Genomic DNA, 230,686 nt, shown 5'->3' on the forward strand with positions numbered 1-230,686 from the left:
CTTCATGATGTCCGGCAGCTTGGCGTAGCGCGGCTCGTTCAGGCGCAGGTCGGTGGTGACGATGGCCGGCAGATCCAGAGACAGGGTTTTCAGACCGCCGTCCACCTCGCGGGTAACGATCGCCTTATCGCCTTCGACCTTGACCGCGGAGGCGAAGGTGCCCTGGGGACGGCCGGTCAGTGCGGCGAGCATCTGCCCGGTCTGGTTGTTGTCGGAATCGATCGACTGCTTGCCGAGGATCACCAGCCCCGGCTGTTCCGCTTCCACGACCTTGGCCAAGAGCTTGGCCACGTTGAGCGGTTCCGGCATCGCATCGGTATCGATCTGGATGGCGCGATCGGCACCCAGGGCCAGCGCGGTGCGCAGCTGCTCCTGCACCGCTTTCGGGCCGATGGAAACGACGATCACTTCGGAGGCAACACCGGCCTCCTTCAGCCGGATCGCCTCTTCGACGGCGATCTCGCAGAAGGGGTTCAGGGCCATCTTGACGTTGGCCAGGTCCACATCGGTGTTATCGGCTTTGACGCGTACCTTGACGTTGTAGTCGATGACGCGTTTGACGCTGACTAGTACTTTCATTGTTGTTCTCTACCCGCTTTGCTATTCAGTGATTCCAGTCAGGCACGGTTAAAACTGTGACTCCGGCAGTGCCATGACACTTTCGCTACCCTCGACAACCGTCTCGAGCAGCCCCTGTACCCGCGGCAGCAGGTGTTCGCAGAAGAAACGTGCGGTGGTGACTTTCGCCTGCAGGAACTCGGTATCGCCCTCACCGGCGGCAATCAGTGCTGTGGCGCGCTGGGCCATACGGCAGCTCACCCAGGCCCCGCACAGGTAGCCCATCAGCATCATAAACGGCACACTGACGGCACCCGGTGCATCCGCCGACTGGGCACCCTTGTCGAGCAGCCAGCCCACCGCCTGGCGCGCTTCGTCCAGCGCTTTGACCAGATGACGGTTCAGGACGCTCAGCTCAGGCGTGGCGGCCAGTTCACGGCTGCACTCCTCGATCTCGTCGAGCAGGGCGTTGACCGCAGCCCCCTGGTTACGCAGGATCTTGCGCCCCACCAGATCCAGCGCCTGGATACCGGTAGTGCCCTCATAAATCGTCAGAATGCGCGCATCGCGGTAGTGCTGCGCCGAGCCGGTCTCCTCGATGAAGCCCATGCCACCATGTACCTGGGTACCGAGATAGGTGACCTCCTGGGACATCTCGGTCAGCCAGCCCTTGACGATCGGCGTAAACAGCTCGACCCGGTCAAAGCTCCGGCGCGCCTGCTCTGCATCGGCCGCGCTCTTGGCCTTGTCGGCTTCGGCAGAGGCCAGCAGTGCCAGACCACGCATCGCTTCGATGGAAGCACGCATCTGCATCAGCATGCGCCGTACGTCCGGGAACTCGATGATGGCGATCTTGCTGCCATCCCGGCGTGTGCCCTGAATGCGTTCGCGGGCATAGGTCACCGCTTGCTGGTAGGAGCGCTCGGATATACCCAGTCCCTGCAGACCCACCGCCTGACGGGCGTGGTTCATCATCGTGAACATGTAGGCCAGCCCTTGGTGCGGCTCACCGACCAGATAGCCCACGGCGCCGCCATTTTCACCAAAACTCATCACGCAGGTCGGGCTGGCGTGGATACCGAGCTTGTGCTCCAGCGAGACACAGTGCGCATCGTTGCGGACGCTCGGCTCGCCCTGCTCGTCGAGCAGGAACTTGGGTACGATAAACAGCGAGATACCTTTCACGCCCGCCGGCGCATCCGGCAGGCGCGCCAGCACCAGGTGCACCACATTCGGCGTCATTTGATGATCACCCCAGGTGATGAAGATCTTCTGACCGGTGATCAGGTAGTGGTCTCCCTCGGGCACTGCCTTGGTGGTGATCGCCGCCAGATCTGAGCCGGCACCCGGTTCGGTCAGGTTCATGGTGCCGGTCCACTCACCGGAAACCATTTTCGGCAGCCAGATCGCCTTCAGCTCATCGCTGGCATGATGCAGGATCGCTTCGGTGGCGCCCTGGGTCAGCAGCGGACATAGGCTGTAGGCCAGGTTGGCGGACTGCCAGACTTCGTTGACCGCGGTGCCGAGTACGTTGGGCAGCGCCTGTCCACCGAACGCCTCGGGGAAGGTCAGCGTCGGCCAGCCACCTTCGACAAACGCCTGATAGGCGTCGGCAAAACCGGCGGTCTCCTGAACACCCTGCTCGCCCAGAGTCGCCCCCTCACGGTCGCCTACCTGGTTCAGCGGTGCCAATACCTCGCCACCGAATTTGCCGGCCTCTTCAAGGATAGCTTCCGCCAGCTCACCATTGACTTCATCCAGCCCCGCCTGCTCGCACAGCTGATCGAACCCGACCAGCTCACGCAGGACGAAAGTGACATCTTTGTAAGGGTGCTGATATTCGGACATCGTTTACTCCTGGATCTTCTGCCCCACGTGGCTTCCCGCGCGGGGCAATATTCAGTTTAGAAGAAGGACTCACCTGACTGGACACGAAGGCGGAAGCTTTCCGGCAACTGATACAAGGGGCCAAGATCGCCCAACGCATCCACTTTCGCCGCAAACTCGGTGAGTCCCTGATGGTCTATGTAGCGCAGTGCACCACCGCGGAATTTAGGGAAGCCAATCCCCATGATCAGCCCCATGTCGACTTCGGCAGCGCTGCCGACGATCCCCTCATCCAGGCAGAGGAAGGACTCGAGACAGAGCGGGATCATCATGCGGTCGATGATCTGCTGATCGCTGATTTCGATCTGTTCCTGAACCCGGACCTCGATCAGATCCAGAGCGGCCTGGCAGGCCTGTTTGTTTCGCGGACCGTTACTGTAGTCGTAGAAACCACGGCCGTTTTTCTGCCCCAGTGCCCCCTGCTCAAGCAGCTCTTCGATAATGGGCTTGTGGTCGTGCCCCATGCGCTCGGGATAGCCGGCCTGCAGCACCTCGTCGGCGTGAACCATGGTGTCGAGACCAACCACATCGGCCAGATACGCCGGCCCCATGGGCCAGCCGAAGGCTTCCATCACCCGGTCGATGCGCTGGAAATCCACGCCGTCGTGCAGCAAGCGGTTGAATGCGTTGAAATAGGGGAAGAGCACGCGATTGACCAGGAACCCCGGGCAGTCGTTGACCACGATCGGCGTCTTGCCCATCTTCAGCGCGCATGCGACCGCCGTGGCAACCGCCGTCTCACTGCTCTTTTCACCCCGGATCACCTCGACCAGCGGCATCATCGGCACCGGGTTGAAGAAATGCATGCCACAGAAGTTTTCCGGGCGTTGTAGCCCCTGGGCCAGGGAGGTGATCGAGATGGTCGAGGTATTGGAGGTCAGAATGGCCTCGGACGGTAGCTTGGATTCGGTTTCGGTCAACACCGCGTGCTTGATCTTTTCGTTTTCAACCACCGCTTCAACCACCAGACCGACCCGATCAAAGCCGTCGAACTCGAGGGTCGGCTCGATCAGATTCAGGCAATCCTTCTTGGTGCTTTCGTCCATCTTGCCCTTGGCTACCTGCCTATCGAGCGCCTTGGTCGCGGTATCGATGCCCAGCTCCAACGCTTCCTGACGAATATCCTTCAGGATCACCGGCGTACCGGTTACCGCCGCCTGGTAGGCGATACCGCCCCCCATGATCCCGGCACCGAGCACAGCCAGCTTATCGACCGGGCGAGCGGCCTTGGCCGCCTGTTTGCCCACCTGCTTGACACGCTGATCATTGATAAACAACCCCACCAGGCTCTTGGCACAGTCACTCTGGCCAAGTCTGACGAAACACTCCCGCTCGGCTGCCAGCGCCTGCTCGAAACTCAAATCTGCATGCTTTTCGACGAGTTTCAGTATTGCCTCTGCCGCCGGGTAATCCGCCTTCAGATAGGCGGAAAACGCCTGCTCATCAATCTGCACATCGAGCACTGGGTTTTGCTTGCTCGCGCGTAGCTGACGGTAATCGACCTCCGCGCTTGCCATCTGTTTGAGCAGATTCAGCGCGGCATCAGCCAGCTCAGCATCAGCCACACACTGATTCGCCAGGCCAAGCTCTGCAGCCTTGGCAGCGCTCACCGGCTTGCCCGACAACATCATCTCCAATGCCGGCATCACCCCGGCAAGGCGGCTGGCCCGAACGGTACCGCCCCAACCCGGGCATAGTCCCAAGGTAACCTCCGGCAATCCGACCTTGGCGCTCTGCGCAATCACACGGGCATCGGCCAGCAACGCGAGTTCCAGACCACCGCCGAGCGCCAGTCCATTGATGGCGGCCACGCTGGGAAACGGCAGATTCTCGATACGATTGAATAGTGCGTGCGACTGCGCGGCCCAGGCTGCAAACGCCGCGGCGGAGTTATTGAACAGTGGAGGAAACTCGAAGATGTCGGCACCGACCACGAAGGTCGCTTTTGTACTGGCGATCAGCAGCCCGCTCACCGATGCATCTGACTCGAGCAATTCACACACCGATTCCAGCTCTTGTAGAAACGCTGAGCCGATAGAGTTAACGCTACTCCCCTGCTTACAGATATCGAGTCTTACCAAACCCGAATTGTCTTCAATTCGCTGCAGCCTCAGTAAGTCACCGCTGTACATGAAAATCTCCATAAATCGGTGGGACGAGCGGGTTTGCTTAGCCCCTGTATTTTTCATGTAAGTGTTCCAGCCCAGCCGTGCTAATCCAATGACTAAGGTTACCCAATTAATTAGCATTTTCGGTCACGAGGTTTACAATCGAACTGTTGTCAGGCTACAGAAGTCCGAGTTTAAGATGAGCTTTGAAAACCAAACCGTATCTGTCCACTACGCCCGTGCGGTGGCGGATGCAGCAATATCACGGGGCTATTCGGTAGAGACGCTGATGCGCTCTGCAGCGATAAATGAAAACTTGCTCGAATCGGACGACATACGCATCACGCCGGAGCAGCTTGCCTATCTAATGAGAGCGGCCTGGCAACTGGAGGATGATGAGTTTTTGGGCATGGCTGGGGTTACATCCCGACACGGGGTATTTACGCTGATGGCAAAGCAGGCGGTTCACTGTAAAAACCTGCGCGGGGTCTATCGCCACCTTTGTCGCTTCTACAACCTGTGCACAACCGCTTTCGAGCTCAGCTTCAGCTTCGACGAGCGACTGGCCCGCATGAGCATGAAGCTATCGCAGCCGGAGTATGACAAACACCATATGCTGATCGACTTTCTGCTGCTGCTCTGGCACCGGTTCCCTGCCTGGCTGGTCGGCAACCGGATACCTCTGAACGGGGTCTATTTTGACTTCCCCAAACCAGCGCACTCCGCCGAATACCGTCTGCTGTTCCCCTGCCCCGCGCATTACGACCGGGAGTCGTCCTACTTCACCTTCTCGTCAGAGCTGTTGACCCTGCCCGTGGTGCAGACCCCCGAAACCCTCAAAACCCATCTCAGGCGAGCCCCGCTGGACTGGTTCAAGCGACAGAACTTCTACCCCACTTACACCCGCAAGATACTCGACACCCTGACCTCCGATGATGGCTTCGAGAACTGGCAGTTCGAGGAGATTGCCGAATCAATGGCGATGACAACACGCACCCTCAGGCGCAAACTCACGGAGGAGAGAACCTCCTTTCAGGAGATCAAGAATATTGCCCGCCGCGACACCGCCATTCACCTGCTGTCACAAAAAAACCTTCCGATCGCGAGCATTGCCCATCAACTGGGCTATTCCGACGCCCCCTCATTCTCGCGTGCCTTCAAGGAGTGGACCGGCGTGACACCCAAAAGCTACAAGCGGTAAAGCAGCTCAAGAGCGTATCCAATAGCAGTCACATCCAACCAGCTCGGTGACCGGTTGGCAAAAAAAAGTGTCCAGTTATTTTATAAGGCTTGCCGCAGGCATCCACTAAGCTATTATGGGCGGCACTCTAGAGTTACATAGACTGTACGATGCCGGCTGCCGACTGGAATGATGGCGACCGGCGGGTAAAGGAGCACCCAATGCACCCTGCGCGGAAACTCTGCCTTTCACTGGCAATGATACTGGCGCCTGCATTTGCAATGGCGGAGCCTATTGCAACGATCAAGAAGCTTAGCGGAGATGTTTCGATCATCCGCGGTGCAGACACACTTCCGGCGTCCCTTGGCGCGCGAGTTCATCAGCACGACAGAATCTCCACCAGCGCCCAAGGCCGAATTGGCTTGCTGTTCGATGACGACTCCCGTCTCGCGGCAGGACCGGGTTCCAGCCTTTCGCTTTCGAACTATTCCTACGACCGCCACACACGCACAGGGGCGATTGATGTACAGGTCGACGAAGGAACGGTTTCGGTGATTGCGGGTAGGGTCGCTGAGCACAACCCCGATGCACTCAACGTTTCATATCCTGCCGCATCGGCGGTAGCCATTCGCGGGAACACATTCTCGGTCAAGGTAGACAACTCAAAAAAAGAGGGTAACGACTAATGATAAGAGCTGCAGCTACCCTTAGCTCAGTCCTGCTTCTTCTCGGCATCTCTGGCTGTAGCGTTTACAGCGGTGCAGTGAACACCTTTGGCCCGGACAAACCGGTGTCGGATCTAGCCGTCAACACAGACGGTGAGCTTATGCTATCCAAGGAGCCGCCACCGTTTTGCCCGGCGCCGGTCGCAGACTCCTTCGAAGAGGTCGACCAGGCGATGCCAGCGGCCCCAATCTATAAGCAGCTATACTTCATTTTCGATTCTGATGAGCTGACTGAACAGTCGCGCAGAGATGCGGAAGCGATATATCAGGCGGTTCTTGAGCGCGATGCGCCAGAGGTTTTGGTCACCGGCCATACCGACACATCCGGCTCGGTGAAACTTAACGATGCATTGTCCAAGCGTCGTGCCGAAGCGGTGCGGGAAGATCTTATCGAGATCGGAGTGAAGCCGGACACGATACGCACCTTCCACAAGGGCGAGTCGGAACCGCTGATCGATACCGGCGACGGTGTTAAAGAGCTGCGTAACCGTCGTGTCGAAATCAATGTTCGCTAGTTGAACGAGGCAAGCTTATGAACAGGGAATGGATGCGTAAAACCCTTTGTTTCGCTCTGGCGAGCGGCACGCTAAGTCTGATGCCATTCACGGCCAGTGCGCAGACGATCAATGAAGCGATCGAAGAGACCATGGAAACCAACCCTCAGGTTCTCTTCTCGGCGACCCGTAGCAAAACCGATGCACAGCAGATCGGCATCGCGAAAAGCGGTTACTACCCCAAGGTCGACCTGACTGTCGGCTACGGTTATGAGTGGACCGACAACGCCAGCACTGAAGATACCGACATGACCCGTCGTGAAAACAGCATCCGGGCCACCCAGATGCTTTACGATGGCTATGCGACCAAGAGCAGCGTGGACTCAGCCGAGTCCGGCGCTCAGGCATCGGTGTTGGACCTGGCGGCCACCTCCGAAGATATGGCCCTCAAGGTCACCGAGGTCTACCTCGATGTGCTGCGCTATCAGCAGTTGCTGACGCTGACCCAAGAAAGCCTGGACGCACATCAGGCGACCCATGACCGCATCAAGCAGCGTTACGATTCAGGTCTTGGCACTCAGTCGGATCTTCAGCAGGCTCAGTCACGCCTGGCGCTGGCAAAGTCCAACATGGTGGTAGCTGAGGGCAACCTCTGGGAAGCGGCGATCAACTTCGAACGCGTGGTCGGCCACCCGCCCAAAGACCTGGTGATGCCGGAAGACGACTGCTGCACCTACCTGCCCTCGACACCGGAAGATGCCGTCACCATCGCCCTGACGACACACCCCGCGCTACTGGCTGCCATTGCACGACATGAGTCGTCTCTGGCGCAGGAGAACATTGCACGTGCCGCCTTTCATCCGCAGCTGGACCTGGAGTTGAGTGCCGCTACCAACCATGGCGTTGACGGCAAGAACTACACCGAGGACGAGATGCTGGCGATGCTGAAGATGCGCTACAACGCCTACAACGGTGGCGCAGACAGCGCCCGCGTCGAGCAGCTCCAGCACCTGAGCAAGGCACAGCGCGCGTCGGTGCTCAAGGTTCAGCGCGAACTCAAGGCCGATGCGTTCTCGTCATGGAACAAGCTGAAAAACATCTATGACACCCAGCCGCAACTTGAGCGGCACGCCAAGTCAGCAGCTGAAACACGTTCGGCCTATACTCGCCAGTTCGATATCGGCCAGCGCTCGCTGCTCGACCTGCTCGATACCGAAAATGAGTATTTCACTGCTCGCTCGGCCGAGATCCACGGCACCTTTGACGAATGGTACGCCCGCTACCGCCTGCTCGCCGATGTCGGCAAGCTGCTATTGGCGATGCAGGTCTCCCCGGACTTTGACTCAGTCGAACTCGCCGGTCAGTAAGCACATTGCAAATATAAAAACGGCGATATCGGGACTCCGATATCGCCGTTTTTATATCCTCAAACCAGGCTGCAATCAGTCGGCCGGCACACCCTTCTCTTCTGCGTCCAGCACCTGAAGCTCCATCTGAGCAGCACCGATCCACTCGCGAATGGCAACATCATTGAGTACGGTCTGCATATACTCGTTTGCCAACTCACTCAGTTCGCTGCCATAGGTATGGAAGCGCAACGCGACCGGCGCAAACATCGCATCGGCGATCGAGCGCTCACCGAACAACCACGGCCCCCGTTCGGCAAAGCGCTGACGCAGCGCAGACCAGATACGGTCGATACGCCGAATCTCGCCGGCGCAGGCGTCCGATACCGTCAGCTCGCGGCGGGCACGGCAATTCATCGGCATCTCCTGACGCAGATTGAAAAAACCCGAGTGCATCTCACAGCTTATCGCCCGAGCCAGAGCGCGATCAGCTGGATCTCGCGGCCAGCCTGCACCCTGGAGATAGGCGTCATTGACATATTCAGCTATCGCCAGAGAGTCCCAAACCCGCAATCCGTTATCGATCAGTACCGGTACCTTGCCGGCCTCCGAGTACTGGGCAATCTGCTGCTTGAAGCTATCCGTATCCAGCAATAGACCCACCTCAGTAAATGGCAGATCAAACCACTTCAGCACCAACCAGCCCCGTAGTGACCAGGAGGAATAGTTTTTATTGCCGATAACCAGTTCCATTGCCAATCTCCACTCAACGTTTACTACCAGTCTAGCGATACTTTACGTCATTTCTGTTAGCCAGAAACGATTGAGCCGGCAACTCGGCCGGCTCAACGATAACGCTTTTCACACCTTGGCTCAGGCGTTTTCCACGTTATGGTAGACCTGCTGTACGTCATCCAGATCATTCAGCATGGACAGAAACTTCTCGAACAGTGCCACATCATCACCGCTGACAGTGGTATAGCTCTGCGGGACGAACTGGATCTCATCCACGTCGAAGTCGATATCGCCGCAGAGATCCAGCAGCGCCTGCTTGGCCTTGAAGTAATCGGTGTTCGGCGCAAACACGGTAAGTTTGCCATCTTCGTTTTCGATATCGCTGACGTCGACATCCGCTTCCATCAACGCTTCCAGGACCGCTTCTTCATCATCGTAACTGAACACGAAGATCGCGCAGTGATCGAACATGTGGGCCACGCTGCCCTGGGTGCCGATCTTGCACTTGGTCTTGGTGAACGCCTGACGCACATCACCAAAGGTCCGGTTCGGGTTATCGGTCAGGCACTCGATAATCGCCATGCTGCCGCCCGGACCATAACCTTCATAGCGCGCCGGAGAGTAGTCTTCACCGGCACCGCCCTTGGCCTTGTCGAGCGCCTTGTCGATGACGTGGGCTGGTACCTGCTCCTTTTTCGCCCGATCGATCAGGCTGCGTAGCGCCAGGTTACCAGTCGGGTCGGTGCCGCCCGATTTAGCGGTAACGTAGATCTCACGACCATATCGGCTGTAGACCTTGGCCTTCATATCGGAGGTTTTGGCCATCGACTCTTTGCGGTTCTGATACGCTCTGCCCATGCGGCGAATGCTCCCCTATAAATAGGAAAAATCGGGAAAAAGGCGATTTTACTGGCAACCGCCGCTGGCGAACAGCGCAGAAAGCGTCAGAATCGCTTCCTGCATCAGATAAAGGCGAAGCTACGCAGGATATAGAGCCCTGCCATGATCGTAATGACTGAGATCGCCGTCGAAATCGCGATGATATTGGCCGCCAGCTTACCGTCACTGCCCGATGCTCTTGCCATCACATAGCTGACCGCCGCAGTGGGACTGGCCAGGAACAGATACAGCATACCCAGATCTCGACCTTCGAAGCCCAGCAGTACCGCGCCCAACGTAAACAGCGCCGGCGTCCACAACACCTTGAACAGGCTGGAGCTCAACGCTATCCGTCCCGAGTCGATAAACGCCGACAGAGAGAGAGTTCCACCCACACAGACCAGTGCCAGCGGCAACGTCATCGACGAAAAGTAGTCGGCCGAGACCATGATCCACTCAGGCAATGTCACCCCTGCGGAAGACGCCAGCAGTCCAGCCAGCACACTGAGAATCAACGGGTTGCGCGCCAGGTCCTTGATCACCGAGCGCACATCGGCTTTGAAACTGGTGCTGTAGACCCCCAGCACGATCACCGACAGCACATTGAACAGCACAATGATCAGCCCGGCCATCACGCCGCCGACAGAAATTCCGTAATCCCCATACTGACTGGCCGCAAGCGCCAGCCCTACGATGCCACAGTTGCCGCGAAACGCGCCTTGAACGTAGAGTCCTCGATTTTCGGCCGGAACAGTCCGTCGTGCCCAGAGCCAGGCCCAGCCAAAACTGAGTACCGTGGCCAGGTAAAAGTACCCGATCAGTTTGGGTTGCAGTGCGGTATTGAGGTCGGCACGCAGAATGCCGAAGAACAGCAGCGTCGGCATCAGCGCCTTGTAACTGAGTACAGAGGCGACGGAGATAAAGTGATCATCGATCAGACGCGATCGCTTGAGCACCATGCCGATAACCAGCATCGCAAAAACCGGCCCGGTAACGGTGAATATCTGGGTAAAGATAGCGATCTGGCTGCTCATACTCCTCCACTCTTTCGCATTGCCCCGCATCCGCCAGGATGCGGGGCACATCATACATCATATGTTTAGCCAAAGGATGGAAATGCAGAAACACTATTAATGGTCGCTATCTCATCCATAAGAAGCGGTTATCGAAGGATGGAGTGCATGCTCAGCCCACTGGGGTGAGCAACGGTCTACCGGCGAAATGCGCCGCCAGATTATCCACCACAAGTTGCGCCATCGCGCCACGCGTCTCCACCGTACCGCTGGCGCAGTGCGGCTGCAGCACAGCGTTGTCCATATCCAGCAATGCGGCCGGCACATGGGGCTCGTCGACAAACACATCCAACCCGGCGCCGGCCAGTGCACCCGCCTGCAGAAGCTCGACCAGCGCGCCCTCATCCACCACCGAGCCGCGGGAGATATTGAGGAAATAGCCCTTGGGTCCAATCGCGCTGAGCACCTCGCGACTGATCATCCCCTCTGTTTCAGACCCGCCCGGAACCACCGGCGCCAGCACATCCACATCCTGCGCCAGTGAGAGCAGATCGTCGTAATAGGGATAGGCCACATCCGGCTGCGGACGCCGGCCATAATAGCTGACCACCATACCGGAGGCCTCGGCACGCCGGGCGATCGCCTTGCCGATCCGTCCCAGACCGGCAATACCCAGTTTCTTGCCCTTGAGCGAGGTGTTCAGCGGCATCATCCCCTTCTCCACCCAGTTGCCGCTCTTGATCCAATCCACGCCCGGCAGCAGCCGACGCAGTGTGGCCAACAGCAGCATCATCGCCATATCGGCTACGTCATCGGTCAGCACGTCCGGCGTATTGGTCACCGGTATCCCACGCGCCCGACAGGCATCAACACAGATGGTATCGAGGCCCACGCTGGACGAAGTCACGATCTCCAGATTGGGCAGACGGTCCAGCAGGGATGACTCGAAACCGCCGCCATGAGTAGTGACAACAGCACTGATCTTCGACGCCACCTCTCTGAGCATCACCTCCTTCTCCTCGGGGCTCGCCAGGTCATACCGGTGTAGGCGATAGGTTTCATCCAGCATCTGCATCTGCTCCGGCCGATTCGGACAGACAACCAATACGTCGATATCTCGCATATTTACCCCTCAATCCATGCAGCTCAAATCAAAATGTAATACATCATACTTTTTAGCATAAAAAAGCCCCGCCTGGGCGGGGCAATCCTCTTTGAGGGTGCATGGACAACGACAGAATCAGACTCAATCCTCGAAATGCCCGGCGGCGGCAAAGCCGCCGCCCTGGTAGCGCACCGCCGGGTCGTTCGGGTCTACCACCTCCTCCAGGATATGGGGTTCGTTCTCGAATACCGCGGAGCTGTCTTTGGGGTTCCAGCCGAGATAGCTGACCTTGGTGTTATCCCACCACTTGGTCGGGTTGTCGGAAACTCCATAGACCACCGGGCAGCCCAGACGGTCGGCGGCGAACACCCGCTTGATCAGGTCGGTAAAGTCATCGACGCTCATCCAGGTCGACAACATGCGACGGTTAGCCGGTTTGTCGAAGCAGGAGCCGATACGCACCAGCGCGGACTCGACCCCGAACTTGTCCCAGTAGTAGCGCGCCAGCAGTTCGCCGAACCCTTTGGACACCCCGTACATACTGTCCGGTCGCATCGGCGAATCGGCATCGAGGCAGGTTTCCCGCTCATGGAAACCGATCACATGGTTGGAGCTGGCAAACAGTACGCGTCCTGCAAGGTGACGGCGACAGGCTTCATAGACGTTGTAGGCACCCTTGATATTGCCGTTGAGGATGCTGTCGAAGGTATTCTCCACCGAGATACCGCCGAGATGGATAATCCCGTCGCACCCCTCCACCAACGACATCACCGCCTCGTAATCACCCAGATCACACTGCACGAAGGTTTCACCCTCGTTTAGATCATCGATCGGTGCAATATCGGACAGCCGGATCTCGTCGGCCCAACCCGCCAGAGTCTTGCGCAGCGCCCGCCCCAGATTGCCGCCGGCGCCGGTCAGTAGTACACGTTTCATAACACTCCCCACTTAGACCAAATCAATAGTTGGGCTAAATCAATAGTCAGTTCAATTCAGGCTCAGATACCGATTAACTTCGGCAGAATCATCGAGATCCACGGCACGTAGGTGATCAGCATCAGCACGATGAACAGGGCGATGTAGTACGGCCAGATGGTCTTGACCGCCCGCGCGATCGGCACCCCGCCGACAGCACAGCCGACGAACAGGCAGGCCCCCACCGGCGGCGTACACAGACCGAGTCCCAGGTTCATCATCAGCATCACGCCGAAGTGGATCGGATCCATGCCCAGAGCCACCGCCACCGGCAGGAAGATCGGCGTGCAGATCAGGATCAGCGCCGCCATATCCATAATCATGCCCAGCATCAGCAGCATCAGGTTCATCATCAGCAGGATCACGATCGGATTATCCGAGATCGACGTCAGCGTCGATGACAGCAGCTCCGGCACCTGATACATCGCCAGCATATAGCCGAAGGCGGAGGCACAGCCGACCAGAATCATCACCAGGCCAGTGGTCTTAACCGAGCGGGTTACCGCGGTCCAGAACGCGTCCCAGCTCAGGGTGCGATAGGCGATGGCGGTGATGCCGATGGCGTAGAGCGCGCCGATGGCGCCGGACTCGGTCACGGTAAACACACCGGAGAGCGCACCGCCGACGATGATGATCGCGGTCATCAGCCCCGGCAGCGACGCGATGAACGAGATCAGGACCACCTTCCAACCGGCAAACTCTTCGGTCGGGAAGTTCTCACGAATGGCGATCCAGCGCGCCACGAACGCCAGCGCGAGGCACATCAGCACACCCGGAACAATGCCGGCGATAAACAGGTTCGCCACCGACATGCCGCCACCGGCCGCCACCACGTACAGAATCATGTTGTGGCTCGGCGGGATCATGATACCGGCGATCGACGAGGTCACCGTCACGTTGACCGCGTAATCATCCTTGTAGCCCTTCTCTTTCATTACCGGGATCAGCAGCGAGCCCAGCGCCGACACGTCCGCCACGGCGGAACCGGAGATACCGCCGAACAGCATACTGGAGAACACATTGACCTGGCCCAACCCGCCGCGCATCCAGCCGACGGCGCTGGATGCCAGGCGCACCAGCCGCGCCGCGATGCCGCCATGCAGCATCAGTTCACCGGCGAAAATAAAGAACGGGATCGCCAGCAGCGAAAACACCGACATGCCCGATACAAAGCGCTGGAAGCCGATCATCAGCGGCAGCCCTTCATAGATAAAGGAGGCCAGCGCAGCGATACCCAGGCCGAAGGCGACCGGTACACCCGCGACCGTGAACAGGGCGAACAGCCCCAACAGAATCAGCAGTCCCATATCAGCACTCCTCCGCCATACGGCCTTTGCCTGCACGTGAACCGAATGAGGGGCAGAACAGCGACAACACGCCCTGTTTCAATCGACCGAGTTCAAACAGCACGATCAACCCGCCCGACACCACCATCGGGATATAACGCACGCCATCCGGGATATCGAGCAGCGGTATCTGCTTGCGCCAGGCGAACTGAACCAGATCCCAGCCGTACCAGACCAGCGCCGCGCCGAACACGCCCAACAGCAGGTCCACCAGCAGCGCCAGAATCAAGCGCCCGCGCTCGGATAGAAAGTGAGACAGCAGGTCCACGCTCAGATGCGTACGCTCGTGAACGCCTACTGCCGCGGCCAGGAAGGTGATTGTGGTGACCAGCAGCAGCGACATCTGCTCCACCCAGGTTGGTGTCTGGTTGAGCACATAGCGCCCGAATACCAGCCATCCGAAAGAGAACACCAGCACTACAAGGCAGACACCGGCAAGTATGATCGCCAGTCGAGCCAACAGATCGAGCATACGACCGAAACTACTCGGGTTGTCGGACTTAATTTTCATTCGAAATCTCGCGCTTTTTTCAGCTGGGCCGGTCGATAACGACCGGCATGCAGGTTTCGGCGAGCCAAAGGCGCGAGGGTGCGCTCCAGCTCGCCGGTGTGGATCATTCGATACCGCGAATCTGCTCGATCAGCTCCTTGAGCGCAGGGTTCTTCTTGACCGCCTGCTCGTAAACGGGGTCCATCGCATTCTGGAACGCCGCCTTGTCAGCGATGGCGTTGTACTTGATGCCCGCCTTCTCTACGACATCGCGACTTTTCAGTTCGCGCTTGGCCCAGAGTTCGCGCTGCATTTTCGCACTCTCCTGAGCGACCTCGCGCACAACCTTCTTGTCTGCATCCGACAGTTTGTCCCAGGCCTGCTGGCTGACACACAACACTTCCGGCAGAATCAGGTGCTGAGTATCGGAGTAGTACTGGGCTACCTCGTAGTGGTTGCTGGACTCGTAAGATGGCCAGTTGTTCTCGGCACCGTCCACGACCCCGGTCTTCAGCGACTGATACACCTCAGAGTAGGCAAGAGGCGTCGCGTTACCACCCAGCGCCTCCACCATGCCGACGTACAGTTCGTTGTTCATGACACGGAACTTCATCCCCTTCACATCGGCGGGCGTACTGATCGGCTTCTTGGTGGTATAGAAGGAGCGCGAACCCGAGTCATACCAAGCCAGCGCCACAATGCCCGCCTTCGCGATCGCATCACCGAGCTGCTGACCAACCGGGCCATCCATCACGCGGTGCATGTGCTCGACATCCTTAAAGATGAACGGCAGCGACACCACATTGACTTCGGGCACAGACGGCCCCAGCGGTCCCAGGTTGAACTCGGCGAAGTCGATGCCGCCCAGCTGCATCTGGGAGATCGCATCTTCCTGACTACCAAGTACGGCACTGTGGTAGACCTTACCCGACACGCGACCGTCGGTACGCTTGTCCACCTCGGAGATGAAGTACTCCATCGCTTCCGATACCGGGTAGTCAGGGGTATGGATGTTCCACCCCTTCCACGCAGCCTGAGCACCACTAGTCAAGGCCAGCCCGGCCACCAGGGCAGCAGCCCCCAACGTCTTGCCAGCAAAGCGTTTAATCATTGTTATCGCTCCCGAAATCGCTTTTTTATTGTTACGACAACCTCAGAGGATCTTACACGAGAAGTTCCTGCACCGGCGTCGACGACGGCTTAAGTTTTAGCATGTCGGCATACATCATACAATAGTCATACTATGTCATATTAATAAATTTTCGGCATAACCATATGGATACGACCAACTACAAAAAGCACGAAAAACACACTTAACAACCATTTTTCAAGCACTTATATCACAACAAGCAACCTTGGACAGATCTATCTTCAAATCACCACGACCCTCAACAACAGCGTACACCCCACCTTTAGTCGTCGTACAACCATTGACCATTCTACCCAATGTCGTATGATGTCTCATGCTGATTAGCGGCAAACCCGGCGATATAACAAAAGAGAAGTACCCATGACGCAGATGACGCCCCCCCTTGCAAACGATGCCCAACAACTGCCTACGCCCCAGGGGAAGAGCCAGATGTGCATCAAGGCGATCACCACCCATCTGTTGGAGCAACCGCTTGATCGCCCCTTCGAGTCCTCCGCCACCCGCTTCAGCGTACGCCGCCACCTGCTGGTCGAGATCGAATGTGATGGCGGCCTGACCGGCTGGGGAGAGTGTTTGGGTCACGTAGAGATCAACGCCGCGATTGTGAAAGCGATGACACCCCTGCTGATCGGCCGCTCGGCACTGGATATCGAACCGATCTGGCTGGAGCTCTATAACCAGTTCCGCGATCAGGGCCAGCGCGGTGCGACGGTCAACGCAATCAGCGGTATCGACATCGCGCTCTGGGACCTGTGCGGGAAGTATTACAACGCCCCTATCCACCAGCTGATGGGAGGCGCATTTCGCGACCGGGTACCCGCCTATGCCACCGGCGGCTTCCGCCAGGTGGGGCTCGACCGCATCAGCAGCTTGCGCCATGAGGTTCAGGGCTTCGTCGATGCTGGCTTCCGTGCGGTCAAGATCAAGATAGGCTTCGGCATTGCGCTCGATATCGAGTCGATTGCCGCCGTGCGAGAGGTGATCGGCCCGGATATCCGACTGATGATCGACGCCAACCACGGCTACGATGCGGTCGCCGCCGCCCAGATCATCCGCCTGGCGGCGCCCTACGACATCGACTGGTTCGAGGAGCCGGTAGTACCGGAAGCGCTGAGCAGCTATCGACGGCTGCGCGAGCTGAACAGCATCCCGATCGCCGGGGGCGAGACCTGGCATACCCGCTGGGGCATCGCCGAAGCCCTGCGCCAGGAGGCGGTCGATATCCTGCAGCCCGACGTCGGCGGTGTCGGCGGCCTCAGCGAAGCGCGACGGCTGCTGACGCTCTGCGACATCCACGGCGTGCGCTGCGTACCACATATATGGGGCACCGACATCGCCCTCGCCGCCGGTCTGCACTTCCACGCCATCATCCCGCCCTCGCCCCCAGCCTTTGAAGCGGAAAGCGCCTGGCTGGAGTTCGATCAAAGCGACAACCCGATGCGTGCCGCGTTACTCAAGCACCCGATACAGATGGTGGACGGAATGGTACGCATACCCAGCGGACCGGGCCTGGGTATCGAAATCAACAAGGACGCCCTGGCGCCCTTCTACCCCAAGTCCTGACAACCTATTAGCACCCGACAACAGGAGCCCCTGATGCCACGTACACTCGATGGAACAGCCCCGCAGACCCGACTCCCTGCCGGCAGTGTCGACACCCATATGCATCTCTATTCACCGGCCTACCCCCAGCTCTCCCCCGGTTCGCTGATCCCCCAGGACTGCCCGGGACTGGCCGAGTACCGGCAGCTGCAACGCTGGATCGGCCTGGAGCGGGTGGTGATCGTCCAGCCCAACGCCTATCGCGACGATAACCGCTGCATGCTTGAGGCGATGGCCGAGGTTGGCGACAGCGCCAGGGGCGTCGTGGTGGTCACGCCGGAAACCAGCACAGCGGAGCTGGAAGCGATGCACGCCCAGGGTGCCCGCGGGGCGCGCATCATGCAGTTGCCGGGCGGCGCCGTCAGCGTTGACCAGGTACTGGAGGTGAACGCTAAGATTCGTGAATTCGGCTGGCACTGTATCGTGCAGTTCGACGGTCGCGAGATGCTCGACCGCGCGCCGCTACTCAAACAGATCGACAACCCCTACGTGATCGACCATATCGGCAAATACCTGGGTCCGGTGACGACCGAAAGCGCCGAGTTCAAGGCCCTGCTTGAGCTTGTGGATAGAGGCAACTGCTACGTCAAGATCGCCGCCTGTTACGAGTCGTCCCATACCGGTGCTCCCGAGTATGCCGACACCGCGGCGCTATCCCGCGCACTTATCGCCCACGCGCCCGAACGCATCTTATGGGGCAGCAACTGGCCGCATGTTAGCCAAAGCGTGGAAGGAGCACCCAACGATGCCGAACTGCTCGATCGCGTCTGCAGCTGGATGCCGAGCCGGAGGGTGCTGGAACAGATCTTTGTTCATAACCCGCTGGCGCTGTATGACTTTCAGTAGGAGAGCAACTCCTGGTCCTAGATCTCATTTAGCGTGAAACGCCGTCTTTTATTGGTGAAATAGCGCTTCACTTAGGGTGAATTGGGAACGAATAAAGCAGCCGATTTGGCTGCTTTTTCATTGTGGTTTACCGAGATACCAGATCACGCGATTGCTGGCCCTGTCGGCTAACGACACCTTGCAGGCACAAATCGATCGGCTGTAAACGTCTGTCGCCCAAGCCATAACGCTTTCAAGGAAAATCAACTACTCAATCTGCTGCAAGCTTGTTTGTAACACTATGAATTTTATCCTGAATACTCTGCTCCCGATCAGTCCGCGTACCTAACCGCATGGAAGAGCTTATACGCGGGGCCCCCATATCATGTACGACTTCATGACAGCGCTTCACCGCCGCCATGACCTCATCCCAGTCACCTTCTATGTTTGTACCGTAGGCATGTAACTGATGTTCAAGACCGGCCTCATCAAGCACCCGCTGGCAGGCGGTAACATAGTCCGATACAGAAACACCAACGCCGATAGGTATGACACAAAGATCAATCATAACTTTCATACAAACCCCTATTTAAAAATTATGGGAGTGTTATAGGGGCTCGTGCCCCCTGACAGATAATAAACTGCACCCACCTCTTGAAGTCAGGAATCGGCACAGAGCAGTCATTCCCACCACTATGGTGCAAGGTCCGCTTTGCGCACAAAGCGGAAGTTAGCGAGGCTAGCAGTTGACTCCCGCTATCGACCCGAAGCCGACATTAGGCTAACCGCGCTCTACACGAACTACCGGCACGAAGCGGTCGCTCGATACTCATACGAATGACCGCACCTAAGCCTACAATACGTCTATAAAACTAGGGACAATTCAGGAAGATTGTAATTTTGCGAGGGTAAATAGCATCTGAATAAATGATCGAAAATTGCTCGAGCGTGAAACCCTGCTTTGGGAAAGGTGCCGGAAGGGAGCCTGTGAGCCCCCCGTTTAGGATGTACATTCGAGATTTTTACGGGTAGACGGCGCATCAATAACAATAACCAGATTGAGCGGTATAGAGCTTGACAGTAAGCTTCCCATCTTGCGAGCCATTGCACCCTGACGTACAGTCAAATGTACCTGTCATTTTGAGCGAAATACCCGCCCATTTTGGCGCACTGCTGTCGGACCACCAGAGCCCAGCACCCACTCCGGTATCAAAAAATAATCGGTTCCTCCCGTCCGCACCAGTATAACCCGAGAAAATACCAATGTTGATGTCTCTCCCAGCAAACTCCCTTTGATCCAGGACATCTCCGCTATCGTCGACTATTTCAATAGAAGCCTGTCCATTACCATGGAAACGTATGTTACTACTTGTCCCTATGCATATGTTGCCATCTGAGTCAGCGAAACCATTATTTTCGGTTTGTCCTGCCGGTCTTTCGTCACCCAGCTGAATTTGACCATACCAATCCGCCCTCGCAGAGGTCGTGAACAAGGCGGTGGCCAAAAATGTGGCGCTAAATATGGCAGGTAAGTAAATTGTTCTTTGACAGATAAACATAATTGATACTCCAATGTTATTATATGATCAGTTACCACTATGGGTAACGACTATTAAATTGTTTTCATGAATATATCATGGAAACTTTCGGTATCCTGATAAAGTCGTCAGTATCGCGGTAGTGATAAAGCAAAAAACAATCCTTTAATCCTAACAATTTGATAAATATAGATTTTTTTGTTTTATTTTGAATGCTTATTATTTTATGTAACGGAAAGGAAACAAGGTGAGGTTGATTTTTCTTAAAGTGCGTGGTATCTAGGATATAGGTATTTGTATTAATTGAAAAAATAATTTTAATTAGAACTGTATTCAATAATGCAAATTAGACGACACAGGGTTTACAGTTTCAGTACTACGCTTGGTAGATTCCCTGTTAAATCTACTTGTGACCAAGCGCGGATCCCTTTGGCTTTGGCCATAATGTTGCGGAAACTGTGACTCTGCCTATCATTGAGCTCTGTCTAACAGACTATGTGAATCGTGAATCGCCCTGAGTTTTCTATCCACCTTAAGCCTCCAAAGGGCACCGGATGCAGTCATTAATGACTGCTTTTTGCGCATGGCCAAAATAACGCTCGCTCAATCGTTTAGTCCGCTTCGGGTCGTTACTTGCCGTTAGACACGAGGCAGAAATCGCTCACAAGAATGAGATCCGACACCTGAGCAAGACGCTTTGCGCTCTTACTCAGGCCTGTTGCCTCTCCTTCACCATCTTCAGCAAGCGCTCTTTGGAGTTTACCAGATGCAGGCGCATGGCGGCGCGCGCCGAATAGGAATCCTGGCGCTCGATGGCGGCGCAGATCTCTTCGTGCTCGTGATTGAGTCGTTCGGGGTCGGTACGGTGGACCGAGACCAGCGGTCCGATGGAGTTGCGCACGTGGTTCATCACGTCGACGTAGTAACGATTACCTGTGGCCTCTGCGATCAGGATATGAAAACGGGAATCCTCCTTGCCCGCCTGTTCCGCCAGCCCCTCGCTTTCGTAGTGTTTCAGTGCATCGACCGTTTCGCGAAGCCGCGCCATCTGTTCCGGCGAACGCCGTTCTGCGGCCAGCCCGACCGCCTCCACTTCGAGACCGAGGCGGAACTCCAGAATGGCGATGGTATCGCGCACCGAGTCGATAGAGACCTTAAGGAATTGGCCGACATCGGTGGACGATTCAAGAATGAAGGTCCCGACGCCGTGGCGCGTTTCCACCAGACCTGAGACCTGAAGTCGCTGCAGCGCTTCACGCACCACGGTACGGCTGACTCCGTGCTGCTCCATGATCGCGGTTTCGGTGGGTAGCTTTTCGCCGGGCTTCAGCTCACCCTCAGCAATCTGACGGGAGATCTCCGCAACCAGGGTCTGCGCCAGTTTACGCGGCCGCTTCCGTTTCGGCTCAGTATCGGCTGTGGGCAAGGTGCTGCTCTGATTCACTCGACAATCTCTCAATTAAGACTCTTTGAGATCATACCACAGTTATCAAAAGCCGATCAGCCCCATCGACACAACCATCGGATCTACCGGCAAATCATTGTTTTTATTAAAACAGGAAACACTATCGCCGCTTTTAAACCAAAAACGTCGTACGACAACATATCCATTCAAAGGGGAAAGACACGGAAAAAGACATAAAAAAGCCCCTGCACCATTACTGGTAGCAGGGGCCAAACACTAAGCCGACGCTATGACCGGCTTGAGAAGCACACTGGAGGGCACCTCTAAAAACCTACTGCGCGACCAGTGAGCTGCGTTGCGCGGTGCTCGGAATCCTCATGTATACCGCATACACTGCGGTTCCTGCGCTCCGTGCGCCTTGCTCACAGGCCGCTCGTCACGGTTTTTCGAGGTGCCCTGGAGATGAAGTGTGATGAAACTTAACGCTTTGACGCTCAGCGCTGGTCCTGACCATCCACCAGGCGACGGATCGCCAGCGGGTTGCCATCCTTCAGTGCATCAGGCAGCAGCGCCTGGGGCAGGTCCTGGTAACACACCGGACGCAGGAAGCGGTTGATCGCCGCCGAGCCGACCGAGGTGGTGCGGCTGTCGGAGGTGGCCGGGAACGGACCGCCGTGGACCATGGCGTGGCATACCTCAACGCCGGTCGGGAAGCCGTTGCATAGGATGCGGCCCGCCTTGCGCTCCAGTACCGGCAGCAGCGCGGCTGTCGCGGCATAATCCGCTTCGTCGAGTTGCAGGGTCGCGGTCAGCTGGCCCTCCAGATGTTCCGCCACTCGGGCGAACTCTTCGACGCTCTTACACTCGATCACCAGCGAGGTGGAGCCGAAGATCTCGTCGCACAGCGACTCGTCGGCTATAAACGCCTCGGCGCTGGTCACGTACAGACCGGCCTGACACTGGTTGGGCGCATCGCTGCCCTGCCCTGCCGCGACTTCGCGGACACTGGCGTTGCCCTTGAGTTGATCAACGCCGCTGCAGTAGGCGGAGAAGATCCCCGGCGTCAGCATGGTCTGGGTTGCGACCTTGGACAGCTCGGTCGCAGCGGTTGCCAGGAAGGCATCCAGCTCGGCGCCGGACTGGGCGATCACCAGACCTGGGTTGGTACAGAACTGCCCCGCGCCCATGGTCAGCGAGCCGACAAAGCCTTTGGCGATCGCGTCACCACGCGCTTTCAGCGCCTCCGGCATCAGGAACACCGGGTTGATCGAGCTCATCTCGGCGTAGACCGGGATCGGCTCGGGACGGTTGGCGGCCAGCTCCATCAGCGCGGTACCGCCAGCGCGGGAACCGGTAAAGCCTACCGCCTTGATCAGCGGGTGCTTGACCAGCTCGGAGCCCACTTCACGGCCGGAACCAAACAGCAGGGAGAACACGCCCTCCGGCAGCTGGCACTTGGCCACCGCGCTCTGGATCGCACGCCCGACCAGCTCGGAAGTTCCCGGATGGGCAGAGTGTGCCTTGACCACCACCGGACAGCCGGCGGCCAGCGCGGACGCGGTATCGCCACCGGCCACGGAGAACGCCAGCGGGAAGTTGCTGGCACCGAACACCGCAACTGGGCCCAGCGGAATCATGCGCAGGCGCAGATCGTTACGCGGCAGCGGCTGACGCTCCGGCATAGCCGGATCGATACGCACATCCAGGTAGTTGCCGCTGCGTACCACCGCTGCGAACAGACGCAGCTGGTTCATGGTGCGGCCGCGCTCGCCCTCGATACGCGCCTGGGGCAGGCCGGTCTCGGCCATCGCCCGCTGCACCAGTTCGTCACCCAGCGCCAGGATCTCGTCGGCACAGGTTTCCAGGAAGCTGGCGCGGACCTCGGGGCTGGTTTCGCGGAAGCGGTCGAACGCTTGCCAGGCCAGCTTCACCGCGGCATCGACATCGGCCTGAGTACCGCCGCCGAACACCGGCTCCAGTTTTTCGTTGGTGGCGGGGTTGATCGCCTGAATAGGCGCGCTGGTACCTTTGACGGCGCGAGCGCCGATCAGCATTTCGCCGAGAATTGTCATCTGCTTATCCCTCCAATAAAGAGTGTCTGGCCCGGGCTCGCCGCTCCCGCGCATCCATGCGCCCGCGGCATACCGTACATCCTGTACATATAGCCGGGCGTTGCCCGACCGAAGCGGGGCATCGTTTAAACCAGCGATGTCGGTTGAACCAGCAGTTGAGCGGCGTTGCTATGCCTTACTCGAATTGCTGACTGGCCCTGTACTTTTCGTACAGGTGATAGGCACGGTAGAGGTGCGTATGCATCGCCTTGCTGGCCTTTTCGGGCTCACCTTCCCGGATCGCGTCAAAGATGGCGCGGTGCTCCTGACGTACCCGCTCGAGATACTCCTCGGTGGCGGGGTGATCGAGGTTGGTGTTGACGATCTTCGCTCTGGGGATAATGTTTTTGTTGAACTGCTCGTAGAACTGACGGAAAAACGGGTTGCCGGTGGCAGTGGCGATCGCCAGATGGAACGCGAGATCCTCCTCGCGCGCCAACTCCCCTTTTGCCAACGCCGCGTCAAACGCGGACAGGCTCTGTTCGAGGCGCTCGATATCCTGTTCGGAGCGGCGCATGGCGGCCATCTCCGCGGCTTTCTCCTCCACGCTCATGCGCAGCTCGAGAATATTGAGGATATCTTCAACGGCCGTAGGATTGATGGTGTAGGCAAACAGCGTCTCCGCCGGTTGGCTGCGCAACACCGTGGTACCCACACCGCGCCGCGTTTCGACCAGCCCCAGCGACTTGAGCTGGGTGATCGCCTCGCGAATAACGGTACGACTGACGGCAAACATGTCGCACAACTGAGCCTCGGTGGGCAGTTTCTCGCCCACCGGGATATGCCCCTGGGTCACCATCTGTTCCAGCTGTTTGGCCACGTGAGAGGCCAGGCTCACCGAGCGCTGAACCGGCTCGACTTTAAAGCTCTCGCTGGCGGCAGAGGGGTTACCCATGGATTTATCCTGTCATCAATTTTTATAGGCCTGCTACATTATCCCATAAAGCGCAGGTGTATCTACTTATCGCACCTGCTTATCTCACCATCGCCGGGCGTTTCGGATCGAACTTCCAGCCCGGAATCAGGAACTGCATCGCCATGGCATCATCGCGCTGGCCCAGGGTCAGCGTCTTGAACAGGGCGTGCGCCGCGTCCAGCTTTTCACGGTCCAGCTCGATACCCAGGCCCGGTTTGTTCGGCACCGTCAGTTTGCCGCCACGGATCTTGAACGGATCCTTGGTGATGCGCTGACCGTCCTGCCAGATCCAGTGGGTATCGATGGCGGTGATCTCGCCCGGACAAGCCGCAGCCACATGAGTCATCATCGCCAGCGAGATATCGAAGTGGTTGTTGGAGTGCGAACCCCAGGTCATGCCCCACTCGTTGCACAGCTCACCCACGGCAACCGCACCCTGCATGGTCCAGAAGTGGCAGTCCGCCAGCGGGATATCGACCGAATCCAGGCGCACCGCGTTACGCAGCTGCTGCCAATCGGTGGCGATCATGTTGGTCGCGGTTTTCAGGCCGGTGATGCGCTTGAACTCGGACAGGGTTTCACGTCCGGACCAAGCACCTTCCTGGCCGCAGGGATCCTCGGCATAGCTGAGCATATGCTTGATCGGAGTCAGGTACTCCACCGCCTGCTTCAGCGTCCAGGCACCGTTCGGATCCAGGGTCAGACGTGCCTCCGGGAAGGCGTCATACAGTGCGGCAATACACTCCGCTTCCTGATGACCATCGAGCACGCCACCCTTGAGCTTGAAATCCTTGAAGCCGTAACGCTGGTACGCGGCTTTCGCCAGGCGCGCGATCGCTTCCGGGTTCAGCGCTTCCTGAGTACGCACCAGATCCCAGTCGTCGGTCGGATCTTCGCACGTGGGGTACGGCAGATCGGTCTTGTTCGGGTCGCCAAGCTGGAACAGGTAGCCCAAGGCCTCGACTTCGTCGCGCTGCTTGCCGAACTGGCCGAGCAGCTCCACCACCGGCAGCCCCATGTTCTGGCCGGCCAGGTCGAGCAGTGCCGACTCGATACCGGTGATCACGTGTACTGCGGTGCGCAGATCGAAGGTCTGGTTGCCACGCACGTCGTCGCTCTGTCCAGAGGTTGCCTCACGGACACGGCTGATGATCGCCTTGTAGCGACCGACGCTCTGCCCCTCGACCAGCTCACGACACTTCTCCAGCGTATTGATGATGCTGGTGGTCGCCGGAATCTCGCCCAGGCCGATATTGCCGTCGTTATCTTCGAGTACCACAACGGTACGGATAAACCAGGGTGCATGGCCGCCGCTGAGGTTCAACAGGAAGCCGTCATAACCGGCTACCGGCACCACGGTCATCTTTTTTATGGTCGTAAACATTCTCTGCCCTCTAGAGAAAAAGGGGGCCGGAGGTAAACCCCTTCGCTAACCACCGGCCCCTGAGGTGCTCTTTAACTCAACGGTTGGCGTTGATGATCGCGGCCAGCTCTTCCTTCTCGGCTGAGCTCGGCATGGTCAGCGGCGCACGCACCTCACCGGCCGAACGGCCGATGATGTCGGCGCCGGCCTTGATCAGGCTGACCGCGTAGCCCTTCTTGCGATCGCGCAGACGGCAGAAGGGGATGAAGAAGTTCTGGATGATGCGGGTCACGGTGGTCTGATCGCCGCCACGCAGCGCGCTGTAGAACTTCATCGCCATCTCCGGCATGAAGTTGAATACGGCGGATGAGTAGGTGTTCACGCCGATCGACAGGTAGGCTTCGGCGAAGATCTCGGCCGTCGGTACGCCACCGATGTAGACCAGGCGATCACCGACGGTTTTGATAATGTCATTCAGTGCCGCTATGGCACCAACACCATCTTTCAGACCAATCAGGTTCGGGCAGGCCGCTGCCAAGCGCTTCACGTTTTCGGCGTCGAGGATACCGTTGGCGCGGTTGTAGTACACCACCTGCAGCGAAGTGCTGTTGATCACCGCCTTGGCGTATTCGACAACACCGTCCGCCGGGCATTCGGTCAGGTACGGAGGCATCAGCAGAATGCCGTCGATGCCCGCTTCTTCGGCCGCTTTGCAGTAGGCCTGAGCCTCCGGAATGCTCTTGCCGGCGCTGGCTATGACCGGTACGCGACCGGCCACAGTCTCGACCGCGATCTTGCAGATCGCCTTGTACTCATCCATGGACAGGGAGAAGAACTCCCCTGTACCGCCAGCCACGAACACGCTGGAAACGCCCTGCTGAACGAACCATTCGATACGCTCGCGGTAGGTGTCGGCGTTGAATTGGCCATTGGCGTCCAGATCGGTGATCGGGAAAGAGAGCAGACCGTCGCTCAGCGACTGACGAATACGTTCTACAGAGAGTGCCATCTTCAGAGTTCCTCAGATTTAAGCGGTGTTGTTATTGGCTCTTACGCTGACGATAACTTATCGCCGCTTTATTTGTAATACATCATACAACATACAAGGCGGGTCGCAACTGTTTTTTTGCGCCCGGATCCTCAGATCCGGACCCTGCCTTCAAATGGCTCTCCCCAGCACGTTTAACGCGGGAGAGACCGGTACAATCAGGTCACCGGGGCCGGGTTGAACAGCACCAGATCGTTATGGATGCCCAGCTTCTCGGCGCACACCTGCTTGCGGCCCGACGCCACATCCAGGATCAGCTGGAACAGCTCCCAGCCGATCTCCTCGATCGTCTTTTCACCGGTGGCGATGCGCCCCGCATCCAGGTCGATCAGATCGTGCCAGCGGTTACCCAGTGTGCTGTTGGTCGACACCTTGATCACCGGCGCCACGGCCAGGCCATAGGGGGTCCCCCGCCCGGTGGTGAACACCTGCAGGTTCATGCCGGAGGCGAACTGCAGGGTGCCGCAGATGAAGTCACTGGCCGGTGTCGCGGCGAAGTTCAGACCGCGCTTGCGGATCCGCTCACCGGGGCTGAGCACATCGACGATGGGGCTGGTGCCCGACTTGGCGATGGAGCCCATCGCCTTCTCGACGATATTGTTCAGGCCGCCCTTCTTGTTACCAGGGGTGGTGTTGGCACTGCGATCCGCCCTGCCCTGATTGAGGTAATCGTCATACCACTGCATCTCGCGCAGCAACGCCTCGCCCACCTCTCTGGTTGCCGCGCGCGGCGTCAGCAGATGGATGGCATCACGCACCTCGGTGACCTCGGAGAACATCACGCTGCCACCGGCACGCACGATCAGGTCGGAAGCAAAGCCACAGGCCGGGTTGGCAGTGACGCCGGAAAATGCATCGGAGCCGCCACACTGCATCCCCACCACCAGGTCAGAGACCGGACAGGGCTCCCGCTTACGCGCATTGAGCTTGCTCAGATGCAGCTCGGCCATTTCCAGGATACCGTCGACCATGTCGCCGAAGCCCTGGAACTGCTCATCCTGCAGACTGAGGATCCGCTCAGTCTCGCTGGCGGGGTCGATCACCTTCAGGGTCTGCTCCTCACCCTCCACCTGCAACAGGCGGGTCGGTGAGAGCTTTTCGCAGCCCAGGCCGATCACCATCACCTCGCCCCCCAGGTTGGGGTTGCGGGCGATGTTCTGCAGGGTGCGGATCGGGACTATGGCAGCAGGTGCATTGATCGCCACGCCGCAGCCGTAGCTGTGGTTCAGCGCCACCACGTCATCAACGTTGGGGAAGCGCGGCAGCAGCTCCGCCTTGATCCGCTTCACCACGTAGTCGGTGACGCCGGCCACACACTGCACACTGGTGCTGATGCCGAGCACATTACGGGTGCCCACGCTGCCATCCGCGTTGCGGTAGCCGTCGAAGGTATAGCCTTCCAGCGGCTCCAGCGCCGGTGCCGGCCGTGTCGCCAGCGGCAACTCATCCAGCGCCGGCGGCGTCGGCATTTCGGTGACCGTTTCGTTGATCCAGCGGCCGCGGGCGATCGGTTCCAGGGCATAGCCCACCACCTCGCCGTAGCGACGGATCTCGCCGCCCTGCTCGATCGCGCTCAACGCCACCTTATGACCGGCGGGTACATGTTCCACCAGCAGGGTGCCATCATCGAGTTCGGTGCCCGCCGGCAGGCCGCCGGCGTTAACCACGATCGCCACGTTGTCTTCCGGCTTGATCCGGATAGTGATCGGTTTCTGTTGTGCCATTGTCGTTGTTACCTCGGGGCCAGCGCTCATGCGTTGGCCTCCTCTACCTGGTTGGCCAGGCGCTTGTTTTTACGGTGCATCAGGATCGAGAACACGACGGAGGCCAAAATCAGCAGCCAGAGCACCACGGCGATCGGGCTCTTGGTGAAGAAGATGCTCAGGGTGCCGTAGGACTCGATACTCTTGACGAAGTACACCTCGGCGGATCCGCCCAGGATGAAGCCGATCACCAGCGGCGCGACTTCGATGCCGATCTTGCCGGCAAGCCAACCGAACAGACCGAAGATCAGCAGCGTCCAGACATCGAACATAATGCCGTAGTTGATCGCATAGGCGCCGATCACGCACATCATGATGATGATCGGATAGAGGATGTATTTCGGCACCATCACCACTTTCGCGATGTAACGGATGGCGAAGAACATGGCGCCGAACATGACGAAGTTGGCAAACAGCAGCGCGGCCATCATCGAATACCAGGTATCCATATGTTCGCCGATGAACAGCGGGCCTACCTGCAGTCCCTGCAGCGTGAAGGCACCGATCAGAACCGCGGTGGTGCTGTCGCCCGGAATACCCAGCGACAGCAGCGGAATCAGCGCACCACCGGTCAGCGCGTTGTTGGCCGATTCGGAAGCGACCATCCCCTCGGCGGCGCCCTTACCCATCTTCTCTGGATTTTTCGACAGGTTTTTCTGCTGGCTATAGGCCAGAACAGAGGCGGCACTGCCGCCGATACCCGGCAGCATACCGACGAAGGTACCGATGCTGGAGGAGCGGATCAGGTTGCTGATCTGCCCTTTAAACACGCCGAAGTGGAACGGCTTATGCCCCTTCAGCTTGATCTGACTGTGTGTGTCCTCCTCCTTGATCCCCTTCTCCGCCTCTTCAAAGATCGTCGCCAGACCGAACAGACCGATCAGTACCGGCAGCAGCGAGAAGCCGGTCTCCAGGTAGGGCACCATGAAGTCGAACATCAGGCGATACTCGCCGTTACCGCCGTTGGAGGTGTCATAGGTGCCGATCAGCGCCAGCAGCACACCGAGCAGACCACTGAAGATACCGGCCAGGATATTCTTCGACAGCGAGGCGATCACGGTCAGCGCAAAGAAGATGATCAGGAACTTCTCGATATAGGAGAACTTGATCGCAAAGTCGGCCAGCATCGGCGCGAAGAAGAACAGCACCACGGCGCTGAACAGACCGCCCACCAGCGACGCGACGATACAGATCTTCAACGCCTTCTCCGGCTCACCGGCCTTGGCCATCGGATGACCGTCGAAGGTGGTGGTGATGGATGAGGGTGTGCCGGGAATATTGAGCAGGATCGCCGGCACCAGACCGCCGGAGATACCGCCGACATAGAGCCCCAGCAACAGCGCCAGGCCCTCGTGCAGACCCAGGGAGTAGGTCAGCGGCAGGCAGACGGCCACCGCCATGGTCGCGGTCATGCCCGGAATGGCGCCAAAGATAATGCCGATCAGGCAGCCCGCCGCCGACAGCAGAAAGAATTCGGGTGAAAGCAGTGCAAGGAATTCCATAATCTGAACCTATCCCCTTAAGGCAGCGAAATCGCGAATAGCTGGCCCAGCAGATACCAGGCCGCCACCGGGGCGATGATCGAATTCAGGCCGATACCCAACAGGACGCGGCTGGTAATGCCGTGCACATAGAGCAGTGACAGGAGGAGCATGAACGGAATGGAGGTCAGCAAAAAACCCATCCCGGTATTGGGAAAGAGCTGTCCGACTGCATCCATCGACCAGAAATAAACGATGACCAGAACCAGCGTGCCAAAAAAGCGGAACTTGTCCGCATGCTCATTGAACGGGGATAGCCTCAGCTCGCCACTTCTGACACGTGCTACCCACTGTTTGGCGTTCGCTGCAACGATCCAGAGCGCCATCAGCGCGATCAGAGTGATCACGATCGTCGGAAAAAACAGGTGTGACTGATCAAAGTCGATCGATACTTCGAACAGCGATGAGAGGGACTGACTCATAGCGCATACCGATAGTAAAACTTCAGGGGCGCTTCAGCGCTGTGCACCACAGCCTGCCGAAGCCGATACCATGCCTGCCCCGCCCCAAGGACGGGACAGGCATGTTTTCTTACTTCTTGAGTGACTCGATGATTTTCGCGTACTGGTCGCGCTTGTTCATCAGGTACTGTTGAGACTCGTTGGAGGGCAGGAAGTCCGGAATGAAAAATGACTTTTTCATAGTCTCCTGCACCTTGCCCTCCTTGAAGATCTCCTCCAGCGCCACGTCCATCGCAGCGATGATCTTCGGATCGGTCTCTTTGTTGTAGATGAAGAAGAATTCCTTATCGAAGGTGAAGTTTTTGCTCTCGTCCATCGGCACGCTCACCATCGGCGCTACGAACTTCATCAGATCGTCACGACTGGTGCCGCCCATCCCTTCCGGGTTAGCCTGCTTTACGGTGCCCTCCCGCGCGGTCAGCCACAGGAAGCTCATCGCTTTCTGATCGTCCGCCGGCAGACGGGTGTACTGCTCGTTGGCCTGCACACTGCCGTTGATCACATCGGCCAGACCGTCAAACATCGCTTGGTTCTTGTCGGACTGGGACCCGGTGTTCAGCGGGGCCAGGTTATCCTCCATGCCCGGGTACTGCAGGCGAACGGCGTTCTTCATCGCGGTATAGCCGATCTCGGACACCCCACCCGGCTGAATGGCGACACGCACAGTCTTGCCTGAGCCTGCAGCATCGATCACATCCTGAACCGACTTATAGGGTGAGTTCTTGGCCACCAGGTAGGCATTCCCCGGGTTGATCGCAAAGGTCTGGCCAACGGTGTATTTCTCGAACGGATCGTCGTACCCCTTCTGCCCATACAAATTGCCCAGATAGGCCTGATCATGGAACACCATGATGGTACTGCCGTTGCTGACGCGCTCCAGGGCACGGAATGCGGCGGTCACGCCCACGGCATCGACCTTGAAATTGGCGCCCAGTTTTTCGGAGAGTGCATCCGCAATAATGCTGCTCGCCTGATAGGTGTCGCCACCGGTAGACGACGAGCCAATCACAACACGGATATTGCCTTTGATCGGACTATCGGCCGCCTGCGCCTGCATAGAGGTCGCCATGGTTAGGGTACAGAGGGCAACACCGACTCCGGAGAGGATCTTTTTCATCTGTCGTTCCTGTTTGTTGTTATCAAAGGTTGGCTTTATGCGCCCGGCTTTGACTCAAAACCCTGTCTGAGCCATGCACCGAGGCGATCGACAGATTAATAATACATCATACAAATGATTGCGCAATCATAAACATGATTGCGCAATCATTTTCATTCGGACAAAAATTCAACTTCGCGCGAAGTCACGTGAATAACCTTAGGTGCTCGAATGAAGCAGAGCAAACTCAGGTGCTTTCACGATCGATGATCGTAAAGCCGGTATCGATTCTGAGCGGCGCGACCTCCGCGTCGGGGTTTTTAAAGCGCTCCAGCAGTGCCTGCGCGATCAGCCCCCCCACTTTGTCGCCATTCAAGCGTACGCTCGACAGCGAGGGATAGACCCGGCTGGCATTGCTGAGTTCACCGAACCCCATCACCGCCAGATCCTTCGGCACCGTCCAGCCCCGGGATGCCGCTTCTGCCAACACCCCATGCGCGACCGTGTCGGAACTGCAGACTACTACCTCTGGACGGTGCCCCGCGTCCAAAAGCTCGCACACCTTCTCCCGACCGGCATTGAGCGAGGATGGCGGCGGCACAAACGCGGTGGGTACATCGTCGATGCCTAGATGACGCAGCTCATCCAGCAACGCATGGTAGCGCCGCATGCCGCGCGCATCCTCCGCCGTCACCACGGCAAAACGTCGATACCCCTTGGCGTAAAGATGCCGGGCCACCTCCAGCCCCACCTGTTCATGGGAAAAACCCACCAGCATATCGATGGGATCGTCGCAGAGATCCCAAGCCTCGACCACCGGGATACCCGAGGCGATCAAACGCTTGCGCATCAGCTTGCTGTGCTGCGTACCGGTCAGTACTATCCCGTCGGGCCGACGCCCAAGGATGGCATTGAACAACGTCTCCTCGGTCTCCTTCTGGTAGCCAGTGAGACCCAGTATCGCCTGGTAACCGGCGCGACTAAGCTCATCCATCACCGCCTGCACCATCTCGGCAAAGATTGGGTGTGCGATGGTCGGCACGAAGATCGCCACCAACTTGCTCTGCCGACTGGCCAAGCCGCCGGCCAGCATGTTCGGGATATACCCCACCTGCTCGACCGCACGGCGTACTTTCTCCCGGGTCTTTTCCGATACCTGGTCCGGCCTGTTCAAGGCACGGGAAACCGTGATGGGCGATACGCCGGCTACTTTTGCCACATCGATCAGCGTGGTACCCGAGGGCTGCCGACGCCGCATGCTGGAGCTGTCGTTGTTATGTTCGGTTAATGTTTTGGACATCCTACAGCCGCCGAAGAGAGAAGTGCTCAACCAATTTCTGCACCTGCGAATTGCACCTGGCACAGGTTTCAGGATAAGTTGTATGACTTTTCACGCCTTGTTGACAAGCCCTATAGCGCTTCGCGTCTCTCCGCTTTAGCAGGAACTTCGATGGATACCGCCGCCAGGCCAGCCTCACAAAGTGTAAACCACCCTACCCGCCGTAACCCGCTCAGCGGCTGGATACTGCTGTCGATGCTGCCTCTGAGCCTGCTGGCGACGCTGACCCATAGCCTGCCGGGTTATGTGGCAGGTATTCCGGTGTGGTTCACCGCCCTGGTACTGCTTAAGCGCCAGAAACGCAACCAGATTATTCAGAGCGGCGTGTTACTGATAGCAGGCGCGCTGGGCTTGCTTATCGCGTTCCTGATCGATGGCAACACGCGCTACCTGCTCAAGGCAGTGGAAGCCAATCACATGATCATCGCCATGCTGATCGGGGTGAGCTTTCTGCGCCTGGTCACCCTGAGTGAGCTAAGCGACGAGGAGAAGCTGCCATCAGGCCGCAACGTGTTGCTGGGCACGCTGTTCGGCGGCCATCTGATCGGCGCCGTTATCAATATATCCGCGGTGATGATCCTCGGTGACAGGCTCAGCGCCCACCGGCCGCTCACGCCTCTGCAAGGGCTGACGGTATTGCGCTCGTTCAGCACCTGCGCGGCCTGGTCGCCGTTCTTTGCCGCCATGGGTGTGGTGCTGCTCAGCGCCCCCGGCTCAAATCTGGTTACATTGATGCTGTACGGTTTACCCTTCGCTTTCCTCGCCATGCTGATCAGCGCCGTGCAGATTGCACGACATCCGGAAGCCGCAACAACACGGGGCTATCCCATGCACCTCAAGGCGCTCTGGGCGCCGGTGGTACTCGCGATGCTGGTGATGATCGCGCACAAACTCTGGCCGGAGATATCGGTATTGACGCTGGTCACTCTGATCGCGCTGCTGTTTTCCCTGGTCTGGCTGCCCCTGCGCTACAAAGGGGACTCCGGGAAAAAACTGAAAGGGCATATTCACGAAGGACTGCCGCGCATGAGCAGCGAGGTCCTTCTGTTTCTTTCCGCCGCGGTGCTCGCGTCCGGTGTCGGTGCGCTACTACTGACGCTCGATATTCAGCTGGCACCGGCGCACTTCGGTTCGCTGGAAGCCTGTATCACAGTCGCCGCTCTGGTCGGACTTGCTTTCATAGGCATGCACCCGGTTACCAGCGCCGTATTGGCCGGCAGCATTTTGATACCCAGTGTCGAGGATCCCAATCTGCTGGGCATCGCCCTGCTTTTGGGCTGGTCGTTGGGGGTCGGACTATCACCCTTTTCCGGCGTCCAGATCAGCCTGCAGTCACGTTACGGCATCAGCGCACGCACCCTGCTGAGGTTCAACCGTTACTACAGCCTGGTGGCGTTCGCGATCGCCTTTGCGACCATCTGGATCTACGGCCTGTTGAATCCGGCCGGGGTCGGTTGATAGGGGACGCCTGCTTTTTCACCTCCCTATCTTTAACAGATCCTCGGCAGCTGCTCACCGTTCAGCCAGTCCACCATGCGGTTGCCGCCAAATACCGTCTCCATCTGTACGAAGTGGTGCGAATCCTCCACCACCCGACCAATGATCGCGGCCTCCCGCCCCTGTGGCTGCGCGCGCATCGCCTTGAGCAACTGCTCCGCTTTCTCCTGCGGGCAGATCGCGATCAGCTTGCCTTCGTTGGCCACATAGAGCGGATCCAGGCCGAGGAATTCGCACGCTGCACGTACCGGCTCGCGCACCGGGATCTGTTTCTCGAACAACTGCATACCGACGCCGGATTGTTTGGCCAGCTCGTTCAGAGTATTGGCCAGCCCGCCACGGGTGGGATCGCGCATACAGCGGATTTCCGGCACCACCTCCACCATCGCCGCCACCAGCCGGTTCAGAGACTGGGAGTCGGACTGGATATCGGCCTCGAAGCCCAGGCTTTCGCGTAGCGACAGGATGGTGACGCCGTGATCGCCTATGGTGCCGGAGAGCAGGATGGCATCGCCCGGCTGCGCTCTGTCACCAGACAGGTTCAATCCCTCCGGCACCACACCGATACCGGTGGTGTTGATGAATACGCCATCGCCCTTGCCGCGCTCGACCACCTTAGTATCGCCGGTGACAATCGGCACGCCCGCCTCCTTTGACGCGCTCGCCATCGAATCGACGATCCGTTTCAGATCGGCCAGCGGGAACCCCTCTTCGAGTATGAAACCCGCCGACAGGTAACAGGGACGGGCGCCGGACATGGCGACATCGTTGATCGTGCCGTGTACCGATAGCGAGCCGATATCGCCGCCGGGGAAGAACAGCGGCGATACCACATGGCTGTCGGTGGCCATCACCACCCGGCCCGGCGGCAGGGTGAACTGGGCCTGATCGTTGCCCTGCGCCAGCCACTCGTTGTCGAACGCCTGGGCAAACAGCTGGTCGATCAGTTCGGCCATGGCACGGCCGCCGCTGCCGTGGACCATCTCCACACGGCCGTTGGCGATGTTAAGACGGTTCATGCGTTCACCTCCTCGGCCGCGATACGGTTGTCACTCAATCGGCCGTAGCTGTAGTAGGCGGCGCAGGCGCCCTCGGAGGAGACCATGCAGGAACCGAGCGGATTGTCCGGCGTGCAGGGGTCGCCAAACAGCTTGCAGTCACGCGGGTTCTTCACCCCGCGCAGGATGGCCGGGCACTCGCAGGCCTTGTTCTCCCGCCCCTCCAGTTGAGTCAACGCAAAGCGCTTTTCGGCGTCGAACTCGGCGTATTCGGCGCGGATCTGCAGCGCGCTCTCGGGGATGGCACCGAGGCCGCGCCACTCGAAGCTGGGGCGCAGCTCGAATACCTGCTCCACCAACGCCTTCGCCTTGGCGTTACCCTCGCGGGTCACGGCGCGGGTGAACTCGTTCTCCACCTCACAGCGCCCTTCATTCAGTTGGCGGATCAGCATCAGGATCGCCTGCAGCACATCGAGCGGCTCGAATCCGGCAATCACCACCGGTTTGCCATACTGCGCCGGAAAGGGTTCGTAGGGAGCCGAGCCGATCACGGTGCTGACATGGGCAGGTCCAATAAAGCCATCCAACATCAACGCGCCGGAGTCGGCCTCCTGCGTATTCAGGATCGCATGCATCGCTGCCGGGGTCAGCACATGGTTACAGAACACGGAGAAGTTGGAGAGATTCAGCTTTTTCGCCTGTTCCAGCACCAGCGCGGTCGGCGGTGTTGTGGTCTCAAAACCGATGGCGAAGAACACCACCTGCTTGTCCGGGTTCTGCTGGGCGATCTTGATTGCATCCGCCGGCGAGTAGAGCATGCGCACGTCGGTGCCTTCGGCACGCACCTTCATCAGGCTGACGCGGCCGGAGCCCGGCACGCGCAGCATATCACCGTAGGTACAGAGGATCACATCGGGACGACGCGCCAGCTCAACGGCCATATCCAGCCGCCCGATCGGCAATACGCAGACCGGACAGCCGGGGCCATGGATCAGTTTGACGTTGTCCGGCAGCAGGCCGGGGATGCCGTAACGAAAGATGGCGTGGGTATGGCCGCCGCAGAACTCCATCAGATGGTAAGTGCGTGCCGGATCGGCTTCGGCGCGGATCTGACCGGCAATGGCGCGCGCCTTGTCGCCGTCGCGGAACTCGTCAACATACTTCATTCCGTCCCCTCCTCTGCCAATGCCGCATCACGGGCTGCCTGCAGCTGACCCAGCTCCTCGAACAGAGCCAGAGTCCTGGCCGCTTCCTCGGGATCAAGCTTGTTCAACGCATATCCCACATGCAGGATCACGTAATCGCCAACGGCGAGATCGTCCACCAGCGCGGTGTTGATCTCCTTACGCACGCCGCCGATATCGGCCAACGCCCGTTCCTCGTCGATCAGCACCTCTATCCTTACCGGGATCGCCAGACACATAGCCTTACCTCTATCTACTTCTCTAATTTTTATTCAACAGCTTCATCCGTACCGCCCAGGCCTGGCCCAGGCTGATCGCCGCGTCGTTGGCCGGCATTTGTACCGGCAGCAGCACGTTCAACCCCACGGCGTTCAGTTGGCGATGCAGCCCATCACGCAGCGCCAGGTTCAACAGGCAACCACCTGCCAACGCGATCTGGGTCAGTCCGCTATGCTCGGCAGCCTGGATAATCCAGTCGCTCAACGCCAAGGTCAGCTCCTGCTGGAAGCGCGCGGCGCCGCGTGCAGGATCGGGTTCATCCAGCAGAGATGCCAGCAACGGCAGCAGATCCAGCTGAAGTCCGCCCGACTCTTCATTGATCCGATACAGGCCTTGCGGATTCAGCTTGCCGACACCTTCCGCCAGCGCCTCCAGGCGCATCGGCGCTTCCGCCTCATAGGTTTGCCGTTCGCAGATCCCCAGCAGTCCAGCGGCGGCATCGAATACCCGCCCAAGGCTGGAGGTCGGCGGGCAGATGAAACCCCGCTCCAGCATACCTGCCAGCGCGGCCGCCGGTTTATCGGCAAACCGCGTCGGGATCAGATCACCCCTGCCCATGCGGTGCAGTGCGGCACAGGCCATGCGCCAGGGCTCCTTAGCGGCGGCATCGCCACCGGGCAGAGGTAAGGGTGCCAGCTCGCCCAGCGGGGTGAAGCCCCCGGCGTCCAGCTGTAACAGCTCGCCGCCGCGCAGCTGACCATCCCAGCCCAGTCCGACGCCATCGAGCGCCACGCCCAGCACCGGCTCTGCGAGCCGATGCTCGGCCATCACCGCGGCGATATGGGCCTGGTGGTGCTGTACCCGATGCAAGGGCAGATCAAGACGCTCGGCCAGTTCGGCAGCCAAACGACTGGCGTGGAAGTCGGGGTGCAGGTCGCAGGCGATATGCTCAGGCGCGATCCGCAGCAGGTCGCACAGCTCGTCGACGGAGCGCTCCAGCGTACGGCAGTTGTCCGGGTTGTTCAGATCGCCGATATGGGGCGAAACAAACGCCCTGTCACCGCTGGTCAAACAGAGGGTGTTTTTCAGGTAGCCACCCAGTGCCAGCACCGCCGGGCCTGCGCTCGCCAGCCGAATCTCGGTTGGCGCCATACCACGTCCCAGGCGGATCAGTGCCGGTGGTTCAGAGATAGCGTTGATCAGTGAATCGTCGCAACGGTGCTCGATCTCGCGGTCATGCAGCAGCAACAGGTCAGCAATATCGGCAAGTTTTTCTCTTGCCTCATCGTTGGAAGTGATCAGCGGTTCGCCGCTACGGTTGGCGCTGGTCATCACCAACACCAGCGGGTGTGCTGCTTGGCTCCACGCCTCACCTTCGGCTCGCCCGGCAGCTTCATGGAACAGCAGCCAGTGCAGCGGACTGTGTGGCAACATCACCCCCAGTCGATCCAGGCCCGGCGCCAGGCTCGGTGCCAGTTCGACATCGGCAGTCGCGCGCTTACGTTGCAGCACGATGGGCGCGCTGCGGTCGCTCAACCAGCCGCGGCCGGCGCTGGTCAGCTCCAACAGGGGCTCCAGCGAGAGGCTGTTCAACGCCATGATCGCGAAGGGTTTGGCCGGTCTGTTCTTGCGCTGGCGCAGACGCGTAACGGCGGACTCGTTACGTGCATCGCAGACCAGATGGAAACCACCGACACCGCGCACGGCCAGTATCTCGCCACGCTCCAGCGCGCCCACCGCCAGCTGGATGGGATCCAGCTCGATGCGCTCACCGGTGCTCGTTTCCAGCCAGAGTGTCGGGCCACACACGGGACAGGCGTTGGGCTGCGCATGGAAACGGCGATTGGCCGGATCATCGTACTCAGCCTGACAGGCCGGACACTGAGCAAACTCGGCCATGCTGGTGTTGGCTCGATCATAGGGCAGCGCACGGATCAGCGTGTAGCGCGGGCCGCAGTGGGTGCAGTTGATAAAGGGATAGCGATAACGGCGATCCCGCGGATCGAACAGTTCGGCCAGACAGTGCGGACAGACGGCGGCGTCCAGAGTCACCGACAGATCCAGCGTCCCCTCGCCCTGTTCGCTGGCAACGATTCGGAAGTCGCTGAACTCATCTGCGGATGCCACCTCCTCTTCAGTTAACGAATCGATGCGTGCCAGCGGTGGCAGCTCGCTAGTCAGGCATTGGCGGAAGCGGGCCAGGCTCAGCGGCTCTCCGCACAGATCGATCTGCACGCCACGCGGTGTGTTGCAGACCTGCCCTGCCAGCTTCAACCCGGTGGCGAGGCGATGCACAAAGGGACGAAAGCCGACCCCCTGCACCTGACCGCTGACCAGCAGGCGCACCGAGGGCATCAGGGATTCCCCAGCTCGTAGCGTTCGATCTTCGCACGCAGGCCGACCCGCGACAGGCCCAGCTCTTCGGCGGCACGGCTCTTGTTCCAGCGGTGGCGGATCAGGGTTTCGCGCAGGATCTGTTTCTCCAGCTGCTCCACCCGCTCCTTCAGGGTACCGCTCAGGTCCGCCACCTGGGCCAGCAACGGTGCCGGCTCGCCATCTACGCTGCTGCGCAGCACACGCGGGTTAAGCAGATCGGCGCCCAGACAGGGCTCTTTTGCCATGACCAGCATGCGGCGGATCTCATTCTGCAACTCACGGACATTGCCGGGCCAGACGTAGCCCTGCAAACATTCAATCGCCTCGTCACTGAACCCCTCCACCGGCTTGTCGAATGCTTCCACCGCCCGATCGAGGAAGGCGTTGGCCAATACCGGAATATCCGCTTCACGCTGCGCCAGCGGCGGCAGCTCCAGTGTCACCTCGGCCAGGCGATAGTACAGATCCTCACGAAAACGACCGGCCCGAACCTCGTCTTCCAGGCTGCGGTTGGTGGAGGCGATCACCCGAACATTGACCGGGCGGCGCTGGGCGTCGCCGATGCGGCGCACCTCACGCTCCTGCAGCACACGCAGCAGCTTGACCTGGAATGCCGGCGATATTTCGCCAATCTCGTCGAGGAAGATGGTGCCGCCGTCGGCCTGTTCGAACAGGCCGACATGGTCGTTGATGGCGCCGGTAAATGCCCCCTTGCGATGGCCGAACAGCTCGGAAGCGAGCAGCTCGTCCGGCATGGCGCCGCAGTTTTCCACCACGAACGGCTTGTCCGCACGCAGGCTGTTGTAATGCAGCGCGCGGGCGAACAGCTCCTTGCCGCTGCCGGAGGGCCCGGTCACCAGCACCGAAATATCGTAGGGCGCTACCTGCGCCACCTGGTTGCACAACGCATTGAGCGGGCTGTCCTCGGCGCGTAGTATTTCGCTGAAATCGAAACGCTGACGCAAACGCTCCTTCTTGGCTTGCAGCTGCGACTCGGCCTGAGGGGTGGTCAAGCGTATTTCGGTGGCGAGCAGCTCGTTTTCCGATTGCAGCGCCACCATCCGGCAGGCGTTGCGCAGCGCCAGCAGCAGATGATCCGGGTGCCAGGGTTTGGTCAGGTACTGGAAGATGCCCGCCTCATTGAGGCCTCGGATAATATCTTCCGACTCGGTATAGCCGGAGAGGATCAGGCGCGCGGTCTGCGGCCAGTGCTCACGCACGCGGATCAGGAACTCGACGCCGGTCTCGCCCGGCATTCGCTGGTCACACAGCACCGCATGCACCCGCTGCTGCTCCAGTAATTCCCATGCCTGCTCCGTGCTGCTCGCCGTGAGTACGTCAAACTCCTCGTCGAGCGTACGCTCCAGCGTCTCCAGCGAGCGGGTCTCGTCGTCGACACAGAGTACGGTTGCACGTGGGCTGGACTGCATCATCGCTTCCCCTTTTTGCTCCGTTCTACGCTGGGCTCAGAGCAGCGCTTCAAGTGCTTGCGCCTGCTGCTTCAGCGCCTCGATCCGCTGGCGAATGCGGGCGCTTCTCCGCGTCTCCATCCACGCCAGCCATGCCTCCATCCCTTCGCCGGAGCGCGCCGATACCTGGATCACCTCGATATCGGGATTGACCCGGCGGGCGTAGTCGATACAGGCCTCGACATCGAAATCCAGGTGCGGCAGAAGGTCGATCTTGTTCAACAACATCAGGTCGGCGGCATGGAACATGTCCGGGTACTTGAGCGGCTTATCTTCACCCTCGGTCACCGACAGAATCGCGACCTTGTGCGCCTCGCCCAGATCGAACGCCGCCGGGCATACCAGATTGCCCACGTTCTCGATAAACAGCACACCGCCGTCGAGATGGTCGAGCCGCTCCAGGGCGTGGCCCACCATGTGCGCATCCAGATGACAGCCCTTGCCGGTATTGATCTGTACCGCCTGCGCACCGGTGGCGCGGATACGGTCGGCATCGTTAGCGGTCTGCTGATCACCCTCGATCACCGCCAACGGCAGTCGCTTGCCCAGCTGTTTGATGGTGCGGGTCAGCAGGGTAGTCTTCCCGGAGCCGGGGCTGGATACCAGGTTCAGGGCGAACAGCGACAGGGCATCGAAACGGGCGCGGTTCTGCGCCGCATAGCCGTCATTCTTGCCCAGAATATCCTGCTCTATCTGCACCATCCGGGACTGACTCAGCCCCGGTGCATGGGCATGGGCCGGCCCCCGGCCGTAGTGCAGGTTCTGCCCCTCGGCGAGCAGGGGCGAATGATCGTCGTTCTGGCCATGGCCATGTGCATGATCATGTTCGTGAGGATGATCATGGCTGTGGGAGTGATCATGATGGTGGTGATGCCCCTCGATCCGGGTTTCACCCTCGCCGCAACCGCATACGGTACACATAACTACTCTACCTCCAGCTCTTTTATTCTCAGTTCGTCGCCGCGCGTCACCTGCAGCTGATAGCTGCCACACTTGCTGCAGCTGTCGTAGCGCTGGGTAATCGGCACCGTCGCGGCACAGGCCAGGCACCAGGCCTCACCCGGCAGCTCGATGATATCGAGCCGGGCGTGCTCGGCCAGAGTACCGCGGGTCACCGCATCGAAGCAGAATCGAAGCGACTCCTGCTCCACTGCCGCCAGCGGGCCGATCTCCAGCCAGACCCTTTTGACCCGAGTGTACCCCTGAACCGACGCCTGCTCCTCGAGCGTCTGAACTATGCCCTCGGCAATCGACATCTCATGCATCTTGCAGTGTCACTCCAAATCCAACGCAGGGATCGATCGACAGTATCAGATCTTGGGCCAACGCCTGAGCCCTACTGCGCTCGATTTTGACCCCCATCAGGCGTTGTAACACTATCCCGTCAGTATGGAAGTTCCAATCGGTAGGGGCCAATATCTGCCAGCGCCCGACCCGCTCGCCATCCAGCTCTACGCGGTGCAGCAGCCAGCCACGTGCGGTCATCGCCCAACCGTATCCAACGCCGTTGCCGCTGCGATTGTGACCAGGGGGACTCTCCGGTGAAGGCTCGGCCAGTTGCGCGAACGCTGCGTCAACCTGGTCGAGTAGTGCCCGCAGCGCAAGACCGATCACCTGGTCGGCTGCCGATACGCTGGCTGCGGCGGCGGCCGGTCCGCTATGGCGGCATACGTCCTCCAGTAACGGTGCCGTACAAAACTCCCCCCCCCGCTCGCGTTCCAGGGCGCAGATGAGCGGATCGGTCAGCGTAGGCGTCAGAACCGGGACCGCACCGCCCAACTCAATGCCCTGCCAACACCTTACTCGGGTCTCCAGCCAGTGCCGCTCCTCAGCGGGTGTACGCCTGATCAGCCGCCACCAGTGTTGCAGCCCGGCGATCGCCGCTTCAACATCAGCACAGGGCCTATCCAACGATGCTTGCAGCCGCGCCAGTACGCGCTGACCGAGTCGTATGCCGTCGCGCAGCTCTGCATCCGTCGTTCCCGGATAGCGCCAATCCTGCAACAGTCGCAACAGGCTTTCCCGTACCCGCTCCGCAGCCACCACGCGTACACGCCGCCTACTCTCCTCTTGAGCAACCGGTTCTGCCCTGGCCTGCTCCAGCGCCCTCGCTCCGGCGACCTGATGTGCATGGCGGCAGATCGAGAACAGCGCACCGATCATCGCCAACGCCGCCTCCGGTGTCTGTCCTTTAAGCAGTTGGCAGATCGCATTAACGGGCCGCGTCAGCTCCAGCTCGACGCCAGCGATACGCCCCTGTCCGTTGATTTGCTGATAGGTAAGAGCCACCTGCAGCCGTCCGGCGGACAAAGGATGCATACTCAGCCCCGCATGGCCCGGCGAAACAGCGCCCGGCGTCCGGGGTTATCCAATTGCTCCTCGTGACTGTCAGCAGCCGCTGGAGCAGGAGTTGCGAACAACAGATCGGCGATCTCCATAGCCAGGGCTCGCGCCTCGTCCTGGGAGTTCAGACCGCTGGTATCGGACAGCAGTGAGGCACTGGCGAAGCGTCCCAGATCCTCCACCTGCGCCACCACGCCCTCATACTCCCCCGAGGGTAATACCAGCACGCAGGTCTCCCCTTTATCCGGCAACTCCCGCGCATCCGCCGGGCGCCAAATCAGGTTCAGACACCAGGGCGTAATCAGCACTCCCGCCTCCAGATCGTGATCGAGGCAGTGCCACACCGCCATCTCAACGCTGAGCAGGGCGTTATAGAATGGCAAGCCGGCCATCCGCGCATCCGCCGCACGATAGTGCTGCTGCAACCCTTGCTTCAGTGGAGACATCACGCCACCACCATGAACTGGTCGCGCTCGCCGTCGCACTGCGGGCAGCACCAATGCTCGGGCAGTTCGGCAAAGGGGGTGCCCGGCGCAATCTGCCACACCTCATCGCCCACCGCCGGATCGTACTGATACCAACAGATCTTGCACTCGAGTTTTGCATCGGGCGACAACCGCTCGTTATTGCCCAGGTAGCTGCCTTCGAACTGGGTCGTCATACCAGCACCTCGCGCATCTCGCGCAGCCGCTCCGAGGAATCCTCAAGATCCTCCTTCGCGGCACAGGCCACCTGCGGTACCTCGACCACTTCCAGCGTATCCAGAATCAGCTGATCGGTACTGTTGAAGTACTGCACACGCCAGATACCGGGCACGGCAGTGGAGCCGATCCGGCAGTTGCCATAGCCGCGGGACAGGATCACCACCGGGCCCTGACCGAGGCTGTTGGCCAAGAACGTGTGATCTTCGGGCGAAAACGGCAGTAACGACAGGTTGATCACGTGAGGCAGTTCGCGCGGCGTTGTTTGGTGTCTGCGTGCCACATCGAACAGCTCGACCAGCACGGGGCCTGCATTCAATATCCCTTCCGGCAGATCCCCCTCGCCCACCGTCGGCACTTCAGTCGTACTGAAAGCGCTTTGTCGCACCAGCTCGGGCAGATCCGCCACCTCCAGCCACTGTCGCTCAAGCTGGCCGCTGCTATCGACCTGCTGTAACCACCAGAGTCCGGCCAGTACCGTCTCCTGTGCCCGCACCCGGATATCCGCGCCGATCTGCAGCGCCACCTCCCCCTCGCCCAGCACCTGATACAACAGAGCACGGTCGGCTTCGGCAAGCAGATCCAGCGACAGCGTTCGCGTCGACATACCGGGACGGTATGCATCCAGCGCCTCCTGCACCTGTGCCAACAACGCCAGCACCCGAGGCGCCTGGGCAACCTCCTCGGATTCAGGCAGGCGCGGCAGTTCGAAGGTGTGCATCTCCTTCGGCATCGGCATATAGCTGAGGCTATCCGCTTCCGAGCGTGAGCCGGGACCGCTCGCCTGGGTCAAAGAGGGGGTTAGATCAAACAGAGGAATATCCGATTTCATGCAGTTACCTCAATGTCCACAGGGGGTCGAAGCATTATTGGCAACCACCGGTATGCCGATGCCGGGATTACGCTGTGGTTCAGTGACGAGGATCCGCTCGATCTCGCGCCGATACTCATCCCAGTTGTGTACCCGCGACAAGGCTCCCAGATAACGCCCCTGTTTGAGGAACACCAGCGTCGGCCAGGCGTTGAAGTTATAGCGTCCCTGCAACCGGTGCTCGCTCTCCGGGTCGACAAGCGCGGCGCTGAGCTGCGGAAACTGCTTGAGCAGTTCAGGCAGGATCACCGCCACATCGAGACTCTCGGGGAAGCGGCTCGGGTTACCGGCGAAAAACAGCACGCTGAACGGCTGGGCTTCGATGAAAGCATCGACACTTTCGTGCTCCAGCCGCGGGTAGCCGTAACGGCTGGTCAACTGCTCCAGCAGTGGATGGGTCATCTTCCGTTATCCTCTTTGTGTCCGTCATTCAGATCCGGCTGCAGATGTGGCGGCAGCTGCGGTGTACGTCCAACCAGATCGGCAAACAGTGCATCGATAGCGGCAATATCGCCGCGTGCGCCTGCGTCTAACGCCTGAAGCGCCTGGGCAACCTGCCTGGCGCGCTCAGCGCTGATCTTTTCTCGTGCAGCCTCCAGAAAGACCAGCAGCCAGTCATCCGGTACCGGCATTTCAATCAGCCGGATATCGATCCAATGCTGCTCATCCCCGGAGGTGCAGAGCGCCCTCTCCCCCTCCACTACCCTCACCTGCATCGGGATCCCGATACACATCTCAAGACTCGTCCGACACGGGTGTGAACAGGTTCATGAAACGCACATCGCCGTGTCGAAATGCTTCAACGCTGTCGGGCCGCCCCTGTTCGTAGCGCTCCAGTGCCAGTTGCTGGGGTGAAAGCTCCTCGTGCGATTCGAGAGCAGTTTCGTCAGCCAACGGCAGGATGCCCAGCGACGCGAGATATTCGAGCGCCAGCTCAATAGCCGGATCAAGCTGGGCACGTACACTACTGGTCAGACTGCCGCCGAAATCCTCCAACAGCTCGGGTTGTACGCCGATCAGCATCAGCTCGCGAGGGTATTGGCCAGTGAGTTCGGCCATGGCCAGCACCTCCTGGAAGCCGGTCTGATGCAGGCTCATGCGCTTGGCGCCCATGAACTTTGGCACCTCCTCATCGCGGACGACCTTAAGCGTTCCGGGCTTCAGGCCATAGTCGATGGCGTCAAATACGATCAGAACGTCCGACTCCTGGAGATGCTGAACCAGGTAGATCCCCAGAGTACCGCCGTCCAGCAATTTCACCTGCTCAGCAAAGCGGTAGTGCTGATTCAGCCGCTCGACGCAGCGCACACCGAACCCCTCATCGGCCCAAAGCAGATTGCCTATACCGAGAATCAAAACACGGTCTGTCGTCATTGCCCTCATCCATCAGCGAAATGTGCAACGAGCCGCACCGGATTTCCGACCGGAGCAACGTTCAATTCGACAGACAGGTACAAGTAGCGTGCCAGTTGAGGCAAAGTACGTTGCACCACCTGTTACAGCAGGCGTTACAGCTGATGCAGTCACCATGGGACGCAATCATTCTTTCCAGCTAAAGGCCATTTTGCATACCAAGCTTCCACCCTTTCGGATAGACGGATAAAACTGCGCCGTTAACCCGGACTCAATTACTGGTCCCGACCGGGAGCGCAATCAGCTATAATCGCCCGAACTTCATTCGGTTACGTACCGGCGTGTTCATCTTCATCCGACACCGACGCCCCTATATGACAAGATTTTTTCTACCGCTTTTACTGCTGACACAGAGCCCATTGCTGTACGCCGACCTCCTTGACGTGTTCAAGGATGAGCAGGGACGCACCAAGTGGCAGTGGGTCGCCAACTTTTCCAGCGGCGTGCTGATCATTCTGCTCACCATTGTCGTCATCGTCCTGTTCGTGACCTGGCTGCGCGCGCGACGCTACAACCGCGCACTGGAAGAGATCCGTTCGAATCTGGAGCAGCGGGTCCGTGAGCGTACCGCCAAGCTGGAACAGGAGGTTTCAGAGCATGTCGTGACCACGCGCATGCTGAAGGCATCGAAAGCCTATATCCAAAACATCCTGCGCTCGATGCCACTGGTCCTGGTCGGCCTGGATCGCCAGGGCACGATCACTCACTGGAACCTGCGCGCCGAGGAGATCTCAGGCATCCAGGCCGACGATGCCATCGGCCGGAATCTGTGGTCGATCTACTCCGACATCACCGTATCGCCGCGCCATATAGAACAGGCCCTGGACAACGGGGAAACGATCACCCTGCGCCACAGCCAACCGGGCAGCTATCACTTCGACATCACCGTCTACCCGCTGCAGGACTATGACGAACCGGGCGTGGTTATCCTGGTCGACGACGTCACCAAGCGCGTCATTGCCGAAAATATGCTGATCCACCACGACAAGCTCTCCTCCATGGGCGAGTTGGCAACCGCCATGGCCAACGATATCAATACGCCGCTGCAGGCGATTCTGTTCGACCTGCGCAGCTTCCAGGGCATTTTGGCGTCGGGCAGGCTGCTGCCTGAGGGTAACCAGCAAGGTCCGGAGAGCGAAAAGATTCAGCAGATATTGGACAACGCCTCGAAAAGCGGCAAACAGGTGGAGTCGATCATCCGCAACCTGCTGGAGTTTGCGCGCGGCCGTGCCGACAAGCCGCAGCAGGCCAATGTGATCGATATTCTGGAGCATTCGCTGGAACAGTCACGCGAAGTGCTGTCACTGCCCGACACCTTCCCCTTCAGCAGCATACGGATCGAGCGTCACTTCGAGCCCGAGCTGCCGCTGATCCCCTGTTACGTCACCGAGCTGCAACAGGTGTTTCTCAGTCTGTTCCGTCACGCCTACAAGTCGCTTACCGAGAAACGGGCACCGGGATATACACCGACGATCGCGCTATACGTTGCCAGGAGTTTCGACGCGCTGTCGATCCGTATACAACACAACGGTGTCGAACTGACCGATGACGAGCAGATGTTCCTGTTCGAGCCCTTCACCCAGGACAGTGACGCCGGCCAAGCGACTGCCAGCGCGAATAAGCGACTCTCTTTCGCGCACTTTGTCATAACAGAGCAGCACCGGGGCCACATGGCGGTCACGTCGAATGCCAAAGACGGGACCACCTTCCATATCCAGCTGGACCTGGTCTGAGTTGTTGATCTGAGTTAACTGCCGCCCTGCTCGGAGTGATGGCTGATGAAATCGGCTGTCACTTTATCCATCGTCGCCACGTGATTGAGCAGCCAGTTCGGCAGCAGCGATAGATACTCCCTCAGATGCCCCAGATCGCCGGAAGCCTTCCACTGTCGGCATGCCTGTTCGATCTGGGCCAGCACCCGCTCATGCTCGTTGCGATGTACGGGATAGGCAGGGAAGTCGACCCTCAGCATCTCCCGCTCCTCATGCGCGAAATGCTCCCGATTGTGTTCATATAATTGATTTAGCGTTGCGCTGATCGCTTGCCGGTCAAGCGCTGCGAGCAATCCCTGCGGAGCGGTCAACTGCTCGAGCTGCTCAATCAACTCTACCGCCTGCGCGTGATCAGCGTTCATGAACGCCAATGCCACCTCTGGCAAAACCAGCCGCTGAACATCGGACATAGAACACCTCATAAAAACGAAGGGAAGGAGTGACCAATATTAATGCATCTGATAAGCAACAATATTGAGCATCATCAACCCTCGGTTTCGAAATAGGCCTGTTGCCTTTCATCGACTAAAGGCGTAATCAGCGGCGCTTTTGCGATATGGATTTGGCAGGATCAATGGCGAATCTTATTAGACTTATGGCTAGAACGACCCCAAAACGGCGCCTGTTCACTTAATTTCGGTATATCGCAAGCCCCGCTTTCGGTACAATGCAACGCCAAAAAAATACTCATCAAGAAGTAGCAGTTTTGTTGATTAGGGCGATCACAAGTCACCTTTTCGAACATCTTCGGCCACACCAGCCATATCACACTGGGGAAAAGAATGACGACATCAAATCAGAAAATCGTTTACACCATTACCGATGAAGCGCCGGCACTTGCAACACAGTCTCTGTTGCCGATCGTACGCTCCTTCGCTGCCGCGGCCGGCATCGAAGTGGAAACCAGTGACATCTCCGTCGCTGCCCGTGTTCTCGCGACTTTTCCGGAGCGCCTGAGCGAAGATCAGCGTGTAGCGGACGCCCTGGCCGAACTGGGCGCATTGACCCAGGATCCTTCAGCCAACATCATCAAACTCCCCAATATCAGCGCCTCCGTTCCGCAGCTGCGTGCCGCCATCGCCGAGCTGCAGTCTCAGGGCTACGACATACCCAGCTTCCCGGACGAAGCGAACACCGACGAAGAGAAAGAGATCAAGGCGCGTTACAGCAAGATCCTCGGCAGCGCGGTAAACCCGGTTCTGCGCGAAGGCAACTCCGATCGCCGCGCACCGGCCGCCGTCAAGGCCTATGCACGCAAGTTCCCGCACTCCATGGGCAAATGGAGCAAGGCCTCCCAGTCCCACGCCGATTACATGCGTAGCGGTGACTTCTTCTCCAGCGAGCAGTCGATCACCATGCCGGAAGCGGGTGATGTACGTATCGAGTTTGTCGGCAAAGACGGCAGCGTCGAGGTCAAGAAAGAGCTGAGCCTGCAGCAGGGCGAAGTGCTCGACAGCATGTTCATGAGCTGCAAGGCGTTGCGTGACTTCTTCGAAGATACGTTGAACGATTGCAAAGAGACCGGCGTCATGTGGTCCCTGCACGTTAAGGCAACCATGATGAAGGTGTCTCACCCCATCGTGTTCGGCCATGCTGTCACCGTGTACTACAAGGACCTGTTCGAGAAGCACGGCGAACTGTTCCACGAGATCGGCGTTAACCCGAACAACGGTCTGTCCAGCGTTTACGACAAGATCAAGAGCCTGCCGGACTCCAAGCAGGAAGAGATCCTGCAGGATATCCACGACTGCTACGCCGACCGTCCGGAGATGGCGATGGTCGACTCCGTCAAGGGGATCACCAACCTGCACATCCCGAGTGACGTAATCGTCGACGCCTCCATGCCGGCGATGATCCGCAACTCCGGCCAGATGTGGGGCCGCGACGGCAAGCAGAAGGACACCAAGGCGGTGATGCCGGAGAGCACCTATGCTCGCATCTACCAGGAGATGATCAACTTCTGCAAAACCAACGGCGCCTTCGACCCGACCACCATGGGCACCGTGCCGAACGTAGGCCTGATGGCGCAGAAAGCGGAAGAATATGGTTCGCACGACAAGACTTTCGAAATGAAAGCGGACGGCACCATGCGTGTGGTCAACGCCGCGAACGGCGAAGTGCTGATGCAGCACGAAGTGGAGAAAGGCGACATCTGGCGTGCCTGCCAGACCAAAGACGCGCCGATCCGCGACTGGGTCAAGCTGGCCGTTACCCGCGCCCGCCAGTCCGAAACCCCTGCCATCTTCTGGCTGGACCCGGAACGCGCCCACGACATGCAGCTCAAAGCCAAGGTCGAAGAGTACCTGGACGAGCACGATACCGATGGTCTCGACATCTACATCATGGGCTACAACGAAGCGATCCGCTTCTCCATGGAGCGCCTGATCCGCGGTCAGGACACCATCTCCGTCACCGGTAACGTACTGCGCGACTACCTGACCGACCTGTTCCCGATCATGGAGCTGGGCACCTCAGCCAAGATGCTGTCCATCGTTCCGCTGATGGCTGGCGGCGGTATGTACGAAACCGGTGCCGGCGGTTCCGCACCGAAGCACGTACAACAGTTGCTGGAAGAGAACCACCTGCGTTGGGATTCCCTCGGCGAATTCCTGGCCCTGGCGGTCTCCCTCGACGAGATGGGTATCAAGAACGACAACAAGCGTGCCCGCGTGCTGGGTCAGGCGCTGGACAAGGCGACCGGCAAGCTGCTGGAGAACAACAAGTCTCCGTCACGCAAGACCGGCGAGCTGGACAACCGCGGCAGCCACTTCTATCTGGCGATGTACTGGGCTCAGGAACTGGCCGCACAGAGCGAGGACGCCGAACTGGCCGCGATCTTCAAGCCGCTGGCTGAAGGTATGACCGCCAACGAGCAGAAGATTCTCGACGAACTGGCCAGCGTTCAGGGCAGTGCAGTTGAGATCGGTGGTTACTACCATCCGGATCTGGCCAAGATGGCTACCGTGATGCGCCCGAGCGCAACACTGAATGGTCTGCTGGACTCCCTGAACGTCTAAGACTGGTCTTCGTCAGACCGCTCGGCTTAACGCTGAATAAAAACCGGACACTGCAAAGTGTCCGGTTTTTTTATGTCGATCAGCCGGGTGACGCAACTTAGCAATCTTTTAAGTATTTATAAGCATACTCCTAACAGCACACGCTCATTGCCGGCGCTACTCTGTACCCGTCGATCACCGGATCGACACCTAAGCATCGACAGACTTGGACGGAGAGGCTCCAGATGAAGGCTTTGATTCCGCTCGCAATGAGCGTACTGATCATATCCACCGGTGTCGCCGCGCAGCCGGCAACCGACGAACTTGACCGCGGGCGCTACCTGATCGAGGTCGGCGGCTGCAACGACTGCCACACACCCGGTTACTCGCAATCGATGGGTAAAACCGCGGAACAGGATTGGCTGCTGGGCAGTGACGTCGGTTTCGCCGGCCCCTGGGGTGTAAGTTACGCCGCAAACCTGCGCCTTACGGCGGATGCAATGACACTGCAGCAGTGGCTGGATCGCATTTCGGCCGGCGGGTTGCCGCCGATGCCCTGGCCCGCACTACAGGCAATGACCGAGAAGGATAAGAGCGCCCTCTTCCATTACATCCGGGACCTGGGAGCCAAGGGTAACGCTTCGCCTGCCGCGCTGCCGCCGGGCGCCGTCATCACGACACCCTACGTATCACTGGAGCCGATCTTCCCGGAAGCGGTGGCGAGTGACCGCTAACCCTCTGCGTGCAGCTCTACGGGGCGGCGTAGCTGAAGGTGAAACCGCCCCCGGCCACTCTTCTCCAGCGAAATAGCCGCACAGCGTTCCCGCAGGCGCCTGGACAACAGCAGTAGGCGCGCATCGAGGTTGTCGGTTATATCCGGCAGCGGGATCTCCTGCGCGAGACGGAGTTCACGGTTACTGAACTCCGTGCGCCCCTGCTCGGCGTGCCTGGCCAACAGGTACCAGAGAATCGCCCCCGCCACCCCTTTGATCAGGTATTCGTTATCGAAGAAGATGCTGTGGTCACGCGGGTAATACCTGACCTGAAGTGTCTCCCCGCCCGCCGCTACCGGCACAGGATTCGACGACATCGCCTCCGGTACCGGATGGTCCAAGAGCTGAAGGCGCAACCGCCCCATAGCCTCCCCCGCCTGGGCACAGATCGCGACCAGCGCATCTTCGATGTCATAACCAAACTGGCACTCCTGCTCGCTCTCCGCGTAAAGCACACCAAGCAGTTCATCGTTGCACAGGATCGGTACGGCGATCTGGCTGGCCGGCGCATCCAGGCCCGGCATCGGGATGCGCGCCTCCAGCTGTCGAGCCAGGCCATCACTGATCGCCTGCTCACGTACGGTACGGCTGTACACATACTCGGACGCTGCAAACATGATCCGTATCGGCACCCGCTCGCGTGCAGCAACGCCGATGACGCCGACCCCCATGGGTATCTCGGCACCGACGCCGGAGCGGCCGTAACCGCGACTGGCCAGGGTATACAATTTATTGCCCGGCAGATCGGCCATCAACAGCATGCTGTACTGGATCTGCAGATGACGATCCAGTGCACCGAGCAGGTTATCCACCAGATCCTCCAGCGAGCCATAACTTGTGATCGCGCCAACACAATGGCGCAAAGCAGGCAACAGGGCAGGCCCGTATTGGGCCGGTGGCAACTCGCGTCCGGGCAGGTGCTCGATTTCGAGCACTCGGTAGAGATCGACACCACGCAGGTGGAACACCCCCTCCATCCCTTCGTGGGAGGCGATGCCGGCGAGCTTGGCCCGCATTCTCTCGAACAGAGGCCCCGAGGTTTCGGTTTTCAGATAGTGGATGGTGAGCTGGTAACGCGCTGCCGTGTAGGGATCCATCATCAACACCGATGCTATCGGATTGGCCAGGATGTTTTCCCGCGTCTTGTTGAAGAACTGAAACGATAACGCGATATGGCGACTGTCCACGTACATGGTCTGTGACACGTAGGTCACGTTCGGCATGCCGTCGGCGCCGCAGGTGGCCACGGCACAGGGCACAATGCCCTCCAGACAGTCCCGCATCTTCTCGAGCGTCCAGCTCATGACAGTTCAACTCCCAAGGGAATAGGATCACCGGCACTATTGCCGGGAGTCTGCTTAAAGGCGGTGATCGGTGTGAAGCTGACCGTCAGCAGATCGTCCGGTTCGCAACTGAACAGTGTACGAACAAAGATCTCCTGTACATTAAAGCGCTGAACCTTGGCCGCAAAGGTCTGGATGTAGGGTGCGAGCAATGCCCGATCCTCCTCAGTCGCTTCGGCGATCTCAGCATCGACACCCTTCAGCTGCAGGGTCTTGTTATCCTCGGGATTACTGAATACGGCGGCGATTAGCGGGTTGCAGGCGAGCGCCCGCAGCAACTGCTCCGACCGGGAAGCCGACAGCAGAATCCTGACCCGCGTTCGTTCTTCGTTGACGCTGCAAACCAACCCTCTGGTCAGGGTCGGACGGGATTGTTCGGTTACCGCCGCCACATGGATCGACTGCTGGCCTGAAATGAATGCGGCCACAGAAGGGTCCAGCGGCGCAGAAGAAAGAGTAGACACCATGGGATACCCGACGGAATAGACACTCTGAATGCCCACATTATCCGTCAAGAATTTCCGGCTGGGAATCACCCCAGCCGGCGCTATGTCAAGCCGCGCTCTCGTCCTGCTCAGCGGTCCCGGTCATCACCAGAGCCAGCAGACGATCGAGGTAGGTATCCTCCAGACGGCCACGCAGGGCAAGGAGCAGCTGATTGAACGCATCGGGCGGCATCTGCACTGAGAGGGCATGCAGCAACTCGATACGCTCGGAATGAGCGATATAGGTCAACATCCCGATCAACGAATCGAACTGCTCATCGGGCGTCAACGACTCCACCAACTGCTTTTCGATCGCCAGGATCTGCTCGTCGCTGAAATGCTCCCAGAGTATGCGTGCATTCAGCGTCTCCTCCACATGCATATGTTGAAGATTTTCGGCAACAAAGATCGCCAGATTGCGATAGAGCTGCAGCAGCGGAGCCTGACCACCCGCTTCGGTCACTTCCAGTACCGCGCGTACGTCCCCCCTCAACCGACTGATCGCCCGCTCATGCTCCAGGTGGTCTTCGGCAGTGATCAGATGAAGATTGGGCCGCTCAGCAAGAATCGCTTTATGGATGAAGTTGTTTTCGTGCTCCAGATGAGCCTGACAAAGCGCCAGTAACTCGATTACGCGATCCAGCTCTCGGCGTACCGCCAGGGAATCGGCATCATCGACCCGACCAACAGCGACCAGCACATCAAACATGTTGGCCCGCAACGCCTTATGGATCAGGGTATAGATGTTGTAGCGACCATGTTGCATCTCGCACCTCCGCAATAAATTATCGACAGAGGCTAGATTAGGCGGAAGCGACAAACGCCGTTGTGAAGAGAAAGTTCGCGAAGTGTTAAAAGAATATTAAACGGGCAAACGATGCAGCGAACTCGGTCTGGCGTGCCTTAACGGGCACGCCAGATCGACGCTCACTCCGCCAGGCGCGGATCGACTCTCGACACCTGCTCCGGGCCACGATAATGGTGGTGCCGATTCAGCCGCCTTTCCAGCACGCGGAATCCTCCGATCATGATCGCACTGATCAGCAGGTAGAGCATGCCGGCAGCGAAGAAGATCTCCAGCGGTGTATAGGTACGCGCGATGATCGTACGCGCGGCGCCGGTAATATCGAGCAGGGTAATGGTGGACGCCAGAGAGCTGCCCTTGAGCATCAATATCAGCTCGTTGCCATAGGCCGGCAGCACGATACCGAAGGCACGGGGCAGCACGATCCGCCGCACCTTCAGCGCATGACTCATACCAAAGGCGTCGGCAGCCTCCAGCTCACCCTTGGGAATCGCCTGGATCGCCCCCCGGATCAGCTCGGCCGAATAGGCCGCGGTATTCAGCGTGAACGCGATGATCGCACACCAGTAGGGCTCACGCAGGATCGGCCAGAGCGCCGACTCACGTACCGCCTCGAATTGGGATGAGCCGTAGTAGATCAGGAAGATCTGCACCAGCAGCGGCGTACCGCGAAAGAAAAAGATATAGGCAAAGGGTAAGGCCCTGAGCCAGACCCTGGATGATGTCCGCATCAGCGCCAGCGGCACGGCAAGCAGCAAGCCGGCGATGCCAGAGACGAACACCAACTGCAGCGTGACCCAGACCCCATCGAGCAGACGTGGGAAGTGCTCAATGATGACATCCCAGTTCCAATTCATGCCCTTGCCCCCCGCGCGGCCGGATCGGCCCTGCGCTCAAGCCAGGTAGTCATCGACGTCGACAGTATGGTCAGTCCCAGATAGATCAAAGCAGCCGCCATGTAGAAAGTAAAAGGTTGCTTGGTGGATCCGGTGGCAACATAGGCCTGGCGCATGATATCGCTAAGGCCTACCACCGAAACCAGCGCGGTATCCTTGAGCAACACCTGAAACAGGTTACCCAGCCCCGGCAGCGCCAGTCGCCACACCTGCGGCAGGATGATGCGGAAAAACACCTTCAGCGGCGTCATGCCCAACGCCTGCGCCGACTCCCACTGCCCCTTGGGAATCGCCTGGATAGCAGCCCTGAACACCTCCGTCGAGTAGGCGCCGAAGGCGATGGACAGTGCCGCCACCCCCGCTGCGAATGCGCTGATCTCGATATACTCGTCGTAACCGAAGTTGGAGGCGATCGCCATCAACACCATCGAGCCGCCGAAGTAGATCGTCAGCACCAGCAGCAGTTCGGGTATACCGCGCACGAAGGTTGTATATAGGGTTGCCAGCGTACGGGCGATCCAGCTACCGGACAGTTTGGCCGATGCCCCGATCAGCCCGAAGATCAGGCCAAAACAGAGGCTGGTCAGCGCCAGTTTTATAGTGACCCAGGTGCCCGACAGCAGAAGATCACCGAATCCGAGAAGATCCATTAAACCGCTTCTCTGCAGCCGTGGCCGCGGCTCACGCCGGGGCCACGGTATTCACATTAGTAGATGGAGAACGGGAAGTACTTGGCGTTGATCTCGGCATAGGTACCGTTGTCGACGATAGCCTTGATCGCAGCGCTGAACTTATCCTTCAACGGATCGCCCTTACGTACTGCGATCGCGATCTTGTCGTCGATATCGATATCCTCACCCTTGAATTCGAAGCCGCTGCCATCCGCGCTCTGCAGCCAGTCGTAAGCCGGGAACTTGTCCGACAGCAGCGCATCCAGGCGACCAGCAGTCAGATCCAGGTAAGCATTATCCTGGGTATCGTACAGTTTCACATTGACCACGTCGGCCAGGTTATCCTCCAGGTACTGCCCGGCCACTGTGGCGCGCTGGGCACCGACGGTGAGACCTTTCAACCCCTCGCTGGAGGTATCCAGCGTCTTACCCTGGGGCGCAACGAACGCCAGCACGTTGGAGTAGTAGGGCTCGGTGAAATCCACCACGCGCAGGCGCTCTTCGGTGATCGACATGGAGGCGACGATCGCATCGTACTTCCGCCCCATCAGGCCGGGGATGATACCGTCCCAGTCCTGGGTGACAATCTCGCACTCCGCCTTCATCTCGGCGCACAGAGCCTTGGCAATATCCACATCGAAGCCAACGGCCTCACCCTGCTCATTGGTCATGTTGAACGGGGCGTAGGCGCCCTCCGTCGCAATGCGAATCTTGTCAGCGGCGCTGGCCACGGAGGAACCCAAAGCGGTTAGGGTCACCAAAGACAGCGCTGTAATCACTTTGCTTAACTTCATAGTATTTTCACCGATTGTCGTTTTGGTTGGACGTGATAGTTAATCCGGTCAACCCGGTCCGTTAGCCGTGGCTGGCCATAAAATCTCTTACCCGCTGGGATTTTGGGTGATCGAACACCTGTTCCGGTGTGCCCGACTCCTCGATCTGCCCCTGATGGAGGAACACCACCTGGTTGGATACCTCGCGCGCGAACCTCATCTCGTGCGTCACGATCAACATCGTACGCCCCTCGTCGGCGAGAGAGCGCATCACGGCCAACACCTCGTTGACCAGTTCTGGATCGAGTGCAGAGGTCGGCTCATCGAACAGCAGTACTTGCGGGTCCATTGCCAGCGCCCTGGCGATGGCGATACGCTGCTGCTGTCCTCCAGACAGATTCGCCGGATAGGCATTGCGTTTATCGAGCAGGCCAACACGCTCAAGCAGCTTTTCGGCACGGGCGATCGCTTCATCCTTGGATTGCTTTAACACCTGTGTCGGTGCCTCGATGATATTTTCGAGAATCGACTTGTGTGGCCAAAGATTGAAGTTCTGAAACACGAAGCCGATCTGGGAGCGCATCCGCTCCAATTGACGCGCGGTTTTGGCCTGCAGGTCACCATCCTTTCCGGGAGCCAGTTCCAACTCTTCTCCCGATACGATGATGCGTCCCTTGCTTGGCTTCTCCAGCAGATTGATGCACCGAAGCAGGGTACTTTTACCGGAGCCGCTGGAACCCAGGATAGAGATCACCTCTCCATCGCTCGCGCTCAGCGAGACTCCCTTTAGCACTTCCAGAGAGCCATACGACTTATAGATATCGATCAGTTCGAGAGCAGTTCTTTTTTCGGTCATGGGCTCTTTTTCTGCAGACTTCGTACCATTTTTGACCATATGATCAGTTAATCTTGCGATTCTGCCACTCTCACGCAATCAGGTCATCCTTTTATTGCAATTCAGCGACACCCGAATCGAGTTGTGATCGACCCAAGGATAGAGACCCGCCTGGTCAATGTTTTACAAATAGTCACGCAGGCTCCAAATAGCAACACTGTCAAAAACTATTGGTCGCTTTTTCAAAAAAAAAGGCCGGCATTGCCGGCCCTCGAATCTGGGAAAACGACAGCACCCGATCAAAGTGCCATCAAAGCAGTATCATCAGTACGCAGGCGGCGGTCATGCTGCCCATGCCGATATTGAACCAACGCCAATGCTGCGGTGTTCTCAATCGGCGCCCGATCGCCACCCCAAAACCGGCCCAAAGCGCAATCGAGGGCAGGTTGGTTATTCCCATCAACAGAATAAGCACCACGACAGAGCTGACAAAGGCATCTCCGGTCAATGAGAAGGATGCAATGCCCGAGATGGTCATCACCCAGGCTTTAGGGTTGGCAAACTGAAACGCCGCCGCCTGCCAGAAGGTCAGCGGCTGGCGTACCGCTTCGACATCCGCCTTATTGGGTGCCGGGGCACTGGCAATTTTCCAAGCCAACCAGATCAGATAGAGACTGCCGATCAACTTCAGCGACGTTTGCAACACCGGCCATTGCTGGAACAGAGCGCCGAGTCCCAGCGCCACGCCACTCATCAGCGCCATGCACCCAACGGTGATGCCCATCATGTGCGGTAGTGTACGACGAAAGCCATGGTTAGCGCCGGAGGCGGTTAGCATCATGTTATTGGGGCCAGGCGTCGCTGACATACTGAAGGCGAATGCCATGAACGGTCCAACCAGCGCCAGAAGTTCAGTGGTCGTAATCATGATGACCTCCTCAACTCCGCGCTCGCGGCGTGAATATCGCGGTTGATCCCTCGGCGCATCGCTACCGGTCGCACACCCACCCATCGCTTCGCCACGACGGAGTTCTGGTGGTCAGCAGTCACAGGAGTACGAAGAGTAGACATATGCACCTCCATGCATTCAGTCAAATTGTATGGATACAATTTATAGAAAAACGGTTAATATTCGCCTATAAAAGGCGCACAATTAACTGTAGATGCGGATTGTTTGGGTATCAATTGTAACTTTGCACCCCACACAATCAATTGTCATCCTGACAATTGTCCTCAGTGTACGAGTCAGTACCAGGGAATGTCTGACAAGACTCCGCAAACCGGGAGAACAGCAGGTGAGCATTCAAGACAAAGCCCGTCAGCGCTGCAGCTGGCTACCCTCGGCCGAGGTACCGGAAGGCCCGCGGTACAAAACTCTGGCCAACCAGATCGCCACCGCCATTGCCACTGGCGAGCTGAAACCGGGCGAGCGCCTACCGCCGCAACGCCTACTGGCCGATGCACTGCAGGTAACGGTGGGAACGATCACCCGTGCCTATCGTGAAGCTGAGCGGCGGGGACTGGTGGAGGCGCGAGTCGGCAGCGGCACACGTGTTCGAGGTATGCAGGCCGATACGCCGGACTTCCATCATCTGTCGCGTGCCACAACCGACAGCATCGATCTGTCGTTGAGCGTGCCGATACCCAATCCACTGCGTGCCCAGCAGCTCTCGGCAGTACTCTCCCGAGTCAGCGAGCAGGCCTCTGAGCTGGGTAGCGCGTTGGATTACCAATCCGAACAGGGCAGCCAGCGCCAACGGGAACAGCTCGCTGCCTGGCTAACCGAGCAGGGGCTGGCGACCGATGCCAAGGATCTGATCCTGACCATCGGCGGACAGCATGCCGACTACCTGACGCTACAATCGCTGATCAGACCGGGAGAGGCGGTAGCGTCCGATGCCCTGACCTATCCCGGCATGATCGCGGCAGCGCGGCAACTCGGACTCAAGCACCTGCCGGTATCGATGGATCGCGAGGGGATGCGCCCCGACGCTCTGGAACGACTCTGCCAACGCCAGCGCATCCGGCTGTTGTACCTGATGCCGGAACACAACAATCCCACCGCGGCCCACATGACTCAGCATCGCCGTGAAGAGATCGTGCGCATCGCGCGCAAGTACGATCTGCTGTTGTTGGAAGATGGCGTGCAATTCGTTCGCTCCGAGCTGCGAGGCACCCCCTTCTATCAACTGGCGCCGGAACGATCGCTGTATATTTTCAGTGTGTCCAAAATACTCTCGGGAGGGCTGCGTTTTGGCTGCCTGCGCGCACCCGGCAACCTGATCCCCCAGCTCTGCGCCGGATTGCGTGCGCAGTGCTGGGCCAGCCCGGGACTGATGGGGTCGGTGGCCTGCGAATGGCTAGGTTCGGCGGATTCGAGCCTACTGATCGACTGGCAGTGGCAGGAACTGAATGCCCGTCACGCACTGCTCGAAAAGACCTTCTCCGGCTACGACTTCCTCGGTCACCCCTGCGGCTTCCACGCCTGGCTGCACCTGCCGGAACCCTGGCGCACCAGCGACTTCATAGACCAGGCGGCACAGCGCGGCGTCACCCTGATCAGCCCGGAACCGTTCTGTGTCGGTAGCCAGCCGGCCCCCCAGGCGATCCGCATCTGCCTGACACCACCGGCCCACCGTGAAGCCCTGGAGATAGGGCTCAACCGCCTGGCCGAACTGCTGGCCGAAGGGCCACGTCTGACCGCACCGCTGGTCTAGACAGCGGACTGTAGAATTTGGATTCTAGAAACTGGAGCCAGGCTGGCTAAGAAACTCGACCTCTTCCGCGGTCGAATCACGACCGAGGATGGCGTTACGATGGGGATAGCGCCCAAAACGATCGATGACCGCCTTGTGCTTCAGCTCGTAGTTATAGGAATCGTCAGATCCGGCTGAACGAAACAGCTGTTCGGCCAAGGCATGGATAGCGGCGGACTCGGAGTGCATATACGGCATATACAGAAAGCGGCGCTTGGGTTTTGACAGTGCCATATCGGCTCCAACCGATACCGCTTCCTGGGCCAGCACCAACGCCATGCCGTCCTGCGCGAAGGCCGCAGGCTTGTCTCGATGGATGTTGCGTGAGAACTGGTCCAGCAGGATGATCTCGGCCAGCCGGCCGTCGGCTAATCTGCGCCAGGCAAAAAGCTCTCCCTGGCACGCTTGTCGATGCAGATCGCCGAAGCGCTGCTCGACCAGACGATCGAATGTTTCATCCTTTTTCCACCAACTGGCGGGCTCTATCTCGTCGAACCAAAACGCCAAAACCTCTGAATACATTATGCTTCCCTGTTCGCAGCCTTTTCTCACTTCAGGCTATGCAAAAACACTCCCTGTTTCAACGTACCGAGCGGTATACCCGTTGACTGCCCAGCGGGGACAGCACCAGTTGCCACAGCTGTCCGCGCTTGGCTCGGAAGAACCCGGCACAGCTCATCAGATAGTAGCGCCACATGCGGTAGAAGCGCTCGTCGTAACGCTCTGACAGTTGCGGCCAGGCTCCCTGGAAATTGTTCCACCAGGCCATCAACGTTTTGTCATAGTCGGTACCGAAGCTGTGCAGATCTTCTACATGGAACTGCTGCTCGCAGGTGCCGATCATATGCTTTAGCGTCGGTAACTCGCCGTTGGGGAAGATATAGCGGTCAATCCAGGGGTCAACACCGCAACGCTCATTGTCCGTGCCGATGGTGTGCAGCAGAAACAGGCCATCCGGTTTTACGCAGCCGGCAAGCTTGGAAAAGTAGTCGGCATAGTTTTTACGCCCGACATGTTCGAACATGCCCACCGACACCACCCGGTCGTATTGACCCTGAACATCCCGATAATCGACCAGATCGATCTCCACCGGCAGACCCTCACAGCGTTGTCGAGCCATTCTCGCCTGCTCTTTTGAGATCGTAATTCCGCGAATCTCGACACTATAATGTTCGGCCATGTAGCCTGCCAGGCTACCCCAACCGCAACCGACCTCGAGTACCTTCATGCCCGGCTCCAGCTGCAGTTTTCGACAGATGAGGTCCAGCTTCGCTACCTGGGCAGCGTCAAGATCCTCTGCCTCGCGCCAATAGCCGCAGCTGTAACACCAGTGAGGATCAAGCATCGCCGCGTAAAGGTCGTTGCCAATATCGTAATGCTGCTCGCCAACCTGAAACGCCCGGCTTGAGGTCTGCAAGTTCATGATCCGCGCACGCAGGTAATACAGGGCAAAGAATAATTTCGCTCTGCCCAGAGGCTTCTCATCCAGGCGCTCGCTCATCACCCGCGCCATCAGGCCGGAAAGATCATGGCACTCCCACAGACGATCCATATATGCCTCACCGAAGCCCAGAGTGCCCCGCGTCAGTACCTCGGAGTAGAGTCGGTCGTCGATTACCTGGATATCCCAAGGCCGGTCACCGTTAATCCGTACATCCGCCATTGCCAACAGGTCGACAATGGCTTTGGGTGGTGCTGTCCTTGCTGTATCGAACTCCTCTGAGAGTCCTAACCGGCTGTCTTTCTGCATTCCGCCCCCTCTCTCTGGTCATTATTTATCCATTAAGCCTAGGCAGAGACGGCAGGAAAGCTAAATAGCGATTGTTTATGGAATCCATTGATACTGCTAATTTCTGCTTATTGCACCGCAGCATGTGACAGCATCATCAACTCCGGCTAAGGTAGCTAGCCACAGGTTATATTTCACGCCATCAGGAAAGACCCATGTACCTAGCCATGAACCGTTTTCGTATCGCACCGGGCAAAGAGCAGGATTTCATCGAGATCTGGAAAAGCCGGGAAAGCCATCTGGATGAGGTCCCCGGTTTCCAAAGCTTCAACTTGCTGCAGGGACCGACAACCGAGGAGTACACCCTGTTCGCCTCCCACAGTGTCTGGGAATCGGAAGAGGCGTTTATCAACTGGACCAAGTCGGAAGCCTTTCGCAAGGCGCACGCCAATGCGCGCCCGGCCAAGGATATCTACCTCGGCCCGCCGCAGCTGGAGTGTTTTAACAGCGTGATCTAAGTCACGATTTCAACCGAGGTCATATTTATTGATCTTGCGGTGCAGCGTAGAACGGCTGATACCGAGTCGTTTGGCGGCGCGGGATACCACCCAGCGATTCGCCTCCAGCGCTTGTATCAGCTCACTACGTTCTCGCTCCTCAGCGGAGGAAAGCTGCGGTCTCGACAGCGACACCATCCGCTCAGGCGGATATTCGGACGAGTCAACCAGCGGCGAGGCCAATAGTGCCGCCGGGGCGGCAAACACCTCCTCCGGTAGGTCCTCTGGTGCCACACTGTCACCGTCACACATGCACAGCGCAAACTGCAGCACATTCTTTAACTGACGGATATTGCCCGGCCATGGGTACGAGCCGAGGATCTGCTGCACGTCGGGCGAGAGTCTGACTGGCGACTCGCTAAGCTCCTGCAGGATCTTTTCGATCAATTCACTTCGGTCCGCCCGCTCTCTGAGCGCCGGCAGCTCGACCCGTACGCCGCTGATACGGTAGTAGAGGTCCTCTCGGAAACCGCCTTGAGCAATCAATTGCTTCAAGTCGCGGTGGGTCGCGGTAATCACATGCAGGTCGATGGGGACCGGTTTGATCTCGCCCAGCGGGGTAATCTCGCCCTCGGCCAACACGCGCAGTAATCGCGCCTGCAGCACCAGTGGCATATCGCCGATCTCATCGAGAAATAGAGTACCGCCGTTACTGGCCTGGATCTTACCGACCTTGCCCCCTTTCAAAGCGCCGGTAAAGGTACCGGCACCGTAGCCAAACAGTTCACTTTCGATCAGGGATTCTGGAATCGCGGCACAGTTCAGGGTGACAAAGGGCTTATCTTTACGCTGGCTGGACTGATGAATTGCACGTGCCCACACCTCTTTACCTGTGCCGGTCTCTCCCTGCAGCAGGATGTTGATACCGCGGTTGATCACCCGCTGGCAGATCTCGGCATTGCGCGCCAATCGAGGATCATTACCGGACAGCGTTGTAAGAGGTGAATCGGACCTCCCCTGAAGCGGCTTATCGCTTACCGTCAGCCTGACCGTCGGCGTCATCGCAGCCGGTGTCACGGAATCGGAATAGGTCAACCAGACCTCACGCGCTAACGGCAGGTTATCGGTCAATCGAAGAGGTGCTCGCAGTAGATCCTCAAGCGCCACACCGAACATATCCGGCAATGCCAGCCCAATCATTTGGGCTCGCTCCCGTGCCCCGAGCTGCATCAACGCGGCCGAGGTGATGCCGATGATGACGCCACGGTCGTTGGTCGCGATCAACGCACTACTGTGGGCAGGGTCGCACTCTCGCGCCCAGACAAGAGTCAGCAGATGTGCCGAGCGGAAGGTGTAGCGGAACATGGCCGCTTCTATCTGGTCGGCACTGTCGCACACCAGGTTCTGCGCCAAGGCCTGTAGCTGCCTTTCACCCTGGGCGTAGGTCGAAATATCCAGCGCGCCGATCATCTCGCCATGAGGAGAAATGATTGGTGCCGTAGAGCAGCTGAAGCGCCTCAACTCGCGACCAAAATGCTCCTCGGCATATACCGTCAGCGCTTCCCGAGTCGCCAGGCAGGTACCCAAACCGTTGGTACCGACCAAATCTTCCGTCCATACGGTCCCAATACTCAGACCATTATCCGCCAGCTCCTGTCCACGCTGGGTGTCGATCAACTGCCGCAACACAACACCACGGGTGTTAGTCACCAATACGCAGTAGCCAGAGTTGTCGCCGATATGTCGCAGACGCTGGAAAACGGGCTCAGCTACATGAAGCAGGCTGTCCAGTTCATTCTGTTCACGCTTGACTTCACGGTCGGTCAGACGAGGCGGCAGCAGATCGCGGCCAGGTTCGAGATGGTAGCGCTCGATGCAACGCTCCCAGGACCCACGAATCTGGGTGGGTATCTCGGCCTGGTCTCGCATCGACGGCAACAATATAGGTTGATCTTGATTGTAAGTGCCCATAACAACCCGGGGTGAGGGCCCCTCTTTTATAGTTATCCTTAAATCATAGAAGTTTATTTATTCACCTGTCTACCTGTTTCTAGCCCCCGAATAAATCGTCGCATCCGATAAGCCACCCTGTTTCATTCACTTGCGACACTCTGTCGCAATAATTCGAAACAATCAAAATAAAACATTAAATATCAATAATTTAAAAACTGGCACAGGCCTTGCCATAGTTTAGTCAAAGGCGAGACGAGGATATTTCACGTCCCGCCATCCACCCCATCATAAGAATAAGGAGAGGTTTCACCATGAAGCCGAGCCGGGATCAGAAAATCTGGATGTATGAGCAGATGCACACCAGCCGTTATTTCGAGGAGTGTATCGAAAAGATCTATATGGAGGGCAAAACTCCCGCCTTTAATATGGCCAACGGCCCCATACCCGGAGAGATGCACCTGTCCAACGGCCAGGAACCTTGCGCCGTGGGCGTCTGCGCTCACCTCAACGCCGACGACATCGTCACATCCACCCACCGCCCGCACCACGAAGCGATCGCCAAAGGCGTCGATCTGGACCGTATGGCCGCGGAGATCTTCGGCAAGAAAACCGGCCTCAGCGGCGGTCGCGGCGGCCATATGCATATCTTCGATGCCAGGGTGAATTTCTCCTGCTCCGGCATCATCGCCCAGGGGATGGGACCGGCCGTCGGCGCCGCCCTGTCACGCAAGCTGCAGCGCAAGGAGGGGGTTGCGGTCGCCTTTCTTGGCGAAGGTGCCGCCAACCAGGGTGCCTTCCACGAAACCCTTAACCTGGCCGCGGTGTGGAAACTGCCGGTGATCTTCGTCATCGAGGACAACGCCTGGGGTATCTCCGTGGCCAAGAGCGCCTCTACCGCCATCGAGCGTAACGACAAGCGCGCAGCCGCCTATGGCATACCGGGTCACTACGTTCCCGACAACGATCCGCTGGCTATCTTCGAGGTTGCCGGTGAAGCGATCGCACGCGCCCGCCGCGGCGAAGGCCCAACCCTGATCGAGATCGAAACCTACCGTCTGGCCGGTCACTTCATGGGCGATGCCGAGGGCTATCGGCCGGAGGGTGAGAAGGAAGCGCTGTTTGCACGCGATCCGATACCGAAGCTACGCCAGCACCTCTTTGATAACGAGGACTGGAGCGATGCGCAGGATCAGGAACTGGTTGCTCGCGCTCATGCTCGTGTCGACAAGGCGATTCAGTTCGCCCGTGACAGCGAATACCCGGCACCGGAAGAGGCGCTGGAGAAGGTGTTCATCTGATATTCCCTGCCGGTTAGACAGGTTTACCGACCTTACTGAATAACAAGAAGGAGCAACACCATGACCGTTGCCACGAAAGAGAGAAAACTGACCATCGCCCGCGCCATGGCGGAGGCGATTGCACAAGAGATGCGCGTCGATGAACGTGTGTTCGTGATGGGTGAAGATATCGGCCCCCTGGGCGGCGTGTTCGGCAACACCCGAGGCCTGCATGAGGAGTTCGGCAGTGAGCGCGTGCGCGATACCCCGATCTCGGAAACCGCGTTTATGGGTGCCGCCGTCGGCGCCGCCTCCGACGGTATGCGCCCTATCGTCGAGCTGATGTTCGTCGACTTTTTCGGCGTCTGCTTCGATGCCATCTACAACCTGATGGCCAAAAACACCTACTTCTCCGGCGGGGAGGTTCAGGTGCCAGTGGTGTTGATGACCTCCACCGGCGGCGGATACTCGGACGCCGGCCAGCACTCCCAGTGCCTGCACGCCACCTTTGCCCACCTGCCCGGCATGAAGGTGGTGGCGCCGTCCAACGCCTACGATGCCAAAGGCCTGATGACCGCCGCCATCCGCGACAACAACCCGGTCATTTTCATGTTCCACAAGGCTCTGCAGGGGATGGGCTGGCTTGGCACCGAGAAGGACGCCATCGTCCACGTACCGGAAGAGAGCTATGAGATTCCTATCGGCAAGGCCGCCGTGGTTCGCGAAGGCACCGATGTCACCATCGTTGGCATCACCTCCGGTGTACACCATGGACTCAAGGCGGCTCGCCAGTTAGCCGAGCGCGGCATCAGCGCCGAGGTGTTAGACCTGCGCTCCCTGGTACCGCTGGACCGCTCCACTGTAATCGAATCGGTACGCAAAACCGGTCGCCTGATCGTAGTGGACGAGGACTACCACAGCTACGGAGTCAGTGGAGAGATCATCTGCTCCGTCGTCGAACAGGGTGTAGCGCTCAAAGCCGCACCGCAACGGGTCGCCTACCCGGATATCCCGATCCCCTTCACCCGCCCCATGGAGCAGTGGGCACTGCCCAATGCCGACAAGATTGTTGCAGCCTTTGAAACGATGGAGAACAACGCATGAGCACCGAAGTACGGGTACCGGAAAACCTCTGGGAAGAGGATAGCGAAGCCGTGATCACCAGTTGGCTGGCCAGCGACGGCGGCACCGTCTCCGAAGGCGAAATGATCGCCGAACTGATGGTGCAAAAGATCCAGTACGAGCTGCAGGCGCCGGCCAGTGGCACGCTGAAGATCGTCAAGGATATCGACGATGTGGTGGAAAAGGGCGAACTGGTCGCCACTATCGGTTGAGGATTCTGTTATGACCGCAAAACCCAACCTATCGCCGGGTCCGGGCAAGACCATCCCGCTACGCGGCATGCGCGGCATGATCGCCGACAATATGCGGCGTAGCCTGGATGAAGCCGCTCAGCTGACCCATCACGCCGAGTGCGATGCTACCGAGCTGTTTGCCACCAAGGAGCGACTGGCCAGCCAGGGGATCAAGGTCTCGATCGAAGACCTGATCGCCCAGGCGGTGGTCACCACGCTGGCCAACTACCCGGACCTCAACGGCCGGGTCGAGGGCAAGGAGATCCGGCTCTACGACGAGGTTCATCTAAGCTACGCCATGGCGCTGCCCGGCAATCTGCTGGCCGCCCCCACCCTGTTCAACGCCGGTGAGTTGTCGCTTATGGATCGCAGCAACGCCCGCCGTGAACTGGCCGAGCGTGCCAAAACCGGCAAGCTTACCGTACCCGAGATGACCGGCGGCACCTTTACGCTGAGCAACCTCGGCTTGTCACGCGTGCAGTTTTTTACCCCCATCGTCAATCTGCCGCAGATTGCCATACTGGGTATAGGGGAGACCCGCCTGCGCCCCTGGGTGATGCCGGACCACAGCATTGAGCCGCGACGCATCATGGGTCTTTCGTTGAGCTTCGATCACCGCGCAGTTGACGGAGCCCCCGCCGCCGCCTTGCTGACCGAACTCTGCACGCTGATCGAGAAAGGGTGAGCCGTATGAACGCACCTGCTGTCGACTTTATCCATCCACTCGCCGGCCAATCAGCACAGGAGGTCTTGCCACCAGCGGAGGGACTGGCACGGGAGATGGCACTGCTCTCATCCGTCACGACAGGCGACATTCGGTCCGGATTTCTGATCTGGCGCTGCAGCCGTTCGCTGGTCGTACCCCAGCGGCTGACCCGCCGACCGCAGTATGCCATGGCCGCCGGCCGCATGATCCTGGATGGCTGGCCGGTGCAGGTGCGTGCCACCGGCGGCGACCTGACCCCGCAGTCACCGGGCCTGATCAATGTTGCCCTCGCGTTTCGCAGCAAGCGCCACAAGCAAGCGATCCGCGACAGCTACATGACCCTATGTCAGCCGCTGATCGACTATCTCGCCGACCAGGGTATAGCGGCGCACTGCTCGGCGGTGGACGGTGCGTTTTGCGACGGTGACTACAACCTGGTGGTAGGCGAACGCAAGCTGGCCGGTACCGCACAACGCTGGCGCCAGCTGGAGCCCGGAGTCTGCGACAACGGCGACGAATTTGCCGTGCTTTGCCACGCCGTACTGCTCTGTGACGAACAGCTGGATTGGCTTTGGCAGGCGGGCAACAGCTTCTATCACCACTGTGGCATAGAGCCGTTCATACAGGCGGAGCGTCATGTGTCGATGGCCGAATTGCTCCCGGCCCGTCAAGACCTGCTGCAGGAGACTATCGCACAACTGGAGATACGCCTGACCAACTACATCCAAACCCTCTGATATGCGCCCCTTAACGGGCCCGCATGCCGGAAAATTTCCGCGACATCCAATAACAAGTAGAAATGGAGTCAACATGAAAAAAGATAAGAGAGACGATCAATCACCCGATCTGACCCGTCGGCGCTTCCTGACCCATTCTGGCACCGCCGTGGTCGGTCTCGGCATGCTGAGCAGCGGCCTGCTCTCCGCCAAAACCTGGGCCGCAGCCGCCGTCGGTGAGCACGCCAGCGCGACGCTGATGCGCATGGCGCGGGATATCTACCCTCACGACACCCTGGAAGACAAATACTACGCCGCGGTGTTGACCCCGCTGGCCGAGAAGGCCAACGGCGACGCTGAGTTGAAAAAGCTACTGAGCGAAGGCGTCAAGGAACTGGATAACCGCTGCGACAAGCTGTTCGCCCGCCCCTATCTTGAGCTCGAAAACGAACCCGATCGCGTGTTCGTGCTGCGCGCTATGGAGGACGGGGCCTTCTTCCAGCGCATCAAGGGCGACCTGATGATGGGGATCTACAACAACCCCGAACTCTGGCCCCGCTTCGGCTACGGCGGTTCCGCCTGGGAGCATGGCGGCTACATCAACCGCGGTTACGACAAGATCGACTGGCTTTGAGAGGGAGTGAACAATAATGACAACAAAATTTGATCTCAACGATGACAGCCTGGTCGTGATCGTCGGCTCCGGCGCAGGCGGTGGCACCCTGGCCAACGAACTGGCACAGAAAGGTATCAAGTCCGTGGTACTGGAAGCGGGCAAACGCTTCAAGATGGAGGATATCGAGAACGACGAATGGAAGATGTTCGGCAAGATCTCCTGGCTGGACAAGCGTTATGTCGAGGGCCCGGCTCGTATTGCCAAGGACTTCCCCAACCTGCCGGCCTGGATCGTCAAGGGCGTCGGCGGTGCCACGCTGCACTGGGCCGGCGTTGCCATGCGCTTCCAGGAACATGAATTCCGCATGCGTACTGAAAACGGCACCATCCCCGGCGCTAACGTGCTCGACTGGCCGGTGACGCTGAAGGAGATGGAGCCCTACTACTACAAGGCCGAGCAGAAGATGGGCGTGTGCGGTACCGAAGCCACCGGTATGCCGTTCCACGGCAAGAGCAGCCACTACAAGGTTGTCGAGGAGGGCGCTCGCCGCATCGGCGCCCGCTGCGAACAGGCCACCCTGGCGATCAACACCGAAGTACGGGACGGCCGCCCCTCCTGCCAGGTAAACGGCTTCTGCATGCAGGGGTGCCGTATCGGCGCCAAGTGGTCCACCATGTACACCGAGATTCCGAAGGCGGAAGCCACCGGCAACGTGGAGGTGCGCCCGCAATCGATGGCGCTGCGTATCGAGCACGACAAGAACGGCAAGGTCACCGGCGTACTCTACGCCGACAAGGATGGTAATCATCTGTTTCAGAAGGCGCGCCTGGTAGCCGTCGCCGCCAACTCCATCGAGTCCCCCCGGCTGCTGCTGAACTCCGCGTCCGCCATGTTCCCCGACGGCCTGGCCAACGGCTCCGGTCAGGTGGGCCAGAACTACATGACCCACACTACTGCGGGTGTGTACGGGGAGTTTGAGAAGCCGATCCATATGTACAAAAGCACGGTGGTGCCCGGCATCGTCCACGAGTGGAAAGACAACGACCCTAACCGAGGCCACTACGCCGGATACGAGCTGGAGGTACTCCACCTCGGTCTGCCGTTCATGTCCGCCTTCCTCAATCCGGGCAAATCCGGCTGGGGTCGCGAACTGGCTGAATCACTGGAGAACTACGACAAGATGGCCGGGTTCTGGATCTGCGGTGAGGATATGCCGGTAGAGTCCAACAACATCACCCTGCACCCCACCGAGAAGGACCAGTACGGCCTGCCAGTGCCGGTGGTGTACAAGACCGACCATATCAACGATACCCGCATGCGCAATCACGCCTATGACAAGGCTACGGAGCTGCTGGAAGCGGTCGGCGCCAAGAAGGTGAACTACCTGCCCCCCTACCCGGCCAGCCACAACATGGGCACCAACCGCATGAGCGCCCATGCCCGTGACGGTGTGGTCAACAAGTGGGGCCAGAGCCACGAGATCAAGAACCTGTTCGTCTCCGATGGCAGCCAGTTCACCACCAGCGGTACCGAGAACCCGACCCTGACCATCGTCGCGCTGGCGATCCGTCAGGCGGACTATATCGCCGACCAGATGAAACGCAACGCGATCTAATCGTTATACCTGCATGATTCGCGGATAGCTGTTCAGCGATCCGCACCAATCCCCAGGCCTGAATGGCACCTGATGTTGGGCGCGTAGTTTCTACGCGCCCCTTTTTCGTTTAATAGCCTCTTAAAACTGGGACTTAAACGGGAGGGCAAAAAGGTCTTTCACACTGACGCAGAGAGACAGACTGTATGACACACTCTGTATCAGTGACACAGACGCCCTATTAAGATTAACAATAAAATAAAAATAGCTCTTATTTATCATCGGGTTATAAAAGATAGAATTTCATCCCGATAGTTTAATACTGGCACACGGGTTGCGTTATCAGGTTCGGCACTTTCGCCAGAATAACAATAAATAGGACCCGAACACTGATGAAGACAGTTACCAAACACACCGCCTGCTCTATTGGCTTTTTCTCCTCTGCGATCCATAAACCCGTTCGGCATCTGGCGCTGCTGTGCCTGCTAACCAGTCTCTCCGCACTGTCTCAGGCAGCAACACCCGGCATGCGCGGTACCGATCATTTCGGATTCACCGTGCCCAACGCCGAAGAGGCAGTCGGCTTTCTGGTCGATGTGATGGGCTGCGAAGCCTTCTTCACCATCGGCCCGTTCGGCCCGTTTGAGGATGACTGGATGACCGAGAACCTGGACGTGAACCCGCGGGCAACGATTCCGGTCGCCCATCTGGTGCGCTGCGGTAACGGCACCAATTTCGAGATCTTCGAATACACCTCACCGGACCAGCGCACGCAAAAGCCGAAGAACAGCGATATCGGCGGCCACCATATCGCGTTCTACGTTGACGATCTCGACCAAGCGATCAGCTACATGAAAGACAAGGGCGTGAAATTCCTCGGCGAGCCCCACCCCTTCACCAGCGGTCCACTGCAGGGGCTGACCTGGATCTACTTCATGGCGCCCTGGGGGATGCAGATGGAGCTGGTAACCGCCCCGAATGGAAAGGGCTATGAGAAGACCACCGATTCCCGCCTCTGGGATCCTCGCGACTGACCGCCCACTACCCGCCCCTCCGGGGCGGGTCTCCGGAGAGGATCAACCATGAACCTTGTCTACCGAATGGTGCTGATACTCGGCATCACCCTGTTCCCGCTATCGGCACAGGCTCACTTTCAGAACTTCCTCGCCCGCATTATCTACCTCACCGAGGAGTCCGGCGATACGCTGATCTATGCCCGCATCCCCCTTGCCTCACTGCTGCTGGAGCAGGATTGGCAGCCGGGCGCAGGTTCCGATCTGCCACCCTATACACGAGCCAATGACAAGCAGCAGCCGGTACTGGCCCTGGAAACCCTTGCCGCCAATGATGCCCTGCTGCGCCAGCACGCCAACCGCTATCTGCAGATCGGTCTGTACTCAGGCAACGCCGTGGACACTCAGCTGGAAGCGGCGCGTATTCAACCGATCAGCTCCCGCTCGCCCTTTGGCTATCTGCCCAGTATCGCCCAGGCGCTGACACAATCGCTGCAACTACCGGCATCAACCATGCTGCTGGAGGAGGCGGTCATCGATCTGAAGTTGAGGCTGCCCGATGTAGCGCCAGGTCAGATTAGACAGATCGCCACACCGACAGACGAGTGGCCTACCATCCGTAACCGCTCGATCAATATCGTTACCACGCCAAGCGGCAAGATCAGCTCAACAGGCCCGCTTGAGCTGGTGCTCGCGGTACCGCCGAGTCATCTGGCGATTCTCTCGAGCCAGCTGGAGTCGGGTATCCACCATGTGTTGCTCGGCATCGACCACCTGCTGTTCATGTGTGTGCTGGTGATCGGCGCTCGCCACTGGCGACGGGTGATCCATAATTCGCTGATGTTTACCCTCGGCCACTCGCTGACCCTGGGCCTGGTGGCGTTTGGCTTTATCAACCTACCCTCACTTGGCGTACCGCTGATCGAAGTGCTGATTGCACTGTCGATACTGTACGGCTTCGGTCGCTTGTTGATGCGCCCTGGCGGCCACGGCCTGCCGCTCTGGCAGGTGGGTTTGATCGGGCTGCTTCACGGTCTCGGCTTTGCCAATGTGCTGGAGCAGGCCACCGGCTTTAGCGCATCGCAGCTGACCCTGCACTGGCTGGGTTTCAATCTCGGCATTGAAATAGGACAGATACTGGTTTTCACTCTGCTGGCCTGCGTTCTATCGGCAATTCAGCGCCGAGGCCTGCTCAGTCCGAAAGGATTGACCGTGTTGGTAGCGTTTCCGTCGTTGACGCTGTCTGCACTCTGGACAGTGCAACGTAGCTGGGAATGGATCGACACCCTTACCAGAGCGTGATCCCTTCACTGTTCAAGTAGCGGTTCAAGGACTGTCGTCAGAGCTTCAACACCCCGTGCCATGCTGTCCGGGTTGTCGGCGGAAAAGCCAAGCACCAGTCCCGGTCCACACTGCTCGTCGTAGAGGGAGATCGCCCTGACCTTAACGCCTCTGGATTCAAGTTGAGCCATGATCTCCCCGTCGTCGCAATGAGATGGCAACTGAATACACAGATGCATTCCGCCGCCAGCGTCGATTATGGGTAACTGCCCCAACTCGCTTTGTGCCAGCAACTGTTCAAGAGATTCCCGGCGCTGGGAGTAGAGGCGTTTCATCCGTCGCAGGTGACGGCTGTAGTCACCACAGGCCATAAACTCGGCCAGCGCCCGCTGCGGCAGCATCGACAGTCCACCGTCGACCACCCGTCTCACCTTCACAAAGCGCGGCACCAGCACTCTGGGCAGTACCAGGTAGCCGATGCGCAGGCCGGGAAACAGGGTGCGGCTGAAGGTGCCGGCGTAGATCACCCGCTCCCGTCGATCTAGTGAGTACAGGGCCGACAGTGCAGGGCCAGCCGCAAACTCGGAATCGTAGTCATCCTCGATCAACCAGAGCTCTCGCTCATAGGCCCAATTCAACAGTGCCAGGCGACGGTCTGCCGGCAACGTATGGCCAAGAGGGAAATTGCGTGACGGGGTCAGCACCATCAGCTTCGCCTCCGGTAGATCGTCGACCTGTTCCAGTTGTTGCTGATGAAAACGGCTGACGCACGCGCCCGCTGTCCGCATGGCGTCTTCGGTCCCGAAGAATCCCGGGCGTTCCAGCAGCACCAGATCCCCCCTCGTCAACAATTGGCTGGCAATGAGGTAGAGACCCTGCTGTGACCCGGAGGTGATCAGCACCTGCGAAGGCTCGACCTGCATCCCCCGCTGGGTACCCAGCCAGCGCGCGATCTCGAACCTTAACGCACTGTCCCCCTGAGGATCGCCGGCCAGCAGTCCCCCTCCTGTTGACGCGTGCTGCAGTGCGCGCTGCCAGCGCCGATGCGGGAACTGATCCAGTGCCGGCATCGCCGTTTGCAGTAATCCGGGTCCGGCACTTTGGCGCGACTCGACCCGCTCCACTGCATTCTGCCGCGGCCCGCTCCGGGTAGCTGGCCGATCAAGCTCGGGCAGCTCCGCCACATAACTTCCGGCCCCCCGGCGCCCTTGCAGATAGCCCTCCGCCTGCAGCAGTTCATAGGCGTTTTTTACCGTGTTGCGGGCGATGCCCAGTGCGGCTGACAGCGCCCGGGTTGAAGGCAGGCGACTGCCGCCGGCGACGCGTCGCTCCAGAATCGCCTGTCGTAGCGCCTGAAACAGGCGCCGATAATCGGGTTGCGCAGGATCGGTTGCACTCAGATCGAGAAACAGTCCGAGATCGGTTCGACTTAATCCGGACTCATCCATATTGGGCCTAAATATTCGTTCCTTATTGGATCTTACTTAGACCCACTTTTGACACTAGTCTAAACCCACCATCTGAAGGAGTAAAACACGATGACCGAATACCGAAAGACAGAACGCACCCGTGTCAAACGCCTGCCCAAGCGGGCGGAGTACGATGTCGACACGGTCAACGCCATCATCGACGAGGCGCTGATCTGTCATATCGCCACCCAGCTCGACCGCCAGTCGCTGTTACAACCGACCATCCACTGGCGAGACGGCAACCAGCTGTATGTGCACGGCTCCAGCAAGAACGGACTGTTCAAGGCCCTGCTGGAGGGGAATGAAGCCTGTATCGCGATCACTCATCTCGACGGCATCGTGTTCGCCCGCTCCGCTTTCCACCACTCGGTCAACTACCGCAGCGTGGTGATCTACAGCCAGGCACGGCTCGTGGAAGATAGCGACGAGAAGCGCCATGCACTGGACCAACTGCTAGAGAAGTTTCACCGTGGGCGCTCAGCCCAGGCCCGGCCGGCAAATGAGATTGAACTGAAGGCCACCAGCGTGCTGGCGTTTGAGCTTGACGAGCTGTCAGCGAAGATCCGCACCGGCGGTCCGGTGGACGATGCAGAAGATATGAAGCTACCGGTCTGGGCGGGGGTACAGCCGGTGACTACCCAGCTGGGTGAGATTGAGCTGGAGCGCTAATCGGCTGCTAATCCGCACTCAAGACGCGTCAGTAATCTGAGCCACCTGAGGTCCCCGTTTTTTCAACACTCACCTCGGTGGCTGCGGCAGCCCTGCTAAGCTTGCCTTGCTTCCATTTTATCGGGTCACTGGGTGGCCGGCCGGCCACGACCGTGGTTCCCGCGCTGGCCTCGGTCAACTCCACACGGCCGAAGTCGTTCTCCACGTAGACGCCCTTGCCGCTGAACATCGCCACATCCAGATCACCCGTGAAGATGAAGCCACCCCAAAAATCGGTCCCGCGAATGCCGATCAAAGCGGTTGAAGTTTTGACCTCGAACTTCGGGTTTTCCTGCTGGCCGATCAGCCCGGATATAGCGCGAAATGCACCTTTCAGCAGTTTGAAACTCACATCGGAGGTGTCGTCATCAAAGCTGTATTCCGTCAGTTCAAACACGCTGTTCTCAGCCAACGAGACCGTTGTTTTATCCCTTAGCTTAAGCAGCACACGACTTCCCTTCGGGGTGATCAACCTATCCCGCTCGAACAGATCATCGTTAGGCTCCAGCTCCAGCCGCCGCTCTTCTCTTTCCACCACGGGGTGACCCTGGGTCATTACCACCATACCGATCACTTCGGCCCAGGCCGACGAAGGGACTGCCCCGCCGAGAAAAAGTATCAGTACCAGAGTTTTGAGCAGTCTACGCATAGCGTTGTCCTACCTCAGTAGTCGGGAACAGACAGACCTATTTAGCGCCGTGAGTCGGTCCACAACAGCCCGAAAACGCCATTTGCCGATTACGTCTGATGCGACATCGTGCCAGGTCGCTCCCGTTTCAGCCCGGCAACCAGGACCGCACTGAGCAAAGCCCCTGTCAGTATTGAGGCTAGATAGAGGAACGGGTGCTCAACCAACGGTATAACGAAGATACCGCCGTGTGGTGCCGGCAGCTGGCAACCGAAGAACATCGACAGCCCGCCGGCCAGTGCCGATCCGGCAATGCAGGCCGGCAGCACCCGTAGCGGGTCGGCGGCCGCGAAGGGGATCGCGCCCTCGGTAATGAACGAGGCACCGAGTACAAAACAGCTCTTGCCCGCTCGCCGCTCACTGGCATTAAAGCGGCTGTGAAACATTACCGTTGCCAGCGCCATGGCCAAAGGCGGCACCATACCGCCCGCCATCACCGCCGCCTGGGGCAGGTTATTGCCCGAAGCAAGAGCGGCGATACCAAAAGTGTAAGCAGCCTTGTTGACCGGCCCGCCCAGATCCACCGCCATCAAACCACCGAGCAAGCAGCCCAACAGGACCAGATTGCCGATACCGAGGGATCCCAGCCAGCCCACCAGGGCAGTGTTGATGTTGGACAGCGGCATCAGCAGCAGGTACATCAGCCCGCCGGTCAATAACAGGCCGACCACAGGGTAGATCAGCACCGTTTCCACTCCTTGCAGGCTGCGCGGCAGGTTGCGACAGGCGTAGACGATACCCAGCATGATATAACCGCCGAGCAGACCGGCAATCATCCCGCCAATAAAGCCGCCGTCATACTGCACCGACATGAAACCACCCACCATCGCAGGCATGAAGCCGGGGCGGTCGGCGATGCTCATGCCGATGAACCCGGCCAGCACCGGCACCATCAGGCCAAAGGCGCCGGCGGATCCGCCCAGCGTCATCAAGGCCTCGGCGACAGGGTGATAATCGGCGCTATCCGGCTCGAAGGCATCGATACCGAACATGAAGGAGATGGCGATCAGGATGCCGCCACCAACGACAAAGGGCAGCATATTGGAGACACCGTTCATCAGGTGCTGATAGATACCCGGCTGTACGCTAGCCGCCGAGGCTTCTGCAGTCGTTGCGCTGCCGCCTCGAAAGACCGGAACCTCCTCGGTCAGGGCCCGATTAAGCAGTGTCAGTGGATCACGAATCGCCTCGCGTACCGGTACCCGGATCAGCCGCTTACCGATAAAGCGGTCCATCTCCACCTGGGTATCGGAGGCCAGAATGATCACCTCGGCATCGGCGATCTCCTGATCAGTGAGCCTATCCCGCGCACCTATGGCACCGCGGGTTTCCACCCGGATCGGCAGATCCAGCTTCTCGGCACACACCTTCAGTGCATCGGCGGCCATGTAGGTATGGGCGATACCGGTCGGACAACCGGTTACCGCCAGCACCCTTGGCGTCCGGACACCCGCATCGGCGATTGCGGCCTCTGATGCTTCCTCGTCCACCTCATCGGCCAGAAGATGGATCAGCTCATTGGCGCTGCCCGCCCGCAGCAGCCCCTTGATGTAGTCCGACTCCTGCATATGCCGGGTCAGCGCCGCAAGGATCTCCAGATGCTCTTCAGCGACCGACTCGGTCTCAGCGATCAGAAAGAAGATCTGGCTGGGCTTATCATCGAGCGAACCATACTCGACACCACCCGGGGCGATACCCAACGCTATCGCGGGGGCTCCCACCGCGTCTGAACGCGCATGGGGGATCGCGATACCGTTTTCGAGACCGGTAGGAAACTCGGCTTCACGCTTAAGGATCGCCGCCTTGAACTCGGCCGGGTTAATCAGCTTGCCCGCTTTCGCCAGTACATCGATCAGCTCATCAAGAATTTCACCTTTAGTGTGCCCATGCAGACGCAGGCAGACCGTATCGGGGCTTAGCAGGCTTGTGAGTTCCATGGGCGTAGTTCTTCTTGTGAGGCTGCTCTATCTGAATATAAAGGATAGTCGCTTTTCGCCCACGCAAAGTGATTCAGCGGTGTGCCCTGAGCGCCACGCCGTAGGCCTGGTTGGCCCATTCTCGCATCATTTCGACCGATTCAAGCAGCTCTTCCGGCGCCTGGTAATAGGAGAGCGAACAGGGTTTGCCCTGGCGCAGGTAGGTGAAGGGCGCCAAGCCCTGGTCGACGAATCCCTGCCGGGTCTGGTCGTCCGCTTTCAGATAGAGTTCGCGGTCGATGATCAGTGCGAACATCAGGCCGTCGAGAAACAGGCCATGGCCACCGAACATGCGCTTGGCGCTGACCGGGCCGATGCACTGCATCAGCTCCACCACCCAGTCGACAAACTCGTCCCGTTTTGCAGATCCCATTTCGGCTCCTTGCGCTCAACTGCCGATCACCGACAGCGCCTTGTACTCGTCCAGCGCGAACTGGTCGGTCATGCCGCTGATCATATCCTGCAGCAGTCGACAGCGGCAGTAACGCTCCCAGACCTCGAGGCTCAGCTTTTCCCCATCGACCAGCCAAGGCACTGACCCAAGCAGCGACAGGTAGGCCTTCACATGCTTTGGCGGCAGGCGATGAAACAGGCGGCTTTCGATCAGCAACCCCCGCTTATCCCCCTGGTACAGACGCTCGAACTGCTCCATGGTCAGCATCAACAGCGGCTTATAGTGCTCCAGTAACCCCGAGATGATCCTGTAGCCCTGCAGCTCCAGCGTTTCCACCTCGGCCACCGAGAACACATGACGGATCGCCACCCGTTTGAGGGTTTCGACCACAGCGTGGCATGGCGAGTCATCCTCGAGCAGCGCCCGATTCAGATTACCCTCGAATACGGCATCGATGTTGTCGACGAAGCGGCTGGCCGCATGCTCAACCAGCGGGTGGATCAGGCCCACACGAAGCGACACGAAAAACTCGTGCTCCTTGTTGATACTCTCCCGCTGCCAGCGGCCTAGCGCACTATCGATCAGATCAGCAAAGCTCTTGCCGCGGAAGCCAGGCGCATCGGCGTCGCCAAAGGGTGCGCGCAACTCCCGGTATTGCGCCTTGAGCAGCGCCGCCAGATGGTTACAGGTCAGTATCTCCTTGTCGACGCCATCCTCCAGGTCTGCCATGCAGTAGGCGATATCGTCCGCCGCCTCCATCAGGTAGGTAAGTGGAAAGCGATGGCCCGGCACCATATCCAGCGCCTCCTGCATCCCGGCCACAAACTTGCGTTCGGAGAAGTAGTAACCCGGCTTCTTTTTCAGGTAAGCCAGCGGACTACCCTTGGCCGGCTTGGCCTCGGTGGCACAACGGGTGTATTTGAAGATGCAGGCGGTCTGCAGATAGGTCAGGTTCAACTTCTGCAGTTGGCTGATCAGCCGGATCGCCTGGGCATTGCCCTCGAAACTGCTCAACTCCCGCAGCAGCTCGCCGCGCAGGGCTGTCTGCTGCGGATTCAGGTGGCCATTGGAAAACGGCGACAGCTCCGGCAGCACCCGTTCGAACCAGTGCGAAATCGCCTCTTCGCCGAAGTGGCCGAAGGGCGGATTGCCGATGTCGTGCATCAGACAGGCCATCTCGACCAGGGTTTCGGTGGCCCGCTCCAATCCATCCAAGCCATAAGCAGTGGCCCGGTCACCAAGCTGCTCGAAAATGGTCCGCACGATAAAGCGCCCGGTTTGTTGCACCTCAAGCGAATGGGTCAGGCGGCTTCGCACAGCGGCATTGTGCTCCAGCGGGAACACCTGGGTCTTTTGCTGTAAACGGCGCACGGCGGCCGAGTTGATAATGCGTCCGCGATCACTCTCGAGCTGTTTCTCCAACACCCGCACACCACAGCGGCCAACGAGATAGCTGTCGGGGGCTTGCTCACGTGAGTGATAAGGGCGCTGAATTGAAAATCGGCTGGAGAGATCGGGCATATCCGTTACCTGGTCGATGGCTGAACGCTCCTGCGACTATACCAGAGAGCAGGCAACGGGCTAGGCCAGTGTTTTTTCCATCAGCCAGTTGATCAGCGTCACACCGTTGCGCTCGACCTCATTTTCCGCCAGTACGACGAACCCCTGGCGTTCAAAGAAGGGCCTGGCCACGTGAGAAGCGTGCACAGACAACCGAGTCAGGCCCTCTGCACGCGCACGCTGCTCCAGCCAGGTATACAGCGCGCCAGCCACGCCTCGACGCTGATAGTCGCTGTGGGTATAGATCCAATCGATGTAGCCATCGGGCTCCATGGCTGCAAAACCTACCGCCTCGCCATCGATCTCAGCCACCTGCACGGAGTGCGCGTCGAAACGTTCACGCCAGTGCAGATAGTCAATCGGCAGCTGAGCCCAGGCGTTTATCTCCTGTAGGGAGTAATAGCGAGCGTCGATCGCATGCACACTGTTATAGAAGATATCGGTCAAACGCCAAGCGTCGATCGGCTTGTAGGATCTGAGGTGAATCGCCATCAGATCACCTCCCCCGTCGTCGACAAACCGGTTAGATCTCCGACTCGATAAGTTTGCACTCCAGCACTCCCTGCTGCCCCACGTCCTCGGTAACCTCATGAAGCGTGGAGCGCGCCGTCCACAGCCCCATCTTCACCTCTTGCCAGATATTGTAGTTCCGTCCTCTTTGAGCGTCGATGATAATGCGAGCAGTGTTTTCGGTCTGCGAGTTAACCCCAGGCTGGACGGACTCTACCGTCCGGCAAAAATAGGTCCTGGACCCGGCATTACCAGCCACACGACCGTGCAGAGCCACCAGCACCGCCAGTGCACCACCGAATGCATTCTTACGAGGATAATATCCGCCTGTCACTGTTTGAGCCTGAACCACACCGGAGCTCTAGATATATGAATCTGAAACAGATTACGTGTTCCACTAGCACAAAACCGGCTCGGGTTTGGGTCGTGAACTATAGTCTAGGTATCTCATTCGGAGCTGGTGGTCCCGTTTGCCGCTATCCAAACCCGGCCACCTGGAATACTCAGGGAGCGGACTGAAAACAAGCCAACCGCGGGTCAAAACGTTCCATGCTTGGCCCGCGTGGACGCGGGTAAGCGCCAGATGAAAGATATCCTGTTGGGCGTCACCTTCTTTACGGGTATCGTCCTGATATTCGTCTTCGCGATACTGGTGGCGAGACGCTATTTGATACCGTCCGGCGGTGTACGGATTCGGGTCAACGACAAAAAAACGCTGAATATACCAGTCGGGGACAAGCTGCTTGGCGCTCTGGACAAAGAGGGTATTCGCCTGTCATCAGCCTGTGGCGGCAAGGGTATCTGCAGCCAATGCAAGGTGCAGGTGGTATCGGGACGAAGCTCAGTGCTACCGGCCGAGCAGGACCGGCTCAGCCTGAGGGAGATACGTGATGGCACCCGGCTAGCCTGCCAGATGACCGTGCACGACGACCTCGAACTACAGGTGCCGGACGATGTGTTCGGGGTCAAACACTGGCACTGCCAACTTAAATCCAGCCGTTGCGTCGGCACGCTGATGAAGGAGATCACCCTGGCACTGCCAGAGGGCGAATCCCTCGACTTTCGCGCCGGCTCCTACATCCAGGCCACCTGCCCCCCCTATCAGGTCAAATACAGCGACTTCGATATAGATGAACGCTACCACGAGGAGTGGGAACGCCTTGGCCTTTGGCAACTCGAGTCTAGTGCCGACGAACCTCACAGTAGAGCCTATTCGATGGCCAACTATGTCGACGAAAAAGGCGTTGTGGTACTGGTCGTCCGCTTGGCCACGCCGCCCCCCAAGGCAGCCGACGGTGTGCCCCCGGGTATCGTCTCCTCCTACATGTACAGTCTGAAGCCGGGTGATGAGGTGGAGATCGCAGGTCCCTTTGGCGAGTTTTTCGCCGAGGATTCCGACCACGAGATGATCTTCATCGGCGGCGGCGCCGGCATGGCACCGATGCGCTCGCATATCTTCGATCAGCTCAAACGACTCGATTCAAAGCGCAAGATCAGCTTCTGGTATGGCGCCAGGAACTGCCGCGAGATGTTCTACGTCGAGGATTTCGACCAGCTGCAGCAGGAGCACGACAACTTCAGCTGGTACGTGGCACTGTCGGACCCACGTCCAGAGGAGGAGTGGCAGGGCGATACCGGTTTCATCCACGAAGTCCTGTATGACCGCTATCTCGGCGAACATCCGAATCCGGAAGATTGCGAGTACTACCTCTGCGGCCCGCCACCGATGCTGAAGGCGGTGCTCAAAATGCTCGATAGCCTGGGTGTCGATGCCGAGAACATCCGCTACGACGACTTTGGTGGTTAAAGCGGGGGCTAACTGGACTGCGAGCCGGCATCCCGTTTCATGACAGGTAACAGGCGACCGCCAGGTTGAGGATGATCAGCAGCGTCCAGAACCCGTGCGTGACCCAGGCCAGGCCATTGCGCGAGTACAGATGACGATTGGACTCCCAGCCCGCCCCTTCAGGTAGCTGCAGCAGCATTTCCACACGTTCGATGTACAGCGAAATGCCCCTGATCCGCTGATCCTGAACGATCCACTTCGCCATGAAAAACAGCGCCAGCAGCAACGGCAGCCATACCGCCAGATCCAGGCGGTAGATTCCGCTCTCCTGGCCTGTGTTGTGCGTTAACAGCCATGCCCAGAGACCACCGATGCTGAGTAGACCATAGCGCATATCATTCTCCACGCGCAGCACACGGGCCTGGATATCCTCGCGCCGCGACTCCATCTCCTTGCTCAGAAATTCGATATGCCGTTCATCCATCGTCCTTTTCCACTCCATTGAAGACCGCCGATCCTTATTTCACCATCCACGATTATAAGGTGCCACATGCACTATAGTGAGAATCACCACCGGAACCCATCTTTGTCGGCCCCCGCATGAGCAAGCAAACCGCCCGGCTCCGCTTCTACGCCGAGCTGAACGACTTCCTGCCCAAGGCACAGCAGATGCGCGACCAGTACTGTCAGTTCGTCGCACCGGCACCGGTTCGACATCTGATCGAGCTATGCGGTGTACCCCATACTGAAGTGGAGTTGATCCTGATCGATGGCCGCTCAGTAGACCTGGAGCAAAGGGTCAAGGGTGGCGAGCGGATCAGCGTCTATCCCTGCTTCGAACGCCTGGATATCGCCCCACTGCTCCGGGTGCGCCCCACCCCATTACGCAACATCCGCTTTATCGCCGACGCTCATCTCGGGCGTCTGGTGCGCGATCTGCGTATGCTCGGCTTCGACACCCTGTACAACCCGGAGTGGGATGACGCCGAACTGGCCAGGATCAGTGCCGAGCAGCACCGCATCCTGCTGACCCGTGACCGGGCGCTGCTGATGCGACGCGAGATCACCCACGGCTGCTACCTGCGCCATCGGCCCCACCCGGTCATGCTGGAAGGGCTGATCCAGCGGCTGGACCTGTGCACATCGATCGATCCCTTCTGTCGCTGCATACGCTGCAATGGTCACGTATCCGCAGCAAGCGAGGAGGAGGTAACAAACAACCTGCCGCCGGACCGTAGCGGCATCCAACCGCCCTTCTATCGCTGCGACGACTGCCGCCAGGTGTACTGGGAAGGCAGTCACTACCAAGCCATGCTGGGCAAGATCGCCCGGCTCTGCCCGCAACGCGCGTCCCGCTACAACCCCGATACAGATTTCAACCGACACTGAGGTATAATCGCGCCCCTGTTCAAACCGCAGCAGGAGCGTTCATGTCCGTCAGCCAAGCGATCATCCACCGCCTGACCCGCGAAAGCGGCGACAAATCCTACAGCCTCAGCGACAAACCGCTGGAGGTCAGCGACAACGCCGCGAGCCTGCTCAGCGAGATCAAGCCGCTGTTCGCCCGCCGCGCCAGCAAGCGCTACGGCTGTTTTACCGACGAGGGTGCCGGAGTGTTCAAGGGGCTGGTGGTGAACTGGCTCGGCGATACGCTGAACCTGGTTTCCTTCAGCCAGAAAGCGATCGAGTACCTGGCGATTGCACTGGAGGAGCAGGACGTGGAGAGCGACGGCTACTGGCTGTTTGCCGTCGACGAGCAGGAGGCCGGGCGCATCCTCTGGCTGGCTCAGCTGCGCCAGTTCGACGGCCTGGCGATCAATGGTGATAACCGTCCCCAGCCTAGCGAGTACCTGGACTTCTCCAAGATGGGGTTCTGCGCCAGCCTGAACCTGGACCAGGTCAACCAGCCCGGCGAGAAGAAGTACCTGACCGTCAGCTTCGGCTTCGGCGACCGGCCGATGCAGGGGCTGATGCTCGATTTCGTCTGTTTCACCGATACCGTGAACACCACCGAAGATACCGAGCGTTTCATGGCGATAGTGGACGACTACAGCCGCGACATGCCGGAGGAGAATGCCAAACGCTACCGCAAGGAAGTGGCCGAGTACTGCATGGAACAGGGCAAAAATGGCGAAACGGTGAACTACCGCGAACTGTCCGGCGAGATTGAGAGTCAGGCCCCCACCGGACTGGACCGCTATATCGAGGAACGGGCGCCGGAGATCAAGGAGTCCTTCATCCCCGACCGCAACAGCCTCAAGCGCTACATCCGCTACAGCGGGCGCAGCCGCGATGTCTCAATCAGTTTCTCCAACGAGTCGCTGGGCAAGAACATCACCTTCAACCCGAACAACAATACCCTGACCCTGTCAGAGCTGCCTGCCGCACTGGTCAAGCAGCTCAAGGGGGAATAAAAGGTAAAGCGCGGCCATCAGGCGACAGCGTCCGCTGCCTGCACGCTGCGCGATTTTGGAAAGCCGACCAGAATCGCGGCCAGGGCCACCAGGCCCAACAGCCAGCAATAGTGGATGCTGCCGATCAGCTGCAGCGGCGACAGCTTGGCGATGGAGGCCGCCAGCAGCACCTGGGCACCGTAGGGGATCAGCCCCTGTACCACGCAGCTGAAGATATCGATCAGGCTGGCACTGCGACGCGGGTCCACATCGTGACGCTCGGCGATATCCTTGGCCAGGGAACCTGCGAGCAGGATCGCCACCGTGTTGTTGGCTGTACAGAGGTTGGTCAATGACACCGCCGCCGCGATGCTCAGCTCGCCACTGCGACGCCCCGGCTCACGCTTACCCATCCTGCTGATACGGTCGATCAGATTGGAAACCCAGGCGAGTCCGCCCTGAGTCTTCATCAGCAGCCCCAAGCCACCGATCAGCAACGACAGGATCAGGATCTCCTGCATACCGGTGTAACCGGCATAGATATCCTTGGACCACTGGGCCACGCTGTACTCCGGCACCAGCGCCAAGCCGACGCCTCCGGCAAGCAGTATGCCGACAAACAGCACCAGCATCACATTGACGCCCAGCACGGCCAACACCAGCACTGCCACATAGGGCAGTACGCGAATCAGCTCGTAATCACCGGGGGCTTCAACCCGGGCGGCACTGCTCTGCAGCCAGAGCCAGACCAGCGTCAGCAGAGCCGCCGGTAGCGCGATCCTGAAGTTCAGACGGAACTTGTCACGCATGGCGCAGCCCTGGGTGCGGGTGGCGGCGATGGTGGTATCGGAGATGATCGACAGGTTGTCGCCAAACATGGCACCGCCGATCACCGTAGCCACGGTCAACGGCAACGACAGCGCGGTGGCATCGGCAACGCCCACGGCGATTGGCGCAATCGCGGCGATGGTGCCCATCGACGTGCCCATGGAGGTGGCGACAAACGCGGTAATGACAAACAGACCCGGCAAAACCAGCTCGGGCGGGATTACGCTGAGGCCGAAGTTAACGGTGGCATCGACACCACCTACTGCCTTGGCCACGCTGGCAAATGCACCGGCCAGCAGATAGATCAGCACCATGGTGATGATGGTGTTGTCGCCGACACCGCTGATAAAGGTGTTGATCCGCTCGTTAAGCGGGCCGCGCGCCAGCAGGATCGCCAGCACAATAGCGGGCAGAATCGCCACCGGAGCCGAGATCTGGTAGAAAGCGAAATCGACACCCTGGGCTTGATACCAGAGACCGCTACCGACAAAAAACAACAGAAATAGCGCAAGCGGAGCCAGCGCCAGTGGAGAGGGTTTCGTCATCTTGAACTGTACCTTGGATAGAGACCAAGCCGGATAAAGCCAGGTTTTTAGCATGGGCATCCGGGGTCTTCCGGATTAATCAGACCAGGCATTATACAGAAAGCAGTTAATTTAACTAAGAATACAGAACAGAAAACGTCCAACACTCAATTCGCATGGCTGAACCGCCCGCGCCGGGCGCTGGCCAGAAGCTCAAAAAATCCGGCAGTACGCACCCTGAGCAAAGTACGGTGATCGCCCGCTTCGAAGCAGACCCAGGCCAGGCTCTCCAGCTCGTAATCGACCAGGGTTTGGATCCCATAAGCGGGGCCGATCGCCGGTATGGCGCCACGTTCGCAATCGGGGAAGTAACCACCACTCTCCTCCTCGTCTGCTAACACCAGGTCTCGATCCAGTTCCTTGGATACGGCATGCTGGTCAACCCAGGCATCCGCCGGTATCACAACCAGAACCACACCCTCGACATCCTGCATCAGCACCGCCTTGGCCAGGTGGCCCTCATCGACCGGCGTCGCTTCTGCGGTTTCGTGGCTGGACTCGGTGAGTGGATGGGTCAGCACTTCATAGTCGACGCCCCGACCCTGGATATAACTCTTCAGCGTGGCAGCCATGGTCATGACGGTTCCCCTCTGGCAGTGATCTCTATTACCAGTCTATGCCATCCCGCCACATCCTCAACTCAACGAGTCCGGCTCAGTTGCCCCCTCACTTCAGCGGCAGCAGGAGATCGGTCACCAGCTCATGTTCCGGCGTATCCGTCACCAGATTGTGGTACAGAAAAAACAGCGGGAAGTCGCGCAGCTCCTCGCCACTCTCCGGCAGCCACTGCCGATACAGGTAGTAGGCGCACTCGCCCAACCCCATATGCGGGCCGACATGACGCAAGCGGGCACAGCGCCCCGCCGGGATCACCTTGTTAATCACGCCCTGTGGGTTCTCCGGCACCGGCTCTACCACCTCGCCGCAGAGATCGAAGCGAAACTGCTCCGGCTCCGTCGTGTTCGGGTCGTCATAGGCGATACCGAAATTGTCGCTGCTCGCCACCGGCGACAGGCCCGTACTCTTGCGCCAGTCGATAAACACCTTGACCGAGTCGTTGACCAACGCCGGACTGCCGCGATGTTCCAATACTGCCACCCGGGTCTCCTCAAACTCGATAATATCCACGTCCATTTCCTGTCTCCGCTCTCTTTTCTGGAATTGATAGCGCTCCGTCCAAATGTGCCATGCCGGGCTGCGCCGAAATTGAGAGGGGGTTTGGCCAAACGCCTTCTTGAACGCCCGGGAAAAGGATTCCGGGTTCTCAAACCCGGCGTCCAGTGCGATCTCGATCACCGGCTGCTGCTCGACGAACACCAGACGATAAGAAGCGCGCTTAAGCCGCAGCAGCTGTACATAGCGCGACACATTGACGCCGGTGTAGGCGGCAAACTGACGGTGAAAATGAAACTTGGAGAAGCTCGCCACCTGGCTTAGCTGCTCCACGCTCAATGGTTCATCCAGGTGTCGGTCGATATAGTCGAATACCCTTTGAAACCTGTCGTCGTACTGTGTCGCTACTATGTCGTTCACGGCTATCCCTCTCATGCGGAGCCAGTGTGCCCGTCCCTCGAGCCGGCTTCTTGACCGATCTTGCGCAATTGACCGGCAACTCAGGTAGAGAAGGAGTCACCGATAGATACCCGCCGAGACTCGATTAGCGAGATTGTCTATAATCACTGCCGCTCTATACATACACTTGGACACTGCACTGGAATAGCCCCATGACCGAACGCCTGACCCTGACCCGCCCCGACGACTGGCACCTTCACCTGCGTGACGGTGCAGTGCTCGAACACATCGTACCGGCCACAGCACGTCAGATGGGTCGGGCCATTGTCATGCCCAACCTGAAGCCCCCCGTGGTCAACGCCGAACAGGCCCTGGCCTATCGCGAGCGCATTCTGGCACAGGTTCCCGAAGGTATTGTCTTCGAACCGCTGATGACCCTGTACCTGACCGACAACACCACCCCGGCGATGATTGCCGAGGCCGCGGCCACCGGTAAAATCGCGGCGGTGAAGCTCTACCCGGCCGGCGCTACCACCAACTCCGACTCGGGTGTCACCGATCTGGGTAAACTTGATGCAGTCTGCGATGCCCTGGCCGAGCATGGCATGCCGCTGCTGGTGCATGGCGAAGTCACCCACAGCGATGTCGATATCTTCGACCGTGAGAAGCGTTTTCTGGATGAGATTCTGACACCGCTGGCGGGACGCCACAGCAATATGAAGCTGGTGGTCGAGCATATCACCACCGGCGACGCGGCCGCATTCGTTAACGCCCATGGCGACAATGTGGCGGCCACCATCACCGTGCAGCACCTGGCCTATAACCGCAACCACATGTTGGTCGGCGGTATTCGCCCGCACCTGTTCTGTCTGCCGATCCTCAAGCGCAACGTTCACCAGCAGGCGCTGAAGGACGCGGTGGTCAGCGGCAGCAGCAAGTTCTTCCTCGGCACCGACTCTGCTCCGCACGCCAAGGGCGCCAAGGAGAGCGCCTGCGGTTGTGCCGGCTGCTACAGCGCCTACGCAGCGATCGAGCTCTACGCCGAGATCTTCGAAGACCTGGGCATTCTCGACAAGCTGGAAGGTTTCGCCAGCCATTACGGCGCCGACTTCTACGGTCGTCCGCGCAACACGGACAGCATCACGCTGGTCAAGACCCCTTGGGAAGTGCCGGCCGAGATGCCGTTCGGTGACGACATCATCGTACCGCTACGCGCAGGCGAAACCCTGCGTTGGAAACTGGAAGGCTAATCAACAGTGCTATTCACCGCCCTGTTTGGTGGGCGGTGAATGGCTGTTCTCGTCGGTCGCTCCCAGACGGTTAAGCGCGGCCAGTATATCGCCCAGCCGGCTATCCTGTACGCCGGCCATATTCTCCTCCTCCGCGACCTCCCGCTCGCGGGCATCGAACTCCCAACGCCGCAGGATCTTGATCTTCTCCTCCCGGCTGAGCGACGCCTCTTCCAGGACATCCCCCGGTTCATCAAATACCTGTGCCGGATCCATCAATGCCTGGTCGATGTTCATCATTCCTCCTCGCCCTGATGACAGGGGCACATTTAGAGATGCGACGCCCAAAGCGCCAAGCGATGACGCATGGTTTGCTGGGAGACCTGCTCCTCCGGCATCGGCTGGATCACCTTGTCATGCACCAGCAGGCGATAGATGTATTCGATCTTGAGGTCGGCGGAGTCACCCGGCTCGAATACCACCGCGCCGCGTTCCTCGCCATACCTGACACCCTCGGCAATCGCTTTCTTGACCAGCTCCTTCTCGTTCTTCAGTTTTTTCATCTTCTACCTCGTCCGGCCGATGCTTTCAGTTAGGATAGTCGATATGTCACCGGACAGATGAGCATAGAAGATGTACTATGCTGTTAAGTCCATCAAGTGAATGAAATCAAACCGATAGCATGAAACTGAATGATCCCTTCGGGCGCATGGCCCGCCGCCGAGAACGTGAATACCACTCCCTATGCGAATCGCTGAAAAAAGCGGGACTGACCGACAGAGCCAAGGCCGAAGAGCTGAGGGAGAACCTGCGCAAGCGCACCAAGAAGTCGCTCTGGTTCATCATGCCGGCGATCGTCATCCTGGCACTGATTTTTCAAACCTATGCGATCTATGTCCTGGCGTTTGGTGCACTGGTCGTGCTCTGGCTGACCAACACCACCCAACGCGGCACCGAGTACCTGAATCGCTACATCGAAGAGGAGTGCGGCGGGGACACAACCGTGCCGGACGAGCAAATTCCGGCAGACAACGCGCAACAGAATGGGTCCGACGAAGAACCCCGCGAACGTTAATCCCGATACCCGGCGGCCACGCCGGGCACTCCTCTCTATCAACAACAGTCCCTCGTACACAGCATTGATCCATGTCAACAAATCTACATTTGTCGACCTATACCCGACATAGTCGCCACACTGACAGCAGGTCTGCAGATCCGAGTGTTTTCGCACCAAATCAGACTCAGCTGTTTAATTTATTGATTTCAATCAATAAACCCTTTTCTGATATCTCAAATTCAACGCCAAGCCTATTGACTTCCCAACTGGCACACGACTTGCCACTCCTGATCAACATGGCAGCCGACACCGTTACGACATTTCGTCCCCCTGTGTCATAGCTCGGTTCGGGGGTGTGGAGCATCCACTGCACACCCGGCCATGTCACCGGCCAACGGCCTGCCCAAGCGGTGCCGGGCCAACGGATAACAGGAATGCACGTGAACCGATACACGTTAACTAATTCACGTTAACTACAGTGAGGAATAACGGCCATGGCTAAATATTATCTGGACCTTGAAGCGAAGAACGATGTCGGCAATCAGATCCACGAATCTGAATGCTCGCATATGCCTGCGAAAGCGACCCTGCAGTACATCGGCTCCTACTCCAATCCCGGTGCCGCACGGTATGACGTGAAGATGTTTCACCCGCAGGTGACCTACTGCCCCGATTGCATCAAACAGTAAGTCACGGATCGTCTACGGGCACAGGCAACGCATTCAAGCAGCTCGATCACCTGCCGCGCTGTCTGTGCCCGGCCCTATTCCGGATTGCTGAGGCACACCCCGTGCGCCTCTCCGGTGTCAGGGCCTTGAACCCGTATTACTTGGCGCTGATCACGTAGCTGAGGATCTCGACCACCTGCTGGGGTGTCTGCGCCCAGGCCATTGCTGCAGCGTCGACCTCTTTCAGCGGATGGATGATGTCGGCACCGTGCAGGGTGATGTAGGGTTTGCCGAGTGCGGCGAGATGACCGGCGTCGAAGGCTGCGTTCCACTGCTTGTACTTGTCACCGAAACGCACCACGGCGATGTCGCAGCGTTCGATCAGGTTTTTGGTCCGTATCGCATTCACCTTGGACGACTTATGGTCGCGCCAGAAATTACTCGACTCTTCGCCGAGCAGATCGCCGGCGGCATCGCTGGCGTCATGATTGGTCACTGCGGAGGTAAACTCCACCGGCAGATCGGCAACACGGCAGCCCTCGATAATCTGCTCACGCCAGTCGGTGTGTATCTCACCCGACAGATATACATTCCATTTCATCTTCATCTCCCCATAGTTTTTCGATTTGACATGAAGCCGGCGCCAGCCTGTTAGAGAGCCCCCTCCTCCTTGAGCAGTTCATACATTGACTGGGCGAGCCGGCGATAACCCTCGGCGTTAAAATGCACCTGATCCGATTTGTAACCTGGGCTGCGTAGCAGCTCCGCCACCGTCGATTCAGCAAAGGGCAGTTCATACCGCTCGGCCAGCTCCGTGTAAAAGGGCGCAGCGTCGGAGAACAGATTCTTTCTCGGCACACCGACCAACACCACCTCTACCCCCCTGGCCCGGGCCAGTTCGATCATCTGTTGCAGGTTGTCACGGGTATGCTCCTGATCAAGGTTGCGTAGAATATCGTTGCCCCCCTCGAGCAGGATCATCAGTGCCGGTCGTTCCCGCTCCAGTATCATCGCCAGCCGTTGCAAACCTTGGGCGGTCACTTCGCCGGACACACCGGCGTTTACCACCCGCCGTCCGCTCAGTTGGGCAAGCACGCTGGGATAGCTATCCGCCTCATCCACGCCATAGCCGGCGGTAAGACTGTCGCCAAAGGCAAGAATCGTAGCCTGCGGCGATAACGGGCTTAGTTTGTCGTCGGCGCAACCCTGCAACAGCAGCAGGCAGGCTAACAGAAGTGTCGTGACTGGCAGAGCTTTCAAGGCGATCCTCGTTTTCATCATTCGCAATAGAGACTGAGTCGTTTTGGCTCATCGATAAAATGCACCGGGGGCTTTTCACCGCGATCCACCTCCAACCGGAATATATCGGGACGGCGAGCCCCCTCCGATGCGGAGTGTTGACCTTCAGGCGACCGGCAGCACCTCCGGGTTGGCAATATTGCTGGGTGCGCCTTGAGCGTAGTTCACCACGTTCTCAAACGCCTTACTGAAATAGAGTTCGTAACTGTTCTTCTCCACGTAGCCCAGATGCGGCGTGCAGAGCACATTGGGCATCCCCAGCAACGGTTCGGTATCGGGGTGCGCGGGCTCCACTTCGAACACATCCACTGCGGCAAAACCGGGGCGCCCCGCGCGCAATGCGCTCACCAGAGCACCGGGGGCAACCAACTCGGCACGGCTGATATTCACGAACAAGGCATCCGGCGGCATCCGTGCCAGATCCTCCCGCCGGACCAGATGACGAGTGGCATCATTAAGGCGCAAATGCAGGGAGAGCAGATCCGAGGTTTCAAAGAACGCCTCGCGTGAATGGGCGGCACTGTAACCGTCCTTTTCCGCTTGAAGGCGCGAGGGCTCACTGCCCCAGACCTGCACGCGCATGCCGAATGCCTGGGCATACCGGGCCACACGCTGGCCGATCTTGCCATAGCCCCAGATGCCGAAGGTCAGACCACTGAGCGTACGACCAAGTCCCAGAGACCCCGAGTCCTGCCACAGCCCCTGTTGCATGTTCCGGGCATAGGCCGGCAAGTGCCTCGACGCCGCCATGACCAGAGCCCAGCATAGCTCCGAAGGCGCCACCGGCGAGCCGATACCTTCGGCAACCGCAACACCGGCAGCGGTGCAGGCGTCCAGATCCAGGTGATTGCTGATCTTTCCGGTCTGGCTGATGAGTTTCAGGCTGGGCAGTTTCGACAGCAGTTCAGCGGTGATCTCCGTGCGTTCCCGTATCAGCACCAGTGCCTCTACATCTGCAACCCTGGCCGCCAACTCGGCCGGATCGGCAAAACTGCGATTCAGCACCTGGACCTCATGACCTTTCAGCAGTTCAAAAGCACTCAGATCACGCACCACATCCTGATAGTCATCAAGTATCGCGATTTTCATCTTCTCTCCTCCAATGAGCGGTCAATCTAGCAGGTCGGCAACACGCAGGCGCAGTGCCGGTATCAGCTCACTCTCGAACCAAGGGTTGCGCGCCAGCCAAAGGTTGTTGCGCGGGCTTGGGTGGGGTAACGCGAACAGCGCTGGTCCGCGGGACTGCCAGTTTTTCACCCGCTCGGTCAGTGACTGTCCGTCAGCGCCAAAACAGTACCGCTGGGCGTATTGCCCCAGCGCCAGCGTGAGCTCGATCGAACCCAGGTGGGCCATCAGCTCTTGTCGCCAGGCCGGTGCGCACTCGGGTCGAGGCGGCAAATCACCGGACCGCCCCCGCCCCGGATAACAGAACCCCATCGGCAAGATAGCGATCTGGCTAGTGTCGTAAAACTGTTCACGCGAGATCCCCAGCCACTCCCGCAAACGATCGCCACTGGCATCGTCAAACGGGCGTCCGGCTTTATGCGCGACCTGCCCCGGTGCCTGCCCGACAATCAGAATACGTGCCGACGGTGCTGCCTGGAGTATCGGCCGGGGGCCCAACGGCAGGTGCTCGGCACAGAGCTTACAGGCACGAATCCGCTGCATCAGCACGTCAAATTCCATCCAAGCGCCCCCTCTGTCCAGGCGAATGAGATAATGCGGTATTTTTTGGCTGCAATCGAATTATGAAACTTTCTCATTCGGTTATGGCTGTGCCGCTCCGGGTTCATTCAAAAACCGATACCGATCAACAGACTGGTGACAGCCGGGTTATCCAGTGGATCCTGTCGGCTGCAGGCAAAAGGACTCCTGCTCACCCTGGCTTTCGGCAGAATATCCTAGCCCTATACTCAGGTTAGGCGCTACACAGACAAACCCAAAAAAGGGGGAACAGACAATGTTGGAATCAAGAACGAGCCTATACACGGCAACGCTGGCAGGGTTGATGCTGGCCTGCGGTATTGCGGCCACGTCTGTTTCCGCTGCCGATAACTGGTACGACCTGTCGGTACAAAACGGCACCTCTCTAGAGAACTCGCTGACCGCCCTGAACGAAGAGTTGCAGCTCCGCTACGACGAGGACGATCGCTTAGCCGCACTGGCCGATCCGAGGCCCCATGACTTTGCTACCACCGCGATTGCATCGAGCGAGTTTCCGGAGTTCGAAGTGTTCGCTAGTGTCGACGAAGAGTTCGGTACGCCGATCAATGATGGGGAGTCGTTGAACGCCAATCTGGATCTGCTCAACTACACCCTCGCCACCCTCGGTGACGACCTGTTCCTGCAGATTGTGGCAGAAGCCACCGGTGAACGTTACACCTTCGACCAGGTGGCCGAGACCATGGACAGCTACAACGCCGTGGACCAGTACCAGTTCGCGTTGCTTGGCGGTGACATTGGATTTGGCCAACCAGTGCAGGACGACGTGTCACTCAACAACAACGTCGCCGGCCTTAACCAGTACTTGGCCGATGCTGAGTTGAGAGATCAGCTGCTTGCCGGCGCGGTGCCCGCCGTTACCGGCGCCAGCATGGACAGCTACCTGGCCGCCGCGCACTGGAACTACTAATTAGAAACCGGTAGGCGGATGGCGATCAGTCGACACCCGCTGCCAGTTGCCGGGTCAGCTCAGCAGCCGGGATCGGGCGGCAACCGCTAGCATTCTGCCCCGACCAGAGCGGAGAAAAATCACCCGAGCCCTTGGCTTCGGCCGCGGCCCTGAGCGGAGCGATGGCGGTCGTTGCCGTGGGGAACGCCGGTGCATCGGCACAGATCGGTCCCAGCTCGCGCATCACCCGATTCATAATGCCCCGCGCCGGGCGTCCGCTGAACAGGTTGGTCAGCGCGGTATGCCGAGCGGCACTGCTCATCAACGCCTCGCGGTGGATATCGGAAATGGTCGACTCGGGGCAGCAGAGGTAGGCGGTACCAATCTGCGCGCCCTGCGCCCCCAGTTTCATGGCGGCGGTCACGCCCGCTGCATCGGCAATGCCTCCGGCCGCGATAACCGGGACCCGGACAGCGGCAACAATCTGCGGCACCAGGGCAAAGGTACCGAGCTGGGTGCTCAGTTCCTCGGTAAGGAACATGCCACGATGACCGCCGGCTTCCGCGCCTTGAGCGATGATCGCATCCACGCCACGCTGCTGGAGCCAGAGCGCCTCCTCCACCGTCGTCGCCGACGACAGCACCCGGCTGCCCCAGCCTTTCACTCGACCCAGCAACGCCGGGTCCGGCAAGCCGAAGTGGAAGCTGACCACCGGTGGCCGCAGCGCTTCGACAAGATCCGCAATCTCGACACTGAATGGCTGCCGCCCGGCACCCGGTTGGATTGTTTCAGGGTCGATGCCGAACTCGGCGTAATAGGGAGCCAAGCGCCGCCGCCAGGCCGCCTCGCGCTCCGCATCTGGCTCAGGGTGTGTGTGACAGAAGAAGTTCAGGTTAAATGGCCGATCGGTAGCGGCTTTGATCGCCGCCACTTCCCGCTCGATCTGCTCGGCGCTGAGCATCGCACAGGGCAGCGAGCCCAAGCCTCCGGCATTGCAGACCGCTATCGCCAGCGCGCTGCCCTGAGCACCGGCCATCGGCGCCTGCACGATCGGTAGTTGTGTACCCAAAAGCGTCTGAAGTGCCATCCGAATCTCCCTGTTTATACCTGCCTGCTTGTATCGTTCGACCTAGTGCGTCCGCCGCAGCAGCGGATGGATTACATACTCCACCACCGTGAACACCAAAGCTCCGGCGATGATACCGGCCAGGGCATTGATCAGCGTGGGTACGATACCGTGTACGATGACGCCCACCGCCGGCAGGTTTCCCGCCGACTCGGCCAGATGGTGTAGCCAGTCATGCGAACCCGGTATGCCATGCAGCAGTATGCCGCCGCCGACCAGGAACATGGCCGCAGTGCCCACCACCGACAGCGTTTTCATCAAGTAGGGGGCCAGACGCAGCAGAAAACGTCCCAGCGCGGCCCGCCCACCAGACTGGCCGTTTTTCACCAGATAGAGGCCGGCATCGTCGAGTTTGACGATGCCGGCCACCAGCGCATAAACCCCAACGGTCATCAGCAGCGCGATGGTCGACACCACCGCCACCTGCACACCAAAGGCGGCGCTCTGAACGGTACCCAACGCAATCACCACGATCTCCGCCGAGAGGATGAAATCGGTGCGTATGGCGCCTTTGATCTTGGTTCGCTCGAACGCCAGCAGGTCCACATTCGGATCGGCGATCGCCTTCAGCTCCTGCTCATGTGCCGCCCTGTCCGGCTTGATACTGTGCAGCACCTTCTCGAACCCTTCAAAGCAGAGATAGGCGCCGCCAATCATCAGCAAGGGTGTGATCAGCCAGGGCGCAATCGCGGATATCAGCAGCGCCGCTGGCACCAGGATCAACTTGTTCAGTACCGAGCCCTTGAATACGGCCCAGACCACCGGCAGCTCCCGGTCGGCCTTCACGCCCGACACCTGCTCGGCATTCAGTGCCAGGTCGTCACCCAGCACACCTGCGGTTTTCTTCGCCGCCATCTTCGACATCAGTGCAATGTCGTCAAGCAGCGTGGCAATATCGTCTAGCAGTGCTAACAAACTGGTACCGGCCAACGCCTTCTCCTTTTAATCTCAATCCATCTATCCGGTTAACGGGCGGGATTCTAGCCGATCTCGAACGAGGTCACGCCGAATAGTCGATCCAAGGGCAACTCCGGTGCCGGCCCCTTGTACATACGGGCGGTTTCGAACGACAGCGACATGCCGTGCCGTTGCGCCAGCGCGACCGCCTCGGCATTGACCTCCGGCACATCGAGATAGATGTGATCGGCACTGCCCAGACTGCCGGCCAGGTGCTGGAACAGCCGCTCCGCCAGCTCGGCACGGTCGGCGTACAAAGGCCCGATCTTGTAGCCCTGGCGACAGAGCCGGCGCACCGCATAACCGACCAGCTTGCCCGCCTCGACAATAGCGACGGCACGGTGTCCAGGTTGGGTGGTCCATTGACGCAGGAACTGATCGCGCGCGGTCGGGAAGAAGGCGCTGTCATAGGCGTGCAACCGATCAAAACTCAGGCTGTGCAGCGGCACTATGTCGGCATCCACCGGCTGATTCCCCAACCCACGCCCTTCGAAGCGGATATTGCGCCAGGCCAGCTCGAACCCAGAGCGCCGGTAGTTGTCCTGCTGCGCCACGACACCGTCGAGCCCTACCGTGCAGCCTTCGAGATAGGCCAGACCCGCCTGCCAGATCGCGAGACCGAAGCCGCGCCCACGAAATTCCGGTTTGACCATGTAGAAGCCAAGAAAGCCGAACTCAGCGCCATAACGCACCACGGAGATGGTGGCCACCGGTTGTCCCCCGTACAGCCCCACTAAAAAGCCATTGGGGTCGGCCAGGCGGTAGCAGGCGGCATCGTTCAGGCCGGGATTCCACCCCTCCTGGGCGGCCCACTCCACCATCATGTCGATCTCATCCGGGGTCATTACCCGGATCTCCAAGTCACGCTTCATGACGCATACCCATCCCTGTTAACGGTCTCATGAGCCACCAAATGCCTAACATCCAGCGTCGGTATCGGATGGCTCAATCGGAAAGATAGTACTCGACGGTCGATACCACTCTTACCTGCTTGATATGGGGGTTGTTCTTGTCTCGATCGGCGATCGAAAACTGGCCCTGCGAGGCCTTGCGAATCTTGCCCAGTTGGCTATCCGAATCGGAGGCGAACTTCTGCGCCACTTCGCGCGCATTGCGCGTTGCCTCTTCGATCATACCGGGTTTGATCTCGTTAAGCCGGGTAAACAGGTAGTCCGGCTTCGACTGATACTCATTGCCGCTGAGGACGATGCCCTGGCGTCCCAGCTGCGACAACCCCTCCATGACCGAGCGAACCCGATCGATATTGGTGGAGTAAACAGTGACCGTGCGCAGCGCCGTATAGCGAAATTCGGCGCCGTTGTTACTGCCGTACTGCTGCGCCGATTTGTCGGTGATTGCAGGGGGCGAGTCGCTGATCTCTCCAGGCTCGATCCCGCCCAGCAGCAGAAAGGCGCGAATACTCTCCGCCTGCCGATCCAGCTCGCCGTACAGTTGCTCCAGGTTATTGCTGGCCACGATGTACTGGATTGGCCAGATCACCACATCGGCCGGATACTCCCGCTCGGCCAGGCCCTTAACCGTCACGCTGCGATCCAGCTGCTTGAATCGGATCGCCGCATCACTGAGCTGGTATCCCAATACCGCGGCTGCCGCCAACAGGAATACGCCCAAGATAGACGCACTAACTTTGCTATCGGCCATAACACTCCCTATCGATCATTGCCCTTAACGCTGACAGTACCCGCAAACAGGGGTTCCATCGCTTCCTTTTACCAGCCAACTGAAGTTAATCGGTAACTCGGGATCCAGCAAGTCATGCGGCAGCTTGGTATATCCGTTGCAGCTGACTGTTGAAATTCACGTTTTTTATCACAAGCCCGACAAACGCCGACCGCTGTGCTGTGGATGCGTCCCGCGCCCTGTCAGGTTTCATACAGAAAGGTGTAAACCCATGAGTAAAATAGGGATTTTTTTCGGTACTGAGACCGGCACTACCCGTCTGATCGCGAAGAAGATCTACAAGCTGCTGGGTGATGAGATCGCCGATAAGCCGCTCAACGTTAATCGCATCACGCCCGCCGAGATGCTCAACTATGACGCGTTGATTCTCGGCACGCCCAGTTATGGTGAGGGAGACATTCCGAGTAGCGGGATCTCCGGCTGCTTCGAACCTAACTGGGGTGAGTTCCTCGCGCTACTGGGTAAGCCGGATATGAGCGGCAAGCGGATCGCGTTTTTTGGTCTGGGCGCGCAGGAGCGCTACTCCGAACGCTTCGCCAGTTCGCTGATGGCACTCTACACAACCTTCGCCATGTTTGGCGCCGAGCTGATCGGCGAATGGAGTACCGAAGGCTATACCTTCGACTACTCCGCCTCCGCCATCGGCGACCGCTTCGTCGGCCTGGTGATCGACCAGCGCACCCAGGGGATGCTGACCGACGAGCGCCTTAAAACCTGGGTCGAGCAGATCAAGCCACAGCTGGTCGACAAGTTGGCCAGTGTTGCCTAACAAGGCCTCCCCTGTTTTCAGTTCGCTCTGTACTAAGCCGATATTGTTTTGTTACTTTATAACATAACACTTAATAGGATCGCGTACCGTACAGATGAATACTCTCTGCACCAACCACTTCCCGATACCCGATATCGCCACAACCGACAGGGCCGCCATCAAGACAACTCTGGATTGGGTCGGCATGTCCGGTCTGGCCCTGCCTTTTCAACTGCTGGAGTCAAGACGCGGTCCGCTCGCCTGTCAGGGCAGTGCCGATATCCATGTCGATATCGTCAGGCCAGAAGTAAAGGGGATCCACATGTCGCGGCTCTATCTTCTGCTGGAAGACCTAGCCGAGGAGACGCCGCTATCCCCCGAAACACTCAGCGGATTTCTGCACCGTCAGTTGGCGTCGCACCATGAGATAAGCCGGTCTGCCGGGTTGTCGATCCGCTTTCAATATCTGTCCCGAAGAGCTGCGCTGAAAAGCGAGCACCGGGGTTGGAAGCGCTACCCGAGCGCTATTCACGCCGAACTGCGCGACGGCCGACCGAGGGTCGAGCTGGAGCTGGCGATCCCCTACTCCAGCACCTGCCCCTGCTCCGCCTCTCTGTCGCGTCAGTTGCTGGCCGAGGCGCTCGACGACGACTTCGCGGGCCGCACCCGGTTGACGATGGAGGAGGTGCAACAGTGGCTGCTGAGACAAGGTTCGCTGGCAACGCCACACAGTCAGCGCTCCTGGGCACAGATGCGTCTACAGCTGGCGGCCGATGCACCGGCCTTCGCCATCGAGGAGATCATAGAGGTAATCGAGAACGCCCTCGGCACCCCGGTACAAACCGCGGTGAAGCGCGAAGATGAACAGGCATTCGCACGTCTGAACGGCAGCAACCTGATGTTCTGTGAAGACGCGGCCAGACGGATCAAACAGATCCTGGCAAACCGGGAAGGCATGCTCGATTTCTGGGTCAGAGTCGAACATCAGGAGAGCCTGCACGCTCACGATGCAGTGGCGGTCGCGACTGCCGGAGTAGCCGGCGGCTATCGACCGGATCTCGGAAGCCGTTCAATACATTTTGGTTGAGGCGGTACAGCGGCGCGGGACGACATCGACAACGTCATGCGCCGCCAGACAAGCCCCCAACATTTGCACCCACCCTCATCCACAGGTAACCTTCGCCCTCTCGCAGGTGCCGCCTGCCCATTCGGGCGTGGCGGATAATCGGGAAGTCAGGTGAAAATCCTGCGCTGCCCCCGCAACGGTAATGAAAAGCGTGCCGCTGACAACCCGCCACTGTGGCCAAGGCCATGGGAAGGCGTCAGCTGCCGGATTCGGTGTCGATCAACGGCTACCGATCCTCTTTTCCAAGCCCGGAGACCGGCCTCGAGACGGCGCGCTTCGCTATGGAAGCCGCCCGCAATGCGCATCAGGCGGGGTGTCCCTGAAACGGCATTATCTTTCACGCCTCCCATCTCGGCAGCCCGTTGGGCTTCGAAGAGCGGACGGCGTATGGATTTGCATGTTTACTTGCCTGTGCGTGTGGATTATTCAAGGAGTCTGCATGCGCAACCTGTTTCGATCACTGCGTGACCTTTCCGCCCCGAGGCTGGGCGGGATACTCACCATCCTGTTGCTGGCCCTCGGTCAGCCAACGCTTGCCCTGGCCGCGCAAACCGCGCTGGCCATCGTGTCCGACCGTTCGGCGCCGGTGCTGGTGGCTGGCGCGCACCGTTTTCTGGAACGCCACCCCGACCGGGAGATCCGTATCCGCTCGCTGGCCCAGGTAAACGAGCTGAGCGACGACCAGCTGCAGGCCCTGTTCGCCGACGTGGACCAGGTGCTCTACCTCGGCCTGTTCGGCACCGAAGTGGAACGGCTGCTGACGATGCCGCTGCCCGAACGGCAGGCGCGGCTGGCCTTTCACAGCGACCGCCGCCTGTTCGCGCTGCATCGGGACAGTCAGGGTGGCACATTCGACGCACTCGACGACGAGGCGTTGAAACAGCTGACCAGCCGACCCTCTACCGAACTGCCGTTCGAGCAGTGGCTCGCCCGGCAGCAACAGGCGTTCCCGCAATTCGCCCACTGGCTGCAGGCACGCGGCTACTGGCAGAATCGCGATGCCGAGAATATCGCCATGCTCTGGCAGTACCTGCTACTGCCGGACTCTGCCGACCTGAAGGCACCGGTCGCTCAGGCTCCGGTCCGTTTCTATCTGAACACGCAGCCGATCGACGAAGCACAACTGCAGAACAGCCTCGCCGACGACAGGCCCACGCTGTTCCTGCTCGACCACCAGACCGGTGACCTGCCGGGCAACTGGTCGCTACATCAGCGTCTGTGCCAGGGGGTCGAACTGCTGTGCGTGTCCGTGCTCGCCGCCTGGGGTTCGGCCAGCGAGCAAGCCACCACGCAGATCGGCACACTGGCACCGAAAAACGCCCCCTGGGCCATTCTTTCGCTGCAGGGCTTCGTCATCGGCGGCGGTGACGGACGCGAAGCGGTAACCCGTAAGCTGGAGGCGTTCAACGTCCCGGTCTTCAACGGCATCCGCCTCGACGACTACAACCGCGATCTCTACGCCCTATCCGTCAACGGCCTGCCCACCGACAGCGTGCACTATCGCGTCGCCATGCCCGAACTTCAGGGCGTATCCCAGCCCGAAGTGCTGGCCGTCTCGTCCAACGCAAAAACCGATTCCAAAACCGGCGCCCGCCTGACCCTGTCCGAGCCGCTCGACGAGGCGGTCGTGCGTCAGCAGCGCCGCATCCAGCGCTGGCTGAAGCTGCGCACACTGCCGAACCAGGACAAGCGCGTCGCAATCATCTACTACAACCACCCGCCGGGGCGGCACAACATCGGCGCCGACAACCTGAACGTGCCGCAGTCGCTGTGGCAGATGCTCAACGCACTGAAGGCGCAGGGCTACGATACCGGCCCGCTGCCGGAGTCGCCGGAAGCTCTGCTCGATCTGCTGCAGCAGCGCGGCGTCAACCTGCCGGAGGATCGCAAGGCGCTGGAACAGATGGCACCGCTGGTGTTCGGCATGGACACCGCTGCCTACAACAACTGGTTCAAGACGTTGCCGCAGAGCGTACAGCAGGAGATGGTGCGCGGTCCGCTGGGCCAGTTGCACGCCCAGCTCAAGCCACTGCTGGCGGAGGCCTCGGCACAACCGCTGGACCCGCAGGTTCACGATGCGGTCGAAAAACTGATTCAACGCACACTGGGCGACCTGCGCCACGCCCTGGATGGCGTCCGCCACAAGGGCCGTGCGCGGGCGCTGGACCTGCTCGACCAAGTGTCCGAGCAGTACACCGCCCTGCTCGGCGACGACCTGAGCGCCGCCGACCGCGCCGGCCACTGGCAGGAGGCGGATCAGCGCGTCACGGCGCTGGTGCACATGTACATCGAGGGCCTGCGCGGCTGGGGCGAAGCGCCCGGCCGCACCATGGTATGGGACAACCGGATACTGATACCGGGGCTGCAGTTCGGCAAGGTGTTCCTCGGCCCGCAACCGCCCCGCGGCTGGGAGCTGAACGAGGAGCTGCTGCACGCCAACATGTCGTTCTCTCCGCCGCACCAGTATCTGGCGTTCTACCACTTCCTGCATGACGAGTTCAAAGCGGACGCGCTGATCCATGTCGGCCGCCACTCCACCTACGAGTTTCTGCCCCGGCGCAGCGTCGGGCTGGCCACCGACGACTACCCCTCGCTGGTCATCGACGACCTGCCGAGCATCTACCCCTACATCGTCGATGGCGTAGGCGAAGGGATTCAGGCCAAGCGGCGCGGCAAGGCGGTGATGATCGACCACCTGACCCCGCCGCTGGCGGTCACCGAGCTGTACGACGATCTGCTCGGCCTGCGCCAACTGGTCGAGAGCGCCGAAGCGGCTGCCGACCCGACCACCCGCCGCCGCGCCGTGGAGGATCTACGCCGCCAGATCGACGAAACCGGGCTGCGCGACGAACTGATCGCCAGCATGGACGAAGAGCTGAAAGTACGCGGCATCGGCTTCGACCAGGTGGACGACGCCTTCCTGCTGCACGAGGTCGGCCACTACCTGACCAAGCTGCAGGAGTCGTTCATGCCGCTCGGCCTGCACACCTTCGGCCGCGAGTGGAGTAACGACGCGGTGGACACCATGCTCGAGTCGATGGCGGACGGCACCGAACCCGACCCGGCCTGGCGCGATGCGCTGACCGGCTCCCCGGCTGCCGAGATGAGTGCCCTGCTGAACGCGCTGAGCGGTGGCTTCGTCGCTCCCGGCAAGGGCAACGACCCGATCAAGACCCCCGAGGCCCTGCCCACCGGGCGCAACTTCCACGCCCTCGACGGCGGGCTGATCCCTTCGCCGCTGGGTTATAAACTCGGCATGGAACTGGCCCAAAAGGCGCGTACCGAGTCAGCGGGTACCAGCGACCCGACCGGCAAGGAAGCGGTCATCCTCTGGGCTTCGGACGCGGTACGCGACGAGGGCGCGATGATCGCCTTCGGCCTCGACATGCTCGGCGTCAAGCCGGTCTGGAACAGCCGCGGCATCGTCAAGGGGATCGAGCGACTGCCGTTGGATGAGACACGCCCCCGGCGCCGGGATGTGGTGTTTACCAGTTCCGGCCTGTTCCGCGACCTCTACGGCCGCCAGTTGGAGTGGCTTGATCAGGCTGTACTGATGGCACTGGCGGCCAGCGCCGACACCATCGAACAGGATTATCCGGCCCTGACAGCGGCACTCGACGGTGCACTGCAACCGCTGGACAAGCCGTACCAGCGCGGCGCGGAACCGCTGGCGGTCAACCTGGTGGCCGCGCATTGGGTCGACGAAGCACGCGAGCTGCTGCGCGGTGATTCCGGCAACGCCGCCGAAGAGCTTGGCCGTCGCGCCAGTCTGCGCGTGTTCGGCACCGCACCCGGTGCCTATGGCGCCGGCGTCAACCGACTAGTGGAACGCTCCGGCAGCTGGCAGGACCGCCTGGAACTGGGCCAGACCTATATCAAGCGCGTCGGCCACGCCTACGGCATCGATACCGTCGGCTTGAGCGCCAACGACGCCTTCGTGCGCCAGTTGCAGGATGTCGGGCGCACCTACCTCGGTCGCGCCAGCCACCTGTACGGCCTGATCGACAACAACGACGCCTTCGACTACCTCGGCGGCCTCAATCTGGCGGTGGAGAGCGTCACCGGCAGCGCGCCGGACAGCTTCGTCATCCAGCACGCCAAGGCGGACAACGCCCGCATCGACCCGCTGGCCGAAGCGCTCGGCAGCGAACTGCGCGGCCGCTTCCTCAACCCGCAGTGGATCAAGCCGCTGATGGCCGAGGGCTACTCCGGCGCCCGCACCATGGGCAGCGAGTTCATCGAATACCTCTGGGGCTGGCAGGTTACCAGCCCGGAGCTGATCCACTCCTCGGTCTGGGACGAGGTCAAGGCGGTCTATCTGGACGACCGTTACGACCTGGGGTTGGACGCCTTCCTTGAGCAGGGACACAACCAGCAGGTGCGCAGCAACATACTCGCCGTGATGCTGGTCGCCGCTCAGAAAGGGTTCTGGCAGGCCGACGAGGAGACGCTGAACGAGCTGTCCCGAGAGTTCGCCGACAACATCCTGAGCTACGGCATTCCCGGCAGCGGACACACCCACGCCCGCCACCCGGTGTACGACTTTGTCCTGCCCCGGCTCGATGCCGAACAGGCCCAGGCGCTACAAAAGACGCTGGCGGAAAGCCGCATGGAGATCAGCGACTGGGCGCAGACCGACACCCCGAGCCACATCCAGGAGATATCGGTCAAACAGTCCGACCAACAAGCCGAGGCGCAGGACAGCAGCGGCGAACAGCATGCCGATAACGCCGAGCAACAGCAAACCGCTGCGCAGAACTGGACCTGGCTCCTGTTGGCACTGGCCGCACTCATACTGATCGGCGGCGTGCTGCGCGGCCGTCATGGAGGTAAACACTGATGCTCTCATCCTATTCACTGTCGATCATGCACCAGATCACCGGCCTGCTGCTGGAGCCGGTGACCTGGGGCCTGCTGACACTGCTCGCGCTGAGCCTCTGGGAAACCGGACTGGCGTTCGGCGAGCGCTGGGGCGGCCTGCAGCGCCTTGCGGCGCGTGGCGATCTGGAACTCGCCACACGCCAGGGGCGCCGCCGCATCGAACGCGCCGACTTCATCACCCGTATCTCGCCGATGCTCGGGCTGATGGGCACCCTGATCCCCCTCGGCCCCGGCCTCTCCGCACTGGGCGAAGGTGAACTGTCGATCCTGACCACGGCGATGACCGTGGCGTTCGACACCACCGTGATGGGGCTGCTGGGCGGCATCGTCGGCTTCGTGCTCGGTCGCCTGAGACGACGCTGGTACGACCAGCTACTCGCCAAGCTGGAAACCGACCGGCACGCGGTCGTGCAACCGCTGCGGGAGGCCGCCTGATGAACCAGCATTGGCGGCGCAGCCGCTTCGACCAGGAGATGGACGAACCGCTGGGCCCACTGGCCAACCTGCTCGACCTGATGCTGGTATTTGCCTGCGGCCTGATCGCGGCGCTGGTGGCGCAGAGCCCATCACTGGCCGAGCACTTCAACAGCCGTCAGCAGATCAGCGAAGGGCGGGAGCTGCCGACCCTGCCCAAGGGGATGGAGGGCAAGGCCGGTCAGGGGTTCGAAGCGGTCGGCCAGGTCTACCGCGACCCGGAAACCGGCAAGCTGATACTGATCGGCGAGTAGCCGGCTCCCTTCGAATCTCGTTTAGGGTGAAATGCCACCTCATAAACGTGAGGTGGCGTCTTAGGCCGGCTGAAACGGGAAAGAGAAAGAAGAAGCAGCCAATTGGCTGCCTCGTCATTGTGATTCACTGAAATTTCAGATCGAGACCTTGTTGACCCCGTCAGTTAACGGCTCTGGATTCAACCGATGAGAAAAGCACACTTGCAACACTTAGTGTCACAAAAAAGGCGACACCGCTTGCACGATATCGCCAAAAGCACTCGATAGATAACCGAGTAACGAGATAGGGTCAGTGCATCATCAACGCCGGTATCTTGGCGTGGCCCACGACGTAACTCGTAACTCCGCCAAATACTTGCTCATGTACTCGACGGTGGGTATAGGCCCCCATCACCAGCAAGTCATAGCCCTCGTTATGCAGAGTATCGACTATCGCTTCGCCAGCTGATTTGTGGTGGCTGTCGAAGGTTTTATGTACCGCGTCGATATCATGCCGCTCCAGATATACCAGCAGATCCTTAACGTCCGGCTTGAAAGCTCGGGCGTCCCGATCAGCCAGGACATGTACCTCCTGCGCCCGTTTCAAAATCGGCAGCGCCGCGCTGACCGCGCGCGAAACCTCCGTGCTGCCATTCCACGCAATGGCCACCCGCTCAGCGCGAAAACATGTCTGCTCACGTGGCATCAGCATGACCGGCTTGCCGCTTCGCATCAGCGCCGACTCGAATGTAGAGCTCGGCACGCCCAAGCGTGGCTGGGGAATCACCAGCATATCGCTGACCTTCCCTCGCTCCGCAACCATCTCGCTGCGCAGACCGGTCACATCGAGCCAGGTTGCAGAGGGACCTTCGACACGCCCGGTACTTATCAACTCCACGGATGCCGACTGACACAGCCTTGCAAACATGGACCTCATGGCGACCGATTCTTGCTCGGTGGACTTGGTTGCCAGCATCTCCAACTGATGGAGCAACTCCGCCGGCACCGCCAGCGAGATGCGGTCATCCGGGAAGAAGCGACGAGGACTCACCTGCGCATGCATGACATCCAAATGGGCTCCGAAATACCTGACGATCGCGAGCGCACCCTGTAGTCGTTCCTCTACCTGGCCACTGCTAGATAGTGGCATCAGTAACGTTTTGGGACTCATCATTTCAGCTCTCCTGTGCCTCAACCCAGCGGCCAAGGCATGTTGACCGCATCCTGAAGCAAGCCGCGTGGCAACTCCAACACCATCACATGCGCCAGCGCCAGCATGAACACCAGGGCACTGGCCGTCAGCACTCCGGTTTTTACAATGGAGGTGCGCGCTTTCACCAGCAGGAACAGCATGAAGAACAGAGCCGTGGAGATCACATAACCAAACAGGTAGCAGGCCACGACCAGACCCACCAGCCAGTACACATAGTGCAACATGCTCGCGACGCTGCGGTCGAATGCGTAGCCTTCAGCAACCTCACTATCGAAGTTAACGGTATCATTGATATTGCCCTTCACCAGTTTGAAGATAACAACACTGGTTAGAACCAACATCAGTCCACACACGCCGGCCGTAAACACCCCGCCAAGGAGGGTTCTTTGCATGGCATCGTAAAACCCATAGGCGAAGGCCAACCAAATAGCCCCTGCAAACAGGATTTGCGGCATGCGATTCTGGGGTACCGAGGTATTGTCCACTTCAGGTTTTGCCCCTAGCTCCTGCTGGCTGTTGGCGATATGGCGCACGGCGAAGAAGATCGACAGCGCAATCAGTACACCAATGATCAACACACCAGGCTTAGTAAGGAACCCAATGCCATCGAACTGGAGCGCCTGATAGAGGTAGGTTTCCATACCACTGGCAAGCACAAATCCGATCAGGAACGCAGGGCGTGGCCAACCGAACCTTTTCATCAGCACACCGAGAACACCAATCGCAACCAGTGAGATCAAGTCGTCCAGATCGCGGGTAGCCTGAAACGCCGCGAAACAGATCACCGTGATCATGAACGGCGCCATCAGCGCATAGGGAATGGTGGTAAGTTTGGCGACCCACTTTGACAGCAACAGACAAGCACCCGCACCGAGTACGTTAGCCAATGCCAGCGACCAAACGATGGTGTAGGTGATATCCAAGTTATTACCGACCATTGAAGGGCCAGGTTCGAGCCCTATCAAGACCATACCGCCAAGGAAAACCGCCATGCTGCCGGAACCGGGGATACCGAACAGCAGAGTGGGAATCAGACCACCACCCTCTTTAGCGTTATTGGATGATTCCGGTGCCAGTACCCCGCGGATATCACCAGAGCCGAAGTTTTCTTTGTCCTTGGAAGTTTGAACCGCGTGACCGTAAGCGATCCAGTCGACCACACTGCCACCAAGACCTGGCAGTGCACCTACGATGCACCCGATAACGGCGCAGCGGAACGCAAGCCACTTATGGCGAACAAGATCTTTAACACCGTCAAGCCACCCGCTACCCAGTTCAGACGCCTCGGAGATGGCACGGTTCTGCCGCAGCAAGTCAATAATCTCCGGCAGAGCGAAGATGCCCAAACCGACGACAACCAGAGGAATACCATCCATCAGGTAAAAGTTACCGAACGTCATACGAAACTCGCCGGTTGCCGGTGCGCCACCGACACTACCGAGGAGCAAGCCAAGGCCGCAGGCGCTCAGTCCCTTGACCAGACTGTTGCCGGCCAGTACGCCGACCATACTGAGGCCAAGCAGCGTCAGCATAAACAGCTCGGCGGAGCCGAAGGCCAGGATTACCGGCCGCGCAATCAGCACGAATGCCGTCAATACCGCGGCACCGAACAGGCCACCGAACAGCGAAGCCGCAAAGGCTGCACCGAGCGCACGCGCCGCTTCACCCTTTTTCGCCAGCGGGAAGCCGTCAAGCACGGTCGCCTGAGAACCACTGGATCCCGGAATGCCCATCAGCACGGAGGTAAAGGTGTCGGAGGTCGGGATGACTGCAACCAAACCAATCAACATCGCCAGTGCGGACGTCGGGTCCATTCCGTACAGGAAGGGCAGAAGAAGTGAGAGACCGGCAATCCCGCCAAGCCCCGGAAATATACCAATTGCAAGACCGAGGGTGACACCACCTGCCAGATAGAGCAGGTGCACGCCAGAGAACACTGTCACCAGGGCTGTCAGGAATGCTTCAATCATTTTCCAAACCCTTGATTTGTTGTTATCGCTATAGGGGGCCGAGCAGCCCCCTTCGACTACTTGTTAGAACTGCGTACCGTACTTTTCGGTCAGCCAGTTTCTGATCCACTCTTTATCGCCATCGGTGATATCCAGTGCGACAGCAAACGATTTCTGCGCCTGTTTACCTACCGCCTGGGGATAGCTTCCCAGCACATCTTCGCTACGCGCCTTGAAACTCTCGGACGCTACGGCCTTCTTGACCGCTTCGGTCCAGGCGTCTACGACCTCGTCAGGCGTTTCTTTGGGCAGGAACAGCCCTTTCTGCGCTGCAAATCCAGCGGCAAAGAAGGTTTTCCAGACTTTGAACTCGATGCCGGTGGGCTTTTTGCCATTCATCATTTCATAGGCTTCGGCGAAGTGAGGCAGGTCTGGGAAAGTCGGGTCCCGCTGCAGGTTGCCGTCGTCATCCAGAACGCCCCAGCTCATGATCGGAATCGCCTTACCCTCTTCCACCAGCGGCAGGACCTTGGTCAGGTAAGCCGAGGAGGTCTGGTAATCGACGTTCACCTCACCACGCTCAAATGCCAGCCGCCCGGCGCCGCGCCCCTTCATACCGAAGATCGCGTTCACATCCAGGCCCATGATGTCCATTGCCAGCAACGGGATCAGGTCGAGGGAGGTCGCGCCCTGACTGGCATACTTGACCTCTACGCCTTTGAGTTTGCCCAGATCCGCTGCCGATTTGATGCCAAGGTCGGCGCTGACATAGAACACGCCGCCAGTCGGGGATGCGAGCACAGCTTTCCAGTCCTTGTACTCGTAGTTAACGCGCGGATCGCCGAGCAGATAGGGAAACTGAGTGGAGCCGGAGGTACCCAGAACGGTCAGCCCGTCGTTACCGGCACGCTGCTGAAAGATGTTGGCGCCTTTGGTCGAACCACCACCGGGGATGTTCTTGACCACGATAGCCGGTTGCCCCGGGAGCTGTTCAGAGATAAGCGGGGCAAAAAAGCGAGCCCAGGTGTCAGAACCGCCCCCCTCTTTGAACGGCATGATGAACTCGACACGCTCGCCTGAGAAATCAACGGCCTGCGCCATCGCCGACACGCTCAGTCCGATGCCGCACGCCACGCCCAAAGCAGCGCCCTTGAACAGTTTAGAGTAGGGGGATGTTTTGCTTTTCATTATATTACCTCGGGGTTTGTTATTATCTTTTTGCCGCGCGAAGCCCCTTTTCGCGGGGCGGCGGCTTCACACACAATTGAATCTACCCAGCCAAGCTGTCAGTAACCTGTCACCCAATAGCCGGCCTCAAACCTCAACCGGCTGCGTAGCGCCAGGTGCCCATATACTGGCAGGGATGTGAATCTGGCCTGAAAACAGCAGGCGTGCGGTGCGCACGAGGCCGGCCCGCTTCAACTCCAGGTTGTCGGCGTTTTCACCCTCTACTTCGAGAATCACATCGATCTTGCCGCTGGGGTGTTCAATGCGAATCGGCTTCTGCTCTCCCTCGGGGCAGACCGCCACATCCCTCGCCACTGACCCCGGCACCGCGATGCAGGCTGCAACGCAGATCGCGCCGGTTACCGCATGCGAGGCATGGCAGTTATGAGGCACGAAGTAACGGGAGGTAATCGTTCCGCCGTGCCGTGGTTCTGACAGCAGCGCAACCTTGGGGATGACTTTTCCGGCCGCATCGCCAAGCCCCATCTTCAGAGAGGCTTCACGGCGGATCTTCTCGATCCTGGCGAGGAGCTCGCTATCCGCATCAAGCTCCGCCTTGGATTCAGCTCCGGTCTTACCGAGCGACTTGGCCGGAATCAGAACCATCGGCACCGCCGCATCGACGCAGCTGACCTCGATACCATCGATCTCATCACGTACATCACCGGTCGGCAGCAACTTGCCGGTTTTGGTCCCGGCCACATCCAGGAAATTGAGGATGACCGGCGCGCCGGACCCAGGCACCCCATCGATCACGGTGTCCCCCTCGTACTCGATGACCCCGCCCGGGGTCTTGACGACGACATGGATAAGCGAGTCGGTGTTCACGTTACGTACTCGCACCACCGTCTCGCCATCCTGCGCGGCAACCAGCCCCTTTTCGATGGCAAAGGGGCCGACACCGGAGAGGATGTTTCCACACGACGGGCCTATATCGACGCTGAACTCCTCAACGGACACCTGGGCGAAGAGGTAGTCCACATCGGCTTCAGGATGCTGGGACGGACCGACGATCGCCACCTTGCTGGTCAGCGTGTGTCCTCCGCCGATGCCATTGATCTGCATCTCATTTCCAGAGCCCATCGCGGCAGTCAGAATGCGGTCCTGAATCTCCCTCTCTTCGGGAAGGTCACTTGCTAAAAAATAGGGGCCCCGTGATGTGCCACCACGAAAAATGGTGCAAGGGATTGCGGTCTGATTCGGCATGGCAGCCACCTCACTCTATTGTGGTTTTAGTTATCAAGTGAGCATCAGTGCTGGTGCATGAAGGGTTACGAGCCGGCTTCACGCCAGGATCTATGCTCTATAGTGAGCGAAAACTAACGATCAAAGCTGTCACCGGCCTGTCAGGAAGCGAAAATCAGTCGCGATGGGCGCGGGCGGGAGATGGGGCGTACTGAGGTACTGACTGGCCGGTAAGCAACAGAGTCTTGAATGAGTTGGCGGGATGTAATTGCTTCAGATCAGATCGGTCATCATCCGGATACGGGCCTTTTGCGCCGCGCGTATATGCCGCCGGGCGGCCTCTTCAGCCATGCCGGGATCACGAGCCTCGATAGCGCTCAGAACTTCCTCATGCTCTTCCAGAGCACTATCGCTTCGTCCCTCTACGGCGTAGGTTGTTCTTCCCAACAGCGTGAGGGCATCGCGAAACCCGGATAACGCCTTAAGCAGATAGCGGTTGTGCGCCGCCCGATAGAGTGCCTGATGGAAGGCTTCATTGAGCCTTGCTCTAGCCTCGGGGTCATCAGCCAGATTGCGTTCCTGATTCACAATCTCCCGGAGCGTGTAGAGTTCCGGCTCCGATGCATGTTTCGCTGCCAAGGACGCGGCACTGGCCTCCAGCACCTCGCGCATCTGGTAAAGCTCTATTACCGCCTGGTAATCCAACGCCGCGATTGTCATGCCTTGATGAGGTGTAGAGCAGATCAAACCTTCCGACTCCAGACGTCGAGCCGCTTCTCGGACCGGCGTTCGACTGATACCGAGCCAATTGGCAAGATCGGTCTCGACAACCCGACCGCCTGGTTCAAGCGCTCCGCTACGGATCGCTTCGATAATGCGCTCATAAGCGACGGCGGCGAGAGGAGGCTTGCGCGCTGATGTTGTCATACAGCAATGATTCCCCAATCAAGGTCCGGGCCTTTCGGCCCGGTACAAGGAAGTAAATGCGAGTCGTGTTCCTTAAGCCTTGCACTGCTCATCTCTAATCAGAGCAGCCAGGCGGAAGAAACCATGCACCATTTTAGAGAATGGCATCAACAGGAAGAACGCAAGCACTGCCCCCAAATGCAAAGCCAGCAGTTCATCCAGCAAGCTGGTTTCCCGCAGGAAGTACAGTGCCAACCCGCTGGTGCTGACAACGAACAGCAGCAGCACAAAGGCCATCTCGCCCCCCCACACTCGAGCATCCGCCAATCCGCGGTCGGCTTTCAGTTTCAGGCTCGCCAACCCCAGGGTTCCAATGCTTAGCAGCACACCGCCAGAAATACCGAACAACTTAGGCAAGGAGAAAAACCCGTAAGGTGCCTGCATATCCAACCCATAGTGCATCAACGTCGCTACCGAGGTGGCGGCAAAACAGAGCAGGAAGCCATACATGGTGGCCTGATGGTATAAGCGGCGACGGTTCGAGAACGCATCTTCCGCTTCGAAATTACACCCATCGCCATGCCCACCAGAGAGGTTTTTCATCTTCGCGATGCTGCCAAATGCCCCGACAACGTGGCGCCACCTGATCGACTCTCCGCCAATCGTTCGCCAATACCCCCGCAGCGACAGCAGGATGAGCAGAATCGGCAAGGTAAAGGCCGGCACAAACAGCACAACCATCGCGTTGTGCGACATGAGCGAGTAGAACCCCTCGCCGGAGGACTTGGGAGCCGCCTGAATCAGCCATACCAGCAACGCAGCTGCCAACACGACGAACAGGGACAGGGCTGCACCGCTGCGATGAAATACTGTGGCAATAACACTTGGCTGGGTGTGATTTTGCCAGCTCTCCTGGCGGACTTCAGCCAGGGCTTTTGGCAGATTCAAGCCAAACTCATGCGGCGCGGTGTACTGACAGGCGTAGTAGCACCCCCGGCAGTTGTGACAAAGATTCGATAGCTGCTGAATATCGCCATCGCTGTACGCTCGTTTGCTGTGTACAGCTGGAAACACCGCACAGTAACTCTCGCAGTAACGACAGGCGTTGCATATCTCAATCTGGCGACGGGCTTCGCCAATAGCATCCAAATTAACCAACTCAATTGTTTGCATAGCGAGCAGCCTCCCGACCTGCGATGCGTCCGAATACAGTGCCAATCGTCATACCGAAACCGGCGAGATATCCCTGACCGAGAATGGAGCCAGCCATGATTTCACCTGCTGCCCAAAGGTTTTTGATTGGACCGGTGCGGCCCTGCACCTGAGCCGACTCATCCACTTTCAGTCCGAGATAGGTGAAGGTAACGCCGGTACGCAGGGTATAGCCGTAGTACGGAGGGGTATCGATCGGACGAGCCCAATTGCTTTTCGGCGGTGTCAGCCCCTGAGTGGCCAAGCCATCAAGCTCGGTCGGGTGGAAGTGCCCTTCGGTGCAAGCCTTGTTAAATCCCTCAATCGTCTGTTGCAGCTGGGTAGCCGGCAGATCGAGCTTACCTGCCAGCTCTTCCAGGGTATCCGCCTTGATCGGGGGAAAAACCGAGGGCATGAACAGCTCAAGCGATTTCGAATCGATGATCACATAACCGACCTGATCCGGCTGAGCCGCAACCAAACGCCCCCAGATCGCATAACGTTTCGGCCAGACATCCTCTCCCTCGTCGTAGAAGCGCTGCCCCTCCTTGTTCACCACCACCGAGAATGGGACACAATCCAGTCGCGTTACGATGCCGCCGTCAAACTTAGGCGCGCGTCCATCGATTGCCACCGCATGACACTGAGTAGGGTCACCCACGGACTCCAGCTCTTGTCCAATAAGATCCTTGAGCACCACACCCCGATTGTAGGGCGTTCCTCTGATCAGGAAATTCTTCGCCGCCGGTCCCCAGGCATCAGCCAGCCAATCGACATCCGCCTGAAAACCGCCCGATGAAACAACAACCGCTCGCGGTGACAAGCGGTGCTGCTCACCCTGATAGGTGACGTCGATGCTGACGATCCGGTCTCCTTCCCTTTCGAGATGGGTCACCTGCGCCTCGTAAAGAACATCAACCCCCAGATTCTGCGCGGTGCGATAGTAAGCGTTGACCAGTGCCTTGCCCCCACCCATGAAAAACGCGTTTGTACGCGAGAGTGAAAGCGTACCCGACAGCGAGGGCTGGAAGCGCACACCGTGCTCCACCATCCATGAATAGCACTCTTCAGAGCTACGGATCGCAAGCTTGGCAAGATGTTCATCCGTCTTGCCTTGCGTCACCTTCATCAGATCCTCGAAGTACTCCTGCTCACTGTAACTGTCGGTTAAGACAGCCATGGGCTCACCGTGCATGCAGCGAAAATTTCGGGTATGGCGCGAGTTACCACCACGGTACGCCTTGGGCGCCCCCTCCAGTATCAGCGTGCGTGCTCCAGCTTCGGCAGCCGAAATCGCGGCACAAAGTGCGGCATTGCCGCCCCCCACCACGATCACATCGTAATTGGCCCTTAGATCAACCATCTTGTTATCAGCCTCCTGATTGTATACAGCCGAATACATTTGCACTCATCCTCTATGAGGTAGCTGTCATACACCTGTCACGGAGGAACATTGGTCAATTCCAGTACTGCATCGAGAGAACCGCTTACGTTAATTTTCGGGATGCGTTTAGAATGAGTAGGAGCGGCAGGATGTGATCGATATCGACATATTACTGAAGAGACACAATGAGAATTCTAATAGTCGAAGATGATGAAACGTTGGGCGATGCGCTATCAAGGCGCGCGACCCGGCAAGGCCATGGTGCGGATTTGGTGGTTACAGGCAATCAGGCAGACGAGATTCTAAAGCGGCAGAATTACGACCTGATCATACTCGACTTGAACCTGCCTGGCCTCGACGGAAAACGGGTTCTGGAAAACCTGAGAAAAAGAAAAAAGGATACTCCTGTGCTGGTTTTAACCGCTCGGGAACAGGTGGAAGACAGGATTACGCTGCTCGATTGCGGTGCCGACGACTATCTGACCAAACCCTTTGATTTCGGTGAACTGGAAGCGCGCTGTCGGGCGCTGCTCAGGCGCAAGTCGGGGCCGGCGCGAGATCAGATCACCTACGGCAACCTGGTGCTGGATCGAAACGCCTGCACCGTTTCCATTGACAATGAACTCATCGATCTAAAACAGCGGGAGTTTCGGTTGCTTGAGATATTCCTGACCCACACCGGCAGGGTCTTAAGCAAGGATGAACTTCTGAATCACATATACAGCTTCGATGAATCGCCAAGTCCTAATGCGATTGAACTGTACGTTGCTCGGCTTAGAAAGAAGCTGGCGACTAGTTCAGTCGATATAAAAACGCTCAGAGGCTTGGGTTATCTACTCAATGATTTAGATGAAGCAAAATAGGTTTTCAATAAAACAGCAGCTTACCAAGCTCACAACCGCCCTCTTGGTCATCCTGATAATGATAAGCTATTTGGCCGCCGATCTTTACGGACGTCGTGCTGCACGCCTGTCCTATGACCGGCTCCTCGCCGGTGCCACACTCCAAATCGCAGAAAATATCAGTCTGATCAACGGCGTCGTAGTGGTCGACCTGCCAAGATCGGCATTTAAGACTCTAGCGCTCGCACCCGATGATCGAGTTTTCTACGCCATCACCGATGAAGACGGCACGCTGGTCACCGGATATAACGACATTCCCTTTCATGTAGAAGACAGCGATCAGCCTCGAGAAGATACGAGCATAGGACCTTTCAACTACAGGTTTTACACTCAAAAATATCGAGGCGAAAACATACGATTTATCACCATGGAGCAGGTCTTAAATGATGTGGCGATCAAAAAAAGAATAAGAATAACGCTAGGCCAATCCGTGCGAGCCAGAGAGGCGCTGGCATCAGAGATTCGCTGGAAAGCATTACAGTTTGTATCATTTTTTTTCGTCGTTGCACTTCTGGTGGTCTCACTGGCTATAAGAATGATGCTTCTACCGCTTAAAACGCTGAACAAAGAGCTAGGCTCCCGTTCACCCGTAGACTTAACGCCACTCGATCTTTCGGTACCGGATGAAGTAGCCCCCTTACTGAAAACCATCAACCATTTCATGGCCCAGTTAAACGGTACCCTGGATAAACTGAAGCAATTCACGGCCATTGCCGCCCACCAGATACGCACGCCTTTGGCTGGCCTTAAATCTCAAGCGCAAAATGCGCTAGAGGAACAAGACAGCAGGATCAGGCGCCAACAATTGCAGCGTGTGGTCGAGTGCAGCGACTTACTGAGCGAAACCGTTAGCCAGCTACTGATGCAGGCCGAGCTGGAACACCGCTTTCGGCGTGAAGTTTTTGGAGATGTTCGACTGGATGAACTGGTCAAAGAGGTGTGTCGCGACGTTGCCGTGCCCGCCCTGCAAAATGGTGTAGAGGTGGCCTACTTGGGAGAGGGAGCGTTTCATTTGACCGGCGATCAATTCGCTTTGAAACAGATGATCCGCAACATTCTCGAAAATGCGATCAAATACAGTGATGATAACGGATTGGTCGAAACCAATATTCTGAAACATGAAAACGGCACAGTCGTGCTTTCGGTCAGCGACAATGGCCCAGGAATACCCGAAGCCGACCGCCCTAAGGTGTTTGAGCAGTTCTTCCGCGGTACTGATATTACCAAGCCCGGAAGCGGCCTAGGGTTGTCAATCGCCAAGGAGATCGCCAATCATCACGGCGCCGACCTCCACCTGCTCGATAACAAACCTCACGGACTCGTGGTCGAGATCCATTTTAAGAGGTCGGAAAATGCGTAAGTTATTTCTACTGCTGATAGTGCTGGCCACGAATCTACACGCAGCCAACCTTTTCCAAATCCCAGCGGCCTCCTCACCTTCCACCAAACTCATCATTTATGGTGCGGCGGACTATCCTGCAATAAGCCCTCTGCTAATGGCATTTCACCGCAAGTATCCCAATATCGACATTGAGTACACAGAGGGGAACACCCTGAAGCTGTATCAGAAATTTCTTGCCGATCAGCCCAATGGCCCGGATGTGATGCTCAGCTCCGCTATGGACCTTCAGTTCAAGCTGGTCAATGATGGTTACGCTCGCCCTTACCTCTCCTCCGAAACCGAACGTTTGCCGCATTGGGCGAACTGGAGAAATGAAATTTTCGGGTTCACCTATGAACCCGCCGTCATTGTCGTCAACAGGACGTTGCTCGACAGCGCCGATATACCCAGAAGCCGCTCCGAACTGCTGACCTTGCTACGCCGCCAAAATGAAAGTCTAAGAGGCCGGATCGGCACATTCGATATTGAACGGGTGGGCATAGGCTATCTCACATGGGCCAACGACCGTCAACAGACAACCAGTTATGGGCGCCTGCTGGAAGCTTTCGGCAACAGCCTGGCCCGTCAGTATCCCAGCAGCGCCTCCATGTTACAGTCGCTACAGGACAAAGAGCTGACTATTGCCTACAACGTCCTCGGCTCTTACGCGAACAGTTGGGCCAAGGTGTACCCGGACTTGCAGGTGATTTTACCGGAGGACTTCACGACACTGGTCATGCGCAGTGCCTTTATATCCCGGAGCGCCCGAAATCTGGAGAGCGCGCGCCTGTTCGTAGACTTCCTGCTGTCCAAAGAGGGGCAGAGAATACTGGCCGACGCGTCCAATCTTTACCCGATACGGGACGACATTTCAGGCTACGAAACGATCACATCGCTTATTAAGGTCGATGACAGTCGGTTCAAGCCGATATACCTCGATTTATCGCTGTTAGCGATTAGCGATCAATCAAAGAAGCAAATTATTCTGGATGAGTGGGATTCCGCGATGCAATCCTACCCCTGAGTAGTCCGCGTTAGACGAGCACCACCACAGTCTGATCACCGATCTCAACACTAAAGGCGGGCGACCCGCTTATCCGCTTGATTCAAGTCTTGAGCAAACATCAAGGCTTGATGCCGACTAGTCATTTTGAGCTTTTTCCGAGTCCGGGTTATGGTCGCCTTTACAGTACTCTCCTTTAAGCCGAGGTCATTTGAGATGTCTGAATTCGTATAGCCAGCACATATTTTTTTAAGAACGTCCCTCTCTTTTTCCGTTAGATCACGCACATCAGCTCTAAACAGTGAGAGATATTCTCTCGACATTAATAGTGCTTTATTTTTAGCGTTAATTCCATTTCGACATAGAGATGACATCAGCTTATTAACAAAATCAAACTCTGCGGTCATGGGTATAACAAAGTCAATTTTTGAAGATTTAATTAACTTTTTATGCTGTTTACCCAAAACCTCTGTAAAAGCTATAAACAGCGTATCACCAGAACCGTAAATCGATCTTAAAATATCGATAACCTCATAGTCTAATATGACATCATATATGATAAATAGGATTGGATCGCTCTTAACCCTAACAACTGATCGAATATTATTAAATTCGTAGAAATCAGTATCCCTTCCCATAGCAGTGGATATTATTCCTTTCAAACTGCTATTGAACAAAGGCGAGTTTCCGACAATTACCGCTCCGCACATTCGAAACCTATATTTTGTAACGTTATAACCCGAGGTTAGGAGAGGAGGCTAACAGAGCAACCTGTCATCAAGCTGTCGAGACCTCTATTGCAGCCAACTGCGTGCTAAGGATTAGTGTTGCGCCTACTTCAGAAGTGATAACCTTTAAAACCTAAAGATTCCGGCACGACGAACACCCGATCTCGGTATCATATTCCTAGAGGAGATCGCACTGGGAGAAGCACTCTGCGTGAGTGCTCACGCAGCCCCTTATCGTCGATGTATGTTCCGTGGATGACTCGTAAGATGTGGTATACCATAAGCACAACTGTAAACGGCACAGAACCCGTCACTGGCCGAGCACTTCAACAGCCGTCAGCAGGTTAGCAGATGAGCGAGGTACCAGAGCTGCCGACCCAGCCCAAAGGGATGGAGAGCAAGACCGGTCAGGGCTTCGAAGCGGCCGGCCAGGTCTACCGCGACCCGGAACCCGGCATGCTGATAATGATCGGCGAGTAACTCCCACCGTTCAACTCTCAGTTGGCGTGAATCGCCGTTTTATATGCATGAGACGGCGAGTCTGATATCAATAAACGGAAATATCAGACCAGGTCCTTATTGCCCCAATAAACTAACGGAAAAGAGTAGTCATTTGAGCTAGTCATCATTGATTGCATGCTCATTTTCACACCCTTAAGTGAATGTATTTATATACAATAACTCCACCTTTTCTCTTGCCCATGGAGTTTTACGCAAAAATTTCAGCGATGACTTGATTGAAGGCTCGTTATTAAAGCAGTTGATTTTGATTTGATCGTATAAGCCAACCCAACCATAATATTCCACTAATCGCGTTAAAATTTTTTCAAGAGTTAACCCATGCAAAGGGTTATTGGGTTGTATTTCGCTCATCAAGTTATTCCCGCTACTAATGTAAGTTATCGAATCGTGCCATGTCCGCTAGACTTCTTCATTTCTCGGGTTATACAGTATGACCATGCCAATTTTATGTCCGAAGCAGTTTAGCTGCAGAGGTTCCAACCCCTTGCGGGCGATTCTAATTTTTAGCCATGCATAGTTATCTTCACAGCGCCCACCAAGAATATTTAACTTCAAGCGGTGAAAGTCTAGCACCAATTACACATAACGACACAAATGTAACAGCAGTAACCAGTATAGCTAAAGCTGAACCAAATTCAGTTAATAGATAGATGCCAAGAAATCCTATAACAACTGTGAGAAAACAGGCAAATACCACACAAAACAACCAGTGCGGACCAATAACCTTTCGGCAGCCTTTACAGCGCGGACGAACACCGATGGCTAATAGTGTTATCGATATTGTTGCTTCACTACAATTTGGGCACTTCCGCATCCTTCTTATTCCTCGGCTAACGCTAACAACACTAAAGCGGAAAAACTACAAGGTCAATTTCATAATCTTGTTATCTGCAGTTCGGGTGACAATTTGGAAATATTAAATTTAAGACTTCTCCAACATACGCAAAGCCAAATATAAAAATAGTTATGACCAAAATGCTTGCATATTGAAGCCTATGAATACCAGGAATTATCACCGCCATTTCAGGGTTTCTAGGATTATAGAAAATATTTATATGTTTTCCAACGAAGTATCGAGCAGTATATTTTCCGGCGTATTTCTTGGTAAAGCCTGAAGTTCCCATATATGTAAAATTTGAACTAGTATAACTTATACCATTCACCTTATATTTGAACTCAATTATAGGAGCATAGAATTTCAGACCATTCCTTACAGATTTTGTTTCAATATGCGATGCGATTACTAAGGCAGGAATCTTCGGCCAAAGTAGGCTAGCCCGTCCTAGAAAAACTTTCTTAACTGAGAAAGCCATAAAACATAACCAAATCCCCAGCATCAATATTCTCAGTATCCAGCTAGCTTCCATGCAAAGTCCTTACCGCACACAAACGCCAAAAACAGGGTAATATTTTCCATTTTGAGTGCAGGGAAGTAAAATATTTCCAACGGCCTTGGATTGTTACATGCATCTATTTTATACTTCGGTACACAAAGTCATTTAGCTCAGAAACCGACTTAACAATGTATAATGACTTTCTACATGATAATACTTTTAATCTAGCAGTGAAATCATCATTCCAGAATTTTGGGCATAGCCGTAAAACTTTATAGCTCTCAAGAGTGCCTTTTAGTACCGAGCTGCCATCAGGCCAACCTTCCGGTTTTACGACAAGCCCTTTTAGTAGTCTCTTAGTCACAAACCAGTAGCTTGTTAAGTATGGCAGATCAATATAAACCAATGTATCAGCTGCTTCCAAACGCTGGTGAAATGAATTTATTGGTCCAAACCCATCAATTATCCAACTTTCAGACGATAAAATACGCTCATGCGCTTCATCGAATGAACTTCGATCTACCAGCTCCCCATTCTTTGTGTACACCATCGAATCTAGCTGATGTAACTGTATACCAGTTTCCGACGCTAGCGCTTTGCTTAAAGTAGACTTACCGCTTCCAGGCTTACCAAAAACTGCTATTTTTTTCATACTGCCTCCTTTATATGAATTATTCCCATGAGGCAGAAACAGAAAACCCACCTCTCTGGGGTGGGTTTGATAAATTAAAGACGCATCAAAACTCCCACCATTCCTATGGAATGATGATAATTCGAGATACTTTGTGTGTAAGATTTAGATTCATGCGGTTTATCCTGCTAGAAGAGCATCATGATGTCAACTGAACGTCGCGCTTTGGGGCCGAAGCAGTGTAGCTGCTGAGGTCCCAGCAACACGCAGTGTTGCGGCAACAGTGCCTTGTTATCTTTTAATTGACTCAATTGAATTGACCGCTTGCTTTATATAGATACTATTATTTGATGCGAGGTCCTGTGTGTGCATTGAGATTATTTTTGAACCACTAAGGTAGCAGTACATCACGCCCTCTAACTCCATACCATGAGCGGAGCCTCGCCAACTGACTTTTGAGGCTGTTATACCTGAAATATCAACAAAAGTGACATCGCTTTTGATGAAGTTGGCTCTTTGACGCGAAACACCTGATAAAAACTTAAGTAGGTAATTTGATAACCCCTGCTTAAGTTCGCTTTCGCTCATTTCTGGAAGCTCTTGCCCAGTCTCAAAAACTGTTATCTGTAGCAGAGTTTTAAATTTTTCCGATTGCTCTTTGAAAAATGCGATAGTTTGAGACCCTCTGCCCATATCTTTAGTTACTGGACCTTCAAAACCTTGGGGCGGGGTTAACTCTCCTCCAGAAAATCTGAACGCATAAGAGTTAAAACTGACTATCAATAAAATCACAAGAGTTAAAATTCGGCACATAAATCCTCCTTGAAGATAACGCCTAATTTAGGGACCGGAACTGCGTAGCAGCGGAAGTCCCAACCCGCTTGTGGGCGGCTACAATTAATTGTTATATACCGCTTTCCACCAATATTTTTTTAACCGTTTCTTTAATATTTTCTTTAAGTACACTCTCAACAAGAATTTTATCATCAGAAGAAAGCATTGAGAACTTTTCAGGCAACTTTCCAACTTCTATTTTCTTCATGCTTTGTAAGTAGCAGCCAGAACAGCGACTATTGCCGTTAATATAAGGGACTAGATTAAGGGCGACATATGACATCGCTGGCAATGGTTTACCAAGAAACATTTTTTGATTTATACCATAGCCATAAGTTCCAGCTATACCATAAACGTCTCTAGGAACTAGTTTTAACGCCATGTCTACATTTTTAATTTCCGACTCTGCTATTAATGACACTTTCATTCCTTTCCCTTCCACATATTCTTTTACTGTAGAAACCAATAAGTCTGAAAATAAATCATTTTCTATGTAATCATAATCATTAGTAAATATTGTTGTACCTATAGTCACAAAGTTTGGATACTTCGGAAATTCATTAACGATCCCAACAGTATTAACTAAATTTAGTTCCTGCTGTTTAATATTTGATGCGCAACCTGAAATTAAAATAATCAAAAAAACTGCACAAGTTATTTTAATGATGTTTCTCATTTTATCTCCAATTTAAATAACGCTGCCAACAGCGGCCGAGCGTAGCGAGGTCCCAGCGCACGAAGTGCGCGATGCTGCTTGGCCTTGTTAAATGTTTACTTGGACGATTCAATTTCTTCCTCAAGCACTTTTCGAATTCCTTCCGCTGTAATTTCTGTAATCTCTCTTCTTCTAATGACAATTTTTTCTACGTTACTACTTTTGACTTTATCATAAAGCCAAGAAGAAAAGAGTCCTAAATCAATAGTAACCGAAGCGTCCACGATAAATTGCAAAACTTCAGGAATGCCAACAGACTTCCGGATTAATGCTCCTTGGAATTCAACTTTAGCGTCACCAGGAACTACGATAGACGCTCCTGAGCTTAGAGATTTTGACTCTATAAATTCAAAGCCTAAATTATGATTATGGGAATGTATTTCAATTGGAATTTTCATATGTATTGCTCCTGCTCAATGACTAGGAACCGAATCACTAATTTATATTATTTTTTAGAAACCAACTTATTGAAGTTATTAATTGCTTCATCCATACGATTTTCAGCTTCTTCATTTTGTTCTTCGGCTGTCATTTCAACCCAAGACTCCTGGCAAACTGGGCACTCAAGTACAAATTCACCCTCTATATTATGCGTGCCTATCATTTTCCCAAAGTAATCACAGGATTTGCATTTGAAATTGTGTCCGGTCATATACGACATACTATTTCCATATGGCATTTAACGCTCGTAACACTTGACCGAAAAAGCGCAGCTTTTTGGGGTCAAGTGCTTACGCTTGTTATGCATTTATTTTACGATTGTAACTTTATTTACATAGGGCTCCAAGTAATAACAGTTGGAAATAACTGGGATAGCTTCTTCTTTTGCTTTTAGTGTCCACCGCTGATAATCCATAGCTCCACTATGGATCAGACAATAGCCATTTGAGTAATGTAGTTGGCAGTAATACTGATCCAAAAGTAGGTAATATTCGTTCGCATCATTTATTTCAATTTCGCCAGGAATATTTCCCATCCCAGACAAAATACTACTTTTTTCGGTCCGAATTTTGTATTTCCCCGGCTTGATAAAAACCACTGTATAACCTTGATTTTTTAGACCAACCACTTTTGTCTCATTAAAGTACATTTCAGGCCAAACGCCGCCTCCTATAAACATGTTCGGTCTGTAAATATATAACTTTGCATATCCATCTAGGCGGTCTTTGTTTTCTGTAAAATATACAGCATCTTTGGGCGGATTTAGTGAGCAACCAACAACGATAAGACTTAGTAGGATCGGTATTAAGCGCCACAAATTCTTCATTGTGTAATCCTTATTTTTGCATAACATTTTAATACTGCGCATGCGCGTTTAAACACCACACGCAATACTGAAAACGGTTGTCTAAGCGTCTGAAGAGAAAAGGGAAATCGAGATATCACAGCCATTCTCTTCCGATGAAAACAAGCATGCGCGTTTTTCTGCTTTGCCGTGCGCAGTATCCCACAACGGCTTTTCCATAAAGTGTTGATATTGGACGATATTCCCATATTTCGCCAGTGGAAAATGAGCACGATTTAGCGGAAATAGGCGCAAACAGCGTAGTAGGCACTCGATATACTGTATAAAACCACAGATATATGACGTGGGTGTTCCACACATACCAACGGCCGCCTCGGGGCGTTAACCTCCCGAAAACGTGGAAAGGAATGTTCCAGGTTTAGAGCAAAGGGAAGCACTCCAGTGGCCGCTACATCATTCCCGCTGCATGATGCTGTGCTGACCTGCTTCCCTCGCAGGTTTCAATTAAGGGTGACTCGACGGCTCCGCGCCCTTTACTCAATATCCCTTCGCCGACGAGGTGCTGCGGCGCGGGTCGGCCCCGCCGTAGAAAACCCCATCCTCGCCGACCATGATCGACTGAATCGCGCCCATCGCCGCTTTCTGTTCCACCGTATGGCCCATACCGCGCAGCAAGGCGATGGTGTCGGGGCTGATCCCCTGCTCGATGCGGATCTCATCCGGTAGCCACTGGTGATGCACGCGCGGCGCGTTGACCGCGGCCTGGATGTTCAGGTGGTGGTCGATTACGTTGATCAACACCTGCAGAGTGGTGGTGATAATACGCGACCCACCGGGGCTGCCAGTGACGATAAAGTTCTTGCCATCCTTCTTCACAATGGTCGGCGACATGGAGCTGAGCATCCGCTTATTCGGCTCGATCTTGTTTGCCTCGCCGCCAATCAGTCCGTACGCGTTGGGCACGCCGGGCTTGGCGCTGAAGTCATCCATCTCGTTGTTGAGCAGGAAGCCGGCACCATCGACCACGATATGGGAGCCGTAGCTGAAGTTGATGGTATAGGTGTTGGAGACCGCATTGCCGTACTTATCGACGATAGAGAAGTGGGTCGTCTCGTTGCTTTCGTAGGGTGCCGGATTGCCGGGGCGGATCTCGGCACTGGGGGTGGCCTTGCCCAGGTCGATATGGGCACGCAGCTCATCGGCGTAATCCTTGGAGGTGAGCCCCTTCAGCGGCACTTGGACGAAATCGGTATCGCCCAGATACTGGGAGCGATCGGCGTAGGCGCGCTTCATCGCTTCCGCCATCAGGTGGATGGTTTTGGCGGAGTTTAGCCCACTCTCGGCCAGCGGATAGCCCTCGAGGATATTGAGAATCTGCACCACGTGGGTACCGCCGGAGCTCGGCGGGCTCATGGAGTAGACGTCATGGCCGCGATAGGTGCCGTGTACCGGTTTACGGATTTCCGGCTGGTAGTTTTTCAGGTCGTCGAGGGTGATCAGGCCGCCGCCGCGCTGCATCTCGGCGACGATCAGGTCCGCCGTCTGGCCCTCGTAGAACCCCTTGACGCCCTGCTCGGCGATACGCCTTAGCGTCGCGGCCAGATCCTTTTGCACGAACAGATCGCCCGGTTCGTAGAAACCGCCGTCAGGCTTGAAGAACACCTTGCGACTTGATTCGAACACCCCCAGCAAAAGGGCCCGTTCCCGGATCCCCTCGCTGAAGCGGGGTGGTACGACAAAGCCCTCTTCGGCCAGCTTGATTGCCGGGGCCAGTGCCTCGGCCAGCGAGATGGTGCCGTATTTTTCCAACGCCAGCGCCAGACCGGCAACGGTTCCAGGCACACCGGCCGCCTTGTCGGAGAAGCGGCTGAGCTTCTCGTCCACCTCGCCCTGCTCGTTGAGATACATATCTCGAGTCGCCGCCGCCGGCGCCCTCTCGCGGTAGTCGATGGCGTTCACTTCACCGGTTTTCTCTGACGAGATCAGCATGAAACCGCCACCGCCGATATTGCCGGAGCGCGGCTGGGTCACCGCCAGCGCAAAGGCTGCGGTCACCGCCGCATCCACGGCATTGCCGCCCGCCTCCAATACTTTCAGTGCCTCGTCGGTAGCCAGATAGTGGCTGGTGACCACCATGCCGTTGCGCGCCTCAACCGGAACACTGCGGTCGCCCTCGAGGATCGACTGCGCCGAACCTGGAAGAGCGAACGTCAGTATGGAGAGAAAAGCCAAAACCCTGGGTAACGCGAACATACCGATCTCCTTTTGGTAAGTCAGGGGGATTAGAAAACAGTAAAAGCAGTCTAGGTTAGGGTTCAGGCCATCGCCACCGGCTGAAACATGCGCCGGTACTCGCTGGGTGCCAATCCGGTGATGCGCTTGAACAGACGCCTGAAGAAAGAGGCGTCTTCGTACCCCACCTCAACGCTGATCTCATCTATCGCCATGTGGGTCTGCTCCAGCAAGCGCTTGGCTGCCTCGACCCGGAGATTCTGCAGGTACTCGATGAGCGAGCAACCTGTCGCGGCTCGGAAACGGCGCTTGAGGGTGCGCTCTGCCACGCCGCTGTCACGCACCAGCGTCGCGATCGCGCCCTCCTCCCGGTAATGCTCGCTGAGCCAGTTTTCCGCGCGCCTCACCACCGAGTCCGCATGTGGTTGCCGCTTCACCAGGGGGGCAAACGGCATCTGCCCTTCACCATGCCACTTCAACAGATAGACTTTGGCAATGCGCAGCGCCTCGCCCGGACTGGCGTAGCGAGCGATGATGTGCAGCGCCAGATCGTGCCAGGAGGTGGTGCCCCCCGCCGTCACGATGCGACCCGACGGATCGGCAAATACCAGGTTCGGTTCCGGCATGAACTCTATCTGTGGATAGTCACGCTGGAACAGCCCCTGGTAGCCCCAGTGCGAGGTCGCACGGCAGCCATTCAACAGCCCGCTTTCGGCCAGCATCAGTGCGCCGGAGCACGCTGAGTAGATCGCACTCCCGCCACGATGACGCTCACGCAGCCAAACCATGATCTCGGGATAGAGCCCTTGAAAGGATTGCTGTGGCTCGAACCACAGCTCCGGCAGGATCACGATATCGGCTCGGGGTGCAGAGTGGATCGAACAGTCCGGTGTCACCGGTATGCCGTTGCCGCAGACAAAGGGTTGGTCGGTGGAGGATACGATGCGCAGCCGAAACAGATGCCTGGCTTCCGCGTCATCCGTGAGCGTCTGCCAGAGGTTACCCGCAGCGGCCAATACATCGACCATACCGTATAGCGCGGAACCTGCGGTTTCGGGAACGGCCAGAATCAACACCTCAGTGATCTTTTCCGCCACGGGTCGCTTCTCCCACATCAGATAGTGGCACGAATGAACCGCTGATGACCTGAATGCTGCTGATCAGCGATTAGGCCAAGTCTTAACCTGACCCTGTGCTGATTATAGAAACCAACAGATAGACACGAGGTGCATCATGAACACGATAACAACCTGCAATGGCCTTAACCTGCAGCAGATGACGGAAACCGTGAACGCGTTGAGCGCTGATCCCAGCCTGGCCCAGTTCCGCTTCCGCGCCTGCAATCGCTGGATCAACGGCGGTGCAAACCGTTCCACCATCAAGGGGTTCTATGGTGCCGGAGTCGAAGATACATCACGCACCAAGCCCTTCGTTTTCACCAACGGCGAGCCGCCGGTATTGCTGGGAAACAACGAGGGCGCCAACCCGGTGGAGTTCCTGCTTCATGCGCTGGCGGGATGCGTGACCACCACGACCGTGCTGCATGCCACTGCGCGCGGCATCACCATCAACTCTATCGAGACCGAGCTGGAGGGCGATATCGACCTGCAGGGCCTGCTGGACCTGGACCCGGATGTTTACGCCGGCTATCGCAATATCCGCATCCGTATGGATATCAAGGCGGATTGCAGCGACCGGGAACTGGACGATCTGCTGGCCTTTGCCCGCGAACATTCGCCGGTGTGTAACACGGTCTGCCGCCCGGTCAATGTAGTAGTAGAACGGGGTGAGGTTACCCAGGTATCGGCGGCCTGATTCGGATCGGGGGTTAGCGGCGGTGGGTCGCTAACCCCTGTTCAGCAGCTCAGCCCATGCCGATCATGCCACTGCGCCAGACTCTCATCCGGGTACTCGTCAAACATCTGATCGCCCTCCTCCGCGTGCAGCTCCACCCAGGAGGCCTTGCTACCCAGCATCAGGTGGGTGCGCTCAGGCGGTTTGGGCAGCTCGCTATCGATCGCCGAAGCGTGGGGGTGGATCAGTTCCGGCCAGCGGCTGTCATAGACCCAGAGCGCGCTGCCGCAATGCGAGCAGAAGTGGCGTTCGGCGTTGCTTTTCTCACCGTTTATCCGCGCATGGTAGATACTGATATTTGCGCTACCTTCAACCGTCAGCGTCTCCGCCAACCCGCCGAGGTTGATGGCGAAACCGCCGCCGCCCGCCGTCTTGCGGCAGATCGAGCAGTAGCAGAGGTTGTAGGGATAGGGGTGCGGCGACTCCACTTCGAATCGCACCGCACCGCAATGGCAGGAACCTTGAAGCAACATGTTGCACCTCCCGTCGGTTAGTGATGTAACTCTAGACGGTAGGCGCGAACTGAGCCTAACGGAGGCTCAGAATTTCAGCTTGGAACTCTGCATCTCCGGAAGCTGTTCCGGATCCACAGCCTTGCTGTCGCGAGGGGTTTTATCGGTTTCCTTCCGTGATTTGTTGCCGCTCACCACGCCGCGACTTGCACGCAGCTCTTTTGCAATGTTCAGCCCCGCCTGCTCACCGGCCAACCAGCCCTTGCGGTACTCCTCGTCTTCGGCAAAGCGCGTCAGATCCTTGATCAAGGTATCTGTGGAACTTCCACCTTTTCTGAGTCCACTATGGCGCCCGTCATGAAAACCGATTGCATAGGAATCGCTGATGAACGAACGCCCCATCATCGATTGGGAGGAACAGGCGCTCAAAAAGAGTGGCGCCAACAACGTAAGCATCAGTAGTTTTGACAGGAGGTACAATCGCGGCAGCTTCATAGTTAGACCCGAAAAAGCGACAAAAAGCTTCAAAGACATTAAAAACCAGACAAAATCCACAAACCTGGCGGACAAAAAAAGCGCGCCAATTCTGCCATGTGAAGACGATTTTTCATAGCCCGCGATTTTAGCCCCGCTCGCATTTCCAAGACGTTCGGTTACACTGCTCATCCCGAAAATATCCAGCCGAACCAGGAAACTCGATGTCAGTGTCTCCCCGTCAGCCCTCCTCCCAGCCTGTCATTGCCGTTATAGGTGGTGGACCAGCGGGCTTGATGGCGGCGGAGCAGATCGCCAACGCAGGTCTTCGGGTCGAGGTGTTCGATGCCAAACCCAGCGTCGCACGCAAATTCCTGCTCGCCGGGATCGGCGGCATGAATATCACCCACGCCGAGCCCTACGATGCCTTTGTCACCCGCTATGGCGAGGCGCAACCAATACTGCAGCCGATGCTGGACGAGCTGACACCGCAGCAGTTGCGCCAGTGGATTCATGAACTGGGAATCGAAACCTTTGTCGGCAGTTCCAACCGTGTATTTCCCACCGGCATGAAAGCCGCCCCGTTACTGCGCGCCTGGTTACACCGCTTGCGTGGACAGGGCGTGGCGTTCCACCCCCGCCACCGCTGGAGGGGCTGGGTCGACAACGACCCGCAACAGGGGTGGAAATTTGAAACGCCCGAAGGTGAGATCTGCCACCGCTTCGACGCCGTGATTCTGGCGCTGGGCGGTGCCAGCTGGGCCAAACTGGGCTCCGACGGCCGCTGGTGCAAACCGCTGCAACAGGCTGGCGTAGAGCTGAATCCGCTGTTACCCAGCAACTGCGGCTTCGAGATGCACTGGAGCCCGTTTATCCAGGAGCGCTTCGGCGGCACCCCGATCAAGAACATCGTCCTGGCGGTCACCGACCGGAACGGCACACGAATCGAGCGCAAGGGGGAGTTCCTGATTACCGGTTACGGTATTGAGGGCAGCCTGGTCTATGCACTCAGCGCCCCGCTGCGCGACCTGTTGTTGCTGGCCGATCCCAAACGCCCGGCTGAGCTGCAACTCGACTGGTTACCGCATTTAAGCCAGGAGGCAATAACCGCCAAGCTTAAACAGCCACGTAAAGGACTCACCTTCGCCAACCTGCTGCGCAAGCGGCTGCACCTGCCGCCAATTGCCCCCGCGTTGCTCAGGGAGTGCTGTCCCGATCTGGCTACACAGGATGCGCCTGCCATAGCCCAAGCGCTTAAAGCGATGCCGCTGCGCCCCACCGCCACCCGTCCGATCGACGAAGCGATCAGCAGCGCGGGCGGCGTCCGCTTCGATGCCGTTAACCGCGATCTGATGCTGAAAAAGTTTCCGGGCATGTTCGTTGCCGGCGAGATGCTGGATTGGGAAGCCCCCACTGGCGGATACCTGCTGACGGCCTGTTTTGCAACGGGTAAACGCGCCGGTCAGGGGCTGGTTCGCTGGTTGACTAGCGACTGATCCGATAACCGATCAGCTGGTCCTTCCACATCTCTGGTACCCAGAGTGTGTTGGAGTCCGCATCCCAGCCCAGGTCGGCGCTGCCCTTCTCCAACTGCAGGATCTGATTGGCGCTGCCATCCGGCAGTACTTGATAGAGTTCGCCGGTCATCCAGTTGCTCAACACCAGCGAGTCGTCGATCTGTACCACACCGTCCCAGTTACCGACCGGTCCATTCGGCATAGGTTTGAAGCGACCATCCTTCGCCGACAGGTTGAGGATATGGCCGGGTTCGCGGGTGCTGAAATCCTGCTGAATGCCGGCACCCCAGGTCACCACCTTGATCTGGTCGCCATCGACATGAATGCCATTGGGGGTGCCCAAACCCTCATCATGGATCCAGAGCTTGAGCGCCCCCTGCTGCAGACGGTAGATGCTGTTACCGAGAAAGTCAGACAGATAAACGGTTCCATCCGCCGCCACTGCGATACCGTTTAGCATCTGGCCTTCGGCAGCCGGGTAGCGGGCCACAATCTGCCCCTGCTGAACGTCGATCACGACCAATTCATGCAGGTCGGCCACGTACAGGCGGTTGTCGAATAGCGCCAGTCCTTTCGGCGCATCCAGCCCCTCAACCCATTTCAGTTCCAACTCGGATCCATCCGGACGTACACGGCTGATATACCCTACGCCATCAGCTTCCATCGGATGGCCGGCGATGTTGCTGACATAGACATAGTTATTGTGCGGATCGGGCTCGGCTGATTCCGGCTGCATGAAGCCAGGGATGGTAACGGTCTCCGTCGCCACCAGCGTCTGGCCATGGCTCATTGAACTGAAGAATAATGCTAAAGGGGCGGCAAGCAATGCCTTGCGTACACTCATATAACCTCCTGTCGAGAGATACGGACTCAATAGGCGAAACGCCTACCCCGTGAAAGCTAAATAAAATAAACTTTTGTAACAACATGCACGCATAAAGGTTAACAATATGCACCCAGAACAGCATTCAACGGTTAGCGAGCCGCACCGAGCGGAGAATTGGGAGCTGCTGAGCGCACTGCGCCGAGCCCTGCGTGCGAAAGGGATCACCTATCGCCAGCTGGCTGAGCAATTGGCTGTTTCCGAGGCTACCATCAAGCGGATGTTCCGCGAGCAGGACTGCACCCTGAGCCGCCTGACCCAGATCTGCGGCGTACTCGGCATCAGCATCTACGATCTGATGGCGGTGGCGCAGCAGCAAGAGGATAGCGCGACCGAGCTGACGCCGGAGCAGGAGGCCTATCTGGCGAGCCACACCGGACACTTCGCCTTCCTGCTTTGTCTGGTGCAGCGCCAGACACCTGAGATGATCCAGGCGCGCCTGGGCTTGAGCGACCTCAGTGTATTTCGCTATCTGCGCGACCTGGATCGTCAGGGGTTTATCGAACTGGGCGCCAACAACCGCTACCGGCTGCTGACCGGCCCCCAGGTGCGCTGGTCGCTTAAGGGTCCGTTGCAACAGAAACTCAAGGAGATCAACCAGATATTTGTCGGTCACGTGATGGATCACAACGAACAGCCCGGTTACGTCTTTCAAAGCAGCTTCCGCTTTATGAGCAATACCACGCTGAATGCGTTCTGCGAGGATCTGCGTCAGTTATCGCTCAAGTACCGCCGCCACTCCGCCCAGGAGGATGCCCTGCTGCCCGCCGATGCTCTGCAAGGGGTTAAGTGGACACTGTGCATCGCCCCCTTTGCGCCGTCGGGAGTGTTGGATATTCCTGAGCTGGCGGGCTAGGCGTGATGCTCAGTCTAATCTCCCGTCTGGCGTTCGTTCCGGCTCTCCCATGAGCTTGGCCCGGTTGTCGATGGCGTAGACCAGTGCGCGGATTGTCAGACTGATTGCCTGGCAGGAACATGTTTTTTCCCGCGGATCTGAACATTATTGATCAGCGATACCAGCACAAAACTGAGCAGCATCAACAGGAACCACGAACTTAGTTTGGCAAGCGACACCATGTGCCATTCTGCCACCTGGTTAGGATAGATCCAGACATTAGCGAAGGTCGCGATGTTTTCAGCAAACCAGATGAAGAGTGCGACCATAAACCACCCGAGCAGAATCGGCATACTGCGATGAGTCGATACCACCCGGTAAAAGATCCTCGTTTTATAAAACAGCATCGCTGTAACCAGCAACAGAAGCCATCTGATATCCCATAGGTAGTGGTGCGTAAAGAAATTTATGTAGATCAGACTGACCAGCACCAACGTCTGCCATTTTGGTGGGTAGCTTGAGTATTCGAATTCGAAAATGCGCCATACCCGCGCGATGTAGCTGCCGACCGCGCTATACATGAAACCGGTAAACAACGGCACATTGCCTATCCCGAACAGGTACTCCTCCGGATATGACCAGGAGCCTATCGCATCAGAGGTCTTGAACAGCTCCATCAGTGTGGCGACAAGGTGGAACACGATAATGACGACGGATTCACGCAGCGTTTCCAGCCTAGTTGCGAGTAACAGCAGCTGGAACAGTATCGCCGATAGAAAAATGAAGTCATAACGGTGGATGCTGTCCAGTGGATACCAGTATCGGGTAAGCACCATAATCGCCAGCAGGAAGCCGCCAAACACGCAGGCGTAAGCCTGCTTCCAGCCGAAGATCCAGAACTCGCGACCAAAGGTTTTCAGATCCATAGGTATCCTGTTACGCAGCTGCCGGTACGTATCTAATCTAATTTGCGGGAGGAAAACCTATTCGCATTAACGCTCAGCCAGAGCCAGCTTGGCGCCCAGCAGGGCGAAGGTCGCCGCAAAACTGCGTTGCATATATTTTGCGACGCGCGGGGAACCCAGCACATGACGCCGAAAGCCGTTGGCCAGCAAACCATACAGCACGAATACCCCCAACGTCATCCCCATGAATACCAGCCCCAGCACAAGCATATGGGTCATCGGCGTCGTGGTAGTCTCGGGCACGAACTGCGGTAAAAAGGCGAGGAAAAACAGCGTAAGCTTGGGGTTCAGAATATTGATCAGAAAGCCCTTGAACGCCAGATCGAACATACTCCGGCCCTGTCCGCCTTGAGTCAACGCCAAACCACTGGTGTGTTTCCACATGCCCCAGGCCAGATAGAGCAGATAGGCGACACCGGCAAACTTGACCACCTGAAACGCCAGCGCACTGGTATGTAGAATCACCGACAGCCCCAGGATAGAGGCCAGCATCGAAGGAAAGATCCCGAAGGTACAACCGATCGCGGCGAAAAGGCTGGCACGCAGGCCCAGGAAAAGGCCGGTGGATATGGTGTACAGCACACCGGTGCCCGGTATCAATACCACCACCAACGACGTAAGCAGGAACTCGGTGCTGAGCATCTTTCCCTCCTTGAAAACAGGTCCTTCGAGTCGTGCAGACAGTATACCGATTAACTGCCCGCTGACAGCGACCGCCCCGGAAAAATCAACCCGGCGTCATCGCCCCACAAAGCGTGCTCACGGGACATAGACGTAAAACCACTTAACGTTCAGCAGAACATGAACAAACTTGGCCGGGTCGGCCATACCCGTAAAGTGCAGATAGGATTTAACGGCGAACTGCTCCGGCGCCATCGCCATGTAGATCTCGCTGATCGAGTCCCCGGATTCCCAGGCCGATACCCCGGCATGCTCGATAATCTGCTGCCGGCGCAGCGCCGGTAACACGGCCAGCTGCGTCACGTAAGCCAGATACTCCTGAGCGGAATTGGACAGTCGCGCATTCGGACTGTTCTGATGAAACAGTGCGTGGGCCACCTCATGAGCCACGACACTGCGATAGTGCACGTGGTCGAAGTGCTGACCGTAAAGCGTCGAAAGTGCGCCCGTCTCAACCATCGACCGCATCGGCATCAGCTTGATCCGACCTTGCGACATATCGTAGCTACCCAATGCCTCGTTGCCGTAGTGCTCGGATACGCTGTCCACCAGGTCGATATCGATGATTCGCGTCGGGGTGACGCCGTAATCCGCCAGAAATGCCAGCGCGGAGGCCGCTCCCTGGCATAGATCCTCCATCGCGACGGGCTGTGCTGAATGGACCTGTACCGGAACGTCTGAACATAGCTCCGAACGCGCCAGAACCGGTGTAAGGAGTAAGGGAAGCACTAGGAAAAGAGTGGTCTTCAGGATTCGTGAGAGGAGGCCCATGGTGACACCTCAAGGATTAGGACGCTCTGATCGCCGGAGATGTGTTGAAGTATAGGGTGAGATTGGAATAGGCGCAGGCATAGAAACCCTGTCCCGGACGCAGCAAACCGGGACAGCAAGATAGCAAACACTTCACAAAGCCCGTCAGTTAGCGGCGGAAGAGCGCTTGTGACTGAGATAAGCCCAAGAGTTTCGTACACCCCAGGCATGTACCAGCCCGATCGCCAGACAGATTAATGAGCTCCACACCCAGAAACCGGCGCCAAGACTATCCACATACGGATGGCTCGACACCAGTGGAACGAAGAAGCCATAGGTACCACGGACGCAGTAAACCGCAGTAATCAATATCAGGCAGACTTTTAACCATGGCAGGCGCGGAATCAGTTTTGCTCCTGAAAAAGCGTAGAGCGCCCAGCCCACCAGAACCGAACAGATGCCCAGCGTGAGGATAGTCGGATAGATCTCCCCCCTTTCCGCCATCAGGGCCATCTCTTCCCCGGCGCCGAAGAATCGATACCAGTCGGGCCCGCCGAAGATAACCGCGATATGCAGAAGTGCGGCTAGCAGACTTAGGATACCGGCGGCAATTAGCGCTTTGTCTCTTTGATACATCGTCCCCTCCTTGGGTAAATCGCATTGTAGTCGGAATAGAGACCAGCATTGACGGAATGAGTTCAGCCTCTCCTGCCGGCCTCATACAGCTCCCACAACTGCTGCTTCTCCAGCCAGAACATCGGGGTGGTTCTGAAGAAGCCGGCCAGTTTCAATGCGGTGTCGGCGCTGATGGCGCGCTGGCCGTTGACGATCTCATTGACGCGGCGGCGGGAGATGCCGAGCTGGCGCGCCAGCTCGGCCTGGGAGATATGCAGGGGAATCAGGTAGCAGCGCTCCAGCAGCCGTCCCGGATGTTCTGGACGACGGCTGTGCCAGAGCGTGAGCGGGTTGGGGGCACGCCGTACCCCCTCAGTCCGGCTTGTCATCCTTGAACATGCGCCAGCCGCCGATCATGGTCGAGATCAGCGATTGGCGGGACATGATATCTTCGCGCACCGCCACATAGACGTGGGTCATGACGAAGATGATGATGTACCACATCCCCAGATGGTGCAGGGTGTGGACATCCTGGCTCTGGCCGACCAGCGGTATCACCCAGCCAAACATCTGATCCGCCCAGCTGCCCGCCCCCTGCCCCTCGCCGTATAGCGCGAAGCCGGTCAGGATCATGAAGGTGTTGCCGATCACGAAGAAGCAGAACATCGCCAGCTGTCCAAGCGGATTGTGGCCGATGTACTTCTTCGGCGTTTTCGCCATAAACAGGTACCAGCGCACCTCGTGCCATACTTCGGACCACCATTTGGCACGCCACACCGGCACGATAAACAGCTCGCGCGAGTGGTTGTTGCCTACAAAGGCCCAGTAGATACGGCCGATGAAAGCGATTGCCAGAATGTAACCCGCCGAGAAGTGGGCGAAGCGGATATAGCCCATCAGGAAGTTGTCGCTCGCCTCCCCCGGCACGCTCGGCAGCGGCGAGCCGATAAAGTAGCCGGTAATGCTCAGTGTCAGGATGCAGAACACGGTGACCCAGTGCCAGAGGCGCAGAGGCGCTTCGTAGACGTAGACCGCTGTCTGCTTGCGTACCCTCTCCTCGCGGTCACCGAGTTCGAGTTGTTTTTCCAGTGCCATCGCGGAATCCTCCACGGGCGTACTTAGCGCACGCCCTTACTGTCAGCGGATCTTCACCTTGGTCAGCTCCTGACCGCCCGGCGACATGACGTGTGTCGAGCAGGCCAGACAGGGGTCGAAGCTGTGCAGGGTACGCAGGATCTCCACCGGCTCATCCGGACGCTCCATCGGCGTGTTCAGCAGCGCTGCTTCAAAGGCACCGATGTTGCCGTTATGGTCGCGTGGCGAGCCGTTCCAGGTAGTCGGCACAATCGCCTGGTAGTTGTCGATCTTGCCGTCCTTGATCTTGATCCAGTGCCCCAGCGCACCGCGCGGTGCCTCATTGATGCCGACGCCCTGCGCCTCTTTCGGCCAGCTGCTCGGATCCCACTTTTCCACGTTGGCGGTGGAACTGTCCCCAGCCTTGATGTTGTTCACCAGTGCATGCCAGTCATCAAGCATGGAATCGGCGCACAGCTCGCACTCCAGCGCCCGCGCCAAGGTGCGGCCCAGCGTCGAGGGCAGGAACTGCTTCAGCCCCAGATCGAGGCCGGTGGACTGGTTGAACGCGGACAGTGAGCGGTCCACCTGCTCCTGCACGTATTCTTTGCCGGAAACGTAGGCGATGATGTAGCGCGCCAGCGGCCCCACCTCCATGGCGTGACCGCGCCAGCGCGGTGCCTTGATCCAGGAGTATTTACCGGACTCGTCCAGCTCCTGGATATTGGTCTTGCTGCCCTTGGTGTTGGGGCCGAGTTCAAAGAGCGGCTCAGTCACCCCTTCCCAGGGGTGCAGCCCCTTGCTCTCGTCACCATCGTAGCTGTACCAGCTGTGGCTGACGAACTCCTGAATCTGCTCCGGATCGCGCACATCCACCGGATGTACCTCGTCCCAGTTACCGTTGACGATGGCACCCGCCGGCAGCAGGTCGGTGGACTTGTCGTAAGGCACCTGGGTGTAGGTACCGTAGGAGAGCACATTCTGCCCTGCCAGACCGCCGCCGTGGAGCCAGTCCTTGTAGATCCCGGCTACGGCCAGCACGTCGGGCAGGTAGACATTCCTGGTGAACTCGCGCGCTTCCTGAATACGCTCCAACACGAAATTCAGGCTGGTCATGTTGACCGGCGCGCCGGCAGCCCCTACGTCGTCCAGATTGATGGCGCAGGCAACGCCGCCGACCATGTAGTTCGGGTGCGGGTTCTTGCCACCGAAGATGGTGTGGATCTTGACGATATCCTTCTGCAGATCCAGCGCTTCCAGGTAGTGCGCCACCGCCATCAGATCGGCCGCCGGCGGCAATTTGTAGGCCGGGTTATCCCAGTAGCCGTTGGAGAACAGACCCAGCTGACCGCTCTCGACAAACTTCTTCAGCCGCGTCTGCACATCACGGAAGTAGCCAGGGCTGGATTTCGGGTGGTGCGGCGACACCATCTGCTGCAGCTCCGAAGTGGCTTTCGGATCCGCCTTCAGCGCGTTGACCGGGTTGACCCAGTCCAGCGCATGCAGGTGGTAGAAGTGCACGATGTGATCATGCACCTGCAGCGTCTTGTCCATCAGGTGGCGGATCAGGTGCGCGTTATAGGGGATCCGGATATCCAGCGCATCCTCCACCGCGCGCACCGAGGTCAACGCGTGGGTGCCGGTGCAGACCCCGCAGATACGCTCAACAAAGGCCCAGGCGTCACGCGGGTCGCGCCCCTTCAGGATCACCTCCAGCCCGCGCCACATGGTGCCGGTGGAAACCGCATTGCGGATGATGTTGTTCTCGTCGACGTTGACCTCGCAGCGCATGTGCCCTTCGATACGGGTCACCGGGTCAACGACGATGCGACGCCCTGAGTTGTCGAGATTAGCGGCGTTCAAATCGCTCATGAATCCTGCTCTCCCTGATCTTTATGACTGCTGGATGCGACCCGCTTGATGGCACTGACGGCGGCATGGGCGGCAATGGCGGCGCCAACACCACCGGCCACAGCGGTGCCGATCTCGTCGGCGTTCTGCTCGATACCGAACTGTTTGATGTTGGTCAGGCGGTCATAGAAGGAGCCCTTGTCCCAGAAACCGTCTTCCGAGCAACCGATACAGCCGTGACCCGCCTGGATCGGGAAGGAAGTGCCCTCGTTCCAACGTACCGTCGAGCAGGCGTTGTAGGTAGTCGGCCCCTTGCAGCCCACCTTGTACAGGCAGTAGCCCTTGCGCGCGTTTTCGTCATCCCAGTGTTCGACGAACTGACCGGCATCGAAGTGCGGACGGCGGTAGCACTTGTCGTGGATACGCTGGCCGTAGAACATCTTCGGACGCCCCTGACGATCCAGTTCCGGAATCTTGCCGAACGTCAGCATGTAGGTGATGACGCCGGTCATGACCTCGGCGATGGGCGGACAGCCCGGTACCTTGATGATCGGTTTGTCGGTGATCACCTTATGGATCGGCACCGCCTGGGTCGGGTTGGGACGTGCAGCTTGCACACAGCCCCAGCTGGCGCAGCTGCCCCAGGCGATCACCGCCTTGGCGTTCTTGGCCGCATGCTTGAGCTGATCCAGAAACGGTTTTCCACCGACAATGCAGAACATGCCATCCTCGTTCAACGGCGGGTTGCCCTCGACGGCGAGGATGTACTCGCCCTTGTACTTCTCAAGGGTCTGTTCGAGTGCCGCTTCCGCCTGATGTCCGGCAGCGGCCATCAGCGTGTCGTCGTAATCCAACGAGATCATCGACAACACCACATCCTTCACCAACGGATGGGCGGAGCGAATAAAGGACTCGGAGCAGCAGGTGCACTCCAGGCCGTGCAGCCAGACCACGGGGGTACGCGGTTTGGTCTCCATCGCGTGGGCGATTTGTGGTGCGAAGCTGGGTCCAAGACCCAGCGCAGCCGCGGTCAGGCTGCTGTACTTCAACAGGCTGCGGCGCGTAATCCCCTGGCGCCGCATCACGTCATAAAAGGTTTCAATCTGGGACATGCCGTACTCCCCTAGGCTGGACCTGCCTTCTGCGGGCGGGTCGCCAGTCAGCTCTTATCGTTCTTGGGCAGAATCGGAAGATCTAGAGCAAGAAATGGCCCAGTTTTTAAAATCCTTTTATTTCAAGCAATTAACTAAAAATCATGATCAACAATTCGGAATAGGAAGACAGGCGAAAACCAAAATGGAAAGTTGTTTGCCAGTTAACAATGTCTGCAAACCCTTAGCCCTTTCTGACAGCCCGAAGGGCTGAGGTACACTCAGCCTCGGTCTTTTGGGCACTGCTTAAAGATCCGGATAGCGCATCCGGTGCACTGCATACTCTTAAACTCGCTATCGATCAACGCTGCAAGAAGGTCATCCGGGGTCTGATAAAAAGAGTCTGTCTCCAACATTCCAGCAACACCCGAGGAAACCAACTCATCGAAAGCAGTGTTTTTCAACTGCACGAGGCTAAGCCGCCCCCCCTGCTCCTGCAGGCGGCGCTTTAAGTCGAGCAACATCTGTGCACCGGACAAATCGATAAAATTAACGCCCGAACAACAAAGCGCCAGGTGCGTGCACTCTGGAGCCGACGTTCTGAACTTTTCGATCTCATCCAGGATGTTGTCGACCGCACCGAAAAACAGCGAACCATCGATCCTCAAGAAGCGGATTGCGGGGCACTGTGTCAGATGAAATCGTTCGACGTTTCGCAAATCCGTACTGGCTTCAAGAGAACGCGGTGCCACGGCAATGACTCTCGGCTTAGAGGTTCGTTTCAGGTAGCCGATAATCGACAAGATGACACCAAGATAGATGGCAAACTCAAGCTGAACGAAAAGGGTCGCGATAAACGTGGTCAGCAACACGATCGTTTCCGAGCGGTTGAAACGCAGTATGGTTTTTATGTGGTGATAATCGATCAGGTTCCACGCTATAAGCAGAACCGCACCGCCCATCGCAGGAAGCGGCAGATAGGCTGTCATTTCAGGCAGAAACAGCAGAATCAGTAGTACAAAAACGGAGGCAAAAAGAGCAGCGACAGGTGTCTTAGCACCGGCGTCAAAATTAACGCCCGAGCGTGTAAATGAGCCTGAACTCGCAAAAGAAGCGCAAAAGCTGCCTACCGTATTGGCCAACCCCTGACCTATGAACTCCTGATTACCGACGATGCGCTGCCCGGATTTTAGTGAGATAGCCCGCGCGATTGACACCGCCTCTACCAGACCCAGTATCGCCAGCGCGAAGGCCCCCGGGAAAAGGTCCGATATCAGTCCAAAAGACAGGTTCGGAACAGTCAACTCGGGCAACCCTGCCGGTACCGCGCCGACGAACGAAACCCCCTTGTCTCCTGCATCAACCAGCCATGCAACCAACATCGCAGCCAGCATGCCGATAAACATGGCAGGCAACTTAGAACTGATTCGTTTACTTATTAAACTTGCCGTTATCGCGGTCAACGCAATCAAGAGAGACCAGTAATTTGTTTCAGGTAGTTTATCGAGCAAAGCCGCCCAGGAGTCGACAAACCCTTGATTACGCCCTGAATGCACACCGATCACATGCGGCAGTTGACTGGTCGCGATCAGCAGAGCAGCGCCGGAGGTGAACCCTATAACGACTGTATGGGATATAAAGTTGACCAGCCCCCCCATTCTGGCCATGCCAAGTGCTAGCTGGATCAGTCCAACCATCAGTGTGAGCGTGAAGACTGAGGAGATAAACTCCGGTGTACCGGGCGACACAACGTTACTTACAACCCCCATCACCACGATCGAGATCGCAGCCGCCGGGCCAGTGATCATATGTTTGGAGGAGCCAAAAAAACTGGCCAATACCGGGACGACAATGGCCGTATATAAGCCGTATTGCGCCGGCAATCCAGCAATCAGCGCATAGGCGATCCCTTGCGGCAGCACAACGATCGCACCTGTCAGCCCCGCCATCAGGTCTGACAGTAAGGTGCTTCCGTTCACCCTGGGCAGCCAGAGGATAAACGGGAATAGTTTGCTCAATGCGTTCAACATGTACTCCGGAGGGGATTCGGCACCCGAACGGGTGCCGAGGCAGTTTTAACGCTGAGGCATATCCTTATAGGAGTACCCCAAACTCACCGTTGCATCTTCCGGAATCGGCGGGATGCTGTCGTTCCAGTCCAGCCACATCCTGCGCATCGCATCGAAGCGCTCAGGCTCCTTATGCCTGAGGTTGGCACGCTCTCGGGCGTCGTTGGTGACGTTGAACAGGTATTCGTTGTCGTCGACCTTCAGATATTTCCAGTCACCAACCCGCACCGCTCGCTGGCTACGATGATTCATCCGCCAGTAGAGAGGACGCTCGAACGCTTCAACTTCGCCATACAGCACAGCGCGCAGATCCACGCCGTCAGTCGCATAGTTCGGATCGGCTTCACCACCACCGATTTTCATCAGCGTGTATGACCAGTCCATCGTCATGCACTGCTGAGCGCTGACCGTGCCGGCCTTGATGGCATTCGGCCAGCATGCAATCCAGGGTACACGAATACCGCCTTCGGTAAGGTCCATCTTGCCGCCAACCAGGGGCCAGTTATCGGAGAAGCGCTCCCCACCGTTATCACTGGTAAACACAATCAACGTATCGTCGGTGAGACCATGCTCCTCCAGTGCCTGCATGATTTGACCTATTCCCTCATCCATATGGTGGATCATGCGCTGATAGGTATGGATATTGCCGCCATCCAGGTGGAACAGATTGGTGAGCTCATTCGCCACAGCCTCATCATCACGGGTCTCCCACGGCCAATGCGGTGCCGTGTAGTGCAGGCTCAGGAAAAAAGGCGTACCGTTTTTCGCCTCCTCGGCCCGACGATGCACCAGATCGACCGCTCGTGCGGAAATCAGATCAGTCAAATAACCAATCTCGTAATGCTCCTCTTCATTGATATAGAGATCGTGATCGCCCTTACCGCTGATATGGTGGAAGTAATCCACGCCACCAGCCATGATGCCGTAGAACTCGTCGTAGCCCGATAAACGGGGACCGAAATGCGGCGGATATCCAAGGTGCCATTTACCGATCAGGCTGGTGTAATAGCCCGCCTTCTTCAGCTGCGAAGGAAGAGTCGGTATATGCGGCGGCAACCCAAGCGTCGGATCGCCTTTTGAACGGCTGTTGATCGGCTCTTCCAGCGCGCCGCGCAGGCGGTACTGATATGCCATGGTCATCAACGCAAAACGGGTGGGTGAACAGACCGGTGAGTTCGAGTAACCCTCGGTAAACATCATCCCCTGCTCTGCCAGCTTATCGATGTTTGGCGAGATCTTACCGAACTGCGCTTCTCGCCCGCCATAACAACCGAGATCCGCGTACCCTAAATCGTCTGCAACTATGTAGATAATATTTGTCATAAGCTTGTTCTTTCTTTCAGTAGATTGTTCCAACCCAAGATCCGACGGTGAGCCGACCAAAGCAGAAACGAGCCGGCAACTCCTATCAGGTCCCAGTGCCCTTCAGGCACAAACATCAAGGCGGCACAGGAAACCCGGAGCAAAACTTCGTTCCACCCCAGTTTTTGATGATCGAAACGGGTCAGTGCGGAGGAGAGCATCAGGATGCACAGTGCCAGTTTTGCCAGCAGCCACAGCCATAGCAGAAATTCAAACTGCACGTGAGCCTGGTCTACGGTCAGCAGAAGGGGGTTGTATGCGAACGCAAATGGGATGATGAAGATCATGATGCCCACACGAGAGGCATCCACAGAGGTACGAATCGGCTTGCCCCCGGAGATCGTTGCCGCCGCATAAGCCGCGATGGCGACCGGCGGGGTAATGGCCGAACCCACCGCGATCAGGAACACAAACATATGTGCGGTAAGTGGATCCAACCCCAACTGCTGCATGGCCGGAATAGCGATCGTCGCGACCGTTACATAAGCCGGCAGTGTCGGCATTCCCATGCCCAGAATGACACATCCCACCGCTGCACATAGAAGCGACGTAAACAACGAGTCTGTAACAAGAGAGCTGAGCAGTACGCCAAACTTAACCGGTACTCCGGTAGCCGACAGCGCTGATATAACGATGCTCACCGCGGCAATGGCCATCAGGAGATTTGCGAACGTGGAGCCCCCCTCAACTAGACATTTAACCAGCTGTATAGGCTTCTTTCTCACTTTCGGATTGACGAAGCTCAACGGGAATAGCAACGCCAACGCCGAAATGGAAGCGCCCGATGGCGATAGACCACCGATCAGCAGTATGACGATCAGCACCAGCGGCCCAAAGATCATCAGCAGATTCAAATAGTCCTGCCGCTCAGGCATCTCAACTTGGTCTGCTTCCTGGGTATCCGTTTTAATGCCCAGACGACGCGTCTCGAAAAAGATCATCGCAAACAGACTCAGGTAGTACGCGATAGCCGGCACCAGGATCGCAATGATGATCGTCAGATAGCTGACGCCTGCAAAGTCCGCCATAACAAGCGCCGCAGCGCCCATGATAGGCGGCATTATCTGACCACCGGTGGAGGCTGATGCTTCGACAGCACCGGCAAAACTGGGAGTAAAACCACGCCGTTTGATCATCGGGATCGTGACGACGCCCGTACCGACCACATTGGCCACGGCACTGCCGGAAACCGTTCCGAAAAGTGCAGAAGAGAGAACCGCAGCATAGGCAGGTCCTCCGGCCGCGCGACGCATCCAATAGAACGCTATACGGATCATCGATTCGCCAGCGCCGACACCTTCCAGCACCGCGCCGAGGATGATAAATGGAAAGACGGTGGTAACGACGATTGAGAAGGTGCTCCCCATGATGCCCGTGTCCAGACTGAACAGCAGGTTTTGGGCAAGCATCTCTTCGACACCGCTATCGACGGTTTTCAGCGGCCCCGGCCACAGATGGCCGGTCCACATGTAGGCGATGCCGAAAATGCCGAGAATCGCGACGGGGATACCCCATATGCGCCAGCAAAAGAAGAGTGCTGCAGCAGCCGATATCACCGATATCCACATCTCATACGTTCCGAACAGGAACATCCCGTCATCGATGTCGCGAGCGATGAAGTAGAACTCAAAGCTTCCCCAGAACAGCGCGGCTGTTGCCAGCACGCCGGCCAGAACCGTCCACCACTGAGCGGGCTCCGCCCGTGTTCCCAGCATATTCAGGAGCACAACCACGACACATAGCATGAAAAACGTTGGCCGGAAGAGGTACATCTCGAACGGGCCTATTCGAAAATCCCCGATTGCGGGCATAACATTGGCCAACCCATAGAGGGTGACCAGCAGTGCGAAAATATAACTTCCGGCCCGAACCAGCCGGTTTTCCTGCAGTAAAATCTGCATAACCTTCACCCTGACAGGGGAAAATCTCCCCATATTGGTAACAGTGCTAATCACTTATATTCGTCCGGGATCTCGATCCCGCGTTCAGCATAGTAACGAGCAGCGCCAGGGTGGATCTTTGCAGCAACACCGACAAAAGGATCGGCACTCACCAAGTGCTTCATCAGAGGATTGCCCTCGGCGATCTTGCTGACGTTTTCGAAGTAGGATTTGGTCAACTGATAGGCGATCTCATCCGACATATCTTCATTAACGCCAATGAACATCAGCGTCTGGAAGGTATAAACATCGGATTCGTTCACCACACCCGGATAGGTACCGGCAGGAATGACGCCGTCGGCCATACCGACAGATTTGGACGGAACACGGTTTTCGGGCTTCACGGACAAAAGGCGGATTGGTCGCTGCAGACTCATCTCAGCAAGCGATTGCGATCCCAAACCAAATGAGCCCACGTACACATCGAACTGGCCATCCTGGAAGCTTTGGGACGCCACACCCCACGGAGCCTTGACCGCCTCATAACTGCCCGGCTCCAACCCGCCGGCTTTTACCAATGCCGTGATCTGTGCGTTGGCGGCCCCTGCCGGAGGCCCAATGTAAACACGCTTGCCAACCGCATCCTCCCAAGACTCTATGCCAGAATCCGCCCAGGTGACCGCGTGATACATACTCGCTGGGAAACCGAACAGGGCACGAACATTCTTTGATAACGCTGACGCCTTCTCTCCCATCTTGGCGTAGGGACCTTTACCGGCTTGGAGCGCATAGAAAGCAGGTGTAGGAACGACAGCGCTATCCAACTTCCCGGTCGCGACCTTCAAGAGGGATTTTGTCAGTGTCTGCCCCATCGAAAGCTGAACATTGATGCCGTCCTCACCCCAATAGCTAGCCATGGTTTGAGGCAACAACCCCACTACGCTTGCAGCAGTAGCAGTTTCCATACCGATATCATTGGCCTGGGCACTGATTGGCATCACCCCCACCGTCAGGGCACACAAAGTCGTGCATAGAACTTTTTTGATCATGTCGGAGTTTCCAAATAATTATTTTTATCAAGACAAGGCTAGTGTACGATCCACACTAGAAATATGTAAAATTCAAATTTAAACCTCTAATATAACAATTTCGTATGGATCCTAAGCATCTTCTCTACCTGTCTGTCGTGCTGGAAAAAGGCTCATTAACCGAGGCGGCAAAACATTTGGCGGTCACTCAGCCCACATTGACTCGAATCATGTCTACCCTTGAGATGCAGGCGGGGGGACAACTGTTCAGTCGCAGTCGCTACGGCGTCAAAGCGACGCCTGTTGGGGAAGCACTTGCACGCGAGGGGCGAGCCATCCAGCGAAACGTGGAGATGGCTCAGCTCATCTCTTCACGCTTCAGTCATGGATACAATCAGGAGATTCGGATTGGTGTCGGGCCGTTGCTGGCAGCTACGATAATTCCGGAAGTGATCAACCAGATAATTTCCGATGTAAAGAAAACGAGTCTGACCATCAACGTCTACCGGCCGACAGTACTGATGGACAAACTGATGGACGGCGAGCTGGACCTGGTCATCGCGCCGGCAGCGGACCTTAGAACCATCGAGCACACGCAACGCACGCTCCTGGGTGATGATCAGTTGGGTATCTTTTGTAGCCGCTCACACCCTCTGGCTCAAAAGAAGGAGCTTACATTAAGAGACTTCTACGATTTCCCGTGGCTTTCTCTGGGGCATGCCTCCCCGTTCGAAAGACAGGTAATGGAGATGTTAAGCGTACGAGGCCTCTCCAATATCCGCACACAACTGATTTTTCGGAACGACGGTCATATGCTTTTACACATTCTAAGCCAGGGGGCATACCTCGCTGTCCTGCCGAGAAAACCAATCCAATGCAGTCTGTACAACGACCAACTCGTTGAACTTGAATTGAATACCGGATTAATTCAGGAGCGGAATCTCTACCTTTGGGCCCGCGACGAGTTTGCCGATCACCCTCTGACGCAGAAGCTGACACAACTGTTTAAAGAAGCGATCGGCGTTGAATGAAACGAAGGCCCTACTCTCTTGCCTAGGCCCGGCGAATCGCCACCGGACACTCATCCATGGTGTTGGTGACCTCAATCGCCAACTGCTCCAGTAAGCGAGCCTTCAATTGCGCATAATCCGGATCGGACCAGCGATTATGCGTTTCGCGGGGGTCACGCTCAAAGTCGTAGAGTTCTCCCCAGTCTTCGCCCGGATAGAGCGTTATCCGCCACTGAGTCGAATAGAGCGTCCGACTACGCGAGGCTCTCGATAATCCCATCCTCGGCACATTATCGTTGTGCTCAATGAGTAGCTGCTCACGCCCCTCTCCTTTGCCATAATCGACCAGTAAATTACGTCCCTGCATACCGAAATAGGGTTTGATACCTGCGCGCGCTAAAACGGTCGGTGCTACATCGACAGCACTACCGAGAATCCGAGTTTTTCCACTTCCTGTCACCGAATCCCGCCAGATAAACGGGACTCGATGGATCGACCTGCGCATCCACGGACCTTTCAGCAGCAAGTTTGCATCGCCCAGATAATCTCCGTGATCCGATGTAAAGATGATAACGGTGTTGTCATCAAGCCCCGCCGCTTGCAGCGCCTGGGTAATACTGCCGACCGCATCGTCGATCATATCGATCATCCCACCGGTCAACGCCATCGCTTCCCGCACCTCGCGATCCGTTGCGGCAAACGCATCCTGCGGCGAGTTTGGCAGTTGGCCCTGTCTGAGACGATCCAGTTCAAACTTCAGCGGCAGAGGCTGAACATCGAAATCCTCGGGTACTACATCCAGCTCGAACTGTTCCGGCCTGTAGTGATCCCAATAGCGACCGGGGGGATTGAACGGATGGTGCGGATCGGGAAACGAGACAAACAGGAAAAACGGCTGGTCGGAATCCGACTGCTGCTTTATCCACTCGACCGATCGCTCTTCGATATATCGAGTCGGATACAACGCCTCCGGCATCTTCGTGCGTTTCGCCTGAGGACAGGTGTAATCGTGATCGAACTGGACCTGTGGATCACGGTACTCCTTCCAGCGTTCGGTCTGCTCGCGTAACCACTGGAGGTAATGCCCGCCACAAACATCACCGTGGCTTGTCACCATATCTACATGGTCGAATCCGTAGTAGGGCGTTGGGAACTCATAGACCTCCTCATCCGCGTAACGCCCGGGCTCTTCCTGGACATAGTCTCGATAATCATCCTTCCACGCCTGTGGAATCCGGGCGTTGAACTGCTCTGCAACCTGTTTAGCCAGGGGTGCAGTATTAGTGCCGAACGGCTGAAGATGGCTTTTTCCGATTGCAGCCGTCTTATAGCCCCCCTCCCTCAACACCTCGACAAACGTGTTGGCTCGACTGGAAAGTGCGCATCCGTTATATCGAAGGCCGTGAACACTGGGATACCGCCCCGTCAGTATGCTGGCTCGGTTGGGCATGCAAACCGGTGAAGCCGTATGAAACTCGCTAAACAGCAGTCCTGTTTCTGCCAGCTTATCGATATTCGGCGTATTGATGACCGTATGCCCCATACAGCTCAGCCAGTCGGCTCGTTGCTGGTCGGTCACGATCATTACAAAATTAGGCTGTTTACTCATGTGAGCCCCTCGCTTCATGGAAGCCCAAAATGTCGAGAATAAAAAAGCAGGGTACATTCAAAACAATGAAATTGCTTATCGGTACCCCGTAATGTTGGTGCTTTGGGGCGCGTACGTAAGTTGAATACCGTTGTGGATCAGTAAATCATTCGCTTGAATCGATAGCTCAGGTTCATACCCACCTCAGTGGCTTTCTCGCCGCCATCGTTTTTCGCGTGTATGACACCGGCTCCCAGGGTTAAACCTTTTGCCAGTTTGTAATCGACTCCCAGGCTATACCCCTCATTTCCGCCACCGCCAAGCTGGACGGTTGCTGGAGGATTGTAGGAGTCCCAAGCTTTCAGATAGTTAGCACCGACCTTCCACTTGCCTTTACTCCAGTCCAATCCCCAGTGGACCTGCCTGTCGTCGACATGGATATCGGTCACGTCGTTATCGTATTTTTCGTATGCGTAATAAACGCTGGTGCTAAGTATCGCGCCATCGTTCAGCTTCTTACCCACTTTGAAACCAGCATCTGTACTTTTCTGCAACATATCGTCATTCACAACATGCACAGAGGTATGTGTAAGGCCGGTGCTTAGTTTCAGGCCGCTTGAGGTAGTACCGTTCCACTGAAGCGCCAGCTCATATTCGTCATTCTCGAGCCCAAGATGACTCCAGCTATCCTGATGAGTCGGTGCGGTCCCTTTTCCGGAAAAACCCTCATAGGTGTTTTGTAAATTCATCGAAACACCAAACTTGAAACCGGAAAGGACCGGCGACTGATATCCGATTTTGATCGCGTCCTGGGTATCGCGGGAGAAAGACCGCCAATCACCACCCACAATACCGTTTGGCCAATCCCAGTCATAGTCAGAGCGGCGCATATGTCCACCGGCATATGGCAGGTTGCCCCACCAAGGGATAATACCGGTAAACGCTCCATGCCCTACCGCAAGACCTACTCGGCCTGACTGCATGGGCTTGAGGCGATCTGCAGCACCGTCATCCTCACCAAGGTAGAGAGTACCGTAACGCTTGCTGTCCAGCTGAAGCGAAAGCTCATCCATCTGGTCATTGTCCAGCCATGCATTATCCAACTGGAAAGCACTGTGCAGCTTCACCTCCATCGGGCCATAACTGTCCGAGGTGAATTTGTAACTGGGATCTAGCGAGATAGAGCCGTAATAGTAATGGGGAGTACTACCATCGATATTCTCTTTTGAAGCGACCGGACTTGTTGAATCCGAATAGTCGACAGATGAGAAGCCCGCATGCCCGAAGAAGCCAAGAGCGACATACGCACCCTCTTCCGGGGCTTGATCATGAAGTTCGATATCGGCCGATGCGTATGCAGAACAACCTAAAAAGAGCGCTCCCATAACCGCTATCGAAAGCCTTGATGCGCTAAAACAAGGTTTTTTAGTACAACTAAAAATCTTATCAGACCTGACAGATTTATTATTAGATAGGTTTACTACAGACATAGGAATCCCCGGCCTATCACAAAATAGGCAATTTGTTTTTTTTGTATACGGATTTAGGTGTATTGCGTATGTCTAACAAACTTTATATTCAAGAAACATATATTGACGACCAACTTATGAATCTAGAATCAGACCATAGGCTCCTCCAATAAATATACCGACGCTAATATAAATGGCTTTTTCGTATATGAAACAAATACCACCACCTTTTAAGGCATTTGATTAACCATTAACGTTAGCACTTGTATATGTATTAAATTGTTTTTGACATCACCAATGTATGAAACAAACAACCGATTGTAAAATTTAAATTTGCGTTACCAAACAAACAAAAATGCATGGATGGCACTATCGCTCTTATGTGGCAGCCCCTCACTCAGGCAATCCACATGCGAATAGATCCGCCGACAGATCAAGGGCTAGAGGTACAACAGTCGACAGAGGTCAGTCAGCTGAAAGGAGATAAGAGTGCCATCGCTGCTCGGACAAACTGAGCAGACAGGCAAGATGCTGAAAGGAGTAGGGGAAACAAAACAGGTTAAATTCCCCCCACCGAAAGCGTTAAAAACGCTTGGAGATACCCAAGGAGATGATCAACGGATCCAGGGTGATATCCGCCGATGCCTTGGCACCACCAACCGCCGGCAAGTCACCGCTGGCAGTGGTTTTTGCGTAGATCTTCTTGACGTCGAGAAAGAGGGAAAAGTCTTTGTATACTCTTCCTTCAATACCCCCCTGTAGAACCGCACCGTAGGTGCTGTCGGCCTTGAAATCCGCGATTGCACCATCCTCGGTATCGGTTACCAACGTGTAGTTGACCCCCACCCCCAGATAGGGGCGAATCGCGGCAGGCCCTCCCAGATAGCGGGTCACCGATAGCACCGCCGGTCCATAGGTGACCTTACCCAGAACGCCAGCCGATGCCAGGGTGCCAGTCCCCCTCAACGTTGTTGTCGGTGGCAAACCCAATGTCAAACGGGCCGTCCAGTAGGGATCGATCTGGTAGTTGGCGCCAAACGATAGTCCATTATTGCTCGATGCTTCGCCGTTGCCGCCCGAAATAATAGTTCCATTGGCATAGGCTTTGGCATCGGTGCTGAAGCGGATATGGGCGGGCCCGACAAATACGCTCCAAGGAGAGTCTTCGGCTTGTGCCATATCGACGCAGAGTGTTGCCAGCGTAAGCAGTGCAACCCGTATAGAGCATTGCTTGATCTTCATCTGTATCTCCTGCCTCAGGACAGAGAGCGGCCGCGCCAGCGCTCTGTCTGACGTGAGTTGGCTTGCACTAAGGTCAGTCGCGTCCGGCTTCCAGGATCGCCTGGGCAAAGCGTTTCGGATCGGTGAACAGCAGCTCATGGCTGCCCGGACATTCGACCAGTCGGAACAGTCCTAAACGCTCCGACAAGCGGGGGTGCCAAGGCAGGCTGTGGGGCAAGGCGGTATCCTGCTGACAGTTGACATAAGACTTGCCCACTGCCGATTCGGCGAGCGGCGTCTGCAGATGGGCGGGATCGGTAAAGGTTCGGTAGGGCTGGAGATTGAGTTTTTGATAGCACTCCTGCGCAAACGCCAGCGTCGCATCATTCATGAACGCTTCGCGAAAGACGGGAAAGGGGAAAGTCACCGACTGATTGTTTTCAGCGGCCAGCGCGGCGAACAGTGCTGCATAGTGCGGCGGCACCAGATCGACCAGCGCCTCGCCATCCAGCGGAACGAAGGCGTTGCAGAAGATCACCCGGGAGATGCGTTCGGGAATTCGATCCACCACCTGGGCAATCACCATCCCGCCGTAGCTGTGACCCGCCAGTCGCACGTCGCGAAGATCCTCCGCTTCGATGTAATCGATCAACGATCGCACCGCGTCCTCCAGACCGACAGCGCGTCGATCATCCTCGGGTCGGTTACCGGCCAGCGTCGGGCAGTGGGTCGAGTATCCGGCTTCTCGTATGTGGGCAGCGGTCGCTTCCATCTCGGCACCTGTGTGGCAGGCGCCGTGTACCAAAACATAGTGAGCTGTCATATGAACTCCTCGTGATTGTTGTTTGAGGGTTGAGGAGAGCCCACTGTAAAGCGGCGATTAGCGGACGAATGGACGCACAGAGACAACCTGATGGACGATGAGTGACAATCGATCGCAGCGAGAAGGTATCAGGAACCGGTGCGGGTCTGCTTCGGGGTCTGGCCGGTCACCCGTTTATAGACACGGGTAAAATGGGACGGATCGGCCAGGCCGACCCTGTAGCCGATCTCGGAGATCGACAGGTTTTTAAAGGCCGGCGAGCTGAGCAATCGCTGGGCTATAACGATCCGCTCAGCGATCAGCATCTCGGCGAAGGTTGTTCCCTGCATCGCCAGAGTGCGGTGCAAGGTGCGTACGGAGATCGCCAGGTCATCGGCGATGGCCGCAGCGACAAGACCCGGTTCGGTGCAGCGGGCACGAATCGCATCGCCTATCCCGGCGGCGAGATCCTGGGCCGGTTTCACACGTTGTTGCGCAACGGATTCCGGTTGCAGCGCAAGACAGAGCAATGCCCCCACTTGATCGGCCAGCAGTTTATCCGGCAGAGGCAGCGCACCCACGGCGTTGGGTGAGAGTTGACGCAACAGCGTGCCGAGCGAAAGCCCCCATCCCTGCTGACCGTCAATTCGACGCCCCAGCAAAGCCTCAGGATGGGGCAACCAGTTCTCCAGCCAACTCACCGGCGCCTGCACCGACAGTACCGAGAAGTCATCAGGGAAGTTGAACTCATACCGTTCACGGGAGTCGACCAGCGTCATATCACCGCTTAACAAGCGACCGCCACTGCCCATCTGATGGACCGTCCAGGGCGAGCCGTGGTTATACAAGAGGTAGTAGTAATTCTGGCCGCTACGCGAGATATCGACATGGCGCCGATAGACATGCTGTGCCGTGGCCGACACATCGTTTAGCGTCAGCAGATCCAGGCGTGCCGCTTCCAGATGAGCTCGAAAATCCTCCTTGCGAGACGAGGTGACGTGCATCTCCAGAAACGCCTCGCATACCGCCCCGACCCAATAATCGAGCCGATGATGAGATGCTACCTGATCGGTCGACCAGACTCTCTTTGACTGTCTCATAACCTATTGTTTCTATTATTTTTATTAGTAAAAAAACTCTCAGCATAGAGCAGTACGATACGGCTCTGCGACGCTATTTTCCCGCCGCTATCCGCCGATATGTTATATCCAACTCAATCCGTAACGACAAACCCCCGATGCAATTTTTCCAACCCTCTGCTCGAACAACTCAAGCGAAATAGCCCCTCGGAAGCGCTACTCCGAAAACATCTCGAACAGCAGATTGCGCAGCCAGATATTGCCGGTGTCCTGATGGAAGCGGCGGTGCCAGAACAGGTTGATCTGTGCCGGAGGAATGTCCACCGGATGGGGATGGGCGATCAGGTTCAGCTTTTCCGCGGTCTGCAGCGCCAGCTTCTCGGTAACGGTGGCGATCAGGTCGGTTTCGGCGACGATATAGGGCGCCGACATGAAGTGCGGCAGGTGCAGGCGCACGATACGGTCGATGCCGCTGCGTTTGAGCTGTTTCTCCACCCGGCCGTGGCCGGTGCCCTGGGCTTCGATGATGATGTGCTGCGCCTGGGAGAAGCGCTCCAGCGTCAGTTCCCCCTCCGCCAACGGATGATCCCGGCGCATCAGACAGACATACTGCTGCTCGAACAGGCGGCGCTGGTAGAAGCCCGCCTCCAGCTGCGGCAGCAGGCCCACCGCCAGGTCCACCGAGCCCGCCTCCATATCCTCCTTCAGCGAGCGTCCGGTGTCGCGCACCGTGGTGATCGAGATATCGGGGGCATGAGTCGCCAGATAGGACATCAGCCTCGGTAGCAGGTACATCTCACCCAGGTCGGTCATCGAGATGCAGAAGGAGCGATCGCTGGTGGCGGGGTCGAAGCGCTCCTCGTAGTTCAGGCCATCCTGCAGCGTACTCAGCGCGTAGCCGATCGATTCGGCGATGTTGTCGGCGTAGGGGGTGGGTTTCATGCCGCGGGCGGTGCGCTCGAACAACTCGTCGTTCAGCACCTTGCGCAGCCGCGCCAGCGCATTGCTCACCGCCGGCTGCGACAGTCCGAGCTGCTCTGCCACTACGCCGGTCTTGCGCTCCCGGTACATCAGCTGAAACACGATCAGCAGATTCAGATCGATATCCTGCAAACGGATCATGGCGCCTCTCCAGTCACATCAAGAGTTATTGATGTTGTGAATACATAGTATTTAGGATCTTTTATATCTGAATATCATTCGCCGCCCTATAGTGATTTGCAAGTTCGAAGAATAAGAAATCGCTAACGGAGCGCCGGAATGGAAGTTCGTATAACACCTATAAACAAGACGCTGACCGCCTCCACCGGCACCACTCTGCTGGATCTGCTGCGCGACAATGAGGTGCCTATCTCCTACTCCTGCCTCTCCGGCCGTTGCGGCACCTGCCGCTGCAAGGTGATCGAGGGCGAGGTGAGCGGTCCGGCCGCCGCCGAAGGGCGTCTGGCCAATAACGGCCAGTACGTGCTGGCCTGCCAGAGCCGGGTCGAGAGCGACTGCGTTATCGAAGTGCCGGAGCCAGACGAGGTGGTCACCTTCCCGACCAAAACGCTGAAAGCCACCGTTACCGCCTTTGAGCAGCTGTCCAATGATGTGCGCCGCCTGCGCCTGAAAACCAACAAGCCACTGGAGTATGCTCCCGGCCAGTACGCCAACCTGACCTTCCCCGATGGCACCCGTGCCTACTCCATGGCCGGTTTGGCGGAGGATGGCGAGTTGGAGTTCCATATCCGTCTGGTGCCTAACGGTCGCGTGACCTCGCAGCTGGACAACAGGATCAAGGTCGGCAGCAGCCTGAAACTGAACGGCCCGCTCGGCGCCTCCTACCTGCGCCGCAAACACGAAGGCCCCATGCTCTGTATCGCCAGCGGCACCGGACTTGCGCCGATCCTGTCGATCCTGCGCGGCGCGCTGGAGTCCGGCATGAGCAATGCCATCCATCTGCTGTTCGGCGCCCGTACCGAGGCTGATCTGTACGGCCTCAACTACCTGAACACCCTGGCATCCGACTTCGCCAACTTCAGCTACCGGATCTGCCTCAGCCACAGCCCCGATCACCAGGAGTACTACAACGGTCTGGTCACTGACGCGGTGGCGCAGCACTTCCCCGAGTTGTCCGACTGGCGCATCTATCTGGCCGGTGCCCCGGCGATGGTGGAGGCCGCATCGCTGGCCTGCACCAAGCGGGGCGCGGATATCGAACGGATCTACGCCGACGCGTTTTACCCCAGTGGGGTGTAGCGGCGGCAAAACCTGATAACCGACCAATCCGACCAATAACGATAAGAAGGTAACGAGAGATGAGTAACGACACTCGTATTCCACTTCAGCCGGTATGGGACCAGCCCGATACCAGCCGCATCCCGTTCAAGGTCTACACCGACGAACAGACCCACCAACAGGAGCTGGAGAAACTGTTCTACCGCAACCACTGGTGCTACGTCGGCCTTGAAGCCGAGATCCCTGAACCGGGCGACTTCAAGCGTACGGTGATCGGCGAGCGTTCGGTGATCATGGTCCGTGACAACGAAGGCATGATCAATGTGGTGGAGAACGTCTGCGCCCATCGCGGCATGCGCTTCTGCCGCAAGAAGCACGGTAACGCCAAGGAGCTGGTCTGCCCCTATCACCAGTGGAACTACGACCTGAAGGGCAACCTGCAGGGTGTACCCTTCCGCCGCGGCGTGAAGCAGGACGGCGAGGTGAAGGGCGGCATGCCGAAGGATTTCAAACCCGCCGAGCATGGCCTGACCCAGCTGCGTGTCGCCCAGCGAGGCGGCGTGGTGTTCGCCAGCTTCGATGAGAATGTGGAGCCGTTCGAGGAGTTCATCGGCCCGCAGATGCTGCACTACTTCGACCGCCTGTTTAACGGCCGCAAGCTCAAGCTGCTCGGCTACAACAAGCAGCGCATTCCCGGTAACTGGAAGCTGATGCAGGAGAACATCAAGGACCCCTACCATCCCGGCCTGCTGCACACCTGGTTCGTCACCTTCGGACTCTGGCGCGCCGACAACCGCTCTGAGCTGAAGATGGATGAGCACCACCGCCACGCGGCGATGATCTCCACCCGCGGCCAGGGCGGCAAGAACGCCCAGACCACCAACGTCAGCAGCTTCAAGGAGGAGATGAAGCTGAACGACCCGCGCTTCCTCGATGTCGAGGTGGAACCCTGGTGGAACGGCCCCACCGCGGTAATGATGACGGTGTTCCCCAGCGTGATCCTGCAGCAGCAGGTCAACAGCGTCAGCACCCGCCATATCCAGCCCAACGGCCACGACTCCTTCGACTTCGTCTGGACCCACTTCGGCTTCGAGGACGACACCCCGGAGATGACCGAGCGCCGCCTGCGCCAGGCCAACCTGTTCGGCCCGGCCGGTTTCGTCTCCGCCGACGACGGCGAGGTGATCGAGTTCTCTCAGGAGGGGTTCGAGCAGAAACCGTTCCACCGCTCGCTGGCGGAACTGGGTGGACGCGAGATCGAAGAGACCGACCACATGGTGTCGGAGACGCTGATCCGCGGCATGTACGAATACTGGCGCAAGCAGATGGAGGTCTGACCATGAACAGTACGACGATGAATATGGAGATCTACCTGCAACTGACTCAGTTCTACCAGGATTATGCCGCGGCCGTGGACGCCGCCGACTGGGATAGCTGGATCGAGATGTTCGCCGACGACTGCACCTACCGCATCCAGTCGCGCGAGAACCACGAGCGTAATCTGCCGATGGCGGCGTTGTCGCTGGATGGCAAGGGGATGCTGAAGGACCGCATCTACGGCATCACCGAGACCATCTTCCACGACCCGTACATGCAGAACCATGTGATCGCCGCGCCACGCATTCTCGGCCTGTCGCCGGATCTGATCGAGGCCCAGGCCAACTATGCCGTGTTCCGCACCAAGAACGACGGCATCGCCCAGGTGTTCAACGTCGGTCGCTATATCGACCGCATCCGCCAGACCGCGGACGGCCTGCGTATCGAGTCGCGGATCTGCGTGTTCGACAACGACATGATCCTGAACTCCCTGATCTATCCGATCTGACCTTCTAAAGATGAGGTAACCCATGAGCGAAAACTGGATCCCCGTCAGCGAGCTCGAGGCGATTCCCGACGACGACGTCATCGGCGTTGCGGTGAATGGCCATCAGATCGCGCTGTACAAGGTTGACGGTGAGGTCTTCGCCACTGACAACGTCTGCTCCCATGGGCAGGCGTTGCTCAGCGACGGCTTTCTCGAAGATGGCGAAATCGAATGCCCGCTGCACCAGGGGCGCTTCTGCATCAAGAGCGGCAAGGCGATGTGCGACCCACTGACCGAGGATATCCGCACCTACACCACCCGCGTCGAGGGCGAGGAGGTAATGCTGCTGCTCGATTAGTAACCCAACACAACCAGCACATAACTATAAGTACACTGGAGAATAATAATGAAACGCACAGTTCTATCACTGATCACCGGCCTGTCACTCAGCCTCGGCGCCAGCCTGGCCTCCGCCCAGATGCTCTCCTTCGCCTCTCCGCCGCAGGGTTCGGTGTGGAACACCATGAGCACTGCCATGGCCAACGTGGCGCGTTCGGAGAAAGACCTGAATGCACTGGTACAGCCGTTCAGCGGCAACCGCGCCATGATGGACGCGGTGGACCAGGGACTGGCCGAATTCGCCATCAATGACGTCAACGACGTGATCGTCGCCGCCCGCGGTGCCGAGGACTACAAGGATCGCAAACGCAGCAACCTGCGCGTGGCGCTGCGGATCAGCCCACAGCCGATCGGCATCTTCGTGCGCAAGGACTCCGGCATCAACAGCATCCAGGATCTGGCCGGCAAGCGCGTCGCCGCCGGTTGGAACGCTTTTCCGCTCGGCCGTCCGCACATGGCCGCCATGCTTGCCACCGGTGGCCTGGGCTGGGACGACGTGGAGCAGGTGCCGGTGCCGGACCTGATCCGCGCCGCTGACGCCCTCGCCTCCGGCCGAATCGACGCTACCTACTTCGCCGTGGGCGGACCCAAGGTGGCCGAAGTGGATGCCTCGGTCGGTGGTGTGAAGTTCATCCCGGTCTCCTCCGATCCGACCGCCAACGACGCCATGGCGCAGATCCGCCCGGCGTTCTACTACTCGGTGGTGAAACCGGCGCCGCACTACGCCGGTGTCGAATCCCCCATCGAGATGGTCACCTGGGACAACGTGCTGGTGGTCGGTGCCCAGGTTCCCGAGGAGGAGGTGTACCAGATGGTCGCCTCGGTGCTGGAGAACAAGCAGAAGCTGAGCCAGCTGTTCCCCGGCTTCAAGGCGCTGGCCGTCGACGCACCCTACAAGATCTACCCGAGCCTCGACTACCACCCCGGTGCCGTTCGCTACTTCAAGGAAAAAGGGCTCTGGCACGAATAACCGGCACGAATAAGCAGTTGCCTGTAGGAGGCCTGTCATGAGCAATCATGCACCTGTTCGCGAAACCGATGTTCTTGAACATCAGGCTCTGGCAATGATCCGGACTCTGCTCGGATCCCTCATTGCCCTTGCCGCCATCGCATACGCATCTGACCTGTTCAGCCGCTTGGGGCTGGCGATCTACACCGAGCAGTACCTGGCTGTGGTGCTCGGCAGCAGTCTGGCGCTGGTGTTCCTCAAACCCCGTGCAAACCTGACCCGGCGTCGTATCGACGCCCTGGTCGCGGTTATCGCCTTCATTGCCGGATGCTACTTGGCGATTCAATACCCGGTACTGGTAGAGCATCAGTTGGATATGCCGCCGGCGGCTCTGGTGCTGTCGGGCCTGTTCTTCGTGCTGGTGCTTGAGGGGTTGCGCCGTGTGGTCGGTATCACCCTGGTGCTGGTGGTGCTGGGCTTTCTCGCCTTCGCCCTGCTTGGCCACCATCTGTCCGGCCCGCTGCAGACGCGGCAGGTCGAGCTGGACCGGCTGCTGGTCTACGTCGGCATCGACACCAACGGCATGCTCGGCCTGACCCTGAGCGTAGCCGCCACCATCGTGATCGGCTTCGTACTGTTCGGCCAGTTGCTGCTGCGCTCCGGCGGCGCCGACTTCTTCAACGATCTGGCGCTGGCTCTAATGGGCCGCTCTCGGGGCGGCTCAGGCAAGATCGCCACCATCGCCTCGGCGCTGTTCGGCTCCATCTCCGGCGTGGTGGTATCCAATATCGTCGCCACCGGCGTGGTGACGATACGGATGATGAAACAGGGCGGTTTCAAACCCGAGACCGCCGCCGCCATCGAGACAGTCGCCTCCACCGGCGGGCAGATCATGCCGCCGGTAATGGGCGCGGTCGCCTTCCTGATGGCGGAGTTCCTGCAGATCAGCTACGCCGAGGTGGTGCTGGCAGCACTGGTACCGGCGCTGCTCTACTATGCCGCACTGTTCATCCAGGTCGACCTGGAAGCGGCCAAGGAGGAGATCAAGAAGATCGACCCGGCGCTGATCCCGCCGCAAAAACAGGTGCTGAGCCAGGGCTGGATCTTCGTCATCCCCTTCGCCGCGGTGATCGGCGCCCTGTTCTTCTTCAATATGCGCCCGGAAACCGCCGCCCTCTGGGGCGCGCTCGGCGCGCTGATCGTTGGCATCACCCGCGGCTACAAGGGCAAGCGAATGCACCTGCGCGAGCTGCGTGACGCACTGGCGGAAACCGGTCACTCCATCGTCGATATCATCATGATCGGCGCCGCCGCAGGCTTTATCATCGGCATCCTCAACGTCACCGGCCTCGGCTTCGGCCTCACCTACGCGCTGGTACAGCTGGGTAACGGCAACCTGTTCCTGCTGCTGTTGATCTCCGCTGCGGTCTGCATCGTACTCGGCATGGGCATGCCCACCGTCGGCGTCTACCTGCTGCTGGCAGTACTGGTCGCCCCGTCGCTGGTACAGGTCGGGGTCGAGCCTATCGCCGCGCATCTGTTCATCTTCTACATGGGCATGATGTCGATGATCACTCCGCCGATCGCCATCGGCGCGTTCTTCGCCGCGAGCATCGCCAAGGCCGACCCGATCAAGACCGCCTTCACCGCCATGCGCCTGGGCTGGACCGCCTACATCGTCCCCTTCCTGTTCGTCACCACTCCCGCCCTGCTGCTGATCGGCGACCCTCTGTCGATCACGGTCGCAGTGGCCAGTGCACTGCTCGGGGTGTGGGCGATCTCGGTGGCCTTCGTCGGTTACTTCGGCCAGCGGCTGGTGATCGGCGGACGTCTGGCCTTTGCCCTGGCCGGCGGGCTGCTGCTGTTCCCCATGTCATCCGGCGATATCGGCCTGACCCTGCTGCTGCGTGCCACGGCCCTGCTGATCGTCGTCTCGCTGGTGCTCGTCGGCCGCTCGACCCGTCAACGGCTGGCCGCGCAAACCAAATAAGGACACGCCATGCAACTGTACAGCTTCTTCAACAGCTCCACCTCCTACCGCGTGCGTATCGCGTTGGCACTGAAGGAGGTGGCCTACGACTACCGCGGCGTCAACATCCGCAGCGGCGAGCAACGGCAGGCCGGATATGTCGAACTCAACCCGGCCAAAGGCGTGCCGGTGCTGGTGAGCGACGACGGCGGTTCGCTGACCCAGTCGATGGCGATCGTCCAGTACCTGGACGACACCCTGGGCGGCCCGCGCCTGATCCCCAACCAACCGCTGCAGAAAGCGCGGGTACTGGAGCTCGCCAATGCCATCGCCTGCGATATGCATCCGGTCAACAACCTCAAGGTGCTGGGCTACCTGACAAACAACCTGGGTATCAGCGAAGAGCAGAAGAAAACCTGGTACGCCCACTGGGTCGCCGAGGGGTTTTCGGCGGTGGAGGCACTACTGGAACGTTACGGCAGCCAACCCTACTGCTTTGGCGATCAACCGACGCTGGCGGACTGCTGCCTCGTGCCCCAGGTGGCCAATGCGCTGCGCATGGGGTGCGATCTAAGCCCCTATCCGCGCGTCATGTCGATCTACGAGCACTGCCGCACACAACCCGCGTTCATTCAGGCGGAACCGGCCAGACAGCCGGATTACGTTGACTGACAAAGCGCATCGACTGAAAGAATAGAAGAACCGAGGAGAGACGAGATGCAATCTCTGGGAACCCTGGAAGAGCTGCCGCAGGAGTACCGCGACAACCTGACCGATCTGAACCTGGTACCGCTCTGGCCCAGCATGCGCGCGCTGCTGCCCTACAAGGTACCGAGCCGCAATACGCAAACCCTGAACTGGCGCTACGAAAGCGTGCGCCCGCTGCTGATGGAAGCCGGGGAGCTGACACCGATGGAAAAGGCGGAGCGCCGGGTGCTGGTGCTGGCCAATCCAGGCCACGGCCTGACCAATATGCAGGCCACGCCAAGTATCTACCTCGGCCTGCAGCTGATCCTGCCCGGCGAGACCGCGCCGAACCATCGCCACACACCAAACGCGGTGCGCATCATCGTCGAAGGCGAAGGCGCTTACACCACTGTCGACGGCGAACCCTGCCGCATGGAGCGCGGCGACCTGATCCTGACCCCCTCCGGCAAGTGGCACGAACACCACCACGAGGGTGAAGGCCCCATCGTCTGGCTCGACGTGCTCGACCTGCCGCTGATCTACCGGCTGGAGGGTTCTTGGGCGATAGAGGGCGAGCCGCAACCGAATAGCCGTGCCCGCGACAGATCCTTTGCTGAGTACAGTGCCGCTGGCGTGGTGCCCAATATCGGCTTCAAGCGCGAGAGCACCGACTCTCCCCTGCTGCGCTACCCCTGGAGCAGGACCCGCGCCTGCCTGACCGAGATGGCCGAGCACTATGCCGAGGGGCTGCTGCGTATCAGCTACGTCAACCCGGAGACCGGCACCAGCCTGTTCCCGAGCATCGGCTTCGGCGCCATCATGCTGCGCCCGGGCGAGACAGCCCTGCTGCCCAGGCGCACAACGGCCTGTGTTTTCCACGCCGTCGAAGGTGCGGGCACCCTGCAGGTGGACGCGGGCGAGGCGCTGAGCTGGCAGGCTCGGGACACCCTGAGTGCGCCGGGTTACAGCGAGATTGTGCTGACCAACGCATCCGATAGCGAGCCCGCGTTCTTCATTACCGCCGACGAGGAGCCGCTGCACCAGTATCTGGGCATCTTCTGAGCCTGATCCCGACAACCGTTACGCAATGAACACTGACCCAACGAATGTAGAGAACATATCATGACCCATACCCTATTCCCGGCTCCGGCCCCGGTTCTGGCCGATATCCACGGCAGCGATGCCAAGTTTCCGGTCAACCGAATCTTCTGCGTCGGCCGCAACTATCTGGCGCACGCCGCCGAGATGGGCGTCAGCGTCGACAAGAGCACCCAGGAGCCGTTCTACTTCACCAAGCACCCAAGCAGCCTGGTACCTAGCGGCGCCACCATCCCCTACCCGCCGCAGACCACCAACTACCACTACGAGATGGAGTTTGTCGTCGCCATCGGCAAGGCCGGTTTCGAGGTGACCGAGGAACAGGCCGATGAACTGGTCTTCGGCTATGCCGCCGGGCTCGATATGACCCGCCGCGACCTGCAGTTAAAGGCACGCGAAGCCGGTCGTCCTTGGGATCTGGGCAAGGATTTCGAACAGTCCGCCATCCTCACGCCGATCGTACCAGTGGCACAAACCAGCATCATCGATCAAGGCAAGATCGAGCTGGCCGTGAACGGCGAGGTACAACAATCCTCCGACCTTGAACTGCTGATCTGGAATGTGCGCGAGATCATCGCTCACCTGTCCAAATTCTACCATCTACAGCCTGGCGATCTGATCTACACCGGTACGCCCGAGGGTGTAGGTCCGGTTATCGCCGGTGACCGGATCACTGGATTCATCGACAGGGTCGGCGAGATCGAACTGACGATTGCACCCTAAACGCTATAGCCTTCTGTAAAAATGGAGTTCCTGCCGCTGCGTTGCGGGCGGCAGGGACACGCTTTGTTGTTGGTGTGGATAGCGGGGTTGCTAACCTGGTCTGCTGGTTGGGATATCCGTCATATGAACACTGTTCCTGTACACACTGTTTTTGTACAACTGGTGCGTAAACACGCCTGCTGTATAAAAACGTTAAATTTATTGAGTAACCAAGGTATTAACGTAACGAAATTACTCAAAACCCTCACAGTATAAAAAACACTCTATTCAGCCCCAGCTATCCTTAACACATCAATAAATTGCCCATATAATTTAAAACCGATTACTCTCAAAAAAATTAGTCATAATCTTGATCGTCACTATCAGTAAAAATTGTCAAAGTTCTATTAAGGTTGCTCTCCTCACATATCCCCTGATATTCAAACCAACTAATGATGTTATTGCTCACGACGATACTACCCGATACGACAAATGAACCGGCAGGAATTACGATACCATAGATAAGCAAACACGCTTTCCCGTCCATACCGCTGGAGCATACGCTGCGGTCATACTCCTGATAGACCAATTCCATTTTTGGATGGGAAAGTTTGCATCCTGACGCGGTTACCGCGTCGTCTTTTTGGGCAGGCATAAACATACATGAGCTCAGCACCGCGGCGCTAAATATCGAGACTGATATTCTTAAGTAGCCACCCATAAAATACGGTCTCTAACTTTTATGGAACATAGTCAAAGCAAACATGCCCAGGATCATATCTATCCGTTTGCTCTGAACCATGAACGCACTAAGGCTATGATACCAAACACAGAGATAGCTGGTATCAGGTTTCATTGAAGCACTACACTATCTGCATCGCGAATTATGACCCTTTCGGAACAGTTATGAAGCTTAAAGGACTAACGATGCATTACCTCCGGTGGGCAATTGCCTGTTCGACCCTGACCGTTCTTTGGCTCTCCCCTGTTACCGCCGAGGCACGCGAGCGGGTTTCCAGCTTTGTCTATGTCGGTTGCAACCGGGTAGGCTTCGGCGCGACAGATCCCGCTCCCAGCACCGCAAACGTGGCGCAGTTGCAGCAGACCCTCGCCGATATCGCCGCGCTGCCGGTCAAACCCGACTACTTCTTCTTCGTCGGCGATATGGTGCTGGGGATGCAGGCAGACGGGGGTAAAACCCTGACCCGCGAGCTGGACGCCTGGAAGGTGCTGGTGAACCAGAACCGGTTTGCCGACAGTGGGATCGAGTTGCTGCCATTGGTGGGCAACCATGAAGCCGACGCATCGACAAAGATGGGCGACGGCAGCTATGTGGAGTATCCAGATGCTGCCAATCTCGCCGCCTGGGTCGCCTGGCTGGATCGGCATCATCTGGCAAAAGCACACAACGGCCCTAATGGAGCGACGGAGCTTAAGCACGATCTGCTGGCTGAAGATAACAACCAGACCCAGAGTTACTCCTTTGATGACCTCAGCACTGGCGTTCACTACCTGCTGCTGAATACCGATTCTCTCTCCACAGTCTCGAATCCGGCATTGCCAGACAAGACCGTGGCCAGTTGGGTGCCGTTGCACTGGGTTGAGCAGGATATCGCCAAGGCCGAAACGAACCCGCAAATCGACAAGATCGTGGTGCTGGCCCATAAGCCCTTGGTGCTGGATAATCCGGGACCTCACGATATCGTCTACAACACCACCCCCTATAAGCTGGCCGATGATCTGTTAACGCTGTTCAGCAACACGCCCAAATTTGCCGGGTACTTTGCCGCCCATGCCCACGAGTGGCGCTATACCGACAAGCTCGGGCCGAACCGGAACGTGACTCAGATACTGGCCGGCAATGGTGGCAGCCAGTTGGACGCTGGCTGGTCTCCCGAGGGGGGAGCCTACTTCGGCTTTACCCAGGTCAATCTGTATGACGACAACACTGTGGGGATCGTCTCCTACGCCCGTCCGGCACCGACGCCATACGATTCCACCGACCCTCAGCCGGCGGCTAAATCCAGCGAGGAGATTTTCTTTCCCGTCATCGGCAAGTGATCGCGGATGGGTGATCAGGTTAAGAGCCGGCTGCACCATAAAGAAATCAGCGCACATCGCAGGGAAGATCCCCAAACAGCCCTCTATACTTCAAACATACTGGCCTTGGTTGTCCAGTAGGTAAACGTCAGTCGCGATGCGGCTTAGACCTCCGCAGGCCTCGCTTGCTCAGGCCGTTGTTTAGGCGTTCGGCTGCTGATAAACGATTGGACTGAAAGAGGAGGAGCACCATGAGTTTGGCGGACATTGTACAGAGAGGATGGGATGCGGTCGGAGTCGGCGATTTCGATACTTTGGTAACCGATTACGTCGACAATATGACCTTCATAATGCCCGGACAGAACGATGTTGTTGAAGGGAAAGCGGCTTTCCGTGAAGCCCTGGACGGTATTGGACAGATGCTCCCGCAGGGGTTCAGTATCACCGGACTGCGTCATATCGAGGGCGACGGCGAAGTTGTGTCGATCGTTGAGTGGCAGTCCGACAGGGTTGCAGCCTCTCAGCTCGCTATCCTGTTCAAGTTTACCGGCGATAAGATCCATGAGGAGCGATGGTTTGTCGATACCGAGCAGTGGAAGAGCGCGCTCTAAAGTAAAATAGCTCCCCAGTGGTTCATAAAACAATTGGGGGCAGAGCATGTGTCTAACCTACTCTGGCCCCAATTATTTTTTCAAAAACGATGACTGATAAACGGCCGCCACTTCAGAGTAATGATTTACGTATTTCCATATCCGCTTTACGAGCGTTCATTTTCTCCGCGAGCTTCGGGCTACCACCATTGTCGATGATAGCCTGTTGAATCTGCGCGTTGGGAATCGCTACCACCATATCTATCGCCAGCCGTATCTGATCAGCACTCATATCGGCAAACAACTTGAAGGCCTGTGGATTACCCTCCTTACTGCGTAGCCTGTCGAGCTCATTCACGCAGATGTCGAAGGCTTTGCCCTTGGGGTCGCCCTGCGCACGAAATGCCAGTGCACCGCCCAGATCAAGCGTCACCACCCTGCCATCGACTACCCCTTGGTTATCTCCGCTGAAGCCCGCGGCATCCCAGTTGGCCGTCCAGGCATGCACGCCAAACCAGCGCTGGGCCTGTTTGCGTTCGCTTTCGGTGAAGTGGGCGATATAGCGCTTGTCGAGCTGGACCCACTCGGTTGCAATCTGGCAGGGATGGCTGGTCGGTAGGTAGCTCAGCGTCGGAGCGCCGGCCAGTTGGTAAAGCTTGGCGGCGATAAATTCGTTACGGACATGGGCAGCGGATTCCAGCATTTTCACGTAGTAGCGTCGTCCACGGTTGTCCTGATATATACCCGCGGGGTTGCTGCCGATCTGTCCGCCTACTCTCTGCATCTGGGCGGTATCGATCACTGGACAGTCCTTGTTCATTTCCACGCTCGGATGAGGGATGGATCAGGAGATAGCCTGAGTTCGACGTACCAGAGCCAGTTGCGAAGGTGTTTCGATGGCTCCCTTGCGCGCACGCCTGACGCTGTGAATCGCATCTTCCGGCTCCATTCCCAGTTCCACCAGCAGGCGAGCGGCGATCATCCCCGCCCGTCCCAATCCGCCTTTGCAGTGCACCAGCACATCCTCTCCATCACGCAGCAAGGTACGGATCTTCAGACCCTGGGTAGTCCACTGCTGCTCGAAAGCCTCATTCGGAACCGAAAAATCGGGGATCGGCAGGTGGCACCACTCCATGCCCCGGCTCAGTACCGCCTCGCCGAGATGGGGCACCTTGAGCTGCTTCAACTCCAGCGGTTCAACCAGTGTGAGCACCAGTTTCGCCCCCCACTGGGAGATCACATCCAGATCGACCTCCAGGTCGCGCGCCCAGGAGCCGGTACTGGCTAGAGTGTCATGCTTGCCGGGGCAGAAGGTGATGCCTATCCGGCCATGGGCCTGGCTCGCCCGCACGTCCGCGATTTTGAGAGGGTGTGTCTGGCTGGTCCGCGCTGCCATATTGCTGTCCTGACGATATACCCGATGTCAGCGTCCGAGAGTAGCATAACCGGCGATAGGTAACCCCTGGGGTCGATTAAGAAGCCATTCAGTCATTTCCTCAGACGAAACTGTAAGCGGAGGAGCAGAGTAGAGTTATTAACCCCAGAGAGGCTTATCGCAAAGAAGGCGATCAACGACTGTTCGTAAGCTGATGAGGTGATCAACCCCGTGACCGGGGCCGATCATCCATGTAGAAGGGCAATCAACACTGCGCTGCAAGCCAGCGCGGCGTACCGATTCTGACTCTGATTACCGGTGAACGAGTTTTAATCTGCTTGGGCTCCACTGCGGTCATGACGACCCGCGGAATCCCTTCCTGCCCGCCATAGGCGGAATAAAGTCGAAAGGCTTCGTACTGCGCTTCACAATCGACGGCAATACCGGACGTTGTCTCGAAATCGTCTCCCAACAGGCTAGGGTTCGATACACACATGCGCTTTCTCCTGCTCCTGGTTCCTGATGAAGCTACGCGGATCGGCTCCGTGAATCGTAAAAGTAGTCGTCCATTGCGGATCTGTCAGGGCGAAATTGTTGAAAATTTGTACACAACAAAATACCTGACTCCTGCGGCTCGCCAGCCTCTAACTATATTTAGAGGTACCCTGACATGGAGGTGAACGATGTCCACGACCGTCGACCTGAGTGATCGCCCCGACTACGACCGGGTGATTCAGGATATCGCCGATTACGTACTGAACTACCGCATCGACAACGATCTCACGCTGGATACCGCCCGTTACTGCCTGATCGATACGCTGGGCTGCGCCCTGCTGGCGCTGCGCTTTCCGGAGTGCACCAAACATCTGGGGCCGCTGGTCGAGGGCACGGTGGTGCCGAACGGTGCCCGGGTACCGGGCACAAGTTTCCGCCTGGATCCGGTGAAAGCGGCCTGGGATATCGGCTGTCTGATCCGCTGGTTGGACTATAACGACACTTGGCTGGCCGCAGAGTGGGGCCACCCCTCCGACAACCTGGGCGGGATTCTGGCAGTGGCGGACCACCTGTCACAGCTCCGCATTGGCCACAGCCAGCCTCCCCTGCCGATGCGCCGCGTATTAGAAGCGATGATCAAGGCCCACGAGATCCAGGGGGTGATCGCGCTGGAGAACGCATTTAACCGGGTCGGTCTCGATCATGTTCTGCTAGTGCGGGTCGCCTCCACCGCGGTGGTGACCTGGCTCATGGGCGGCGACAGGGAGCAGATCATGGCGGCACTGTCCCAGGCATGGGTCGATGGCTGCGCCCTGCGCACCTACCGTCAGGCACCGAACGCCGGTTCGCGCAAGTCCTGGGCCGCAGGCGATGCCACCTCACGAGCAGTGCGCCTGGCGGATATCACCATGCGTGGCGAGATGGGGGTTCCCAGCGCGCTGACCGCGCCTCAGTGGGGGTTCTACGATGTCTGCTTCAGCAAAACCCTTTCCAGAAAAAGTGGTACCGACCCGAAAATCAAACCGGAGAATGAACGCCGCTTCAGCCTGCCCCAGCCCTACGCCAGCTACGTGATGGAGAACATCCTGTTCAAGATCTCCTTCCCCGCCGAGTTCCACGCCCAGACCGCCGTCGAAGCCGCAGTGACGCTTTACCCGCAGGTGAAAGATCGGCTGGAACAGATCGACAGCATCCAGATCCGCACCCAGGAGTCGGCGATCCGCATCATCTCCAAGGAGGGCGAGCTGAACAACCCCGCCGATCGCGACCACTGCCTGCAGTATATGGTTGCCGTGGCACTGGCGTTCGGCAACCTAACGGCAGAGCAATATGAAGATGAGTTCCACGACGCTCACCCGGTCATCGACCGGTTACGCGCCAAAATGCAGGTGATCGAGGAGCCACGTTTCAGCCGCGAATACCTGGAGCAGGACAAACGCTCCATCGCCAACGCGATCCAGGTGTGCTTCCAGGACGGCAGTTCAACCGATGAGGTGGTCGTCGAATACCCGGTCGGCCATCGACGCCGCCGGACCGAAGGGATCCCGCTGCTGGAGCAGAAGTTCAAGGCCAATCTTGCCACCCGCTTCCCCGCCGCGCGCTGCCGGCAGATTCTCGAGCTGTGCCAGGAGCAGACGAGACTGGAGGCCACGCCGGTGAACCAGTTCATGGAGCTGTTCGTGATCTAAAAAAACGCGGAGAGCTTCTATAGTTAGTTGGCCGCTTACGTATCAGGCATCGCACACCGGTAAGATAGGAGGTCGCCACCATGTCCAACACGCTTCTGCTTGGCACCCGCAAGGGTACCGTTATTTTCGACCGCAAGGGTTCCGCCTGGCAGCCCCGCCCCATCCAGCATGCCGGGATTCCCGTCTGTTATGCCGCCTGCGATCCGCGGGACGGCACACTGTGGGCGTCGCTGGACCACGGTCACTGGGGACCGAAGCTGTCGCGCTCCCGTGACGGAGGTGCGACCTGGGAAGACCTGTCGTCGCTGAAATACCCGCCGGGTGCCCGTCATATCGTGCAATACCTGCCGACGCCGGATTTCGATCCGCAAACCCCGTCAGGCCAACCGGAATACCGGGATGCCACGGTGTTGAAGATCTGGACCCTCGCCTTTGGCGCCGCGTCACAACCGGGCCGACTCTACGCCGGCACCATCCCCGGCGGTCTGTTTGTCAGCGATGATGGCGGCGATTCCTGGGAGCTGAATCGTCCATTGTGGAGCCATGACAGCCGCGGTGGCGATCTGTTCAGCGGCGACGCCACCAGCGAGACCCTCTGGGGCGGAACACCGGCGAGTGTCGACTACGGCGTGTTCGAGCCCGGCATCCACTCCATCCTGGTGGATCCACGCGACCCGGCTCACATCCACGTGGCGGTATCCTCAGCCGGGGTACTGGAATCCACCGATGGTGGCCAGAGCTGGGCCGGGCGAAACCGGGGCATGCTGAACGATTATCTACCCGACCCCAATGCCGAATGGGGACACGATCCGCACTTTATCACTGCCTGCCCGGCAAAACCGGATCATCTCTGGCAGCAGAACCACTGCGGCGTGTTTTACAGCGCGGATGGCGCCCAGAGCTGGAGCAAGGTCAGCGCTCCGGATAACAGCGTGCACTTCGGTTTCCCGGTCGCGGTGGATGCCCGGGATGGCGGTACCGCCTGGGTGATCCCGGCACGGTCGGATATGGCGCGCATGGCGATCGGCGACGGCCTGTGCGTGGCGCGCACCGAGAATGGCGGCCAATCTTGGCAGCTGTTCCGTACCGGCCTGCCTCAGGACAACGCCTACGATCTGGTGCTCAGGCACGGTATGGATATAGCGGGTGACTGTCTCTGTTTCGGCACCACCACTGGCAACATCTACCTATCCGAAGACCGTGGCGAAACCTGGCAGAGTCTGGGCCACAACTTCCCGCCGGTCTACTCGGTACGCTTTGGGTAACCGCCATGGTCAGAGTTGAATTGACGCCGCACCTGTACCGTTTTTTCCCGGTGCTGGAGACATTGCAGATAGAGGTACCGGCAGGTTCCGTTGCCGAGGTTGTGCGGGCGATCGACAAGTTCGCTCCCGGCTTCAGCGACTACATCCTCGATGAGCGGGGCGCACTGCGCCGGCACGTCTTGGTGAGTATCAACGACAGTATCCTCATCGATCGCAAGACCTTGTCAGACCAGGTCGCCGATGGCGGAACTGTCTATATCTTCCAGGCACTGACCGGTGGTTAAGCGCTGTTCAGCCGAAACCTATTAACTCCTCGGCATTTTTCCAGAAGTACTTCTCCCGCAGCAGCGGCTCCGTAAATTGCTGCTCGGCCAGTTTCAGCATCAGACCGTAGTCCATGCGCTGCCGCGCCCTGAGGAAGGGCCAGTCCGAGCCCCAGATCAGACGATCCTCGCCATAGGCCTGTTGGATCGCCCGCACATGAGCCTGGGTATCGGCATAGGGAAACGCCTGGGTGGAGAACTTGTCGAAACCGGACACCTTGATCCAGGCCCGGCCGCTGTCCGCCAGTGCCAGCACCGATTGAAAACCGGGGTATTGGAGGCCCGCCTCAAGATCGGGTCGACCGCAGTGGTCCACCAGCAGCCGCGCGCCAGAGTCGACAAACATATCCGCCAGCGGCAGCAGTTGATGCCCCTCCACCTGAAACTGGGCGATCAGATCCAGCTGCGCCAGGCGGTCGAGCAGTGCCGATGACCGACGAAAATGCTCCACACCGTAAAACGCAACGTTGAACGTAACCCCGACGATGCCCTGCGCTTTCAGGTCCTGCAGCTGCGCCAGCGAACACTGCTGATCGACAACTGCCATCCCCTTGAAGCGACCGCCCGAGCGCTGAATCGCATCCAGCAGTGCCCGATTATGGTTCTCGCCATATGCCGAGTTGGGACCCACCAGAAGCGCATGGGAAACGCCGTACGCCTCCAGCAGCTGCAGAAACTGATCCGCCGTGGCGATCTCCTGACCGCTAGGCTGATAGGGGCTGTCCGGCTGGTAGGGAAATCGTAGCGGGTCGAAGATATGGTTGTGGCAGTCGATTTTACGTTCGCTAAAAACGGACATGGGAGAACCTCCGGGTTGAGGGTTCAGACTAGCGGTTCAAGCTGATCGGCACCAATTGATTCCCCGTCAGCTGTATCCAGTTTTTGAATAGCACCAGGCTTGAATTTCTCCTTTCGTTTCAACGTAGTGGAACCCCCTCGAAAAAGAGAGTAGTCGTCCAGAAAATTAATACCTGCGATATTGGTAGGATCAGTTACACTTTCAACCCCTTCCTCCGCACGAACAGAGTAGCAGCCGAAAGGAGTCGCATGACAGCCCCCGCCCTTCTCAAACACAAACCCTTTATGCGCTTCTGGGTTGGCCAGATGGCAGCCTCCTTTGCACTGCAGATGCTGTTGGTGGGGATGGGCTGGCAGATCTACAACCTAACCGACAGTGCCCTGAGTTTGGGCCTGGTGGGACTGGCACGCTACCTGCCGCAGCTGGTGCTGGTGCTCTATGCTGGTCATGTGGTCGACAATCACAGCCGGCAGACAGTCATGTTGATCAGCCGCACCCTGCTGACGCTGACCATAGCGGTGCTGGCGGCGACCAGCATGCTCGATATCATCACACCGGAGATCATCTACGGCTGCTGTATCGCCATGGGCGTTGCCAGCGCGTTCGAGATGCCGGCGACCCAGGCGATGGTACCCAATATCGTTACCACCGACCTTCTGGCCAAGGCGATGGCCTGGACCGCCTCCGGCCGCGAAGCGACGACGATCATCGGCCCGGCCTTGGGCGGCATCATCTATATCTGGGGTGCCGACGCACTCTACACCAGCAGCACCCTGTGCAGTCTGCTGTCGACGCTGATCCTGTTAAAGCCGAGCTACCGCCGCGAACAGTTCAGTAAGCGGCCAATGACGCTGGATTCGATGCTCGGCGGATTGCGCTTCACCTGGCGTAACCCGGTGATCTTCGGTTCCATCTCGCTGGATATGTTCGCGGTGCTGATCGGCAGTGTCACGGCGCTGTTGCCGATCGTCGCCCGTGATGTGCTGGAGACCGGTCCTTGGGGGCTGGGTCTGCTGCGCAGCTCCACCGCGGTCGGTGCACTGCTGATGTCGCTTTACCTCGCCTGGCGGCCAGTGGACAGCCGCGTCGGCGTGAAGCTGTTCGTCTCCGTGGCGATCTTCGGTGCCGCCACCGTCCTGTTCGGCCTGTCGCAAACCCTCTGGCTGTCGATTCTGGCGCTGCTGATAATGGGTGCGGCCGATATGGTCAGCGTGGTGATCCGCTCTACCGTGGTACAGCTGGAAACACCGGATGAGATGCGCGGTCGCGTCAGTTCGGTCAACGGCTTTTTCATCGGCACTTCGAACCAGCTCGGCGAGTTCCGCTCCGGTGTGCTGGCCGCGTGGACAGGCGCGGTACCGGCGATCGTGATCGGCGGCGTCGGCACTCTCGCCATCGTCGCCCTGTGGAGCTACTGGTATCCGACGCTGCTCAAGCGCAACCGACTGGAGAGCGAGCCTGAATGTGCGTAGAAAACCTGCAGGCTTTAGGGTAAGCTGCGCGTCTTCTCCGCATTCTTCGCGTCAACGCGTTCTTTGCCTTTAGCAGATTTCCATATCAGAGAGCATTCAATGAGTTTTGCCAGTCTCGGCTTGTCCGACCCTATTCTGAAAGCCGTTGCCGAACAGGGTTACGACACCCCCTCCCCGATCCAGCTGCAGGCGATCCCCGCCGTGCTGGAGGGCAAGGATGTAATGGCCGCGGCCCAAACCGGCACAGGCAAAACCGCTGGCTTCACGCTGCCGATTCTGCAGCGGCTGAGCGATGGCGAGCGGGCCAAACCCAACCAGGTGCGTACGCTGATCCTGACCCCGACCCGAGAGCTGGCGGCCCAAGTCGCCGAGAGCGTATCCACCTACGGCAAGTACCTGCCTCTGCGCTCTACCGTGGTATTCGGCGGCGTCAGCATCAACCCGCAGATGATGGCGCTGCGCAAGGGCGTGGACCTGCTGATCGCCACACCGGGACGCTTGCTCGATCTGTACAAGCAGAACGCCGTGCGCTTTAACCAGCTCGAAGTACTGGTGCTGGATGAGGCGGACCGCATGCTCGACATGGGCTTCATCCACGACATCAAACGGATCCTGGCCCTGCTGCCGCCGAAACGGCAAAACCTGCTGTTCTCGGCCACCTTCTCCAACGAGATCCGCGACCTGGCCAAGGGCCTGGTGCACGACCCGGTGGAGATCTCGGTGACGCCGCGTAACTCTACCGCCGAAACGGTCAAACAGTGGATCTCGCCGGTGGACAAGAAAGCCAAGGCGCCGCTGCTGATCAAGCTGATCAAGGATCAGAACTGGCACCAGGTACTGGTATTCACCCGCACCAAGCATGGTGCCAACAAGCTCAGCACTCAGCTCGACAACGCCGGTATCAGATCCGCCGCCATACACGGCAACAAGAGTCAGAATGCCCGTACCAAGGCGCTGAGCGAGTTCAAGTCGAACAAGCTGCAGGCGCTGGTGGCCACCGATATCGCCGCTCGCGGCCTGGACATCGACCAGTTGCCGCAGGTGGTCAACTACGATCTGCCAAACGTGCCGGAGGACTATGTCCACCGTATCGGCCGTACCGGTCGCGCCGGCGCCAGTGGCCAGGCGGTATCCTTGGTCTGCGCCGATGAGATCGATCAGCTGCGTGCCATCGAGCGACTGATCAACCAGCTGCTCAAGCGTGAAGTGATCGACGGCTTCGACCCGGTGCACGCCCTGCCGGAATCCAGCCTGGATCGCAAACCGGCGCATCGCCACCGGCCGAAAAAGCCCAAGACGCCACACCGTGACGGTCAGCGCTCCGGCGATACCCATCGCGGGCATCAGCCGCGTAGCAAAGGGGCGAACACCCCGCGCAGCAACAAACAGCGTTAACACAACACCGGTCCAGACCGGATTCGACACCACCGGGGCCAAGGAGTAAGCTTGTACTTACCCGTGGGGACTTGGGCGCAGCTCTCACTTGTGCTCATTCACCCGCGCCCCCGGTACTCACATGTCCCCCCTGCGTTTGCGTTACCAGACCCTCGAAGTCGGCGGTCACGATATCCATCTGCGTACCCTGCGCGACAACCAGCAGTTCAGCGATCAGGATGGTGTTGCCGAACGTCTGGGCATCTCATCCGCCACCTGGCCCATATTCGGCATCGTCTGGGCCTCCGGTCAGGTATTGGCGCACCACATGATTGACTTCGAAATCGAGGGCAAGCGGATACTGGAGGTGGGCTGCGGTATCGCCCTGTCCAGCCTGGTGCTGAGCCAGCGTCAGGCGGATATCACCGCCACCGATTACCACCCCGAAGCGGGCGGTTTTCTGGCCGAGAACGTACGGATCAATGGCGGACGCCATATCCCGTTCACACGCACCGGCTGGGCAGATCGCAGCGATAGGCTAGGACTGTTCGACACCATTATCGGCAGCGACCTGCTCTATGAGGCAAGACACGCACAGCTGCTATCGGAGTTTATCGACCGTCATGCACGCACCGAATGCGACGTGATCATCGTCGACCCGGGCCGCGGCAACCAAAACCGGTTTTCCCGGGAGATGAGCACGTTGGGATATACGGTTGATAAATGCCAACCGCCCCATACCGACTATCTCGACGCGCCCTACAAAGGCTCGATTCTGCACTACCACCGCTCTGCGGCGAAATACACTGGACATCGAATACGCTTGGTCTGAAAATCGTTTTTTTACGCAGACTGGGTGGCGCCATAGGTGGAGTTCCAATACGTAGCATTCTTGGTGGCGATCCTGCTGCTGACACTCTCGCCAGGCGTGGATACCCTGCTGGTGCTGCGCAACAGCGCCCGTGGCGGTTGGCAAGATGGCGCGCTGACCACGCTGGGCATCAGCAGCGGCCTGTTCGTGCATGCGGCCGTCTCCGCACTTGGCATCTCGGTCATTCTGCTGCAATCCGCCTGGGCGTTCACCCTGCTCAAGCTGGCCGGCGCGCTTTACCTGATCTGGCTGGGGCTGATGACCCTCAGGTCCACACTGCGTAACGGCGTGGTGCCGACCGCGTCGACAGATACCGCTGTACAGCGCCTGCGCCCCTGGCGCTCACTGAGCGAAGGAGTACTGTCCAATGTACTCAACCCCAAGGCCGTGATCTTCTACATGGCCTTTCTACCCCAGTTCATCGACCCCGCCGGTTCCGCGCTGGTGCAGTCAATGGCGATGGCCTTTGTACACTTTACCATCAGCATGCTCTGGCTCTGCGGCCTGTCACTGGTCGCCGACCGGGCCCGCCGACTGCGGATGCCGCGTCTGGGGCGCGCCTTCAATGCGGTGAATGGGCTGCTGTTGATGACGATCGGTACGATTATGGCACGAAGCTGAACCTGAGCGCGCAAGCGGGGTCGAATGGGCTGACTATACTACCGGAGTGAAAGCCTACTCCAAACGATAGGCAAGGAGTCCATCATATGAACCTACATGACGTAACCCGATCCCGATTTATTGCCGCGCTGGTGGCGCTGTTTTTCACCTTCGCCGGTATTCAAGCCCCCGCCTATGCTGCAATTGTCGGCACCGACCAGATCGCTGCGGAGACCGAACTCGACACCCAGCGAGCACGGATCCACGATATGCTGGCCCGTGACGATGTCAAACAGCAGATGATCGACCTCGGCGTCGACCCGAACATGGTGCAGGAGCGTGTCAACGGCATGACCCCGGCGGAACTGGCCCAGGTCGAAGGCCGACTGGACCAGTTACCGGCCGGTAGCGGTGCCCTCGGCACCATCGCCTTGGTGCTGTTGATCCTGATTCTGCTCGATGTCGCAGGCGTAACGGATATATTCCCCCGCATCTAAGCGAGGCCCGGGCTTCGGCCCGGGCGTCTATCTCTCCAGACAGCAGTGGATCTGCCCCATCACCATGACCAAACAGCTTCGTCTCTGCCTGAGCCTCATCGTGTTGCTGATCCTGGCGGGATGCAGCGCTACACCCCAGACACACGCCCTGTTGCAACTGCAGGCCACACTGCCCATGAACAGCGAGCGTGAGCTCGTCGACGTGCCCTTCTATCCTCAGGAGGAGTACCAGTGTGGACCGGCGGCGCTGGCCACACTGCTCAACTACAGCGACGTGACCGTTTCACCCAACGAGTTGACCCCTCGCGTCTATGTACCGGGACGAAAAGGCAGCTTCCAGGTGGAGATGCAGGCAGCCACCCGCCATTACCAGCGCCTGGCCTATCCGCTCGAACCCTCATTAGAGGTACTGCTGCAGACCGTCGACGCCGGCTACCCGGTCCTCGTGCTGCAAAACCTGGGACTGGAGTGGTATCCGCAGTGGCACTATGCCGTGGTGGTTGGATACGACCTGGACAAGGGCAGCATCATTCTGCGCTCCGGCCTGATCGAGCGCTACGAGATCAGTCTGAAGCTGTTCGAGCGCACCTGGAGCCGGGGCAAGAACTGGGCACTGGTCGCACTGAAACCGGGGCAACTGCCGCCACGGGCCGATGCCACACCCTATTTCCTCGCTGCCGCCGCGTTCGAATCCCAAGCTAACGCGGAAGATGCTCTGAAAGCCTGGCAGACCGGCCTGGCCCACTGGCCCGATCACAAGGAGATGCTGATGGGTTATGGCAATCAGCTCTATATTCAGGGTGACCCACGGCGCGCGGGCCAGCAGTACCGGCGGATAACCGAGCTCCACCCCGACTATGCGCCAGCGCTGAACAACCTGGCCCAGACGCTGATCGATACCGGTCAGGCCGCCGAAGCGGTGGGTTATGCAAAACAAGCAGTTGAACTGGCGAATGAGCAGGAGTCAGCGCTCTACAGAGAAACGCTGGAGCAGGCGGAAAAGGCAAAAGCCGAATAGGGCTACTACCGATAGGGACTACGGGCTTAGCTGATGCAGGCGTTCGGTACCTTGCGCCCATGAACGCCCACATCCCCCTATGCTACGCTCAGGGAGCGAAGCGCTGGCGCAAGTAGTTGTTGATGTCGGAAGATTCGTACACCCACTCGGTGCGGCCGTCCTCATGTTCAATCTTCAGGCATGGTACCTTCACGCGACCACCTCCCTGCTCCAGCGCTTTGCGCGCATCGGCATCACGCTGCACATTGGCCATGCCGATGGGCAGCGCCAGTCGATGAATCTCCTTGCGCACCTTGATACAGAAGGGACAGGTAACGAACTGATACAGCGTCAGACTGCGGCAGTCCGTATCCACCTGGGCCTGCGCCTGATCGTCACGCGAAATTGGCTTGGGCTTGGAGAGTGCGGCGTAAACCAGCATGAACGGCATCAGCAGCCGACGCAGCAGTCTAAAAAAGAGTCGTATCACCCAGCGCATTGGAATTCCTCGTACTGTCTTGCAGGTGGTTCGTTGAAAGCGGGGAAGTTTACCAAATTGGTCGGAAAAATCCTTCAGTAACTGCCAACCCGAATGAATATCTCCTGGCCTGCCAGATCGAGTTCGTAACGGGACAGCTATACGGTGCAGAGCGGTCGTTTCACCCAGATAGGAATGATTTAATGCCGTGCTCTACTGCACCGTTTATTGATAGGATAACAAGGTTAATTTTCGACCTGATCAGCGAGATGAGCTATGGCTACAGCGGCGGCACTGCACATACTGGTAAAGACAGAGAAAGAAGCCCTGGATCTTCTCGACCAGTTGAAGCAAGGCAAAAAATTCGAGACGTTAGCCAAGCGTCATTCCATCTGCCCGTCTGGAAAGCGAGGCGGTGACTTGGGTGAGTTTCATCGTGGCGATATGGTCAAGGCGTTCGATGACGTTGTGTTCAAACGCCCACTGCTCAAAGTACACGGTCCGGTAAAAACCCGCTTCGGTTACCACCTGATAAAGACGCTGTATCGCACTTGAGTCATAGCGTAAGCGAGCAGTTAATCAAGGATCACTACTCAACCTCCGCCCCGCGTTCATTCAGCACTTCACGCAACACCCGGCGATGACAACGCGATTCATCCTCGCAGTAGCAGCCAATAGAGAAATTGCTCTGTTTCGACAGTGCTGTCAGCAGATCCAGGGTGTGGCTGGCGTCAGGGCTGGTCAGCTCTTTGCGAAACCTCTTCTCGAACGCCGCCCACTCCTTGTCGGTCGTAGCGGCCTGGGCCTGTTTGACCAGCTCCGGCGAGGGCGACAGGATCGGCAGCCAGACGTCATACCAGTTCTGGGTGGCAAACTCGCTCTTTTTAACGCCCCGGGGCGGACGACGGACAGTACCCAATCGTATGCCCTCGTCCTCGGCACGTTGTGTTCCTAAACGTACTACGCGAATGGTCATACATTGCCTCTGCTTTTCTCTGGACTGCCCGAGTAGAGTTTAGCCGCCGCTAGCTCAACTCCCCAACGACCAACCACCACAGATAATCCAGCGGCATCAGCACCAACAGCGTGATCAGTGTCAGCGGTATCGTGACGCGTAGCAGATGACCCAGCGGCTCCTTGGCCAGCTGCATGCTCACCAGCAGCGGCCCGGATTGGTACGGAAACAGAATGGTGGAGAAGCCTAGCACCTGGGTCATCAGCACGCTTTCCACGCTCCAGCCGGTCTGGGCCGCCAGATCCGCGGCCATCGGCGTCAGTACTGCGGGCACACCGGGTAGTGTCACCCCCAACGCGGCAACAACGGACATCAGGCTGAGCGAGACGAAGTTGATGAAGTCAGCGCCCTGCTCCAGCGGCAGCCACTGCTCCATCTGCATCGCCAGCACACTGCCCAGGCCAGAACTGGCCACCAGCCGCCCAAGCCCCAGCACGCCGGCGATAAACAGCAACAGGGTCATATCCATACCGGCTGAAAAGCGCTGGCTGTCCACCAAACCAACTCTTGGCAGCAACAGAAAGCAGGTTGCCGCAAGTCCAATCCAGGCCGGGCTGATACCGTGCAGGCTATCGGTGATCCAGAAGCCAAGGGTTATCAGCAGCACGATGCCGAGTTTCTTTTGCCCCCGCAGCTGATCCGGATCGCACTGATCACCGGTGACAGTGCTTGAGTTCACCTTGGGTTGGTCCGGGAACAGGCGCATGATCAGCCAGGCGATCAGCACAGCCTTGAGCGCCCCGAGTACGGGGAAGTGCAGCAGCAGGTAGTGGGTATAGCTGAAGTGCAGGTCGTAGATGGTTTCGGCCGCCCCGATTAGAACGACATTGGGGATGTTCGCCGGCAGTATCGCGAAGGTGGGCATATGGCAGCCGAAGGCGACAGCCAGCGCAATGCCGGTACGCCCCTTGGAGCCGGACGCAAAACCGCAACGCTCGGCCAGGGCAATGCCGATCGGGATCATCATCACCGCACGCCCCATTGAGGAGGGCATCAGGAAACCGAGCAGGGTACAGGTCAGCATCAGTCCGCCGATCAGCCAGGCGTAGCTGTGCTCAAGGTGCTTGCCCAGCAGCGCTGCAACGCGATCGCCCAGCCCGGTGGACTTGATCGCCATGCCGATCACCATTCCGGCGACGATCAGCCAGAAGGCCGCCGAATAGAAGCCGGAGAAGATCTCGGCCGGGGTTCCAACCTCGAGCAGAATGGCGGCAAGGAAGAACAGCAGCGCCGTCATATAACCCGGCAGCACGCTGGTCACCAGCAGTCCCAGGGTGAGGATCACGATGGCCAACACCTGACCCTGCTGAGCACTTAGCATAGTCGGAGGGTCGACCAGTACCCAGCCCGCCAACGGCAGCAACAGCAGCATGAACAGGCGAGCGGGATGCTGCAGAATCTCCCGTACGAGGTTCCCTTTCGTCTCTTCCATCAATCACTTCAACCCTGTGTGAAAAACTCTCTCAGCGCCTCGATTACCGCCTCCGCTGCCTCCTCCGGCAAGAAGTGGCCGGACTCCAGCGCCCAGCCGCTCACATCCTCGGCGTACTCGCGCCAAACCGCCAACAAATCATAGGTGCGGTGTACGAACCCTTGATTACCCCAGAGCACCAGCAGCGGGCAGGACAGCTTACGCCCAAGGTCGGCGCGGTCGTGCTCCAGATCGATGCCGGCGGCCGCACGGTAATCCTCGCAGGAGCCGTGAATCGCCGCCGGATCGCCGAAGCAGCGGCTGTACTCCGCCACGGCACGGGGTGAGAAGGTCGCCCCGGGCGCGGACCAGCGCTTGAGTTTTTCAGCCAGATAGTAATCGGGATCGAGCCCGATCATGTGTTCGGGCAGGCCGTCGGGCTGAATCAGGAAGAACCAGTGGTAGTAACCGGTGGCGAATGCCTGATCGGTATGTTCAAACATGTGCAGCGTCGGCGCGATATCCATCACGCAGGCGGCCAAGACGCGCTCGGGATAGTCCAGCGCCAGACGATGCGTAACGCGTGCGCCACGGTCATGCCCGGCGACGGCAAAGCGCTGGTAGCCGAAATGGCTCATCAGCTCGGCCATATCCTTCGCCATCGCGCGCTTTGAATAGTTAGCGTGGTCCGCTTCGCCCGCCGGCTTGCTGCTATCGCCGTAACCACGCAGGTCAGGACAGATAACGTGGAACCGCTCGGCCAGCGCCGGGGCAACCTCATGCCAGATCATATGGGTCTGCGGATAACCATGCAGCAGCAGGAGCGGCGCTCCCTTGCCACCGTGGACGCAGTGGATGGTCGCGCCACTGGTTTCGATATCGATTGAGTTGAAAGCGCCGTTGAACATGGTGCCAGCCCCCTTTGAATACTGGGTGTTTGGACCTGAAATCAGACAATAAAGATTAGCACACAACAGTTTAGATCTAATCGATCTCTACTGTCCCGTCCTCGTTGATCTGCCAGAAATCGGCCCAGGCTACCTCCCACAGATAGCCATCAGGATCGGAGAAATAGCCACTGTATCCGCCCCAGAAGGTGTCCTCAGCCGGTTTGACGATCTCGCCTCCGGCCAGCTCCGCGCGGTGCAGCAGCAGATCCACCAACGCCTTATCGCCGGTGTTGTAGTTCAGCGTCGCGCCAGGGAACTCGCTGTGCTTGCCCACCAGCCGCGGTGCAGAGTCCTTGGTAAGACTGGAGCGCGGATAGAGCGCAAGGCGTGAGTCGCTACTACGGAATAACAGGATATCCCCCCCCGCATAATTGGCGGGAAAGCCCAACCCGTCGTGGTAGAAACGGTAGGAGCGTTCGAGATCGTCAACCCCGAGCGCGATCAGACTGATACGAGGTTCCATAAGGCCCTCCTGCTGGACGGCCCGGTGCTCCCTGCAGGTCAGGTCGTCTTGCTCAGGCGCTCGAGTACGAAGTTGAGCACGCCACCGGCCTGGTAGTACTTCACCTCGACCTGCGTATCCAGGCGTGAGAGCAACTCGATCTCGCGCTCTTTCCCATCAGCATAGTGGATGATCGCCTTAAACGTCTGTTTCGGCTTTAGACCCGCGTCCAAACCGAGAATATCGACCTGTTCATCCCCGGTCAGTCCCAGGGAGTTGCGATCCTCGCCCTCGGTGAACTGCAGCGGCAATACCCCCATGCCGACCAGATTCGATCGGTGGATACGCTCGAAGCTTTCGACGATAACCGCTTTGACACCCAGCAGCAGAGTCCCCTTGGCCGCCCAGTCCCGGCTGGAGCCGGTACCATACTCCTTGCCTGCGATCACCACGCTGGGGATCTGTTCAGCCTGATAGTCCATCGCCACATCGTAGATGAACCGAGGCTCGGTCTCGCCACGTTTGCGGGTGTAGCCACCCTCGATCTGCGGTGTCATCTCGTTGCGGATACGGATATTGCCGAAGGTGCCGCGCATCATCACTTCATGGTTGCCGCGCCTCGAGCCGTAGGAGTTGAAGTCCTGCTGCTCGACACCGCGCGAACGCAGGTATTGCGCGGCAGGACTTTCCTTGGGGATGGCGCCGGCCGGGGAGATATGGTCGGTGGTAACCGAATCGCCGAGCAGGGCCAGGATCGCGGCGCCTCTGATATCCTCGACCTTGCCGGCGTAAGCCGCGTCAAAGAAGGGAGGCTGCTGGATATAGGTGGAGTCGGCGGGGAACGCGTAGGTGGAGCCGCTGCCGCTGTCGATCTGCCGCCAGCGCGCGTCGCCATCGAATACCGAGCCATATTCACGGCGAAACATCTCATTGTCGATCTGACGCACCAGGTCGTTGATCTCGGCGTTGCTGGGCCAGATATCCTTAAGATAGACCGGTTTGCCATCGGCTCCATTGCCCAACGGATCCTTGCTCAGATCGATACGCGTGGTGCCCGCCAGGCCGTATGCCACCACCAGCGGCGGCGATGCCAGCCAGTTGGCGCGCACCAGAGGGTGGATCCGCCCCTCGAAGTTACGGTTACCCGACAGGACCGAAGAGACGATCAGGTCATTCTGTTTTATCGCGTTCTCGACCGGGTCCGCCAGCGGCCCGGAGTTGCCGATACAGGTGGTGCAACCATAGCCGACCAGGTTGAAGCCAAGGGTATCCAGATCCTGCTGCACACCGGATTTATTGAGGTACTCAGTCACCACCCGCGAGCCCGGCGCCAGCGAGGTTTTGACCCAGGGCTTCACCTTCATCCCCTTTGCCACCGCCTTACGCGCCAGCAGCCCGGCACCCAGCATCACCGCCGGGTTGGAGGTGTTGGTACAGGAGGTGATAGCCGCGATCACCACATCGCCGTGGTGCATCCCCTCGTCCGAGCCCTCCAGCGGGTACTCGGTATCGAGCTGGTCGCGCTTGCCTGCTAGCTCGACAAAGGCATCGATCGATGATTTCAGATCCTTCACTGCGACTCGGTCCTGCGGTCGCTTGGGTCCGGCCAGGCTGGGCTCGACACTGGACAGGTCGAGCGTGAGGCTCGCGGCAAATTCGGGTGTCTGGTACTGCTCATCGCGCCACATCCCCTGCGCCTTGCAATAGCTTTCAACCAGCGCCAGAGTCTGCTCGTCACGTCCACTCAGGCGCAGGTAATTGATGGTCTGAGCATCGATCGGGAAGAAGCCGCAGGTGGCGCCATACTCGGGCGCCATATTGGCGATGGTGGCGCGATCGGCGATCGGCAACTGGTTTAGACCATCGCCGTAAAACTCGACGAACTTGCCCACCACACCGTGCTCGCGCAGCATCTGCACCACACGCAGCACCAGGTCGGTGGCGGTAATCCCCTCCTGCAGCGTGCCACTGAGTTCGAAACCGACCACGTCCGGGATCAGCATCGACACCGGCTGGCCCAGCATCGCCGCTTCCGCTTCGATACCGCCGACACCCCAGCCGAGCACACCGAGGGCGTTGATCATCGTGGTGTGGCTGTCGGTGCCGACCAGGGTGTCGGGATAGGCCAGATACTGATCATCACGCTGCTCTGTCCACACCGATTTAGCCAGGTACTCCAGGTTTACCTGATGGCAGATGCCGGTGCCGGGCGGCACCACGCGGAAATTGTCGAACGCGCCCTGCCCCCACTTCAGGAACTGGTAACGCTCCAGGTTGCGCTGCATCTCGATATCGACATTGTCCTGGAACGCCGTCGGCGTACCGAAACGGTCGATGGTCACCGAGTGGTCGATCACCAGATCCACCGGCGACAGCGGATTGATGCGCTGGGGATCGGCGCCACGCGCGAGCAGCGCATTACGCATCGCAGCCAGATCCACCACCGCGGGCACGCCGGTGAAGTCCTGCATCAGTACTCGCGCCGGGTGGTAGGAGATTTCGTGTTCGGCAGCCCGCCCGCGGCTTTTAACCAGTGCCAATACGTCGTCGCGGGAGCAGGTTTCCCCATCCTCATAGCGCAGCAGATTTTCCAGCAGCACCTTGATCGATACCGGCAGGCGCGCAACCTCCGCCATCTGTCCAAGTTCTCCCTCTTTGAGGGAGTAGTAGCCGTAGGTGGTATCACCCACCTGCAGTTGGCTGGCGGTTTGGAAGGAGTCGATTGAACTGAGCATAGGCGGCCTCCCTGTTGGCAGTAGTTCCTCTTCGGCCTTTGATGCCGTGTTATCAAGGTAGTTCAGGATTCATCGACACGGGGGCGTATGCGAATAACTCATGGGCACCCAGGGGTAAACCAATGAGTCGCCCTTTTATAAATTAGTTACTTCTAATATAATGGCTGAGGCCGCACTGCTAACGCTTTGCGATGCACACCAAACCGATGCCTGCCTACACTAGGTTAAGCGACTGAAACCGACTGAACAGGAATATGGCCATGCATGTAGAACCCTTTTTCGATCCATCGACCTTCACCTACAGCTATGTCGTGGTCGACGAGGAGACCCGCGCATGTGCAGTCATTGACTCCGTGCTCGATTATGATGCCGCTGCGGCAAGTACCTCATACACTAACGCCGACCGCTTGGTGGATTACGTGCGCAGTCAGGAGCTGAGACTGGAGTGGATACTGGAAACCCATGTCCATGCCGATCACCTGAGCGCCGCCCCCTACCTGAAACAACGCTTGGGTGGCCGTATCACCATCGGCAGCCATGTCGATATCATCCAGGAAACCTTCGGCAAGGTGTTTAACTGCGACCCCGAATTCGCCCGTAATGGCAGTCAGTTCGATCATCTGCTGAAAGATGGTGAACGCTTTCAGGTCGGTTCGCTGGACGCCATCGCGCTTCATACCCCGGGGCACACCCCAGCGTGCATGAGTTACCGCATCGGCGATGCGCTGTTTGTCGGCGATACCCTGTTCATGCCCGATTACGGCACCGCCCGCTGTGATTTTCCCGGCGGCGATGCTCGGGCGCTGTTCCATTCCATCCACAAGTTGTACGAGTTCCCGGACGCGACCCCGGTGTTTCTCTGCCACGATTACAAGGCGGAGGGGCGCGAACACTTTCAGTGTGAAACCAGCATCGGCGAACAGCGACGGAACAATGTCCATATTCATGATCAGGTTACCGAGGAGCAGTTCGTGCAGATGCGCACCGAACGAGATGCTCAGCTGAGCATGCCCGCTCTGATCCTGCCCTCGGTGCAGGTCAATATGCGTGCCGGCGAACTTCCGGAGCCGGAAAAGAACGGCATCCGCTACTTGAAGATCCCGCTGGATCTGCTCTGATCATACGCGTAGCAATAGCCGCAGGAGGTTTGGACCAGAAGCATGAAGAGTGAGCGCTGGGGGCGATACCTGCCTTTTCTGAGTTGGGCACGCCGGTATGACAGGAATAGTGCGAGCAGTGACGGGCTCGCGGCGATCATTCTAACGCTGCTGCTGATTCCCCAGAGCCTGGCCTATGCCATGCTGGCCGGACTGCCGCCGGTTGTTGGGCTCTATGCCAGCATTATGCCGCCGATCGCTTATGCACTGCTCGGTACCAGCCGCACGCTGGCAGTCGGCCCGGTCGCGGTGGTGGCGCTGCTGACCGCATCTGCACTTACCCCGCTGTTCACGCCGGGCACCACCGAGTATGTTCAGGCCGCCCTGTTGCTGGCGCTGCTCTCGGGTGGTGTGATGCTGATGATGTCCCTGCTGCGTCTGGGATTTCTGATCAGTTTCCTCAGCCACCCGGTGATCTCCGGGTTTATCAGCGCCTCGGCCATACTGATCACCCTGAGCCAGCTACGCCATATCCTTGGCGTTCAAACCACGGGCGATACGGCGCTGGAACTGTTGCGCTCGACCCTGTTTGCGCTGACCGAGACACACCTGGCCACGCTCGCCATCGGCGCTCTGAGCCTGGTGTTTCTCTATCTCTGCCGCAACCGGGGCAACGTCTGGCTGACTGCGCTGGGCTTTACACCCAGCCTGGCCTCGACCCTGAACAAAGCGGCGCCACTGCTGACGCTGCTGGTCACGGCGCTGCTGGTCAAGCTGCTCGATCTGGATCAGCGGGGTGTGGCCGTGGTCGGCGAGGTGCCACGCGAGCTGCCCGCGCTCACCCTGCCACCGCTCGACCCCGAGCTGATAGTTGAACTGCTGCCGCTGGCAGTGCTGATCAGTCTGGTCGGCTTTATCGGCTCCGTTTCGGTCGCGCAGACTTTCGCCGCCCGCCGGCGCGAGCGCGTCGCCCCCAATCAGGAACTGATCGCGCTGGGCGGCGCCAATATCCTCACGGCACTGAGCAGCGGCATGCCGGTGTCCGGTGGCTTTTCCCGTTCGGTCGTGAGCTATGAGGCGGGGGCGCAGACGCCGATGGCGGGGGCACTGTCGGCGCTGGGCATGGCGCTCACGGTGTTGCTGTTCGCGCCGCTGTTCGAGAGTCTGCCCCGTGCGGTTCTAGCCGCCATTATCATTGTTGCGGTGCTCAGCCTTGTTGACCTGGCCGCCCTCAAGCGCACCTGGCAGTATGCCTGGCAGGACGGTGCGGCGATGCTGGCGACGATGCTCGGCGTGCTGCTGATCAACATCGAGACCGGCCTGCTAATGGGCCTGGGCCTGTCGCTGCTGCTGTTTCTCTGGCGTACCAGCCAGCCGCATATTGCGGTCATCGGTCAGCTGCCCGGCAGTCAGCACTTTCGCAACGTGGCGCGCTTCCACGTCGTCGAGAGCCATAGCGTGCTGTCGGTCCGGGTGGATGAGAACCTCTACTTCCCCAATGCCCGCTACCTGGAGGATCGCATCTCCGAACTGGTCGCCGCCCGCCCCGGAATCAGCCATCTGGTGTTGATGTGCTCCGGCGTCAACCTGATAGATGCCAGCGCATTGGAAAGCCTGGAGGCGATCGGCGAGCGCCTGCACGCCGCCGGGATTCAGCTGCACCTGTCCGAGGTGAAGGGGCCGGTCATGGACCGACTGCGCCGTGCGCGCTTCCTCGACCTGTTCGGCGGCAGGGTCTTCATCAGCCACTATGAGGCATTGCTAATGCTGGACCCACAGACGACGCGAAACACGCTGAACGCTTTGGCCTCACACTGTCCGATTCAATCGAATCTAAAACCCGTAAAGGAGAAACCGGAATGAAAACTGCGCACGAACTGGTTGTAGAAGCCAAGCAACAGATTGCGGAGATCGGTCTCGATGACGCGGAACTGGCGGTTCAACGGGCCGACGTGGTGATCGATGTGCGCGAACCTGATGAGTATCAGTCGGGCCACCTGCCCGGCGCGATCAACATCCCCCGCGGCATGCTGGAGTTTCGGCTCAGCAACGATGACAAGCTCTCGGCACGGGACCTCAACCTGGTGCTGTACTGCAAGACCAGCGGTCGCGCCGCGCTCTCGGCTTTAAGCCTGAAGGCGATGGGTTATCTGCATGTGCTATCTATCGCGGGAGGCTTCGACGCCTGGGTCAATGCCGACAAACCGGTGACTCATCCCAACCTGCCGGATTTCGAGTGAGCATCCGCTATGGCTGCAAAAAAAGAGCCCTGCTCAAACGGGGCTCTTTATCACGGTTTATCACTATTCGTCACTGCATAGTGGACTCTCGACCCTGTATCCGACGTCGGGATCAGGCTCTACCTTTATCCGCTTTCGCTAACCCTGCACTGCAAGCCAGCTGCTTATAGGCCAGTTAAGGTGTTCAGCTTATCCGCAACCAGATCCTTATCGACCTTGACCGGAATATCCGTTCTGCGCCGCCCATAGGGCGATATGGGTATCAGCTCGCTCGACTCTGCGATCCGCCTACGCTTTTCGGCATTGGTCCGTCGATCGAGAATCGACTGCCGCCGCTCCTCTCCATCGTAACGGGAGAACATATAGGCTTTCCACCACTCCTCGGCCTGACTCAGCGACGCAAGATAGGTACTCAACTGCTTACCGGTGTCCGCGGTCCAGTATAAGACGATCCTGCTATCTACGAGGTCTTTGACGAGGCGCATAGTTAACCCCTCTGCTTTTGTTGTCTGCCATTTACATGTATCTAACAGCAGATTGCACGCACCCATACTGATCTATGGCACATTTTGAAGATTTCGCAACATTTGGCTAGCGCTATGACCCCGAGGTATGAATCTAATGCACCGTGCACACCATGCAGGGATCGAAACTCCTGACGATATGCTGCACCGCCACCGGATCGGTTTCGCCCTCGCGTATCGGGGCACCGACCAGCGCCTGCTCCAGCGCTCCGGGCTGACCGGCGGCATCCCGCGGTGAGAAGTTCCAGGTGGTCGGGGCGATGATCTGGTAGCGGCAGATCCGCCCCCGCTGCACCGAGATCCAGTGCCCGAGGCTGCCGCGGGCCGCCTCCATCAGGCCGACACCCTCGCCATCCTGCAGCCGCTGCGGATGGTGGCAGAACGGCTCGTCCGGCTCGATCTGCAGCGCCCACTGCTGCAGCCTGGGCAGCGTGCGTGCCAGCTCCAGCAGGCGTGCCAACATCCGGGTATGCACACTGCCGCCCTGCTCGATCACCAGCCTGGTCAACAGTGGATCCCCCGCCACCAGCGCCCGTGCCAGGGCGCCGGTCTCCACCACCTGACCATCCAGTCGCGGCGCCTTGCACCAGCTGTAGGCATCCTCTTTTTCGGCAACCGGTTCGGTCTCTCCGTGCGCCGGATGCAGCGGCGGCGCCGGCTCCATCCAGGCGTGGCTGACATCCTCTACAATCCGGCCTGGATCAAGTGCCTGAAGGCCGTTCCCCGGACTCCAGACACCGCGTGGTACCGTCTGTTCGCCCTGTAGCGCATAGTTGCCGAAACTCATGTACCGGTCGGTGGCACGGCCGAGGCGATCCAGCCCCAATTGCTCGGACAGGTGCAGGAAGGTGCGCAGGTCTCCGCCCTGCCAGGTTTTTTCCTGCTGCCAGCTGCGCAGCTGCTCGGGGGTGTGGATTGCGGTGATGCGCTCCAGGTCGTCGCCAAAGGTCACCCGCTCCAGAAAGCGTCGGAACGCGCCGAGAATGGCCACCAGGCGCAGCCGCTCCTGGCGCTGTACCGGCCGGGTCGAGCCACCGGGCTGGATGCTAAGCGTGTGCGGCCATTTCCCGGCCAGCAGCCCCATCAGGTGCAGAAACTCGGCCCGCGCCGGCAACACCTCGCGCGTCGCCTCGCCGCTGACCGCCTTGAAGCGGCTCGCCACGGCATCGAACCAGGGTTCTTTGGCGTAGCTCTCGCGGGCAAAGTCCGGCATGAAAAACAGGTAGAAATGGGTCAGCAGATCGGTCAGTGATTCATTGGCCAGGATCAGGTTGCGGCACAACTCACCGTTGCGGGTGGGTTGCATCCCCTGGCTATCCGCCAGCGCCAACGCCGCTGCCACCGACTGGCTGACCGAGCAGATACCACAGATACGCGGCGTGTAGACCAGAGCATCCAGCGCCGGTTTATCCAGCAGTATCCGTTCAAAACCCCGGTACAGCGTGGCGTTGACTCTGGCCCCTGTTACCCGGCCATCGGCACTGTCCAAGGTGATATCCAGGTCACCCTCGACCCGATTGAACGGTCCCACCACTATTCGGCTCATCAGTTCTTTCTCTTATGCTGCGTCGGCGGATAGATCAGCTGCTCGGAACGGGCATTCTCCTTCAGGCGCTCCGGCGTGGCGGCCTTGGACAGAGAGGCCAGCGCCACGAACCAGGCCTTGGGCATATCGGTAGGCAAGCCAACCGGGATACCGGCAATCTTCGGGGTTTCCATGAAGGCGTGGCGCGGCTCCTCGAACTCGGGTGCGGTACAGTTGATACAGGCGTAGCCTCCGCGGGTGCAGGAGCCCTCACCATTCCAGGGCCGCGTGTTGCAGTCGCCATGGGCCTGGGTACCAAGGCAGCCCAGGTGCTCCATCATGCAGCCCTGCTGTCCCAGCCGTTCGGCGCTGGCCTTGTATTCGTAGTATTCGTTGCGGGTACAGCCGTGGTGCACCAACTGGTCGGCATACAGGCGCGGCCGGCCCAGGGTATCGAGCCGCTCCGTAGCGCCTTCCTCAAGGGCCAGCTCGATCAGGGTTTCGGTGACCCAATTGGGATGTACCGGGCAGCCGGACACGTTGATTACCGGCAGTTCTCCCGCTGAACGGTAATCGCTGCCGAGCAAACCACCACGCAACTCGCCCTCGAACTGCAGCCCGGTGGCATCTGTATGGTTATCGCCGGCACTGGTGATACCGCCATAGGCTGCACAAGATCCGATCGCCAGGGTGTAACGCGCCCGTGCCGCCAGTTTTTCCACCCATTCGATCATCGGGATACCGGTACCACCAAACAGGTGAAATCGCCCCGTGCCGTTGGGCCCGCGCATCAGTGAACCTTCGATGCAGAGCAGATCCAGCGCCAGCTCGCCATCGATGATCCGTTGCAGCAGCGCACGTACCTCGGCACCGGTCTGCTCGCTCAACGACGGGTGCCAGAGCAGCTGAATACCGGCGGCTTGGAGTGTAGTTATCAGATCCGGACTCTCGGCCCCCAACAGCGACATGGAGCAGCCGCCGCAACCGCCCGACTGCAACCAAAGCAGGTTAGCCATCGATATCGCCTCCGGGCTGCTCTTCACCTCGATTCAGTTGGGGCAGCGTCAGTCGGGCACGGGCGCCCCCCTCCGGCCGGTTGTCGATACTGAGCGTACCGCCATGTTCATTGACGATACCGTAACTGATCGACAGCCCCAGGCCGGTGCCCTGCCCGGTCGGTTTGGTGGTAAAGAAGGGGTCGAACAGGTGCGGCAGGTTCTCCGGTTCGATGCCCGGGCCGTTGTCGGCCACCTCGAACCAGACCAGCTGGTCGGTTTGTCCGGCTCTCAAGCTCAGCGCCGGTTGCAGTTGATCGGCCACCGCATCCGCTGCGTTCTGGATCAGGTTCACCACCACCTGATGGATCTGGCCGGAGTGCCCCCACACCTGCAGCTGCTGGGGCAACTGTTCCGTAACCGCGATATCGACCTTGCTCTCCTTGACGATCCAGTGCAGCGCCGAGCGCACCACGTGGATCAGATCGAAGGGCGCTTTCTCACTGCTCTGAGTGGAGGAGAACTGGCGCAGGTCGTTGACGATCTCACGCACCCGGTCGGCGCCCTCCATTGTGCCCTCGACCAGCGAATCCAGATCCGCTATCACCCGGTCCAACCGCAACCGCTCGCGCAGCTCACGCAGCTGTTCGCGACTGGCGCCGGACTGCACCAGATCGAAATACTCCACCAGGCGGCGGGTATAGCGCTGCAACGCGTGCATATTGCCGTAGACGAAGCTAATCGGGTTGTTCAACTCATGGGCGACGCCGGCCACCAAACGGCCGAGGGAGGCCATTTTCTCCGCCTGGATCAGCCGCTCCTGCGCCAGTTTGAGTTCGGCATGGGCCTGGTTCAGCTCGTTAAAGGCGCGCTGCAGCTCGCCCAGCGGGCGACCGGCGACGACGACACCGACCAGACGCCCGCGCTGATTGAAGCGGGGGGAGCAGTTCAGCGCCAGCGGCACCGGGCCGTCAACGCCTTCGATACTGATCTGCTCGTCACGCACCGGTTCGCGCCTGACCCGCTGCAGGCAGTCGATCAGCCGTGCGCGGCTGTCGCCGCTGCACAGGCTCTCCATCGGCTGATCGAGCAGCGACTCCATGGTACGGCCGGTAAGCTCCTCGAACGCCCGGTTGACCTGCTGGATCCGCCCCTCGTGGTCGCAAGCGATCAGCACGTCGCTCATCGCCGACTGCACGCTGTCGAAGAAGCTGTGGGCCTCCTCCAGCGCCGCATTCTGCTCCTCGACCTGCACCTGGTAGTGCACCAGATCGGCATAGGCCTCATCCATCTTGCGAATGACGCTGACCCAGGCTTCATCGGTCGCCGCGCTATCGCGCTGGCCATTATGCGGTTGCTGCTGTGCCATCTGTCTGCTGCTCATTGGAGGAGGCTCCAGCCTAACGCTCAGGCGAGGGAACGCCAACCTCTTCGTTACTTTCCACTCTCAGGCTCATTCGGCAGGCAGCTAACCAGTTTTTGCCATCAGCCGCCTCCCTTCATATTGGTAGGCATTGACCGTGCCGACCCGGACACTCACTGGTTATCGGGTAATTGAGATCCCGCGCGATACAGCTGGCACCCCACTTGCTTTGTCAAACCCCATTCGAGCTGAAAGAACAATAGAACAGGAAGCCAACATGAAACGACACGCCCTGACCCTCTGTACACTGGCAGCACTGAGCCTGAGCCCAAGCCTTGCCTTTGCCCACACGAGCACCGGCACAGGTCTCGCCTCCGGGCTGCTGCACCCATTGATGGGAGCCGATCACCTGCTGGCGATGTTGGCGATCGGGGTTTGGGCCGCATTGCAGCCGGGCCAGATGCGTTTTGCCATACCCGGTGCGCTCATGCTGGCACTGCTGGCCGGTTTCGGTGCGGCATTGAGCGGATTCGCCCTGCCGATGGTGGAAGGTGGTATTGCGCTGTCCGTACTGCTGCTCGGTATCCTGATCACCACCATGGTCCGCCTGCCTGCATCTGCAGCATTGTTGCTGACTGCGCTCTTCGCGCTGTTTCACGGCTTCGCCCATGGACATGAGGCCAGTGGCTCACTGACCCTTTTTGCTGTCGGCTTTATGGCCACCAGTGCCATTCTGCATTTTGGCGGTTCACTGGCTGGTCATCACCTGCGTGCATTGCCGATTTTGACCCGTAGCGCCGGTGCTGCGATTGCCGTAAGTGGCCTGATTTTTTAAGTTAATCACCCCATGCAGCCGGGGCTTAGGCTCGGGCTTTGCCATGTTTACCACCGGGCTTAGCCCGGTTTTTTTTGTGCTTTCGCCCGCGGGAGAACTGCCATCCTGTACATAAAAAAGGGCCGCTTATTCTAGCGGCCCTGTAAAAAACAGCCCTGGAGACGCAAACTCCCGCCCGGTGCACAGGTTGGAGGGGGGGGACCCCGGGGCTGTTACTCACCAGACTTGTTGTTCGTTTAATCCATCGTGCCTCATCAGCCCGCCTGTTTCAGCGCCACGCGGTTGAACGGTTGGGGATCGAGCAGCAGGCGTTCACCGTCGATACGGGTCTGCCAGGTATCCAGCACCAACTCGTCATTATCCAGGCACTCGCCGCTTTCCAGGCAGTAGCGCTCCTTATACAGCGGCGAGGCGACGAACAGCTTCTCTTCGGCAGAGCCGATCAGTCCGCGCGAGAGCACGTTGGCCTTGCCCACCGGATCGTAGTTGTCGATTGCGAATACCTGTTTCTGTTCCGGGATGTAGAACAGCGCAACCTGACGTTCACCAACCAGTGCACACATGCCCGAGTCAGCGACCAGATCATCGAGGTTGCAGATATGGATCCACTCTTGTGCTGCAGTCATGATGTTCTCCTAAATAAACGGGCTGTTAGCCGACCATTACAATGGGTTCTGCTTTCTCTTCCTCACGCGCCGGACGGATCTGGCCGCGCTCCTGCACGAACACCACGTTGGAATCGGGCTTGTCGCTATTGACGAACTGGCGGAAACGCTTCAGCGCCTGCTCGTCGTTGACGGTCTTCTTCCACTCGCACTCGTAGGTCTCGACCACGTGTGTCATCTGCGCCTCCAGCTCTTCGGCTATACCGAGGCTGTCGTTGATCACCACTTCCTGCAGGTAGTTCAGGCCACCCTCGAGGTTCTCCATCCACACCGAGGTACGCTGCAGGCGGTCGGCGGTCTTGATGTAGAACATCAGCACCCGGTCGATGTACTTGATCAGCGTTTCCTTATCCAGATCGGTGGCGAACAGGTCGGCGTGGCGCGGCTTCATACCGCCGTTACCACAGACATACAGGTTCCAGCCGTTCTCGGTGGCGATAACGCCGATATCCTTGCCCTGTGCTTCGGCACACTCGCGGGTGCAGCCGGACACAGCGAACTTGATCTTGTGCGGTGAACGCAGCCCCTTGTAGCGATTCTCGAGTTCAATGGCGAGGCCGACACTGTCGTCGACACCGTAGCGGCACCAGGTGCTGCCGACACAGGATTTTACTGTGCGCAGTGACTTGCCGTAGGCGTGTCCGGTCTCGAAGCCGGCGTCGATCAGCTTGCGCCAGATATCCGGCAGCTGCTCCAGGCGGGCACCGAACAGGTCGACACGCTGGCCGCCGGTGATCTTGGTGTAGAGGTTATACTCCTTGGCCACCTGACCGAGCACGATCAGCTTGTCCGGGGTGATCTCGCCGCCGGCGATGCGCGGCACGATGGAGTAGGTACCGTCCTTCTGCATGTTGGCCAGGAAGGTGTCGTTGGTATCCTGCAGCTTCACCTGCTGGGTATCGAGTACGTAGTTGTTCCAGCATGAGGCGAGGATGGAGCCCACCGCCGGCTTGCAGATATGGCAGCCCTTGCCGCCCCTGCCGTGCTTCTCCATTAGTTCGTCGAAGCTGTGGATGTTGCCGACACGCACCAGGTTGTACAGGTCCTGGCGGGTGTAGGCGAAGTGCTCGCAGATATCGTGGCTGACCTCGACGCCGAGCTCCTCCAGCTCGTGGTTGACCAGGCTGGTCAGCAGCGGCACGCAGCCACCGCAACCGGTACCGGCCTTGGTGGCGCCCTTGACGTCACCCACCGAGCAGCAACCGCCTGAAACGGCCTCGCGGATATCGCCCTTGGAGACGTCGTGGCAGGAGCAGATCTGCGCCGTTTCCGGCAGCGCCGCCACGCCAAGACCGGTCTGCGCGTCGTCGTTGCGGCTGGGCAGGATCAGCGACTCCGGGAACTCCGGCAGCTGGATCTCGTTCAGCATGTACTGCAGCAGGGTGCCGTAAGCCTCGGCATCGCCGACCAGGATCGCGCCGAGCAGGATCTTGTTGTCGGGGCTGACCACCAGCTTCTTGTAGGTACCATCGCCTTCGTTGAGCCAGGTGTAGTTCTTGGCGCCTGGGGTACGGCCCTGGGCATCGCCGATGGAGCAGACATCGACGCCCATCAGCTTCAGCTTGGTGCTCATATCGGCGCCGGCAAACTCGGATTCACCGCCGGTCAGTTGAGAGACAGCAACCTTGGCCATGGTGTAACCCGGCGCCACCAGACCGAAGATGCGGCCGTCCCAGAGCGCACACTCGCCGATGGCATAGATGTCGGCATCGGAGGTCTGGCACTGGTTGTTGATGACGATACCGCCGCGCTCGCCCACCGCCAGGCCGCTCTCACGCGCCAGCTGGTCGCGCGGACGGATACCGGCAGAGAACAGGATCAGGTCGGTTTCCAGCACCTCGCCATCGGCGAACTCCATGCGGTGCACGCACTGCTCGCCGTCGACAATCTGCTGGGTGTTCTTGCTGGTGTGGACCTTGACGCCCAGCGCTTCGATCTTGGAGCGCAGCAGCGCGCCGCCCATGTCGTCCAGCTGCACCGCCATCAGCCGCGGTGCGAACTCGACCACGTGGGTTTCCAAGCCCAGGTCTCGCAGCGCCTTGGCCGCTTCCAAGCCGAGCAGACCGCCGCCGACGACAACGCCGACCTTACCCTGGGCGGCGCTGGCCTTGATCGCTTCCAGATCCTCGATGGTACGGTAAACCAGGCAGTGCTCGCGGTCATGTCCCGGCACCGGCGGTACGAAGGGGTAGGAACCGGTGGCCATCACCAGCTTGTCGTAAGTCAGTGTGGTGCCCTTGTCGGAGACCACCAGGTGGTCGGCCTTGTTGATCTCGACCACCTTCTCGCTGATCAGCACGTTGAGGCCCCACTCGCGATACTGTTCGATCTTACCCATGGCCAGATCCTCAGCGGTGCTGCCGCTGAAGTATGAGCTGAGATACACGCGGTCATAGGCCAGACGTGGTTCCTCACAGAATACGGTGACCTCGAAATCACCCAAACGGCCGCTGTCGGCCAGGCTCTGTAGAAACTGGTGGCCGACCATGCCGTTGCCGACTACAACCAAACGTGTCTTGTTCATCATGTTGCTCCTGTGCACCTGTTTCGGGCTCGCGTTGACAGACTTCTTCGGTTTTTTTGCGAAGCTTTTGGAAACGCTTTACGAACCCCGGAAACGAAAAAAGGCGCTCACCCATCAGCACCCTGAAGTTCAGGAAACTGATCGATGAACGCCTTTGTTCATTCTGTTCTGTTCCGGGCTAGGCCCGGTTATGCAGATTCTTAAAGCACAACATGTGCCAATTTCGTATCTTTATTATTTACAAAGAGTTAGGAGATCCATTCCCGACTTATGCACTAGAAAGATCGCACCAAGTTGGTGATCGGGCCTCATTATGGTGCTCAAACTCGGGGCCGATGGGCTTAGTCCAGACCCAGCCACTGATACAGATTCAGCAGCAACAGACCCAGGCTGATCAGTTTCCACAGCAACAGCGGATTGCGCTCTACCAACGGCTGATGGCGGATGCGCGCTTCCAACTGGGTATTGGGCACGGTGAAATCCTGCAGGAACTCCGACAGCGCCTCGTAGCGATAACGGGGGTTGGGCTGTAGCGCCTTGCGCAGGCAGCCCTCGAGCCAAAGCGGCAGATCACGCCGGTGCTGCAGCGCCGGTATATAGTCGAGCACCGCGTAGTTCTTCAGCTGCACCTGTTTTACAGAGGGCTCCTTGTAGGGCAGCTCCCCGGTCAGCATCTCATAAGCGATCACCGCCAGCGAGAACAGGTCGGAGCGGAAGCTACCCGGCTCTCCGACCAGATACTCCGGCGCCACATAATTAATGCTGCCCTGGGGCACCGACTTGTCCAGCGGCGAGATCAGCTCATCGGTGCCGGCGATCAGCACGGTACCGAAGTCGAGGAGTTTCACCCTCCCCTCCCGGTCGAGCATGATGTTTTCCGGCTTCAGGTCCTGATGCACCATATCGGCGCGCTGGAAGGCGCGCAGTCCCTGCACCGCCTGGCGCAGGATACGGCGCACCTCATCCAGCGGCGGCTGCGGGTGATCGTGCATCCACTCACGCAGGTTGATCCCCTCGATATACTCACCCAGATAGTAGAGAAAGCGCTTTTCGCGGGCCGGCTTGAAGGTTTTCATCACATTGGGATGGTCGATGCATTGACCAACCCACTCTTCGCGCACGAAACCGTCCAGGTAGAGTGCGTCCTCGGCGAAGTTCTGCGACGGCGCCTTCAGCGTAAATTGCTCACCGCTCTCCTGATCGCGAACCCGGTACATATGGCTGCGGGTACCGCTGAAGATCACCTCCAGCACCTCGTAACCGTCGATGCGGTTGCCCACCTCCATCACCGGCGGAATCGGCAGTGCGGTCAGGCGGCGATGGGTTTCATCCAGGGTTTCCTGCGGCAGGGCATCGATCGCCACCAGCAGCACGGTGACATTGTCCTCGCTGCCGGCCTCCAGCGCTTCGGCCACTATCCGTCGTGCCACAGCCTCAAGGTTGTCGCCAGCGCCCTTTAGCAGCTCTCGTAACCTGGCGGCCGGCAGCACCTCATGCACCCCGTCGGTGCTCAGCATCAGCAGGTCACCCACTGCCAACTCATGGGTGACGTAATCCACCTCCAGATGACGGTCGGCCCCCAGCGCCCGCGCAAGATAGCCCTTGCCGCGTTCGATGCGCAGATGGTCCTGGGTCAACTGCTCCAGCATGCCGTCGCGCCAGTGGTAGATACGCGAGTCGCCGGCGTGGAAACAGTGCAGGGTATGGGATTTGATCACCACCGAGGAGAAGGTGGTCAGCAGGCTGTCGCCGTAACCATGGCGATTGGCGTTCTGTTGATAAATCCAGCCATTGAGGCTGGTCAGTACCCGCGAGACCGATTTACGCACACTCCAGCTCTGCGGCGTACTGAAATAGTCTTCAAGAAAGGAGGTAACGGCGGTCTGGCTGGCGATATGGGAATCGGCGCAACTGCTGACGCCGTCGGCGATGGCCGCAGCCGCGCCCTTGAGCTCGGCGCCACTGCCGGTAGCCAGATGAGCTGCGAAGGCATCCTGATTGACCGCCTTGCGTCCGGCCTCGGAACAGCCGCCAAAGCGTACCTGCAGTCGTTTGCTCATTCGCCCTTCCCCGGCCAGTGATGGAACAAGACGCAGATCGATTCAAGCGAACCCATCTGCGTCTATCTTAGTTGTGCCGGACTCAGGTTACTTTGATCAGCTCGACGCTGCCATCCTCATTCACCTCGGCCATATGGCCCTGCGGCTCCTCCATGAACAGCAGCACGATAAAGCCGAGCACGGCAGTGGCTGCGATCACGCTGAAGAAGATCTGGTAGCTGACAAAGGAGAGCACGGTCAGGTAAACCACGGCACCCACGTTACCGTAGGCCCCGGTCATACCGGCGATCTGCCCGGTGAGACGACGCTTGATCAGCGGTACCACGGCGAATACGGCGCCCTCACCGGCCTGGACGAAGAAGGAGCAGGCCATCGCCGTGATCACCGCCAGGGCAACCGGCCAGCTGGAGTTGGTCATTGCCATCAGCGCATAACCTCCGGCCAGTCCCGCGGTCAGGATCAGCAGCGTACGCTTGCGGCCGAAGCGATCGCTGATCCAGCCGCCGCCAGGACGGGACATCAGGTTCATGAAGGCGTAACCGGAGGCCAGCAGACCTGCATAGACCGGATCCAGCTCGAAGGTTTCAGCAAAGAACAGCGGCAGCATGGAGACCACGGCAAGCTCGGAGCCGAAGGTGGCGAAGTAAAGCACATTCAGCACCGCCACCTGCTTGAACTTGTAACGATGCATCTCCGGCACCGGCTTAACGAAGATCTCGTGGTTAACCTTCCAGGCGCTGTAGCAGTCGTAGACAAAGATCACTACCAGCGCGATATAGATCAGGTTAACTGCGGTGTCCGACAGCATCTTCACGCCCGCCGGAGAGAGTTTCCATGCCAGCAGTGCCAGGGTCGCATACATCGGGATTTTCATCGCCAGCATAAAGACGAAGTCACCCTTACTGGTCACCTCCATGCCACCATTCTTCTTCGGACGGAAGTAGGTGGAACCCTTCGGCGTGTCGCTGACATTCTTGTACCAGACAAAGCTGAACGCCAGGCTCATCAGACCGGTCAGGCCGACGGCGTAACGCCAGCCATCCTCACCACCAAACAGCAGAGCCAGGGTCGGCAGCGTCATCGCACCCGCGGCGGAACCGAAGTTACCCCAACCACCGTAGATCCCTTCGGCGGTACCCAGTTCGTTGGCCGGGAACCATTCGCTGACCATGCGGATACCGATGACGAAACCGGCACCGATGAAGCCCAGCAGAAAGCGCGCGATTGCGGCCTGGGCAAAGTCATCAGCCAGGGCAAACAGAAAACAGGGGATGCTGCACAGGAACAGCAGCGCAGCATAGATCAGCCGCGGACCGTATTTGTCGGTCAGCATGCCGATCAGTACACGGGCGGGGATGGTCAGCGCCACGTTCAGGATCAGCAGGGTTTTGACCTGGGCGCTGTCCAGCCCCAGAGAACTACCGATTGCGGCCAGCATGGGGGCATGGTTGAACCACACCACGAAGGTGATGAAAAACGCGATCCAGCTCAGGTGCAGGATCTTGGTCTTTCCGGTAAAGGAAAGCAGGTTAAGTTTGCTTTGCTCGCTCATCGTCGATGGGGCCTCTGTCTTCAAAAACAAAAGTCGTCAAAAACAAAAGGCGCCCACAAGCGACCTTCCATTTTTAACAGGGGGCCACTCGTGAGCGCCTTTGCTCAAAAATTGTGCTTCATCTTGCGACGCGCCTGGGGTTCCCTCGCCCTATCTGAGTGCAACCCTTTCTCGCTTTGATCGGACAGGCCACTTCATTGCAGCCCGACGATCGCGGTCCTACGCGTTGTTTTTTCAGCATCTTCTTGTCACTAACCGAGCTTTACCTCTCAGCCGGCGGCCGTTCTGCGAGATGCTTACGCACTTATATCAAGCAAGCATCATGCCATCAACGTGCATCAAACAGGATTGTACGCCCTTCACTGGTGCAAACCGGTCAAAACAGTACTTACTTATAGTGCGAGAACAGCCATGTATTAATTTTATTCAACATTTTTAAAATCTTTATCAATTTAACTAATGCAGATTCCCACCCATAATGCACCCAAATCAACCAACGCACCAAAAGAGGACACCATGGCAGGATTGCATATACTCGGCTTCCCCCGTATTGGCGCCAAGCGCGAACTGAAGTTTGCGTTGGAGCGCTACTGGCGAAGCGAGATCGACGCGGACGAGCTGCTTCAGGTCGCAGCTACGCTGCGCCATCGCCACTGGCAACTGCAACAGGATGCAGGACTGGACTTTGTAACCGTTAACGACTTTTCCCTCTATGATCAGGTGCTCGATCACGCCTGGATGTTCGGTATGCTGCCTGAGCGCATTCAACAGGGCAGTGCAGCCAACGACCTGGACAACTACTTCCGCATGGCCAGAGGCCAGGCACCAAGCGGCAACCCCGTGCGGCCGCTGGAGATGACCAAGTGGTTCGACACCAATTACCACTACCTGGTCCCGGAACTGAGCGACACTCGCCGGCTTTCCCTGCAACCGGAGAAGCTGCTTGCCGAGATCGCCGAAGCACGCGCCCTGGGCTTCAGCCCCAAGCCGGTGCTGATCGGTCCGGTCACGCTGCTATGGCTGTCCCGAGGCGAGAACAGGCTAGCCCTGCTGCCCCGGCTGGTGGAGCAATACATCGCTCTGTTGCAGCAGTTGGCGGCGCAACAGGTCGAGTGGATACAGATCGATGAGCCTATTCTGGCACTGGATCTCGAGCTGCCCTGGCAGCAGGCACTGCGTACCGCCTATGCCGATCTCGGAGCCGTCGATGTCAGGTTGATGCTGACCACCTACTTCGGCGATCTGCGCGACAACCTGGACCTCTGCCTAAGCCTGCCGGTTGACGGTTACCATTTCGATGCGGTTCGTGGTGGCCAGGAATACATCCAGGCTGCCAAACGAATCGGTAAGGACCAACAGTTGTCGGTGGGTATCGTCGACGGTCGCAACATCTGGAAAACCGACCTCAACTCGGCACTGGAGTCGCTCCGACCACTGCAGCGCGCGCTGGGCGAGCGTCTCTGGCTCGCTACCTCCTGTTCGCTGCTGCATGTACCGGTAGATCTGGATCGGGAACGCCAACTGGATACCGAACAGCGTAGCTGGTTCGCCTTCGCCAACCAGAAGCTGGTTGAACTGAGAGTGCTCGCGCTCGGGCTTGAAGGCCAGGGTCAGGAGGCTCTGGCCAGCAATGCCGAGGCGGTTCTGGGACGTCGCCGGTCGTCGCGGATACATAAACCAGAGGTCGTCGGGCGTTTGCAGGCGATTACCCTTGCCGACCACCGCCGCGCCACACCCTATCCACTGCGCGCCCAACTGCAGCGGGAGCGCCTGGCATTGCCGCTGCTGCCAACCACCAGTATCGGTTCCTTCCCGCAGACAACCGAGATACGCACAGCGCGTGCGGCACTGCGCAGGGGCGAGATCAGCCTGGATGAATACGAACAGAGAATGAAAGGCGAGATCCAGCATTGCGTCAAACAGCAGGAGGCAGTTGGACTCGATCTTCTGGTGCACGGTGAAGCCGAGCGCAATGACATGGTGGAGTACTTCGGCGAACAGCTGGAAGGCTACCTGACCACCGCCAACGGCTGGGTACAGTCCTACGGCTCCCGTTGCGTAAAGCCGCCGGTGATCTTCGGCGATGTGCAGCGCCCACGGGCGATGACGGTCAACTGGTCGCAATACGCCCAATCACTCACCCGCAAGCCGATGAAAGGGATGCTGACCGGTCCGGTGACCCTGTTGCAGTGGGCGTTCGTGCGTGATGATCAACCACGTGCCGACACCTGCCGCCAGATCGCACTGGCGCTGCGCGATGAGGTGTGTGACCTGGAGCGGGCGGGTATTCCGGCGATCCAGATCGACGAACCGGCCATACGCGAGGGCTTGCCGCTGCGTCGCTGCGACTGGCACGCCTATCTGGACTGGGCCACCGAAGCGTTTCGCCTGAGCGCCTCCGGCGTCGGTGATGACTGCCAGATCCACACCCACATGTGCTACTCCCAGTTCAACGATATTATTCAGGCGGTGGCGGCAATGGATGCCGACGTGATCACCATCGAAACCAGCCGCTCCAACATGCAGCTGCTGGATGCGTTCGAAGCGTTCGCCTACCCCAACGAGATCGGCCCAGGGGTCTACGACATCCACAGCCCCAACATACCGAGCGTAGAGCAGATGGAGGAACTGATCGAGAAGGCGGCACAACGCATCCCGGTCGAGCGCCTCTGGGTCAACCCGGATTGTGGCCTGAAAACCCGCCAGTGGCAGGAGGTATTACCGGCACTGGAGCGACTGGTCGAGGCGGCGCGCCGACTGCGCCACCGCCTTGGTTGAGACCGATCAGAACCCGGTCCAGTCGAGCTCGCCCCTGCCCTGGGCGATAAACCAGGGGTTGATCAGGCAAGTGGTATCTGAGTAACAGAGCGGTTCGCCATCGAACCGGATCACCGCCCCGCCCGCCTCGTTCAGTACGGCGTGGGCGGCGGCAGTGTCCCAGAGCGAGGTCGGTCCCAGCCGAGGGTAGATATCGGCCGTGCCCTCGGCAATACGGCAGAACTTCAATGAACTGCCAACCGACTCAAGCTCTACCGCATCGTGCCGCTCGAGCTTCTCGATCCAAGCATCCAGCCCGGGGCTTGGATGGGAGCGGCTGCACAGCAACCGCCAGGGTTGGCCAGGCCGATGCTCTCGTACCCGGATAGCGCGTTCGCCGCATTGGTCGATCCGCTGTGCACCCAAGCCTCGTGCGCCCTGCCACAGGATGTCGGCAACCGGCGCAAAGACCACGCCGAGCACAGGCTCCCCCTGCTCTACAAGCGCAATATTGACGCTGAAGTCATCATTGCGCTTGATAAACTCCTTGGTACCGTCCAGCGGATCGACCAGCCAAAAACGCCCCTCCCCGTCGGCACCGGGAAAACTCTCGACATCCTCCTCGGAGAGAATCGGCAGCCTTGGCTCCAAAGCCGCCAGGCGCTTGACGATAACGTGGTGCGCCGCCTGGTCCGCCTCAGTCAGCGGCGACTCATCCGCCTTGTAACTGACAGCGAAATCACGTGCGTAAACCTGCATGATCGCCTCACCGGCTTCGCGGGCGATATTCGCCACCTGTTCCAGCAGCTGCGTCTTAATCCATCCACTCATTGATCTCTGTCCGTTATCGTTCGGTTTTCAGTATACGAAACTGAACCCCAGCCTTTATTGCTGGTCATTTATTGACCACAACAATAATCCGAAGCAGGATTCAAGGCCTGCTTTCGCAGCATCCACAGCCCAGTAACGAGTCTGTAGACTTTGTGGCCGTTAATGAGGAGAGCTCGATGATAATAACAAGACGCCTTACATCCTTGAGCGGAAACAGCCAGATGCTCGACGGCGGCGCCATGTTCGGCAACGCCCCAAAAGCGATGTGGCAGCGTTGGTGCAAACCGGACGAGCAAAACCGCATCCGCCTTGGCTGCCGCGCCCTGTTGGTACAGGAGTATGACGGCGACCATCTACAGCGCAATATTCTGATCGAGGCCGGCGTCGGCGCCTTCTTCAGTCCAGAGATGAAAGAGCGCTTCGGCATTCAGGAGTCGGACCACCGTCTGCTGGAGAGCCTCGCCAACCGGGGCCTTGGCCACGAGGATATCGACGTCGTACTGCTGACCCATCTGCATTTCGATCACGCTGGCGGCCTGCTCTCAGCCTGGCTGCCGGACCGGGAACCCCGGCTGCTCTTCCCCAACGCCAGCTTCGTCGTCAGCGAAGTGCAGTGGCAGCGAGCCAACGATCCCCATGCCCGCGACCGCGCTTCCTATATACCGGAGCTGATCCAAGCCCTGGCCGAATCAGGCCGCCTGGAGCTGGTGCAAGTGGGGGAAGGCTCCAAGACGCTGGGCACGGACTACACCTTGCATACCAGTTCCGGCCACACCCCGGGTCAGCTGCTGCCGGAGATACCGATGCCGGATGGTCCGGTGCTGTTCGCCGGTGACCTGATCCCGGGCGCCCCCTGGGTCCATCTGCCGATTACCATGGGCTACGACCGTTTCCCGGAGCAGCTGATCGATGAGAAGCGCGCGGTGCTGGAACGCCTTTACAAAGACAACGGCCGCCTGGTGTTTACCCACGATCCCGATACGGCGCTCGGCCGGGTACATCGAGATGAACGCGGTCGCTTCTCCGTCGTCGATACCAGCGATGCGGTCGCGGATATACAGGCCTAGATCTGAGGTCAAAATCGACCTCAGCTCAGACGATAATCCCGGGCACTGGGCGCTGCAGGTAGATGCTGCTCGCCCAACGCCTGCCGGCACTCACGCTCCAGGGTCAGTGTGATCGCGTCCAGCGGCAGACCGTTGTCGCCGGCGCCGAAGGGCTGCTCCAACTGCTGGCTCAGCTCGTCGAGGCCAAAAAACGCATAGGCGACGATGGCCGTCAGCAGCGGAGTAATCATGCCGCTGCTGGCGACCAGACCGAAGGGCAGCAGCAGGCAGTAGATATAACTGGTGCGGTGAACCAGCAGCATATAGGCAAAGGGTAGCGGGGTATTGGTGAGCCGCTCGCAGCCGGCAACCACCTCGCTCAGGGCGTTCAGACACTGCTCAAAATTGCGTGCCGTGACCGAATCGAAGCCGCCGGTTTTAACCTCTACGGCCACCTGTTCGCCTATCATCTGCAGTATCCGCTCGGGGCGGTTGACCGCGCGTTCCAGCTGCCAGCATTCAGCATCGCTGAGCCACTCCTGCAGTCCGGGCATCGGGTCAATGTCGCGCAGCTGGTCGCGCAGACAACCGGCGAAGGCAACCAGCCGTCGCGCCATCCGCTTGTGCCGCTCGCTCTCCTCGCCACGGTAGGCCAGACTCATGCGCAACAGGCTGCGTGCCTGAATCAGCAGCTGCCCCCATAGCCGGCGGCCTTCCCACCAACGCTCGTAGCAGGCGTTGTTGCGAAACCCCAGGTAAAGCGACAGCGCGATACCGATAAAGGCAAAGGAGGAGGTGCTCAACTCGGGGAACAGCTGGGGATACTGGTCGTGAACCCATACCAGCAGTGCCGACAGCAAGGCGATCAGCAGTATCTGCGGCAGCACGCGGGGAGCGATCGATCCCTGATAAACGAAGAACAGCGCCAGAAACCCCGGCTTTTCACGCACAATCACGGCAAAAATCCATCCGGAAAACGCCTCAGCATAGCCCCTTCCCTTCGCCGGCTGCAATGCCCGAGCAGGGAAACGCCCGCCCAAAGTAGTAGGTCATTTACGCCCATTGACCCTTAGCCAGCCCAAAACAGATCTGACACTCTGGTCAGGATAAGAATAATAGAATTGGATTCGAGGACACCGGCATGCAAGCCCTGTTTCAGCGCTGGTCGCACCTGCTGCTACTGCTGATGCCGCTCTGGCTGGCTACTGGCGTAAGTCAGGCTGAGCCCCTGGCCGATGAGCAGGATATGCCGGCATTGATCAAACAGATCTTTCCCCAGGCTACCGAGATAAAGCCCCAGCTGAGCGATCCGCCGGTCTGGCCCGTCTATCAAGTGACCGAGTTGATCGGCTACGCCTTTCTATCCGGCGACTATGTGCAGCTGCCCGGCTTCTCCGGCGCGCCCTACCAGCTGCTGATCGGTATCGATCGAGATGGCATCTACCGTGGCGTCAGGGTATTGGAACATCATGAACCGATCTTCCTGCACGGATTGGGACCCGAGCCGATGCATCGCTTTACCGAGCAGTATCCCGGGCTGGACCTGCGTCAGACCATCAAGATCACCAGTGCCGCGGTGCGCAACAAAGCCAGCGGCAGCAATGTCTACATCGACGGCATCACCAAGGCCACCGCATCGGCCATCGTACTCAACGAGAGCGTGATGCTGTCGGCGGTTCAGGCCGCACAGCAGCTCGGGTTGATTCCCCATCGCAGAACCCCGGCTCAGGTGCGCGCCGATCTACAGGAGCCGGCCAACTGGTCCCGTCTGGTCAACGAGCAGTGGGCGCGGGAGCTGAAACTGAGCGAGGCAAAGGTGGACAGTGCGTTCGCCAACCAGCCCGCCGCTGAGCCAGACACTGGTGACAGCTTTGTTGAGCTGTATTTCACCTACCTGAATGCCCCGACCATCGGCCGCTACCTGCTCGGCGACGAGCACTACACCCGCCTGATCGAGCAGAAGCTGGAGCCGGGGGAGCATGCCATCGCGGTGCTGAATACCGGCCCCTACTCCATACTCGGCGACAGTTTCGTGCGAGGAACGCCGCCGGACCGGCTGGCGCTGGAGCAGAACGGGATCCAGATCGAGCTGCGTGATCTGGATTTCTACAGCGCGGTGGAGCCGCAACTGCCGGCGGACCTGCCCTATTTCGATGAGGTAAGGCTGTTTCGGATCAAGAGCAGCGCCGGCTTCGACCCCGCCTCGCCCTGGACGCTGAAGCTAGTGGTCAGTCGCGAGCAGGGCTATCTGCGGCCGGACACTATCCGCACCTTTGCCGCCGACTACCTGCTGCCGGAGCGTTTCTTCATCATCAGCGAGCAGGAGACGGTGGATAACACCCCGCTCTGGCTGCAGATCTGGCAGCAACGCGCGGGCAAGATCGCCGCACTGCTGCTAGGCCTGACACTGCTCACCGCGATCATTCTGGGTCACCGCTGGGTCACCGCCGATGCCCGGCGCTTTCGTCTGATCCGCTGGGGCTATCTGCTCTACACCCTGGTCTTCATCGGCTATATCACCCAGGGTCAACTGTCGATCACCAACCTGTTCACCATCCTGCAGGTGGTCAGCGGCAAGGTGAGCGGATCGATTCTGCTGATCGACCCGGTAATTGCCATTCTCTGGTGCTATGTATTGCTGACACTGCTCCTCTGGGGGCGCGGCTACTTCTGCGGCTGGCTCTGTCCGTTCGGTGTGCTTCAGGAGATGGTGGCGGAGCTGGCCACCCGGCTGAAGATTCGCCAGAAGCGCATACCCTGGCACATCCATCGCCGTGTCTGGGGCCTGAAATACGTGATTCTGGCTGGCCTGGTCGTCGTCAGCTTCTACTCGCTCAGCGCCGCCGAGCGCGGTGCCGAGGTGGAGCCGTTCAAGACCGCGATCACCATGGGCTTCGTGCGCGAATGGCCGTTTGTGATCTACACCGGGGCGCTGCTGCTGGCCGGGCTGTTCGTGCACAAGTTCTTCTGCCGCTACCTCTGCCCGCTGGGCGCCGCGTTCGCCGTGCTCGGCCACTTCCATCTGTTTCGCTGGCTGCCCCGCCGTGCCGAATGCGGCAGCCCCTGCCAACTCTGCACCCACCGCTGCGGTATCCGTGCCATAGCGCCCTCGGGCAAGATCAACTACCGTGAGTGTATCCAGTGCTATGAGTGCGAGGTGATCTACCGCGACAATCACCAATGCGTGCCGCTGATCAACGAGCGAAAAGGCAAACGTAAACCCTCACAGCTAATCGCCAAAGCCTCTTGATCCTCATTTGAGGTGGCGACTCAGCGCGAGTCGCCCACATGTGATACCTTCTTCCCATCGGGCCGATTCGATCAACACGGATCAAAAAACATACAGCGAAAACTTGTATATCGAACTTTTACGATATATATTTCGCAAATACACGATATACAAAAAATGACAGACAACATTGAACTCGATGCCGTTATCAAGGCGCTGGCCCACCCGGTCAGACGGCAGATACTGGCATGGTTAAAGGAACCCGAGCGCTGGTTTGCCGAGCAACCCACCCCCTTCGAAGCGGGCGTGTGTGCCGGCATGATCGACAAAAAGACAGGACTGTCTCAATCCACGACATCGGCCCATCTGGCGACCTTGCACCGGGCAGGACTCGTGGAAACGCAGAAGATCGGTCAGTGGATCTACTACAAGCGCAACGAAGCAAATATCCGGGCGTTTCTGGACGCTATCAGCACCAGCCTTTGACCTCTGGCGGCGGTGCTGGAGAGCGGGGGCCCCGAATCCAACATCGTCCAAGGAGGCGTTAGATGAGTACACTTTTCCAACCGTTGAAAGTGGGTGCGCTCGAGCTGCCCAACCGCATCATCATGGCACCGCTGACCCGCTGCCGGGCCGAATCGGGCCGGGTACCGGGCAAGCTGATGGTCGAGTACTATCGCCAGCGTGCCAATGCGGGTCTGATCATCTCCGAAGCGACCGCGGTTACCCCGATGGGGGTAGGCTATCCCGACACGCCGGGGATCTGGTCCGAGGAGCAGGTAGCGGGCTGGAAACAGGTTACCGACTGCGTACACGCCAAGGGCGGTCGCATCGTGCTGCAGCTCTGGCATGTCGGCCGCATCTCCGACCCGCTGTATCTGGATGGCGCGCTGCCGGTGGCCCCCAGCGCGGTGCGCCCGGCAGGCCATGTCAGTCTGGTGCGTCCGCAGAAAGAGTATGTTACGCCTCGGGCTCTGGAGATCGACGAGATCCCAGGCATTATCGAGGCTTACCGCCGGGGCGCGGAAAACGCTAAGGAAGCGGGCTTCGACGGTGTCGAGATCCACGGCGCCAACGGCTACCTGCTGGAGCAGTTCCTGCTCGACGGCAGCAACAAGCGCACCGATGCCTATGGTGGCCCGATCGAGAACCGTGCCCGCCTGCTGCTTGAGGTAACCGATGCGGTAATCGATGTCTGGGGTGCGGACCGCGTCGGCGTGCACCTCTCACCGCGGGCCGATGCCCACGACATGTCGGACTCCGACCTGCGCAACGCCTTCTCCTATGTGGCACGGGAGCTGGGCAAGCGCGGTATCGCCTTTATCTGCGCCCGCGAAAAAGTTCGTGAGGACAGCCTTGGTCCGGAACTGAAGCGGCTGTTCGGCGGCGTCTATATCGCCAACGAAGGCTTCACACTGGAATCGGGCAACCAGTGGGTGGATGCCGGCAATGCCGATGCAATCGCCTTCGGCGTGCCCTACATCGCCAATCCGGACCTGAGCCTTCGCTTCAAACAGGGCGCTGACCTTAATGCCCCTGACCCGGCGACGTTCTATGCATCGACGGCCGAAGGCTACACCAGCTATCCGGCACTGGCCTGATTGACTAGATCTTAGTCCGGTCAGCTGTTGATGGAGCGGTGCTCGGTTTCGGGCGCCGCGTAGAGCAGACAATCGCTCAGGGCGATATCCTTGCGATGGGTGATCATGAACAGCTTCAGCGGCTGGGTGGTTTCCAGCCGCCCCTCGCGGACTTGGAACCAGTCGTCCAGACGCTCCACACCCGCTCCATCTCGAGCACTGATCCGGGCACGGCTTTCGCATCCGTCCAGCCAACCGATGAACGTACCGGCTGGTGCAGTGCCGAAGTTGTACCGTTCCAGATCGGGCGGTACGGTCAGATCCACACCCGGTACCGGCCGGGTGTCGTAGGCCAGCGTCGCGCCATCCGTAAACTCTAGCCGTGCCGGATTGTGGTACAGCTCCAGATGCTGGCCCGGCGGTAAATCCAGCACCTTATCCATGCTGGCGTAACGCAGCAGACCCTCATAGGCTATACGGTCCGAGCGCGGATCACCGGCGCCGCCAGTCTCGATGGTGATGATCGGACAGTCGGGACGGCTGAGTTCCATCAGTGCCCCCAGCCGCAGATCGTTGACCACCAGGTGCTCGGTAAACAGCGAGACCAGCGCCTCGTGCTGACGGTCTTCGTAGGTCACCACACCAAAGGCAGGGCCAGCTCCCGAGGTGTTGTGGATATCGATCACACACTCAGGTCTATGCTCCGCCAGCAGTTGTAGAATCCGCTCGGCGATGGCGCCTGGCCGATCATTGAATGGCGGGCGGAAGCAGCGGTTCATATCCCGCTCCCCCGGCATATAGCGGTGCAGGAAAAGTTGCTCATGCATGGCGGTCTCAACCGCCGGAACGAAACAGGCCAGATTGACCTGCGGCTGATGCCCCTCTTTGAGGAAGCGGAACAGCGCGCGGGTACCGGAAGGCTCATTCCCGTGCAGCAGTGTACACAGGGCACGGGTTCGCCCAGGATCGCGTCCCGGGATCAAAATCAGCGTAGCGCCACCCAGGCGATTCAGGAACTCCACCTCTGTATCGCCCCAGATGCTGGTGGCGGAGGCCTCCAGCACTCTGACTGGATCGCTCGCTATTGTCACTCTATATCCTTCCACTGTGCGATCGGCAGGTTATGCCGACTGTTTTCCATATACTCGCGCATCAACTTACTCAGTGCCAGATGACGGGGCATGTTTCGATGCAGGCGCGCAAACTGGCGCAGCTGCCAACCGGCACCGTTGGTGCCTGCCTCCAGTCGCTCGCGAATCAGGTCAAGGTAGTACTTGCTCTCCTCGGCATCGATACCGATGGCCGACAGGCCAGTTTCGGCCAGTGGCAACAACCGGCGCACCAGCTCGACGGGCGTCAGCTCGTCGAATCCGCCGCCATCCTCCCTCGGCCAGAGCAGCTTCGCCCCCATCCCCAGCTGCGCTGCACGATAGAAGTTGTACACAAGTGTCTGGTAGGGCATCGCCGGTATCAACCTTTCCATCTGTGGCGCCAGGCCCTCGGTCAAACCGATCAACAAGGCTGCGTTGGCCATCATATCGCAGGCGCTGGGGCCCGCCGGCAACGCCCTTAGCTCTATCCTCAGGTGCCCCTTGCCGCAGGAGTCATAGATCGCCCGGTTCCAGGGCCAGACGGTGCCCTGATGCAACTTCAGCTCGAACAGCTCAGGCACCTCACCGGACTTGATCACTCGCTCCGGATTTTCATCGCTGCAGATCGGCAGCAGCGGCGGATGCAGATAGACGTTTTCGGCAAACAGCTCGTAGACCCCTTCGCGCACCCAGCCGTTGCCGAAATCGACCCTTGATGGCAGGTGCGCATCGCGCAGGTCCCGGGTGTAGCCGTCGATTGCATGTTTGAACAGCGGGATCCGTGTCTCATGCCAGAGTCTCCGGCCGATCATGAACGGCGAATTACATGCAATACCGAGCACCAGTGGCGTGGCCATCTGGACTGCGTTGAAGGTACGTGCATAGGCCGAGGGTTCGACGCGGTAGTGCAGCTGCAGGGAGGTATTTGCCCCCTCCAGGGTCAGATCCCGCGAGCGCAGCTCGACCGGCTCTTCACCGTTGATCTTGATCGAAAACAGCTTGCCGCGCAGGTTAGCCAGGCGCTCGGTCAGGCAGTGATAGCGTTTCAGGTCGGTCATATTGCTCGGCCCGAAATCCCGCCGCTTCAACGTCGGTAATATCCCGATCGGCACCACCACCGCGCCGTACTCCTGCGCCACCTCGCTCAAACGCCCTATGGCATCGGAAATCTGTGTCTCGGTGGAGGAGAAGGGCCGGCCCTTCAGCCGCACCGGCGTCAGGTTGTATTCGAGGTTGTACCGGTTCAGCTCAAGCGTGACCTGCGGATCATCCACCTTTTCCTGGATCTCGGCGTTACGCCCGACCGGACGCCCCTGGCCGTTGACAATGTAGAGCTCCAGCTCGGCACCAAAGGTCCGCGCCCCCCTGCCAAAACCCGGCCGTTTCAGAACGGCGGCCAGCGCTTCCAGATCCGCATCCAGCCGTTGCTGAAACTGCTGAATGGATCTGGCCGAGAAATCGGCGTCTTCGATAGCTCGTCCCATGGAAGCACCTGCAAAAACCTTTGCATTCAGAATGGCACATCGCGGCCAGTTCTCAACCGGGGAAGATCAATAAGAGGAGGAGCCGGATCGGCTTCGCAGAGCCGGGATGGGAGCACCCCATCCCGGCGCATACTATACGCGCTCCCGCTCCAGAAACGGCACCAGCACCCGGTATAGTGCCTGGGCGTCCCCGCTGCCTGCCAGCTCGCGGATCGAGTGCATGGCGAACTGCGGCACACCGATATCCAGGGTTCGTACCCCCAACTCGGCGGCGGTGATCGGACCGATGGTGCTGCCGCAGGCCATATCGGTGCGGACCACGAAGCTCTGTACCGGCACCCCCTGCTCCTCGGCAAGATGGCGGAACAGCGCACTGGTTTCGCTATTACTGGCATAACGCTGGTTGGCGTTGGTCTTGATAACCGGTCCTGCATTGATCAGCGGTCCGTGGTTGTCATCATGCCGATCGGCGAAGTTAGGATGGACACCATGGGCGTTATCCGCTGAGATCAGCATCGACGCCGCCAGTGCCCGGTTGCGTGAATCGGCATCCGGCATCACCCGCTCGAGCCACTGTTTCAGCATCGGTCCCTGCGCGCCCGAGGCACTCATGCTACCCACCTCCTCATGATCGTTGCACACCAGTACCTGTCCGGGGCCGGCGTCGGCATCGATCAGGGCTTTCAGGCCGATAAAGCAACTGAGCAGGTTATCGAGCCTAGCGGACGCTATGAACTCGCGGTTCAGCCCCAGTTCCGAGGCACCCTGGGCATCATAGAAACAGAGTTCGTAATCGAGCACCCGGCTGACACCTTCGATACCTGTGTTGATCAGGTGCTCGCGCAGTAGCTCACGGAAGTCCGGTTTCTGTTTCGCCTGCCCCATGACCGCCGGCAGGAAGGTCTGGGCATTGATGCTCCGACTGGAGTTGGCTTCACGGTCGAGGTGAATCGCCAGACTCGGAATGATCGCCACCGGGCGTTCGAAATCGATCAGCGAGCTGTGCAGCTGCCCTGCGTCATCACGCCAGCTGACCCGTCCGGCCAGCGACAGATCGCGATCGAACCAGGGATTGAGCAACACGCCACCGTAAACCTCGATGCCGAGCTGGAAGTAGCCTTTGCGGATAAGCTCCGGCTGCGGCTTGACCCTGAGACACGGGGAGTCGGTATGAGCGCCGACCAGGCGCCAGCCGGTGTCGGCGACATCGGTACCTATTGGCTGACGCCAGGCTATGATCGACGAGCCGTTGCGGCGGATAAAATAGCCTTTGCCGGGCTCCGGTAACCACCTCTGACTCTCGTGGAGCTCTGCAAAGCCCGCCGCCTGCAGGCGTATAGCCAGAGAGGAGACGGCATGCCAGGGGGTCGGCGATGCATCAAGAAACTCGATCAGTTCGCGGTTGAATTCGCTTTGCGCCATTTTACTCTCCTGTCGCTGGCTTGCTCGCAGCTGCGCCCGCCAGCTCTACCTCGAGCAGTTCGACCCTGAAGATCAGCGCCGAGTTGGCAGGAATCATCACCGACGGACTGCGCGCACCGTAGGCCAGATCGGCCGGCAGATAAAGCACTCGCTCCCCCCCGACCCGCATATCCATGAGCCCTTCGCTCCAGCCCCTGATCACCTGATTCAACGGGAAACGGGCAGGCTTGCCGCGCTGGTAGGAGCTGTCGAACACCTCGCCATCGATGCGCTTCCCTTCGTAGTGCACCACAACCACGTCCCGCGGCCCTGGCTGGGGGCCCTGCCCCTGGCGAATCACCCTGTATTGCAGCCCGGAGGGCTTGACTACGACATCGGCCTGCTCGGCATTTTTGGCCAGAAACGCATCGCCGGCGCGGCGCGTTTCATCGTTGAGCGCCTTATCCAGCAACTCCTGTCGAAAACGCGCCTCCTCTGGATCCTCGCCACAGGCACTTAGAAGAACGGCCGCACCCAAGCCCAAGGCACAACAAAGTAGATTTCGACGGCTCAGCGGTTTCATCCCAACCTCTTGAAACGAACAAAGAGTACTGATTTTACATTAGTTATCCGGCTGACTACACTCGGAAGCCTGCCACGTCTATCCTTAACAGGTGATGTCGGGCGGAACTCGACAATCGCTCTGCATGTCTGAGTTATCAAATTGAACGACTTGGAGCCTCTCCCTGCGATGACACATCGTTTCAAGCTCACCCCCTTTTTTCCGGCGTTGCTGTTTGCGCTCTTCATCTCCCTGCCTGCGCAGGCACGACTGGACCCGGAACCGATCTACAAGCAGACACTGCTCGATGTGGTCGAGACGCTGCAAAGGGGCCACTACAACCGCGTTGACATCAACGATCAGCTCTCCAGCGCACTGTTCGACCGTTATCTCGACACGCTGGATCCCAGCCACAGCTATTTTTATGCCGCGGATGTGGCCGAATTCGAAAAGTGGCGCACCAGTCTCGACGATCAGATCAAGAATGGCGAGTTGAGTGCGGCCTACACCATCTTTAACCGCTTCGAACAGCGCAACCTGGAGCGCTTGGATTACATTATCGCCAGGCTCGAAGATGAATCGGTGGAGTATGATTTCACCCTCGATGAATCGATCGACCTGGACCGCAAAGAGGCACCCTGGATCGAATCGACCGAAGAGATGAACGACCTCTGGCGTCGACGGGTCAAGAACGCACTGCTCAGCCTCAAGCTCGCCGACAAGAGCGTGGCAGAGGCGCGTGAGATCCTGCTCAAGCGCTACCGCTCGCAGAAGCAGCGCGCGGAACAGACCAAGAGCGAAGATGTGTTCCAGACCTATGTCAACTCGCTGACGGCCGAGTTCGACCCCCACACCCAGTACTACTCGCCGATCAGCGCCGAGAGTTTCCGCATCACCATGAGCCTGTCGCTGGAGGGCATAGGCGCGGTACTCCAGGGTCAGGATGAGATGACCAAGATCGTCAGCCTGGTACCGGCTGGCCCCGCGGAGAAAAGCGGCCAGCTAAAGCCAGCCGATCTGATCGTCGGCGTTGCGCAAGGCGACGAGGGTGAGTTTGAGGACGTGGTTGGCTGGCGCCTGGATGACGTGGTGCAGCTGATTCGGGGCCCCAAGGATACCGTGGTGCGCCTGCAGATCATCCCGTCCGACGCCGCCGACCAGACCATGCGTAAAACCGTTCGCCTGGTGCGCTCGAAGGTCAAGCTCGAGGAGCAGGCCGCCAAGAGCCGGGTTCTGCAGATAGAGCAGAACGGCAGAACGCATAAAATCGGTGTCATCAGCATCCCGGCGTTCTATATCGATTTCCAGGCGCTGCAGAGTGGCGACCCGAACTACAAAAGCACCACCCGTGACGTACACGCCCTGATAGACGAGCTGAAAACACAGCAGGTCGAAGGGCTGATCATCGATCTGCGCGACAATGGCGGCGGCTCATTGCGCGAAGCAAACGAACTGGTGGGCCTGTTCATCAGCCGCGGCCCAACCGTCCAGATTCGGGATCCGGATGGACGGGTCGACATATTGGGAGACTTCAACCCTGAGGTTGCCTGGAATGGCCCGCTGACGGTCATCGTCAACCGACTCAGCGCGTCGGCCTCCGAGATCTTCGCCGGTGCGATTCAGGATTACCAGCGCGGCCTGGTCGTCGGTAGCCGCACCTTCGGCAAGGGTACGGTGCAGGTGGTGCAGGAGATCGATCACGGTCAAATCAAGATGACACACTCCAAGTTTTACCGCATCTCCGGCGAAAGCACCCAGCACAAGGGGGTCAACCCGGACATTCAGTTCCCGACCCTGTACGACGAGAACGAGATCGGCGAAAGCTCGCTCGACTCTGCTCTGCCCTGGGATAAGGTACGTCCGGTGCGTTATGGTCGTTTCCCCTCGTTGACTGAGTTACTGCCGACACTGAGCCAGATGCACCATCAGCGTACGGATAGCGACCCCGATTTCCTGTTCATGAACGAGCAGATCGAACGCCTGAAAGAAAAAAGGAGCGACCGCGTATCGCTCAACGAAAACACCCTGAAAGAGGAGCGTGAAAAAGCGGAGTCCTGGGTGCTGGACAGTGAGAACCGTCGACGCCGAGGCAAAGGTCTGGACAAAGTAGAATCCCTGGCCGAGCTGGAGCAGACACTGCCCAAGGATGAGCAGGGCCGGACAATCAACCCGGAAGCGGAAGCACTGCTCAACGAAAGCGCTCACATTATGCTCGACATGATCAATCTGGCGAGCCCCCAGGCCACCGCCCAGAGTCGACTGGAACGCTAATCAGGCATGAAGATCTCGAAGCCGTTATTTGTAGCGCTGTTCGCGGTGCCGATCCTGCTCCTCCTGCTCGGCACAGGCGGCTATTTTGGCTGGCATGCGCTACGGGCTCAGCATGACGAGAACCGGGACATACTGCAGAAGTTCGGCTTCGAGATCATGCCTGCCAACCCCTACACGGAATCCACCGGTGTACTCGGTCAGAAACAGCTGCCGGCCACCTTTGCCGAGGACGACCTGACCCCGGTCGAAAAGGTGATCCATGGTTTGATGAAGGACAAGGAGCGGCTGCTGAAAGACAATGAAGCACTGCAGCAGGTGGTGGAGCAGCTGAAGCAACAGATCGCCGATCTGGAGCACTACAAAGCGGTCAATGAACAGTTTGCACCCGAGACGTTGGAGCAGGAGCTCGCCCGCACGCGCGGAGAACTGGAAGCCGGCTTGCGCGCGCTGCCGGAAGCCAAACGTTTCAGTGATTTTTGGATCAACATGATGTCAGGAGCGGCGCTGACCGAATACCGTCGTTTTGTCGACGCCAACCGGATGTTGCTCGATGAACCGACGCGTAAACGCCTGGTAGAACATGAGCTGATCAATTACGCCTTTTGTATCGGTAATGCGGTCGAGATCGCCGCCAACTCAGCCGCTGAGGTGCGCAGCATCGCCAGGTGGCTTGAACAACCGGAAACAACGAGATTACCGTCGGCCCTGTCGGCAGACCTCAACACCGTCCTCCCGCCATGCCAAAAGCCATTGCGTGAACAGCTGAATGCCAGCCTCAGTGCTCGCGGCGGATGATTTTTCATCCATGTTCGCTGTTCATGGCAAAGCCACCTCTGTATAATCTTGCCACTTTATCACTTGCGTGCCACCTACGTCAGCGCGGTGGTATGAGGGTGTTATCGATAACCGACCCTGTATAGCTGACGATACAGGCTGGATAGCTGCCAAGCCCATAATCGGCGAAAGCGGCACAAAGCATAGGACATTTTCATGAGCGAAAGCTTTGCTGAACTGTTTGAAGAATCCCTCCAAAACGTAGCGATGACTCCGGGCACCCTGGTCATGGGTGAAGTTGTCGATATCGACAGCGACTGGGTTACCGTGAACGCTGGCCTCAAGTCTGAAGCCGTCATCCCCCGTTCACAGTTCGTCAACGATGCCAACGAACTCGAAATCTCTATCGGCGACACCGTTAAGGTTGCGCTGGAAGCGGTTGAAGATGGCTTCGGTGAAACCCGTCTGTCCCGTGAGAAAGCCAAGCGTGCTGAAGCATGGGAGATTCTGCAGACTAAGTTTGAAGCTGAAGAGACCGTCAAGGGTTACATCTCTGGCAAGGTCAAAGGCGGCTTCACAGTCAGCATCAACAACATCCAGGGCTTCCTGCCGGGTTCTCTGGTTGACGTTCGCCCGATCCGCGACGTTGATCACCTGGAAGGCAAAGAGCTGGAGTTCAAGCTGATCAAGCTGGATCCGAAGCGCAACAACATCGTTGTTTCCCGCCGCGCCGTGCTGCAGGAAGCCAACAGCGCTCAGCGCGATGAGCTGCTCGCCACCCTGGAAGAGGGTCAGGTTGCCAAGGGTTACGTCAAGAACCTCACCAACTACGGTGCGTTCATCGACCTGGGCGGCGTCGACGGCCTGCTGCATATCACCGATATGGCGTGGAAGCGTATCTCTCACCCGAGCGAAATGCTGACTCCGGGCGACGAGATCACTGTCAAAATCATCAAGTTCGACAAGGACAGCGGCCGTATCTCTCTGGGTCTGAAGCAGCTGTCTTCCGATCCGTGGGATGACATCAAGGCTCGCTACCCGGCTGGTGCCAAGGTTGCTGCACGCGTTACCAACCTGACCGACTACGGCTGCTTCGCTTCTATCGAAGACGGCGTCGAAGGCCTGGTACACGTTTCCGAAATGTCCTGGACCAACAAGAACATCCACCCGTCCAAGATCGTTCAGATCGGCGACGAGGTAGAAGTGATGATCCTGGACGTGGACGAAGAGCGTCGCCGCATCTCCCTGGGTATCAAGCAGTGCACCCAGAACCCGTGGGTTGGCTTCTCCGAGCAGTACGCTGCCGGTGATCGTGTCAGCGGTACCATCAAGACCATCACCGACTTCGGTATCTTCGTTGGTCTGGATAACGACCTCGACGGTCTGGTACACATGTCCGACATCTCTTGGGACACCGACGGCGAAGCCGCTCTGCGTCAGTTCAAGAAGGGCGACGAAGTTGAAGCGGTCATCCTGTCTATCGACGCAGAGAAAGAGCGCATCTCTCTGGGCGTCAAGCAACTGGCAAGCGATCCGTTCAGCGAGTACCTGGCAACCAACCAGAAGGGCACTATCGTAACCGCTCCGGTCAAGAGCGTTGATGCCAAAGCGGCTATCATCGATCTGGGCGAAGGCATCGAAGGCATCCTGAAAGTGTCTGAGATCTCCTCTGAGCGCGTTGAAGATGCAAGCACCGTTCTGTCTGTAGGCGAAATGGTTGAAGCCAAGATCACCGGTGTTGACCGTCGCAACCGTGCGATCAACCTGTCGATCAAAGCTAAAGACCAGGCTGAAGAGAAAGAAGCCCTGAACGCTGTTCGCAACCAGGAAGTCGAAGTGGCCGGTCCGACCACTATCGGTGACCTGATCAAGCAGCAGATGGCTAGCCAGAAAGACTAAGTCTTTCATCAGGCAATAAAAAAGAGCGCTTCGGCGCTCTTTTTTTATGTACAGGTCGTACTGTATGCCGCGAAGAACGTGGATGTTCAAGAGCGGCGCCTGCCAGGGGTCAGTCGATCACGAAGTTGATCAACTCCTCTTCGTGAATCTCGTTGTCCAGCACCTCATAATAGCTCAGTACCGAGGCATGCGCCTTGATTACCGTACTGCGATCGCCGGTCAGCAGCGGGTGCCACTCGGGCAGGTCTTTACCTTCGTGTACCAGCCGATAGGAGCAGGTCGGCGGTAGCCAGTGGAACGCCTCTACATCCTCGGGCTTCAGCTTGACGCAGCTGGGCACCAGCTGACAGCGACGCTCATACTCCGTGCAACTGCAGGTATCCCTGTCGAGCAGATGACAGAGCACTGTGGTGTAGAACACCTCATGGGTATCCTCGTCTTCCACCTTGTGCAAACAGCAGAGCGCACAACCGTCACAGAGCGACTCCCATTCGCTGGGCGTCATCTGCTGCAGCGTCTTGCGACGCCAGAACACCTCTTGAGACATACCTAGCGAACCCCGGTCTCGGGACGATCCTTGTGCAGGTTAAGCAGATACTCCTCCTTCGGCGGCGGCATCTGCAGGTAGTATCCCTTCTCCTCCAATCCTTCGAGCACCTTCCCGGATTCCACCCGCGCCAGCTTGCGATCACTTTTGAGCGGCATATCCATCACATGTACCGGCTTGCCGAACATCTCCAGCAACGGCTCGGGCACTCGAGTCAGCGCTTCGCGCTTGTCCACGTACAGGTACATCTCATCCTTACGCGGACTTTTGTAGATACTGCAGATTTTCATATCAACTCTCTCGTTCAAACTCGTTCAAGCGCGCCAGCAACCGCTCGCCAACCAGCGGTCGGCGCCAGCCCTGCAGCGCCGGCGGCAGGCTGTATCCACCCTGCTCGTCACGGCTCTGGATCAATGCATCAATATCGCGCTTGCGCAGCAATACCTCAACCGCCAGACTCTGATCCTCGGCAACCTCTCGCCCGATCGCCTTCAGCGCCTTGATGCGCTTGTTCCAGGCATAATGCAGGGGCCGCTGGATCGGCGCCGGTGGATTGGCTATCGCCGATTGCTCCGCATTCAACAGACAGGCAAGAATCGCCTCGCCATCCTCTCGAACCACCTTACGCCGTATCTCCGGCACCCGCCCCAACGCTTGCAACGTCGTCGGCCAGCGCTCGATGATGGCAAGCAGGTGCTGGTTGCGCAGCAGCCGGTTGCGCGGGATATCCCGAGCGCGGGCTGCCCTCTCTCGCCAAGCGGTCAGGTCTCTGAGACCTGCCCGCTTTACGTCGGAGATATTCCATACCTGACTGAAACGCTGGTAATAGGCCAAACCCTCCGGGTCGGTATCGATCACCGACAGGCGCTGGTCGGCACACTCCTCCAGCACCCAGTCAAGGCGCTGCAGTTGTTTCAGCTGCGCCTGCAGCTCCAGCGCGATGGCCGGCAAATAGGCCACATCCAAGGCGGCATAGTGCTCCTGCTCCGGTGTCAGCGGCCGCTGCAACCAATCCGACGTGGTTTCGCCCTTGCCCAGCTGCACATCAAGCGCGTGTGCAACCAGACGCTGCAACCCCATGCTGAAGCCCCAACCGGCAAATGCCGCCGCCACCTGGGTATCGAACAGCGGTTCCGGCAACACCCCGTAGCTGTTTAAAAACAGTTCGAGATCCTCGCTGCCGGCATGCACCACCTTAAGTACGGCGCTGTCGGCGAGCAACTCGACGAAAGCACTGAAATCCTCGATCGACAGCGGATCGATCAGATAGCAGTCAAACTGATCGGACAACTGAATCAGGCCGGGCCGCGGATAAAAGGTATCGACCCGCATGAACTCTGTATCCAGCGCAACCATCGGCAGTTGACGCCAACGCTCGCAATATGTCGCGAGCGTGGAACTGTCACGAATCCATGTCGGTTGTGCGGCAGATGCCTCCAGTTTACGCCAATCCCAGGCCCCGGACTCTTGGGTCATCTCAACTCCCTATCACAACGCACTATCTGGACACCCTTTCACAACACCCTATCGCAGCGAACGGCGCCCGGCCAGCGCGTGCGCCAAGGTACCGCCATCAACAAACTCCAGTTCACCGCCAACCGGCACCCCGTGCGCTATGCGGGTAATCCGGACAGGATGATCGCGCAACTGCTCGGCAATGTAGTGCGAGGTCGCCTCACCCTCCACCGTGGGGTTAGTGGCGAGAATCAGCTCTTCCACTTCACCCTGATCGATGCGATCGAGTAACTGATCGATTCCCAGCGCTTCAGGCCCTACACCGTCAATCGGCGACAGATGCCCCTTAAGCACATAGTAGACACCATTGAAGCCCCCGGTCTGCTCGATCGCCATCATATCCACCGGCGATTCCAATACACAGAGCAGGGTACGATCACGCGACTGACTGGCGCAGATCTCACATACGGGATCTTCCGACAGCGTACGGCACTGGCTGCATTCGCCGATCTTCTCGACTGCCTCGACCAGCGCACTGGACAGCGTCTGTGCACCGGTGCGGTCACGCTCCAGCAGGTGCAAGGCCATACGTTGTGCCGACTTCGGCCCAACCCCCGGCAAACAGCGCAGGGCGTTCACCAGATTTTGCAGTAACGGACTGAACGCCATGATCAGAACGGCATCTTGAAGCCCGGCGGCATACCCATGCCGGAGGTCACTTTGGCCATCTGCTCCTGAGTGTTCTGTTCGATCCGGCGCACGGCGTCGTTAACCGCCGCCGCGATCAGATCCTCAAGGATCTCCTTCTCCTCCTCCAGCAGGCTGTCATCGATAGACACCTTCTTCACGTCGTGACGACCGTTCATCACCACGCTGACCAGGCCTGCGCCGGACTCACCGGTCACCTCTGCAGCAGCGATCCGCTCCTGCGCCTTCTGCATCTCTTCCTGCATCTTCTGGGCCTGTTTCATCAGGTTGCCCATGCCACCTTTCATCATGTTCGCTTCCTCTGTATTTTCATGAGGGGTCTAAGGGTGTGACAGATTCTTCTTCGATATGTGCCCCGAACTGCTCGATAATCTGCTGTACCAGCGGATCATCCTTGAGCGCGGCGACCGCCTCCGCCTTTCGTTCCAGGCGTCGGCGAACGGAATATTGTGCCGGCGTTTCACGGGTCTGTGCCGCTTCCCGGTATTCGACCTGCAGCTGCGATCCCAAGCGGTTACTCAAGGCATCGGCAATACGGCTGCGCTGGGTTTCGTTCAACAGCGCATCCTGCTCGGCGCCGTAGTGGAAGCAGAGCATCGTTGCACTGACCTGCTCCAGCGACAAGGCACGAGCGAGACTATCGGTCATACCGGTCAAGCCGAGCTCAGACACCAGCGCAATCCAGTGCTCAGGAGCCAGCTCCTCCACTCGCTCCGGCATTGGCTGATAGGTTTCGCCGAACGGAACCGCACGGGGGGCAGCTAGCCCCCCGGCAACCTGAGCCGAGATCGGCTGATCGGTGGCCGGACTCGCAGGCTCAGAAACGGCTGCCACCGCCTGTTGCGGGGCAGCTGCAGCTTCAGGCTTTTTTACCGGAGCGATCTCCTCGACAGGCGCAGCACCCGCGGGTGCCGCACCAACGGGTGCCGCATCATATTCATCCCAGGGAGGAGGTTCATCCATCGCCGGCGGCTCATCCATTACCGGAGCCGAATAGCGCTCCTGCTGCATCGCAGGCGGCTTACGCGCCTCCTGCCGGATGGGTTCAGGCGCCGGCTGAGACGGTTCAGGCTGCTGGGTCGGCGCTGCGGGCGCAGGCATCGGTACGGAAGCTTCCGGCGCTGGTGCTTTCGGTGTCGGCGCAGCGGGTGCCGGGCTCGGCTTATCGGCTGGCGAGGGCGCACTCTGCTGAGACGGCGCCGGAACGGGCGAGGCTGCGGCGCCAGCGGGTCGAAACGCCAGCATGCGCAGCAGAATCATCTCCAGCCCCTCCCGGGCATGGGGTACAAACGGCAGATCCTTACGCCCCATGACCGCGATCTGGTAGTAGAGCTGGACATCTTCGGCACGCATTCTGGACGCGAGTTCACGCACCTGTTCGAGATCGCCCAAACTGTTATCGACCGCCTCCGGCACCGCCTGGGCCAAGGCGACACGGTGCAACAGGCTGATCAACTCGCCCAGCACACCGGCGTAATCGGGCGAAAATCCGGCGAGTTCCGCACTGGCGGACAGCACCTCGGCACCGTCATGGCTGGCGATCGCCTCCAGTATCCGGTAGACCAGCCGCTGGTCGATGGTGCCGAGCATCGCCCGCACATCGTTCTCGGTAACACTGCCGGCGCCAAACGCGATCGCCTGATCGGTCAAACTGAGCGCGTCGCGCATGGAGCCATCCGCCGAGCGCGCCAACAGCCACAACGCGGGCTCATCGAATGCAATTGTCTCTTCGCCAAGCACATGCTTGAGATGGTTGACGATGCGCTCAGGCACCAGGTTCTTCAGGTTGAACTGCAGACAGCGGGACAGAATGGTGACCGGCAACTTCTGCGGATCGGTCGTCGCGAGCAGGAATTTAACGTGTGGCGGCGGCTCCTCCAGCGTTTTCAGCAACGCGTTAAAGGAGTGGCTGGAGAGCATATGCACCTCGTCGATCAGGTACACCTTGAACCGGCCATGGGTCGGCGCATACTGCACGTTCTCCAGCAGTTCACGCGTATCCTCCACCTTTGTCCGCGATGCCGCATCGACCTCGATCAGGTCGACGAACCGCCCCTCGGCAATTTCGCGACAGGCGGTACACTGGCCGCAGGGTTCGGAAGAGACCCCATGCTCGCAGTTAAGTGATTTGGCAAACAAGCGGGCAATCGATGTTTTTCCGACTCCGCGCGTCCCTGTGAACAAATAGGCATGATGGAGGCGGTCGTCATCCAGCGCATTGACCAGCGCCTTCAGAACATGCTCCTGCCCCACCATCTCCTGAAAACGGCGAGGCCGCCATTTCCGTGCCAAAACCTGATAGCTCATTGTGCCTCGTGCTGCTTGCGTCTGATCTTATTGCAAGGCGCAGATATTAACATGACCCCAGCCCTGAGTCGTTAGCACCGCCTCCTGCTTTACTCCAGTACAACTGCGACTAATCTATAACTGACTCGGATTAACCTTTAATTTACGATGGTTTTCATTTAACGCCACATGGAACGGGCCAACCCGGCGCACCCTAAATGCAAGAACTGCAGCATGAATCGCTTCCCCTTGCGAGCTCACCGCAACTGCCATCGACTTCGCAAACACCCGAGTCCAGTGGCGAACTCAGGCGGCAGGACGAACTCTCGCCATTTACTCCGGAGGAGCTGATCAATAAGCTGGCAATCCCCACTTTTGCCATCAACGCAGAGCATGTCATCACCCACTGGAATCTGGCGCTAGCCCGTGCTTCGGGCCTGCCCGCCAAGCAGATGATTGGTACCCGGAACCAATGGATGCCCTTTTATTCCCACCAGCGTCCCACCATGGCTGACCTGATTGTGGATCACGCACCGCAGGCGATGCTGGACAAACACTATGCCGGTAAATATAGGCCTTCTGACCTGATTGAAGGCGCTTACGTGGCGGAGGATTTCTTTCCCGATATCGGCGATGCCGGCGAGTGGCTATCATTTACCGCTGCACCACTGCTGGATCGCGAGCAGAGGATTGTCGGCGCCATTGAAACCCTGGTCGTCATTACCGAACGCAAATCCGCCGAGCAGGAGCTGAGACAGAGCGAGAGCCGCTACCGCCAGCTAAGCCAGATCGACGACCTGACCCAGCTGTTTAACGCTCGCCAACTGCGGCTGGAGATCAACCGCCAGATCAAGCTGTGCAAACGCTACGACCAACCGATGGCGCTGGTAATGCTGGATCTGGACCGGTTCAAGGAGGTCAACGACCGTTGGGGGCACCTGTTTGGCGATGAGGTACTGAAGCGTTTTGCCGATATAATCCGCCACAACCTGCGCGCTTCCGACGATGGCTTCCGCTACGGTGGCGAGGAGTTCATCATCCTGATGCCGTTTATCGACGAACTGGCGGCATTGCGGGCTAGCAAGCGTATCCATGAGGCGTTTTGCGGGACAGCATTCAAAACCAGCGATGGCTCGCAGATCCATCTAACCGTCAGCGGCGGCGTCACCCGACTGCGACCGGATGACGACTACGACAGTCTACTCAAGCGCGCAGACACAACGCTATATGAAGCCAAACACAGTGGGCGCAATCGGATTCTATTGAGCAGAGACTGAAACGCCGCGAACCCGATAACCCAGCATTATTTAAGCGCTTCCTTCATCTGCTGAAGCACACTTTCCAGTGCCCGTAACGGCTGCGCACCGCCAATCGGCACCAGCTCGCCGCTGGCGTTGTGGCGCAGGAAGCTGCCGGGCGTCCCGGTTACACCGGCTTGCATGCCGTTCGCCATCTGCTGCTCCACTCTGGCCTTGAACTGCTCGCTGTCGAGGCAGGGTTTGAAAGCATCCTCATCCAACCCGATCTCAGCTGCCAGAGGCACCAGTTGAGACAGCGGGAAGCCCTTGCCATTGGAGCGGGTGCGCTCGAAGATCAGATCGCTATAGCGCCAGAACGCCTCGCCGCCGCCCAGAAAGCCCGCGCACTCGGCTGCCTCAGCCTGTTTCTGCGCACCCGGGTTATGGAAGTTCAGCGGGAAATGGCGATACACCCAGTTCACATCCGGATTACGTTCCATAAACTGCAACACCGTTGCATGGAAGCGCTTGCAGTAGGGGCATTCGTAGTCGGAGTACTCGATCAATGTAAACGGGGCATCCGTAGCACCGCGCACATACTCGGACGCAGGGTCTACCGGCGCAACGTTCTGGATCTTCTCCTCACGCGCCCTGCGCTCCTGTTCCGCCCGCGCCTGGTTCTGTTTTTGGATGAACTGCACAATCCCATTCTCGATGCGCTGCTGAAACGCCTCGCTGTTGACGTACTCCTGGATCTTCTGGTCGATCAGTTTATCGATATCGGGCTGATCCGACTCGGCAGCAATGACTGCGCTGGCGAACACAAACAATACAAGACCAACCAGCCCCGTCGACAAAGATAACTTCATCTGTTACTCCCCCAAAAACGACTGACAGCAGACCAGGCCAGTAGCAACCCGGTAGCTGTCAGCATAGCCTGTCGCCGGCGTTTAGTGCTTCAATCGAGATCGACTCGCGGCTGACACTCCGAACATTAGCGACCGTAAGTCACCTCGACGCTTGCCTGGTCCAGCGCTTTGCCACGCACGAAATAGCCAACCATAGCCGCTGGCGCGTTGGCATCGAGAGCAAGCGTCTCTTCAGAAAGCGCGTAAACCGTGAACGTGTAACGGTGATCTCCATGGCCAATCGGCGGACAGGCACCACCATAACCGGAAACGCCGAAATCGGTGCGTCCCTCGATTGCGCCCGGGGGGAGCATCCCTTCGCCGCTTGCACCGGTCTCAACCCTGGTAACGTTGGCTGGAATATTGAACACCGTCCAGTGCCACCAGCCAGAACCCGTGGGGGCGTCCGGATCATAGGCCATGATGGCGAAGCTCTTGGTTCCCTCCGGCGCACCCGACCACTCCAACTCCGGCGAGATGTTCTCACCCTCACATCCGAAGCCGTTGAAGACCTGCGCCATCGCCATCATCTGTCCCGGCTGCAGATCTGCCGACCTAACTGTCATCTCCGCGTGTGCGGCAGTGGCGAAGCAAACACTGGTGGCTAGAATCGCAGTAATTAAACGCATGATGACCTCCCTGTTGTTGATGATTCCAATAAGACTAGCGCTATAGGGAGAGTGGCACCAACTCCTAGCGGCCCGCTGCCAGACGGATGCAGCCTCAAGGTTGTCACCGGCCCGGCCTCTTTCAATAGTCGAGGCGGTGTCAGAAGGGTGACTTAATCCAGCCGCCTGAGGTTTTGGGTGTATTCGCGCCCCTTCTCGACGTAATGCTCGGCATTTGCCTTCAGGTTGGCGATCATCTCCTCGCTGAGCCGGCGCACCGCCTTTGCCGGTGCGCCGAGTATAAGCGAGTTGTCTTCGAACACCTTACCCTCGGTGACCACTGCCCCAGCGCCCACCAGGCAGTTGTTACCGATCACAGCACCATTCAGCACCACCGCTTGGATACCGATAAGCGCGCCATCGCCGACGGTACAGCCGTGCAGCATCGCTTGGTGGCCGATGGTAACGCCCGCTCCAACCTTCAACGCAAATCCCGGGTCAGTATGCAGAACCGCCCCCTCCTGCACGTTGCTGTGGCGCCCGATCGATATCGGCTCGTTGTCGCCGCGCAACACCGCTTGCGGCCAGACACTCACCCCTGTGGCGAGTTCAACACTGCCGATTACCGTCGCCTGTTCCGCGACAAAGCAGTCTTCAGCGATCTGCGGCACCCGCTTGGCCAGCGCATAAATAGCCATTTCGCCTATCTCCCAAAATAAAAAAACCAAGGGGTGCCAGCCGGCACCTCCTGGGTGATTATACGGCAGCGATTTAAGGAGATTCAGCCACGGTGAATCTTCAGGGTCTGGATCGACGTGCACTCCTCCAGCCCGTAACGCCCGAACTCGACACCGAAGCCGGACTCCTTGATACCACCGAAGGGCGCATCCGGCTGGATGCCGCCATGGCCGTTGATCCAGACCGTACCGCACTCGAGCTGACGCGCCACGCTCTCAGCCGCCCCCACATCGGAGCCCCAGACCGAACCGCCCAGGCCATTGGGACTGTCGTTGGCCATCCTCACTGCCTCATCGACTGTGGCATATTGGATCACCGGCAAAACCGGGCCAAACTGCTCGCTATCAACCAGAGCGTTGCCGTTGCTAAGCCCGGCAACAATAGTGGGCTGGAAGAAGAATCCGTCACCGGGTAAGCGCTCGCCACCGGCGAGTATCTGCCCACCCTCTTCGCGGGATCTGGCCACCAGATCTTCGACGACCTTCAATTGCGCTTCGTTTTGCAAAGGTCCCAGTTCGGTGCCGTCCTCAAACCCGTTACCGACCTTCACCTGCTTCGCCAGCACGGCCAGCCTCCGGCATAGGTCGTCATACAAACTCTCGTGCACGTACAGCCGCTTAAGACAGGCACAGGTTTGACCGTTGTTGTGGAAGGCGGCAGCGAAGATCTCGGCTGCCAGCTTATCCAGATCCGCATCAGGCAACACGATGGCGGCATCGTTACCGCCTAGCTCCAGCACCATACGCTTCAGGCTTGCAGCCGCCGATGCCATGATCCGCTTGCCGGTATGCGTGGAACCGGTGAATACGATCTTCTGCACACTGTCCGAGGATGCCAGCGCCTGCCCCACATCACCTCGACCGACAACGATATTGAGTACCCCCGGCGGTAACACGGTATTGGCCAACTCGACGAAACGAGCGGTCGCCAGCGGTGTGTTCTCGGACGGTTTGATTACCACGGTATTACCGACCCGAATAGCCGAGATTACGTGCCAGATCGCGATCAGCAGCGGCCAGTTCCATGGTGTGACCGAGGCCACGACACCTAGCGGCTTGCGGGTGACGGCGACATACGCTGTCTCGTCATCCTGAATCACCTCCTCCGCCAAGTCGATATCCGCGGTGACATGGGACCAGCCCGCCGAGCCCATCACCTCCATGGTGGCCCCGACCCCGCCCAAGCCCGCCACCGGCTTGCCGGTCTCGAGGGTGATCAGCTTGATCAACTCTTCACTGTTCTCTTCTATACAGGCCGCGACCTGGTGGATCAGCGCCTTGCGCTCGCTGTCGGGCCGGACACCCCAGGTTTTAAACGCCGTCTTGGCGGCTGCAACCGCTTGCTGCACATGGGCTTCGTTGGCCAGGGCACAGGTCGCAAACACCTGCCCCGTGGCCGGATTGATCACCTCAAGCCTGTCGCTGCTGTCAACCGCCTCACCGTTAATGGTCATCGGATAATGGTTCATACTCTTCTCCACTTTTATTCTTTACAGGGCTGGCTCTCGGTAATCAAAGCGCGCTTTTGGGATGGATAAACTCCCAGGCAGAGGCTTCTGCCCCTCGTTCACAGACAATCTCGATCAGACAAGGCTGGTTCAGCGCGATACATTTTTCCAATACCGGCTTCAGCTGTTCCGGCGTATGAACGCGATAACCGGCAGCCCCAAAGCTCTCGGCAAACTTGACGAAATCCGGAGTCGCCAGCTCGGAGCCCGAGTAGCGCGCCCCATAACCCAACGCCTGATCCCGACGCACATTGCCGTAAGAGTTGTTGTTGACGATGATGGTCACCAGGCCGATATTGAACTCGACGGCGGTCATCAGCTCCTGGGCACCGAACATGAAACCGCCGTCGCCGCAGACCGACACCACCGCCTTGTCCGGGTTGGCCACCTTGACCCCGAGCGCGGTGGGAAAACCGAAACCGAGGGTGCCCTGGTAGCCGCTGTCGATGAAGGTACGCGGAGCATAAACCGGCAGGCCGCCGATCCAGGTGGCAAAGCCCATTTGCGACAGCTCGGGTACATAGAACCCATCGCGCGGTAGTACGTCGCGAATCACGCTCAGATAGGACAGCTGTGGCTGAACCTTCTGAATCGCCCTCCAGGCCACAACTTTGGCCGTCGCGATATCATCCAGCCACGCCGGATCGGGATTCATCCGCCCCTGCAACTGATCATAGAGCGCGCGACATACCGCGGCCGAATCGCCAACCAAACCCAGATCGGGGGCAAAGATCTCCATCTGCGCCGGATCGATATCGATGCGGATCAGTTTCGGTCCCCGGCTAGGCTTCTGCTCATACTGCATGTAGTTGCCCCAACGCATATAGGGCATCTCCAGCCGCGAGCCGATGCCGATCAGCAGATCGCAATCGTCCCACAGCTGTCTTGCCGCCACCGGCCCCATGCCCAGCGGATGATCTTCGGACACGACTCCACGGCCACTGCGAAAACCGGTTACCGGCGCGTTCAGCAGCTCGGCCAGTGCGCCCACCTCTTCGGCTGCATGCAGTGCACCCGCGCCACACATGATCATCGGTTTGCGCGCCCTGGCGATCAGTTCGGCGGCCGCCTTGAGTGCATCCAGATTCAACTCGGGTCCGGCCTCTGCTGCCGGCTTCGGGTCCAGTGCCTCGAACTCGTCTACCGCGGCCATGGTGTCCCAGCACATCTCAATGCTCACCGGCCCTGGACGACCGCTGCGGGCAGTTTCGTAGGCCTGGTTTACTATGGCGGAGGTTTGCTGGGGGTTATCGATGGTGAAGGCGTCCTTGATGATCGACTTCAGCGTACCGGCCTGATCCTTAAGCTCATGCAGATGACCACGCCCCCTGCCGACAAAGCTGGTCGGCACCTGGCCGGTCAGACCGACGATAGGGCTACAGTTACCCATCGCCGTACACAGAGCTGCCGCGGTATTCAGGACCCCCGGCCCGGGCACGACAGCAAAAGTACCAGTCTTGCCGCTGGATTTCGCATAGCCCATGGCCATATAAGCCGCACTCTGCTCGTGACGCGGCACGATCAGGTTGAGCTTCTGTTTGTAGATTCCGTCGAACAGCGGATAGATCTGGGCACCGGGAATGCCAAAAATGGTATCAACACCGTTGGCAATAACGGAATCGATAATGGCCTCACCGCCTGTTATTTTTTTCATCACACACCAACACGCCTCACATATTAACTGCGAGCGATAATAGAGAGCGGTTACAAAGCCAGGAAGTATCGTTTCGCTGCATCGGGTATAATCAAAATGTTATAGACTCGGAAAAAACCATTTGAGAGCCCCTGATGAACATCAAGCAGCTGAAGTTTTTTCTAAGCATCGCCGAGCACGGCAGTATCGCCGCAGCTGCGAGAACGCTGGACGTGGCACAGCCTGCATTGAGCATCCAGATCTCTAAACTGGAGCATGAGGTGGGTGCCGACCTGTTCACCCGCGGGCACGGTGGTGTGCAGCTGACCGATGCCGGCGAACTGTTTCATTTCCACGCCGCCTCGGTGGTGCAGCAGATGGAGCAGGCGTTGGGTGAAATTTCAGACCTGAACAGGAGCATTCAGGGCACCTTTGTCGTGGCCATGAACCAGGCCACAGACAATATCCTCGCCCTGCCGCTGTTCAAAGCCCTGGAGAAAAAATACCCTGGTGTCGATCTCGACCTAAGAACCGGACTGTCATACGACGTCAAAAAACTTTTATCCAGCGGTGAAGCCGACTTGGCGATCATTTACGAGGATGGGCAAAAGGATCCGGACATAATCAAATACCCGCTGATTAAAGAAAATCTATTCTTTGTCTGCAAACCGGGAACGCTAAATCAGCAGGGAAAGGAGATCGATTTTGCTGCCCTGGTGGATCATGAAATCGTGATGACCTCGGAGAAGGAGTCACTGGGTTACATAACCGCGCGATACGAAAAGTCCACGGGGATCAGCCTGCGCAAGAAGCGCCCCTACGGCCAACTGCTCACCGGGCTGAGATTTTCCGCTCAGGGACTGTGCAACATTATTCTGCCCTCATCCGCGTTCTATCATCTAGAGGAGAGAGGTGAGGTGCAGGGCTTCAAAATCGTCAATCCCG

General features: G+C 58.4%; 221 protein-coding genes and 1 riboswitch (1 of these 222 cut by a window edge). Of the genes, 77 read left to right on the forward strand and 144 right to left on the reverse strand.

The genetic code is table 11. The annotated features are described in order from the left end of the window. The 3 genes from IEX40_RS00005 to fadB all read right to left on the reverse strand — a co-directional run. Positions 1-579, reverse strand: a 579-nt coding sequence (locus IEX40_RS00005) for an electron transfer flavoprotein subunit beta/FixA family protein (RefSeq protein WP_188745063.1), incomplete at its 3' end; no start/stop codon positions are given. 48 nt (positions 580-627) lie between these two features. Beyond that, on the reverse strand, positions 628-2,406 hold the full coding sequence (locus tag IEX40_RS00010; RefSeq protein ID WP_188745064.1) for an acyl-CoA dehydrogenase family protein: 1,779 nt from the start codon (positions 2,404-2,406) through the stop codon (positions 628-630). A gap of 56 nt (positions 2,407-2,462) precedes the next feature. Continuing rightward, complete coding sequence (gene fadB / locus IEX40_RS00015) at positions 2,463-4,577, reverse strand: fatty acid oxidation complex subunit alpha FadB (protein WP_188745065.1); 2,115 nt, start codon at positions 4,575-4,577, stop codon at positions 2,463-2,465. A gap of 175 nt (positions 4,578-4,752) precedes the next feature. Here fadB and IEX40_RS00020 point away from each other — a divergent pair, with 175 nt between their 5' ends. The 4 genes from IEX40_RS00020 (at position 4,753) to IEX40_RS00035 (ending at position 8,319) form a co-directional block, all read left to right on the forward strand. Continuing rightward, positions 4,753-5,754 (forward strand): AraC family transcriptional regulator, encoded by a 1,002-nt coding sequence (locus tag IEX40_RS00020; RefSeq protein WP_188745066.1) that lies wholly within the window; start codon positions 4,753-4,755, stop codon positions 5,752-5,754. Positions 5,755-5,903: 149 nt separating this feature from the next. After that, positions 5,904-6,419, forward strand: coding sequence for a FecR domain-containing protein (locus IEX40_RS00025; protein ID WP_188745067.1), 516 nt, complete (start codon positions 5,904-5,906; stop codon positions 6,417-6,419). A gap of 104 nt (positions 6,420-6,523) precedes the next feature. Continuing rightward, on the forward strand, positions 6,524-6,973 hold the full coding sequence (locus tag IEX40_RS00030) for an OmpA family protein (RefSeq protein WP_188745068.1): 450 nt from the start codon (positions 6,524-6,526) through the stop codon (positions 6,971-6,973). A 17-nt stretch (positions 6,974-6,990) separates the two neighbouring features. Further along, the gene (locus IEX40_RS00035; protein WP_188745069.1) at positions 6,991-8,319 is read left to right on the forward strand and encodes a TolC family outer membrane protein; all 1,329 of its coding nucleotides are present in this window, start codon (positions 6,991-6,993) and stop codon (positions 8,317-8,319) included. Between the two features lie 75 nt (positions 8,320-8,394). On the opposite strand, the gene IEX40_RS00040 is transcribed toward IEX40_RS00035, so the two are convergent. From IEX40_RS00040 to IEX40_RS00075, 8 genes are all read right to left on the reverse strand, one after another. Beyond that, complete coding sequence (locus IEX40_RS00040) at positions 8,395-9,051, reverse strand: glutathione S-transferase family protein (RefSeq protein ID WP_188745070.1); 657 nt, start codon at positions 9,049-9,051, stop codon at positions 8,395-8,397. A 120-nt stretch (positions 9,052-9,171) separates the two neighbouring features. Next, positions 9,172-9,891, reverse strand: coding sequence for a YebC/PmpR family DNA-binding transcriptional regulator (locus tag IEX40_RS00045; protein ID WP_188745071.1), 720 nt, complete (start codon positions 9,889-9,891; stop codon positions 9,172-9,174). Positions 9,892-9,995: 104 nt separating this feature from the next. Continuing rightward, the gene (locus tag IEX40_RS00050; protein WP_188745072.1) at positions 9,996-10,946 is read right to left on the reverse strand and encodes an AEC family transporter; all 951 of its coding nucleotides are present in this window, start codon (positions 10,944-10,946) and stop codon (positions 9,996-9,998) included. A 151-nt stretch (positions 10,947-11,097) separates the two neighbouring features. Then, on the reverse strand, positions 11,098-12,048 hold the full coding sequence (locus IEX40_RS00055; RefSeq protein WP_188745073.1) for a 2-hydroxyacid dehydrogenase: 951 nt from the start codon (positions 12,046-12,048) through the stop codon (positions 11,098-11,100). Positions 12,049-12,171: 123 nt separating this feature from the next. Next, positions 12,172-12,966, reverse strand: a complete 795-nt coding sequence (locus IEX40_RS00060) for an NAD-dependent epimerase/dehydratase family protein (RefSeq protein WP_188745074.1) — start codon at positions 12,964-12,966, stop codon at positions 12,172-12,174. A 62-nt stretch (positions 12,967-13,028) separates the two neighbouring features. Next, a complete protein-coding gene (locus tag IEX40_RS00065) occupies positions 13,029-14,312 on the reverse strand; it encodes a TRAP transporter large permease (protein WP_188745075.1) in 1,284 nt (427 codons plus the stop codon). A 1-nt stretch (position 14,313) separates the two neighbouring features. Further along, positions 14,314-14,862: a TRAP transporter small permease gene (locus IEX40_RS00070; RefSeq protein ID WP_188745076.1), complete on the reverse strand. Its 549-nt coding sequence runs from the start codon at positions 14,860-14,862 to the stop codon at positions 14,314-14,316. Between the two features lie 103 nt (positions 14,863-14,965). Further along, the gene (locus IEX40_RS00075) at positions 14,966-15,952 is read right to left on the reverse strand and encodes a TRAP transporter substrate-binding protein (protein ID WP_188745077.1); all 987 of its coding nucleotides are present in this window, start codon (positions 15,950-15,952) and stop codon (positions 14,966-14,968) included. A 468-nt stretch (positions 15,953-16,420) separates the two neighbouring features. Between IEX40_RS00075 and IEX40_RS00080 the strand changes: the two genes are divergently transcribed. Further along, positions 16,421-17,554, forward strand: coding sequence for a mandelate racemase/muconate lactonizing enzyme family protein (locus tag IEX40_RS00080; RefSeq protein WP_188745821.1), 1,134 nt, complete (start codon positions 16,421-16,423; stop codon positions 17,552-17,554). A 33-nt stretch (positions 17,555-17,587) separates the two neighbouring features. Beyond that, positions 17,588-18,439, forward strand: a complete 852-nt coding sequence (locus IEX40_RS00085) for an amidohydrolase family protein (protein WP_188745078.1) — start codon at positions 17,588-17,590, stop codon at positions 18,437-18,439. 250 nt (positions 18,440-18,689) lie between these two features. On the opposite strand, the gene IEX40_RS00090 is transcribed toward IEX40_RS00085, so the two are convergent. The 12 genes from IEX40_RS00090 to IEX40_RS00145 form a co-directional block, all read right to left on the reverse strand. Continuing rightward, the gene (locus IEX40_RS00090) at positions 18,690-18,995 is read right to left on the reverse strand and encodes an MTH1187 family thiamine-binding protein (RefSeq protein ID WP_188745079.1); all 306 of its coding nucleotides are present in this window, start codon (positions 18,993-18,995) and stop codon (positions 18,690-18,692) included. Between the two features lie 463 nt (positions 18,996-19,458). Beyond that, the gene (locus tag IEX40_RS00095; protein ID WP_188745080.1) at positions 19,459-19,977 is read right to left on the reverse strand and encodes a hypothetical protein; all 519 of its coding nucleotides are present in this window, start codon (positions 19,975-19,977) and stop codon (positions 19,459-19,461) included. Between the two features lie 688 nt (positions 19,978-20,665). After that, on the reverse strand, positions 20,666-21,400 hold the full coding sequence (locus IEX40_RS00100) for a FadR/GntR family transcriptional regulator (RefSeq protein ID WP_229680412.1): 735 nt from the start codon (positions 21,398-21,400) through the stop codon (positions 20,666-20,668). A 455-nt stretch (positions 21,401-21,855) separates the two neighbouring features. Then, positions 21,856-23,433, reverse strand: a complete 1,578-nt coding sequence (locus tag IEX40_RS00105) for an aldehyde dehydrogenase (NADP(+)) (RefSeq protein WP_188745081.1) — start codon at positions 23,431-23,433, stop codon at positions 21,856-21,858. Positions 23,434-23,608: 175 nt separating this feature from the next. Continuing rightward, positions 23,609-24,367 carry a FadR/GntR family transcriptional regulator gene (locus tag IEX40_RS00110; protein WP_188745082.1) on the reverse strand — a complete coding sequence of 253 codons (759 nt, stop codon included), beginning with the start codon at positions 24,365-24,367 and terminating at the stop codon, positions 23,609-23,611. Between the two features lie 79 nt (positions 24,368-24,446). After that, the gene (locus tag IEX40_RS00115; RefSeq protein ID WP_188745083.1) at positions 24,447-25,772 is read right to left on the reverse strand and encodes an enolase C-terminal domain-like protein; all 1,326 of its coding nucleotides are present in this window, start codon (positions 25,770-25,772) and stop codon (positions 24,447-24,449) included. A 76-nt stretch (positions 25,773-25,848) separates the two neighbouring features. Next, positions 25,849-26,760: a 5-dehydro-4-deoxyglucarate dehydratase gene (gene kdgD, locus IEX40_RS00120; protein ID WP_188745084.1), complete on the reverse strand. Its 912-nt coding sequence runs from the start codon at positions 26,758-26,760 to the stop codon at positions 25,849-25,851. A gap of 197 nt (positions 26,761-26,957) precedes the next feature. Further along, positions 26,958-28,553 carry a galactarate dehydratase gene (garD, locus tag IEX40_RS00125; RefSeq protein WP_188745085.1) on the reverse strand — a complete coding sequence of 532 codons (1,596 nt, stop codon included), beginning with the start codon at positions 28,551-28,553 and terminating at the stop codon, positions 26,958-26,960. After that, positions 28,550-30,064 (reverse strand): tripartite tricarboxylate transporter permease, encoded by a 1,515-nt coding sequence (locus IEX40_RS00130; RefSeq protein WP_188745086.1) that lies wholly within the window; start codon positions 30,062-30,064, stop codon positions 28,550-28,552. Before IEX40_RS00130 ends, garD begins: the two co-directional genes overlap by 4 nt. A gap of 17 nt (positions 30,065-30,081) precedes the next feature. After that, positions 30,082-30,525, reverse strand: coding sequence for a tripartite tricarboxylate transporter TctB family protein (locus IEX40_RS00135; protein WP_188745087.1), 444 nt, complete (start codon positions 30,523-30,525; stop codon positions 30,082-30,084). A gap of 109 nt (positions 30,526-30,634) precedes the next feature. Beyond that, positions 30,635-31,681, reverse strand: a complete 1,047-nt coding sequence (locus IEX40_RS00140) for a type 2 periplasmic-binding domain-containing protein (RefSeq protein ID WP_188745088.1) — start codon at positions 31,679-31,681, stop codon at positions 30,635-30,637. Positions 31,682-31,907: 226 nt separating this feature from the next. Further along, a complete protein-coding gene (locus IEX40_RS00145) occupies positions 31,908-32,960 on the reverse strand; it encodes a LacI family DNA-binding transcriptional regulator (RefSeq protein WP_229680414.1) in 1,053 nt (350 codons plus the stop codon). Between the two features lie 150 nt (positions 32,961-33,110). Between IEX40_RS00145 and IEX40_RS00150 the strand changes: the two genes are divergently transcribed. Continuing rightward, positions 33,111-34,457 (forward strand): hypothetical protein, encoded by a 1,347-nt coding sequence (locus IEX40_RS00150; RefSeq protein ID WP_229680416.1) that lies wholly within the window; start codon positions 33,111-33,113, stop codon positions 34,455-34,457. A gap of 32 nt (positions 34,458-34,489) precedes the next feature. Here IEX40_RS00150 and hypE read toward each other — a convergent pair whose 3' ends face one another. The 14 genes from hypE to IEX40_RS00220 are packed head-to-tail and all read right to left on the reverse strand — an operon-like array spanning position 34,490 to position 46,031. Next, a complete protein-coding gene (gene hypE / locus IEX40_RS00155) occupies positions 34,490-35,515 on the reverse strand; it encodes a hydrogenase expression/formation protein HypE (RefSeq protein WP_188745089.1) in 1,026 nt (341 codons plus the stop codon). Then, complete coding sequence (gene hypD, locus IEX40_RS00160) at positions 35,512-36,660, reverse strand: hydrogenase formation protein HypD (protein ID WP_188745090.1); 1,149 nt, start codon at positions 36,658-36,660, stop codon at positions 35,512-35,514. The genes hypE and hypD overlap by 4 nt, the downstream gene beginning before the upstream one ends. Further along, positions 36,657-36,917 carry a HypC/HybG/HupF family hydrogenase formation chaperone gene (locus tag IEX40_RS00165; protein ID WP_188745091.1) on the reverse strand — a complete coding sequence of 87 codons (261 nt, stop codon included), beginning with the start codon at positions 36,915-36,917 and terminating at the stop codon, positions 36,657-36,659. The genes hypD and IEX40_RS00165 overlap by 4 nt, the downstream gene beginning before the upstream one ends. Before the next feature lie 22 nt (positions 36,918-36,939). Next, entirely contained in the window at positions 36,940-39,252 is a 2,313-nt protein-coding gene (gene hypF, locus IEX40_RS00170; RefSeq protein ID WP_188745092.1) for a carbamoyltransferase HypF, read from the reverse strand. After that, positions 39,252-40,706, reverse strand: coding sequence for a sigma-54-dependent transcriptional regulator (locus IEX40_RS00175; protein WP_229680418.1), 1,455 nt, complete (start codon positions 40,704-40,706; stop codon positions 39,252-39,254). The genes hypF and IEX40_RS00175 overlap by 1 nt, the downstream gene beginning before the upstream one ends. A 33-nt stretch (positions 40,707-40,739) precedes the next feature. Next, entirely contained in the window at positions 40,740-41,663 is a 924-nt protein-coding gene (gene hypB, locus IEX40_RS00180; protein ID WP_188745093.1) for a hydrogenase nickel incorporation protein HypB, read from the reverse strand. A gap of 2 nt (positions 41,664-41,665) precedes the next feature. Next, positions 41,666-41,998 (reverse strand): hydrogenase maturation nickel metallochaperone HypA, encoded by a 333-nt coding sequence (gene hypA, locus IEX40_RS00185; RefSeq protein ID WP_229680420.1) that lies wholly within the window; start codon positions 41,996-41,998, stop codon positions 41,666-41,668. A 1-nt stretch (position 41,999) separates the two neighbouring features. After that, positions 42,000-43,061, reverse strand: coding sequence for a nickel-dependent hydrogenase large subunit (locus IEX40_RS00190; protein WP_188745095.1), 1,062 nt, complete (start codon positions 43,059-43,061; stop codon positions 42,000-42,002). 2 nt (positions 43,062-43,063) lie between these two features. After that, positions 43,064-43,531 (reverse strand): [NiFe]-hydrogenase assembly chaperone HybE, encoded by a 468-nt coding sequence (gene hybE / locus IEX40_RS00195; RefSeq protein WP_188745096.1) that lies wholly within the window; start codon positions 43,529-43,531, stop codon positions 43,064-43,066. After that, entirely contained in the window at positions 43,531-43,746 is a 216-nt protein-coding gene (locus tag IEX40_RS00200; RefSeq protein WP_188745097.1) for a rubredoxin, read from the reverse strand. The genes hybE and IEX40_RS00200 overlap by 1 nt, the downstream gene beginning before the upstream one ends. Then, entirely contained in the window at positions 43,743-44,618 is an 876-nt protein-coding gene (locus IEX40_RS00205; protein WP_188745098.1) for a hydrogenase expression/formation protein, read from the reverse strand. Before IEX40_RS00205 ends, IEX40_RS00200 begins: the two co-directional genes overlap by 4 nt. A gap of 9 nt (positions 44,619-44,627) precedes the next feature. Next, positions 44,628-45,059 carry a thioredoxin domain-containing protein gene (locus IEX40_RS00210; protein WP_188745099.1) on the reverse strand — a complete coding sequence of 144 codons (432 nt, stop codon included), beginning with the start codon at positions 45,057-45,059 and terminating at the stop codon, positions 44,628-44,630. Then, on the reverse strand, positions 45,056-45,391 hold the full coding sequence (gene hypC / locus IEX40_RS00215; protein WP_188745100.1) for a HypC/HybG/HupF family hydrogenase formation chaperone: 336 nt from the start codon (positions 45,389-45,391) through the stop codon (positions 45,056-45,058). Before hypC ends, IEX40_RS00210 begins: the two co-directional genes overlap by 4 nt. A gap of 1 nt (position 45,392) precedes the next feature. Beyond that, positions 45,393-46,031: a HyaD/HybD family hydrogenase maturation endopeptidase gene (locus tag IEX40_RS00220; RefSeq protein WP_188745101.1), complete on the reverse strand. Its 639-nt coding sequence runs from the start codon at positions 46,029-46,031 to the stop codon at positions 45,393-45,395. 353 nt (positions 46,032-46,384) lie between these two features. Here IEX40_RS00220 and IEX40_RS00225 point away from each other — a divergent pair, with 353 nt between their 5' ends. Continuing rightward, positions 46,385-47,803: a two-component system sensor histidine kinase NtrB gene (locus tag IEX40_RS00225; protein WP_188745102.1), complete on the forward strand. Its 1,419-nt coding sequence runs from the start codon at positions 46,385-46,387 to the stop codon at positions 47,801-47,803. A gap of 14 nt (positions 47,804-47,817) precedes the next feature. On the opposite strand, the gene IEX40_RS00230 is transcribed toward IEX40_RS00225, so the two are convergent. Continuing rightward, positions 47,818-48,252: a bacteriohemerythrin gene (locus tag IEX40_RS00230; protein ID WP_188745103.1), complete on the reverse strand. Its 435-nt coding sequence runs from the start codon at positions 48,250-48,252 to the stop codon at positions 47,818-47,820. 372 nt (positions 48,253-48,624) lie between these two features. Between IEX40_RS00230 and IEX40_RS00235 the strand changes: the two genes are divergently transcribed. After that, positions 48,625-50,859, forward strand: coding sequence for an NADP-dependent isocitrate dehydrogenase (locus tag IEX40_RS00235; protein WP_188745104.1), 2,235 nt, complete (start codon positions 48,625-48,627; stop codon positions 50,857-50,859). A 224-nt stretch (positions 50,860-51,083) separates the two neighbouring features. After that, on the forward strand, positions 51,084-51,572 hold the full coding sequence (locus tag IEX40_RS00240) for a cytochrome C (RefSeq protein WP_188745105.1): 489 nt from the start codon (positions 51,084-51,086) through the stop codon (positions 51,570-51,572). On the opposite strand, the gene IEX40_RS00245 is transcribed toward IEX40_RS00240, so the two are convergent. From IEX40_RS00245 to IEX40_RS00280, 8 genes are all read right to left on the reverse strand, one after another. After that, positions 51,569-52,915 carry a pyridoxamine 5'-phosphate oxidase family protein gene (locus tag IEX40_RS00245; protein ID WP_188745106.1) on the reverse strand — a complete coding sequence of 449 codons (1,347 nt, stop codon included), beginning with the start codon at positions 52,913-52,915 and terminating at the stop codon, positions 51,569-51,571. The genes IEX40_RS00240 and IEX40_RS00245 overlap by 4 nt on opposite strands. Beyond that, the gene (locus tag IEX40_RS00250; RefSeq protein WP_188745107.1) at positions 52,912-53,382 is read right to left on the reverse strand and encodes a hypothetical protein; all 471 of its coding nucleotides are present in this window, start codon (positions 53,380-53,382) and stop codon (positions 52,912-52,914) included. The genes IEX40_RS00245 and IEX40_RS00250 overlap by 4 nt, the downstream gene beginning before the upstream one ends. A 124-nt stretch (positions 53,383-53,506) precedes the next feature. After that, positions 53,507-54,205, reverse strand: coding sequence for a hemerythrin domain-containing protein (locus IEX40_RS00255; protein ID WP_188745108.1), 699 nt, complete (start codon positions 54,203-54,205; stop codon positions 53,507-53,509). 161 nt (positions 54,206-54,366) lie between these two features. Beyond that, positions 54,367-55,101 (reverse strand): ABC transporter permease, encoded by a 735-nt coding sequence (locus IEX40_RS00260; protein ID WP_188745109.1) that lies wholly within the window; start codon positions 55,099-55,101, stop codon positions 54,367-54,369. Next, positions 55,098-55,790 carry an ABC transporter permease gene (locus IEX40_RS00265; RefSeq protein ID WP_188745110.1) on the reverse strand — a complete coding sequence of 231 codons (693 nt, stop codon included), beginning with the start codon at positions 55,788-55,790 and terminating at the stop codon, positions 55,098-55,100. Before IEX40_RS00265 ends, IEX40_RS00260 begins: the two co-directional genes overlap by 4 nt. Positions 55,791-55,846: 56 nt before the next feature. Next, positions 55,847-56,605 carry an ABC transporter substrate-binding protein gene (locus IEX40_RS00270; protein ID WP_188745111.1) on the reverse strand — a complete coding sequence of 253 codons (759 nt, stop codon included), beginning with the start codon at positions 56,603-56,605 and terminating at the stop codon, positions 55,847-55,849. A gap of 61 nt (positions 56,606-56,666) precedes the next feature. Then, positions 56,667-57,440, reverse strand: coding sequence for an ABC transporter ATP-binding protein (locus tag IEX40_RS00275; RefSeq protein ID WP_188745112.1), 774 nt, complete (start codon positions 57,438-57,440; stop codon positions 56,667-56,669). Positions 57,441-57,729: 289 nt separating this feature from the next. Further along, positions 57,730-58,347: a LysE family translocator gene (locus tag IEX40_RS00280; protein ID WP_188745113.1), complete on the reverse strand. Its 618-nt coding sequence runs from the start codon at positions 58,345-58,347 to the stop codon at positions 57,730-57,732. Between the two features lie 367 nt (positions 58,348-58,714). Here IEX40_RS00280 and IEX40_RS00285 point away from each other — a divergent pair, with 367 nt between their 5' ends. Further along, complete coding sequence (locus IEX40_RS00285) at positions 58,715-60,136, forward strand: aminotransferase-like domain-containing protein (RefSeq protein ID WP_229680422.1); 1,422 nt, start codon at positions 58,715-58,717, stop codon at positions 60,134-60,136. A gap of 24 nt (positions 60,137-60,160) precedes the next feature. On the opposite strand, the gene IEX40_RS00290 is transcribed toward IEX40_RS00285, so the two are convergent. Then, a complete protein-coding gene (locus IEX40_RS00290; RefSeq protein WP_188745115.1) occupies positions 60,161-60,697 on the reverse strand; it encodes a DUF924 family protein in 537 nt (178 codons plus the stop codon). A gap of 58 nt (positions 60,698-60,755) precedes the next feature. Next, positions 60,756-61,925 (reverse strand): cyclopropane fatty acyl phospholipid synthase, encoded by a 1,170-nt coding sequence (gene cfa, locus IEX40_RS00295; RefSeq protein WP_188745116.1) that lies wholly within the window; start codon positions 61,923-61,925, stop codon positions 60,756-60,758. Between the two features lie 194 nt (positions 61,926-62,119). On the opposite strand from cfa, the gene hmuQ reads away from it, so the two are divergent. Further along, complete coding sequence (gene hmuQ, locus IEX40_RS00300; protein WP_188745117.1) at positions 62,120-62,422, forward strand: heme-degrading protein HmuQ; 303 nt, start codon at positions 62,120-62,122, stop codon at positions 62,420-62,422. A 9-nt stretch (positions 62,423-62,431) separates the two neighbouring features. On the opposite strand, the gene IEX40_RS00305 is transcribed toward hmuQ, so the two are convergent. Continuing rightward, positions 62,432-64,330, reverse strand: a complete 1,899-nt coding sequence (locus IEX40_RS00305; RefSeq protein WP_188745118.1) for a sigma-54-dependent Fis family transcriptional regulator — start codon at positions 64,328-64,330, stop codon at positions 62,432-62,434. A gap of 335 nt (positions 64,331-64,665) precedes the next feature. Here IEX40_RS00305 and IEX40_RS00310 point away from each other — a divergent pair, with 335 nt between their 5' ends. From IEX40_RS00310 to IEX40_RS00350, 9 genes are all read left to right on the forward strand, one after another. Beyond that, positions 64,666-65,652 carry a thiamine pyrophosphate-dependent dehydrogenase E1 component subunit alpha gene (locus IEX40_RS00310; protein ID WP_188745119.1) on the forward strand — a complete coding sequence of 329 codons (987 nt, stop codon included), beginning with the start codon at positions 64,666-64,668 and terminating at the stop codon, positions 65,650-65,652. Between the two features lie 60 nt (positions 65,653-65,712). Next, positions 65,713-66,735 carry an alpha-ketoacid dehydrogenase subunit beta gene (locus IEX40_RS00315; RefSeq protein ID WP_188745120.1) on the forward strand — a complete coding sequence of 341 codons (1,023 nt, stop codon included), beginning with the start codon at positions 65,713-65,715 and terminating at the stop codon, positions 66,733-66,735. Beyond that, positions 66,732-66,965, forward strand: a complete 234-nt coding sequence (locus tag IEX40_RS00320; protein WP_188745121.1) for a biotin/lipoyl-containing protein — start codon at positions 66,732-66,734, stop codon at positions 66,963-66,965. The genes IEX40_RS00315 and IEX40_RS00320 overlap by 4 nt, the downstream gene beginning before the upstream one ends. A gap of 10 nt (positions 66,966-66,975) precedes the next feature. Beyond that, positions 66,976-67,671, forward strand: a complete 696-nt coding sequence (locus IEX40_RS00325; RefSeq protein WP_188745122.1) for a 2-oxo acid dehydrogenase subunit E2 — start codon at positions 66,976-66,978, stop codon at positions 67,669-67,671. Positions 67,672-67,676: 5 nt separating this feature from the next. Then, positions 67,677-68,429, forward strand: coding sequence for a lipoyl protein ligase domain-containing protein (locus tag IEX40_RS00330; protein ID WP_188745123.1), 753 nt, complete (start codon positions 67,677-67,679; stop codon positions 68,427-68,429). A 73-nt stretch (positions 68,430-68,502) separates the two neighbouring features. Then, positions 68,503-69,042 (forward strand): twin-arginine translocation signal domain-containing protein, encoded by a 540-nt coding sequence (locus tag IEX40_RS00335; protein ID WP_188745124.1) that lies wholly within the window; start codon positions 68,503-68,505, stop codon positions 69,040-69,042. Positions 69,043-69,058: 16 nt separating this feature from the next. After that, positions 69,059-70,639: a GMC family oxidoreductase gene (locus IEX40_RS00340; protein WP_188745125.1), complete on the forward strand. Its 1,581-nt coding sequence runs from the start codon at positions 69,059-69,061 to the stop codon at positions 70,637-70,639. Positions 70,640-71,010: 371 nt separating this feature from the next. Further along, entirely contained in the window at positions 71,011-71,652 is a 642-nt protein-coding gene (locus IEX40_RS00345; protein ID WP_188745126.1) for a VOC family protein, read from the forward strand. A gap of 48 nt (positions 71,653-71,700) precedes the next feature. Continuing rightward, positions 71,701-72,933 (forward strand): HupE/UreJ family protein, encoded by a 1,233-nt coding sequence (locus IEX40_RS00350; protein ID WP_188745127.1) that lies wholly within the window; start codon positions 71,701-71,703, stop codon positions 72,931-72,933. Between the two features lie 5 nt (positions 72,934-72,938). Here the strand turns inward: IEX40_RS00350 and pdxR are convergent, their stop codons facing one another. Then, positions 72,939-74,360, reverse strand: coding sequence for a MocR-like pyridoxine biosynthesis transcription factor PdxR (pdxR, locus tag IEX40_RS00355; RefSeq protein WP_188745128.1), 1,422 nt, complete (start codon positions 74,358-74,360; stop codon positions 72,939-72,941). Between the two features lie 90 nt (positions 74,361-74,450). Between pdxR and IEX40_RS00360 the strand changes: the two genes are divergently transcribed. Then, positions 74,451-75,050, forward strand: a complete 600-nt coding sequence (locus IEX40_RS00360) for a pyridoxamine 5'-phosphate oxidase family protein (RefSeq protein ID WP_188745129.1) — start codon at positions 74,451-74,453, stop codon at positions 75,048-75,050. 28 nt (positions 75,051-75,078) lie between these two features. Here the strand turns inward: IEX40_RS00360 and IEX40_RS00365 are convergent, their stop codons facing one another. The 5 genes from IEX40_RS00365 to IEX40_RS00385 form a co-directional block, all read right to left on the reverse strand. Further along, positions 75,079-75,738, reverse strand: a complete 660-nt coding sequence (locus IEX40_RS00365; RefSeq protein WP_188745130.1) for a FecR family protein — start codon at positions 75,736-75,738, stop codon at positions 75,079-75,081. 89 nt (positions 75,739-75,827) lie between these two features. Further along, complete coding sequence (locus tag IEX40_RS00370) at positions 75,828-77,714, reverse strand: PTS fructose transporter subunit IIABC (RefSeq protein WP_188745131.1); 1,887 nt, start codon at positions 77,712-77,714, stop codon at positions 75,828-75,830. A gap of 73 nt (positions 77,715-77,787) precedes the next feature. Continuing rightward, on the reverse strand, positions 77,788-78,126 hold the full coding sequence (locus tag IEX40_RS00375) for a TfoX/Sxy family protein (RefSeq protein WP_188745132.1): 339 nt from the start codon (positions 78,124-78,126) through the stop codon (positions 77,788-77,790). A gap of 15 nt (positions 78,127-78,141) precedes the next feature. After that, on the reverse strand, positions 78,142-79,668 hold the full coding sequence (dgt, locus tag IEX40_RS00380; RefSeq protein ID WP_188745133.1) for a dGTPase: 1,527 nt from the start codon (positions 79,666-79,668) through the stop codon (positions 78,142-78,144). 60 nt (positions 79,669-79,728) lie between these two features. After that, positions 79,729-80,199: a GNAT family N-acetyltransferase gene (locus IEX40_RS00385; RefSeq protein WP_188745134.1), complete on the reverse strand. Its 471-nt coding sequence runs from the start codon at positions 80,197-80,199 to the stop codon at positions 79,729-79,731. A gap of 601 nt (positions 80,200-80,800) precedes the next feature. On the opposite strand from IEX40_RS00385, the gene nqrF reads away from it, so the two are divergent. After that, on the forward strand, positions 80,801-82,024 hold the full coding sequence (gene nqrF, locus IEX40_RS00390) for an NADH:ubiquinone reductase (Na(+)-transporting) subunit F (protein WP_188745135.1): 1,224 nt from the start codon (positions 80,801-80,803) through the stop codon (positions 82,022-82,024). Between the two features lie 37 nt (positions 82,025-82,061). Here the strand turns inward: nqrF and IEX40_RS00395 are convergent, their stop codons facing one another. After that, positions 82,062-82,487 (reverse strand): hypothetical protein, encoded by a 426-nt coding sequence (locus IEX40_RS00395; RefSeq protein WP_188745136.1) that lies wholly within the window; start codon positions 82,485-82,487, stop codon positions 82,062-82,064. Between the two features lie 116 nt (positions 82,488-82,603). On the opposite strand from IEX40_RS00395, the gene IEX40_RS00400 reads away from it, so the two are divergent. Further along, positions 82,604-83,392, forward strand: a complete 789-nt coding sequence (locus IEX40_RS00400) for a Mut7-C RNAse domain-containing protein (protein ID WP_188745137.1) — start codon at positions 82,604-82,606, stop codon at positions 83,390-83,392. Between the two features lie 41 nt (positions 83,393-83,433). Further along, positions 83,434-84,417, forward strand: coding sequence for a nucleoid-associated protein (locus IEX40_RS00405; protein ID WP_188745138.1), 984 nt, complete (start codon positions 83,434-83,436; stop codon positions 84,415-84,417). A gap of 17 nt (positions 84,418-84,434) precedes the next feature. Here the strand turns inward: IEX40_RS00405 and IEX40_RS00410 are convergent, their stop codons facing one another. From IEX40_RS00410 to IEX40_RS00420, 3 genes are all read right to left on the reverse strand, one after another. Beyond that, on the reverse strand, positions 84,435-85,769 hold the full coding sequence (locus IEX40_RS00410) for a Na+/H+ antiporter NhaC family protein (protein ID WP_188745139.1): 1,335 nt from the start codon (positions 85,767-85,769) through the stop codon (positions 84,435-84,437). A 146-nt stretch (positions 85,770-85,915) separates the two neighbouring features. Further along, the gene (locus tag IEX40_RS00415) at positions 85,916-86,386 is read right to left on the reverse strand and encodes an aminoacyl-tRNA deacylase (protein WP_229680424.1); all 471 of its coding nucleotides are present in this window, start codon (positions 86,384-86,386) and stop codon (positions 85,916-85,918) included. Positions 86,387-86,474: 88 nt separating this feature from the next. Next, positions 86,475-87,341, reverse strand: coding sequence for an AraC family transcriptional regulator (locus tag IEX40_RS00420; protein WP_229680425.1), 867 nt, complete (start codon positions 87,339-87,341; stop codon positions 86,475-86,477). 191 nt (positions 87,342-87,532) lie between these two features. Here IEX40_RS00420 and pyrC point away from each other — a divergent pair, with 191 nt between their 5' ends. Next, positions 87,533-88,570, forward strand: coding sequence for a dihydroorotase (gene pyrC, locus IEX40_RS00425; RefSeq protein WP_188745141.1), 1,038 nt, complete (start codon positions 87,533-87,535; stop codon positions 88,568-88,570). A 9-nt stretch (positions 88,571-88,579) separates the two neighbouring features. Here pyrC and IEX40_RS00430 read toward each other — a convergent pair whose 3' ends face one another. Both IEX40_RS00430 and IEX40_RS00435 read right to left on the reverse strand, forming a co-directional pair. After that, positions 88,580-88,849, reverse strand: a complete 270-nt coding sequence (locus IEX40_RS00430) for a hypothetical protein (protein ID WP_229680427.1) — start codon at positions 88,847-88,849, stop codon at positions 88,580-88,582. Between the two features lie 29 nt (positions 88,850-88,878). After that, a complete protein-coding gene (locus tag IEX40_RS00435) occupies positions 88,879-89,112 on the reverse strand; it encodes a DUF5062 family protein (protein ID WP_188745143.1) in 234 nt (77 codons plus the stop codon). A gap of 119 nt (positions 89,113-89,231) precedes the next feature. On the opposite strand from IEX40_RS00435, the gene IEX40_RS00440 reads away from it, so the two are divergent. Both IEX40_RS00440 and IEX40_RS00445 read left to right on the forward strand, forming a co-directional pair. After that, positions 89,232-89,624, forward strand: a complete 393-nt coding sequence (locus IEX40_RS00440; RefSeq protein ID WP_188745144.1) for a hypothetical protein — start codon at positions 89,232-89,234, stop codon at positions 89,622-89,624. A 476-nt stretch (positions 89,625-90,100) separates the two neighbouring features. After that, positions 90,101-90,295: a hypothetical protein gene (locus tag IEX40_RS00445; RefSeq protein WP_188745145.1), complete on the forward strand. Its 195-nt coding sequence runs from the start codon at positions 90,101-90,103 to the stop codon at positions 90,293-90,295. Positions 90,296-90,431: 136 nt separating this feature from the next. On the opposite strand, the gene IEX40_RS00450 is transcribed toward IEX40_RS00445, so the two are convergent. The 4 genes from IEX40_RS00450 to IEX40_RS00465 form a co-directional block, all read right to left on the reverse strand. Next, positions 90,432-90,875, reverse strand: coding sequence for a YtoQ family protein (locus tag IEX40_RS00450; RefSeq protein WP_188745146.1), 444 nt, complete (start codon positions 90,873-90,875; stop codon positions 90,432-90,434). 50 nt (positions 90,876-90,925) lie between these two features. Continuing rightward, the gene (locus IEX40_RS00455; protein ID WP_229680429.1) at positions 90,926-91,534 is read right to left on the reverse strand and encodes an arylesterase; all 609 of its coding nucleotides are present in this window, start codon (positions 91,532-91,534) and stop codon (positions 90,926-90,928) included. A gap of 144 nt (positions 91,535-91,678) precedes the next feature. Continuing rightward, entirely contained in the window at positions 91,679-92,662 is a 984-nt protein-coding gene (locus IEX40_RS00460) for a D-2-hydroxyacid dehydrogenase family protein (protein ID WP_188745147.1), read from the reverse strand. A gap of 21 nt (positions 92,663-92,683) precedes the next feature. Beyond that, the gene (locus IEX40_RS00465) at positions 92,684-93,259 is read right to left on the reverse strand and encodes a uracil-DNA glycosylase family protein (protein ID WP_188745148.1); all 576 of its coding nucleotides are present in this window, start codon (positions 93,257-93,259) and stop codon (positions 92,684-92,686) included. A 274-nt stretch (positions 93,260-93,533) separates the two neighbouring features. On the opposite strand from IEX40_RS00465, the gene IEX40_RS00470 reads away from it, so the two are divergent. Beyond that, positions 93,534-94,205: a hypothetical protein gene (locus IEX40_RS00470; RefSeq protein ID WP_188745149.1), complete on the forward strand. Its 672-nt coding sequence runs from the start codon at positions 93,534-93,536 to the stop codon at positions 94,203-94,205. 25 nt (positions 94,206-94,230) lie between these two features. Here IEX40_RS00470 and IEX40_RS00475 read toward each other — a convergent pair whose 3' ends face one another. The 4 genes from IEX40_RS00475 to IEX40_RS00490 form a co-directional block, all read right to left on the reverse strand. Then, positions 94,231-95,271 (reverse strand): NAD(P)H-dependent flavin oxidoreductase, encoded by a 1,041-nt coding sequence (locus IEX40_RS00475; protein WP_188745150.1) that lies wholly within the window; start codon positions 95,269-95,271, stop codon positions 94,231-94,233. Positions 95,272-95,313: 42 nt separating this feature from the next. Further along, positions 95,314-96,240: a DUF808 domain-containing protein gene (locus tag IEX40_RS00480; RefSeq protein ID WP_188745151.1), complete on the reverse strand. Its 927-nt coding sequence runs from the start codon at positions 96,238-96,240 to the stop codon at positions 95,314-95,316. Positions 96,241-96,290: 50 nt separating this feature from the next. Continuing rightward, complete coding sequence (locus tag IEX40_RS00485; RefSeq protein ID WP_188745152.1) at positions 96,291-97,139, reverse strand: GNAT family N-acetyltransferase; 849 nt, start codon at positions 97,137-97,139, stop codon at positions 96,291-96,293. A gap of 73 nt (positions 97,140-97,212) precedes the next feature. Next, positions 97,213-97,929, reverse strand: a complete 717-nt coding sequence (locus IEX40_RS00490) for an SIMPL domain-containing protein (protein ID WP_188745153.1) — start codon at positions 97,927-97,929, stop codon at positions 97,213-97,215. A 250-nt stretch (positions 97,930-98,179) separates the two neighbouring features. On the opposite strand from IEX40_RS00490, the gene IEX40_RS00495 reads away from it, so the two are divergent. From IEX40_RS00495 to IEX40_RS00515, 5 genes are all read left to right on the forward strand, one after another. Further along, on the forward strand, positions 98,180-98,737 hold the full coding sequence (locus IEX40_RS00495; protein WP_188745154.1) for a flavodoxin: 558 nt from the start codon (positions 98,180-98,182) through the stop codon (positions 98,735-98,737). Positions 98,738-98,831: 94 nt separating this feature from the next. Beyond that, on the forward strand, positions 98,832-99,803 hold the full coding sequence (gene folE2, locus IEX40_RS00500) for a GTP cyclohydrolase FolE2 (protein WP_188745155.1): 972 nt from the start codon (positions 98,832-98,834) through the stop codon (positions 99,801-99,803). Between the two features lie 86 nt (positions 99,804-99,889). Beyond that, a riboswitch (cobalamin riboswitch) is annotated at positions 99,890-100,120 on the forward strand. A 161-nt stretch (positions 100,121-100,281) separates the two neighbouring features. Continuing rightward, positions 100,282-104,682, forward strand: a complete 4,401-nt coding sequence (locus tag IEX40_RS00505; RefSeq protein ID WP_188745156.1) for a cobaltochelatase subunit CobN — start codon at positions 100,282-100,284, stop codon at positions 104,680-104,682. Beyond that, complete coding sequence (locus IEX40_RS00510) at positions 104,682-105,158, forward strand: MotA/TolQ/ExbB proton channel family protein (protein ID WP_188745157.1); 477 nt, start codon at positions 104,682-104,684, stop codon at positions 105,156-105,158. The genes IEX40_RS00505 and IEX40_RS00510 overlap by 1 nt, the downstream gene beginning before the upstream one ends. Next, positions 105,158-105,451: a DUF2149 domain-containing protein gene (locus IEX40_RS00515; RefSeq protein ID WP_229680431.1), complete on the forward strand. Its 294-nt coding sequence runs from the start codon at positions 105,158-105,160 to the stop codon at positions 105,449-105,451. The genes IEX40_RS00510 and IEX40_RS00515 overlap by 1 nt, the downstream gene beginning before the upstream one ends. A 289-nt stretch (positions 105,452-105,740) precedes the next feature. Here the strand turns inward: IEX40_RS00515 and IEX40_RS00520 are convergent, their stop codons facing one another. From IEX40_RS00520 to tcuA, 7 genes are all read right to left on the reverse strand, one after another. Beyond that, a complete protein-coding gene (locus IEX40_RS00520; RefSeq protein WP_188745158.1) occupies positions 105,741-106,604 on the reverse strand; it encodes a universal stress protein in 864 nt (287 codons plus the stop codon). Between the two features lie 17 nt (positions 106,605-106,621). Beyond that, the gene (locus tag IEX40_RS00525; RefSeq protein ID WP_188745159.1) at positions 106,622-108,613 is read right to left on the reverse strand and encodes a tripartite tricarboxylate transporter permease; all 1,992 of its coding nucleotides are present in this window, start codon (positions 108,611-108,613) and stop codon (positions 106,622-106,624) included. Between the two features lie 63 nt (positions 108,614-108,676). Continuing rightward, positions 108,677-109,780, reverse strand: coding sequence for a Bug family tripartite tricarboxylate transporter substrate binding protein (locus tag IEX40_RS00530; protein ID WP_188745160.1), 1,104 nt, complete (start codon positions 109,778-109,780; stop codon positions 108,677-108,679). Positions 109,781-109,906: 126 nt separating this feature from the next. Continuing rightward, the gene (locus IEX40_RS00535; RefSeq protein ID WP_188745161.1) at positions 109,907-111,025 is read right to left on the reverse strand and encodes a 4-oxalomesaconate tautomerase; all 1,119 of its coding nucleotides are present in this window, start codon (positions 111,023-111,025) and stop codon (positions 109,907-109,909) included. A 252-nt stretch (positions 111,026-111,277) separates the two neighbouring features. Then, entirely contained in the window at positions 111,278-111,931 is a 654-nt protein-coding gene (locus IEX40_RS00540) for a GntR family transcriptional regulator (protein ID WP_188745162.1), read from the reverse strand. Positions 111,932-112,003: 72 nt separating this feature from the next. After that, positions 112,004-113,128, reverse strand: a complete 1,125-nt coding sequence (gene tcuB / locus IEX40_RS00545; RefSeq protein ID WP_229680433.1) for a tricarballylate utilization 4Fe-4S protein TcuB — start codon at positions 113,126-113,128, stop codon at positions 112,004-112,006. Next, positions 113,070-114,464 carry an FAD-dependent tricarballylate dehydrogenase TcuA gene (gene tcuA / locus IEX40_RS00550; protein ID WP_188745163.1) on the reverse strand — a complete coding sequence of 465 codons (1,395 nt, stop codon included), beginning with the start codon at positions 114,462-114,464 and terminating at the stop codon, positions 113,070-113,072. Before tcuA ends, tcuB begins: the two co-directional genes overlap by 59 nt. A 206-nt stretch (positions 114,465-114,670) precedes the next feature. Between tcuA and IEX40_RS00555 the strand changes: the two genes are divergently transcribed. The 3 genes from IEX40_RS00555 to IEX40_RS00565 are packed head-to-tail and all read left to right on the forward strand — an operon-like array spanning position 114,671 to position 117,792. Continuing rightward, positions 114,671-115,348: a response regulator transcription factor gene (locus IEX40_RS00555; RefSeq protein ID WP_188745164.1), complete on the forward strand. Its 678-nt coding sequence runs from the start codon at positions 114,671-114,673 to the stop codon at positions 115,346-115,348. Further along, the gene (locus IEX40_RS00560) at positions 115,335-116,747 is read left to right on the forward strand and encodes a sensor histidine kinase (RefSeq protein ID WP_188745165.1); all 1,413 of its coding nucleotides are present in this window, start codon (positions 115,335-115,337) and stop codon (positions 116,745-116,747) included. The genes IEX40_RS00555 and IEX40_RS00560 overlap by 14 nt, the downstream gene beginning before the upstream one ends. Next, positions 116,740-117,792, forward strand: coding sequence for an ABC transporter substrate-binding protein (locus IEX40_RS00565; protein ID WP_188745166.1), 1,053 nt, complete (start codon positions 116,740-116,742; stop codon positions 117,790-117,792). The genes IEX40_RS00560 and IEX40_RS00565 overlap by 8 nt, the downstream gene beginning before the upstream one ends. A gap of 50 nt (positions 117,793-117,842) precedes the next feature. On the opposite strand, the gene IEX40_RS00570 is transcribed toward IEX40_RS00565, so the two are convergent. Further along, the gene (locus IEX40_RS00570) at positions 117,843-118,481 is read right to left on the reverse strand and encodes a helix-turn-helix domain-containing protein (RefSeq protein WP_188745167.1); all 639 of its coding nucleotides are present in this window, start codon (positions 118,479-118,481) and stop codon (positions 117,843-117,845) included. Between the two features lie 369 nt (positions 118,482-118,850). Here IEX40_RS00570 and IEX40_RS22150 point away from each other — a divergent pair, with 369 nt between their 5' ends. Further along, complete coding sequence (locus tag IEX40_RS22150) at positions 118,851-118,979, forward strand: hypothetical protein (protein ID WP_268235752.1); 129 nt, start codon at positions 118,851-118,853, stop codon at positions 118,977-118,979. A 174-nt stretch (positions 118,980-119,153) separates the two neighbouring features. Here the strand turns inward: IEX40_RS22150 and IEX40_RS00575 are convergent, their stop codons facing one another. The 10 genes from IEX40_RS00575 to IEX40_RS00620 all read right to left on the reverse strand — a co-directional run bounded on the left by IEX40_RS00575 (position 119,154) and on the right by IEX40_RS00620 (position 127,110). Then, complete coding sequence (locus IEX40_RS00575) at positions 119,154-119,372, reverse strand: VF530 family protein (protein WP_188745168.1); 219 nt, start codon at positions 119,370-119,372, stop codon at positions 119,154-119,156. A 533-nt stretch (positions 119,373-119,905) separates the two neighbouring features. Next, positions 119,906-120,388, reverse strand: a complete 483-nt coding sequence (locus tag IEX40_RS00580) for a DUF3592 domain-containing protein (protein WP_188745169.1) — start codon at positions 120,386-120,388, stop codon at positions 119,906-119,908. Between the two features lie 103 nt (positions 120,389-120,491). After that, complete coding sequence (locus tag IEX40_RS00585; protein ID WP_188745170.1) at positions 120,492-121,007, reverse strand: AAA family ATPase; 516 nt, start codon at positions 121,005-121,007, stop codon at positions 120,492-120,494. Between the two features lie 270 nt (positions 121,008-121,277). After that, on the reverse strand, positions 121,278-121,799 hold the full coding sequence (locus IEX40_RS00590; protein ID WP_188745171.1) for a hypothetical protein: 522 nt from the start codon (positions 121,797-121,799) through the stop codon (positions 121,278-121,280). 91 nt (positions 121,800-121,890) lie between these two features. Further along, entirely contained in the window at positions 121,891-122,496 is a 606-nt protein-coding gene (locus tag IEX40_RS00595; protein ID WP_188745172.1) for a hypothetical protein, read from the reverse strand. A gap of 95 nt (positions 122,497-122,591) precedes the next feature. Beyond that, positions 122,592-122,933: a hypothetical protein gene (locus tag IEX40_RS00600; protein ID WP_188745173.1), complete on the reverse strand. Its 342-nt coding sequence runs from the start codon at positions 122,931-122,933 to the stop codon at positions 122,592-122,594. Between the two features lie 47 nt (positions 122,934-122,980). Continuing rightward, positions 122,981-123,196 carry a hypothetical protein gene (locus IEX40_RS00605; protein ID WP_188745174.1) on the reverse strand — a complete coding sequence of 72 codons (216 nt, stop codon included), beginning with the start codon at positions 123,194-123,196 and terminating at the stop codon, positions 122,981-122,983. An 87-nt stretch (positions 123,197-123,283) separates the two neighbouring features. Further along, a complete protein-coding gene (locus tag IEX40_RS00610; RefSeq protein ID WP_188745175.1) occupies positions 123,284-123,802 on the reverse strand; it encodes a DUF2846 domain-containing protein in 519 nt (172 codons plus the stop codon). A 516-nt stretch (positions 123,803-124,318) separates the two neighbouring features. Next, positions 124,319-126,034 (reverse strand): gamma-glutamyltransferase, encoded by a 1,716-nt coding sequence (gene ggt / locus IEX40_RS00615; RefSeq protein WP_188745176.1) that lies wholly within the window; start codon positions 126,032-126,034, stop codon positions 124,319-124,321. Positions 126,035-126,096: 62 nt separating this feature from the next. Then, complete coding sequence (locus IEX40_RS00620; protein ID WP_229680435.1) at positions 126,097-127,110, reverse strand: GlxA family transcriptional regulator; 1,014 nt, start codon at positions 127,108-127,110, stop codon at positions 126,097-126,099. Between the two features lie 136 nt (positions 127,111-127,246). On the opposite strand from IEX40_RS00620, the gene IEX40_RS00625 reads away from it, so the two are divergent. Next, on the forward strand, positions 127,247-127,828 hold the full coding sequence (locus IEX40_RS00625; protein WP_188745178.1) for an OsmC family protein: 582 nt from the start codon (positions 127,247-127,249) through the stop codon (positions 127,826-127,828). 41 nt (positions 127,829-127,869) lie between these two features. On the opposite strand, the gene IEX40_RS00630 is transcribed toward IEX40_RS00625, so the two are convergent. Together IEX40_RS00630 and IEX40_RS00635 are read right to left on the reverse strand one after the other, a co-directional pair. Then, entirely contained in the window at positions 127,870-128,340 is a 471-nt protein-coding gene (locus tag IEX40_RS00630; protein WP_188745179.1) for a GFA family protein, read from the reverse strand. A 66-nt stretch (positions 128,341-128,406) separates the two neighbouring features. Continuing rightward, on the reverse strand, positions 128,407-128,985 hold the full coding sequence (locus IEX40_RS00635; protein WP_188745180.1) for a hypothetical protein: 579 nt from the start codon (positions 128,983-128,985) through the stop codon (positions 128,407-128,409). Between the two features lie 32 nt (positions 128,986-129,017). On the opposite strand from IEX40_RS00635, the gene IEX40_RS00640 reads away from it, so the two are divergent. Continuing rightward, complete coding sequence (locus IEX40_RS00640) at positions 129,018-130,289, forward strand: BaiN/RdsA family NAD(P)/FAD-dependent oxidoreductase (RefSeq protein WP_188745181.1); 1,272 nt, start codon at positions 129,018-129,020, stop codon at positions 130,287-130,289. On the opposite strand, the gene IEX40_RS00645 is transcribed toward IEX40_RS00640, so the two are convergent. Next, the gene (locus IEX40_RS00645; protein WP_188745182.1) at positions 130,279-131,154 is read right to left on the reverse strand and encodes an SMP-30/gluconolactonase/LRE family protein; all 876 of its coding nucleotides are present in this window, start codon (positions 131,152-131,154) and stop codon (positions 130,279-130,281) included. The genes IEX40_RS00640 and IEX40_RS00645 overlap by 11 nt on opposite strands. Before the next feature lie 106 nt (positions 131,155-131,260). On the opposite strand from IEX40_RS00645, the gene IEX40_RS00650 reads away from it, so the two are divergent. Further along, positions 131,261-132,049 carry a helix-turn-helix domain-containing protein gene (locus IEX40_RS00650; protein WP_188745183.1) on the forward strand — a complete coding sequence of 263 codons (789 nt, stop codon included), beginning with the start codon at positions 131,261-131,263 and terminating at the stop codon, positions 132,047-132,049. Positions 132,050-132,144: 95 nt separating this feature from the next. On the opposite strand, the gene IEX40_RS00655 is transcribed toward IEX40_RS00650, so the two are convergent. From IEX40_RS00655 to IEX40_RS00710, 12 genes are all read right to left on the reverse strand, one after another. Further along, complete coding sequence (locus tag IEX40_RS00655) at positions 132,145-132,954, reverse strand: DUF817 domain-containing protein (protein ID WP_188745184.1); 810 nt, start codon at positions 132,952-132,954, stop codon at positions 132,145-132,147. A gap of 66 nt (positions 132,955-133,020) precedes the next feature. Further along, positions 133,021-133,635, reverse strand: a complete 615-nt coding sequence (locus IEX40_RS00660) for a LysE family translocator (RefSeq protein WP_188745185.1) — start codon at positions 133,633-133,635, stop codon at positions 133,021-133,023. A gap of 117 nt (positions 133,636-133,752) precedes the next feature. After that, positions 133,753-134,445 (reverse strand): DUF6639 family protein, encoded by a 693-nt coding sequence (locus tag IEX40_RS00665; RefSeq protein ID WP_308421582.1) that lies wholly within the window; start codon positions 134,443-134,445, stop codon positions 133,753-133,755. Between the two features lie 144 nt (positions 134,446-134,589). Beyond that, a complete protein-coding gene (locus IEX40_RS00670; protein ID WP_188745187.1) occupies positions 134,590-135,060 on the reverse strand; it encodes a hypothetical protein in 471 nt (156 codons plus the stop codon). A 62-nt stretch (positions 135,061-135,122) separates the two neighbouring features. Beyond that, positions 135,123-135,428: a HigA family addiction module antitoxin gene (locus IEX40_RS00675; protein WP_188745188.1), complete on the reverse strand. Its 306-nt coding sequence runs from the start codon at positions 135,426-135,428 to the stop codon at positions 135,123-135,125. Beyond that, the gene (gene cybH / locus IEX40_RS00680; protein WP_188745189.1) at positions 135,412-136,134 is read right to left on the reverse strand and encodes a Ni/Fe-hydrogenase, b-type cytochrome subunit; all 723 of its coding nucleotides are present in this window, start codon (positions 136,132-136,134) and stop codon (positions 135,412-135,414) included. Before cybH ends, IEX40_RS00675 begins: the two co-directional genes overlap by 17 nt. A gap of 42 nt (positions 136,135-136,176) precedes the next feature. Continuing rightward, complete coding sequence (locus IEX40_RS00685; RefSeq protein WP_188745190.1) at positions 136,177-137,985, reverse strand: nickel-dependent hydrogenase large subunit; 1,809 nt, start codon at positions 137,983-137,985, stop codon at positions 136,177-136,179. Next, complete coding sequence (locus tag IEX40_RS00690; protein ID WP_188745191.1) at positions 137,982-139,076, reverse strand: hydrogenase small subunit; 1,095 nt, start codon at positions 139,074-139,076, stop codon at positions 137,982-137,984. The genes IEX40_RS00685 and IEX40_RS00690 overlap by 4 nt, the downstream gene beginning before the upstream one ends. A 260-nt stretch (positions 139,077-139,336) precedes the next feature. Then, positions 139,337-141,085, reverse strand: coding sequence for a SulP family inorganic anion transporter (locus tag IEX40_RS00695; RefSeq protein WP_188745192.1), 1,749 nt, complete (start codon positions 141,083-141,085; stop codon positions 139,337-139,339). Between the two features lie 45 nt (positions 141,086-141,130). After that, positions 141,131-142,447 carry a sulfatase family protein gene (locus IEX40_RS00700; protein WP_188745193.1) on the reverse strand — a complete coding sequence of 439 codons (1,317 nt, stop codon included), beginning with the start codon at positions 142,445-142,447 and terminating at the stop codon, positions 141,131-141,133. Continuing rightward, positions 142,444-144,387 (reverse strand): TRAP transporter permease, encoded by a 1,944-nt coding sequence (locus tag IEX40_RS00705; RefSeq protein WP_188745194.1) that lies wholly within the window; start codon positions 144,385-144,387, stop codon positions 142,444-142,446. The genes IEX40_RS00700 and IEX40_RS00705 overlap by 4 nt, the downstream gene beginning before the upstream one ends. A 50-nt stretch (positions 144,388-144,437) precedes the next feature. Next, on the reverse strand, positions 144,438-145,415 hold the full coding sequence (locus tag IEX40_RS00710; RefSeq protein WP_229680439.1) for a TAXI family TRAP transporter solute-binding subunit: 978 nt from the start codon (positions 145,413-145,415) through the stop codon (positions 144,438-144,440). A 104-nt stretch (positions 145,416-145,519) separates the two neighbouring features. On the opposite strand from IEX40_RS00710, the gene IEX40_RS00715 reads away from it, so the two are divergent. Continuing rightward, on the forward strand, positions 145,520-146,425 hold the full coding sequence (locus IEX40_RS00715; RefSeq protein ID WP_188745195.1) for a LysR family transcriptional regulator: 906 nt from the start codon (positions 145,520-145,522) through the stop codon (positions 146,423-146,425). Positions 146,426-146,447: 22 nt separating this feature from the next. On the opposite strand, the gene IEX40_RS00720 is transcribed toward IEX40_RS00715, so the two are convergent. The 6 genes from IEX40_RS00720 to IEX40_RS00745 form a co-directional block, all read right to left on the reverse strand. After that, positions 146,448-148,013 (reverse strand): sulfatase family protein, encoded by a 1,566-nt coding sequence (locus tag IEX40_RS00720; protein ID WP_188745196.1) that lies wholly within the window; start codon positions 148,011-148,013, stop codon positions 146,448-146,450. Positions 148,014-148,150: 137 nt separating this feature from the next. Then, positions 148,151-149,482, reverse strand: a complete 1,332-nt coding sequence (locus tag IEX40_RS00725) for a porin (RefSeq protein WP_229680441.1) — start codon at positions 149,480-149,482, stop codon at positions 148,151-148,153. Positions 149,483-150,043: 561 nt separating this feature from the next. Continuing rightward, the gene (locus tag IEX40_RS00730) at positions 150,044-150,703 is read right to left on the reverse strand and encodes an OmpW/AlkL family protein (protein ID WP_229680443.1); all 660 of its coding nucleotides are present in this window, start codon (positions 150,701-150,703) and stop codon (positions 150,044-150,046) included. Positions 150,704-150,776: 73 nt separating this feature from the next. After that, entirely contained in the window at positions 150,777-151,505 is a 729-nt protein-coding gene (locus IEX40_RS00735; protein ID WP_188745197.1) for an alpha/beta fold hydrolase, read from the reverse strand. Positions 151,506-151,633: 128 nt separating this feature from the next. Further along, entirely contained in the window at positions 151,634-152,584 is a 951-nt protein-coding gene (locus tag IEX40_RS00740; RefSeq protein ID WP_188745198.1) for an AraC-like ligand-binding domain-containing protein, read from the reverse strand. A 195-nt stretch (positions 152,585-152,779) separates the two neighbouring features. Beyond that, on the reverse strand, positions 152,780-153,685 hold the full coding sequence (locus IEX40_RS00745) for a LysR family transcriptional regulator (RefSeq protein ID WP_229680445.1): 906 nt from the start codon (positions 153,683-153,685) through the stop codon (positions 152,780-152,782). Between the two features lie 138 nt (positions 153,686-153,823). Between IEX40_RS00745 and IEX40_RS00750 the strand changes: the two genes are divergently transcribed. Genes IEX40_RS00750 through IEX40_RS00790 form a run of 9 tightly spaced genes read left to right on the forward strand, consistent with a single transcriptional unit; the run spans position 153,824 to position 162,412 of the window. After that, the gene (locus IEX40_RS00750; protein ID WP_188745199.1) at positions 153,824-154,804 is read left to right on the forward strand and encodes a 2Fe-2S iron-sulfur cluster-binding protein; all 981 of its coding nucleotides are present in this window, start codon (positions 153,824-153,826) and stop codon (positions 154,802-154,804) included. 59 nt (positions 154,805-154,863) lie between these two features. Continuing rightward, a complete protein-coding gene (locus IEX40_RS00755; RefSeq protein ID WP_188745200.1) occupies positions 154,864-156,120 on the forward strand; it encodes an aromatic ring-hydroxylating dioxygenase subunit alpha in 1,257 nt (418 codons plus the stop codon). 2 nt (positions 156,121-156,122) lie between these two features. Continuing rightward, complete coding sequence (locus IEX40_RS00760; protein ID WP_229680447.1) at positions 156,123-156,608, forward strand: aromatic-ring-hydroxylating dioxygenase subunit beta; 486 nt, start codon at positions 156,123-156,125, stop codon at positions 156,606-156,608. Between the two features lie 22 nt (positions 156,609-156,630). Continuing rightward, the gene (locus IEX40_RS00765; RefSeq protein WP_188745201.1) at positions 156,631-156,945 is read left to right on the forward strand and encodes a non-heme iron oxygenase ferredoxin subunit; all 315 of its coding nucleotides are present in this window, start codon (positions 156,631-156,633) and stop codon (positions 156,943-156,945) included. Positions 156,946-156,993: 48 nt separating this feature from the next. Beyond that, the gene (locus IEX40_RS00770; RefSeq protein WP_188745202.1) at positions 156,994-157,956 is read left to right on the forward strand and encodes a TAXI family TRAP transporter solute-binding subunit; all 963 of its coding nucleotides are present in this window, start codon (positions 156,994-156,996) and stop codon (positions 157,954-157,956) included. A 37-nt stretch (positions 157,957-157,993) separates the two neighbouring features. Then, positions 157,994-159,925 (forward strand): TRAP transporter permease, encoded by a 1,932-nt coding sequence (locus IEX40_RS00775; protein ID WP_188745203.1) that lies wholly within the window; start codon positions 157,994-157,996, stop codon positions 159,923-159,925. 9 nt (positions 159,926-159,934) lie between these two features. After that, positions 159,935-160,576 carry a maleylacetoacetate isomerase gene (gene maiA, locus IEX40_RS00780; protein WP_188745204.1) on the forward strand — a complete coding sequence of 214 codons (642 nt, stop codon included), beginning with the start codon at positions 159,935-159,937 and terminating at the stop codon, positions 160,574-160,576. A gap of 45 nt (positions 160,577-160,621) precedes the next feature. After that, positions 160,622-161,653: a cupin domain-containing protein gene (locus tag IEX40_RS00785; RefSeq protein WP_188745205.1), complete on the forward strand. Its 1,032-nt coding sequence runs from the start codon at positions 160,622-160,624 to the stop codon at positions 161,651-161,653. A 60-nt stretch (positions 161,654-161,713) separates the two neighbouring features. Beyond that, the gene (locus tag IEX40_RS00790) at positions 161,714-162,412 is read left to right on the forward strand and encodes a fumarylacetoacetate hydrolase family protein (RefSeq protein ID WP_188745206.1); all 699 of its coding nucleotides are present in this window, start codon (positions 161,714-161,716) and stop codon (positions 162,410-162,412) included. Positions 162,413-162,749: 337 nt separating this feature from the next. On the opposite strand, the gene IEX40_RS00795 is transcribed toward IEX40_RS00790, so the two are convergent. Further along, a complete protein-coding gene (locus tag IEX40_RS00795) occupies positions 162,750-163,052 on the reverse strand; it encodes a hypothetical protein (RefSeq protein ID WP_188745207.1) in 303 nt (100 codons plus the stop codon). A gap of 266 nt (positions 163,053-163,318) precedes the next feature. Between IEX40_RS00795 and IEX40_RS00800 the strand changes: the two genes are divergently transcribed. Both IEX40_RS00800 and IEX40_RS00805 read left to right on the forward strand, forming a co-directional pair. Further along, positions 163,319-164,452 (forward strand): metallophosphoesterase, encoded by a 1,134-nt coding sequence (locus IEX40_RS00800; protein WP_188745208.1) that lies wholly within the window; start codon positions 163,319-163,321, stop codon positions 164,450-164,452. Between the two features lie 230 nt (positions 164,453-164,682). Then, entirely contained in the window at positions 164,683-165,042 is a 360-nt protein-coding gene (locus IEX40_RS00805; protein WP_188745209.1) for a nuclear transport factor 2 family protein, read from the forward strand. A 112-nt stretch (positions 165,043-165,154) separates the two neighbouring features. On the opposite strand, the gene IEX40_RS00810 is transcribed toward IEX40_RS00805, so the two are convergent. The 3 genes from IEX40_RS00810 to IEX40_RS00820 all read right to left on the reverse strand — a co-directional run bounded on the left by IEX40_RS00810 (position 165,155) and on the right by IEX40_RS00820 (position 166,892). Then, positions 165,155-165,823, reverse strand: a complete 669-nt coding sequence (locus IEX40_RS00810) for a hypothetical protein (RefSeq protein ID WP_229680448.1) — start codon at positions 165,821-165,823, stop codon at positions 165,155-165,157. 42 nt (positions 165,824-165,865) lie between these two features. Further along, on the reverse strand, positions 165,866-166,417 hold the full coding sequence (locus IEX40_RS00815) for a cyclin-dependent kinase inhibitor 3 family protein (RefSeq protein ID WP_188745211.1): 552 nt from the start codon (positions 166,415-166,417) through the stop codon (positions 165,866-165,868). A gap of 244 nt (positions 166,418-166,661) precedes the next feature. Further along, on the reverse strand, positions 166,662-166,892 hold the full coding sequence (locus IEX40_RS00820; RefSeq protein WP_188745212.1) for a hypothetical protein: 231 nt from the start codon (positions 166,890-166,892) through the stop codon (positions 166,662-166,664). 187 nt (positions 166,893-167,079) lie between these two features. On the opposite strand from IEX40_RS00820, the gene IEX40_RS00825 reads away from it, so the two are divergent. The 3 genes from IEX40_RS00825 (at position 167,080) to IEX40_RS00835 (ending at position 170,128) form a co-directional block, all read left to right on the forward strand. Then, positions 167,080-168,579: a bifunctional 2-methylcitrate dehydratase/aconitate hydratase gene (locus tag IEX40_RS00825; protein ID WP_188745213.1), complete on the forward strand. Its 1,500-nt coding sequence runs from the start codon at positions 167,080-167,082 to the stop codon at positions 168,577-168,579. Positions 168,580-168,659: 80 nt separating this feature from the next. Continuing rightward, positions 168,660-169,844, forward strand: a complete 1,185-nt coding sequence (locus tag IEX40_RS00830; RefSeq protein WP_188745214.1) for a WD40/YVTN/BNR-like repeat-containing protein — start codon at positions 168,660-168,662, stop codon at positions 169,842-169,844. Between the two features lie 5 nt (positions 169,845-169,849). Beyond that, positions 169,850-170,128: a MoaD/ThiS family protein gene (locus IEX40_RS00835; protein ID WP_188745215.1), complete on the forward strand. Its 279-nt coding sequence runs from the start codon at positions 169,850-169,852 to the stop codon at positions 170,126-170,128. 7 nt (positions 170,129-170,135) lie between these two features. Here IEX40_RS00835 and IEX40_RS00840 read toward each other — a convergent pair whose 3' ends face one another. Next, positions 170,136-170,966, reverse strand: a complete 831-nt coding sequence (locus IEX40_RS00840) for an amidohydrolase family protein (protein WP_188745216.1) — start codon at positions 170,964-170,966, stop codon at positions 170,136-170,138. Positions 170,967-171,214: 248 nt separating this feature from the next. On the opposite strand from IEX40_RS00840, the gene IEX40_RS00845 reads away from it, so the two are divergent. From IEX40_RS00845 to IEX40_RS00870, 6 genes are all read left to right on the forward strand, one after another. Then, the gene (locus IEX40_RS00845) at positions 171,215-172,438 is read left to right on the forward strand and encodes an MFS transporter (protein WP_188745217.1); all 1,224 of its coding nucleotides are present in this window, start codon (positions 171,215-171,217) and stop codon (positions 172,436-172,438) included. Positions 172,439-172,537: 99 nt separating this feature from the next. Next, on the forward strand, positions 172,538-173,833 hold the full coding sequence (locus tag IEX40_RS00850; protein WP_188745218.1) for a DEAD/DEAH box helicase: 1,296 nt from the start codon (positions 172,538-172,540) through the stop codon (positions 173,831-173,833). Positions 173,834-173,954: 121 nt separating this feature from the next. Next, positions 173,955-174,644 (forward strand): class I SAM-dependent methyltransferase, encoded by a 690-nt coding sequence (locus IEX40_RS00855; protein ID WP_188745219.1) that lies wholly within the window; start codon positions 173,955-173,957, stop codon positions 174,642-174,644. 36 nt (positions 174,645-174,680) lie between these two features. Then, positions 174,681-175,304: a LysE family translocator gene (locus tag IEX40_RS00860; RefSeq protein WP_188745220.1), complete on the forward strand. Its 624-nt coding sequence runs from the start codon at positions 174,681-174,683 to the stop codon at positions 175,302-175,304. Positions 175,305-175,390: 86 nt separating this feature from the next. Continuing rightward, on the forward strand, positions 175,391-175,780 hold the full coding sequence (locus IEX40_RS00865) for a PA2779 family protein (RefSeq protein WP_188745221.1): 390 nt from the start codon (positions 175,391-175,393) through the stop codon (positions 175,778-175,780). A 64-nt stretch (positions 175,781-175,844) separates the two neighbouring features. Further along, positions 175,845-176,798 (forward strand): PA2778 family cysteine peptidase, encoded by a 954-nt coding sequence (locus IEX40_RS00870; RefSeq protein ID WP_188745222.1) that lies wholly within the window; start codon positions 175,845-175,847, stop codon positions 176,796-176,798. An 88-nt stretch (positions 176,799-176,886) separates the two neighbouring features. Here IEX40_RS00870 and IEX40_RS00875 read toward each other — a convergent pair whose 3' ends face one another. Beyond that, a complete protein-coding gene (locus tag IEX40_RS00875) occupies positions 176,887-177,276 on the reverse strand; it encodes a glutaredoxin family protein (RefSeq protein WP_188745223.1) in 390 nt (129 codons plus the stop codon). A gap of 255 nt (positions 177,277-177,531) precedes the next feature. Here IEX40_RS00875 and ppiC point away from each other — a divergent pair, with 255 nt between their 5' ends. Then, a complete protein-coding gene (gene ppiC / locus IEX40_RS00880; RefSeq protein WP_188745224.1) occupies positions 177,532-177,810 on the forward strand; it encodes a peptidylprolyl isomerase PpiC in 279 nt (92 codons plus the stop codon). 34 nt (positions 177,811-177,844) lie between these two features. On the opposite strand, the gene IEX40_RS00885 is transcribed toward ppiC, so the two are convergent. The 5 genes from IEX40_RS00885 to acnA form a co-directional block, all read right to left on the reverse strand. Further along, positions 177,845-178,231, reverse strand: a complete 387-nt coding sequence (locus IEX40_RS00885) for a DUF488 domain-containing protein (protein ID WP_188745225.1) — start codon at positions 178,229-178,231, stop codon at positions 177,845-177,847. 49 nt (positions 178,232-178,280) lie between these two features. Continuing rightward, entirely contained in the window at positions 178,281-179,702 is a 1,422-nt protein-coding gene (locus IEX40_RS00890; protein ID WP_188745226.1) for an SLC13 family permease, read from the reverse strand. Between the two features lie 8 nt (positions 179,703-179,710). Next, positions 179,711-180,589 carry an alpha/beta hydrolase gene (locus IEX40_RS00895; protein ID WP_188745227.1) on the reverse strand — a complete coding sequence of 293 codons (879 nt, stop codon included), beginning with the start codon at positions 180,587-180,589 and terminating at the stop codon, positions 179,711-179,713. Positions 180,590-180,665: 76 nt separating this feature from the next. After that, positions 180,666-181,094: a VOC family protein gene (locus tag IEX40_RS00900; RefSeq protein WP_188745228.1), complete on the reverse strand. Its 429-nt coding sequence runs from the start codon at positions 181,092-181,094 to the stop codon at positions 180,666-180,668. A 38-nt stretch (positions 181,095-181,132) separates the two neighbouring features. After that, complete coding sequence (gene acnA / locus IEX40_RS00905) at positions 181,133-183,808, reverse strand: aconitate hydratase AcnA (protein ID WP_188745229.1); 2,676 nt, start codon at positions 183,806-183,808, stop codon at positions 181,133-181,135. A gap of 254 nt (positions 183,809-184,062) precedes the next feature. Here acnA and IEX40_RS00910 point away from each other — a divergent pair, with 254 nt between their 5' ends. Genes IEX40_RS00910 through IEX40_RS00920 form a run of 3 tightly spaced genes read left to right on the forward strand, consistent with a single transcriptional unit; the run spans position 184,063 to position 187,145 of the window. Beyond that, on the forward strand, positions 184,063-184,926 hold the full coding sequence (locus IEX40_RS00910; RefSeq protein WP_188745230.1) for an MBL fold metallo-hydrolase: 864 nt from the start codon (positions 184,063-184,065) through the stop codon (positions 184,924-184,926). A 42-nt stretch (positions 184,927-184,968) separates the two neighbouring features. After that, entirely contained in the window at positions 184,969-186,768 is a 1,800-nt protein-coding gene (locus IEX40_RS00915) for a SulP family inorganic anion transporter (protein ID WP_188745231.1), read from the forward strand. Next, entirely contained in the window at positions 186,765-187,145 is a 381-nt protein-coding gene (locus tag IEX40_RS00920; protein ID WP_188745232.1) for a rhodanese-like domain-containing protein, read from the forward strand. Before IEX40_RS00915 ends, IEX40_RS00920 begins: the two co-directional genes overlap by 4 nt. A 164-nt stretch (positions 187,146-187,309) precedes the next feature. Here IEX40_RS00920 and IEX40_RS00925 read toward each other — a convergent pair whose 3' ends face one another. From IEX40_RS00925 to IEX40_RS00940, 4 genes are all read right to left on the reverse strand, one after another. Further along, positions 187,310-187,561, reverse strand: a complete 252-nt coding sequence (locus tag IEX40_RS00925; RefSeq protein ID WP_188745233.1) for a hypothetical protein — start codon at positions 187,559-187,561, stop codon at positions 187,310-187,312. Between the two features lie 202 nt (positions 187,562-187,763). Then, complete coding sequence (locus tag IEX40_RS00930) at positions 187,764-189,215, reverse strand: nickel-dependent hydrogenase large subunit (RefSeq protein ID WP_188745234.1); 1,452 nt, start codon at positions 189,213-189,215, stop codon at positions 187,764-187,766. Then, positions 189,215-190,210: an NADH-quinone oxidoreductase subunit B family protein gene (locus tag IEX40_RS00935; protein ID WP_188745235.1), complete on the reverse strand. Its 996-nt coding sequence runs from the start codon at positions 190,208-190,210 to the stop codon at positions 189,215-189,217. The genes IEX40_RS00930 and IEX40_RS00935 overlap by 1 nt, the downstream gene beginning before the upstream one ends. Continuing rightward, positions 190,203-191,573, reverse strand: a complete 1,371-nt coding sequence (locus tag IEX40_RS00940; RefSeq protein ID WP_229680449.1) for a sensor histidine kinase — start codon at positions 191,571-191,573, stop codon at positions 190,203-190,205. Before IEX40_RS00940 ends, IEX40_RS00935 begins: the two co-directional genes overlap by 8 nt. A 256-nt stretch (positions 191,574-191,829) precedes the next feature. Between IEX40_RS00940 and IEX40_RS00945 the strand changes: the two genes are divergently transcribed. Further along, positions 191,830-192,387, forward strand: a complete 558-nt coding sequence (locus tag IEX40_RS00945) for a HupE/UreJ family protein (RefSeq protein ID WP_188745236.1) — start codon at positions 191,830-191,832, stop codon at positions 192,385-192,387. 254 nt (positions 192,388-192,641) lie between these two features. On the opposite strand, the gene nirD is transcribed toward IEX40_RS00945, so the two are convergent. From nirD to IEX40_RS00965, 4 genes are all read right to left on the reverse strand, one after another. After that, the gene (gene nirD / locus IEX40_RS00950) at positions 192,642-193,013 is read right to left on the reverse strand and encodes a nitrite reductase small subunit NirD (RefSeq protein ID WP_188745237.1); all 372 of its coding nucleotides are present in this window, start codon (positions 193,011-193,013) and stop codon (positions 192,642-192,644) included. Between the two features lie 25 nt (positions 193,014-193,038). Continuing rightward, complete coding sequence (gene nirB, locus IEX40_RS00955) at positions 193,039-195,576, reverse strand: nitrite reductase large subunit NirB (RefSeq protein ID WP_188745238.1); 2,538 nt, start codon at positions 195,574-195,576, stop codon at positions 193,039-193,041. A gap of 341 nt (positions 195,577-195,917) precedes the next feature. Next, positions 195,918-197,636, reverse strand: a complete 1,719-nt coding sequence (locus tag IEX40_RS00960; RefSeq protein ID WP_188745239.1) for a bifunctional protein-serine/threonine kinase/phosphatase — start codon at positions 197,634-197,636, stop codon at positions 195,918-195,920. A gap of 82 nt (positions 197,637-197,718) precedes the next feature. Further along, positions 197,719-199,188, reverse strand: coding sequence for a NarK family nitrate/nitrite MFS transporter (locus IEX40_RS00965; RefSeq protein ID WP_188745240.1), 1,470 nt, complete (start codon positions 199,186-199,188; stop codon positions 197,719-197,721). Positions 199,189-199,704: 516 nt separating this feature from the next. Between IEX40_RS00965 and metE the strand changes: the two genes are divergently transcribed. Next, positions 199,705-201,966 (forward strand): 5-methyltetrahydropteroyltriglutamate--homocysteine S-methyltransferase, encoded by a 2,262-nt coding sequence (gene metE / locus IEX40_RS00970; protein ID WP_188745241.1) that lies wholly within the window; start codon positions 199,705-199,707, stop codon positions 201,964-201,966. Between the two features lie 6 nt (positions 201,967-201,972). On the opposite strand, the gene cysQ is transcribed toward metE, so the two are convergent. Beyond that, positions 201,973-202,776, reverse strand: coding sequence for a 3'(2'),5'-bisphosphate nucleotidase CysQ (gene cysQ, locus IEX40_RS00975; RefSeq protein ID WP_188745242.1), 804 nt, complete (start codon positions 202,774-202,776; stop codon positions 201,973-201,975). A gap of 176 nt (positions 202,777-202,952) precedes the next feature. On the opposite strand from cysQ, the gene IEX40_RS00980 reads away from it, so the two are divergent. After that, positions 202,953-203,843, forward strand: a complete 891-nt coding sequence (locus IEX40_RS00980; protein ID WP_188745243.1) for an MBL fold metallo-hydrolase — start codon at positions 202,953-202,955, stop codon at positions 203,841-203,843. 20 nt (positions 203,844-203,863) lie between these two features. Here the strand turns inward: IEX40_RS00980 and IEX40_RS00985 are convergent, their stop codons facing one another. Beyond that, the gene (locus IEX40_RS00985; protein ID WP_188745244.1) at positions 203,864-204,778 is read right to left on the reverse strand and encodes a bestrophin family protein; all 915 of its coding nucleotides are present in this window, start codon (positions 204,776-204,778) and stop codon (positions 203,864-203,866) included. A gap of 185 nt (positions 204,779-204,963) precedes the next feature. On the opposite strand from IEX40_RS00985, the gene IEX40_RS00990 reads away from it, so the two are divergent. The 3 genes from IEX40_RS00990 to IEX40_RS01000 all read left to right on the forward strand — a co-directional run bounded on the left by IEX40_RS00990 (position 204,964) and on the right by IEX40_RS01000 (position 208,652). Beyond that, positions 204,964-207,072, forward strand: coding sequence for a NosR/NirI family protein (locus tag IEX40_RS00990; protein WP_188745245.1), 2,109 nt, complete (start codon positions 204,964-204,966; stop codon positions 207,070-207,072). 156 nt (positions 207,073-207,228) lie between these two features. Next, positions 207,229-207,537, forward strand: coding sequence for an ArsR/SmtB family transcription factor (locus tag IEX40_RS00995; protein ID WP_188745246.1), 309 nt, complete (start codon positions 207,229-207,231; stop codon positions 207,535-207,537). A gap of 62 nt (positions 207,538-207,599) precedes the next feature. Beyond that, complete coding sequence (locus IEX40_RS01000; RefSeq protein WP_188745247.1) at positions 207,600-208,652, forward strand: alkene reductase; 1,053 nt, start codon at positions 207,600-207,602, stop codon at positions 208,650-208,652. Between the two features lie 20 nt (positions 208,653-208,672). On the opposite strand, the gene IEX40_RS01005 is transcribed toward IEX40_RS01000, so the two are convergent. The 4 genes from IEX40_RS01005 to IEX40_RS01020 form a co-directional block, all read right to left on the reverse strand. Further along, positions 208,673-209,722, reverse strand: a complete 1,050-nt coding sequence (locus IEX40_RS01005; RefSeq protein WP_188745248.1) for a M14 family metallopeptidase — start codon at positions 209,720-209,722, stop codon at positions 208,673-208,675. Then, positions 209,719-211,206: a glutamate-cysteine ligase family protein gene (locus IEX40_RS01010; RefSeq protein WP_188745249.1), complete on the reverse strand. Its 1,488-nt coding sequence runs from the start codon at positions 211,204-211,206 to the stop codon at positions 209,719-209,721. Before IEX40_RS01010 ends, IEX40_RS01005 begins: the two co-directional genes overlap by 4 nt. Positions 211,207-211,338: 132 nt before the next feature. Continuing rightward, positions 211,339-212,628, reverse strand: a complete 1,290-nt coding sequence (locus IEX40_RS01015; protein ID WP_188745250.1) for a M18 family aminopeptidase — start codon at positions 212,626-212,628, stop codon at positions 211,339-211,341. Position 212,629: 1 nt separating this feature from the next. Continuing rightward, complete coding sequence (locus tag IEX40_RS01020; RefSeq protein WP_188745251.1) at positions 212,630-213,190, reverse strand: FKBP-type peptidyl-prolyl cis-trans isomerase; 561 nt, start codon at positions 213,188-213,190, stop codon at positions 212,630-212,632. A 168-nt stretch (positions 213,191-213,358) separates the two neighbouring features. On the opposite strand from IEX40_RS01020, the gene IEX40_RS01025 reads away from it, so the two are divergent. From IEX40_RS01025 to rpsA, 3 genes are all read left to right on the forward strand, one after another. After that, the gene (locus IEX40_RS01025; protein ID WP_188745252.1) at positions 213,359-215,440 is read left to right on the forward strand and encodes a carboxy terminal-processing peptidase; all 2,082 of its coding nucleotides are present in this window, start codon (positions 213,359-213,361) and stop codon (positions 215,438-215,440) included. Between the two features lie 6 nt (positions 215,441-215,446). Then, positions 215,447-216,235, forward strand: a complete 789-nt coding sequence (locus tag IEX40_RS01030) for a hypothetical protein (RefSeq protein WP_188745253.1) — start codon at positions 215,447-215,449, stop codon at positions 216,233-216,235. 195 nt (positions 216,236-216,430) lie between these two features. Further along, positions 216,431-218,113 carry a 30S ribosomal protein S1 gene (gene rpsA / locus IEX40_RS01035; protein ID WP_188745254.1) on the forward strand — a complete coding sequence of 561 codons (1,683 nt, stop codon included), beginning with the start codon at positions 216,431-216,433 and terminating at the stop codon, positions 218,111-218,113. Positions 218,114-218,222: 109 nt separating this feature from the next. Here the strand turns inward: rpsA and IEX40_RS01040 are convergent, their stop codons facing one another. The 6 genes from IEX40_RS01040 to dnaX are packed head-to-tail and all read right to left on the reverse strand — an operon-like array spanning position 218,223 to position 223,130. Further along, positions 218,223-218,660 (reverse strand): YcgN family cysteine cluster protein, encoded by a 438-nt coding sequence (locus IEX40_RS01040; protein ID WP_188745255.1) that lies wholly within the window; start codon positions 218,658-218,660, stop codon positions 218,223-218,225. 2 nt (positions 218,661-218,662) lie between these two features. Further along, a complete protein-coding gene (locus tag IEX40_RS01045; protein ID WP_188745256.1) occupies positions 218,663-218,950 on the reverse strand; it encodes a YcgL domain-containing protein in 288 nt (95 codons plus the stop codon). Between the two features lies 1 nt (position 218,951). Next, positions 218,952-220,136 (reverse strand): ribonuclease D, encoded by a 1,185-nt coding sequence (gene rnd / locus IEX40_RS01050; RefSeq protein WP_188745257.1) that lies wholly within the window; start codon positions 220,134-220,136, stop codon positions 218,952-218,954. A gap of 48 nt (positions 220,137-220,184) precedes the next feature. After that, a complete protein-coding gene (recR, locus tag IEX40_RS01055) occupies positions 220,185-220,784 on the reverse strand; it encodes a recombination mediator RecR (protein WP_188745258.1) in 600 nt (199 codons plus the stop codon). A 2-nt stretch (positions 220,785-220,786) separates the two neighbouring features. Then, positions 220,787-221,113, reverse strand: coding sequence for a YbaB/EbfC family nucleoid-associated protein (locus IEX40_RS01060; RefSeq protein ID WP_188745259.1), 327 nt, complete (start codon positions 221,111-221,113; stop codon positions 220,787-220,789). A gap of 19 nt (positions 221,114-221,132) precedes the next feature. Then, positions 221,133-223,130: a DNA polymerase III subunit gamma/tau gene (gene dnaX / locus IEX40_RS01065; RefSeq protein WP_188745260.1), complete on the reverse strand. Its 1,998-nt coding sequence runs from the start codon at positions 223,128-223,130 to the stop codon at positions 221,133-221,135. 197 nt (positions 223,131-223,327) lie between these two features. On the opposite strand from dnaX, the gene IEX40_RS01070 reads away from it, so the two are divergent. Continuing rightward, a complete protein-coding gene (locus IEX40_RS01070) occupies positions 223,328-224,386 on the forward strand; it encodes a sensor domain-containing diguanylate cyclase (RefSeq protein WP_188745261.1) in 1,059 nt (352 codons plus the stop codon). 26 nt (positions 224,387-224,412) lie between these two features. Here the strand turns inward: IEX40_RS01070 and IEX40_RS01075 are convergent, their stop codons facing one another. The 5 genes from IEX40_RS01075 to IEX40_RS01095 all read right to left on the reverse strand — a co-directional run bounded on the left by IEX40_RS01075 (position 224,413) and on the right by IEX40_RS01095 (position 229,762). Beyond that, positions 224,413-225,216: a DsbA family protein gene (locus IEX40_RS01075; protein ID WP_188745262.1), complete on the reverse strand. Its 804-nt coding sequence runs from the start codon at positions 225,214-225,216 to the stop codon at positions 224,413-224,415. A gap of 125 nt (positions 225,217-225,341) precedes the next feature. Then, complete coding sequence (locus tag IEX40_RS01080; RefSeq protein WP_188745263.1) at positions 225,342-225,884, reverse strand: YbhB/YbcL family Raf kinase inhibitor-like protein; 543 nt, start codon at positions 225,882-225,884, stop codon at positions 225,342-225,344. Positions 225,885-226,036: 152 nt separating this feature from the next. Next, positions 226,037-226,561, reverse strand: coding sequence for a gamma carbonic anhydrase family protein (locus IEX40_RS01085; RefSeq protein ID WP_188745264.1), 525 nt, complete (start codon positions 226,559-226,561; stop codon positions 226,037-226,039). Between the two features lie 83 nt (positions 226,562-226,644). After that, the gene (locus IEX40_RS01090; protein WP_188745265.1) at positions 226,645-228,069 is read right to left on the reverse strand and encodes an aldehyde dehydrogenase family protein; all 1,425 of its coding nucleotides are present in this window, start codon (positions 228,067-228,069) and stop codon (positions 226,645-226,647) included. 43 nt (positions 228,070-228,112) lie between these two features. After that, the gene (locus IEX40_RS01095; protein ID WP_188745266.1) at positions 228,113-229,762 is read right to left on the reverse strand and encodes a thiamine pyrophosphate-dependent enzyme; all 1,650 of its coding nucleotides are present in this window, start codon (positions 229,760-229,762) and stop codon (positions 228,113-228,115) included. A 134-nt stretch (positions 229,763-229,896) separates the two neighbouring features. Between IEX40_RS01095 and IEX40_RS01100 the strand changes: the two genes are divergently transcribed. Continuing rightward, positions 229,897-230,686 carry the 5' portion of a LysR family transcriptional regulator gene (locus IEX40_RS01100; protein WP_188745267.1) on the forward strand. The gene runs 143 nt beyond the window's last position, so 790 of the gene's 933 nt are visible here — the first part of the coding sequence; the start codon lies at positions 229,897-229,899; its stop codon lies off the right edge, out of view.

Origin of the sequence: Marinobacterium zhoushanense (assembly GCF_014641945.1) — a bacterium.
Lineage (GTDB): Bacteria > Pseudomonadota > Gammaproteobacteria > Pseudomonadales > Balneatricaceae > Marinobacterium_D > Marinobacterium_D zhoushanense.

Bases quoted from the DNA above. Each gene is read 5' to 3' on its own strand.
- hmuQ (WP_188745117.1), top strand. From the start codon at position 62,120: ATGTACCTAGCCATGAACCGTTTTCGTATCGCACCGGGCAAAGAGCAG.
- IEX40_RS00885 (WP_188745225.1), bottom strand. From the start codon at position 178,231: ATGACCATTCGCGTAGTACGTTTAGGAACACAACGTGCCGAGGACGAG.
- IEX40_RS00325 (WP_188745122.1), top strand. From the start codon at position 66,976: ATGACCGCAAAACCCAACCTATCGCCGGGTCCGGGCAAGACCATCCCG.
- IEX40_RS00040 (WP_188745070.1), bottom strand. From the start codon at position 9,051: ATGGAACTGGTTATCGGCAATAAAAACTATTCCTCCTGGTCACTACGG.
- IEX40_RS00360 (WP_188745129.1), top strand. From the start codon at position 74,451: ATGACCGAATACCGAAAGACAGAACGCACCCGTGTCAAACGCCTGCCC.
- IEX40_RS00405 (WP_188745138.1), top strand. From the start codon at position 83,434: ATGTCCGTCAGCCAAGCGATCATCCACCGCCTGACCCGCGAAAGCGGC.
- IEX40_RS00415 (WP_229680424.1), bottom strand. From the start codon at position 86,386: ATGACCATGGCTGCCACGCTGAAGAGTTATATCCAGGGTCGGGGCGTC.
- IEX40_RS00290 (WP_188745115.1), bottom strand. From the start codon at position 60,697: ATGTATTCAGAGGTTTTGGCGTTTTGGTTCGACGAGATAGAGCCCGCC.
- IEX40_RS00760 (WP_229680447.1), top strand. From the start codon at position 156,123: ATGAACAGTACGACGATGAATATGGAGATCTACCTGCAACTGACTCAG.
- IEX40_RS00715 (WP_188745195.1), top strand. From the start codon at position 145,520: ATGGATCCTAAGCATCTTCTCTACCTGTCTGTCGTGCTGGAAAAAGGC.
- metE (WP_188745241.1), top strand. From the start codon at position 199,705: ATGGCAGGATTGCATATACTCGGCTTCCCCCGTATTGGCGCCAAGCGC.
- IEX40_RS00315 (WP_188745120.1), top strand. From the start codon at position 65,713: ATGACCGTTGCCACGAAAGAGAGAAAACTGACCATCGCCCGCGCCATG.
- kdgD (WP_188745084.1), bottom strand. From the start codon at position 26,760: ATGGCACTCTCTGTAGAACGTATTCGTCAGTCGCTGAGCGACGGTCTG.
- nirB (WP_188745238.1), bottom strand. From the start codon at position 195,576: ATGAACAAGACACGTTTGGTTGTAGTCGGCAACGGCATGGTCGGCCAC.
- IEX40_RS00935 (WP_188745235.1), bottom strand. From the start codon at position 190,210: ATGGCTAACCTGCTTTGGTTGCAGTCGGGCGGTTGCGGCGGCTGCTCC.
- IEX40_RS00225 (WP_188745102.1), top strand. From the start codon at position 46,385: ATGACAAGATTTTTTCTACCGCTTTTACTGCTGACACAGAGCCCATTG.
- IEX40_RS00275 (WP_188745112.1), bottom strand. From the start codon at position 57,440: ATGACCGAAAAAAGAACTGCTCTCGAACTGATCGATATCTATAAGTCG.
- IEX40_RS00140 (WP_188745088.1), bottom strand. From the start codon at position 31,681: ATGAAAAAGATCCTCTCCGGAGTCGGTGTTGCCCTCTGTACCCTAACC.
- IEX40_RS00025 (WP_188745067.1), top strand. From the start codon at position 5,904: ATGCCGGCTGCCGACTGGAATGATGGCGACCGGCGGGTAAAGGAGCAC.
- IEX40_RS00675 (WP_188745188.1), bottom strand. From the start codon at position 135,428: ATGACAAGCCGGACTGAGGGGGTACGGCGTGCCCCCAACCCGCTCACG.
- nqrF (WP_188745135.1), top strand. From the start codon at position 80,801: ATGAAAGATATCCTGTTGGGCGTCACCTTCTTTACGGGTATCGTCCTG.
- IEX40_RS00750 (WP_188745199.1), top strand. From the start codon at position 153,824: ATGGAAGTTCGTATAACACCTATAAACAAGACGCTGACCGCCTCCACC.
- IEX40_RS00245 (WP_188745106.1), bottom strand. From the start codon at position 52,915: ATGAGCTGGACGCTCGAGAAGATGCGGGACTGTCTGGAGGGCATTGTG.
- IEX40_RS00650 (WP_188745183.1), top strand. From the start codon at position 131,261: ATGCACCCAGAACAGCATTCAACGGTTAGCGAGCCGCACCGAGCGGAG.
- IEX40_RS00695 (WP_188745192.1), bottom strand. From the start codon at position 141,085: ATGTTGAACGCATTGAGCAAACTATTCCCGTTTATCCTCTGGCTGCCC.
- IEX40_RS00220 (WP_188745101.1), bottom strand. From the start codon at position 46,031: ATGACGACAGACCGTGTTTTGATTCTCGGTATAGGCAATCTGCTTTGG.
- IEX40_RS00395 (WP_188745136.1), bottom strand. From the start codon at position 82,487: ATGGATGAACGGCATATCGAATTTCTGAGCAAGGAGATGGAGTCGCGG.
- IEX40_RS00980 (WP_188745243.1), top strand. From the start codon at position 202,953: ATGATAATAACAAGACGCCTTACATCCTTGAGCGGAAACAGCCAGATG.
- IEX40_RS00060 (WP_188745074.1), bottom strand. From the start codon at position 12,966: ATGAAACGTGTACTACTGACCGGCGCCGGCGGCAATCTGGGGCGGGCG.
- IEX40_RS00035 (WP_188745069.1), top strand. From the start codon at position 6,991: ATGAACAGGGAATGGATGCGTAAAACCCTTTGTTTCGCTCTGGCGAGC.
- IEX40_RS00730 (WP_229680443.1), bottom strand. From the start codon at position 150,703: ATGAAGATCAAGCAATGCTCTATACGGGTTGCACTGCTTACGCTGGCA.
- IEX40_RS00310 (WP_188745119.1), top strand. From the start codon at position 64,666: ATGAAGCCGAGCCGGGATCAGAAAATCTGGATGTATGAGCAGATGCAC.
- cfa (WP_188745116.1), bottom strand. From the start codon at position 61,925: ATGCAGAAAGACAGCCGGTTAGGACTCTCAGAGGAGTTCGATACAGCA.
- IEX40_RS01015 (WP_188745250.1), bottom strand. From the start codon at position 212,628: ATGGCGCAAAGCGAATTCAACCGCGAACTGATCGAGTTTCTTGATGCA.
- IEX40_RS00465 (WP_188745148.1), bottom strand. From the start codon at position 93,259: ATGGAATTTGACGTGCTGATGCAGCGGATTCGTGCCTGTAAGCTCTGT.
- nirD (WP_188745237.1), bottom strand. From the start codon at position 193,013: ATGACTGCAGCACAAGAGTGGATCCATATCTGCAACCTCGATGATCTG.
- maiA (WP_188745204.1), top strand. From the start codon at position 159,935: ATGCAACTGTACAGCTTCTTCAACAGCTCCACCTCCTACCGCGTGCGT.
- IEX40_RS00765 (WP_188745201.1), top strand. From the start codon at position 156,631: ATGAGCGAAAACTGGATCCCCGTCAGCGAGCTCGAGGCGATTCCCGAC.
- hypE (WP_188745089.1), bottom strand. From the start codon at position 35,515: ATGAACCGTCTTAACATCGCCAACGGCCGTGTGGAGATGGTCCACGGC.
- IEX40_RS00915 (WP_188745231.1), top strand. From the start codon at position 184,969: ATGAAGAGTGAGCGCTGGGGGCGATACCTGCCTTTTCTGAGTTGGGCA.
- IEX40_RS00645 (WP_188745182.1), bottom strand. From the start codon at position 131,154: ATGAGTGTACGCAAGGCATTGCTTGCCGCCCCTTTAGCATTATTCTTC.
- IEX40_RS00785 (WP_188745205.1), top strand. From the start codon at position 160,622: ATGCAATCTCTGGGAACCCTGGAAGAGCTGCCGCAGGAGTACCGCGAC.
- IEX40_RS00340 (WP_188745125.1), top strand. From the start codon at position 69,059: ATGACAACAAAATTTGATCTCAACGATGACAGCCTGGTCGTGATCGTC.
- IEX40_RS00475 (WP_188745150.1), bottom strand. From the start codon at position 95,271: ATGGCACTTCAGACGCTTTTGGGTACACAACTACCGATCGTGCAGGCG.
- IEX40_RS00430 (WP_229680427.1), bottom strand. From the start codon at position 88,849: ATGATGAACATCGACCAGGCATTGATGGATCCGGCACAGGTATTTGAT.
- IEX40_RS00960 (WP_188745239.1), bottom strand. From the start codon at position 197,636: ATGAGCAAACGACTGCAGGTACGCTTTGGCGGCTGTTCCGAGGCCGGA.
- IEX40_RS00820 (WP_188745212.1), bottom strand. From the start codon at position 166,892: ATGTGTGTATCGAACCCTAGCCTGTTGGGAGACGATTTCGAGACAACG.
- IEX40_RS00660 (WP_188745185.1), bottom strand. From the start codon at position 133,635: ATGCTCAGCACCGAGTTCCTGCTTACGTCGTTGGTGGTGGTATTGATA.
- IEX40_RS00685 (WP_188745190.1), bottom strand. From the start codon at position 137,985: ATGAGCGATTTGAACGCCGCTAATCTCGACAACTCAGGGCGTCGCATC.
- IEX40_RS00770 (WP_188745202.1), top strand. From the start codon at position 156,994: ATGAAACGCACAGTTCTATCACTGATCACCGGCCTGTCACTCAGCCTC.
- IEX40_RS00825 (WP_188745213.1), top strand. From the start codon at position 167,080: ATGTCCACGACCGTCGACCTGAGTGATCGCCCCGACTACGACCGGGTG.
- IEX40_RS00555 (WP_188745164.1), top strand. From the start codon at position 114,671: ATGAGAATTCTAATAGTCGAAGATGATGAAACGTTGGGCGATGCGCTA.
- IEX40_RS00445 (WP_188745145.1), top strand. From the start codon at position 90,101: ATGGCTAAATATTATCTGGACCTTGAAGCGAAGAACGATGTCGGCAAT.
- IEX40_RS00605 (WP_188745174.1), bottom strand. From the start codon at position 123,196: ATGTCGTATATGACCGGACACAATTTCAAATGCAAATCCTGTGATTAC.
- IEX40_RS00940 (WP_229680449.1), bottom strand. From the start codon at position 191,573: ATGAGCAGCAGACAGATGGCACAGCAGCAACCGCATAATGGCCAGCGC.
- IEX40_RS00200 (WP_188745097.1), bottom strand. From the start codon at position 43,746: ATGACGACCCAGTTCGAAGGCAGCTACCTGGGCAATAACGAGCGGTTG.
- IEX40_RS00230 (WP_188745103.1), bottom strand. From the start codon at position 48,252: ATGTCCGATGTTCAGCGGCTGGTTTTGCCAGAGGTGGCATTGGCGTTC.
- IEX40_RS00440 (WP_188745144.1), top strand. From the start codon at position 89,232: ATGAAACTGAATGATCCCTTCGGGCGCATGGCCCGCCGCCGAGAACGT.
- IEX40_RS00700 (WP_188745193.1), bottom strand. From the start codon at position 142,447: ATGACAAATATTATCTACATAGTTGCAGACGATTTAGGGTACGCGGAT.
- IEX40_RS00470 (WP_188745149.1), top strand. From the start codon at position 93,534: ATGTTGGAATCAAGAACGAGCCTATACACGGCAACGCTGGCAGGGTTG.
- IEX40_RS00135 (WP_188745087.1), bottom strand. From the start codon at position 30,525: ATGAGTCAGTCCCTCTCATCGCTGTTCGAAGTATCGATCGACTTTGAT.
- IEX40_RS01080 (WP_188745263.1), bottom strand. From the start codon at position 225,884: ATGCGTTTAATTACTGCGATTCTAGCCACCAGTGTTTGCTTCGCCACT.
- IEX40_RS00850 (WP_188745218.1), top strand. From the start codon at position 172,538: ATGAGTTTTGCCAGTCTCGGCTTGTCCGACCCTATTCTGAAAGCCGTT.
- pyrC (WP_188745141.1), top strand. From the start codon at position 87,533: ATGACCGAACGCCTGACCCTGACCCGCCCCGACGACTGGCACCTTCAC.
- IEX40_RS01075 (WP_188745262.1), bottom strand. From the start codon at position 225,216: ATGAAGTTATCTTTGTCGACGGGGCTGGTTGGTCTTGTATTGTTTGTG.
- folE2 (WP_188745155.1), top strand. From the start codon at position 98,832: ATGAATACTCTCTGCACCAACCACTTCCCGATACCCGATATCGCCACA.
- IEX40_RS01010 (WP_188745249.1), bottom strand. From the start codon at position 211,206: ATGGGACGAGCTATCGAAGACGCCGATTTCTCGGCCAGATCCATTCAG.
- IEX40_RS00920 (WP_188745232.1), top strand. From the start codon at position 186,765: ATGAAAACTGCGCACGAACTGGTTGTAGAAGCCAAGCAACAGATTGCG.
- IEX40_RS00910 (WP_188745230.1), top strand. From the start codon at position 184,063: ATGGCCATGCATGTAGAACCCTTTTTCGATCCATCGACCTTCACCTAC.
- IEX40_RS00995 (WP_188745246.1), top strand. From the start codon at position 207,229: ATGACAGACAACATTGAACTCGATGCCGTTATCAAGGCGCTGGCCCAC.
- IEX40_RS00450 (WP_188745146.1), bottom strand. From the start codon at position 90,875: ATGAAATGGAATGTATATCTGTCGGGTGAGATACACACCGACTGGCGT.
- IEX40_RS00460 (WP_188745147.1), bottom strand. From the start codon at position 92,662: ATGAAAATCGCGATACTTGATGACTATCAGGATGTGGTGCGTGATCTG.
- IEX40_RS00870 (WP_188745222.1), top strand. From the start codon at position 175,845: ATGACCAAACAGCTTCGTCTCTGCCTGAGCCTCATCGTGTTGCTGATC.
- rnd (WP_188745257.1), bottom strand. From the start codon at position 220,136: ATGACCCAAGAGTCCGGGGCCTGGGATTGGCGTAAACTGGAGGCATCT.
- IEX40_RS00655 (WP_188745184.1), bottom strand. From the start codon at position 132,954: ATGGATCTGAAAACCTTTGGTCGCGAGTTCTGGATCTTCGGCTGGAAG.
- IEX40_RS00375 (WP_188745132.1), bottom strand. From the start codon at position 78,126: ATGGGATCTGCAAAACGGGACGAGTTTGTCGACTGGGTGGTGGAGCTG.
- IEX40_RS00345 (WP_188745126.1), top strand. From the start codon at position 71,011: ATGAAGACAGTTACCAAACACACCGCCTGCTCTATTGGCTTTTTCTCC.
- IEX40_RS00270 (WP_188745111.1), bottom strand. From the start codon at position 56,605: ATGAAGTTAAGCAAAGTGATTACAGCGCTGTCTTTGGTGACCCTAACC.
- IEX40_RS00900 (WP_188745228.1), bottom strand. From the start codon at position 181,094: ATGGAACCTCGTATCAGTCTGATCGCGCTCGGGGTTGACGATCTCGAA.
- IEX40_RS00535 (WP_188745161.1), bottom strand. From the start codon at position 111,025: ATGCCGAATCAGACCGCAATCCCTTGCACCATTTTTCGTGGTGGCACA.
- IEX40_RS00280 (WP_188745113.1), bottom strand. From the start codon at position 58,347: ATGATTACGACCACTGAACTTCTGGCGCTGGTTGGACCGTTCATGGCA.
- IEX40_RS00400 (WP_188745137.1), top strand. From the start codon at position 82,604: ATGAGCAAGCAAACCGCCCGGCTCCGCTTCTACGCCGAGCTGAACGAC.
- IEX40_RS00795 (WP_188745207.1), bottom strand. From the start codon at position 163,052: ATGTTTATGCCTGCCCAAAAAGACGACGCGGTAACCGCGTCAGGATGC.
- IEX40_RS00350 (WP_188745127.1), top strand. From the start codon at position 71,701: ATGAACCTTGTCTACCGAATGGTGCTGATACTCGGCATCACCCTGTTC.
- IEX40_RS00840 (WP_188745216.1), bottom strand. From the start codon at position 170,966: ATGTCCGTTTTTAGCGAACGTAAAATCGACTGCCACAACCATATCTTC.
- IEX40_RS00525 (WP_188745159.1), bottom strand. From the start codon at position 108,613: ATGATTGAAGCATTCCTGACAGCCCTGGTGACAGTGTTCTCTGGCGTG.
- IEX40_RS01070 (WP_188745261.1), top strand. From the start codon at position 223,328: ATGCAAGAACTGCAGCATGAATCGCTTCCCCTTGCGAGCTCACCGCAA.
- hybE (WP_188745096.1), bottom strand. From the start codon at position 43,531: ATGTCTCCACTGAAGCAAGGGTTGCAGCAGCACTATCGTGCGGCGGAT.
- IEX40_RS00210 (WP_188745099.1), bottom strand. From the start codon at position 45,059: ATGACCCATCCACTGCTGGAGCAGTTGACCAGCCGTTACGGCTACCCG.
- IEX40_RS00610 (WP_188745175.1), bottom strand. From the start codon at position 123,802: ATGAAGAATTTGTGGCGCTTAATACCGATCCTACTAAGTCTTATCGTT.
- IEX40_RS00370 (WP_188745131.1), bottom strand. From the start codon at position 77,714: ATGGAACTCACAAGCCTGCTAAGCCCCGATACGGTCTGCCTGCGTCTG.
- IEX40_RS00385 (WP_188745134.1), bottom strand. From the start codon at position 80,199: ATGGCGATTCACCTCAGATCCTACAAGCCGATCGACGCTTGGCGTTTG.
- IEX40_RS00510 (WP_188745157.1), top strand. From the start codon at position 104,682: ATGCTCTCATCCTATTCACTGTCGATCATGCACCAGATCACCGGCCTG.
- IEX40_RS00625 (WP_188745178.1), top strand. From the start codon at position 127,247: ATGAACACGATAACAACCTGCAATGGCCTTAACCTGCAGCAGATGACG.
- IEX40_RS01045 (WP_188745256.1), bottom strand. From the start codon at position 218,950: ATGAAAATCTGCAGTATCTACAAAAGTCCGCGTAAGGATGAGATGTAC.
- IEX40_RS00540 (WP_188745162.1), bottom strand. From the start codon at position 111,931: ATGACAACATCAGCGCGCAAGCCTCCTCTCGCCGCCGTCGCTTATGAG.
- IEX40_RS01025 (WP_188745252.1), top strand. From the start codon at position 213,359: ATGACACATCGTTTCAAGCTCACCCCCTTTTTTCCGGCGTTGCTGTTT.
- IEX40_RS00530 (WP_188745160.1), bottom strand. From the start codon at position 109,780: ATGAAAAGCAAAACATCCCCCTACTCTAAACTGTTCAAGGGCGCTGCT.
- IEX40_RS00335 (WP_188745124.1), top strand. From the start codon at position 68,503: ATGAAAAAAGATAAGAGAGACGATCAATCACCCGATCTGACCCGTCGG.
- hypD (WP_188745090.1), bottom strand. From the start codon at position 36,660: ATGAAGTATGTTGACGAGTTCCGCGACGGCGACAAGGCGCGCGCCATT.
- IEX40_RS00330 (WP_188745123.1), top strand. From the start codon at position 67,677: ATGAACGCACCTGCTGTCGACTTTATCCATCCACTCGCCGGCCAATCA.
- IEX40_RS00130 (WP_188745086.1), bottom strand. From the start codon at position 30,064: ATGGAATTCCTTGCACTGCTTTCACCCGAATTCTTTCTGCTGTCGGCG.
- IEX40_RS00690 (WP_188745191.1), bottom strand. From the start codon at position 139,076: ATGTCCCAGATTGAAACCTTTTATGACGTGATGCGGCGCCAGGGGATT.
- IEX40_RS00115 (WP_188745083.1), bottom strand. From the start codon at position 25,772: ATGTTTACGACCATAAAAAAGATGACCGTGGTGCCGGTAGCCGGTTAT.
- IEX40_RS00150 (WP_229680416.1), top strand. From the start codon at position 33,111: ATGGATACCGCCGCCAGGCCAGCCTCACAAAGTGTAAACCACCCTACC.
- IEX40_RS00010 (WP_188745064.1), bottom strand. From the start codon at position 2,406: ATGTCCGAATATCAGCACCCTTACAAAGATGTCACTTTCGTCCTGCGT.
- IEX40_RS00145 (WP_229680414.1), bottom strand. From the start codon at position 32,960: ATGTCCAAAACATTAACCGAACATAACAACGACAGCTCCAGCATGCGG.
- IEX40_RS00835 (WP_188745215.1), top strand. From the start codon at position 169,850: ATGGTCAGAGTTGAATTGACGCCGCACCTGTACCGTTTTTTCCCGGTG.
- IEX40_RS00490 (WP_188745153.1), bottom strand. From the start codon at position 97,929: ATGGCCGATAGCAAAGTTAGTGCGTCTATCTTGGGCGTATTCCTGTTG.
- IEX40_RS00640 (WP_188745181.1), top strand. From the start codon at position 129,018: ATGTCAGTGTCTCCCCGTCAGCCCTCCTCCCAGCCTGTCATTGCCGTT.
- IEX40_RS00235 (WP_188745104.1), top strand. From the start codon at position 48,625: ATGACGACATCAAATCAGAAAATCGTTTACACCATTACCGATGAAGCG.
- IEX40_RS00055 (WP_188745073.1), bottom strand. From the start codon at position 12,048: ATGCGAGATATCGACGTATTGGTTGTCTGTCCGAATCGGCCGGAGCAG.
- IEX40_RS00600 (WP_188745173.1), bottom strand. From the start codon at position 122,933: ATGAAAATTCCAATTGAAATACATTCCCATAATCATAATTTAGGCTTT.
- ppiC (WP_188745224.1), top strand. From the start codon at position 177,532: ATGGCTACAGCGGCGGCACTGCACATACTGGTAAAGACAGAGAAAGAA.
- IEX40_RS00110 (WP_188745082.1), bottom strand. From the start codon at position 24,367: ATGGGTAACCCCTCTGCCGCCAGCGAGAGCTTTAAAGTCGAGCCGGTT.
- IEX40_RS00515 (WP_229680431.1), top strand. From the start codon at position 105,158: ATGAACCAGCATTGGCGGCGCAGCCGCTTCGACCAGGAGATGGACGAA.
- IEX40_RS00570 (WP_188745167.1), bottom strand. From the start codon at position 118,481: ATGTGCGGAGCGGTAATTGTCGGAAACTCGCCTTTGTTCAATAGCAGT.
- IEX40_RS00930 (WP_188745234.1), bottom strand. From the start codon at position 189,215: ATGAGCCGAATAGTGGTGGGACCGTTCAATCGGGTCGAGGGTGACCTG.
- IEX40_RS00520 (WP_188745158.1), bottom strand. From the start codon at position 106,604: ATGATGAGTCCCAAAACGTTACTGATGCCACTATCTAGCAGTGGCCAG.
- IEX40_RS00830 (WP_188745214.1), top strand. From the start codon at position 168,660: ATGTCCAACACGCTTCTGCTTGGCACCCGCAAGGGTACCGTTATTTTC.
- IEX40_RS00265 (WP_188745110.1), bottom strand. From the start codon at position 55,790: ATGGATCTTCTCGGATTCGGTGATCTTCTGCTGTCGGGCACCTGGGTC.
- IEX40_RS00165 (WP_188745091.1), bottom strand. From the start codon at position 36,917: ATGTGTCTGGCGATCCCGGTAAGGATAGAGGTGCTGATCGACGAGGAA.
- IEX40_RS00320 (WP_188745121.1), top strand. From the start codon at position 66,732: ATGAGCACCGAAGTACGGGTACCGGAAAACCTCTGGGAAGAGGATAGC.
- IEX40_RS00855 (WP_188745219.1), top strand. From the start codon at position 173,955: ATGTCCCCCCTGCGTTTGCGTTACCAGACCCTCGAAGTCGGCGGTCAC.
- IEX40_RS00075 (WP_188745077.1), bottom strand. From the start codon at position 15,952: ATGATTAAACGCTTTGCTGGCAAGACGTTGGGGGCTGCTGCCCTGGTG.
- IEX40_RS00070 (WP_188745076.1), bottom strand. From the start codon at position 14,862: ATGAAAATTAAGTCCGACAACCCGAGTAGTTTCGGTCGTATGCTCGAT.
- IEX40_RS00745 (WP_229680445.1), bottom strand. From the start codon at position 153,685: ATGATCCGTTTGCAGGATATCGATCTGAATCTGCTGATCGTGTTTCAG.
- hypF (WP_188745092.1), bottom strand. From the start codon at position 39,252: ATGCCCTCGGTGCGCCTGCTGGTCAGCGGTCAGGTGCAGGGGGTCGGC.
- IEX40_RS00720 (WP_188745196.1), bottom strand. From the start codon at position 148,013: ATGAGTAAACAGCCTAATTTTGTAATGATCGTGACCGACCAGCAACGA.
- IEX40_RS01020 (WP_188745251.1), bottom strand. From the start codon at position 213,190: ATGAAACCGCTGAGCCGTCGAAATCTACTTTGTTGTGCCTTGGGCTTG.
- IEX40_RS00945 (WP_188745236.1), top strand. From the start codon at position 191,830: ATGAAACGACACGCCCTGACCCTCTGTACACTGGCAGCACTGAGCCTG.
- IEX40_RS00565 (WP_188745166.1), top strand. From the start codon at position 116,740: ATGCGTAAGTTATTTCTACTGCTGATAGTGCTGGCCACGAATCTACAC.
- tcuA (WP_188745163.1), bottom strand. From the start codon at position 114,464: ATGGTTGATCTAAGGGCCAATTACGATGTGATCGTGGTGGGGGGCGGC.
- IEX40_RS00895 (WP_188745227.1), bottom strand. From the start codon at position 180,589: ATGTTCAACGGCGCTTTCAACTCAATCGATATCGAAACCAGTGGCGCG.
- IEX40_RS22150 (WP_268235752.1), top strand. From the start codon at position 118,851: ATGAGCGAGGTACCAGAGCTGCCGACCCAGCCCAAAGGGATGGAGAGC.
- IEX40_RS00410 (WP_188745139.1), bottom strand. From the start codon at position 85,769: ATGACGAAACCCTCTCCACTGGCGCTGGCTCCGCTTGCGCTATTTCTG.
- dnaX (WP_188745260.1), bottom strand. From the start codon at position 223,130: ATGAGCTATCAGGTTTTGGCACGGAAATGGCGGCCTCGCCGTTTTCAG.
- fadB (WP_188745065.1), bottom strand. From the start codon at position 4,577: ATGTACAGCGGTGACTTACTGAGGCTGCAGCGAATTGAAGACAATTCG.
- IEX40_RS00990 (WP_188745245.1), top strand. From the start codon at position 204,964: ATGCAAGCCCTGTTTCAGCGCTGGTCGCACCTGCTGCTACTGCTGATG.
- dgt (WP_188745133.1), bottom strand. From the start codon at position 79,668: ATGCCCGATCTCTCCAGCCGATTTTCAATTCAGCGCCCTTATCACTCA.
- IEX40_RS00505 (WP_188745156.1), top strand. From the start codon at position 100,282: ATGCGCAACCTGTTTCGATCACTGCGTGACCTTTCCGCCCCGAGGCTG.
- IEX40_RS00965 (WP_188745240.1), bottom strand. From the start codon at position 199,188: ATGAGCGAGCAAAGCAAACTTAACCTGCTTTCCTTTACCGGAAAGACC.
- IEX40_RS00095 (WP_188745080.1), bottom strand. From the start codon at position 19,977: ATGTTTATCTGTCAAAGAACAATTTACTTACCTGCCATATTTAGCGCC.
- IEX40_RS00190 (WP_188745095.1), bottom strand. From the start codon at position 43,061: ATGCATCCTTTGTCCGCCGGACGGCTGCAGGTGGCTCTTACCTATCAG.
- IEX40_RS00845 (WP_188745217.1), top strand. From the start codon at position 171,215: ATGACAGCCCCCGCCCTTCTCAAACACAAACCCTTTATGCGCTTCTGG.
- IEX40_RS00590 (WP_188745171.1), bottom strand. From the start codon at position 121,799: ATGTGCCGAATTTTAACTCTTGTGATTTTATTGATAGTCAGTTTTAAC.
- IEX40_RS00080 (WP_188745821.1), top strand. From the start codon at position 16,421: ATGTGCATCAAGGCGATCACCACCCATCTGTTGGAGCAACCGCTTGAT.
- garD (WP_188745085.1), bottom strand. From the start codon at position 28,553: ATGAGCGCTGGCCCCGAGGTAACAACGACAATGGCACAACAGAAACCG.
- IEX40_RS00595 (WP_188745172.1), bottom strand. From the start codon at position 122,496: ATGAGAAACATCATTAAAATAACTTGTGCAGTTTTTTTGATTATTTTA.
- IEX40_RS00090 (WP_188745079.1), bottom strand. From the start codon at position 18,995: ATGAAAGTTATGATTGATCTTTGTGTCATACCTATCGGCGTTGGTGTT.
- IEX40_RS00560 (WP_188745165.1), top strand. From the start codon at position 115,335: ATGAAGCAAAATAGGTTTTCAATAAAACAGCAGCTTACCAAGCTCACA.
- IEX40_RS00815 (WP_188745211.1), bottom strand. From the start codon at position 166,417: ATGGCAGCGCGGACCAGCCAGACACACCCTCTCAAAATCGCGGACGTG.
- IEX40_RS00365 (WP_188745130.1), bottom strand. From the start codon at position 75,738: ATGCGTAGACTGCTCAAAACTCTGGTACTGATACTTTTTCTCGGCGGG.
- IEX40_RS00630 (WP_188745179.1), bottom strand. From the start codon at position 128,340: ATGTTGCTTCAAGGTTCCTGCCATTGCGGTGCGGTGCGATTCGAAGTG.
- IEX40_RS00485 (WP_188745152.1), bottom strand. From the start codon at position 97,139: ATGAAGCGTGACTTGGAGATCCGGGTAATGACCCCGGATGAGATCGAC.
- hypB (WP_188745093.1), bottom strand. From the start codon at position 41,663: ATGTGTACCGTATGCGGTTGCGGCGAGGGTGAAACCCGGATCGAGGGG.
- IEX40_RS00705 (WP_188745194.1), bottom strand. From the start codon at position 144,387: ATGCAGATTTTACTGCAGGAAAACCGGCTGGTTCGGGCCGGAAGTTAT.
- IEX40_RS00710 (WP_229680439.1), bottom strand. From the start codon at position 145,415: ATGATCAAAAAAGTTCTATGCACGACTTTGTGTGCCCTGACGGTGGGG.
- IEX40_RS00635 (WP_188745180.1), bottom strand. From the start codon at position 128,985: ATGAGCAGTGTAACCGAACGTCTTGGAAATGCGAGCGGGGCTAAAATC.
- IEX40_RS00260 (WP_188745109.1), bottom strand. From the start codon at position 55,101: ATGAATTGGAACTGGGATGTCATCATTGAGCACTTCCCACGTCTGCTC.
- IEX40_RS01030 (WP_188745253.1), top strand. From the start codon at position 215,447: ATGAAGATCTCGAAGCCGTTATTTGTAGCGCTGTTCGCGGTGCCGATC.
- IEX40_RS01040 (WP_188745255.1), bottom strand. From the start codon at position 218,660: ATGTCTCAAGAGGTGTTCTGGCGTCGCAAGACGCTGCAGCAGATGACG.
- IEX40_RS00085 (WP_188745078.1), top strand. From the start codon at position 17,588: ATGCCACGTACACTCGATGGAACAGCCCCGCAGACCCGACTCCCTGCC.
- IEX40_RS00740 (WP_188745198.1), bottom strand. From the start codon at position 152,584: ATGAGACAGTCAAAGAGAGTCTGGTCGACCGATCAGGTAGCATCTCAT.
- IEX40_RS01095 (WP_188745266.1), bottom strand. From the start codon at position 229,762: ATGAAAAAAATAACAGGCGGTGAGGCCATTATCGATTCCGTTATTGCC.
- IEX40_RS01000 (WP_188745247.1), top strand. From the start codon at position 207,600: ATGAGTACACTTTTCCAACCGTTGAAAGTGGGTGCGCTCGAGCTGCCC.
- IEX40_RS00865 (WP_188745221.1), top strand. From the start codon at position 175,391: ATGAACCTACATGACGTAACCCGATCCCGATTTATTGCCGCGCTGGTG.
- IEX40_RS00495 (WP_188745154.1), top strand. From the start codon at position 98,180: ATGAGTAAAATAGGGATTTTTTTCGGTACTGAGACCGGCACTACCCGT.
- IEX40_RS00205 (WP_188745098.1), bottom strand. From the start codon at position 44,618: ATGAAATCGGATATTCCTCTGTTTGATCTAACCCCCTCTTTGACCCAG.
- IEX40_RS00580 (WP_188745169.1), bottom strand. From the start codon at position 120,388: ATGGAAGCTAGCTGGATACTGAGAATATTGATGCTGGGGATTTGGTTA.
- IEX40_RS00050 (WP_188745072.1), bottom strand. From the start codon at position 10,946: ATGAGCAGCCAGATCGCTATCTTTACCCAGATATTCACCGTTACCGGG.
- IEX40_RS00890 (WP_188745226.1), bottom strand. From the start codon at position 179,702: ATGGAAGAGACGAAAGGGAACCTCGTACGGGAGATTCTGCAGCATCCC.
- ggt (WP_188745176.1), bottom strand. From the start codon at position 126,034: ATGTTCGCGTTACCCAGGGTTTTGGCTTTTCTCTCCATACTGACGTTC.
- hypC (WP_188745100.1), bottom strand. From the start codon at position 45,391: ATGTGTATCGGGATCCCGATGCAGGTGAGGGTAGTGGAGGGGGAGAGG.
- IEX40_RS00585 (WP_188745170.1), bottom strand. From the start codon at position 121,007: ATGAAAAAAATAGCAGTTTTTGGTAAGCCTGGAAGCGGTAAGTCTACT.
- IEX40_RS01090 (WP_188745265.1), bottom strand. From the start codon at position 228,069: ATGAACCATTATCCGATGACCATTAACGGTGAGGCGGTTGACAGCAGC.
- IEX40_RS00105 (WP_188745081.1), bottom strand. From the start codon at position 23,433: ATGACAATTCTCGGCGAAATGCTGATCGGCGCTCGCGCCGTCAAAGGT.
- IEX40_RS00020 (WP_188745066.1), top strand. From the start codon at position 4,753: ATGAGCTTTGAAAACCAAACCGTATCTGTCCACTACGCCCGTGCGGTG.
- IEX40_RS00790 (WP_188745206.1), top strand. From the start codon at position 161,714: ATGACCCATACCCTATTCCCGGCTCCGGCCCCGGTTCTGGCCGATATC.
- hypA (WP_229680420.1), bottom strand. From the start codon at position 41,998: ATGTCGATTGCCGAGGGCATAGTTCAGACGCTCGAGGAGCAGGCGTCG.
- IEX40_RS00255 (WP_188745108.1), bottom strand. From the start codon at position 54,205: ATGCAACATGGTCGCTACAACATCTATACCCTGATCCATAAGGCGTTG.
- IEX40_RS00775 (WP_188745203.1), top strand. From the start codon at position 157,994: ATGAGCAATCATGCACCTGTTCGCGAAACCGATGTTCTTGAACATCAG.
- IEX40_RS00575 (WP_188745168.1), bottom strand. From the start codon at position 119,372: ATGAGCGAAATACAACCCAATAACCCTTTGCATGGGTTAACTCTTGAA.
- IEX40_RS00875 (WP_188745223.1), bottom strand. From the start codon at position 177,276: ATGCGCTGGGTGATACGACTCTTTTTTAGACTGCTGCGTCGGCTGCTG.
- IEX40_RS00045 (WP_188745071.1), bottom strand. From the start codon at position 9,891: ATGGGCAGAGCGTATCAGAACCGCAAAGAGTCGATGGCCAAAACCTCC.
- cybH (WP_188745189.1), bottom strand. From the start codon at position 136,134: ATGGCACTGGAAAAACAACTCGAACTCGGTGACCGCGAGGAGAGGGTA.
- IEX40_RS00240 (WP_188745105.1), top strand. From the start codon at position 51,084: ATGAAGGCTTTGATTCCGCTCGCAATGAGCGTACTGATCATATCCACC.
- IEX40_RS00065 (WP_188745075.1), bottom strand. From the start codon at position 14,312: ATGGGACTGCTGATTCTGTTGGGGCTGTTCGCCCTGTTCACGGTCGCG.
- cysQ (WP_188745242.1), bottom strand. From the start codon at position 202,776: ATGAGTGGATGGATTAAGACGCAGCTGCTGGAACAGGTGGCGAATATC.
- IEX40_RS00670 (WP_188745187.1), bottom strand. From the start codon at position 135,060: ATGTATCAAAGAGACAAAGCGCTAATTGCCGCCGGTATCCTAAGTCTG.
- IEX40_RS00725 (WP_229680441.1), bottom strand. From the start codon at position 149,482: ATGTCTGTAGTAAACCTATCTAATAATAAATCTGTCAGGTCTGATAAG.
- IEX40_RS00435 (WP_188745143.1), bottom strand. From the start codon at position 89,112: ATGAAAAAACTGAAGAACGAGAAGGAGCTGGTCAAGAAAGCGATTGCC.
- IEX40_RS01060 (WP_188745259.1), bottom strand. From the start codon at position 221,113: ATGATGAAAGGTGGCATGGGCAACCTGATGAAACAGGCCCAGAAGATG.
- IEX40_RS01085 (WP_188745264.1), bottom strand. From the start codon at position 226,561: ATGGCTATTTATGCGCTGGCCAAGCGGGTGCCGCAGATCGCTGAAGAC.
- IEX40_RS00805 (WP_188745209.1), top strand. From the start codon at position 164,683: ATGAGTTTGGCGGACATTGTACAGAGAGGATGGGATGCGGTCGGAGTC.
- IEX40_RS00735 (WP_188745197.1), bottom strand. From the start codon at position 151,505: ATGACAGCTCACTATGTTTTGGTACACGGCGCCTGCCACACAGGTGCC.
- pdxR (WP_188745128.1), bottom strand. From the start codon at position 74,360: ATGGATGAGTCCGGATTAAGTCGAACCGATCTCGGACTGTTTCTCGAT.
- IEX40_RS00755 (WP_188745200.1), top strand. From the start codon at position 154,864: ATGAGTAACGACACTCGTATTCCACTTCAGCCGGTATGGGACCAGCCC.
- rpsA (WP_188745254.1), top strand. From the start codon at position 216,431: ATGAGCGAAAGCTTTGCTGAACTGTTTGAAGAATCCCTCCAAAACGTA.
- IEX40_RS00305 (WP_188745118.1), bottom strand. From the start codon at position 64,330: ATGCGAGACCAGGCCGAGATACCCACCCAGATTCGTGGGTCCTGGGAG.
- IEX40_RS00800 (WP_188745208.1), top strand. From the start codon at position 163,319: ATGCATTACCTCCGGTGGGCAATTGCCTGTTCGACCCTGACCGTTCTT.
- IEX40_RS00175 (WP_229680418.1), bottom strand. From the start codon at position 40,706: ATGATGCAGTCCAGCCCACGTGCAACCGTACTCTGTGTCGACGACGAG.
- IEX40_RS00665 (WP_308421582.1), bottom strand. From the start codon at position 134,445: ATGGGCCTCCTCTCACGAATCCTGAAGACCACTCTTTTCCTAGTGCTT.
- recR (WP_188745258.1), bottom strand. From the start codon at position 220,784: ATGGCGTTCAGTCCGTTACTGCAAAATCTGGTGAACGCCCTGCGCTGT.
- acnA (WP_188745229.1), bottom strand. From the start codon at position 183,808: ATGCTCAGTTCAATCGACTCCTTCCAAACCGCCAGCCAACTGCAGGTG.